Origin of the sequence: Loktanella atrilutea (assembly GCF_900128995.1) — a bacterium.
GTDB classification, from domain to species: domain Bacteria; phylum Pseudomonadota; class Alphaproteobacteria; order Rhodobacterales; family Rhodobacteraceae; genus Loktanella; species Loktanella atrilutea.
Window position 1 is genome coordinate 1 of the sequence record NZ_FQUE01000004.1, and the last position, 221,141, is coordinate 221,141.

The 221,141-nt window shown below is 66.3% G+C and carries 231 protein-coding genes, 2 tRNA genes and 3 pseudogenes (1 of these 236 running past the window's edge); 150 read left to right on the forward strand and 86 right to left on the reverse strand.

What is annotated here, in order from left to right:
• The 4 genes and pseudogenes from BUA54_RS20815 to BUA54_RS09685 form a co-directional block, all read left to right on the forward strand.
• A pseudogene (locus BUA54_RS20815) lies at positions 1–141 on the forward strand (S-(hydroxymethyl)glutathione dehydrogenase); the annotation flags it as partial.
• A gap of 515 nt (positions 142–656) precedes the next feature.
• Positions 657–2,462, forward strand: coding sequence for a methanol/ethanol family PQQ-dependent dehydrogenase (locus tag BUA54_RS09675; RefSeq protein ID WP_072857065.1), 1,806 nt, complete (start codon positions 657–659; stop codon positions 2,460–2,462).
• A gap of 406 nt (positions 2,463–2,868) precedes the next feature.
• Positions 2,869–3,312 carry a c-type cytochrome, methanol metabolism-related gene (locus BUA54_RS21550; RefSeq protein ID WP_245810622.1) on the forward strand — a complete coding sequence of 148 codons (444 nt, stop codon included), beginning with the start codon at positions 2,869–2,871 and terminating at the stop codon, positions 3,310–3,312.
• Complete coding sequence (locus BUA54_RS09685) at positions 3,312–4,121, forward strand: substrate-binding domain-containing protein (RefSeq protein ID WP_072857067.1); 810 nt, start codon at positions 3,312–3,314, stop codon at positions 4,119–4,121. Before BUA54_RS21550 ends, BUA54_RS09685 begins: the two co-directional genes overlap by 1 nt.
• Here BUA54_RS09685 and BUA54_RS09690 read toward each other — a convergent pair.
• Together BUA54_RS09690 and BUA54_RS21220 are read right to left on the reverse strand one after the other, a co-directional pair.
• Entirely contained in the window at positions 4,118–5,047 is a 930-nt protein-coding gene (locus BUA54_RS09690; protein WP_084114295.1) for a YncE family protein, read from the reverse strand. The two genes, BUA54_RS09685 and BUA54_RS09690, sit on opposite strands and share 4 nt — an antisense overlap.
• Positions 5,044–5,577 carry an SRPBCC family protein gene (locus BUA54_RS21220; RefSeq protein WP_084114297.1) on the reverse strand — a complete coding sequence of 178 codons (534 nt, stop codon included), beginning with the start codon at positions 5,575–5,577 and terminating at the stop codon, positions 5,044–5,046. The genes BUA54_RS09690 and BUA54_RS21220 overlap by 4 nt, the downstream gene beginning before the upstream one ends.
• A gap of 180 nt (positions 5,578–5,757) precedes the next feature.
• Here BUA54_RS21220 and BUA54_RS09700 point away from each other — a divergent pair, with 180 nt between their 5' ends.
• From BUA54_RS09700 to BUA54_RS09750, 11 genes are all read left to right on the forward strand, one after another.
• Positions 5,758–6,933, forward strand: a complete 1,176-nt coding sequence (locus tag BUA54_RS09700; RefSeq protein ID WP_072857345.1) for an ABC transporter substrate-binding protein — start codon at positions 5,758–5,760, stop codon at positions 6,931–6,933.
• Positions 6,930–7,892, forward strand: coding sequence for a PQQ-dependent catabolism-associated beta-propeller protein (locus tag BUA54_RS09705; protein WP_072857068.1), 963 nt, complete (start codon positions 6,930–6,932; stop codon positions 7,890–7,892). Before BUA54_RS09700 ends, BUA54_RS09705 begins: the two co-directional genes overlap by 4 nt.
• Before the next feature lie 29 nt (positions 7,893–7,921).
• Positions 7,922–8,356: a cupredoxin domain-containing protein gene (locus BUA54_RS09710; RefSeq protein ID WP_072857069.1), complete on the forward strand. Its 435-nt coding sequence runs from the start codon at positions 7,922–7,924 to the stop codon at positions 8,354–8,356.
• Entirely contained in the window at positions 8,353–9,090 is a 738-nt protein-coding gene (locus BUA54_RS09715) for an ATP-binding cassette domain-containing protein (RefSeq protein ID WP_072857070.1), read from the forward strand. The genes BUA54_RS09710 and BUA54_RS09715 overlap by 4 nt, the downstream gene beginning before the upstream one ends.
• Positions 9,087–9,887, forward strand: a complete 801-nt coding sequence (locus BUA54_RS09720) for an ABC transporter permease (RefSeq protein ID WP_072857071.1) — start codon at positions 9,087–9,089, stop codon at positions 9,885–9,887. The genes BUA54_RS09715 and BUA54_RS09720 overlap by 4 nt, the downstream gene beginning before the upstream one ends.
• Positions 9,884–10,471: a hypothetical protein gene (locus BUA54_RS09725; protein ID WP_072857072.1), complete on the forward strand. Its 588-nt coding sequence runs from the start codon at positions 9,884–9,886 to the stop codon at positions 10,469–10,471. Before BUA54_RS09720 ends, BUA54_RS09725 begins: the two co-directional genes overlap by 4 nt.
• Before the next feature lie 134 nt (positions 10,472–10,605).
• Positions 10,606–11,310 (forward strand): response regulator, encoded by a 705-nt coding sequence (locus BUA54_RS09730; protein ID WP_084114299.1) that lies wholly within the window; start codon positions 10,606–10,608, stop codon positions 11,308–11,310.
• Positions 11,311–11,319: 9 nt separating this feature from the next.
• Complete coding sequence (locus tag BUA54_RS09735; RefSeq protein ID WP_072857073.1) at positions 11,320–12,468, forward strand: FIST N-terminal domain-containing protein; 1,149 nt, start codon at positions 11,320–11,322, stop codon at positions 12,466–12,468.
• Positions 12,458–13,828 carry an ATP-binding response regulator gene (locus BUA54_RS09740; RefSeq protein ID WP_072857074.1) on the forward strand — a complete coding sequence of 457 codons (1,371 nt, stop codon included), beginning with the start codon at positions 12,458–12,460 and terminating at the stop codon, positions 13,826–13,828. The genes BUA54_RS09735 and BUA54_RS09740 overlap by 11 nt, the downstream gene beginning before the upstream one ends.
• A gap of 13 nt (positions 13,829–13,841) precedes the next feature.
• The gene (locus BUA54_RS09745; RefSeq protein ID WP_072857075.1) at positions 13,842–14,495 is read left to right on the forward strand and encodes a hypothetical protein; all 654 of its coding nucleotides are present in this window, start codon (positions 13,842–13,844) and stop codon (positions 14,493–14,495) included.
• Positions 14,492–14,848: a hypothetical protein gene (locus BUA54_RS09750; RefSeq protein ID WP_072857076.1), complete on the forward strand. Its 357-nt coding sequence runs from the start codon at positions 14,492–14,494 to the stop codon at positions 14,846–14,848. Before BUA54_RS09745 ends, BUA54_RS09750 begins: the two co-directional genes overlap by 4 nt.
• Positions 14,849–14,851: 3 nt before the next feature.
• Here the strand turns inward: BUA54_RS09750 and BUA54_RS09755 are convergent, their stop codons facing one another.
• The 8 genes from BUA54_RS09755 to BUA54_RS09790 form a co-directional block, all read right to left on the reverse strand.
• Entirely contained in the window at positions 14,852–15,952 is a 1,101-nt protein-coding gene (locus BUA54_RS09755) for a BatD family protein (RefSeq protein WP_072857077.1), read from the reverse strand.
• Positions 15,946–16,542: a hypothetical protein gene (locus BUA54_RS09760; protein WP_072857078.1), complete on the reverse strand. Its 597-nt coding sequence runs from the start codon at positions 16,540–16,542 to the stop codon at positions 15,946–15,948. The genes BUA54_RS09755 and BUA54_RS09760 overlap by 7 nt, the downstream gene beginning before the upstream one ends.
• The gene (locus BUA54_RS09765) at positions 16,539–17,456 is read right to left on the reverse strand and encodes a VWA domain-containing protein (RefSeq protein ID WP_072857079.1); all 918 of its coding nucleotides are present in this window, start codon (positions 17,454–17,456) and stop codon (positions 16,539–16,541) included. The genes BUA54_RS09760 and BUA54_RS09765 overlap by 4 nt, the downstream gene beginning before the upstream one ends.
• Complete coding sequence (locus BUA54_RS09770; protein WP_072857080.1) at positions 17,453–18,394, reverse strand: VWA domain-containing protein; 942 nt, start codon at positions 18,392–18,394, stop codon at positions 17,453–17,455. The genes BUA54_RS09765 and BUA54_RS09770 overlap by 4 nt, the downstream gene beginning before the upstream one ends.
• The gene (locus tag BUA54_RS09775) at positions 18,387–18,746 is read right to left on the reverse strand and encodes a hypothetical protein (RefSeq protein WP_072857081.1); all 360 of its coding nucleotides are present in this window, start codon (positions 18,744–18,746) and stop codon (positions 18,387–18,389) included. The genes BUA54_RS09770 and BUA54_RS09775 overlap by 8 nt, the downstream gene beginning before the upstream one ends.
• Positions 18,743–19,585, reverse strand: coding sequence for a DUF58 domain-containing protein (locus BUA54_RS09780; protein ID WP_072857082.1), 843 nt, complete (start codon positions 19,583–19,585; stop codon positions 18,743–18,745). Before BUA54_RS09780 ends, BUA54_RS09775 begins: the two co-directional genes overlap by 4 nt.
• On the reverse strand, positions 19,569–20,537 hold the full coding sequence (locus BUA54_RS09785; RefSeq protein ID WP_245810612.1) for an AAA family ATPase: 969 nt from the start codon (positions 20,535–20,537) through the stop codon (positions 19,569–19,571). The genes BUA54_RS09780 and BUA54_RS09785 overlap by 17 nt, the downstream gene beginning before the upstream one ends.
• Positions 20,538–20,672: 135 nt before the next feature.
• A tRNA-Lys gene (locus BUA54_RS09790) sits at positions 20,673–20,748 on the reverse strand.
• 98 nt (positions 20,749–20,846) lie between these two features.
• Between BUA54_RS09790 and dapF the strand changes: the two genes are divergently transcribed.
• The 5 genes from dapF (at position 20,847) to pheT (ending at position 27,262) form a co-directional block, all read left to right on the forward strand.
• On the forward strand, positions 20,847–21,662 hold the full coding sequence (gene dapF / locus BUA54_RS09795) for a diaminopimelate epimerase (RefSeq protein ID WP_245810613.1): 816 nt from the start codon (positions 20,847–20,849) through the stop codon (positions 21,660–21,662).
• Positions 21,655–22,932, forward strand: a complete 1,278-nt coding sequence (gene mtaB / locus BUA54_RS09800; RefSeq protein ID WP_072857084.1) for a tRNA (N(6)-L-threonylcarbamoyladenosine(37)-C(2))-methylthiotransferase MtaB — start codon at positions 21,655–21,657, stop codon at positions 22,930–22,932. The genes dapF and mtaB overlap by 8 nt, the downstream gene beginning before the upstream one ends.
• Positions 22,933–22,956: 24 nt before the next feature.
• Positions 22,957–24,150 carry a glutathionylspermidine synthase family protein gene (locus BUA54_RS09805; protein ID WP_072857085.1) on the forward strand — a complete coding sequence of 398 codons (1,194 nt, stop codon included), beginning with the start codon at positions 22,957–22,959 and terminating at the stop codon, positions 24,148–24,150.
• A gap of 40 nt (positions 24,151–24,190) precedes the next feature.
• Positions 24,191–24,784, forward strand: a complete 594-nt coding sequence (locus tag BUA54_RS09810) for a DUF1190 domain-containing protein (protein ID WP_245810614.1) — start codon at positions 24,191–24,193, stop codon at positions 24,782–24,784.
• 81 nt (positions 24,785–24,865) lie between these two features.
• Positions 24,866–27,262: a phenylalanine--tRNA ligase subunit beta gene (gene pheT, locus BUA54_RS09815; protein WP_072857086.1), complete on the forward strand. Its 2,397-nt coding sequence runs from the start codon at positions 24,866–24,868 to the stop codon at positions 27,260–27,262.
• Between the two features lie 101 nt (positions 27,263–27,363).
• Here pheT and BUA54_RS09820 read toward each other — a convergent pair whose 3' ends face one another.
• Entirely contained in the window at positions 27,364–28,062 is a 699-nt protein-coding gene (locus BUA54_RS09820; protein WP_072857087.1) for a glutathione S-transferase family protein, read from the reverse strand.
• Between the two features lie 122 nt (positions 28,063–28,184).
• Between BUA54_RS09820 and mscL the strand changes: the two genes are divergently transcribed.
• A complete protein-coding gene (mscL, locus tag BUA54_RS09825) occupies positions 28,185–28,613 on the forward strand; it encodes a large conductance mechanosensitive channel protein MscL (RefSeq protein ID WP_072857088.1) in 429 nt (142 codons plus the stop codon).
• A gap of 315 nt (positions 28,614–28,928) precedes the next feature.
• Here the strand turns inward: mscL and BUA54_RS09830 are convergent, their stop codons facing one another.
• Genes BUA54_RS09830 through BUA54_RS20825 form a run of 3 tightly spaced genes read right to left on the reverse strand, consistent with a single transcriptional unit; the run spans position 28,929 to position 31,383 of the window.
• The gene (locus BUA54_RS09830) at positions 28,929–30,662 is read right to left on the reverse strand and encodes a sensor histidine kinase (RefSeq protein ID WP_178352737.1); all 1,734 of its coding nucleotides are present in this window, start codon (positions 30,660–30,662) and stop codon (positions 28,929–28,931) included.
• Between the two features lie 8 nt (positions 30,663–30,670).
• Positions 30,671–31,225, reverse strand: coding sequence for an RNA polymerase sigma factor (locus tag BUA54_RS09835; protein WP_072857090.1), 555 nt, complete (start codon positions 31,223–31,225; stop codon positions 30,671–30,673).
• Entirely contained in the window at positions 31,222–31,383 is a 162-nt protein-coding gene (locus BUA54_RS20825) for a NepR family anti-sigma factor (RefSeq protein ID WP_143155396.1), read from the reverse strand. Before BUA54_RS20825 ends, BUA54_RS09835 begins: the two co-directional genes overlap by 4 nt.
• 104 nt (positions 31,384–31,487) lie before the next feature.
• Between BUA54_RS20825 and BUA54_RS09840 the strand changes: the two genes are divergently transcribed.
• Positions 31,488–32,303: a response regulator gene (locus tag BUA54_RS09840; RefSeq protein WP_072857091.1), complete on the forward strand. Its 816-nt coding sequence runs from the start codon at positions 31,488–31,490 to the stop codon at positions 32,301–32,303.
• 155 nt (positions 32,304–32,458) lie between these two features.
• Positions 32,459–33,187, forward strand: coding sequence for a Crp/Fnr family transcriptional regulator (locus BUA54_RS09845; protein ID WP_072857092.1), 729 nt, complete (start codon positions 32,459–32,461; stop codon positions 33,185–33,187).
• 6 nt (positions 33,188–33,193) lie between these two features.
• Here the strand turns inward: BUA54_RS09845 and BUA54_RS09850 are convergent, their stop codons facing one another.
• Both BUA54_RS09850 and BUA54_RS09855 read right to left on the reverse strand, forming a co-directional pair.
• The gene (locus tag BUA54_RS09850) at positions 33,194–34,201 is read right to left on the reverse strand and encodes a DNA topoisomerase IB (protein WP_072857093.1); all 1,008 of its coding nucleotides are present in this window, start codon (positions 34,199–34,201) and stop codon (positions 33,194–33,196) included.
• Positions 34,202–34,417 (reverse strand): hypervirulence associated TUDOR domain-containing protein, encoded by a 216-nt coding sequence (locus BUA54_RS09855; protein ID WP_072857094.1) that lies wholly within the window; start codon positions 34,415–34,417, stop codon positions 34,202–34,204.
• A 445-nt stretch (positions 34,418–34,862) separates the two neighbouring features.
• Between BUA54_RS09855 and BUA54_RS09860 the strand changes: the two genes are divergently transcribed.
• Complete coding sequence (locus BUA54_RS09860; RefSeq protein WP_072857095.1) at positions 34,863–36,119, forward strand: DUF2254 domain-containing protein; 1,257 nt, start codon at positions 34,863–34,865, stop codon at positions 36,117–36,119.
• A gap of 56 nt (positions 36,120–36,175) precedes the next feature.
• Here the strand turns inward: BUA54_RS09860 and BUA54_RS09865 are convergent, their stop codons facing one another.
• Together BUA54_RS09865 and rpsU are read right to left on the reverse strand one after the other, a co-directional pair.
• Entirely contained in the window at positions 36,176–36,952 is a 777-nt protein-coding gene (locus BUA54_RS09865) for an EAL domain-containing protein (RefSeq protein ID WP_084114303.1), read from the reverse strand.
• Positions 36,953–37,087: 135 nt separating this feature from the next.
• Positions 37,088–37,294: a 30S ribosomal protein S21 gene (rpsU, locus tag BUA54_RS09870; RefSeq protein ID WP_072857096.1), complete on the reverse strand. Its 207-nt coding sequence runs from the start codon at positions 37,292–37,294 to the stop codon at positions 37,088–37,090.
• 105 nt (positions 37,295–37,399) lie between these two features.
• Here rpsU and BUA54_RS09875 point away from each other — a divergent pair, with 105 nt between their 5' ends.
• Positions 37,400–38,104, forward strand: a complete 705-nt coding sequence (locus BUA54_RS09875) for a COQ9 family protein (RefSeq protein WP_072857097.1) — start codon at positions 37,400–37,402, stop codon at positions 38,102–38,104.
• Positions 38,101–39,069, forward strand: a complete 969-nt coding sequence (locus BUA54_RS09880; protein ID WP_072857098.1) for an NAD(P)H-quinone oxidoreductase — start codon at positions 38,101–38,103, stop codon at positions 39,067–39,069. The genes BUA54_RS09875 and BUA54_RS09880 overlap by 4 nt, the downstream gene beginning before the upstream one ends.
• A gap of 73 nt (positions 39,070–39,142) precedes the next feature.
• Here BUA54_RS09880 and BUA54_RS09885 read toward each other — a convergent pair whose 3' ends face one another.
• From BUA54_RS09885 to BUA54_RS09905, 5 genes are all read right to left on the reverse strand, one after another.
• Complete coding sequence (locus BUA54_RS09885; RefSeq protein ID WP_072857099.1) at positions 39,143–39,766, reverse strand: trimeric intracellular cation channel family protein; 624 nt, start codon at positions 39,764–39,766, stop codon at positions 39,143–39,145.
• A 23-nt stretch (positions 39,767–39,789) separates the two neighbouring features.
• Complete coding sequence (gene rnhA, locus BUA54_RS09890) at positions 39,790–40,242, reverse strand: ribonuclease HI (protein ID WP_072857100.1); 453 nt, start codon at positions 40,240–40,242, stop codon at positions 39,790–39,792.
• Positions 40,243–40,327: 85 nt separating this feature from the next.
• Positions 40,328–40,774, reverse strand: coding sequence for a DUF3429 domain-containing protein (locus tag BUA54_RS09895; RefSeq protein ID WP_072857101.1), 447 nt, complete (start codon positions 40,772–40,774; stop codon positions 40,328–40,330).
• Positions 40,775–40,890: 116 nt separating this feature from the next.
• Positions 40,891–41,841 (reverse strand): 4-hydroxy-3-methylbut-2-enyl diphosphate reductase, encoded by a 951-nt coding sequence (gene ispH / locus BUA54_RS09900; RefSeq protein ID WP_072857102.1) that lies wholly within the window; start codon positions 41,839–41,841, stop codon positions 40,891–40,893.
• A 159-nt stretch (positions 41,842–42,000) separates the two neighbouring features.
• Positions 42,001–42,570 carry a LabA-like NYN domain-containing protein gene (locus BUA54_RS09905; RefSeq protein WP_072857103.1) on the reverse strand — a complete coding sequence of 190 codons (570 nt, stop codon included), beginning with the start codon at positions 42,568–42,570 and terminating at the stop codon, positions 42,001–42,003.
• 132 nt (positions 42,571–42,702) lie between these two features.
• Between BUA54_RS09905 and folK the strand changes: the two genes are divergently transcribed.
• From folK to BUA54_RS09980, 15 genes are all read left to right on the forward strand, one after another.
• Positions 42,703–43,287, forward strand: a complete 585-nt coding sequence (gene folK / locus BUA54_RS09910) for a 2-amino-4-hydroxy-6-hydroxymethyldihydropteridine diphosphokinase (protein ID WP_072857104.1) — start codon at positions 42,703–42,705, stop codon at positions 43,285–43,287.
• 99 nt (positions 43,288–43,386) lie between these two features.
• Positions 43,387–43,740, forward strand: coding sequence for a DNA-directed RNA polymerase subunit omega (gene rpoZ / locus BUA54_RS09915; RefSeq protein ID WP_072857105.1), 354 nt, complete (start codon positions 43,387–43,389; stop codon positions 43,738–43,740).
• 41 nt (positions 43,741–43,781) lie between these two features.
• Positions 43,782–45,917 (forward strand): RelA/SpoT family protein, encoded by a 2,136-nt coding sequence (locus tag BUA54_RS09920; RefSeq protein ID WP_072857106.1) that lies wholly within the window; start codon positions 43,782–43,784, stop codon positions 45,915–45,917.
• Positions 45,918–45,940: 23 nt separating this feature from the next.
• On the forward strand, positions 45,941–46,588 hold the full coding sequence (locus tag BUA54_RS09925; RefSeq protein WP_072857107.1) for a DUF2062 domain-containing protein: 648 nt from the start codon (positions 45,941–45,943) through the stop codon (positions 46,586–46,588).
• Between the two features lie 27 nt (positions 46,589–46,615).
• Positions 46,616–47,368 carry a pyridoxine 5'-phosphate synthase gene (locus BUA54_RS09930; RefSeq protein ID WP_072857108.1) on the forward strand — a complete coding sequence of 251 codons (753 nt, stop codon included), beginning with the start codon at positions 46,616–46,618 and terminating at the stop codon, positions 47,366–47,368.
• 25 nt (positions 47,369–47,393) lie between these two features.
• Entirely contained in the window at positions 47,394–47,837 is a 444-nt protein-coding gene (locus tag BUA54_RS09935) for a nucleoside deaminase (RefSeq protein WP_245810615.1), read from the forward strand.
• Positions 47,834–48,133 carry a Dabb family protein gene (locus BUA54_RS09940; RefSeq protein WP_072857110.1) on the forward strand — a complete coding sequence of 100 codons (300 nt, stop codon included), beginning with the start codon at positions 47,834–47,836 and terminating at the stop codon, positions 48,131–48,133. The genes BUA54_RS09935 and BUA54_RS09940 overlap by 4 nt, the downstream gene beginning before the upstream one ends.
• On the forward strand, positions 48,130–48,528 hold the full coding sequence (gene acpS, locus BUA54_RS09945; RefSeq protein ID WP_072857111.1) for a holo-ACP synthase: 399 nt from the start codon (positions 48,130–48,132) through the stop codon (positions 48,526–48,528). The genes BUA54_RS09940 and acpS overlap by 4 nt, the downstream gene beginning before the upstream one ends.
• Positions 48,529–48,644: 116 nt before the next feature.
• The gene (lepB, locus tag BUA54_RS09950) at positions 48,645–49,481 is read left to right on the forward strand and encodes a signal peptidase I (RefSeq protein ID WP_072857112.1); all 837 of its coding nucleotides are present in this window, start codon (positions 48,645–48,647) and stop codon (positions 49,479–49,481) included.
• Positions 49,478–50,158: a ribonuclease III gene (rnc, locus tag BUA54_RS09955; RefSeq protein ID WP_072857113.1), complete on the forward strand. Its 681-nt coding sequence runs from the start codon at positions 49,478–49,480 to the stop codon at positions 50,156–50,158. The genes lepB and rnc overlap by 4 nt, the downstream gene beginning before the upstream one ends.
• Positions 50,155–51,069 carry a GTPase Era gene (era, locus tag BUA54_RS09960; protein ID WP_072857114.1) on the forward strand — a complete coding sequence of 305 codons (915 nt, stop codon included), beginning with the start codon at positions 50,155–50,157 and terminating at the stop codon, positions 51,067–51,069. The genes rnc and era overlap by 4 nt, the downstream gene beginning before the upstream one ends.
• Complete coding sequence (locus BUA54_RS09965) at positions 51,062–51,397, forward strand: DUF1491 family protein (protein WP_072857115.1); 336 nt, start codon at positions 51,062–51,064, stop codon at positions 51,395–51,397. Before era ends, BUA54_RS09965 begins: the two co-directional genes overlap by 8 nt.
• Positions 51,398–51,535: 138 nt before the next feature.
• Positions 51,536–52,264 carry a DNA repair protein RecO gene (gene recO / locus BUA54_RS09970; protein ID WP_072857350.1) on the forward strand — a complete coding sequence of 243 codons (729 nt, stop codon included), beginning with the start codon at positions 51,536–51,538 and terminating at the stop codon, positions 52,262–52,264.
• Between the two features lie 72 nt (positions 52,265–52,336).
• Positions 52,337–52,828, forward strand: a complete 492-nt coding sequence (locus tag BUA54_RS09975; protein WP_072857116.1) for a DUF421 domain-containing protein — start codon at positions 52,337–52,339, stop codon at positions 52,826–52,828.
• An 81-nt stretch (positions 52,829–52,909) separates the two neighbouring features.
• A complete protein-coding gene (locus BUA54_RS09980; protein ID WP_072857117.1) occupies positions 52,910–54,124 on the forward strand; it encodes an MFS transporter in 1,215 nt (404 codons plus the stop codon).
• Here BUA54_RS09980 and BUA54_RS09985 read toward each other — a convergent pair.
• On the reverse strand, positions 54,121–55,800 hold the full coding sequence (locus tag BUA54_RS09985; RefSeq protein WP_072857118.1) for an acyl-CoA dehydrogenase family protein: 1,680 nt from the start codon (positions 55,798–55,800) through the stop codon (positions 54,121–54,123). The genes BUA54_RS09980 and BUA54_RS09985 overlap by 4 nt on opposite strands.
• Positions 55,801–55,951: 151 nt before the next feature.
• On the opposite strand from BUA54_RS09985, the gene BUA54_RS09990 reads away from it, so the two are divergent.
• Positions 55,952–56,722: a sulfite exporter TauE/SafE family protein gene (locus tag BUA54_RS09990; RefSeq protein WP_072857351.1), complete on the forward strand. Its 771-nt coding sequence runs from the start codon at positions 55,952–55,954 to the stop codon at positions 56,720–56,722.
• A gap of 10 nt (positions 56,723–56,732) precedes the next feature.
• Here BUA54_RS09990 and BUA54_RS09995 read toward each other — a convergent pair whose 3' ends face one another.
• The 3 genes from BUA54_RS09995 to BUA54_RS10005 form a co-directional block, all read right to left on the reverse strand.
• Positions 56,733–58,268: a phospholipase D-like domain-containing protein gene (locus tag BUA54_RS09995; RefSeq protein WP_072857352.1), complete on the reverse strand. Its 1,536-nt coding sequence runs from the start codon at positions 58,266–58,268 to the stop codon at positions 56,733–56,735.
• A 203-nt stretch (positions 58,269–58,471) separates the two neighbouring features.
• Positions 58,472–59,008: a DUF3859 domain-containing protein gene (locus BUA54_RS10000; protein WP_072857119.1), complete on the reverse strand. Its 537-nt coding sequence runs from the start codon at positions 59,006–59,008 to the stop codon at positions 58,472–58,474.
• A 61-nt stretch (positions 59,009–59,069) separates the two neighbouring features.
• Entirely contained in the window at positions 59,070–60,668 is a 1,599-nt protein-coding gene (locus BUA54_RS10005) for a phosphoenolpyruvate carboxykinase (RefSeq protein ID WP_072857120.1), read from the reverse strand.
• 298 nt (positions 60,669–60,966) lie between these two features.
• On the opposite strand from BUA54_RS10005, the gene BUA54_RS10010 reads away from it, so the two are divergent.
• Genes BUA54_RS10010 through BUA54_RS10040 form a run of 7 tightly spaced genes read left to right on the forward strand, consistent with a single transcriptional unit; the run spans position 60,967 to position 66,301 of the window.
• Positions 60,967–61,668 (forward strand): response regulator transcription factor, encoded by a 702-nt coding sequence (locus BUA54_RS10010; protein WP_072857121.1) that lies wholly within the window; start codon positions 60,967–60,969, stop codon positions 61,666–61,668.
• A gap of 1 nt (position 61,669) precedes the next feature.
• Entirely contained in the window at positions 61,670–63,403 is a 1,734-nt protein-coding gene (locus BUA54_RS10015) for a sensor histidine kinase (protein ID WP_072857122.1), read from the forward strand.
• A 2-nt stretch (positions 63,404–63,405) separates the two neighbouring features.
• On the forward strand, positions 63,406–63,828 hold the full coding sequence (locus tag BUA54_RS10020) for an HPr kinase/phosphorylase (RefSeq protein WP_072857123.1): 423 nt from the start codon (positions 63,406–63,408) through the stop codon (positions 63,826–63,828).
• Entirely contained in the window at positions 63,828–64,748 is a 921-nt protein-coding gene (gene rapZ / locus BUA54_RS10025; protein ID WP_072857124.1) for an RNase adapter RapZ, read from the forward strand. The genes BUA54_RS10020 and rapZ overlap by 1 nt, the downstream gene beginning before the upstream one ends.
• Positions 64,745–65,137, forward strand: coding sequence for a PTS sugar transporter subunit IIA (locus BUA54_RS10030; protein ID WP_072857125.1), 393 nt, complete (start codon positions 64,745–64,747; stop codon positions 65,135–65,137). The genes rapZ and BUA54_RS10030 overlap by 4 nt, the downstream gene beginning before the upstream one ends.
• A gap of 2 nt (positions 65,138–65,139) precedes the next feature.
• Entirely contained in the window at positions 65,140–65,409 is a 270-nt protein-coding gene (locus tag BUA54_RS10035) for an HPr family phosphocarrier protein (protein WP_072857126.1), read from the forward strand.
• On the forward strand, positions 65,402–66,301 hold the full coding sequence (locus BUA54_RS10040) for a lysophospholipid acyltransferase family protein (RefSeq protein WP_072857127.1): 900 nt from the start codon (positions 65,402–65,404) through the stop codon (positions 66,299–66,301). Before BUA54_RS10035 ends, BUA54_RS10040 begins: the two co-directional genes overlap by 8 nt.
• On the opposite strand, the gene BUA54_RS10045 is transcribed toward BUA54_RS10040, so the two are convergent.
• On the reverse strand, positions 66,268–67,143 hold the full coding sequence (locus BUA54_RS10045; RefSeq protein ID WP_072857128.1) for a 3-hydroxybutyryl-CoA dehydrogenase: 876 nt from the start codon (positions 67,141–67,143) through the stop codon (positions 66,268–66,270). The two genes, BUA54_RS10040 and BUA54_RS10045, sit on opposite strands and share 34 nt — an antisense overlap.
• Positions 67,144–67,305: 162 nt before the next feature.
• On the opposite strand from BUA54_RS10045, the gene BUA54_RS10050 reads away from it, so the two are divergent.
• Positions 67,306–68,154, forward strand: a complete 849-nt coding sequence (locus BUA54_RS10050; protein ID WP_072857129.1) for a DUF6473 family protein — start codon at positions 67,306–67,308, stop codon at positions 68,152–68,154.
• Positions 68,155–68,208: 54 nt separating this feature from the next.
• Here BUA54_RS10050 and BUA54_RS10055 read toward each other — a convergent pair whose 3' ends face one another.
• From BUA54_RS10055 to BUA54_RS10080, 6 genes are all read right to left on the reverse strand, one after another.
• Entirely contained in the window at positions 68,209–69,135 is a 927-nt protein-coding gene (locus BUA54_RS10055; RefSeq protein ID WP_072857130.1) for an electron transfer flavoprotein subunit alpha/FixB family protein, read from the reverse strand.
• A complete protein-coding gene (locus tag BUA54_RS10060) occupies positions 69,135–69,893 on the reverse strand; it encodes an electron transfer flavoprotein subunit beta/FixA family protein (protein ID WP_072857131.1) in 759 nt (252 codons plus the stop codon). Before BUA54_RS10060 ends, BUA54_RS10055 begins: the two co-directional genes overlap by 1 nt.
• Positions 69,894–70,075: 182 nt before the next feature.
• Positions 70,076–70,648, reverse strand: a complete 573-nt coding sequence (locus BUA54_RS10065) for a cob(I)yrinic acid a,c-diamide adenosyltransferase (protein ID WP_072857132.1) — start codon at positions 70,646–70,648, stop codon at positions 70,076–70,078.
• A gap of 3 nt (positions 70,649–70,651) precedes the next feature.
• Entirely contained in the window at positions 70,652–70,852 is a 201-nt protein-coding gene (locus tag BUA54_RS10070; protein ID WP_072857133.1) for a twin transmembrane helix small protein, read from the reverse strand.
• Positions 70,853–70,912: 60 nt separating this feature from the next.
• A complete protein-coding gene (locus BUA54_RS10075) occupies positions 70,913–71,740 on the reverse strand; it encodes an SDR family NAD(P)-dependent oxidoreductase (RefSeq protein WP_072857134.1) in 828 nt (275 codons plus the stop codon).
• Between the two features lie 40 nt (positions 71,741–71,780).
• On the reverse strand, positions 71,781–72,401 hold the full coding sequence (locus tag BUA54_RS10080; RefSeq protein ID WP_072857135.1) for an SH3 domain-containing protein: 621 nt from the start codon (positions 72,399–72,401) through the stop codon (positions 71,781–71,783).
• A gap of 148 nt (positions 72,402–72,549) precedes the next feature.
• On the opposite strand from BUA54_RS10080, the gene BUA54_RS10085 reads away from it, so the two are divergent.
• Positions 72,550–74,892 carry a DNA topoisomerase IV subunit A gene (locus tag BUA54_RS10085; protein ID WP_072857136.1) on the forward strand — a complete coding sequence of 781 codons (2,343 nt, stop codon included), beginning with the start codon at positions 72,550–72,552 and terminating at the stop codon, positions 74,890–74,892.
• 120 nt (positions 74,893–75,012) lie between these two features.
• Positions 75,013–76,188, forward strand: a complete 1,176-nt coding sequence (gene tuf / locus BUA54_RS10090) for an elongation factor Tu (protein ID WP_072857137.1) — start codon at positions 75,013–75,015, stop codon at positions 76,186–76,188.
• 333 nt (positions 76,189–76,521) lie between these two features.
• Here the strand turns inward: tuf (BUA54_RS10090) and BUA54_RS21225 are convergent, their stop codons facing one another.
• Positions 76,522–77,019 carry a ferritin-like domain-containing protein gene (locus tag BUA54_RS21225; RefSeq protein ID WP_072857138.1) on the reverse strand — a complete coding sequence of 166 codons (498 nt, stop codon included), beginning with the start codon at positions 77,017–77,019 and terminating at the stop codon, positions 76,522–76,524.
• A 147-nt stretch (positions 77,020–77,166) separates the two neighbouring features.
• On the opposite strand from BUA54_RS21225, the gene BUA54_RS21230 reads away from it, so the two are divergent.
• From BUA54_RS21230 to rpoC, 11 genes are all read left to right on the forward strand, one after another.
• On the forward strand, positions 77,167–78,135 hold the full coding sequence (locus BUA54_RS21230; protein WP_072857139.1) for a hypothetical protein: 969 nt from the start codon (positions 77,167–77,169) through the stop codon (positions 78,133–78,135).
• A 69-nt stretch (positions 78,136–78,204) separates the two neighbouring features.
• A tRNA-Trp gene (locus BUA54_RS10105) sits at positions 78,205–78,280 on the forward strand.
• A gap of 38 nt (positions 78,281–78,318) precedes the next feature.
• Positions 78,319–79,233, forward strand: coding sequence for a hypothetical protein (locus BUA54_RS10110; RefSeq protein ID WP_072857140.1), 915 nt, complete (start codon positions 78,319–78,321; stop codon positions 79,231–79,233).
• 61 nt (positions 79,234–79,294) lie between these two features.
• Positions 79,295–79,492 (forward strand): preprotein translocase subunit SecE, encoded by a 198-nt coding sequence (secE, locus tag BUA54_RS10115; protein ID WP_072857141.1) that lies wholly within the window; start codon positions 79,295–79,297, stop codon positions 79,490–79,492.
• Positions 79,493–79,713: 221 nt separating this feature from the next.
• Complete coding sequence (gene nusG, locus BUA54_RS10120) at positions 79,714–80,247, forward strand: transcription termination/antitermination protein NusG (protein WP_072857353.1); 534 nt, start codon at positions 79,714–79,716, stop codon at positions 80,245–80,247.
• 108 nt (positions 80,248–80,355) lie between these two features.
• Positions 80,356–80,781, forward strand: coding sequence for a 50S ribosomal protein L11 (gene rplK / locus BUA54_RS10125; protein ID WP_072857142.1), 426 nt, complete (start codon positions 80,356–80,358; stop codon positions 80,779–80,781).
• Positions 80,781–81,479 carry a 50S ribosomal protein L1 gene (gene rplA, locus BUA54_RS10130; protein ID WP_072857143.1) on the forward strand — a complete coding sequence of 233 codons (699 nt, stop codon included), beginning with the start codon at positions 80,781–80,783 and terminating at the stop codon, positions 81,477–81,479. The genes rplK and rplA overlap by 1 nt, the downstream gene beginning before the upstream one ends.
• A gap of 249 nt (positions 81,480–81,728) precedes the next feature.
• Positions 81,729–82,241 (forward strand): 50S ribosomal protein L10, encoded by a 513-nt coding sequence (gene rplJ / locus BUA54_RS10135; protein WP_072857354.1) that lies wholly within the window; start codon positions 81,729–81,731, stop codon positions 82,239–82,241.
• Between the two features lie 73 nt (positions 82,242–82,314).
• Positions 82,315–82,692, forward strand: coding sequence for a 50S ribosomal protein L7/L12 (rplL, locus tag BUA54_RS10140; RefSeq protein ID WP_072857144.1), 378 nt, complete (start codon positions 82,315–82,317; stop codon positions 82,690–82,692).
• Between the two features lie 288 nt (positions 82,693–82,980).
• Complete coding sequence (gene rpoB / locus BUA54_RS10145) at positions 82,981–87,120, forward strand: DNA-directed RNA polymerase subunit beta (RefSeq protein WP_072857145.1); 4,140 nt, start codon at positions 82,981–82,983, stop codon at positions 87,118–87,120.
• Positions 87,121–87,190: 70 nt separating this feature from the next.
• A complete protein-coding gene (gene rpoC / locus BUA54_RS10150) occupies positions 87,191–91,450 on the forward strand; it encodes a DNA-directed RNA polymerase subunit beta' (RefSeq protein WP_072857146.1) in 4,260 nt (1,419 codons plus the stop codon).
• Positions 91,451–91,510: 60 nt separating this feature from the next.
• Here the strand turns inward: rpoC and BUA54_RS10155 are convergent, their stop codons facing one another.
• Positions 91,511–92,485 (reverse strand): cation diffusion facilitator family transporter, encoded by a 975-nt coding sequence (locus BUA54_RS10155; RefSeq protein WP_072857147.1) that lies wholly within the window; start codon positions 92,483–92,485, stop codon positions 91,511–91,513.
• A 128-nt stretch (positions 92,486–92,613) separates the two neighbouring features.
• Here BUA54_RS10155 and BUA54_RS10160 point away from each other — a divergent pair, with 128 nt between their 5' ends.
• From BUA54_RS10160 to BUA54_RS10305, 30 genes are all read left to right on the forward strand, one after another.
• Positions 92,614–93,516 (forward strand): DMT family transporter, encoded by a 903-nt coding sequence (locus BUA54_RS10160; RefSeq protein ID WP_072857148.1) that lies wholly within the window; start codon positions 92,614–92,616, stop codon positions 93,514–93,516.
• A gap of 284 nt (positions 93,517–93,800) precedes the next feature.
• The gene (gene rpsL, locus BUA54_RS10165; protein WP_072857149.1) at positions 93,801–94,172 is read left to right on the forward strand and encodes a 30S ribosomal protein S12; all 372 of its coding nucleotides are present in this window, start codon (positions 93,801–93,803) and stop codon (positions 94,170–94,172) included.
• A 66-nt stretch (positions 94,173–94,238) separates the two neighbouring features.
• Positions 94,239–94,709, forward strand: coding sequence for a 30S ribosomal protein S7 (gene rpsG, locus BUA54_RS10170; protein WP_072857150.1), 471 nt, complete (start codon positions 94,239–94,241; stop codon positions 94,707–94,709).
• Positions 94,710–94,727: 18 nt separating this feature from the next.
• Positions 94,728–96,851 (forward strand): elongation factor G, encoded by a 2,124-nt coding sequence (fusA, locus tag BUA54_RS10175; protein WP_072857151.1) that lies wholly within the window; start codon positions 94,728–94,730, stop codon positions 96,849–96,851.
• Positions 96,852–96,914: 63 nt separating this feature from the next.
• A complete protein-coding gene (tuf, locus tag BUA54_RS10180) occupies positions 96,915–98,090 on the forward strand; it encodes an elongation factor Tu (RefSeq protein WP_072857152.1) in 1,176 nt (391 codons plus the stop codon).
• Between the two features lie 211 nt (positions 98,091–98,301).
• A complete protein-coding gene (locus BUA54_RS10185) occupies positions 98,302–98,697 on the forward strand; it encodes a hypothetical protein (protein WP_072857153.1) in 396 nt (131 codons plus the stop codon).
• A 189-nt stretch (positions 98,698–98,886) separates the two neighbouring features.
• Positions 98,887–99,198: a 30S ribosomal protein S10 gene (gene rpsJ / locus BUA54_RS10190; RefSeq protein ID WP_056032218.1), complete on the forward strand. Its 312-nt coding sequence runs from the start codon at positions 98,887–98,889 to the stop codon at positions 99,196–99,198.
• Positions 99,199–99,210: 12 nt separating this feature from the next.
• Positions 99,211–100,077: a 50S ribosomal protein L3 gene (gene rplC, locus BUA54_RS10195; RefSeq protein ID WP_072857154.1), complete on the forward strand. Its 867-nt coding sequence runs from the start codon at positions 99,211–99,213 to the stop codon at positions 100,075–100,077.
• Entirely contained in the window at positions 100,067–100,687 is a 621-nt protein-coding gene (gene rplD / locus BUA54_RS10200; protein WP_072857155.1) for a 50S ribosomal protein L4, read from the forward strand. The genes rplC and rplD overlap by 11 nt, the downstream gene beginning before the upstream one ends.
• Complete coding sequence (locus BUA54_RS10205) at positions 100,684–100,980, forward strand: 50S ribosomal protein L23 (RefSeq protein ID WP_072857156.1); 297 nt, start codon at positions 100,684–100,686, stop codon at positions 100,978–100,980. The genes rplD and BUA54_RS10205 overlap by 4 nt, the downstream gene beginning before the upstream one ends.
• A gap of 207 nt (positions 100,981–101,187) precedes the next feature.
• Positions 101,188–101,703, forward strand: coding sequence for a hypothetical protein (locus tag BUA54_RS10210; RefSeq protein ID WP_072857157.1), 516 nt, complete (start codon positions 101,188–101,190; stop codon positions 101,701–101,703).
• A 288-nt stretch (positions 101,704–101,991) separates the two neighbouring features.
• Positions 101,992–102,834: a 50S ribosomal protein L2 gene (rplB, locus tag BUA54_RS10215; RefSeq protein ID WP_072857158.1), complete on the forward strand. Its 843-nt coding sequence runs from the start codon at positions 101,992–101,994 to the stop codon at positions 102,832–102,834.
• Position 102,835: 1 nt separating this feature from the next.
• Complete coding sequence (gene rpsS, locus BUA54_RS10220) at positions 102,836–103,114, forward strand: 30S ribosomal protein S19 (RefSeq protein WP_072857159.1); 279 nt, start codon at positions 102,836–102,838, stop codon at positions 103,112–103,114.
• Positions 103,115–103,117: 3 nt separating this feature from the next.
• A complete protein-coding gene (gene rplV / locus BUA54_RS10225; protein ID WP_072857160.1) occupies positions 103,118–103,498 on the forward strand; it encodes a 50S ribosomal protein L22 in 381 nt (126 codons plus the stop codon).
• Entirely contained in the window at positions 103,498–104,214 is a 717-nt protein-coding gene (gene rpsC, locus BUA54_RS10230; protein WP_072857161.1) for a 30S ribosomal protein S3, read from the forward strand. Before rplV ends, rpsC begins: the two co-directional genes overlap by 1 nt.
• A gap of 13 nt (positions 104,215–104,227) precedes the next feature.
• Positions 104,228–104,641, forward strand: coding sequence for a 50S ribosomal protein L16 (gene rplP / locus BUA54_RS10235; RefSeq protein ID WP_072857162.1), 414 nt, complete (start codon positions 104,228–104,230; stop codon positions 104,639–104,641).
• A gap of 93 nt (positions 104,642–104,734) precedes the next feature.
• Positions 104,735–105,358, forward strand: coding sequence for a TIGR02466 family protein (locus BUA54_RS10240; protein ID WP_072857163.1), 624 nt, complete (start codon positions 104,735–104,737; stop codon positions 105,356–105,358).
• 170 nt (positions 105,359–105,528) lie between these two features.
• Positions 105,529–105,738: a 50S ribosomal protein L29 gene (gene rpmC, locus BUA54_RS10245; RefSeq protein WP_072857164.1), complete on the forward strand. Its 210-nt coding sequence runs from the start codon at positions 105,529–105,531 to the stop codon at positions 105,736–105,738.
• Positions 105,739–105,741: 3 nt separating this feature from the next.
• Positions 105,742–105,972 carry a 30S ribosomal protein S17 gene (gene rpsQ / locus BUA54_RS10250; protein WP_072857165.1) on the forward strand — a complete coding sequence of 77 codons (231 nt, stop codon included), beginning with the start codon at positions 105,742–105,744 and terminating at the stop codon, positions 105,970–105,972.
• 84 nt (positions 105,973–106,056) lie between these two features.
• The gene (gene rplN, locus BUA54_RS10255; protein WP_009574016.1) at positions 106,057–106,425 is read left to right on the forward strand and encodes a 50S ribosomal protein L14; all 369 of its coding nucleotides are present in this window, start codon (positions 106,057–106,059) and stop codon (positions 106,423–106,425) included.
• A complete protein-coding gene (gene rplX, locus BUA54_RS10260) occupies positions 106,425–106,730 on the forward strand; it encodes a 50S ribosomal protein L24 (protein ID WP_072857166.1) in 306 nt (101 codons plus the stop codon). The genes rplN and rplX overlap by 1 nt, the downstream gene beginning before the upstream one ends.
• A complete protein-coding gene (gene rplE / locus BUA54_RS10265) occupies positions 106,730–107,293 on the forward strand; it encodes a 50S ribosomal protein L5 (protein ID WP_072857167.1) in 564 nt (187 codons plus the stop codon). Before rplX ends, rplE begins: the two co-directional genes overlap by 1 nt.
• 15 nt (positions 107,294–107,308) lie before the next feature.
• Positions 107,309–107,614: a 30S ribosomal protein S14 gene (rpsN, locus tag BUA54_RS10270; protein ID WP_072857168.1), complete on the forward strand. Its 306-nt coding sequence runs from the start codon at positions 107,309–107,311 to the stop codon at positions 107,612–107,614.
• Between the two features lie 15 nt (positions 107,615–107,629).
• Complete coding sequence (rpsH, locus tag BUA54_RS10275) at positions 107,630–108,022, forward strand: 30S ribosomal protein S8 (RefSeq protein ID WP_072857355.1); 393 nt, start codon at positions 107,630–107,632, stop codon at positions 108,020–108,022.
• A 10-nt stretch (positions 108,023–108,032) separates the two neighbouring features.
• Positions 108,033–108,569 carry a 50S ribosomal protein L6 gene (gene rplF, locus BUA54_RS10280; RefSeq protein WP_072857169.1) on the forward strand — a complete coding sequence of 179 codons (537 nt, stop codon included), beginning with the start codon at positions 108,033–108,035 and terminating at the stop codon, positions 108,567–108,569.
• Positions 108,570–108,580: 11 nt separating this feature from the next.
• Positions 108,581–108,940, forward strand: coding sequence for a 50S ribosomal protein L18 (gene rplR, locus BUA54_RS10285; RefSeq protein ID WP_072857170.1), 360 nt, complete (start codon positions 108,581–108,583; stop codon positions 108,938–108,940).
• 106 nt (positions 108,941–109,046) lie between these two features.
• A complete protein-coding gene (gene rpsE / locus BUA54_RS10290; RefSeq protein ID WP_072857171.1) occupies positions 109,047–109,658 on the forward strand; it encodes a 30S ribosomal protein S5 in 612 nt (203 codons plus the stop codon).
• Positions 109,659–109,670: 12 nt separating this feature from the next.
• Positions 109,671–109,859: a 50S ribosomal protein L30 gene (gene rpmD, locus BUA54_RS10295; protein ID WP_072857172.1), complete on the forward strand. Its 189-nt coding sequence runs from the start codon at positions 109,671–109,673 to the stop codon at positions 109,857–109,859.
• A 223-nt stretch (positions 109,860–110,082) separates the two neighbouring features.
• Positions 110,083–110,304, forward strand: coding sequence for a DUF1127 domain-containing protein (locus tag BUA54_RS10300; protein ID WP_072857173.1), 222 nt, complete (start codon positions 110,083–110,085; stop codon positions 110,302–110,304).
• Between the two features lie 277 nt (positions 110,305–110,581).
• Positions 110,582–112,096 carry an ABC-F family ATP-binding cassette domain-containing protein gene (locus BUA54_RS10305; protein ID WP_072857174.1) on the forward strand — a complete coding sequence of 505 codons (1,515 nt, stop codon included), beginning with the start codon at positions 110,582–110,584 and terminating at the stop codon, positions 112,094–112,096.
• On the opposite strand, the gene BUA54_RS10310 is transcribed toward BUA54_RS10305, so the two are convergent.
• Positions 112,093–112,593 carry an Lrp/AsnC family transcriptional regulator gene (locus tag BUA54_RS10310; RefSeq protein WP_072857175.1) on the reverse strand — a complete coding sequence of 167 codons (501 nt, stop codon included), beginning with the start codon at positions 112,591–112,593 and terminating at the stop codon, positions 112,093–112,095. The two genes, BUA54_RS10305 and BUA54_RS10310, sit on opposite strands and share 4 nt — an antisense overlap.
• Before the next feature lie 154 nt (positions 112,594–112,747).
• On the opposite strand from BUA54_RS10310, the gene trxB reads away from it, so the two are divergent.
• The 4 genes from trxB to BUA54_RS10330 all read left to right on the forward strand — a co-directional run bounded on the left by trxB (position 112,748) and on the right by BUA54_RS10330 (position 117,497).
• Positions 112,748–113,752, forward strand: coding sequence for a thioredoxin-disulfide reductase (gene trxB, locus BUA54_RS10315; protein ID WP_072857176.1), 1,005 nt, complete (start codon positions 112,748–112,750; stop codon positions 113,750–113,752).
• Positions 113,749–114,201 carry an RES family NAD+ phosphorylase gene (locus BUA54_RS10320; protein ID WP_072857177.1) on the forward strand — a complete coding sequence of 151 codons (453 nt, stop codon included), beginning with the start codon at positions 113,749–113,751 and terminating at the stop codon, positions 114,199–114,201. Before trxB ends, BUA54_RS10320 begins: the two co-directional genes overlap by 4 nt.
• Positions 114,202–114,343: 142 nt before the next feature.
• Complete coding sequence (locus BUA54_RS10325; RefSeq protein WP_072857178.1) at positions 114,344–116,389, forward strand: bifunctional sulfate adenylyltransferase/adenylylsulfate kinase; 2,046 nt, start codon at positions 114,344–114,346, stop codon at positions 116,387–116,389.
• A gap of 166 nt (positions 116,390–116,555) precedes the next feature.
• Positions 116,556–117,497: a response regulator gene (locus tag BUA54_RS10330; protein ID WP_178352738.1), complete on the forward strand. Its 942-nt coding sequence runs from the start codon at positions 116,556–116,558 to the stop codon at positions 117,495–117,497.
• An 18-nt stretch (positions 117,498–117,515) separates the two neighbouring features.
• Here the strand turns inward: BUA54_RS10330 and BUA54_RS10335 are convergent, their stop codons facing one another.
• From BUA54_RS10335 to BUA54_RS10345, 3 genes are read right to left on the reverse strand one after another with little or no spacing between them, the layout of a single operon-like run.
• Entirely contained in the window at positions 117,516–117,809 is a 294-nt protein-coding gene (locus tag BUA54_RS10335; RefSeq protein WP_143155397.1) for a hypothetical protein, read from the reverse strand.
• A gap of 51 nt (positions 117,810–117,860) precedes the next feature.
• Positions 117,861–118,085 (reverse strand): DUF1150 family protein, encoded by a 225-nt coding sequence (locus BUA54_RS10340; RefSeq protein WP_072857181.1) that lies wholly within the window; start codon positions 118,083–118,085, stop codon positions 117,861–117,863.
• Between the two features lie 3 nt (positions 118,086–118,088).
• Positions 118,089–118,502, reverse strand: a complete 414-nt coding sequence (locus tag BUA54_RS10345; protein ID WP_072857182.1) for an Hsp20 family protein — start codon at positions 118,500–118,502, stop codon at positions 118,089–118,091.
• Between the two features lie 215 nt (positions 118,503–118,717).
• Between BUA54_RS10345 and BUA54_RS10350 the strand changes: the two genes are divergently transcribed.
• From BUA54_RS10350 to BUA54_RS10365, 4 genes are all read left to right on the forward strand, one after another.
• On the forward strand, positions 118,718–118,936 hold the full coding sequence (locus BUA54_RS10350; protein ID WP_072857183.1) for a YdcH family protein: 219 nt from the start codon (positions 118,718–118,720) through the stop codon (positions 118,934–118,936).
• 68 nt (positions 118,937–119,004) lie between these two features.
• The gene (gene purE, locus BUA54_RS10355) at positions 119,005–119,493 is read left to right on the forward strand and encodes a 5-(carboxyamino)imidazole ribonucleotide mutase (RefSeq protein WP_072857184.1); all 489 of its coding nucleotides are present in this window, start codon (positions 119,005–119,007) and stop codon (positions 119,491–119,493) included.
• Entirely contained in the window at positions 119,486–120,559 is a 1,074-nt protein-coding gene (locus BUA54_RS10360) for a 5-(carboxyamino)imidazole ribonucleotide synthase (RefSeq protein WP_072857185.1), read from the forward strand. Before purE ends, BUA54_RS10360 begins: the two co-directional genes overlap by 8 nt.
• 152 nt (positions 120,560–120,711) lie before the next feature.
• The gene (locus BUA54_RS10365; protein WP_072857186.1) at positions 120,712–122,226 is read left to right on the forward strand and encodes a YifB family Mg chelatase-like AAA ATPase; all 1,515 of its coding nucleotides are present in this window, start codon (positions 120,712–120,714) and stop codon (positions 122,224–122,226) included.
• 66 nt (positions 122,227–122,292) lie between these two features.
• Here BUA54_RS10365 and BUA54_RS10370 read toward each other — a convergent pair whose 3' ends face one another.
• The 3 genes from BUA54_RS10370 to cobU are packed head-to-tail and all read right to left on the reverse strand — an operon-like array spanning position 122,293 to position 124,275.
• Positions 122,293–123,168 carry a glutathione S-transferase gene (locus tag BUA54_RS10370; protein WP_072857356.1) on the reverse strand — a complete coding sequence of 292 codons (876 nt, stop codon included), beginning with the start codon at positions 123,166–123,168 and terminating at the stop codon, positions 122,293–122,295.
• Positions 123,169–123,178: 10 nt separating this feature from the next.
• On the reverse strand, positions 123,179–123,757 hold the full coding sequence (locus tag BUA54_RS10375) for a histidine phosphatase family protein (RefSeq protein WP_072857187.1): 579 nt from the start codon (positions 123,755–123,757) through the stop codon (positions 123,179–123,181).
• Positions 123,754–124,275, reverse strand: a complete 522-nt coding sequence (gene cobU, locus BUA54_RS10380; protein ID WP_072857188.1) for a bifunctional adenosylcobinamide kinase/adenosylcobinamide-phosphate guanylyltransferase — start codon at positions 124,273–124,275, stop codon at positions 123,754–123,756. Before cobU ends, BUA54_RS10375 begins: the two co-directional genes overlap by 4 nt.
• 101 nt (positions 124,276–124,376) lie before the next feature.
• Here cobU and BUA54_RS10385 point away from each other — a divergent pair, with 101 nt between their 5' ends.
• The 8 genes from BUA54_RS10385 to BUA54_RS10420 all read left to right on the forward strand — a co-directional run bounded on the left by BUA54_RS10385 (position 124,377) and on the right by BUA54_RS10420 (position 132,600).
• A complete protein-coding gene (locus BUA54_RS10385; RefSeq protein WP_072857357.1) occupies positions 124,377–125,255 on the forward strand; it encodes an RNA polymerase factor sigma-32 in 879 nt (292 codons plus the stop codon).
• On the forward strand, positions 125,252–126,022 hold the full coding sequence (locus BUA54_RS10390) for a ChaN family lipoprotein (RefSeq protein ID WP_072857189.1): 771 nt from the start codon (positions 125,252–125,254) through the stop codon (positions 126,020–126,022). Before BUA54_RS10385 ends, BUA54_RS10390 begins: the two co-directional genes overlap by 4 nt.
• Before the next feature lie 60 nt (positions 126,023–126,082).
• The gene (gene coaBC / locus BUA54_RS10395) at positions 126,083–127,276 is read left to right on the forward strand and encodes a bifunctional phosphopantothenoylcysteine decarboxylase/phosphopantothenate--cysteine ligase CoaBC (protein WP_072857190.1); all 1,194 of its coding nucleotides are present in this window, start codon (positions 126,083–126,085) and stop codon (positions 127,274–127,276) included.
• The gene (gene dut, locus BUA54_RS10400) at positions 127,273–127,803 is read left to right on the forward strand and encodes a dUTP diphosphatase (RefSeq protein WP_084114311.1); all 531 of its coding nucleotides are present in this window, start codon (positions 127,273–127,275) and stop codon (positions 127,801–127,803) included. Before coaBC ends, dut begins: the two co-directional genes overlap by 4 nt.
• Positions 127,800–128,864: a HesA/MoeB/ThiF family protein gene (locus tag BUA54_RS10405; RefSeq protein WP_072857191.1), complete on the forward strand. Its 1,065-nt coding sequence runs from the start codon at positions 127,800–127,802 to the stop codon at positions 128,862–128,864. The genes dut and BUA54_RS10405 overlap by 4 nt, the downstream gene beginning before the upstream one ends.
• A gap of 27 nt (positions 128,865–128,891) precedes the next feature.
• Positions 128,892–129,680, forward strand: a complete 789-nt coding sequence (locus BUA54_RS10410; protein ID WP_072857192.1) for a transporter substrate-binding domain-containing protein — start codon at positions 128,892–128,894, stop codon at positions 129,678–129,680.
• A gap of 4 nt (positions 129,681–129,684) precedes the next feature.
• On the forward strand, positions 129,685–130,449 hold the full coding sequence (locus tag BUA54_RS10415; RefSeq protein ID WP_072857193.1) for an amino acid ABC transporter permease: 765 nt from the start codon (positions 129,685–129,687) through the stop codon (positions 130,447–130,449).
• 129 nt (positions 130,450–130,578) lie between these two features.
• Positions 130,579–132,600 (forward strand): M3 family metallopeptidase, encoded by a 2,022-nt coding sequence (locus tag BUA54_RS10420; RefSeq protein WP_072857194.1) that lies wholly within the window; start codon positions 130,579–130,581, stop codon positions 132,598–132,600.
• A gap of 4 nt (positions 132,601–132,604) precedes the next feature.
• Here BUA54_RS10420 and BUA54_RS10425 read toward each other — a convergent pair whose 3' ends face one another.
• From BUA54_RS10425 to BUA54_RS10435, 3 genes are read right to left on the reverse strand one after another with little or no spacing between them, the layout of a single operon-like run.
• Complete coding sequence (locus BUA54_RS10425) at positions 132,605–132,844, reverse strand: hypothetical protein (RefSeq protein ID WP_072857195.1); 240 nt, start codon at positions 132,842–132,844, stop codon at positions 132,605–132,607.
• Positions 132,845–132,896: 52 nt separating this feature from the next.
• A complete protein-coding gene (locus tag BUA54_RS10430; RefSeq protein WP_072857196.1) occupies positions 132,897–133,805 on the reverse strand; it encodes a cation diffusion facilitator family transporter in 909 nt (302 codons plus the stop codon).
• A 38-nt stretch (positions 133,806–133,843) separates the two neighbouring features.
• Positions 133,844–134,365 carry an SH3 domain-containing protein gene (locus BUA54_RS10435; protein WP_178352739.1) on the reverse strand — a complete coding sequence of 174 codons (522 nt, stop codon included), beginning with the start codon at positions 134,363–134,365 and terminating at the stop codon, positions 133,844–133,846.
• A 130-nt stretch (positions 134,366–134,495) separates the two neighbouring features.
• Between BUA54_RS10435 and BUA54_RS10440 the strand changes: the two genes are divergently transcribed.
• Both BUA54_RS10440 and BUA54_RS10445 read left to right on the forward strand, forming a co-directional pair.
• Positions 134,496–135,482, forward strand: coding sequence for a 2-hydroxyacid dehydrogenase (locus BUA54_RS10440; protein WP_072857197.1), 987 nt, complete (start codon positions 134,496–134,498; stop codon positions 135,480–135,482).
• 65 nt (positions 135,483–135,547) lie between these two features.
• Positions 135,548–135,889, forward strand: a complete 342-nt coding sequence (locus tag BUA54_RS10445) for a hypothetical protein (RefSeq protein ID WP_072857198.1) — start codon at positions 135,548–135,550, stop codon at positions 135,887–135,889.
• 74 nt (positions 135,890–135,963) lie between these two features.
• Here the strand turns inward: BUA54_RS10445 and BUA54_RS21235 are convergent, their stop codons facing one another.
• From BUA54_RS21235 to BUA54_RS10460, 4 genes are all read right to left on the reverse strand, one after another.
• Positions 135,964–136,110, reverse strand: coding sequence for a hypothetical protein (locus BUA54_RS21235; RefSeq protein ID WP_178352740.1), 147 nt, complete (start codon positions 136,108–136,110; stop codon positions 135,964–135,966).
• Positions 136,111–136,288: 178 nt separating this feature from the next.
• Positions 136,289–137,101: a 3-methyl-2-oxobutanoate hydroxymethyltransferase gene (gene panB / locus BUA54_RS10450; protein ID WP_072857199.1), complete on the reverse strand. Its 813-nt coding sequence runs from the start codon at positions 137,099–137,101 to the stop codon at positions 136,289–136,291.
• On the reverse strand, positions 137,098–137,940 hold the full coding sequence (panC, locus tag BUA54_RS10455; RefSeq protein WP_072857200.1) for a pantoate--beta-alanine ligase: 843 nt from the start codon (positions 137,938–137,940) through the stop codon (positions 137,098–137,100). The genes panB and panC overlap by 4 nt, the downstream gene beginning before the upstream one ends.
• Before the next feature lie 51 nt (positions 137,941–137,991).
• A complete protein-coding gene (locus tag BUA54_RS10460; protein ID WP_072857201.1) occupies positions 137,992–138,621 on the reverse strand; it encodes a DUF7002 family protein in 630 nt (209 codons plus the stop codon).
• A 169-nt stretch (positions 138,622–138,790) separates the two neighbouring features.
• Between BUA54_RS10460 and BUA54_RS10465 the strand changes: the two genes are divergently transcribed.
• Positions 138,791–141,289: a GcvT family protein gene (locus tag BUA54_RS10465; protein ID WP_072857202.1), complete on the forward strand. Its 2,499-nt coding sequence runs from the start codon at positions 138,791–138,793 to the stop codon at positions 141,287–141,289.
• A 103-nt stretch (positions 141,290–141,392) separates the two neighbouring features.
• On the opposite strand, the gene BUA54_RS10470 is transcribed toward BUA54_RS10465, so the two are convergent.
• From BUA54_RS10470 to xdhA, 11 genes are all read right to left on the reverse strand, one after another.
• Complete coding sequence (locus BUA54_RS10470) at positions 141,393–141,710, reverse strand: hypothetical protein (protein ID WP_072857203.1); 318 nt, start codon at positions 141,708–141,710, stop codon at positions 141,393–141,395.
• A 97-nt stretch (positions 141,711–141,807) separates the two neighbouring features.
• Positions 141,808–142,881: an NAD(P)/FAD-dependent oxidoreductase gene (locus BUA54_RS10475; protein ID WP_072857204.1), complete on the reverse strand. Its 1,074-nt coding sequence runs from the start codon at positions 142,879–142,881 to the stop codon at positions 141,808–141,810.
• A complete protein-coding gene (locus BUA54_RS10480) occupies positions 142,878–143,810 on the reverse strand; it encodes an aldo/keto reductase (RefSeq protein ID WP_072857205.1) in 933 nt (310 codons plus the stop codon). Before BUA54_RS10480 ends, BUA54_RS10475 begins: the two co-directional genes overlap by 4 nt.
• Before the next feature lie 247 nt (positions 143,811–144,057).
• On the reverse strand, positions 144,058–144,408 hold the full coding sequence (locus BUA54_RS10485; protein WP_072857206.1) for a DUF6614 family protein: 351 nt from the start codon (positions 144,406–144,408) through the stop codon (positions 144,058–144,060).
• Positions 144,409–144,540: 132 nt separating this feature from the next.
• Complete coding sequence (locus BUA54_RS10490) at positions 144,541–145,626, reverse strand: BMP family ABC transporter substrate-binding protein (protein ID WP_072857207.1); 1,086 nt, start codon at positions 145,624–145,626, stop codon at positions 144,541–144,543.
• A 25-nt stretch (positions 145,627–145,651) separates the two neighbouring features.
• Positions 145,652–146,566 carry an ABC transporter permease gene (locus BUA54_RS10495; protein WP_072857208.1) on the reverse strand — a complete coding sequence of 305 codons (915 nt, stop codon included), beginning with the start codon at positions 146,564–146,566 and terminating at the stop codon, positions 145,652–145,654.
• The gene (locus BUA54_RS10500; protein ID WP_072857209.1) at positions 146,566–147,648 is read right to left on the reverse strand and encodes an ABC transporter permease; all 1,083 of its coding nucleotides are present in this window, start codon (positions 147,646–147,648) and stop codon (positions 146,566–146,568) included. Before BUA54_RS10500 ends, BUA54_RS10495 begins: the two co-directional genes overlap by 1 nt.
• Positions 147,649–147,816: 168 nt before the next feature.
• On the reverse strand, positions 147,817–149,334 hold the full coding sequence (locus BUA54_RS10505) for an ABC transporter ATP-binding protein (RefSeq protein WP_072857210.1): 1,518 nt from the start codon (positions 149,332–149,334) through the stop codon (positions 147,817–147,819).
• Positions 149,331–150,068, reverse strand: coding sequence for a xanthine dehydrogenase accessory protein XdhC (gene xdhC / locus BUA54_RS10510; protein WP_072857211.1), 738 nt, complete (start codon positions 150,066–150,068; stop codon positions 149,331–149,333). The genes BUA54_RS10505 and xdhC overlap by 4 nt, the downstream gene beginning before the upstream one ends.
• Complete coding sequence (gene xdhB / locus BUA54_RS10515; protein ID WP_072857212.1) at positions 150,065–152,479, reverse strand: xanthine dehydrogenase molybdopterin binding subunit; 2,415 nt, start codon at positions 152,477–152,479, stop codon at positions 150,065–150,067. The genes xdhC and xdhB overlap by 4 nt, the downstream gene beginning before the upstream one ends.
• Positions 152,476–153,849 carry a xanthine dehydrogenase small subunit gene (xdhA, locus tag BUA54_RS10520; RefSeq protein ID WP_072857213.1) on the reverse strand — a complete coding sequence of 458 codons (1,374 nt, stop codon included), beginning with the start codon at positions 153,847–153,849 and terminating at the stop codon, positions 152,476–152,478. Before xdhA ends, xdhB begins: the two co-directional genes overlap by 4 nt.
• Positions 153,850–154,283: 434 nt before the next feature.
• Between xdhA and BUA54_RS10525 the strand changes: the two genes are divergently transcribed.
• From BUA54_RS10525 to BUA54_RS21240, 5 genes are all read left to right on the forward strand, one after another.
• Positions 154,284–155,414, forward strand: coding sequence for a TRAP transporter substrate-binding protein (locus BUA54_RS10525; RefSeq protein WP_072857214.1), 1,131 nt, complete (start codon positions 154,284–154,286; stop codon positions 155,412–155,414).
• A 73-nt stretch (positions 155,415–155,487) separates the two neighbouring features.
• Positions 155,488–156,072, forward strand: a complete 585-nt coding sequence (locus BUA54_RS10530; protein ID WP_072857215.1) for a TRAP transporter small permease subunit — start codon at positions 155,488–155,490, stop codon at positions 156,070–156,072.
• Positions 156,069–157,487: a TRAP transporter large permease gene (locus BUA54_RS10535; RefSeq protein ID WP_072857216.1), complete on the forward strand. Its 1,419-nt coding sequence runs from the start codon at positions 156,069–156,071 to the stop codon at positions 157,485–157,487. The genes BUA54_RS10530 and BUA54_RS10535 overlap by 4 nt, the downstream gene beginning before the upstream one ends.
• Positions 157,477–158,856 carry an amidase gene (locus tag BUA54_RS10540; RefSeq protein WP_072857217.1) on the forward strand — a complete coding sequence of 460 codons (1,380 nt, stop codon included), beginning with the start codon at positions 157,477–157,479 and terminating at the stop codon, positions 158,854–158,856. Before BUA54_RS10535 ends, BUA54_RS10540 begins: the two co-directional genes overlap by 11 nt.
• Positions 158,853–159,014, forward strand: coding sequence for a hypothetical protein (locus BUA54_RS21240; protein WP_178352741.1), 162 nt, complete (start codon positions 158,853–158,855; stop codon positions 159,012–159,014). Before BUA54_RS10540 ends, BUA54_RS21240 begins: the two co-directional genes overlap by 4 nt.
• Before the next feature lie 21 nt (positions 159,015–159,035).
• Here the strand turns inward: BUA54_RS21240 and BUA54_RS10545 are convergent, their stop codons facing one another.
• Together BUA54_RS10545 and BUA54_RS10550 are read right to left on the reverse strand one after the other, a co-directional pair.
• On the reverse strand, positions 159,036–159,515 hold the full coding sequence (locus tag BUA54_RS10545; protein WP_072857218.1) for an SRPBCC domain-containing protein: 480 nt from the start codon (positions 159,513–159,515) through the stop codon (positions 159,036–159,038).
• A complete protein-coding gene (locus BUA54_RS10550) occupies positions 159,505–159,855 on the reverse strand; it encodes an ArsR/SmtB family transcription factor (RefSeq protein WP_072857360.1) in 351 nt (116 codons plus the stop codon). Before BUA54_RS10550 ends, BUA54_RS10545 begins: the two co-directional genes overlap by 11 nt.
• A 136-nt stretch (positions 159,856–159,991) precedes the next feature.
• On the opposite strand from BUA54_RS10550, the gene BUA54_RS10555 reads away from it, so the two are divergent.
• The 3 genes from BUA54_RS10555 (at position 159,992) to BUA54_RS10565 (ending at position 165,034) form a co-directional block, all read left to right on the forward strand.
• The gene (locus BUA54_RS10555) at positions 159,992–160,843 is read left to right on the forward strand and encodes an NAD(P)-dependent oxidoreductase (RefSeq protein ID WP_072857219.1); all 852 of its coding nucleotides are present in this window, start codon (positions 159,992–159,994) and stop codon (positions 160,841–160,843) included.
• 49 nt (positions 160,844–160,892) lie between these two features.
• Positions 160,893–164,390, forward strand: a complete 3,498-nt coding sequence (gene dnaE, locus BUA54_RS10560; RefSeq protein WP_072857220.1) for a DNA polymerase III subunit alpha — start codon at positions 160,893–160,895, stop codon at positions 164,388–164,390.
• Positions 164,391–164,458: 68 nt separating this feature from the next.
• Positions 164,459–165,034, forward strand: a complete 576-nt coding sequence (locus BUA54_RS10565; protein WP_072857221.1) for a hypothetical protein — start codon at positions 164,459–164,461, stop codon at positions 165,032–165,034.
• Positions 165,035–165,181: 147 nt separating this feature from the next.
• Here BUA54_RS10565 and BUA54_RS10570 read toward each other — a convergent pair whose 3' ends face one another.
• Positions 165,182–166,249: an SDR family oxidoreductase gene (locus BUA54_RS10570; RefSeq protein ID WP_072857222.1), complete on the reverse strand. Its 1,068-nt coding sequence runs from the start codon at positions 166,247–166,249 to the stop codon at positions 165,182–165,184.
• Between the two features lie 99 nt (positions 166,250–166,348).
• Between BUA54_RS10570 and BUA54_RS10575 the strand changes: the two genes are divergently transcribed.
• Complete coding sequence (locus tag BUA54_RS10575; protein WP_072857223.1) at positions 166,349–166,744, forward strand: winged helix-turn-helix transcriptional regulator; 396 nt, start codon at positions 166,349–166,351, stop codon at positions 166,742–166,744.
• Between the two features lie 287 nt (positions 166,745–167,031).
• Here the strand turns inward: BUA54_RS10575 and BUA54_RS10580 are convergent, their stop codons facing one another.
• A complete protein-coding gene (locus tag BUA54_RS10580) occupies positions 167,032–167,235 on the reverse strand; it encodes a SlyX family protein (protein WP_072857224.1) in 204 nt (67 codons plus the stop codon).
• A 221-nt stretch (positions 167,236–167,456) separates the two neighbouring features.
• On the opposite strand from BUA54_RS10580, the gene hisS reads away from it, so the two are divergent.
• From hisS to hisG, 3 genes are read left to right on the forward strand one after another with little or no spacing between them, the layout of a single operon-like run.
• Entirely contained in the window at positions 167,457–168,947 is a 1,491-nt protein-coding gene (gene hisS / locus BUA54_RS10585; protein ID WP_072857225.1) for a histidine--tRNA ligase, read from the forward strand.
• Entirely contained in the window at positions 168,944–170,023 is a 1,080-nt protein-coding gene (locus BUA54_RS10590; protein WP_072857226.1) for an ATP phosphoribosyltransferase regulatory subunit, read from the forward strand. Before hisS ends, BUA54_RS10590 begins: the two co-directional genes overlap by 4 nt.
• Complete coding sequence (hisG, locus tag BUA54_RS10595; protein ID WP_072857227.1) at positions 170,020–170,712, forward strand: ATP phosphoribosyltransferase; 693 nt, start codon at positions 170,020–170,022, stop codon at positions 170,710–170,712. Before BUA54_RS10590 ends, hisG begins: the two co-directional genes overlap by 4 nt.
• Here the strand turns inward: hisG and BUA54_RS10600 are convergent.
• A complete protein-coding gene (locus tag BUA54_RS10600; protein WP_072857228.1) occupies positions 170,709–171,695 on the reverse strand; it encodes a hypothetical protein in 987 nt (328 codons plus the stop codon). The two genes, hisG and BUA54_RS10600, sit on opposite strands and share 4 nt — an antisense overlap.
• Before the next feature lie 181 nt (positions 171,696–171,876).
• Between BUA54_RS10600 and BUA54_RS10605 the strand changes: the two genes are divergently transcribed.
• From BUA54_RS10605 to BUA54_RS10630, 6 genes are all read left to right on the forward strand, one after another.
• Positions 171,877–172,644, forward strand: coding sequence for a glycoside hydrolase family 25 protein (locus BUA54_RS10605; RefSeq protein ID WP_072857229.1), 768 nt, complete (start codon positions 171,877–171,879; stop codon positions 172,642–172,644).
• 186 nt (positions 172,645–172,830) lie between these two features.
• Positions 172,831–174,453 carry a peptide ABC transporter substrate-binding protein gene (locus tag BUA54_RS10610; protein WP_084114317.1) on the forward strand — a complete coding sequence of 541 codons (1,623 nt, stop codon included), beginning with the start codon at positions 172,831–172,833 and terminating at the stop codon, positions 174,451–174,453.
• A 68-nt stretch (positions 174,454–174,521) separates the two neighbouring features.
• Complete coding sequence (gene oppB / locus BUA54_RS10615; RefSeq protein WP_072857230.1) at positions 174,522–175,439, forward strand: oligopeptide ABC transporter permease OppB; 918 nt, start codon at positions 174,522–174,524, stop codon at positions 175,437–175,439.
• A gap of 1 nt (position 175,440) precedes the next feature.
• On the forward strand, positions 175,441–176,352 hold the full coding sequence (locus BUA54_RS10620; protein WP_072857231.1) for an ABC transporter permease subunit: 912 nt from the start codon (positions 175,441–175,443) through the stop codon (positions 176,350–176,352).
• A complete protein-coding gene (locus tag BUA54_RS10625; protein WP_072857232.1) occupies positions 176,353–177,321 on the forward strand; it encodes an oligopeptide/dipeptide ABC transporter ATP-binding protein in 969 nt (322 codons plus the stop codon). It begins immediately after the preceding gene.
• Positions 177,318–178,316 (forward strand): oligopeptide/dipeptide ABC transporter ATP-binding protein, encoded by a 999-nt coding sequence (locus BUA54_RS10630; protein ID WP_072857233.1) that lies wholly within the window; start codon positions 177,318–177,320, stop codon positions 178,314–178,316. The genes BUA54_RS10625 and BUA54_RS10630 overlap by 4 nt, the downstream gene beginning before the upstream one ends.
• Here the strand turns inward: BUA54_RS10630 and BUA54_RS10635 are convergent.
• From BUA54_RS10635 to BUA54_RS10645, 3 genes are read right to left on the reverse strand one after another with little or no spacing between them, the layout of a single operon-like run.
• Entirely contained in the window at positions 178,313–179,167 is an 855-nt protein-coding gene (locus BUA54_RS10635; RefSeq protein WP_072857234.1) for an NAD-dependent epimerase/dehydratase family protein, read from the reverse strand. The genes BUA54_RS10630 and BUA54_RS10635 overlap by 4 nt on opposite strands.
• Positions 179,164–179,964 (reverse strand): glycosyltransferase, encoded by an 801-nt coding sequence (locus BUA54_RS10640; RefSeq protein WP_072857235.1) that lies wholly within the window; start codon positions 179,962–179,964, stop codon positions 179,164–179,166. Before BUA54_RS10640 ends, BUA54_RS10635 begins: the two co-directional genes overlap by 4 nt.
• Positions 179,964–181,178, reverse strand: a complete 1,215-nt coding sequence (locus BUA54_RS10645) for an NAD-dependent epimerase/dehydratase family protein (RefSeq protein ID WP_072857236.1) — start codon at positions 181,176–181,178, stop codon at positions 179,964–179,966. The genes BUA54_RS10640 and BUA54_RS10645 overlap by 1 nt, the downstream gene beginning before the upstream one ends.
• 225 nt (positions 181,179–181,403) lie before the next feature.
• Between BUA54_RS10645 and BUA54_RS10650 the strand changes: the two genes are divergently transcribed.
• The 3 genes from BUA54_RS10650 (at position 181,404) to BUA54_RS10660 (ending at position 191,855) form a co-directional block, all read left to right on the forward strand.
• Positions 181,404–189,803, forward strand: a complete 8,400-nt coding sequence (locus BUA54_RS10650) for a glycoside hydrolase family 94 protein (RefSeq protein ID WP_072857237.1) — start codon at positions 181,404–181,406, stop codon at positions 189,801–189,803.
• Positions 189,804–189,889: 86 nt separating this feature from the next.
• Complete coding sequence (locus tag BUA54_RS10655; protein ID WP_072857238.1) at positions 189,890–191,173, forward strand: lipoprotein-releasing ABC transporter permease subunit; 1,284 nt, start codon at positions 189,890–189,892, stop codon at positions 191,171–191,173.
• On the forward strand, positions 191,166–191,855 hold the full coding sequence (locus BUA54_RS10660; protein ID WP_072857239.1) for an ABC transporter ATP-binding protein: 690 nt from the start codon (positions 191,166–191,168) through the stop codon (positions 191,853–191,855). The genes BUA54_RS10655 and BUA54_RS10660 overlap by 8 nt, the downstream gene beginning before the upstream one ends.
• Here BUA54_RS10660 and BUA54_RS10665 read toward each other — a convergent pair.
• Positions 191,852–192,265, reverse strand: a complete 414-nt coding sequence (locus BUA54_RS10665) for a DMT family transporter (protein ID WP_342742707.1) — start codon at positions 192,263–192,265, stop codon at positions 191,852–191,854. The two genes, BUA54_RS10660 and BUA54_RS10665, sit on opposite strands and share 4 nt — an antisense overlap.
• Before the next feature lie 113 nt (positions 192,266–192,378).
• Here BUA54_RS10665 and BUA54_RS10670 point away from each other — a divergent pair, with 113 nt between their 5' ends.
• Positions 192,379–192,777, forward strand: coding sequence for a c-type cytochrome (locus BUA54_RS10670; protein ID WP_072857241.1), 399 nt, complete (start codon positions 192,379–192,381; stop codon positions 192,775–192,777).
• Here the strand turns inward: BUA54_RS10670 and BUA54_RS10675 are convergent.
• Positions 192,751–193,458: a DUF1194 domain-containing protein gene (locus BUA54_RS10675; protein ID WP_072857242.1), complete on the reverse strand. Its 708-nt coding sequence runs from the start codon at positions 193,456–193,458 to the stop codon at positions 192,751–192,753. The genes BUA54_RS10670 and BUA54_RS10675 overlap by 27 nt on opposite strands.
• Positions 193,459–193,580: 122 nt before the next feature.
• Here BUA54_RS10675 and BUA54_RS10680 point away from each other — a divergent pair, with 122 nt between their 5' ends.
• The gene (locus tag BUA54_RS10680) at positions 193,581–194,231 is read left to right on the forward strand and encodes a DUF3047 domain-containing protein (RefSeq protein ID WP_072857243.1); all 651 of its coding nucleotides are present in this window, start codon (positions 193,581–193,583) and stop codon (positions 194,229–194,231) included.
• A 191-nt stretch (positions 194,232–194,422) separates the two neighbouring features.
• Here the strand turns inward: BUA54_RS10680 and BUA54_RS20830 are convergent, their stop codons facing one another.
• Genes BUA54_RS20830 through BUA54_RS10700 form a run of 5 tightly spaced genes read right to left on the reverse strand, consistent with a single transcriptional unit; the run spans position 194,423 to position 199,019 of the window.
• On the reverse strand, positions 194,423–195,037 hold the full coding sequence (locus BUA54_RS20830) for a hypothetical protein (protein WP_143155398.1): 615 nt from the start codon (positions 195,035–195,037) through the stop codon (positions 194,423–194,425).
• A 3-nt stretch (positions 195,038–195,040) separates the two neighbouring features.
• Positions 195,041–196,996, reverse strand: a complete 1,956-nt coding sequence (locus tag BUA54_RS10685; protein ID WP_072857244.1) for a DNA gyrase/topoisomerase IV subunit B — start codon at positions 196,994–196,996, stop codon at positions 195,041–195,043.
• A gap of 60 nt (positions 196,997–197,056) precedes the next feature.
• On the reverse strand, positions 197,057–197,431 hold the full coding sequence (locus tag BUA54_RS10690) for a type II toxin-antitoxin system death-on-curing family toxin (RefSeq protein WP_072857245.1): 375 nt from the start codon (positions 197,429–197,431) through the stop codon (positions 197,057–197,059).
• The gene (locus BUA54_RS10695; protein WP_072857246.1) at positions 197,428–197,676 is read right to left on the reverse strand and encodes a hypothetical protein; all 249 of its coding nucleotides are present in this window, start codon (positions 197,674–197,676) and stop codon (positions 197,428–197,430) included. Before BUA54_RS10695 ends, BUA54_RS10690 begins: the two co-directional genes overlap by 4 nt.
• A 59-nt stretch (positions 197,677–197,735) precedes the next feature.
• Positions 197,736–199,019, reverse strand: coding sequence for an alpha/beta hydrolase family protein (locus tag BUA54_RS10700; RefSeq protein ID WP_342742708.1), 1,284 nt, complete (start codon positions 199,017–199,019; stop codon positions 197,736–197,738).
• Positions 199,020–199,107: 88 nt separating this feature from the next.
• On the opposite strand from BUA54_RS10700, the gene BUA54_RS10705 reads away from it, so the two are divergent.
• From BUA54_RS10705 to BUA54_RS10720, 4 genes are all read left to right on the forward strand, one after another.
• Entirely contained in the window at positions 199,108–200,058 is a 951-nt protein-coding gene (locus tag BUA54_RS10705) for a D-2-hydroxyacid dehydrogenase family protein (RefSeq protein ID WP_072857247.1), read from the forward strand.
• Between the two features lie 13 nt (positions 200,059–200,071).
• Positions 200,072–200,956: an NAD-dependent epimerase/dehydratase family protein gene (locus BUA54_RS10710; RefSeq protein ID WP_072857248.1), complete on the forward strand. Its 885-nt coding sequence runs from the start codon at positions 200,072–200,074 to the stop codon at positions 200,954–200,956.
• A gap of 136 nt (positions 200,957–201,092) precedes the next feature.
• Positions 201,093–202,466, forward strand: coding sequence for an MATE family efflux transporter (locus BUA54_RS10715; protein WP_072857249.1), 1,374 nt, complete (start codon positions 201,093–201,095; stop codon positions 202,464–202,466).
• Positions 202,467–202,485: 19 nt separating this feature from the next.
• On the forward strand, positions 202,486–203,094 hold the full coding sequence (locus BUA54_RS10720) for a DedA family protein (RefSeq protein WP_072857363.1): 609 nt from the start codon (positions 202,486–202,488) through the stop codon (positions 203,092–203,094).
• Here BUA54_RS10720 and BUA54_RS10725 read toward each other — a convergent pair.
• Entirely contained in the window at positions 203,085–203,516 is a 432-nt protein-coding gene (locus tag BUA54_RS10725; protein WP_072857250.1) for a hypothetical protein, read from the reverse strand. The genes BUA54_RS10720 and BUA54_RS10725 overlap by 10 nt on opposite strands.
• Before the next feature lie 63 nt (positions 203,517–203,579).
• Entirely contained in the window at positions 203,580–204,782 is a 1,203-nt protein-coding gene (locus tag BUA54_RS10730) for a pyridoxal phosphate-dependent aminotransferase (RefSeq protein ID WP_072857251.1), read from the reverse strand.
• An 81-nt stretch (positions 204,783–204,863) separates the two neighbouring features.
• On the opposite strand from BUA54_RS10730, the gene BUA54_RS10735 reads away from it, so the two are divergent.
• The 3 genes and pseudogenes from BUA54_RS10735 (at position 204,864) to BUA54_RS10745 (ending at position 206,105) form a co-directional block, all read left to right on the forward strand.
• Entirely contained in the window at positions 204,864–205,253 is a 390-nt protein-coding gene (locus tag BUA54_RS10735) for a helix-turn-helix domain-containing protein (protein ID WP_072857252.1), read from the forward strand.
• Entirely contained in the window at positions 205,250–205,528 is a 279-nt protein-coding gene (locus BUA54_RS10740; protein ID WP_072857253.1) for a succinate dehydrogenase assembly factor 2, read from the forward strand. The genes BUA54_RS10735 and BUA54_RS10740 overlap by 4 nt, the downstream gene beginning before the upstream one ends.
• Before the next feature lie 58 nt (positions 205,529–205,586).
• Positions 205,587–206,105, forward strand: a pseudogene (locus BUA54_RS10745) (MarR family winged helix-turn-helix transcriptional regulator).
• Here BUA54_RS10745 and BUA54_RS10750 read toward each other — a convergent pair.
• The 5 genes from BUA54_RS10750 to BUA54_RS10770 all read right to left on the reverse strand — a co-directional run bounded on the left by BUA54_RS10750 (position 206,099) and on the right by BUA54_RS10770 (position 210,716).
• Positions 206,099–207,073: a DUF1194 domain-containing protein gene (locus tag BUA54_RS10750; protein WP_342742709.1), complete on the reverse strand. Its 975-nt coding sequence runs from the start codon at positions 207,071–207,073 to the stop codon at positions 206,099–206,101. The pseudogene BUA54_RS10745 and the gene BUA54_RS10750 sit on opposite strands and share 7 nt — an antisense overlap.
• The gene (locus tag BUA54_RS10755) at positions 207,070–207,774 is read right to left on the reverse strand and encodes a DUF1194 domain-containing protein (protein ID WP_072857254.1); all 705 of its coding nucleotides are present in this window, start codon (positions 207,772–207,774) and stop codon (positions 207,070–207,072) included. The genes BUA54_RS10750 and BUA54_RS10755 overlap by 4 nt, the downstream gene beginning before the upstream one ends.
• A 1-nt stretch (position 207,775) precedes the next feature.
• The gene (locus BUA54_RS10760; protein WP_072857255.1) at positions 207,776–208,204 is read right to left on the reverse strand and encodes a VOC family protein; all 429 of its coding nucleotides are present in this window, start codon (positions 208,202–208,204) and stop codon (positions 207,776–207,778) included.
• A gap of 68 nt (positions 208,205–208,272) precedes the next feature.
• Positions 208,273–209,730: a tetratricopeptide repeat protein gene (locus BUA54_RS10765; RefSeq protein ID WP_072857256.1), complete on the reverse strand. Its 1,458-nt coding sequence runs from the start codon at positions 209,728–209,730 to the stop codon at positions 208,273–208,275.
• A complete protein-coding gene (locus BUA54_RS10770) occupies positions 209,727–210,716 on the reverse strand; it encodes a hypothetical protein (RefSeq protein ID WP_072857257.1) in 990 nt (329 codons plus the stop codon). The genes BUA54_RS10765 and BUA54_RS10770 overlap by 4 nt, the downstream gene beginning before the upstream one ends.
• A gap of 168 nt (positions 210,717–210,884) precedes the next feature.
• Here BUA54_RS10770 and thyX point away from each other — a divergent pair, with 168 nt between their 5' ends.
• Positions 210,885–211,805 (forward strand): FAD-dependent thymidylate synthase, encoded by a 921-nt coding sequence (thyX, locus tag BUA54_RS10775; protein WP_072857258.1) that lies wholly within the window; start codon positions 210,885–210,887, stop codon positions 211,803–211,805.
• Positions 211,802–212,662, forward strand: a complete 861-nt coding sequence (locus BUA54_RS20835; protein WP_143155399.1) for an AbiJ-NTD4 domain-containing protein — start codon at positions 211,802–211,804, stop codon at positions 212,660–212,662. Before thyX ends, BUA54_RS20835 begins: the two co-directional genes overlap by 4 nt.
• Positions 212,663–212,718: 56 nt before the next feature.
• Here the strand turns inward: BUA54_RS20835 and BUA54_RS10780 are convergent, their stop codons facing one another.
• Entirely contained in the window at positions 212,719–212,925 is a 207-nt protein-coding gene (locus tag BUA54_RS10780) for a cold-shock protein (protein WP_072857365.1), read from the reverse strand.
• A 136-nt stretch (positions 212,926–213,061) separates the two neighbouring features.
• On the opposite strand from BUA54_RS10780, the gene BUA54_RS10785 reads away from it, so the two are divergent.
• Positions 213,062–213,385 (forward strand): arsenate reductase family protein, encoded by a 324-nt coding sequence (locus BUA54_RS10785; RefSeq protein WP_072857259.1) that lies wholly within the window; start codon positions 213,062–213,064, stop codon positions 213,383–213,385.
• 75 nt (positions 213,386–213,460) lie between these two features.
• On the opposite strand, the gene thrS is transcribed toward BUA54_RS10785, so the two are convergent.
• Complete coding sequence (gene thrS, locus BUA54_RS10790; protein WP_072857260.1) at positions 213,461–215,407, reverse strand: threonine--tRNA ligase; 1,947 nt, start codon at positions 215,405–215,407, stop codon at positions 213,461–213,463.
• Positions 215,408–215,601: 194 nt separating this feature from the next.
• On the opposite strand from thrS, the gene BUA54_RS10795 reads away from it, so the two are divergent.
• The 4 genes from BUA54_RS10795 (at position 215,602) to BUA54_RS10810 (ending at position 218,909) form a co-directional block, all read left to right on the forward strand.
• The gene (locus BUA54_RS10795; protein ID WP_072857261.1) at positions 215,602–215,838 is read left to right on the forward strand and encodes a TAXI family TRAP transporter solute-binding subunit; all 237 of its coding nucleotides are present in this window, start codon (positions 215,602–215,604) and stop codon (positions 215,836–215,838) included.
• A 108-nt stretch (positions 215,839–215,946) separates the two neighbouring features.
• The gene (locus BUA54_RS10800) at positions 215,947–216,693 is read left to right on the forward strand and encodes an alpha/beta fold hydrolase (protein WP_072857262.1); all 747 of its coding nucleotides are present in this window, start codon (positions 215,947–215,949) and stop codon (positions 216,691–216,693) included.
• A gap of 81 nt (positions 216,694–216,774) precedes the next feature.
• The gene (locus tag BUA54_RS10805; protein ID WP_072857263.1) at positions 216,775–218,121 is read left to right on the forward strand and encodes an MFS transporter; all 1,347 of its coding nucleotides are present in this window, start codon (positions 216,775–216,777) and stop codon (positions 218,119–218,121) included.
• Positions 218,122–218,195: 74 nt separating this feature from the next.
• On the forward strand, positions 218,196–218,909 hold the full coding sequence (locus BUA54_RS10810) for an alpha/beta fold hydrolase (protein ID WP_072857264.1): 714 nt from the start codon (positions 218,196–218,198) through the stop codon (positions 218,907–218,909).
• 399 nt (positions 218,910–219,308) lie between these two features.
• Here BUA54_RS10810 and phaZ read toward each other — a convergent pair.
• Positions 219,309–220,595: pseudogene (gene phaZ, locus BUA54_RS10815) on the reverse strand (polyhydroxyalkanoate depolymerase); the annotation flags it as partial.
• A 67-nt stretch (positions 220,596–220,662) separates the two neighbouring features.
• On the opposite strand from phaZ, the gene BUA54_RS10820 reads away from it, so the two are divergent.
• Positions 220,663–221,141, forward strand: the beginning of a protein-coding gene (locus tag BUA54_RS10820) for a PHA/PHB synthase family protein (RefSeq protein WP_072857265.1). It continues 1,318 nt past the right edge of the window; only the first 479 of its 1,797 coding nucleotides appear in the window; the start codon lies at positions 220,663–220,665; its stop codon lies off the right edge, out of view.

Here is a 221,141-nt window from a genome sequence, read left to right on the forward strand (position 1 = left end):
CCGAAAATCGTGGACTGGTACATGCAGGGCAAGATCGAGATCGACCCGATGATCACCCACACGATGCCGCTCGACGACATCAACAAGGGCTTCGACCTGATGCACCACGGCGAGAGCATCCGCGGCGTGGTGATCTACTGACCCCGATCCGCCAACCCCGCCAAGGGGCCCCCCGACAGGCCCGGTCCCGCGCGACCGGGCCTTTTCCATGCGCCGCACCCGCCGCGGGCGCCGCTCCGATTTTTCGAGAAAAATCGGCATCGGGGGCCAGCCCCCGATCCCCGGCCACGCGCGGGACGAGAGGTCCGCTGCCTTTCGCTGCAACGCGCGCCTCCGATTTTTCGCCGAAAAATCGGCTCCCGGGTGTCGGCCATTCATTTCGGTCCCACACCCCCGGCGACCGGGCCCGGCCCGGACAGTCGACAGGCCCGCGGCAGGGCGTTTCCCGCGAAGCCGCACACGTGCGGCGGACCTCGCGCGGCAGGTCATACTATAGGTTGAAAGGCCGTGGTTCGCGTTGACAGATCGGTGCACGGGACGCTTCATATATATCAGGATATGGACGCGACGACCAGCCGCGACGGCCCGAGGAGGGGCAGCTGCACACCCGTTGCATCCACCGTATTCGCAAGCCTGAAGCATCTGGGAGGATGACAATGAGAACGGTAATGATGAGCCTGGCCGCGAGCCTGTTGATGACGACGGCGGCCCCCGTCTTCGCCAACGACTCGGTGACGGAAATCGCGAAAGACCCCGCCCAGTGGGGCATGCAGCTGGGCCAGTACGATGGAAGCCGCTACTCCAAGCTGGACAAGATCAACAAGGACAACGTCGGCGATCTGCAGGTAGCCTGGACCTTCTCGACCGGCGTGCTGCGCGGCCACGAAGGCTCTCCGCTCGTCGTGGACAACGTGATGTATGTCCACACGCCGTTCCCGAACACGGTCTACGCGCTCGACCTGAACGAGGACGGCAAGATCCTGTGGAAGTACCAGCCGCAGCAGAACCCCGACGTCATCGGCGTGATGTGCTGCGACACGGTCAACCGCGGCGTCGCCTATGCGGACGGGATGGTCTTCCTGCACCAGGCCGATACCACGCTGGTGGCACTGGATGCGAAGACCGGCGAGGTGAAGTGGTCGGTCCAGAACGGCGACCCGGCGAAGGGCGAGACCAACACCGCCACCGTGACGATCGTCAAGGACAAGGTCCTCGTCGGCATCTCCGGCGGTGAATACGGCGTGCGCGGTCACATGACCGCCTATAACATCGCCGACGGCTCCATGGCCTGGCGCGCCTATTCCACCGGCCCGGACGAGGACATGCTGGTCGATCCCGAAAAGACCATGGTGCTGGGCAAGCCGATCGGCGCGAACTCCTCTCTCGACAGCTGGGAAGGCGACCAGTGGCAGATCGGCGGCGGCACCACCTGGGGCTGGACGACCTATGACCCAGAGCTGAACCTCGTCTACTACGGCACCGGCAACCCCTCGACCTGGAACCCGTCCCAGCGTCCGGGCGACAACAAGTGGTCGATGACGATCATGGCCCGCGACCCCGACACGGGCATGGCCAAGTGGTTCTACCAGAAGACTCCGCACGACGAATGGGATTTCGACGGCGTGAACGAGAACATCCTGGCCGATCAGGAGATCGATGGCCAGATGCGCAAGATCCTCGTGAACTTCGACCGCAACGGCTTCGGGTACACCCTCGACCGCGAGACCGGCGAACTGCTGGTGGCCGAGAAGTATGACCCGCAGGTCAACTGGGCGACCGAAGTCGACATGGACAAGGACTCTGAAACCTACGGTCGTCCGCAGGTCGTGGCGGAATACTCGACCGAGCAGAACGGCGAGGACACCAACACCACCGGCGTCTGCCCGGCGGCCCTGGGGTCCAAGGACCAGCAGCCGGCCAGCTACTCGCCCGATACCGGCCTGTTCTACGTGCCGACCAACCACGTCTGCATGGACTACGAGCCCTTCCGCGTGAGCTATGCCGCAGGCCAGCCCTACGTCGGTGCGACCCTGTCCATGTTCCCGGCGCCCGACAGCCACGGCGGCATGGGCAACTTCATCGCCTGGGACGCCACCAAGGGCGAGATCAAGTGGTCCCTGCCAGAGCAGTTCTCGGTCTGGTCCGGTGCGATGGCGACCGCGGGCGGCGTCGTGTTCTATGGCACGCTGGAAGGCTACCTGAAGGCGGTCGACGCCGAGACGGGTGACGAGCTTTACAAGTTCAAGACGCCGTCCGGCATCATTGGCAACGTCTTCACCTATGAACATGACGGCAAGCAGTTCGTCGGCGTCCTGTCGGGCATCGGTGGCTGGGCAGGCATCGGCCTCGCCGCCGGCCTGACCAACGCCAACGACGGTCTGGGTGCCGTGGGTGGCTATGCGGCACTGTCCGACTACACGGCGCTGGGTGGCCAGCTGACGGTCTTCACCGTCCCCGAGTGATCGTTTCGCTCTGAACACCGACGCCGTCCCCGGGCAGACCGGGGGCGGCGTTGCCGTCTGCGGGGCCGCGATCCGGCAACCGCAACTTAAGTTTGATTTGCGCCGGGTATGCCGCGGGATACGCTGTAACCAGCACTCTATGGGAGGAGTTACCATGAAACGTTTTGCGGCCACCGCGGCCATTGCCCTGATCGCCGCCAGTGCGGCCTTTGCACAGGATACGGCGACGACCGCCGCCACGACGGCCGATCAGGCCGCGGCGCCGGCCACCGACGCCACCACGTCGGATGCGGCCCCCGCCGCCGATGCCACGACATCGGACGCGACCGCAACCGATGCGGCACCGGCGGACGCTGCCCCGGCGGATACGGCCACCGCTGATGCCGCGACCTCCGACAATCCGGCGCTGACCGATACGGCAGCCGACCACAACGACGGTATCCGCAACTTCACGGCAGAGGACATTCCGACCTTCGCCATCGCCGCGGACGGCACCGTCGACTGGCCGACATTCTCGGGCTTCCGCCGCTATCACGCGGAATGCCACGTCTGCCACGGGCCCGACGGCGAGGGGTCGAGCTATGCGCCGGCGCTGAAGAAGTCGGTGATGCGCCTCGACTACTACGATTTCGTGGGCATCGTTGCCGGCGGCAAGCAGGAGGTCGGGCAGGCCCAGAACCAGGTGATGCCGGCCTTCGGGTCGAATCCGAACGTGATGTGCTACATCGACGACATCTACACCTACCTGCGTGCCCGCGGCACGGACGCCGTCCCGCGCGGTCGCCCCGCCAAGAAGGAAACGAAGACGGACGCCTACGACGCTGCCGAAGCGTCCTGCATGGGCTTCTGATGCGGCTCGCACTGGCCCTGATCCTGTGCGCGGCGACACCCGCCGTCGCACAGGTCGCAGACCTCGTCGACCGGTCTCAGCTGCGGGTCTGCGCCGACCCGGCGAACCTGCCGCTGTCGGCGCAGGACGGCAGCGGGTTCGAAAACAGGATCGCGGAACTGATCGCGGCCCGGCTTGACGTGCCATTGACCTACACATGGTTTCCGCAGGTCAACGGTTTCATCCGGCAGACGCTGAGCGTTGGGAAATGCGACGTCGTCATCGGTTATGCGCAGGGCGACGAGCAGGTGCTGAACACCAACCACTACTACACCTCTACCCACGTGCTCGTGGTGAAGGCCGACGGACCTCTGGCCGGTGTCACCCAGCTCTCGGACCCGGCCCTGACAGAGGCGAAGATCGGCGTCGTGGCAGGGGCGCCGCCGACGACCCATGTGGCCCGTCTGGGCCTGATGAAGAACGCGAAGCCCTACAACCTGATGACCGATCGCCGGGTCGAGGATCCGGCCGGCGACATGCTGCGCGACGTCGAGGATGGCACGACCGACGCGGCCTTGCTCTGGGGCCCGATCGGCGGACCGAAGGCAAAGGATTATCCCGACCTCAAGGTCATTCCCCTGCTGAACGAGGCCGCGACCCCGCGCCTGTTCTACCGCATCACGATGGGCGTGCGAGCCGGAGAGGACAACTGGAAGCGCGAACTGAACAGCCTGATCCGCCGCAATCAGGATGAGATCGACGCGATCCTGCGGGACGCCGGCGTGCCGTTGGTGGACGACTACGGCACTGCGCTGAAGGCTGGAAACTAGGGGGTCGGCGCAATGAAGAGTCCGAAGGCGCGGGGGCCTTCCGGCACGTCGACCTCAGCCACGACCTGCCGCGTCGCTGTGTCGATCAGGCTGACCGTGTCCGAAAACCAGTTCGCCACGACGATGCGGCCGCCGTCGGCGGTGGCGGCGATCCCTTCGGGATAGTCGCCCACGTCGATCATGCCGGCGACGGCAAATGTTGCGGCGTCGAAGACCGTGACCGTGCTGTCGTACTGATTGGTGACGAAGCCCTGCCCGGCGGCAAAGGCCACCGCATAGGGTCGTTCGGCCGTGGGAATCTTGGCAATAATGCTGCCGTTGCCCGGGTCGATGACGGTGACGGTGTCATCCAGCACATCGGCCGTGAAGATCAGCCCGTCGTGCAGGGTCACGCCGAAGGGATGGTGCCCGACCGGCAGCGCCGTCGTCCCGTCGCCCCGGATCAGCGTCACGGCATCGGCATCGCGATCGGCCGTGACGATCAGGCCCGGTACGGCGGCGACACCCGACGGCATGGCGCCGACCGGCCAGGCTGCGATTTCGGCCCCGGTGTCGGGGTCGATCTCGCGCAGGACGCCCGTCTGATCGGTGATCAGCGCCGTCCCCGTCTCTGGCCGGATGGCAAGGCCGAAGGGCGCACCGGCAACCGGGTGCTGCGCCACCGGACGACCGGCCATGTCGAACACATGCAGCAACCCGGTATCCACGGCCACGGCCATGATGCGGTCACGGACGGCATCGATAGAAACGGCGGCCGGATGGCCGGGCAGGGGCGTTGTCGACAGGACCTCGGCCGTGTCCGTGTCGATCAGCGTCAGGGTGCCGGCGGTCTGCGAGGTGATCGCGGCGATATCGCCAAGCCCCGGTGACGTGGCCCAAAGGACAGCCAGACCGGCGGCCCCGATCACCCGCGCCGCCGGGATCACTCCACCTTGCCGAAGCGGGCGGTCAGCGCGTCGATGCCCGTCTGGTGCAGGGCCTCCACGCTGGCAATGGCCGCGTCATCGTTCAGGTCCGCCGGCGGTTCGTTCTGAGGAAAACCGCGATAGAATGCACCCTTCCAGTCAAGTTCCGTCTTGCCGTCCACATCCTTGAGCGTGATGTGCGACGCATAGTTCGTGGCCTTCACGACGTCGAGGTTGGTCTCCAGCATCAGGGTCGAGATCGCATGCTTCTCGGACTGCAGCTTCAGCAGTTCTTCTTCTACGACCTGACCGTCCTCCATCGTGCGCACGCGAGTGGCGCCCTTTTCGGTGCCCGTGGCCTCTACGCTCGCGACGCCCGGAAACCATGACATGTCGTCGAAATGGCCGATTACGTCCCAGACCTCCTCCACCGGTGCGTCCAGTGTCACCGTCTGTTCGGTCTTCAATCTGACAGGACCATGCGCCAGCGCCGGTCCCGTCACCAGCGCCAGACAGGCCGCGAGCGTCATCATCGTCTTCGTCATCGTCATGCTCTCCCTTGCCGCAATGCGCGGCTGCGGGTCCACTCTTGCCGAAAGCGTACTGCTGCCCGCAATCCACCGAAAGTATGAGAGAAAGCGATTTCAGCATGTTATGAGGCAATCGTGAAAAGAAACCGGTTGTAACCCCGGCCCCGGTCGTGCCCCATGGCAGGCAGGGAGGACGCGATGATGAGACGGGAGGCGATCTGCGGCGCGCTGGTCTTGGCTGGCCTTGCCGGCCCTGCGCTGGCGGATGTGACCTATCGCGCCGCGGTGATCCGCGTCGATGCGCCGGGCCCCCTGCCGATCTCGCGCCTCGACCTGCCCCCCGACGACCTGGGCTTTGCCGGCGCCGCACTTGCAACCGACGACAACATGACGACCGGTGCCTTCACCGGCCAGACGTTCGAGACCATCTCCGTGGTCGCGACGCCGGAAACGGCAGAGGCCGAGATGGCGCGCCTGCTGGACGACGGCATCTTCTTCGTCGTGACGCTGGCGGATGCGGCGACGACCGTGGCGCTGGCCGATCAGGCCGGCGATCGCGCGCTTGTCGTCAATGCCGCGGCGACTGACGACAGCCTGCGCGGGGCCGACTGCCGCGCCAACCTGCTGCATGTGACGCCCTCCGACGCGATGCGCGCAGATGCGCTGGCGCAATACCTGATGTGGAAACGCTGGGACAGTTGGTTCCTGATCGCCGGCAGTCATCCCGAGGACGTCGCGCTGGCCGAGGCCTACACGCGCGCCGCCGCCAAGTTCGGCGCCAAGATCGTGGAAGAACGGACCTACGAAGACACCGGCGGCGCGCGGCGTACGGACACAGGGCATGTGCTGGTGCAGGCCCAGATTCCGGTCTTCACGCAGCGGGCCCCGGACCACGATGTGATGATCGCGGCCGATCATGCGGGGGTCTTCGGCGACTACCTGCCCTACCGCACATGGGACGCGCGGCCAGTCGCCGGCTCTGCCGGCCTGATCCCCACCAGCTGGACACCGGCGATGGAAGCCTGGGGCGCGACCCAGTGGCAGAACCGGTTCGAGGAAGGGGCCAGCCGCCTCGCGCAAGAGGAAGACTTCGAAACCTGGGTCGCCCTGCGCGTGTTGGGCGAGGCGGCGACGCGGACGCAGGGCGGAGATGCCGCCGCAATCCGCGATTTCATCCTGTCCGACCGGTTCGAACTGGGCGCCTTCAAGGGACAGAAGCTGACCTTCCGCGACTGGGACGGGCAGTTGCGCCAGCCGGTGCTGCTGGCCGCCGACAACGTCATCGTCTCGGTCTCGCCGCAGGACGGGTTCCTGCACCAGACCAGCACCCTCGACACCCTCGGGATCGACCGCACGGAAACGGAGTGCCGCAAATGAGAAACCTTGCCCTGATCGCCCTCGCGCTGACGGCGCAGCCCGCGCTGGCCGACCGCATCTTCGTCACCAATGAGCGCGGCAATTCCATCAGCGTCCTCGACGGCGACTCGCTGGAGGTGATTCACACCATCGACGGCCTGCAGCGCCCGCGCGGCATCACCGCCAGTCACGACGGCAAGGTGATCTACGTCTGCGCCTCTGACGACAATCTCGTTCGGGTCTATGACGCCGCCACCTTCGAGGAACTGCCCTCGCTGCCCTCCGGGCCGGACCCGGAGCTTTTCGTGCTGGACCCCGTGGGCGACAGGCTCTTCATCGCCAACGAGGACGACAATCTTGTCACCGTGGTCGACGTGAACACGCGGCAGGTGCTGGCCGAGGTGCCGGTAGGGGTGGAGCCGGAGGGCATGGGCGTCAGCCCGGACGGCAAGATCGTGGTCAACACCTCCGAGACGACGAACATGGCCCACATGATCGACACCACCACCTACGAGATCGTCGGCAACATTCTGGTCGACGGCCGTCCGCGCTATGCGGAATACACGCCGGACGGCCAGACGCTCTTCGTCTCGGCCGAAATCGGCGGCACGGTCAGCGTCATCGACGTGCCCAGCCAGACGGTGACGCACAAGATCACCTTCGACGTGCCGGGCCTGCTGCCAGAGGCGCTGCAGCCGGTCGGCATGCGGATCACAGAGGATGGCACGAAGCTTTACGTCGCGCTCGGCCCTGCGAACCGGGTCGCGGTCATCGACGTCGCCAGTGACGAGGTCACCGACTACCTGCTGGTCGGCCAGCGGGTCTGGCAGATGGCGTTCTCACCCGACGGATCGCGGCTCTATACCGCGAACGGCAATTCGAACGACGTGTCGGTGATCGACACTGCAACCGACACGGTGACGGAATCCGTGCAGGTCGGCCAGCAGCCCTGGGGGCTGGTCGTCGTGCCGACACCCTGATGTATCCTGCAATGAAAGGCCCTAGACCGATGAAGATCGCGATTGCTGCAATCCTGACCCTCCTGACCGCCGGCCCCCTTGTCGCCCAGCAGTTCGACTACGGATTCTCCGGCATGACCGGCAAGGCCAACCATACCGATCTTGCGCCGCTGACCCTCGGCTCCGGCAAGCCGGTGGCCGAGGCGCCCTACATGTTGAAGGCGGGCGGCTACTACAGCATCACCATCGAGGCGGACGGGACCGCGGAACTGGGCCTCTCCGGCGGCGATTTCTTCCGCGCGATCTGGGTGAACGAGGTGGTCATCAACGACATCGAGGTGCGCCCGATGGGCCTCGCCTCGCTCGAATTCGACGACGAGGGCGAGGCCGAGATCAGCTTCATCGCCATTCAGCCGGGCACCTATGAACTGTCGATCCCCGGATCGACGGGCGAGACGCAGAAGGCCGTCTTTACCATCCAATGACCGACACCGCTGACGCCCCGGCCCTTTCCATCGCTGCGGTCAGCCACCGCTTCGGGTCGAAGGCTGCCTTGCAGGACGTCAGCCTGACCGTGCCGCGCGCGGCCTTCTGCGCGCTGCTCGGCGTGAACGGTGCGGGCAAGACCACGCTGTTCTCTCTCATCACCCGCCTTTACGACAGCACGTCCGGACGCATCGCCGTCGCGGGGTTCGACGCCCGCCGCACGCCGGGCAAGGCGCTGGCGCGCCTCGGAGTGGTGTTTCAAAGCCGCGCGCTGGATGGCGACCTGACCCTGCGGCAAAACCTGACCTATCACGCGGCGCTGCATGGTATCTCTGCCCGCAAGGCGGCCCCGCGCATCGCAGAAGTTCTGGCGCTGGTCGATCTTGCACCGCAGATGGACGCCCGCGTCAGCACCCTGTCAGGCGGCCAGCAGCGCCGGGCCGAGATCGCCCGCGCCCTGTTGCACCGCCCGGAACTGCTGCTGCTGGACGAGGCGACGGCGGGCCTCGACGTCCGGGCGCGGGCGGATGTGCTGGCACTGGTGCGCCGACTGATCGCGCAGGAGGGCGTCTCGACTCTCTGGGCGACCCACATCTTCGAGGAGATGGAGTCCGCCGATCACGTCGTCGTCCTCCATCAGGGCCGCGTGCTGGCGGATACCACCGCGGGTGATCTGGCAGGCACGGGCACCCTCTCCGAAGGTTTCATGGCCCTGACCGGAGAGCGCGCATGACCGGCTGGTCCATCGCCTTCGGCGGCATCGCGCGGCGGGAGCTTTTGCGCTTCACCCGCCAACGCGAGCGGTTTCTCGCGGCGCTGGTGCGGCCGCTGGTCTGGCTCTTCATCTTCGCGGCGGGCTTCCGGTCGGTGCTGGGGGTCAGCATCGTGCCGCCCTACAAGACCTACGTCCTCTACGACGTCTACGTCACGCCGGGCCTCTGCGGGATGATCCTGCTCTTCGCGGGCATGCAGTCGTCCCTATCGATGGTCTACGACCGCGAGACGGGGGCGATGCGCAGCCTTCTGGTCAGCCCCTATCCGCGCTGGTTTCTGCTGGGGGCCAAACTGACGGCGGCGGTGCTGGTGGCGGTGCTGCAGGTCTATGCCTTCCTCCTCATCGCCTGGTTCTGGGAGGTCCGGCCGCCGGTCATCGGCTACCTCACGGTGCTGCCGGCACTGATCCTCTCGGGACTGATGCTGGGCGCGCTGGGCCTGCTCATCTCCTCCGGCATCCGGCAGCTCGAGAATTTCGCGGGCGTGATGAACTTCGTGATCTTTCCGATGTTCTTTGCATCCTCCGCGCTCTACCCGCTCTGGCGGATGCAGGAATCGAGCACGCTGCTGCACGACATCGCCGCCGCCAATCCGTTCACCCATGCGGTCGAACTCGTTCGCTTCGCACTTTACGGCCAGCTGAACCCGGCAGCGGCGGCAATCACGCTGCTGTGCCTCATTGTGTTCTTCGCGGCCACGGTTTTCATGTATGATCCGGCCAAGGGACTCTGGCGCGGAAAGAAGGGGGGAGCATGATCAAGGCACTCGTTCTGGCGCTGATCGCCGCGGGACCCGCGGTGGCGCAGCAGGTCACGGATCCGGACTGGCCTTGCCTGCAACGCAAACAGCCGCAGCTGTCGATCGCGCAGGTCTGGACCGGACCCGTCCCCGACGACACCACGGCAGAGCGGGCAAAGGATACCACCATCCGCACGCTGGCACGCAACATCGCGTTGCGTCGCACCAGCCTCGAAGAGGCGCAGGCGATGGTCGATACCTTTGCCGGTGACCACGACGACGTGGCGATGACGGCGCTGTTCCTTGCGACCTTCGACGACGTGCAGCGGGCGCGCGACCGGGTGATGGCAGGCATCACCCGCTACGCCCACAGTCAGGAGGCGCTGGACGACAAGATCAACACGCTGCGCAAGGATTTCGACACGCTGAACGCGGCCGATCCACCGGATTTCGACGCGATCGACAAGGCAGAGGCCGATCTCGACTGGGCCACGCGCATTTTCAAGGACCGTCAGCAAGCGCTGACCTACGTCTGCGAGACGCCGGTCATTCTTGAACAGCGGGCATTCGCGCTCGGTCGCATGATCCAAAGCAAGCTGTAGCGGCCAACTGCAGGAAAAGTCGTCCAATATCCGCCGATCGCGATGTGCCACGTCTTATGACACTCGCAAACGGTGAGGACGGCGATAGGATGAAGGTTCGGGCAGGGGAGTGTCCGAACCCAGGGAGGAACACCATGAAGCACGAAGACATCGGCGTTGCCGGCCATGAAACCGTGACCGGGCATTCCACGCGACGACGGGTAGAGACCGTCCTGATCGTCGACGATCATCCTTTGATCTGTCAGGCGCTCGTCATGACGATGACCCATGAACTGGGCCTGCGTCAGGTCCGCGTCGCCGCCAGCCTGAGCGACGCGATCGCCACGCTGAAGGGCGATGGCGCCATCGACGCGATCGTTCTGGATCTCAAGCTGCCGGACGTGGAAGGGGTCGAAGGCCTTCTGACGCTGCGCCAGAAGGCACCGGACGTGCCGATCACGGTGCTGTCGGCAGAACTTGATTCGCGGATGGTGACAGCGGTTCTGGCGGCCGGCGCCTGTGGCTACATCACCAAGACGATGCCGCAGTCAGAGATGATGGAGGCGTTCCGCCGCATGTGGCGCGGAGAGACCGTGTTGCCGGACGACTACGACCCCTGTTCCGATGAAGAGGACGAGGCACTGGCACTTGCCCGGTCCTTTGCGACACTGACGCCGCAACAGATGAACATCCTGCGGCTGATCTGCCAGGGGCGGCCGAACAAGATCATCTCCTATGAACTCTCGATCGCCGAGGCGACGGTGAAGACCCACATCGCTGCGATCATGACGAAAGTGAACGTGCGCAACCGGACCCATGCGGCCCTTCTGGCCGCCAAGGCGCGGCTGTTCACCACGTAGGAGCGCGGTATGCGCGACACCGGCGCAGAGACGGCCCGACAACCGATCGTGCTGAAGTCCGGCGGCGACGGCGCTGCGATCCTCGGCGCGTGCCGCGCGGCCTTCGGTGACTGCCTGCTGACGATGGTCCTGTTCTTTGCCCCTGATGGGGAACAGGTGGCAGAGGTCTCCGCTTTGCTGGCAGAGGCCTTCGGCCCTGACTGCGACGTCATGGGCTGCTCCTCGGCTGGTGGCTTCGCCTTTGGCGGCTACGATGACCGGCAGGTCGTGCTGATCGGCTTTCCCGCCGCCACCTTCCGTGCCCATGCGGTCTGGCTGCCTTGCCTGCGGCAGCACATGGCGCGCGGCTGGATGCGGACGCTGCGCGACCTGTCGGCGGACTTCGCGCCGACGCCGGGACGGGCGCAGTTCGGCCTGCTACTGATCGACGGCATGAGCGGTCGCGAGGAACTGATCACCACGACGGTCAACGCCACGCTTCCCGACCTGCTGGTGCTTGGCGGCTCTGCCGGTGACAGCCTGCGGTTCGACCGGACGCACCTTGCGCTGAACGGCCAGACCCACGGCGAAAGCGCGCTGTTTTGTCTTTTCGAGACTGATTTTGCGGTCGAAGAAGTGGTATTCGATCCCTTCGTCCCAGCCAGCCAACGCATGTTCGTAACCCGCGCCAGTCCGGACGACCGCCTTTTGCAGGAGATCAACGCCGAACCGGCGGTCGAGGAATACGCCCGCCTGATCGGCGTGCCCGTCGCGGACCTCGGCCCGGCGGTATTCGCGGCCAATCCGATCCTCGAACGGTCCAACGGACGGAATTTCGTGCGTGCGATCAGCGGCGTCACCGCATCGGGCGGGCTGACCCTGATGTCGGCGGTGGAAACCGGCGCGATCCTGAAGCTTGGCCGCGCCGACAGCCTGACCCACGGCATGCGCGACCGGCTGGACGCGCTGGGCGATGTGGCGCTGATCCTCGGCTTCGACTGCATCCTGCGCCGCATCGCGCTGGAGGAGGCGGGGCAGGGCGTGCTGATCAACGCACTTTACAGCAAGTTCAGGATTGCAGGCTTCAACACCTACGGCGAGCAGCATTGCGGCATCCACGTGAACCAGACCTTTGCCGGTCTGGCGATCCTGACACGGGGGGCCGGCGATGATGCGTGACGAAGACACGCCCGCCCGCCGGATCGCCAAGCTGGAGCGGATCGTCGAGGCGCTGGTCGAACGGCTGGAACGGACGGAGGAGGCGCGCGGCCCGTCCTATGCCCTCACCCGGGCCGCTGCCCTGCTGGAACGCGAGATCATCGCACGCAACGATGACCTCGAACGCGCTCTGACCGATCTGGAAGCGATCAATGCACAATTGGCACAGGCCCATGCCGCGGCGGACGAGGCGAACCGGGCCAAGTCCCGTTTCCTGCGCGCTGCCAGCCATGACCTGCTGCAACCGTTGAGTGCCGCCAAGATGTTCCTGTCGCATCTGGCGAACCTGTCCACGGACGCGCGGCAGGTCGATATCGTGTCACACCTGACCGGCACCATCGAGTCGGCCGAAGAGCTGATCGGTGCGCTGTCGCAGATCGCGCGGCTGGACGGACGCAGCGTGCGTCTGGACCTCGTGCCCCTTTCGCTCGACCGGTTGTTCTGGCGGCTGGGTCTGGACCTGCAGCCACTGGCGGTGCAGCGGGGCGTCGATCTGCGCTTCGTGCGGTCCGGCCTGACGGTCGAAAGCGATCCGGTGTATCTGCGTCAGATCGCGCAGAACCTGATCGCAAACGCCTTGAAATACACCGATGGCGCTAAGGTGCTGGTCGGCGTGCGCCGTCAGGGTGACACTGCGTGGCTGGAGGTCTACGATCAGGGTCCCGGCATCGCCGACGCCGACCGCGCGCGCATTTTTCAGGAATTCGAGCGTCTGGGCCACTCCGACCAACCGGGCACCGGGCTGGGACTGTCGATCGTGCAGCGCGCCACACATCTGTTGAAGCATCCGCTGGAACTTCATTCGGAGCCGGGCAAGGGTTCGCGTTTTCGCGTCGGTCTGCCGGTGCGTGTCGGTCTTTGCGCCATGCGCGCGCCGGATCGCAACCGACACCAGAGCGATTTTCCGCAGGCCTTGCGTGGGCTCCACGTTCTGGTTGTCGAGAACGACCCCGCGATGCGTCAGGCGTTCGACGCACTCCTGACGGGCTGGGGCATGACCGTCCGGACGGTCGATTCGATCAGGGCCGCCCGCCAGGCGCTTGCGGTGCGCGCGCCCGATCTCGTGCTGACGGACTATCGCCTCGACGGCGGAGAGACTGGCATCCAGACGATCCGCCAGCTCCGCGCCGACGGTCACGCGCGACTGCCCGCGGTGCTGGTCAGCGGCGACGACGCCGAGGCGATGGCCGCGGATGCCCACGCCCTGAATGTCGCACTGCTGGCCAAGCCGGTGGACGAGGCGCAGTTGCAACGCGCCATGTGCGCGGCGCTTGCGGACGTGCCCCGGGGCGTCGATGCGGCCGTGACGATCTGTGGATAAAGGAAACGACCCGATGAATGTGACCAAGACCCTTGCCCTGACGGCCTTGCTGATGGCGCCGCTGCCGGTGCTGGCAGGCCCGCTGACCGACCTGATCATGGCGCCGGGCACGCTGACCGATCTTCCGGACGGCAGCGTCGTGCGCTATACGCACGATCGTCGCCTGCCGGGCATTCCCGCTGGGCAAGACGTGCCGGGTGCCGCGACCGGCGTCCCGCTGCCCGACGCCGTGGTGGATGGCGAGGTGCTGATGACCGTGGCCCCCGGCGACGGCGGTCCGCAGATCGTCATGACGCGGGTTGAAGGTGACCGGACGAAACCCGTGGCCAGCTTTTCGGCCAAGGGCCCGAACCCCGTCCTGATCTTCTTTCTGGAAAACGTCGTGCGCAACATGGCGGCCCAGACCGGCGGCAGTCCCTTCTACATCCGCAACACGATGCGGGCGACGCTGGCAGAGTCCGCGCCCGACCTGACAGGCGACGGACCGCGGACCGTCACCCTCACGCCCTTCACGGCGGATCCGAACGCGGGCCGGATGGGCGAATGGGCCGGGCTTGCGGTGGATCTGACGTTCGATCCCGGCGATCCCGGGATGATCACCCGGCTCGCTGCCCACGCCGGCGATGGCCCCGGCACCTACAGCGAAACCATGACCCTGGAGCAATGATGCGCATCCTGACCCTGTGCCTGACCCTGTCCGCGACACCGCTGCTTGCCGCAGAGCCGCTTGCGCCGGTGCCCAACGACTACCCGACGGAGGCGCGGGCGGACTATGTCTTCGGCTGCATGGCGACGAACGGGCAGACGCGAGAGGCGCTGACGAAATGCTCCTGCTCGATCGACACCATCGCGTCGATCCTGCCCTACGATGGGTATGTCGCGGCCGAAACGGTCCTGCAACTGCGGCAGGGCGGCGGCGAGCGTGCGGCGATGTTCAAGGGTGGCACGGCGTCCGTCAACGACATGCTGGCCGCCCTCCGCCGGGCGCAGGCCGAGGCAGAGATGCTCTGCTTCCAGTAGCGGTCAGGACCCGCCGGGCCCGTAGATCCGCCGGTCCAGCGCCGCGAGCCTCGCCTGCGGCAGGCCGGCGTCCTGCGCCGCCCGGCGTTCCGCCAGCAGATCACCGCGCCGCCGCGCGCGCCAGAGGCGCAGCCGCGGCAAAGGCGACCAGCGGCGGCGCAGCCGCGCCCATCCCGCGGTCGTGGCGTCCGGTGCCAGCCACAGCGCCGCGACAGCCAGACCGAGGATGAGGCCCCCCAAGGCCAGACCGGCCAGCACCCAGACTTGCCGCCCGGCAATCACCCCCGTCAGGGTCTGAGCGTCGAAAAAGCTCGCGACGGCAATCGGCAAGGCGGGGATCTCGACCGAATCCAGCCGTCGCGTGGTTGCGTTGAAATAGGGGATGGTCACCCCCTCCAGCACACCCGGCTCCCCGGTGTGGGGACGAAACTCCCATGTCCAGACGACCTGCGCGACCGGCCCGTCCTCGGTCAGGAACAGGTCGCGCTGGATCGGGGCGGCAAAGGTGATCAGCCAGTTTTCCGACACGACGGGCCGCGGCGGCAGCTGTTCCGGCAGGGCCCCCAGCGCGCGCAGGGTGACCTTGCGGATCACTGTCGCCCCGTCGGGCAGATGACCCGCATCAGCGGACAACTCGTCTGTCAATTCCACCGCCTCCGCCGCCAGATGCCAGCCGCGGTCCATCGGGAAGGCCCCGACCGACAGCGCCAGCGGCTGCGCGGTGACGTCCATGTCCTGCCGCCGGCTCTGCCGGTCGATGACGGTCAGGTGGTGCACCACGGGACCGAAGGTCACCATGCCCGACTGCTTGGGCCAGACCGCGACATGACGCTCCATCACGATCCGCGACAGCCCGCCGATCATCTCCTCGTGCCAGTCGTCGGGGCCGGTCTGGATCCAGTCGAAGGACCCGGTGCCGAGGATTTCCAGCTTCTCGTTGGCGACCTTCAGGTCATAGACGGCGCGGATCGTCAGCGGGATCATCTCGCCCACGACAGAGGTCTCGTGGCCGGGGTCCGCGATGATCGACATCTTCATCACCGGCGCGTCCTGCGCCAGTGCAGGACCGCACAGCAGCAGCAGGAGGGCGAAAAGCCTTACCATGGGTCCCCCTTGTCCGGCGCGGTCAGCCCCATCGCCAGCCGCCGCCCGTATTCGTCCTGCAGGCGCAGACGCAGGAATTCGCCCGGATCATCGGGCAGCGTGGCAAGCCACGCGGCATCGGCGACCCGCCTGCCTTCGTCCAGAGGTCGCCCAAGCCGGCGCGCCTCCGCCACCGGGGACCCGCCGGCCGTCGCGATCACCGTCGTCGCGATGCGGCCCGCGCCGTTGCCCTCGCCCTGCAGCGGCGGAATCAGGGCGTTCACGACATTGCGGTTCTCGCGCGCCTGACTGTCGGCGGGATTGGCAAACAGGACCGCATCGAAATAGGCGCGCGACAGGGGATACTTCCCCGTGGCCGCAAGGCTCAGGCCACGGTTGTAGGTCGATCCGCGCCCGGCCTCGCGAAAGGCGTCGTCGGCACCGGCGTAGTCCCCGGACTGATACAGCATCACACCGCGCACGTCCGGGTCCGTTACGGACTGCGCGGCAAGGCCGGGCATCCCCAGCAGCATCGCCAGCTTGCCGCGGGCATCGCCGCCGCTGACGATCAGGGCGACCAGCCCCGCCACGATAAGTGCGATGCGGATCACCTGCGCCTCCGGAACATCAACGCGGCGCAGGGCAGGGCGAGGATCAGAAGCCATCGACCGAAGTCGCGCACCGCGTCGGTGGCCGCATCGCTGCGGGCCAGTCTGGCGGTGCGCGTCGCATCGATGCGCTGCAGCAGCGGGCGGGCGTCCGCGGCCGGTGCCGCCGCACCGCCGCCGGCCTCCGTCAGCGTCGCGAGCGCGCCGGGGTCGGGGGCCGGTCCCTCTGGCGCCGTGTCGTCGAGGCTCAGTGCCCAGACCCGGGCCCCTGCGGCCCGCAGACGCGCGGCCTCGTCAAGCGCCGTGGTGCCGGTCCCGCCGCCGTCGGAAATCACGATCAGGTCCGCGCCGCCGATGCCGACGCCCTCTGCTGCGAACAGGTCGTTCGCCATCGACAGGGCGATGTCAGGGCGGCTGCCGCTGACGGGCATCGTGTCGCGGTCCAGCACCGCGATCAGGCTTTCAAGGCTCGCCGCATCCGACGTCGGGGCAGAGACGAGGTAGGCATCGGCGCCGTAGACCATGATGCCCACGGGCCGTTCCTGCGCGTCGGCCATCACGGTCGCCGCGGCGGCCTGCAGGTCCGCCAGCGCCGGCGCCGTGGTGATCGACGGCGACAGGTCCAGCAGCAGGATCAGCGGATCGAGCGCCCGGTAGGCGACGGCACCGGGCAGGAGCCGTGCCGGCCCGGTCAGGGCCAGCACGATCACGCCAGCGGCGATGAACGGCAGCAGCAACGCCGCATCGCGCCGCCCGTCGGTCAGGGCACCGATGCGGCGCAGCGGTCCCAGCAACGCCGGATCGATGATCCCGGCCCAGTCCCCCGCCAGCCGCCGCTGCCTGACCCACCACGCAAGGGCCAGCACCGGCAGCAAGGCCAGCAGCCACCACGGGCGCAAGAGCATCAGACCACTCATGCCCGCCGCCTCAGCCCGGCGAACAGGCACAGCACCAGTGCGGATGCAGCGCTGAGCGGCCAGAGCGGATGCGGCACCGCCAGCGGTGGCCGGTCGCCGGGGTTCGGTTCCAGCCGGTCGAGCTCTGCCATGATCTGCTGCAGGTCGTCGGTGGTGCGGACCCGGAACGTCGTCCCTCCGGACGCGGTGGCAATGGCCCGCAGGGTGGCAAGGTCCACTGCGTCGCGGGCGGCGGGCCGGGTTTCCAGATCCTCGGGCCCCAATGCGATGGTATGCACGCGCACGCCGTTTTCGGCTGCCAGCGCCGCAACCTGTTCGGCGTCCAGCCGGGCGGCGGTATCGCGCCCGTCGGACAGCAGCACGATGATCTTGCTGGTGGACGGCTCTGCCGTGATCCGCTTCAGCGCCAACCCCAGCCCATCGGAAATCGCGGTCGACCGCCCCGTCAGGCCGATCTCGGCTTCGGCGATGGCGCGGCTGACCGCGGTCAGGTCATGGGTCAGCGGGGCCGCGACATAGGCCCTGTCGGCAAAGATCACCAGGCCGATGCGATCCCCCGTTCGCGCCGCGACGAAACGCGCGGCCACGTCCTTCACCGCGGCCAACCGGCTGACCGTCTCTCCGTTCAGCGAAAAGTCGGGCGTCGCCATGCTGCCCGACATGTCCAGCGTCAGGATGATGTCGCGCCCGGATGCGGTGCGGTTCGGTTGCAACGTGATCCGCTGCGGCCCGGCAATGGACAGCACCAGTGCCAGCCAGATCGCGGCGGCAAGCCATGGCCCGGTGCCGCGCATCGGATGGCTGTCCGGCGTGGCCTGACGGGCGACGCCCTCCGGCAGGGCAAAGGCCTGATCCGTCGCCTGCCGTGCCGGCAGCAACAGCACAAGCAGCGGCAGGGGCAGCAGCAGCAGCGCCCATGGGGTCGCAAGGTCAAACATGCGCGACCTCGCGCGGGCGGCGCAGCAGCGCCTCGGCCCGGGCCGGGTCGTAGGGTGTCCCGGCATAAAGCGCATGGCGCAGATCGTCCGGCAACGGCTGGCCTCGCTCCGTCAGCAATGCTGACAGCGCCAGCAGGCGCCGGTCGCCGGGCAGCGCCGCGGCGGCGGCGATGCGGTCGTTCAGGCGCGCGGGCCGTGTCCTCGGTCGCAACAGGGGCTGCAGCACGATCAGCACGAGGCCGGCCAGAACCAGCCCGACGCCGAAGGCCGCCAGCAGGTCCGACCAGCCAAGCGCGACGAAGTCGGCGGGCAGGCGCGGCGGATGCAGGTCGCGGACGATCTCGGGCGTCATGACGCGACCCGGTCGGTCGCAAGCCGCGCGACCTGCACGCCGGGGCGGACCAGCGCCGCGGCACGCCGGGCGCGGCTTTCGGTCAACCCCTCGAAACGGGCACGTGCCACGCCGTCCGGCGTGGTATAGGACAAGGCCTGCGACGGAGGTGCGGTCTCGAACCTGTCTTCGGTCAGGATCAGCTGCACGCGGCACCGGTCGGCCAGCGCGGCCAATGCGGCCTCGAGGCCTTCGCCCGGCTGATCGAGGCCGGTCGCGATCGCCACCAGCGCCCCGCGCGGCGCAAGCGGGGCGGCCCGCAGCAGGGCGGGCACGAGGGGCGTGGTCGCGCGCCGGCTGGCCAGTGCCACGACATGCGCCCGGGCAAGGCAACCTGCGACCAGCGCCATGCCGCGGGCCCGCGTGCGGGGCCGCTCGGCGTAGGGGCCGGCATCGGTCAGCGCCACGACGCCGACGGCGCCGCCGTCCAGCACCACCTGCCAGCCGATCAGCGCCAGCGCCTCTGCCGCGGCGACGGACCGCAGGCGGCCGCTGGTGCCCCACAGCATCGGGCGGCGGAAATCGGCGATCAGCAGAACCGTCTGTTCGCGGTCCTCCTGAAAGGTGCGGGTCTGCAGCGTGCCGGTGCGTGCCGTCGCCGCCGCGTCAAGGTGGCGTGGATCGTCGCCATCGGCGTAGGGTCGTATCTCTCGCACCTCCTGCCCGCGGCCCTTTCGCGGGATCGACACGGCACCCGGACGCTCCGCCAGCGCGGTCAGGTCGCGCGGCTTGCGGGCCAGCGCCTCCAGCCGCATCAGGGCGGTGGCGCTGATGCTGGCCGGATCAGTAAGGCCGGACATGGGCCAGAAGCTTCGCCACGATATCCCGCGCCGTCTGTCCGTCAGACGTGGCGCGCCAGCTTGGAATCAGGCGGTGGGACAGGGCGTCCTGCGCCAGCGCGTCGACATCCTCCGGCAAGGCATGGTCACGGCCCGACAGCGCGGCCCGGGCCCGCGCCGCCGCCGCCAGCGACAGCGATCCCCGCGGCGAAACCGCGTGGGCGATCAGCCCGTCGAGGGGGCCGTCGGCCGTCTCTCGCGTCGCCATGACCAACCGCACGATGTAGTCCTTCAGTGCCGGCGCAAGGTGGACCTTTGCCACCGCGGCCTGCGCCGCATCCAGCTGACCGGCCGACAGGCGGGTCAGCACCGGTGCGGGGCTCCCAAGACCCTCCGCCTCCACCAGATCGAGGATCGCGCGTTCCGCCTCCGCCCCGGGCAGGGCGAGGTCGACATGCAGCAGAAACCGGTCCAGTTGCGCTTCCGGCAGCGGAAAGGTCCCTTCGTTCTCGATCCCGTTCTGTGTCGCCACGACCATGAAGTGGTCGGGCAGGCGCCGGGTCGTGCCGCCGGCGGTCACCTGACCCTCGGCCATCGCCTCCAGCAGGGCGGACTGCACCTTGGGCGGCGCACGGTTGATCTCGTCCACCAGAACAAGCTGATGGAACAACGGTCCCTGCAAAAAGGCGAAATCGCCGTCGCCGGGGCGAAAGACCTGCGTGCCGATCATGTCCGACGGCATCAGGTCCGGCGTGCACTGGATGCGGGCAAAGCTGCCTTCCAGACCCGTGGCCAGTCGCTTGACCGCCCGGGTCTTTGCCAGCCCCGGCGGCCCTTCGATCAACACGTGGCCACCGGCCAGCAATGCAATCAGCAACCGCTCGACCAGGGGGGCGTGGCCGATCAGGCCTTCGGCAACCCGCTCTCCAAGGGCGATCACCGGCCCGAGGGGCGTTTCCAGATCCTTCGCCACGTATCTCCTCCCACGGTCCACGCGCTTCACGGGCAGACTGACAGGGAACGCCAAGATCAGCCAGACGCCAAGGCTCAGACTTTCGGATGATTCCCGACGCCGCTTGCGGACACGTTGTCTTGAAAGGGGAGTGTGTGGTGAGCCGGTCGGGATCCGAACCCGAGACCTACTGATTAAAAGTCAGTTGCTCTACCAACTGAGCTACCGGCCCATGCCACGAGGGGCGATTTAGAAGGCAGAGCGGGTGGGGTCAACCCCGAAGTGCCGCCTCCTCTGGATAAAGTTTGGCGCGACCCGTATATGCGCCCCATGAAGGACGCACAGACATCAATCCCGTTCATGAAGATGCACGGCCTCGGGAACGACTTCGTCGTCATCGACTCGCGCGACGGCGGCAAGGTCGATGCGGCGCTGGCGATGGCCATGGCGGACCGGCACTTCGGTGTGGGCTACGACCAGCTGGCCGAATTAACCGTGCCGATGGACGGGCTGGCAGACCTGCACCTGACGTTCTGGAACAGCGACGGCAGCCAGTCCGCCGCCTGCGGCAACGCCACCCGCTGCATTGCCGCATGGGAGATGGCGCGCCGCGGGACCGACGCACTGACAATCACGACGGACCGTGGCAGGCTGTCCGCCCGCAACGCCGGCGAGGGCATGACCTCCGTGAACATGGGGGCGCCGATGCTCGACTGGTCGGATGTGCCTCTGGCGTCAGAAATGGACACGCTGCACCTGCCGATCGACGGCGACCCGGTGGCGACAGGCATGGGCAACCCCCACTGCAGCTTCTTCGTCGAGGATGTGGCGACCATCGATCTCGCGGCCCGCGGGGCAGAGATCGAACATCACCCCCTGTTCCCCCAACGGACCAACGTGCAGTTCGTGCAGGTGATCGGTCCTGACCACCTCCGGATGCGCGTCTGGGAACGGGGCGCGGGCGTCACGCTGGCCTCCGGCTCCTCCTCCTGCGCCGTGGCCGTCGCCGCCGCGCGCCGGGGTCTGACCGGGCGGCGGGTGCGGATCGACCTCGACGGTGGAACGCTCCAGGTGGACTGGCGCGACGACGGCGTCTGGATGACCGGCCCCACCGCCCATGTCTTCGACGGGGTCTGGCATGGCTGACGCGCCGATCTTTTCCAACCACGGCTGCCGCCTGAACGCCTATGAAACCGCGGCGATGACCGAACTGGCGACGGCGGCGGGCGTCACCAACGCCGTCGTCGTCAACACCTGCGCCGTGACGGCAGAGGCGGTGCGCAAAGCCCGCCAGGACATCCGCAAGCTGCGCCGCGCCCACCCGGACGCGAAGCTCATCGTCACCGGCTGCGCCGCCCAGACCGAACCCGCGACCTTCTCGGCCATGGCCGAGGTCGATCTGGTCATCGGCAATACCGAAAAGATGAGGCCCGAGACCTGGGCCGCGCTGGCCCCCGACTTCACCGGCACGACAGAACCGGTGCAGGTCGACGACATCATGTCCGTGACCGAAACGGCGGGCCACCTGATCGACGGCTTCGGCACCCGCAGCCGCGCCTATGTGCAGGTCCAGAACGGCTGCGACCACCGCTGCACCTTCTGCATCATCCCCTTCGGCCGCGGTAACTCCCGCTCCGTCCCCGCGGGTGTCGTGGTGGACCAGATCCGGCGGCTGGCGGATCGCGGGTTTCAGGAAATCGTGCTGACCGGCGTCGACCTCACCTCATGGGGCGCCGACCTGCCCGCCACGCCGCGGCTGGGCGATCTGGTCACGCGCATCCTGAAGCTGGTCCCCGACCTGCCGCGGCTGCGCATTTCCTCGATCGACAGCATCGAGGTGGACGAGGCGCTGATGGCCTGCATCGCGACCGAACCGCGCCTGATGCCGCACCTGCACCTGTCATTGCAGCACGGCGACAACCTGATCCTGAAACGGATGAAGCGCCGCCATTCCCGCGACGACGCGATCCGCTTCGTCGAGGAGGCCCGCCGCCTGCGCCCCGACATGACCTTCGGCGCCGACATCATCGCGGGCTTTCCGACGGAAACCGAGGCCGCCTTCGCCAACTCTCTCGCGCTGGTCAGGGACTGCCACCTGACGTGGCTGCACGTCTTTCCCTATTCCCCGCGCCCAGGCACGCCCGCCGCGCGGATGCCGCAGGTGCGCGGTCCGCAGATCAAGGACCGTGCCGCGCGGCTGCGGGCGGCGGGCGAGGCCGCGGTGCAGGCGCATCTGGCGGCGCAACTCGGCCAGCGCCACAACATCCTGATGGAATCCGCCCGCATGGGCCGCACCACGCAGTTCGCCGAAGTCCATCTGGACAGCGACCAGCCCGAAGGGCGCATCGTCCCCGTGCAGATCACCGGCCAGCGGGATACGGTGCTGCTGGGCCGCGCCGACGCCTTGGCCGCCTGAACCGCCAGCCCGAAAGGCCCCCTGATGAAACGCATCCCCCTCGGCGCGCGCCTCGACATGGAAGACAAGGCCAAGGACGCAGGCTTCAGCTTTCACACCATGTACGGCGAGCCCTACTGGGACGAGGAGACGGCCTATGCCTTCACCCTCCGCCAGATCGAGGACGACATCGAGGATCCCTCCACCGCCCTGCACGCTATGTGCCGTGAGGCCGTGGCCGAGATCGTGGGGTCCGAGGAACTGATGGACCGTCTGGCGATCCCGCCGGAGCATCGCGACCTTGTGGCCGACAGCTGGCAGGACGGCGAACCGGAGCTTTATGGTCGCTTCGACCTGATCTACGACGGCCAGTCGCCCGCGAAGATGATCGAATACAACGCTGACACGCCCACCGCCCTGTTCGAAAGCGCGTCGTTCCAGTGGGACTGGCTGGAGGACATGATCGCCGCCGGCAAGCTGCCGGAAGGCACAGACCAGTTCAACGGCATCTATGAGGCACTGACCGCCCGATTCGCGCAGATCGGCGCCGCAGGCAGCCATATCCACTTCACCGCCTTCGCCGATTCGCCAGAGGATTACGCCACGGTCGAGATGATGGCCTATGCCGCGCGCGCCGCCGACATGGGCGCGCATTTCGTCAACCTGCCGGACATCGGCGTAACCGACAGCGGCCAGTTCGCCGATGCCGCGGGGCAGGTGATCGGCACGCTCTTCAAGCTCTACCCGTGGGAAGACCTGCTGCGCGACGATTTCGCCACCCATCTGGCCGGGGCGCACTGCCGCTACCTCGAACCCGCATGGAAGGCCGTCGTGTCGAACAAGGGGATCCTGCCAGTCCTGTGGCGGATGTTCGAGGGGCACCCGAACCTGCTGCCCAGCTTCTTCGCCGATGAACTGGACGCGGGCTGTGCCGCCGTCGACCGGGCGGCGGATGCGCTGGCCCGCGGGATCGTGCGCAAGCCCATCTTCAGCCGCGAAGGCGCCAGCATCAGCATTCGGCAGGGCGACACGATGATCGAGGATGCGGCGGTGCGCGACTATGACGCGCATCCCATGATCGCACAGGCCTACCACGAGATGCCGGTCTTCGACGGCTTCCGCCCCGTCATCGGCGCATGGATCGTGGGCGAAACCTGCGTCGGCATGGGCCTGCGCGAGGATCGGTCCCGCATCACGCAGGATCTCAGCCGGTTCAAGCCGCATTACATTCTGGCCTGATGCACCCTATCTGAAGGCAAAGCCGCAAGGAGACGCCACCGTGACCGCAACCCGCCCCCTGAAACGCACCCGCATCATGCCCGCGATCCTGCTGGGCGCGACCGCCTTCGCGCTGGCGGGCTGCAAGGACGAGACGGTCGAGGCGAGCGCCTTTCCCGACAAGGCCTCCTGCGAAGCGGCGGCCAATGATGGCACGGTCGCCTTCACGGTGCAGGACTGCGATGCGGCCTATCAGGACGCGCTGGTGGAATACGAACGCTCCGCCCCGCGCTACGACGATCAGGCCCTGTGCGAGGAGCAGCACGGCGGCGAATGCGTGGTCGACCAAAGCGGCGGCAACGGTGGCGGGTCGATCTTCATGCCGCTGATGGCCGGCTACCTGATGGGCAGCATGCTGGGCGGCAACCGCGCGATGACGCAACCGCTCTATCGCGATGCGGGTGGCAAGTTTGCCACGGCGGGTGGCGGCACCGTGCTGAACGGCAACCGCGGCAGCGCGCGGATGCAGCCGTCCAGCTTTCGCGCCCCGCCGGCGGCGGCCGCCCCCATGACGCGTGCGACGGTCAGCAAGACCGGCGGCTTCGGGTCGTCGCGGACCAGCAGTTTCGGCAGCAGCCGCAGCTTCGGCGGCTGAACCGCCCGCAGACCGGTGCTTTCACCCGCGGAAGCGATGCGCTAAGAACGCGCAACTTCTGATCTGGCGAAAGTGCGCGCGATGAAATTCACCCTGTCATGGCTGAAAACCCACCTCGAAACGGACGCCTCGGTCGCAGAGATCGCCGAGACGCTGACCGATCTGGGGCTGGAGGTGGAGGGGATCGAGAACCCCGCCGAGAAGCTGCGCCCTTTCACCATCGGCTACGTCGAAACCGCCGAAAAGCATCCCGACGCGGACAAGCTGCGCGTCTGCCAGGTGCGGACCGGCAACGGGCTGGAACAGATCATCTGCGGTGCGCCCAACGCGCGTGCGGGCATCACGGTCGTCGTGGCGCATCCCGGAGTCTACGTTCCGGGAATCAATTCGACCATCGGCGTGGGCAAGATTCGCGGCATCGAAAGCCACGGGATGATGGCCTCTGAACGCGAGCTGGAGCTGTCGGAGGAACACGACGGCATCATCGAGCTGCCAGAGGGCGAGGTCGGGCAGAGCTTTGCCGACTGGTTGGCAGAACACGAACCCGCCCGCGTCGATCCGGTGATCGAGATCGCGATCACGCCGAACCGCGCCGACGCGCTGGGCGTCTACGGCATCGCCCGCGACCTCGCGGCGCGCGGCCTGGGCACGCTGAAACCTCTTGAGACGCCGCAGATCGACGGCGCCTTCACCTCCGATCTGACCGTCAGCATCGATGACGACACGACGGATGGCTGCCCGGTGTTCTGCGGGCGGCTGATCAAGGGTGTGACCAACGGGCCCAGCCCCGATTGGTTACAGAACCGTCTGCGTGCCATCGGGCTGCGGCCGATCTCCTTCCTCGTCGATGTCACGAACTATCTGACCTACGACCTGAATCGCCCGCTGCACGTCTTCGACGCCGACAAGGTGCAGGGCAACCTGCGGGTCCATCGTGCCAAGGGTGGCGAACAGATCGTCGCACTCGACGACAAGACCTACACGCTCAGCGAAGGCCAGATCGTGATCTCCGACGACGCCGGCGTGCAAAGCATCGCGGGCGTCATGGGCGGCGACGCCACCGGCTGCACCGCCGAGACCGTCAACGTCTTCGTCGAAAGCGCCTATTGGGACCCGGTGCAGATCGCCTATACGGGCCGCGCGCTGAAGATCAATTCCGACGCCCGCTACCGGTTCGAGCGCGGGATCGACCCGGCCTTCACCCCCGACGGGCTGGATCATGCGGTAGCCGTCATTCGGGCCGTGGTGGGCGGCGAGGCCTCGCAGATGGTGCAGGCGGGGCAGGTGCCCGACACCGACCGTGCCTACAAGCTGGACCCGGACCGGGTCGTCAGCCTCGTCGGCATGGACATTCCCGCCAAGACCCAGCGCGCAACACTTACGGCGCTGGGCTTCCGGTTGGATGGCGACATGGCGCATGTGCCCAGCTGGCGCGGCGACGTGCAGGGCGAGGCCGATCTGGTCGAGGAAGTGGCGCGCATCGCGTCGCTGACCAAGCTCGTCGGCGTCCCGATGCCGCGCAGCCAACCCGGCGTGCCCAAACCGGTGCTGACGCCGGCGCAGGTGCGCCTGACGGCGGCGCGGCGCGCCTCCGCGGCGCTGGGTTACAACGAATGCGTGACATACAGCTTCATCGATCAGGCAGCCGCGGCGCTGTTCGGCGGCGGCACGGACGACACGCAACTGGAAAACCCGATCTCGACCGAGATGTCGCATCTGCGGCCGGCGCTGTTGCCCGGACTCCTGCAGGCCGTCGCGCGCAATCAGGCCCGCGGCTTCGGAGACCTCGCACTGTTCGAGGCGGGTGATGTCTTCAGCGGCGGGGAACCCGGTGACCAACGGCCCTGCGTGGCCGGCTTGATGGTCGGGCGAACGGGGCCAAAGGACGTGCATGGCGCGTCCCGTGCCGTCGATCTGTTCGACGTGAAGGCCGATGCAGAGGCCGTGCTGGCCGCAATGGGTGCGCCCGCAAAGGTGCAGATCCTGCGCGGCGGCGACGGCTGGTGGCATCCCGGGCGCCACGGGGTAATCTGCCTTGGTCCGAAAAAGGTGCTGGGCGTCTTCGGCGAACTGCACCCCAAGGTGCTGCGCGCCCTGGATGTGAAGGGACCTGCCGTCGCCTTCACGATCTTCCCGGCCGAAGTTCCGCTGCCGCGCAACAAGGTGAACACGCGACCTGCGCTCGCCTCGACCGATCTGCAGGCGGTGGAACGTGACTTTGCTTTCGTGGTGGATGCGGGTGTCGAAGCGCTGACGCTGGTCAATGCCGCCGCGGGGGCCGACAAGGCGCTGATCGCCGACGTGCGGGTCTTCGACGAATTCATCGGCGGCAGCCTTGGTGAAGGCAAGAAATCCCTTGCCATCACCGTGCGGTTGCAGCCGGTGGATGCGACCCTGACGGAGGCGCAGATCGAAGGCGTGGGCAAGCAGATCGTGGCCAAGGTCGAAAAGGCCACCGGCGGCGTTCTGCGGGGATAGGCCTGTCCGGGTCTGCACGGCAGACCCGGATGCCTTTCAGGTGAATTGGCTTCGCCAAATAACCGGGGCGACAGTTTATCTGGCCAGATGACGGGTGGGCGTCAGCCTTTCGGATCAGGAACGTTCTTGCCGCGCTGCACGGCGGGGCGATCGTAGAAGCGGGCGACATAGGCCGGCACGTTCTTCAGGTCGTCGTAGCCCGTGACTTCTTTCGCACCGTAGAAATCGAGCGCGTTCAGCCAGGGCGCCAGTGCGATGTCGGCGATGGAAAAGTCGCCGGCGATCCAGTCCCGCCCCGCAAGCGCGCCGTCGACGACGCCCAGCAGGCGTTTCGCCTCGTCAATATAGCGCTGTTGCGGGCGGGGGTCGTCGATGTCCTTGCCGGCGAACTTGTAGAAATAGCCCAGCTGCCCGAACATCGGACCGACGCCGCCCATCTGGAACATCACCCACTGGATGATGTGGGCCTTGTCGGCTGCGGTGCGCCCCAGCAGCTTGCCAGACTTTTCGGCAAGATAGATCAGGATCGCACCGGATTCGAACAGGCCGATCGGACCGTCCGGCCCATCCGGATCGATGATGGCCGGGATCTTGCCGTTCGGATTGAGAGAGGTGAAGGCATCGGACTTCACGTCGGCGTCCTTCAGCGTCACCAGATGCGGCTCGTAGGGCAGGCCCATCTCTTCCAGCGCAATGGACGCCTTCACGCCGTTCGGCGTGGGGTAGGAGTAGAGCTGGATCACCGTCGGATCGGCAGCCGGCCAGCGCGCGGCAATGGGGAAGGTGGACAGGTCTGTCATCGGGGACTCCGGACTTTGGGGGGACATAAAACCGCTTCTATTTTTCGGCGAACGCGATAATCGTGGCGTGCACCGGGCGGACTGAACAGACAGCCGCAACTTTTGGAACAGGGGATAAGGCCGTGCTGAACGAATTCAAGGATTTCATTGCCAAGGGCAATGTCATGGATCTTGCCGTTGGAATCATCATCGGCGCGGCGTTCACCGCGATCGTGACATCGCTGGTGGGCGACCTCATCAATCCGGTCATCGGACTGATTCTGGGCGGGGTGGATTTCACCAACATGTATGTCGTCCTGTCGGGCACGGTGCCGGAAAATGCGGGACTGCAGGCGGCGCGGGATGCCGGTGCCGCGGTCTTCGCCTACGGTGCCTTCATCACGGCCTGCATCAACTTCTTCATCATCGCCTTCGTCGTCTTCATGCTGGTCAAGGCGGTCAATGCGATCAAGTCAAAGGCGGAACGACCCGATGACGTGGTACCGGAAGTAAAGACAGGGCCGTCAGAACTCGACGTGCTCATCCAGATCCGGGACCAGCTCCGCCGCTGACAGGGGGCTTAGAACGAAAGTTGCGCGATCGCCGGGATCGCGCAGTTTACCTGCGGCGATTGTCGCTAGGGCGACGGCTTTGCGACCGTACGGACTCCTGTCGGCCGGAACCGAACGGATCACCCTTCCGCGTCAGCAGATAGATCATCAGTGCCGCGAGGCCGATCGCCGCCATACTGGCAAGAAAAACATCTATGGTCATGATCCGGTCCGTTTGTTCATGCAGGCAAACGAGCCATGATCGGATTCGGTTCCCGATTTCTGCAACTGCACTACGACCTGGCTCAACCTGTGGCCGATCTGCCGCGGCCCGGATCAGTAGTCGAGGGCATCCGGAATCGTCGTCGTGATCGGAAAGGCGACGGTGACGGTATGGCCGGCCTCGGTTTCCGACGTCTCGACCTTTCCGCCCAGTTGGACGGAAAAGGCGCGGATCAGCTGGTGCCCGACATTCTTTTCGGCACCGCTCCCCTCCGAATTGCCGGCGGAACTGCGGCACTGGAATTGCGCCATGCCGGGCGACACCACCAGCAGACTGAACATAAGGAAGCGCGGTGCGTCCTCCGTCGGCGTCGCGGCGCGCATGTGCTGAAGCGCGTTCGTACCGACCTCGCCTACCAGAAGGGCGAGGGGGACGGCCTGATCCGGCAACAGGTGGAAATTATCGACCTTCAGGTCGTGGGTGATGTCGGTTCCGATCTCCGGCAGTTGATCGAACAGGGTGCCGCAGATGTCCTGCATCAGCGGTTGCGCCTCTGTCCGGGCCAGATCCTTCGATTGATAGATGTAGCGGTGCACGGTCGCCAACCCCAGCACCCGGTCCTGCAGACGCTTCAGTGCGTGCCGGCTTTCGTCCGACCGGGCCGACCGGATCTGCATGTTCATGATCGACGAGATCATCTGCAGGTTGTTCTTCACCCGGTGGTGCACTTCCTTCAGCAACACGTTTTTTTCGCGCAGGCTGTTTTCCATCCGCGCCTCGTCGTCGATCAGGTCGTAGGCCATGTTGACGAAGGTCTGTTCCAGATCGAACAGCTCCTGCGGCAGCATCTCGGTGCTCTTGGCCTTCGGCAATGCGCGGTCCGATGCAAAGCGGCGCATCCGGGTGCGCAGGTCCTGCACCGGGCTGACGACCAGCCTGTGAACGGCGAAGTACGCGACCAGCAGGCTGGCAAGCCACATCAGGGCCGGCAGGAAGAAGGACGGCAGCGTGATGGCGGAACTGGCAAGGAAACCTTCGGTCGGGGCCCAGCCGGTCATCGCATAGGCCAGATCGGGCACCAGCGTCAACATCACGAATACGCGGCGCTCGCCGTCCGCATTGCGACCGACGAAGGTCGAGGGATCGGCACCGAGGCGCAACAGCGCCTCTTGCGACAGGTCCACCACGGGGTTGACCGGAGCCTCGCCCTGATTGGCGATGATCCGGCCGTTGCGGTCGAAGATGACCAGCGACAGCGGCGGCTCGGCGTTGTCGAGGTCCGGCATGCTGGACAGCTGATCAGTCGGCAGCGCCAGGACGATCTGACCGCGAACGACACCGTCCTGCACCACGGGCTGCAGCAGGATGACGCTGTTGCCTTCGCCCGGTTCGGCGGCGTGACGGGTCTTCAGGACAGTGTTGGCGCTGGTCGCGACTGCGCGCGCACGATCGTCGGACCCGATCGAGAACGGCGCGGCTTCGGAAGAACACTCGATCTGCCCGGAAGGCTGCAGGAACCCGGCAAAGCTGATGCTGGGATCGGCATCGCTAAAGGCTCGGAACGCGGCTCTGCAGGCGGCGGGGTCGTCATCGGTCAGATCGAAGGTGGCCGCCTGCCCGCGGGCGGCGCCGATCGCACGCTGCAAGGTCTGCCGCTCGCCCGAAATGGCGAGTTCGGTCAGCGCTACCAGCGACAGAGCCGTGCGCGCACGCAGCGTCTCGTCGAGGTTCTGGGTCTGCCAGATCGCCAGCAGGCCGATCGGCAACAGGGCCAATGACAAAAAGGCAACGACGCGAAACGGCAGGCTTTGCAGGAACGGCCAGCGGTCCTCTTTCTCAACCGGCACGGAGGACATCAGAATGCCGAGTTGCCATTGTTGGCGACCACTGCGATCGTGACCTTGTCCGTCAGTTCGACCGGTCCATCCGCGTCGAGGTGCATGAGTTCGGCCAACCGCTTGCGGCCCCGGTTCGCCCGGCTCTTGATCGTGCCCACGGCGACATCGCACATCGCCGCGGCTTCCTCGTAGGAAAAGCCCGAGGCGCCGACGAGGATCAGCGTTTCGCGCTGTTCGTCCGGCAGCTTGGCAAAGGCGGTGCGAAAGTCTGTCATCTGCAGATGACCGTCGTGGGCCGGCTTTTCGGCCATGTTCTCGGTAAAGATGCCGTCGACGTCGGCAACCTCGCGCTTGGCCTTGCGGCGACTGGAATAAAACGTGTTGCGCAGGATGGTGAAAAGCCACGCCCGCATGTTTGTGCCGGGTTCGAATTTCTCGATGTTCGTCCAGGCCTTGACGACCGTATCCTGCACCATGTCATCGGCCGTCGATCCGTTGCGGGTCAGCGAGATCGCGAAGGCTCGCAGTGCAGGCAGGTGATTGACGAGTTCGTCACGTGGATCAGCGATCATACATTACCGTCCTGACCCTTGGTATCCTGCGCCTTGAGCTTGCTCAGCAAATCCTTCAGGCGGTCCGGCAATTCGGCCTGTTCCTGCTCGCGAAAGACACGCTTGAGATTGGCGTCGATCTGAAGACGCGCCTTTTCGCTCGGGGTATCGTTGGACATTTGCCCGCCTGCCATTATCTAAATTCTACACTCGGCCTAGAGGAACCTAAACGCAACGATGTGCGTTCGGTTCCCGCGATAGGGAAAGACAGGAAAAAAAGACTATGTCAAACGGCACTGCACAGCAGGATATCACTACAGCAATCGGGACCTATCTGCCTTACCTTCGCCGCTACGCGCGGGCCCTGACGGGAACTCAGTCCAGCGGTGACGCCTACGCCGCCGCCACACTCGAAGCGATTTTGGAAGACCGCAGCATTTTTGACACGCAGATTTCGCCGAAGTCGGCTTTGTTCAAGACCCTTCACATGATGTGGATCAGCACCGATACGTCGGATCCGGGCGAACTGCCCGTCGGTATCGAAGGTGCGGCGCAGCGCCATTTGGCCAAACTGACCGCCAATACGAGAGAGGCGCTGCTGCTGCATACGATCGAGGAATTCAGCCACGCGGAAATCGCCGACATCATGTCGATCGACGAATCAGAGGTCGTGCATCTGATCGACGTCGCCCACCGAGAGATGGCGGACAGCGTGTCGGGTCGCATCCTGATCATCGAGGACGAGGCGATCATCGCGATGGACCTCGAATCCCTCGTGTCGGATATGGGCCACAAGGTGACCGGCATCGCCCGGACGCATGCGGGCGCCATCACGCTGGGACAGTCGGAACGCCCCGACCTGATCCTTGCGGACATCCAGCTTGCGGACAATTCGTCCGGGATCGACGCCGTGAACGAACTGCTGAGCGAATTCGGCGACATGCCCGTGATCTTCATCACGGCCTTCCCGGAACGCCTGCTGACCGGCGACAAGCCGGAACCGGCATTCCTGATTGCCAAGCCCTATACCGAGGATCAGGTCAGATCGGCGGTGGCGCAGGCCATGTTCTTCTCCTCGACGGAAACGCTGAACGTCTGACCGCTGCGATGCGATCCTCTGCGGGGGATCGCATCCATCCGTCCTTCCCCAACAGAAAGGTGCCCTCGCGTCCGCGGGCCGTGTCGGAACAACTGTCCGACCGGTTGCATTGGTAACAGGCAGCCGGGTCACGGCTGCCGCTGTCGGGAACCATCATGGCCACGAAATGTAGTCAGTGTCCGTTGCGTCGCCATGCCCTGTTCAAGACGATGTCCGAACAGGACGTGGCGGCGATGCAGCGGTTCAAGGTTGGAGAGTTGACGATCGAGGCCGGGACACCCGTCCTGATCGAGGGGTCGAACTCCCCCCAGCTGTTCACCGCCCTGCGCGGCCTCGGGTTGCGCTACAAGACGACGATCGATGGCGCCCGACAGGTCGTCAACTTCGTCTTTCCGGGTGATTTCATCGGCCTGCAGGCCGGCGTCATGGGCGAGATGTCCCATTCGGTCGAAGCCTCTTCGAACATGACGCTCTGCGTCTTCAACCGGTCGGAGCTATGGAATTTCTTCAAGTCCCACCCAGAGCGCGGCTTCGACATCACATGGCTCGCGGCGGTCGAAGAGCATTTTCTGGGCGAGGCGCTGACATCCGTGGGCCAGCGTTCTGCCTTCGAGGCGCTGTCATGGGCGCTGTTGCGAACCTTCGTGCGGGCAGAGGCGATCGGCCTCGTGCAGAACCGCAGCATGAGGCTTCCTTTCCGCCAGAAGGATCTTGCCGATGCCCTCGGGCTGTCGCTGGTTCACACCAACAAGACCCTGTCGAAACTGCGCGAAAAGCAGCTGGCAGACTGGTCGGACGGACACCTGACGATCAACGACAAAGCCAGACTGGCGGATATTGCCGGTGTGGAACTGGACGTCGTCCCACGCCGCCCGCTTATGTGACGACGCCTAGATGTTGCGCAGAAAGGCGATGAGGTCTGCCTCGCCCTGACGCAGCCCGGCCTGCGACGATCTGGCTTTCATGCTTTTCAGCATCGTCGCCCTGTCATCGTCGTCGACTTCTGCAAGAGCGATGACGGCCGGGTGGACATAGCTGTTGCGCGCGACCGTCGGCGTGTTGTGCAGCACGCCCGACGCCGCATCGGCCATGGCCTTGACCGTCAGGTGGCTGCCGGATTGCGCCACGCCAAAGGCGGCCAAGGTTCCGTTCCACGTCCGGATCGTCTTGGCGGTAATGTCGGGGCCGCAGATTTCGTGCAGCGTTTCGTTGATCTGCTCCGACCGCACCGCATGGGCACGACCCGCCTCGTCCAGCCACGTGATGATCTCTGCCCCCGGCAGATCCTGACAGGCCTCCAGCACGGCCGAGAGGCGCGGTGCGTAGAAATCCTTCTCGATTTGCGCACCGCCCTTGCCGACATAGGCCAGCCGCACGCGCCCGTCGGCAAAATCGCCGTGTTCGTTCAGCATCGTCGTCGCGCCGTAGCTGCCGTTCTCTTCGGTATAGCAGCTGTGCCCGACGCGCAGCGACGCGCGGTCGATCAGCGCCAGGGTCGCCGCAACCGCCGTATCGCGCTCGCCGATCGGGTTGCGCAGGTGACTACCGATCCACCGGCGCAGCTGCGGCAGGCTTTCGGCAAAGCTTGCCAGTTTCTCGAACTTCAGCTGCGAATGATGCTCTGTCCAGTCGGCGTGATAGCGATATTGCTTGCGCGCCCGGTCATCGAGTCCCGTGGCCTGCAGGTGACCGCGCAGCAGCGGCGAGATCCAGACATTCTCGTAGGCGGGCGGCACGGCGATGGCGGCGATCCTGTCGCGCTCGGCCACGTCGTCGATCCGCGTGCCGTCGGCCGCCGTGTAGCTGAAGCCACGACCGGCCCGACGCCGGGTGATCCCCGGTTCGCTGTCGGGATAATAGACCAGCTTGGCCGCCTTCGCGATGTCCGCGCAGGCCATTCAGGCGGACTCGATCTCTGTCACGGACTTCAGCACTTCGTCACCGTCCTCCTGACGGATGCGAAAGGCCGGCTCATCCTCGCTGGCATTGCGGGTCACTTCGTTCCCCTTGATTTTCAAAGTGGTCTTGCGGGTATATCGCATGACGATCTCACCCTTCGCGGACCCGCTGCCCCAAGTCCACTTGACGGTATCACCCTCGCTGAAATCGCTCATCTGTACTCTCCCATCGTTCTGACTGGATAACTGCGATCACGCGCGGCGGTTCCAATGGCACCGGTCGAGGGCTTTCTGGTATGGGCGGGGAGGGGGGACTGGCCGGTCAAGGCGCCGAGGGAACAACACCGACCGGCCAATCACGCAAGACACGGGGACAGTGTCTTTCTGCCCACCCAACCCGCAACGCCCGAATCGGTTCCGTCCAAAACAGTCGAAATGTGGTCGTCATCAAAAAGGCGATTGGTCGCGCCCTGCATTCCCGTGTGGACACGGCAGGCGGAAATTCTGAATATGGGTCAAGTCATGGCCACGGCCGCAATGATCAGGACGGGGGACAGATGACGCAACGGGCGAAAGCAGCCGGCCGGCCAAGGAGCCGGGGCATTCCGCAAGGTCAGGCAACACGCGGCATGCAGGCCGTCCAACGGCTGGCCTGACCCGCATGGCTTTGTTCGGTTCGCGCGCTCTGCTGCGAAAGATCATCGAGGAGACGCGGTCGAGCTACTGGTTCTGGCCTTCGACGCTGGTCGTCGGCGGTCTGCTCTTGGGCCGTGGTGCCATCGCCCTCGACCTGCATCCGGATCTTCTGCCCTTCAATCTGCCGGACCGGCTGACGGCAATCGACCCCAGCAGCGCAAGCAACACGCTCTCGACGCTGGCCAATGCCGTGATCGGTGTCGCGGGGGTCATGTTCTCGATGACGCTGGTCGCCGTGTCCTTCGCGGCCGATACCTTCGGACCGCGCCTGATCGGCAACTTCATGCGGGACCGCGGCACCCAGATCAGCTTTGGCCTGTTGCTGGGAACGTTCGTCTTCAACGTCATCGTGCTGCGGGCCGTGCACGACGGCGACCCCGCCTTCGTGCCTTACATCGGGCTGGCCGCGGCGATGGGGCTGACGTTGATGTCGGTCTTTACGATCATCTACTACATCCACCACGTGCCAGAGACGATCAACGTTTCGAACATCGCTTCCGACCTGGGTCACAAGTTCAGCGCAAGCATCCGCAAGCTGATCGACGCGCGATCGAATCACACGGCAGAAGAGGTGACGGTGCCGGAGGGGACCGAACCGCGCCCCATCCGGCTGCAGACCACGGGTTATCTTCAGCAACTGGACAGGCAGGCCCTTTTCGACAGCGCCACGGCCAATGATTGGGTCATCACTGTGCGCGCGGATCCGGGGGATTTCGTCACACCCCACATGGTCGTGATGGAAGTCGCATCCGATACCGATCTGACAGACAAGCAGATCGAGACCCTGCGCGACGCCTTCGCCACCGGCAATGCCCGGACAGAGGCGCAGTCCACGACCTTCATCGCCGACGAGTTGGTCGAGATGATCGCGCGTGCGTTGTCCCCGGGCTTCAACGATCCCTTCACGGCGATGAACTGTCTGAATTGGCTGCATGCGGGACTGCTGGATGCCCTGCTCTACAACGGCGGACTGACTCCGCACGAAACGCAGCGCGTCCGGTTTCAGCATCTCGATTTCCCGACGCTCTTCCGGTCCAGCTTCGTCGCCGCGGCACCCTATACCATGACCGACAAGATGTGCCGCGAACGCCACCTGACCTTGACGCAGGATCTTCTGGATCGTGCGGCCGGCGATTGCCGCGACGCCATCGCGGCGCTGGTTCCGGTCCTGACCGCGCCGCACCAGCCGATCAAGCTCAGGGGCTCGTTGGACGCCGTCTGATCGTCTCCTGCCAGTCAGACTGATTTACTTGCGGCCGGGGGGTATGTCGCAATACGTCAGGCCGCAGCGGGCAGGGGCACATGGGCCTTGCCACACAAGCGTTCCATCAAAGGCTCGCTCAGGTAGAAGCCCTGAATATGGGCGACGCCCAGATGGCGCAACGCATCGAATTCGACCTGACTTTCCACCCCTTCGGCAATGACAAGAAGTCCCAGACCGGCGCACAGACCAGCGATGGATCGGACGGTCCGCTGGCGTTCGGCATCGCTGTCGATCCGATGGATCAACGTCCTGTCCAGCTTGATCATGTCGGTCTGCCTGTCGCACAGGGCACCCAGACCGGCAAAGCCGCTGCTGAAATTGTCGATTGCGGTCAGGAAGCCGTGCCTGCGATAACCCGTCATGACCGCCCGCAGGTGCTGCGGATCGCGCAGATAGTGCCTTTCGTCGAACTCGAAGATCAGGCGCGCCGGATCCAGTCCATAGTGGTCCGCGGCGATCAGGGTCGCGCGGATGCAGGTGTCCGGGTCCATCACCACGTCCGGCATGCAGTTCAGGCTCAGCCGGGAGTCGAGACCCAGTGCCGCCGCCATCGCGATGGCCTTGATCCGGCATTTGCGGTCGAAGCTGTAGCGCGTCCGGCGATGGACGTGACGCATGACCTCGGCGGCGGGACCACCCGCTGGGCTGCGCACCAAAGCCTCGTGCGCAAAGACCTGTCCCGTGGCAATGTCGAAGATCGGCTGGAATGCCATGGTGAACCCGCCGACATAGGGCCGCCAAGCTGGCTGAAGGCTGTCGCCGGTAAAGACGATCTGCGGACGGTGGGGCATGACGATTCCTTCGCTGGCCAATACGTCAAGACTGGCCGGGAAAGATTGCCGTTTCGTAAAATGCAAACCCGTCAACGCGAAACCCCCGCCTGTTGCCAGACGGGGGTTCGACGTGTCGACTGGCGTCGGGCTGTCTTACAACAGACCTTCGCGCTGGGCCTTCTTGCGCGCCAGCTTGCGCTGACGGCGGATGGCTTCGGCTTTCTCGCGCGCCTTGCGGACGGAGGGCTTCTCGAAATGTTGCTTGAGCTTCATTTCGCGGAACACGCCTTCACGCTGAAGTTTTTTCTTCAGGGCACGCAACGCCTGATCGACGTTGTTATCACGAACACTAACCTGCATGTGGTTTTCACCACCTCTCTAAGTTGGATTTGCAATAATTCGCAGGAAGTGGGCACATAGCAGCGCCGCACTAGTTTGTCCAGTGACCCGAACGAAGGACCGCACATGCCGATTACAGCCCCCGATCCCGCCAAGCTGGACCTGTTGCAGGCCGCCCTGCCGAACGTGGCCTTCGACGGCTGGTCTCCTGCGACCTTCAAGGCCGCCATCGAAGCGACCGGGATCGACCCGGCCCGCGCCCGGGCCTTGTGCCCGCGCGGGGCCGTCGATCTGGCCGCTTTGTTCCACACCGAAGGCGACCGCGCGATGGTGGAAGCCATGAAAGGCGAATCGCGCGGCAGCCGGCGGTACAGCGAATGGGTCGCCCACGCGCTGCGCGTCCGTCTCGACGTGGTCGAGGACAAGGAGGCGGTGCGCCGCGGCACATCCCTCTTCGCCCTGCCGCATCTGGCCGGCGACGGCGCCCGGCTGCTCTGGGGGACGGCGGATGCGATCTGGACGGCGCTGGGCGACACTTCTGACGACGTGAACTGGTATACCAAGCGCGCCACCTTGTCGGGCGTCTGGGGGGCGGTCGTGCTGTTCTGGCTGGGCGACTTGTCGGACGGCCATGTGGAAACCGATGCCTTCATCGACCGGCGCATTGCCGACGTCATGCGGATCGAGAAGCTGAAGGCGCAGGTCAACGCCAACCCGATGCTGCGCCCGCTGACCGGCCCGCTGGGCCGCCTGATGGGCGCCGTGAAGGCGCCGCGAACAGGTGCCGACCCGCGGGTGCCGGGGATGTGGCGGATGGGAGCCGACCGATGAAGGCCGTCGAGATCACCGCGCCGGGCGGCCCGGACGTCCTGCAGGTCTGTGCGCGCCCCGTGCCCGAGCCGGGTCCCGATCAGGTCGTCATCAAGGTCGCCTATGCCGGCGTGAACCGGCCCGATGCCCTCCAGCGCGCGGGCAACTACGCCCCGCCGAAATCGGCTTCCGACCTGCCGGGGCTGGAATGTGCCGGCACCGTGCATGCGGTCGGTCCCAATGTCACGGATCTCGCGGTGGGCGATGCGGTCTGCGCGCTGCTGCCCGGCGGCGGCTACGCCGAATATGTCGCAACGCCCGCGGCCCATTGCCTGCCCGTCCCCGACGGCATGGACATGAAGCAGGCAGCGTGCCTGCCGGAAACCTACTTCACGGTCTGGTCCAACCTCTTCATGCGCGGCGGCCTGAAAGCCGGAGAGCGGTTTCTTGTCCACGGCGGGTCGAGCGGGATCGGCACGACGGCGATCCAGCTGGCGCGGGTCATGGGCGCCCGCGTCTTCACGACAGCGGGTTCCGAAGACAAGCTGGCAGTCTGCCGCGACCTCGGGGCGGAGATGGCCATCAACTACAAGGAAGAGGATTTCGTCGCGGTCGTGAAGGCCGAGGGCGGCGCTGACCTGATCCTCGACATGGTCGGGGGCAGCTATATCCAGCGCAACATCGACACGCTGGCCGACGACGGGCGGCTGGTGCAGATCGCCTTCCTGCAGGGCATGAAGGCAGAGCTGAACATGGTCCAGATGATGACCCGGCGGCTGACGCTGACCGGCAGCACACTGCGCCCGCAGACCGATCTGGCCAAGGCGCGGATCGCGGCGCAATTGCGTGAACACGTTTGGCCGCTGCTCTCTGCCGGGCGTGTCGGGCCGGTGATGGACCGGGAATTCCCGCTTGAGGATGCAGCAGGTGCCCATGCCCGGATGGAAGCGGGGGATCACATCGGCAAGATCGTCCTGAAGGTCTGACCGGGACGGCGGACGGCGCGCGTGGCGCGGCTGCGCCGCCCACGACGCCCCGCCCACCGTCCCCGGCGGCGGGTCACTGGCGGGGCGGAAAGCTCTTGTAGACCGGCAGGCGCCAGTGCCAGAGGATGCTGCCGGCCCGCAGGGCGAAGGTCGCCGCGGCGCAGCCCAGCAAGGCCAGCGGCAGGGCCCCCGTGACATGGATCAGCAGGATCGCCACCGTGCCGCCGCACAGGGCGCAGGTGACGTAGAGCTCGCCCTGCCGCAGCACGAGCGGTACCTCGTTGCAGACCACATCGCGCATCAGGCCGCCGAAGCAGCCCGTGGCGATTCCCATGATGACCACGATCGAATCGGGCATCCGCAGCGCGACGGCCGCGCCCACGCCGGAGGGAACGGCGACGCTGAGCGCCAGCGCGTCGAGCCATACGATGCCGCGGTAGCGGCTTTCCAGCAGGTGCGCCGTGAAGAAGACGATGATGGCGCCCGCCGCGGCCACGCCGATATAGACCGGGTTGGCGACCCAGAAGACTGTATCCCGGTTCAGGATCAGATCGCGCAGCGTGCCGCCACCCACGGCGGTCAGGGACGCGATGAAGATGAAGCCGATCAGGTCCAGCTGCGCACGGCTGGCGACCAGCGCGCCGGTCAGGGCGAAGACGAAGACGCTGGCGTAGTCGAGGGCGGCGAGAAGGGGCATCGGGCTTGGACCTTGCGCAAGGGTCAGGGTTTGAACGGCGCCATGCCGGCGCGGGCGAGGGCATCGGCCCGCTCGTTCTCGGGGTGGCCCGCATGACCCTTCACCCAATGCCATGTCACGTCGTGGGACTGCGTGGCGGCATCGAGGCGCTTCCACAGGTCCTCGTTCTTGACGGGTTTGCCGGCGGCGGTCTTCCACCCCTTCTTCTTCCAGCCGTGGATCCAGCCGGTGATCCCGTCCTTCACGTAGGCGCTGTCGGTCACGATGGTGATGCGGCTGGGCTTCGTCAGGCTTTCGAGGGCCGAGATCGCGGCGAGCAGTTCCATCTGGTTGTTCGTCGTCAGCTTGGCTCCGCCCTTCAGTTCCTTCTCGCGCACGACGGCCCCGCCGTCGCGGGCGATCATCACGCAGCCCCACCCGCCGGGGCCCGGATTGCCGGAACAGGCACCGTCGGTATAGGCAAAGAGGTCAGGCATGGCAGTCTTTCCGGGCATGGATCATGGCGCGGTCATTGGCGCCCCGCAGGCCTCTTGTCCAGCCCCCCGCGGGCCAGATGGACGGTCAGGAAAACGCCAGCGGCAGCAGCGAGGCAACGACGACCGCGGTGAGCAGCAGGCGCAGCGACATCCACCACCCCGGCGTCGCGCCCCGCTGCCAGAAATGCAGGTCCAGCAGCAGCAGGCCCAGAAAGCCGATGGTCAGGTTCATGGCCGCAGAGGTCGGTCCGCCACCCACCATGAAAAACGCCCAGAGCGCCGGGATCACCGAGAAGGCATAGCCGCTCCACCCCTCGTCGCGGGTGGCGAAGCCCCAAAGGACACCTGCCATGAACGACAGGATCACCGTGCCATACGACAGCTGCACGAAGGGCGCGGTGAACCGGCCGCCGAGCGTCAGCAGCGCCCAGTTGCCCAGGGCAGGGATCAGCAGGGTCGCAAGACCCCAGAGAAAGGGCAGAAGGCCGGCGAGGCCCAGCAACAGGGGCGCGCGGGGAATGGGTTTGAACATCGAGGATCCCTGTCGGAAATATCGTCAGTCTGGCAGATTGCCGCGACGCGCGCCACCTCGCCCGATACCGTGGCACCCGGCGTCCTGACCGCAGGGGCCGGGACCGTCGCTTCGCCTCAGGCCGGTTCGCGCAGCACGCGCGGCACCTTGAACTCGACATTCTCGACGGCGGTCTCGACGTACTCCACGGTCATGTCGTAACGCGCACCGAAGGCCGCAATGACCTCGTCTATCAGCACCTCCGGCGCAGAGGCCCCCGCGGTGATGCCGACGGAGGCGATGCCATCCAGACTGCGCCAGTCGATGTCGCCGGCGCGCTGGACAAGCTGGCTGTAGGCGCAACCGGCCTTCGTCCCGACCTCGACCAGGCGTCTGGAGTTGCTGGAGTTCGGCGCACCGACCACAAGCATGGCGTCGCACTTCGGCGCCATCGCCTTCACCGCGTCCTGCCGGTTGGTGGTGGCGTAGCAGATGTCTTCCTTGTGCGGACCGATGATCGCGGGAAAACGCGCCTTCAGGGCGGCCACGATATCGACCGTGTCGTCGACCGACAGCGTCGTCTGGGTGACGAAGGCCAGCCGCTCCGGGTCGCGGGGCGCGATCGTGGCCACATCGGCCACCGTCTCGACCAGAATCACCTCTCCCTCCGGCAACTGGCCCATGGTGCCGATGGTTTCCGGATGGCCGTCGTGGCCGATCATCACCATCTGCAGGCCGTTGTCGGCGTGGCGCTGCGCTTCGATGTGAACCTTGCTGACCAGCGGGCAGGTGGCATCGACATAGATCATCTGACGGCTTGCGGCCTTGGCCGGCACCGCCTTCGGCACGCCGTGGGCAGAGAAGATCACGGGCCGGTCGTCGGGACATTCGTCCAGCGATTCCACGAAGACCGCGCCCTTGTCGCGCAGCCCGTCGACGACGAACTTGTTGTGCACGATCTCGTGCCGGACGAAGACCGGCGCACCCCATTTGTCCAGCGCCATCTCGACGATCTTGATGGCCCGATCCACGCCCGCGCAGAACCCGCGCGGCGCGGCCAGATAAAGGGTGAGGGGTGGCTTTGTCATCGGTCTCTCCGCCAGTGTCGCCTTCTAGGTAATGGCGTGGCGCAGGCGCGTAAAGGCGCCGGGCCGAGATTGCGGCGTCGGCGCATGACCGGTCAGAGGCTGTCTTGCGGCCCTGCGACGATCAGGGCCTGGCGTGTCGCGGTGCGACCTGGGGGGGCGTCAGTCGGATTCGGCGCTGTCGGCGCCACGGTCAGCGTTGTCGCGGGGCGGGCGGCCGACGACGTCGCGCAGCTCGTCCAGCTCGATGAAGTTGTCGCACTGGCGACGCAGTTCGTCGGCGATCATCGGCGGCTGGCTGCGGATGGTCGACACCACGGACACCCGCACACCCCGGCGCTGCAGCGCCTCGACCAGCGGGCGGAAATCGCCGTCGCCGGAGAACAGGACAATGTGATCGACGTGGGGGGCCAGTTCCATCGCATCGACCGCCAGTTCGATGTCCATGTTGCCCTTGACCTTACGGCGGCCCATGGAGTCGGTGTATTCCTTGGCGGGCTTCGTCACCATGGAAAACCCGTTGTAGTGCAGCCAGTCAACCAGCGGGCGAATCGGCGAGTATTCGTCGTTTTCCAGCAGGGCTGTATAGTAGAAAGCGCGCACCATCTTGCCGCGGCGCATGAATTCCTGACGCAGCAATTTGTAGTCGATATCGAAACCGAGAGACTTCGCCGCAGCGTAAAGGTTTGCGCCGTCAATGAAAAGCGCAAGCCGCTCGTCACGATAAAACATTGTGTTTCCTTTTCCGGACTGTCAGCCCGGCATTCTTATTAAGCTATATTGGGGCATAACCAAACTGTCATGCCCGGGTTGCGCGGGTTATATGAGCCTCGCACGCAAAGCTTGCAACCCGAAGGAGCAAAGATGGACGGCGAGATCGCGCTTATTTCATTGGGGAGCAATGCGCCGAACGTCCATGACGTCCCTGCGTCATCTGTACTTTTTGGCAGTCTGCGGTTGCGCGCCTTATTCGGTGACCCCGTTATCGAAAGCAGATTGTTCCGGACGCCCGCCTTTCCTCCCGGTATTGGGCCCGATTTCGTAAATGCCGCCGTCGCCGTCCGTACGACGCGCGATCCGGATGCCATTCTTTCGGACCTGCACGAGATCGAGCGCTTGGCTGCGCGCGAACGGTCGGTCAGGTGGGGCCCGCGGACGCTCGATCTTGACCTGCTGGCCGTGGGCGACCGGATCCTGCCGGATCGCGAGACCCAGCAGCTCTGGCGCGACATGCCGGCGGACGACCAGCGCCAGCGGTGGCCGGACCGGTTGATCCTGCCGCATCCGCGCCTGCAGGACCGCGCCTTCGTCCTCGTGCCGCTGGCAGAGGTGGCGCCGACCTGGGTGCATCCGGCACTGGGGCTGACGGTCGTGCAGATGCGCGACGCCTTGCCCGCCGCGACACTGGCAGGGATCGTGCCGCTGGACGGCATCGATCGCACGGGGTGAAAGGGGCTTGACAGTCTCGGGAAATCGACTTGTCATTCCGTCCCTGTCGCGTTAAGAGCAGGGCTTGCATCCACGCCTGGACAGAATTGGAGTGTGCCGATGGCCCGCGTTACCGTCGAAGACTGTGTCGACAAGGTCCCGAACCGGTTTGAACTTGTCATGCTGGCGGCCCACCGTGCCCGCGAGATCACGGCCGGATCGCCCGTGACCGTCGCCCGCGACAACGACAAGAACCCGGTCGTGTCCCTGCGCGAGATCGCGGAAGAGACCCAGCAGGCCGACGATCTGCGCGAGCGCATGATCGAGGCCAACCAGACCCAGATCGAGGTCGACGAGCCCGAAGAGGACTCGATGGCGCTGCTGATGGGGGCCGAGGCCGACAAGCCGGTCGAGGACGACATGAGCGAAGAAAAGCTGCTGCGCGCATTGATGGAAGCGCAAGGACAGCGGTAAAGGCCATTTCCCGGCCCACAACAAAGAAGTGCCGGACCAGCATGACGACTGCAGACGACCTGATCGCGCTGGTCCGCACCTACAATCCCCGCACGAACGAACCGCTGCTGCGTGACGCCTTCGCCTTCGGCGCAGAAATGCACGAGGGCCAGTTCCGTCATTCGGGAGAGCCCTACTTCACGCATCCGATCGCCGTCGCCCAGATTCTGGCCGACATGCAGATGGACGATGCGACCGTCATCACCGCCCTGCTGCACGACACGATCGAGGATACGCCAGCCTCCTTCAAGATCGTCACAGACCGCTTCGGCCGCGAAATCGCAGAGCTCGTCGACGGTGTCACCAAGCTGACGAACCTGCAGCTGACCAGCCGCGAGACGAAGGAGGCGGAAAACTTCCGCAAGCTCTTCATGGCGACGTCCAAGGACCTGCGTGTGACGCTGGTCAAGCTCGCCGACCGCCTGCACAACATGCGCACCATCAAGTCGATGAAGCCTGAAAAGCAGGCCCAGAAGGCGCGCGAGACGATGGACATCTTCGCCCCGCTCGCAGGCCGCATGGGCATGCAGTGGATGCGCGAGGAGCTGGAGGATCTCGCCTTCCGCGTCCTGAATCCCGAAGGACGCAACAGCATCATCCGCCGCTTCATCACCCTGCAGCGAGAGGCGGGCGACGTGGTGCCGCGCATCACCGCCGACATGCGCGTCGAACTGGACAAGGCCGGCATCCAGGCCGAAGTCATGGGCCGCGCCAAGAAGCCCTACTCGATCTGGCGCAAGATGCAGGAAAAGGACATGGGCTTTTCCCGCCTGTCCGACATCTACGGCTTTCGCATCATCACCGCGACCGAGGGCGACTGCTATCGCGTGCTGGGTGCGATCCACCAGCGCTGGCGCGCGGTGCCGGGCCGGTTCAAGGATTACATCAGCCAGCCCAAGACCAACGGCTACCGCTCGATCCACACCACGGTCTCTGGCCGCGACGGCAAGCGGGTGGAGGTGCAGATCCGCACGCGCGAGATGCACGAGGTCGCGGAAACCGGCGTCGCCGCACACTGGTCCTACCGCAACGGCGAGCGGGTGGAGAACCGCTTCGCCGTCGATCCGGTGCGCTGGATCTCCAAGCTGACGGAGCGTCTGGACGAGGATCAGGACCACGACGATTTCCTCGAGGCCGTGAAGCTCGAAATGTTCACCGATCAGGTGTTCTGCTTCACCCCCAAGGGCGACGTCATCAAGCTGCCGCGCGGCGCCACGCCCATCGACTTCGCCTTCGCGATCCACACCCGCATCGGCATGGCCTGCGTCGGCGCCAAGGTCGACGGCATCCGCGTGCCACTCTGGACCCGGCTGAAGAACGGCCAAAGCGTCGAGGTCATCACTGCGGAAGGACAGAAGCCGCAGGTGACGTGGATGGACATCGCGACGACGGGTCGCGCCAAGACCGCGATCCGCCGCTCCCTGCGCGAGGCCGACCGCGAACGCTTCATCCGGCTGGGTCGGGAACTGGCGCGCGTCGCCTTCGAGAACGTGGGCAAGCGGCTGACGGAGAAGGCCCTGCGCACTGCCGCGAAGGCCCTCGCCCTCGACGGTGTCGACGACATGCTGGCCAGCCTCGGCAGCGCCGAGATCACCGCCCGCGACATCGTGCGCGCGATCTATCCCGACCTCGCCACCCGCACCGGCGACGAGATCGATGCCAACCGCGCCGTCGTCGGCCTTGCCGCCGATCAAAGCCACCATCGCGCCGCCTGCTGCCAGCCGGTCCCGGGAGAGCGCATCGTCGGCATCACCTACCGCGGGCAGGGCGTGGTCGTGCATGCCATCGACTGCGCGGCACTGGCGGACTTCGAGGATCAGCCCGAACGCTGGGTCGACCTGCGCTGGGAGGAAGGCCAGCACCGCGCCATCAACACGGTGACCTTCGACATCTCGATCACCAACGACGCCGGCGTGCTGGGCCGGATTTGCACGTTGATCGGGGAACAGAAGGCCAATATCTCTGACCTCAAGTTCATCGACCGCAAGCCCGACTACTATCGCCTCCTGATCGACATCGACCTGAGCGATGCTGAACACCTGCACCGGGTCATGACGGCCGTCGAGGCGGACAGTCACGTGTCGGGCATCAGCCGGCATCGCGATCCCGGGCAATCCGGGGCGCAACGCGCGGGCTGAGGCCCGGGGAAAGGACGACACCCGTGTTCAAGCGCAGGGACAAGCGGCCGGCATGGAAGGTCGTGACCCGCGCCCTGTATCCGCAGGGCGGCTGGCGCCGCGCCTTTTCCTACGTCAAGCACCGGGTCCGCCGCCTGCCGGACACGCCCGAAAAGATCGGCCGCGGCATCTGGGCCGGCGTCTTCACCACCTTCACACCGTTCTACGGCCTGCATTTCATCGTGGCCGCGATCATCGCCAAGCTGATGCGCGGCAACTTTCTGGCCGCGCTGATGGCGACCTTCTTCGGCAATCCGCTGACCTATCTGCCGATCGCCGCCGTGTCGCTGGGCACCGGGCACTGGCTGCTGGGACGCAGGTCGAAGGCGCCGATGTCGTCGCTGGGCCAGAAGTTCGCCGATGCGGGTGCCGATCTGTGGCACAACGTCGTGGCGATCTTCACGCCCGAGACGATGGACTGGCAGGGTCTGTCGATCTTCTACTTCGACATCTTCTATCCCTACATGATCGGTGGGATCCTGCCCGGCATCGTGACCGCGACGGTGGCCTATTACCTGTCCGTGCCGGTGCTGCAGGCCTACCAGAAGCGGCGCCGCAACATCCTGAAGGCCAAGCTGAACCAGTTGGCGCAACCCAAACCCGGGGATGGCGGCGGCCCGGCGGCGCGCTAGCTTTTCGCGAACAGAAGGAGTGACCCGATGACCGACAAGCTGCGACTGGGTGTGAACATCGACCACGTCGCCACCGTGCGCAACGCGCGGGGCGGCGACAATCCGGACCCGGTGCGGGCCGCCCTGATGGCACAGGAGGCCGGTGCCGACGGCATCACCGCGCACCTGCGAGAGGACCGTCGCCATATCCGCGACGCCGACATGGCGGGGCTGAAGGCAGCGCTGCGCGTCCCCCTGAACTTCGAGATGGCGGCCACGCCGGAGATGCAGCGCATCGCGCTCGACACCCGGCCCCACGCGGTCTGCCTCGTGCCGGAAAAGCGCGAGGAGCGGACCACCGAAGGCGGGCTGGAGGTCGCGCGGCAGGCCGGTGTGCTGGGCGAATTCATCGCTCCGTTGCGCGCCGCCGGCGCGCGCGTGTCGCTCTTCATCGCCGCCGACCGCGATCAGGTGGAGGCCGCGCATCGCATCGGCGCCCCGGTCGTGGAACTGCACGCCGGGGCCTATGCCGATGCCTGGGCCGAAGGGCGCTGGGACGACCGCGACCGTGAATTGAAACGCCTGACCGAAGCGGCGGCCTATGGTCATGGGCTGGGTCTGGAAATCCACGTCGGCCACGGCCTGACCTATGACAGCGTCGGACCCATCGCCGCCCTGCGCGAGGTGCGGGAGTTGAACATCGGCCATTTCATCATCGGCGAGGCGATCTTTCGTGGCCTGCCGGACGCCATCGCAGAGATGCGGCGCTGCATGGATGCGGCACGCGTGGGGGGCGCCTGACATGCAGCTGACAGAGGCGGAACGCATGGCCATGACGAAAGTGGCCGATCACGCGCTGGACTTGCATGCGGACGGGCAGGACATCGTCTTTACCGCCGCCATCGTGAAGGACGGACGGATCGTCGCGCAGGCCCGCAACGAGGTCGGCGACACGGGCGACGTCTCGCGCCATGCAGAGGTCGTGGCGATGGCGCGGGCCGCCGACATCCTCGGCACGCGCGATCTGTCGGGCTGCACGCTCCTCGCATCGTGCCAGCCCTGCGAGATGTGCCTCGGCGCCATGCGCTGGGCCCGGATCGACCGCGTCGTCTTCGGGGCGCAGCAGGACAACGCGGACGCGGAATTCTTTCGCTTCCCGCAGATGCGGATCACCGATTTCCAGCGCGCCTGCGACGGCGCCTTCGCCTTCGTTGGCGGGGTCGAGGAGGACCGCATCGGCCACATCTATGCGCCGGGGGCCGTGGCATGATCGACCATATGGTGCTGCTGCACCTGAAACCGGATCACGACGCCGTGGAGCTGTCGCAGGTCATGGCGGGCCTTGCGGCCCTCGTGGGCCAGATCGAAGGTTTCACCGCCTTCCGCCACGGGCCGAACCGGGACTACGAAGGGCGCTCCCCGGCCTATGGCTACGGCTTCACGGCGCAGTTCCACGACAGCCTTGCGCTGGCGGTCTATGCCGCCGATCCCCGGCACCTGGCCCTGGGCGCGCGGCTGATGGCCCTCTGTGTCGACCTGCTGGTCGCGGATCTGGAGTCTGCATGATCCTCGGCATCGGCACCGATCTGGCCAATATCGACCGCATCGCGCGGACGCTCGACCGTTTCGGCGACCGCTTCCGCAACCGCGTCTTCACCGAAATCGAGCAGCGCAAGGCCGAGCGCCGGGCCGACACGCCCGGGACCTATGCCAAGCGCTGGGCCGCGAAGGAGGCCTGTTCCAAGGCACTGGGCACCGGCCTGCGCATGGGCATCGCCTGGAAGGACATGGCGGTCAGCAACCTGCACACCGGCCAGCCGGTGATGGAGGTGACGGGATGGGCGAAGGCACGGCTGGAGGAGATGACACCGCCGGGGCACCGGGCGGTGATCCACGTCACGCTGACCGACGATCATCCCTGGGCGCAGGCCTTCGTTCTGATCGAGGCGCGTCCGCTGTAGCGCCAGCACGATTTTTCTGCGAAAAATCACCATGTCGCCTGCCTTGGCGCTCTGCCTTGACAGGGGACACGGGTCGGATCATGTAGCCGGGCAATGCGTTGAACGGGATATGTGGTATGGCCGAAAAGACTGGCGTGATGGGCAGCGTGATCGAGACGGTCAAGACCGTCGTCTACGCGCTGCTGATCGCAGGCGCCTTCCGCACGATCCTGTTCCAGCCCTTCTGGATCCCGTCTGGGTCGATGAAGGACACCCTGCTGATCGGCGATTTCCTCTTCGTGAACAAGATGGCCTACGGCTATTCCTATGCCTCCTGTCCGTCGATCCTGATCCCCGCGCTGAACGTCGATATCGGCGCCGACGACTTCTGCGGCATGTTCAAGGGCAGCAAGGATCGCCTGTTCGGGTCCGACCCGGAGCGCGGCGACGTCGTCGTGTTCCGCCACCCGGTCACGGGGCGCGATTTCATCAAGCGGCTGATCGGCCTGCCGGGCGACCAGATCCAGATGAAGGACGGCCTGCTTTACATCAATGGCGCGCCCGTCGTCGTGCAGGATGACGGCGTGTTCACGGAAACATATGCGCCGCAAGGTCCGGAACAGTCGATGCCCGCCTGCGCCAACGCGCCCGTCGGTCCGGGGGCCGATTGCATCAAGGAACGCGCCAGCGAGACCCTCCCGAACGGCGTGACCCACGACGTCCTGAACATCGGCAACCGCGGGCTGGACAATACCGGCATCTACACGGTGCCCGCCGACAACTTCTTCTTCATGGGCGACAACCGCGACAATTCCACCGACAGCCGCGTGCCGCAGTCGCTGGGCGGCGTGGGCTTCGTCCCGCGCGAGGATATCGTGGGCCGTGCCGACCGCGTCATCTTCTCCTCCGCCGGGCGGTCCATGCTGGCCTTCTGGACCTGGCGGTCCGATCGCTTTTTCAAGGGGATCGAGTGAAGCTCTCGGCCCAGCTCGCGGGCTTTGCGGCCCGGCTGGGGCACGACTTTGCCGACCCCGCACTCCTCGTGCGCGCGGTGACCCATTCCAGCATGTCGAGCGTCCACCGCGACGACAACCAGCGACTTGAATTCCTGGGCGACCGGGTCCTGGGTCTGGTGATCGCAGAGGCGCTGCTGCACGCCGATCCCGTCGCCCCCGAGGGCCTGCTGGCCCCGCGCTACAATGCGCTGGTCCGGCGCGAGACCTGCGCCGATGTCGCCCGCCAGATCGGGCTGGGCGAAGTGCTGAAGCTGGGCCGGTCAGAAATGCAGTCCGGCGGGCGCCGCAAGGAAGCGCTGCTGGCCGACGCGATGGAGGCGGTGATCGCCGCCGTCTACAACGACGCGGGTTTCGACGCGGCCCGGGCCGTGGTATTGAAGCACTGGCAGCCGCGGGTCGGCACCGTGGCCGCCGACGCCCGCGACGCCAAGACGGCGTTGCAGGAATGGGCGCAGGCCCGCGGCGCCCCGCCGCCGGTCTATACAGAGGTCGCGCGGACCGGTCCGGATCACCAGCCGGTCTTCACCATCCGCGTCACGCTCGAATCCGGCGAACATGCCGAGGCGACCGCCGGGGCCAAGCGTCAGGCGGAACAGGCGGCCGCACAGGCGCTGCTGGAAAGGGTCGGACCATGACGGAAGACACGCGTGCGGGCTTTGTCGCCCTGATCGGAGAGCCGAACGCCGGCAAGTCGACGCTGCTGAACCGCATGGTCGGTGCCAAGGTCAGCATCGTGACCCACAAGGTGCAGACCACCCGCGCCCGCATCCGTGGCGTGGCGCAGGACGGTGCGGCGCAGCTTGTCTTCGTCGATACGCCGGGTCTCTTCGCGCCGAAGCGGCGCCTCGACCGGGCCATGGTCGCCGCCGCCTGGGGCGGGGCGGGCGATGCGGACGTCGTCGTCCTGCTGATCGAGGCGCATCGCGGCATCACCGCCGGGGTCAAGGGCATCCTGGAGGTGCTGGCCTCCCGCGTCGGCAAGGCGAAGGTCGCGCTGGCGATCAACAAGATCGACCGCGTGAAGTCAGAGGCGCTGCTGCAGCTGTCGCAGCAGATGAACGAGGCCTATCCCTTCGCCGAGACCTTCATGATCTCGGCCGAGCGCGGCCACGGCTGCGACACGCTCAAGCACTGGCTTGCGGGCGCCGTGCCCCCGGGACCGTGGCTTTATCCCGACGACGAGATCTCTGACAGCCCCCTGCGGCAGATCGCGGCCGAAATGACGCGCGAGAAGCTGACATTGCGCCTGCATCAGGAACTGCCCTACCAATTGACGGTGGAGACCGAGAACTGGGAGGAGCGCCCCGACGGATCCGCCCGGATCGACCAACTGATCTATGTCATCCGCGATGGCCACAAGGGCATCGTGCTGGGCAACAAGGGCGAGACGATCAAGGCCGTGGGGCAGGCCGCCCGGGCCGAGATGGAGGACCTGCTGGGCCGCAAGGTCCACCTCTTCCTGCAGGTCAAGGTCCGTGCGAACTGGCTGGAGGACAAGGAACGCTACGACGAGATGGGCCTCGACTTCCGCGACGGCGATGCCTGAGCCGCGGCTGACCGCGGATGTCTGGGTCAGCGCCTATCTCGCGCGGTTGCGCGTCCTGGACATCCCCGCCTTCGTCGTGGCCCGGGGCGACGGCACCGCCGGGGCGGTGCTGGTGAAGCTGAACACGCTCGACGGGCAGGCGGTGGCCTTTACCCGGTCGTTCGACCTGATGACGGGCGCACGGGTCTGGGTGACACTTGCGGAAGGTGCCGAAGGCGATGTGGACGCGTCGATCGCCCGGCAGCGCGGCTTCGACAGCGACCTCTGGGTGATTGAGGTCGAGGACCGGCAGGGGCGGCACCTTCTGGATCAGCCCGGACTGACCTGACCGGGCGCCCCGGATCCGCCGACCGATTTGGCCGCCGAGGGCGGCCAAGCCTCCGGCGGGGATATTTGGAAGACAGAGAGCGGGGGCGCCGCGCGATGACCCCGGTGCCGGATGGATGATGGCTGCGAGGATCGGATCGTGATCAGCTGGCAGGACGAAGGCGCGGTGCTGCGGGTGCGGCCCCACGGCGAAACCTCGGCGATCGTCGAGGTCTTCACGCCCGGTCACGGGCGGCACGCCGGCATCGTGCGGGGCGGCGTCAGCCGGCGGATCGCGCCGATGCTGCAGCCGGGCGCGCAGGTCGCCCTGACGTGGAAGGCGCGTCTGGACGAACATCTGGGGGCCTTCACGGTCGAGCCGTTGCGCAGCCGTTCGGCGCAGGCCATGGGCGACCGGCTGGCGCTGGCGGGCCTGAACGCGGTCTGTGCCCTGCTGGCCGTCGTCCTGCCCGAGCGGGAGGCCCATCTGCCGCTCTACGACCGGACGGTGCAACTGCTGGACCTGCTGGGGCAGGGCGATGTCTGGCCGCTGGCCTATCTGCAGTGGGAACAGGTGCTGCTGGATTCACTCGGCTTCGGTCTGGACCTGAGCGCCTGCGCGGTGCGGGGCACGAACGAGGACCTTGCCTTCGTCTCGCCACGCTCCGGACGTGCGGTCAGCCGGCAGGCGGCCGGCGAATGGGCCGACCGCCTGCTGCCGCTGCCGCCAGTGCTGGCGGGGCAGGGTGACGCGACGGCGGCAGAGATCGTTCTGGCCCTCGGCACCACCGGATACTTCATCGAACGTCGCCTGCTGCGCTCTTTGAATGGTGCGGCGATGCCTGCGGCCCGCGCGCGCCTGCTGGAGGCGATCCAGCGCGCCGGCTAGGCCGCGCCGGCTCGACCGCGCGGAACGAATGACGGTCGCGGCGTGTTGCCTTCCCGACAGGGAGATCATTGCATGCAGGACATCATCGAAATCATCGTGCGAAGCATCGCGGCGGTGGCCCTTGTGGTCACCCTCACGCGGATCTTCGGGCTGCGGTCATTCTCGAAGATGTCGGGTTTCGACTTTGCCGTCACCGTCGCGATCGGGTCCGTCCTCGCGGCCACGGCGATGACGCCCGGCACGCCCTTCTGGCACGGCGGGCTGACCCTCGTGACCCTCTTCGTCGTGCAGACCGCCGTCGCCCACGCCCGGTCGCGGATCGGCGGCATCGTGGACGCGACCGACAATGACCCCCTGCTGATCATGCGCGACGGAGAGATCCTGCACGACAACCTGCGCGGCGCAGGCATGACCGAGGGCGATCTGATCGGCAAGCTGCGCGAGGCGAACGCGCTGGACTTCTCCAAGGTGCGGGCCGTCGTCTTCGAACCGACGGGCGATGTCAGCGTGCTGCACGGCGACAGCCTCGACGACCGCTTGCTGAAAGGCGTGCGTTCCTCGTAATCGACGCGAAATGTCGCATTCGGCATAGATGGCAAGGTCGCCGCGTGTCACTGGCTGGGTCCTGACGAGGATCCTTGTGTCATGATCGCGCCCCGCGCCCCCCTCTACCTTACCCATTCCCCGACACCGAAGATCGCGGATTTCGCCCTTCTGGCGGCGCTGGAGGCCTGCATTCGCGCCTCTCTGCTGTCGGTGATGCCGCTGGTGATCTACCGCGCCTTCGGCGATGCGGCGATGGTCAGCCGGATCTACCTCTGCGTCGGTCTGGGGTCGATGGCCGTCGGGCTGATGGTGCCTTTCGCCGCGCGCTGGGTGCCGCGGCGCTGGATGCTGACGCTCGCCTGCCTGTCCTACCTGACCGGCATCACGCTGGCGCTGGCCGGCGGGCCGGCGTCGAAGGCGCTCGTCCTGCTGTTCAATGCCATGGGCACCGTGACCTTCACCGTCTGCCTGAACGCCTACGTGCTCGACTACATCAGCCGCCTGGACCTTGGCCGGAACGAGACGATGCGCATGGTCTACAGCGCGATCCCGTGGAGCGTGGGACCGATCCTCGGCGTCACTCTGCTGAACTGGTGGGCGCCTGCGCCCTTCATCCTCGCCGGCGTCTTTGCGCTGGTGCTGCTGGCGGTGTTCTGGCGGCTGCGGCTGGGCAACGGACGCCAGATCGCGCGGGCGCGGGCGCCGGCCCCCAACCCGCTCGCCTACCTCGGCCGCTTCGCGGCACAGCCGCGGCTGATCGCGGGCTGGTTCTTCGCGGTCATGCGGTCCTGCGGCTGGTGGGTCTACATCGTCTACCTGCCGATCTTCTGCATCGAGGCGGGGCTGGGCGACAAGGTCGGCGCCATCGCGCTGAGTCTGAGCAACGGGCTGCTGTTCACGACGCCGCTGATGCTGCGGCAGGTCAAGCGGTTCGGCGTGCGGGCCGCGGTGCGGACAGGCTTTGCCGGTGCCGCTTGCCTCTTCATGCTGGGGTTCCTGCTGTCCGGTCTGCCTGCCGTCACGGTCGGCTGCATCATGGTCGGATCGGTGGCGCTCGTCCTGCTGGACGTCTGCGGCGGATTGCCGTTCCTGATGGCCGTCCGGCCGGCGGAGCGGACAGAGATGGTGGCCGTCTACGCCACCTTCCGCGACGCCTCCGGCATCGCGACTCCGGCCGCCGCCTCGCTGATCCTGCTGGTGGCCCCGGTCTCGGCCGTCTTTGCCGCCTGCGGCATCGGTCTTGCGGCAGGTTACCTCGTGGCGGGTCGCCTGCATCCGCGCCTTGGCCTGCCGCGAACGGCCGTCGCGGGCTAGGCCAGCAGGCGCCGGGCGATCACCTGCGCCTGAATTTCGGCCGCGCCTTCAAAGATGTTCAGGATCCGCGCATCGCACAGGATGCGGCTGATCTTGTATTCCAGCGCGAACCCGTTGCCGCCGTGGATCTGCAACGCATTGTCGGCGCAGGCCCATGCGACGCGGGCTCCCAGCAGCTTGGCCATCCCGGCCTCCAGGTCGCAGCGGCGGTCGGCGTCCTTTTCGTGGGCACTGAAATAGGTCAGCTGCCGCGCCACCATGATCTCTACCGCCATCATCGCCAGCTTGCCGGACACGCGGGGGAAGCCGATCAGCGCCTGACCGAACTGCTTGCGGTCCTGCGCATAGCGCATCCCCTCGTCCAGCGCCGACTGCGCGACGCCGATGGCGCGGGCGGCGGTCTGGATGCGCGCACTCTCGAAGGTCTGCATCAGCTGCTTGAAGCCATTGCCCGTCTCGCCGCCCAGCAGGTTCTCGCCCTTCACCTTGAAGCCGTCGAAGGCCAGCTCGTATTCCTTCATCCCGCGATAGCCCAGCACCGAGATCTCTCCGCCGGTGATGCCGTCGTCGGGGAAGGGGACGGCGTCGGTGCCGGGGGTCTTTTCGGCGAGGAACATCGACAGCCCGCGATAGTCTGTCGTGTCGGGTTCCGTCCGGGCCAGCACGGTCATCACGTGGGTCCGGGCGGCATGGGTGATCCATGTCTTGTTGCCGGTGATCGCCCAGTCGTCGCCGTCCCGCGTGGCCCGCGTGCGCAGGGCGCCAAGGTCGGACCCGGTGTTCGGCTCGGTGAAGACGGCGGTCGGCAGGATCTCTCCGCTGGCGATCTTCGGCAGCCAGTGGGACCGTTGCGCATCGGTGCCGCCGCACAGAATCAATTCCGCCGCGATCTCTGACCGGGTGCCCAGCGATCCGACCCCGATGTAGCCGCGCGACAGCTCTTCCGACACGACGCACATCGCCGATTTCGACAGGCCGAAACCGCCGAGGTTTTCCGGGATGGTCAGGCCGAAGACACCCATCTCGGCCATCTCGTCGATGATCGCCAGCGGGATCAGTTCGTCGTTCAGGTGCCAGTCGTGGGCGTGTGGCTCCACCTTCTCGCGGCTGAAGCGGCGGAACTGGTCGCGGATCATCTCCAGCTCGTCGTCGAGGCCGGAGGCCCCGACCGTCAACTCTCCGCCGCGGTCCTGCATCAATTGCGCAAGGCGGGTGCGGGCGGCCTGCGTGTTGCCGCGCGCCATCAGGGCGGCGGGTGCCGTGGCATCCAGCGGCGACAGGTCCGCCCGCGTCAGGCCAAGGTCCGTGCAGCGCACGACCTCCGTCTGGTTCATCTGGATGCCGCCGGCGATCTGGCTCAGGTATTCGCCAAAGGCGATCTGCAGGATCAGGCGCTCGACCTCTGTGAACCTGTCGGCATCGGCCAGCCGGTCGGCCCAGGCCTGCATCTGGTGCAGCGCCTGCTGGTAGGTCGCCAGCCACGCCAGCCCGTGCGCCGCCGTCTGGTGCAGGTCGATAAACCGGGCCGACACGCGGCCGTCCTCCGTGACCATCGCGGCGACAGCCGCCTTTGCCGCGTCAAAGACCGCATCCACCGCGGGCAGGCTGTCGCGCGTCAGCCTTTGCAGGTCGGACAGAACGGTATCGTCGGTGATCGGGGTCTGTCCGTCGGCCATGGTCGAATCCTCGCTGCTTTGCAGATGCAGAGATAAAGCCCATGCAGTCGCAGCGCAATATTGATGCGTGATGTTATTTCGTGGAACACGAAAATGTCGCGGTCGATTTGCCGTGGTGGCGCCCGTCATCTTGCCCCATGGTGCGCGCATCATGACAGACATCCTTTCCGTATTGCCGCTGCACCTTGTCGTCTTCGCCTGTCTGGTGACCCTGCTGGGGGGCTTCGTGAAAGGAGCGGTCGGCTTCGCCATGCCGCTCATCATGATCTCTGGCATGGGCATCCTGATCGACCCGCAGCTGGTGGTCGCGGGCATCATCCTGCCGATCCTCGTCAGCAACGGCTGGCAGATCGCGCGATCCGGCCTCGGGCCCGCCCGCCTGGCGGTAGCCGAACACTGGCGCTATCTGCTGATCGTCTGCGTGATGATCCTGATCTCGGCCCAATTCCTGACCGTAATCTCGGCCGACACGATGTTCGTCATCCTCGGCGTGCCGGTCGTGGCGCTGTGCATCGTGCAGTTGCTGGGGTGGAAGCCCGTCATCGGCCCGCGCTGGCGGCGGCCCTTCGAATGGGGCGCCGGGCTGGCTGCCGGCACGCTGGGCGGGCTGGCAGGCACATGGGGCCCGCCGACCGTGCTGTACCTTCTGGCGCTGGAAACGCCACGCGACCGCCAGATGGCGGTGCAGGGCGTGATCTACGGGCTGGGGTCGGTGATGCTGTTTCTGGGGCACCTCCAGTCCGGCGTGCTGAACGGCCACACTTGGCAGCTCTCGGCGCTGCTGGTGGTGCCGGCCATGCTGGGCATGGTGGTCGGCTTCCGCCTCGGCGACCGGTTCGATCAGGCGCTGTTCCGCAAGGTCACGCTGATCGTGCTGATCGTGGCAGGCGTGAATCTGGTGCGCCGTGGCCTGACGGGCTGACCGCCGGTCGCTATGACCGCGACCCGCGCCAGTGCTGCCACGCCCTGTACCCCAGAAAGCCGAGGGCCGCGCCCCCCGCGATCATGGCAAGGTGCCGCGGACGCACGCCCTTGCCCGCGGTGGCCGCATGCCGCTTGTAATAGCGCGGATCCAGCAGCCGGGTATCCGCAAGGAACCAGCCCACCGGCTCTTCGGGCAGGGTCTTGACCCGGCGCAATCCGCGACCTTCGGCCCCGTTCAGCGTCTCGATCGCCGCGATCAGCGATCCGGTCTCGCGCAGGGTCGCGTCCAGCGTGTCCGGCGCGGCGTCGAGGTGTTCGCACAGCAGCGTCCGGCGAAACCCGGTGATCACGTCGGCGCGGTCCGCAAAGGCGATGTCGCATTCCGTGTCGAACCCCATCGACCGGTCGTCAAGATTGCTGGACCCGATATGCAGCAGCCGGTCGTCCACGATCATGACCTTCGCATGGACATAGATCGGCTCTTCCTCCGCGTTGACCGGATAATAGATCCGAAAGCGGTCCTGATGATCCACCGCCGTCAACTGGTCGATCATCCGCCCGCGCAGGGTGTGCATCGCCTTGTCTTCCAGTGCGGACAGCGCGGCCTCGGGATTGATCACGACCACCTCGGGGCCGCCATTTTCCTTCAGGCGCTCCGCTATCGCATCGCAAACCGTCTCGGCCGCGAAATACTGCGATTCGATATAGATGGTGTCCCGGGCCAGCCGGATACTGTCCAGATAAAGCTGCTCGATCTCGTTGATCATCGGCGCGCCGTCATAGGGCGGCTCTGTCCGGGCGATCGCCACGTTCAGGTCTTCGGCATCCACCTTCAGCGCCGATGGCCAGACGTCGGCGGCGTCGACCTCTGGCCGCGCAAGGGTATCGCCCGTCGCGCGCAGCCACCGATTGCGCGACAGATCGGCCAGCGCAGTGGCGACGGGACCCGTCAGCGCGGTCGTGATGTCGTGCCAGGGCTCCGACGGCGAACCGTCCTTGCGCACCCGCCGCGGATCGCCGGGCGTATGGTCCGGCGTATCCCACCGGTCCTCTGTCGCGTCGATGCAGCCGCAAAAGGCAAAGCTGTCGTCGGCGACGATGATCTTCTGATGGTGGCAGGCGCCGAACGGGTGGTGACCGTCCAGCGCGAAATGGATGCGATCGTCGCCGAACATGTGCAGCGCCAGCGTCGGCAACAGCCGCCCGGGTGCGGCCAGAACCGCGCCGTTCCATTTGAGGATATAGATGTTCAGGTCCGGCGCGCGCCTTACGATCTCTTCAAGGAAGGCGCCAAGCTGGTTCGGCAGGCCGTCGGGCGCGCAGCCCTCCGCGTCGCTCTCGCCGGGGCACATCTCGATCTCGAAGTCGAAGTCCCAGCCGATCAGCAGCAGTTCGCGCTTTGCCGTGGAAAGCACGCTGCGCAGCATCTTGAAATAGCCCGCCGCGTCGACGATGAGAGCCAGACGGTCCGCCCGTTCCATCCGCCAGCAGTTGTGCTCCGGCCTGAAGATCGACCCTTCGGCCGCCGGTTTCGCCTGTTCCACGTCCAAGATGATGCACTCTCTCCCCGATTTGGCAGGTCCCCGGCCCGAGGGCCGGCCCGCATGCCCCCGCGACAGACCATCGGTCACCGCGGGGCGGTTGGCAAGTTGCAGAGGGGTTTTTCCTTGGATGCGGATCGGCGGGCCCATTTGCGTCCCGCAGGTTTCACCGGCATCCCGACGCCCTTCCGGCCCCGGTCACCGGCTCAGGACAGCAGGTCCTCGAACCCGCAGACGCGGGCGAGCTCGGGCACCGCCTTCGGCGGGACGACCTCGAATTCCGTGCGGAACAGGACCTCGCCGTCCTTCGACGCCTCCATCTGCCACGGCCCCTGCACCAGTTCGTAGGTATAGTCGAACTGGTAGAAGGTCAGCGACGGTTCCGTCCCGTCGATCCGGGTCTGAAAGGTCTGGCTGGTGATTCCGTCCTTGCCCATCGGCGGATGGGTCACGGTCATGGTGACATCCTGCAAGCCGAACAGGTCGGCCGTCATGCTCTTGGTGCCGAAACCGATGCCGATCACCGCCGGGACCCGGCTGGAACTGGATACGAAGGGCGGTTCGTCCTCGATCAGATGGGTCGATCCGGCCAGCGTCCCGGGGGCCGGCGATTCACCGACCGACGGCGGCGGGCAGATCACCCCGGTTTCCAGCTGCGCGATGGCGGGGCTGGTCATCGCCTCTGCCTGCACCTGCGGCGCGAGGGTCAGAGCGGCAAGCGATATGAAAAGGGTCGGGCGCATGGCCCGACCCTAACCCGTTCCGCCCCGCCGTGGCAGGGGGTAATTGCGCGCAACGGGCGAGTCAGCCGATCGCCGCGGCCTTCACGTCGTCGTCGATGTAGGGCACGTATTTGGCGAAGTTGTCGGAAAACATCTGCACCAGCTTGCGCGCCTGCGCATCGTAGGCCTCGGCAGAGGACCACGTCAGCCGCGGATTCAGCAGCGTGTCGTCCACACCCTCGACCGACACCGGCACGTCGAAGCCGAAGTTCGGGTCCTTGCGGAAGGTCGATTCGGACAGGCTGCCGTCCAGCGCGGCGGTCAGCAGGGCGCGTGTCGCCTTGATCGGCATGCGCGACCCGGTGCCGTAGGCGCCGCCGGTCCAGCCGGTGTTCACCAGCCAGCAGGTCGCCCCGTGGGACGCGATCTTTTCCTGCAGCAGCTTGCCATAGACCTCCGGCCGCCGCGGCATGAAGGGCGCGCCGAAGCAGGTGGAAAACGTGGGCTCCGGCTCGGTCACGCCACGCTCGGTCCCCGCGACCTTGGACGTGAAGCCGGACAGGAAGTGATACATCGCCTGCGCGGGCGTCAGACGGCTGATCGGGGGCAGCACGCCGAAGGCGTCGCAGGTCAGCATGATGATGTTCTTGGGGTGCCCGCCCAAAGACGTCTCGGACGCGTTCGAGATGTAGTCCAGCGGATAGGCGCAGCGCATGTTCGCCGTCAGGCTGGCATCGTCGAAATCGAGCTCCAGCGTTTCCGGGTCATGCACCATGTTCTCGATCACCGTATGCGGCATCGTGCAGGTGGCATAGATTTCGGGCTCCGCCTCGGCGCGCAGGTTGATCGTCTTGGCATAGCAGCCGCCCTCGAAGTTGAAGACGCCGCGGTCGGACCAGCCATGCTCGTCGTCGCCGATCAGCGTGCGGGCCGGGTCGGCGGACAGGGTCGTCTTGCCGGTTCCGGACAGGCCGAAGAAGACCGCCGTATCGACCGGGTTCCCCTTGGCGTGGTTGGCGGAACAATGCATCGGCATGATGCCCTTCTCCGGCAGCAGGTAGTTCAGCAGCGTGAACACCGACTTCTTGTTCTCGCCCGCATACTCCGTGCCGCCGATCAGGATGATCTTCTTGGCGAAGTTCAGCGCGATGATCGTCTCGGACCGGCAGCCGTGGCGCGCCGGATCCGCCTTGAAGCTCGGCACGTTGATGATGGTGAAGCCGGGCACGAAACTGGCCAGCTCCTCCTGCGCGGGGCGACGCAGCAGGTGGCGGATGAACAGCCCGTGCCACGCCAGTTCCGTCACGACCCGCACATCCAGACGGTAGGCCGGATCGGCGCCGCCATACAGGTCCTGCACATAGACCGTCCGCCCCTGCAGATGTGCCAGCATGTCGGCGTGCAGCACGTCGAAATCGGCCGGATCGAGCGGTGGATTGTTGTCCCACCAGATGCTGTCCACGACATCGGGCGTCCGCATGACGAACTTGTCCTTAGGCGACCGTCCCGTGTGCTTGCCGGTGGTCACAAGGAAGGTGCCACCCTTGCCGTCGATGCCTTCGCCGTTCGCGACGGCGGCCGCCTGAAGGTCTGGGGCGGACTGGTTGTAATGCACAGCGCCCAGTCCGGTGATGCCCTGATCCTCAAGCTTCATCGCGGGGTTGACCGTTCCATGGTCCATGGGGTGCGCTCCTTGGGTTGCGGCCGGTGTTGACCTGCGCCCGTCTTAGCACCATGCTTTTCCAGCGTAACAGCCCAGATTTGCGGCGTTAGCGCAACCAGCGACATGTTAGCGCAACCAGCGGGATGGGCGCGACGGAGGGATTGTGACCCATTAGCCATTCCTTCGGAATTTATGGCGCAAATAAGGCACGGATCATCAGCTGATTCGCGATAGAGGGTTGATTCGCTATGGCAAACGAACGAAAGCTTCCGGAAAAAGCAGTTAATAACAACAATTGAGCAGTAGGGGAAAACCTATGTCCAAGATCGCACTGGTCGACGATGACCGGAACATCCTGACGTCCGTGTCGATGACTCTCGAAGCCGAAGGGTTCGAGGTTGAAACCTACAACGACGGGCAATCCGCCCTCGACGCCTTCAACAAGCGCATGCCCGACATGGCCGTGCTCGACATCAAGATGCCCCGCATGGACGGCATGGACCTGCTGCAGCGCCTGCGCCAGAAGACGTCGATGCCGGTCATCTTCCTCACGTCCAAGGATGACGAGATCGACGAGGTGCTTGGCCTGCGGATGGGGGCCGACGACTACGTCAAGAAGCCCTTCAGCCAGCGCCTGCTGGTCGAACGCATCCGCGCCCTGCTGCGCCGCCAGGACGTCATCGGAGGAGAGGTCGTCGAGGAGACCGAGGACAACAAGGTGATGATCCGCGGCGACCTGACCATGGATCCCCTGCGCCACGCCGTGAAGTGGAAGGGCAACGACGTATCGCTGACCGTCACCGAGTTCCTGCTGCTGCAGGCGCTCGCCCAGCGTCCCGGCTTCGTGAAATCCCGCGATCAGCTGATGGATGTGGCCTACGACGACCAGATCTACGTCGACGACCGCACCATCGACAGCCACATCAAGCGTCTGCGCAAGAAGCTGCGTCAGGCCGACGACGAATTCTCGGCGATCGAAACCCTGTACGGAATCGGCTATCGGTACAACGAAGCCTGAGATGACCGACGCCGCCCGTCACATCGACGTCCGCGACCTGAATTCCGTGCGGCGGGCCGCTCGGAACGAACCTGAACTGGTACTGGGCGACGACTGGGTCGCGCCCCAGTCCGCATCAGAGCGCGAGATGATGCGCCAGCGCAAGGTCCGGCGGCTGGTCAACCTGCGCTCGTCGCCCATCGCACGCAAGATCATCACCTTTAACCTTCTGGCGATGATCCTGCTGGTCGCCGGGGTGCTGTATCTCAACCCCTCGCGCGACAATCTGGCCTACCAGCGGGCCAACGGCCTGATGAACGAAGCAGAGCTGATCGCCGACGTGATGGAGGCGCGGATGCCGCGCACGGCGCCCGTCGATCTGGTCAGCGGCGACGGCATCGACGTGGCGCGGACGCTGCAAGAGATGGACCTGCGCGGCGGCATCGACGTCAGCATCTACAGCCCCTCCGGGCAGGTCGTGGCGACGGCTTCGGGCGCCGGCGGCTTCGCCGCGGCCAATGCCCTGCGCGGCGACGATGGCACGACCCTGATCACCGACGCGCTGTCGCGGCTCTGGGACGGGCTGCGCGGCCTGATCGCGGCCGACCTGCCGCCCGCCGACGCGCCGCGCAACCTGACCGCCGACGATATCGCCGGTGTCATGGCGAACGGCGCCAACCTGCGCGCGATCGAAACGGCGCAGGGCACGAATTTCATCGTCTCGACCCCGATCGAACAGGGCGACCGCGCCGTCGGCGTGGTGTCGATCTCCAGCGCCGCCGGCGAGCTCGACGCACTCGTGAGCAGAGAGAGGGAGCAGGTGCTTCGGCTCTTTCTCGTCAGCATGGGTGTCAGCGTCATCCTCAGCCTCGTGCTCGCCTCGACCATCGCCAATCCGCTGGCCGACCTCGCCGCCGCGGCCGAAATGGGGCATGACAGGAACGCCCGCAAGATGTCGCCCACCCGCGTGCGGATCCCCGATCTGACCGGCCGCCCGGACGAGATCGGGCGCCTCTCCGGCGCCCTGCGCGGCATGGTGCAGGCGCTCTACGAACGGATCGAGGGGAATGAACAGTTTGCCGCCGACGTCGCGCACGAGATCAAGAACCCGCTCGCCTCGCTGCGCTCCGCCGTCGGCTCGCTTCGCATCGTCAAGAAAGAGGACCACCGCGCCAAGCTGCTGGAGGTCATCGAACACGACGTGCGCCGTCTGGACCGTCTGGTCAGCGACATCTCGAACGCTTCGCGCCTCGATTCCGAACTGGTGAAGGAAGAGGAGGAGCCCTTCGACATTCTGCGGATGCTGGGCAACCTGAACGAATTCCTCGCCAAGGAGGCGGAGGCGAAAGGCGTCGAATACATCTCCGACCTGCCGGACCAGCCGCTGACGGTTCAGGGGCTGGAGGGGCGACTGGCGCAGGTCTTCGTCAACCTGATCACCAATGCGATCTCCTTCTGCGACGAAGGCGACGCGATTCGCGTCTGGGCCCGCCGGCGCGAAAACCGGATCCTCGTGGTGGTCGAGGATACCGGCCCCGGCATCCCCGACGGCGCGCTGACCAAGATCTTCAAGCGGTTCTATTCCGAACGGCCCGAAGGTCAGTTCGGCAACAACTCCGGCCTCGGCCTCGCCATCAGCAAGCAGATCGTAGAGGCGCACGGCGGCGTCATCTGGGCAGAGAACATCCGCCCGACCGCGGCCGACATCACGTCGGAACCTCTCGGCGCCCGGTTCGTCGTGGGCCTTCCGGTCTAGCCATGGACCCCGACACCCCCGTTCACGCGACAGCCGTCGCCGTGGCGGACCGGGCCGTGCTGATCCGCGGCGCCTCCGGTCGCGGCAAGTCCGGCCTTGCCCTGCGGATGATCGCGCTGGGCGCCGTGCTGGTCGCCGACGACCGGGTCGTGCTGACCCGCCGCGGCGGCCTTGTCCACGCCAGCTGTCCCGCCGCCCTGCGCGGCCTGATCGAGGCGCGGGGCATGGGCCTTTTGCGGACGCCGCCCGCGCCGCCGACGCCGCTCGCCTGTGTCGTCGACCTCGACCACCACACGACGGCACGCCTGCCGGTGCGCCAGTCGGTCACGGTTCTGGGATGCGACTTGCCCTTGCTTCATCCGGCGCCGGGTCTAGACTTCGCCGCGGCACTGATGCTGTACATGCGTGGCGGACGGAACGACTGATGGCGCCAGAAATTCTGCGATCCGATGCCGTCGGAACCCGGGTCCTGCTGGTGACCGGACCCTCTGGCGCCGGGCGATCCACCGCGATCAACGCGCTGGAGGATCTGGGCTTCGAAGTCATCGACAACCTGCCGCTGTCGCTTCTGCCGCGCCTGCTCGACGGGCCGATGACCGGCGCGCTCGCCCTGGGTCTCGACGTCCGGAACCGCGACTTCAGCAGCAGCGCCCTGATCTCGGCCATCGACACGCTGGCGCACCGGATGGGGCACGCGGTGCAGGTCCTCTACCTCGAGGCGGACGACGACACCCTGATCCGGCGCTATTCCGAAACCCGGCGGCACCATCCGCTCGCCCCGGCCGGTCCGCCGCTGACCGGCATTGCGGCGGAAAAGGACCTGCTGGCGCCGGTCCGGGTGCGCGCAGACGTGCTGGTCGATACCTCGGACATGAGCCCCCATGACCTGCGGGCAGAGGTGGAGCGTCTGTTCGCGCCGGGGCAGGGCAAGCTCCTCGGCGTCTCGATCCAGTCGTTCTCCTACAAGCGGGGCCTGCCGCGCGGGCTCGACATGGTGTTCGACTGCCGCTTTCTGCGCAATCCGCACTGGGACCCGGACCTGCGCGACCACGATGGCCGCAATGTCGCGGTCGATGCCTACGTGGCGCAGGACCCCCGCTTCGACGACTTCCTGACCCGGATCAAGGGCCTCGTCGATCTGGTCCTGCCCGCCCACAAGGACGAGGGGCGCGCCCATCTGGCCATCGGCTTCGGTTGCACCGGCGGACAGCACAGGTCCGTGGTCATGGCCGAAAGACTGGCGGCGTCCCTTGCACAGGACGGCTGGCCCGTGTCTAAACGTCACCGAGAGATGGAACGCCGCGATCCCACGCGGGGCGGCGAAGAGCGGGGACACAGCGCTTGATCGGGATCGTCATCGTGGCGCATGGCAATCTGGCACGGGAATACCTGTCGGCGGTCGAACATGTCGTCGGTCGTCAGGACGGCATCTGCGCCATCGCGATCGCGCCCGACGACGATCGCAGCAGCAAGCAGGCCGAAATCTGCGATGCGGCGGATGCGGTCGATGTCGGCGACGGCGTGGTGATCGTGACCGACATGTTCGGCGGCTCGCCCAGCAACCTCAGCCTGCGCGCCTGCAGCCCGGCCAACCGCCGAATCCTTTACGGGGCGAACCTGCCGATGCTGATCAAGCTTGCGAAATCCCGCAACAAATCCGTGCCCGACGCCGTGACCGCCGCGATAGAGGCCGCGCACCGCTACATCAATTCCCATAGCGTGGGGCCGCAGTGACGATGCCGCAGACCAGACTTCAGATCCAGAACATCAAGGGGCTGCACGCCCGCGCCTCTGCCAAGCTGGTCGAGGTGGTCGAAGGCCACGATGCCACCGCGACCGTCAGCAAGGACGGGATGAGCGCGGGCGGCGACAGCATCATGGGCCTTCTGATGCTGGCCGCGACCAAGGGCACGTGGATCGAGGTCGAGACCCGCGGCCCGGACGCCGCGGCCCTGCAGGCCGCCATCGCGGCCCTGGTCGACGACAAATTCGGCGAAGGTGACTGATCCCGTTGGCACGGCCGCGCGCGACGCAGAGTCGGAGGCGCCGGTCGTCTACGACCGCAGTGCGCTCAGCTACGCCACGTCCTTCGACAGTCCCGTGCGGCAGGGCTTCATCCGCGCCGTCGAGTGGATGACGGGCAAGGCCACGGTCATCCGAATGGTGCGCGCCTACGAACGCAGCGGCCCGGCGCAGGGACAGGCATTCTGGGCGGCGACGCTGGCGGCGCAGGGCATCACCGTGGCGACGCCTGCGGACCAGATCGCCCGCATTCCCCGCGTGGGCCCCGTGGTGCTGGTGGCGAACCATCCGCACGGCATGGTCGACGGCATGGTGCTGGCCGAACTGATCGGCCGCCGCCGTCTCGATTACCGCATCCTGTCGCGCTCCCTGCTGACCTCGCTCGACCCCGAGGCGTCCCGCTTCATGATCCCCGTCCCGTTCCCGCACCAGCCCGATGCGCAGGCCCGCATGATAGAGATGCGGCGCGCGGCGATGGATCATCTGGGGCAGGGCGGTCTGGTCGCGCTCTTTCCCTCCGGCGTCGTTGCGACGGCGCCGGGCATGTTCGCCCCGGTAGAAGAGGCGGAGTGGAACGTCTTTACCGCCAAGATGATCCGCATGTCAGGCGCCGCGGTCGTGCCCTGCTACTTTTCGGGTGCGAACTCCCGCGCCTACCAGATCGCCAACCGGATCTCGCCCCTCCTGCGCCAAAGCCTTCTGCTGCACGAGGTGGTGCGGACCCGGAACAGCACCTTCGCGCCGGTGATCGGCGACGCGATCCCCCATGCAGAGGTTTTGACGCGCATGGGCGATCCCCGTGCGCTGATGGCCTGGCTGCGCGGCCAGACCCTGTCGCTGGGTCAGCGGGTCGGCACCGGCGCGTCGCCGCGGTAGTCATAGAATCCGCGCTGCGACTTGCGGCCCAGCCACCCGGCCTCCACGTATTTCGTCAATAGCGGGCAGGGGCGGTATTTCGTATCCGCCAGCCCGTCGTGCAGCACGTTCATGATTGCAAGGCAGGTGTCCAGCCCGATGAAGTCCGCCAGTTCCAGCGGTCCCATCGGGTGGTTCGCTCCCAGCTTCAACGAAGTGTCGATCGACTGGACCGACCCCACGCCCTCGTAAAGGGTATAGATCGCCTCGTTGATCATCGGCATCAGGATGCGGTTGACGATGAAGGCGGGGAAATCCTCCGACGCGGTCGAGGTCTTGCCCAGCCGCTCCACCACGCCCTCGCAGGCGCGAAAGGTCGTCTCGTCCGTGGCGATGCCGCGGATCAGCTCGACCAGCTGCATGATCGGCACCGGGTTCATGAAGTGGAATCCCATGAACTTCTCCGGCCGGTCGGTGCGCGACGCCAGCCGCGTGATCGAGATCGAGGAGGTGTTAGACGTCAGGATCGTGTCGGGCTTCAGATGCGGAATCAGATCCTCGAATATCGCCTGCTTGATCGTCTCGCGTTCGGTCGCGGCCTCGATGATCAGGTCGGTCTTCCCCAGATCGGTCAGCGTCGGCGTCGTGCGGATCCGCGTCATCGCGGCGGATTTCGCGGCCTCGTCGATCAGGTCGCGGCTGACCTGCCGGGTCAGGTTGCGGTCGATCAGGGCGACGGCGCGATCCAGCGCATCCTGACTGACGTCGGTCAGCAGCACATCGTAACCTGCCACCGCAAAGACATGGGCAATGCCGTTGCCCATCTGCCCGGCGCCGACGATGCCGACTCTCTCGATTGTCATGTGACCAGTCCCTTGCATGTTCGCGCGCAGCATAGGCCGTGGCCCGCCACGCCTTCAAGCGCCGCCGATCGTTAAAATCATGCTCAAATCCCCGGCTTAGCGAAATCGAAATCGAAATGGGCGAATCTGGTCCCCGATGATGCAGCGAAACTGGTGACACCGATGAAACATGACGAAATCGATGGCGCGGGCCTGCACTATGCGCCCTGCCGCTATGGACTGTCGCGGATCTTCTTTCGCGGGCCGAAACGGCGGCTCGACCGTCCCTACATCACCTTCATCGGCGGAACCGAAACCTTCGGCAAGTTCATCGACCGCCCCCTGCCGGCGCTGGTCGAACGGGACACCGGGCGGACCTGCGTCAATCTTGGCTGCGTCAACGGCGGCGTCGATGCCTTCGTCAACGACCCCACGATCATGGCGACCTGCAGGGACGCGGACCTGACCGTGGTGCAGGTCATGGGCGCCAACTACCTGTCGAACCGCTTCTATTCGGTGCATCCGCGCCGCAACGACCGGTTCCTGCGTGCGTCCACCGTGATGCAGGCGATCTATTCCGACGTGGATTTCTCTGACTTCACCTTTACGCGGCACATGCTGACCGTGCTTTACGCCAAATCGCCGGAACGTTTCGATATCGTTGTGTCGGAACTGCGCGAAGCCTGGGTCGCGCGGATGCGCAACATGCTGAACCAGATCGGCCCGCGTGCGGTCCTGCTGTGGTTCTCGCGGGAACCGCTCAGCGACACGCCTTGGGACGCGCGTCCCGGCAAGCTGTCGGTCGATCCCCTGTTCATCACCGCCAGCATGATCGACCAGTTGCGCCCGCAGGTCCTCGACGTGATCGAGGCGCAGCCGTCCGACATCGCCCTGTCGATGGGCACGAAAGGCATGTATTTCTCGCCTGTCCAAACCAAGGCCGCGTCAGAGATGCTGGGCATCGGCTGCCATCAAGAGGCGGCGGCCAAGGTCGTCGCGGCGGTCAACCGCCACGCGATGCGGGCCGCCTGACACGACAAGGGGGCGCCCCTGCGGACGCCCCCCCTGCAAACCTTGCGATAAGGATCAGAGCTTTTCGGTCAGCTCCGGCACGGCGGTGAACAGGTCGGCGACCAGACCGTAGTCGGCCACCTGAAAGATCGGCGCCTCCTCGTCCTTGTTGATCGCGACGATGATCTTGCTGTCCTTCATCCCGGCCAAATGCTGGATCGCGCCCGAGATTCCGACGGCGATATACAGCTCCGGTGCCACGACCTTGCCGGTCTGACCCACCTGCCAGTCGTTCGGTGCATAGCCCGAATCGACCGCCGCGCGGGACGCGCCCACGGCGGCGCCCAGTTTGTCGGCCAGCTTCTCGATCATGGCAAAGTCGTCCTCGGACCCAACGCCGCGCCCGCCGGACACCACGATGCCCGCGCTGGTCAGTTCCGGCCGGTCAGAGGCCGCGACCTTGTCCTCGATCCATTCCGACAGGCCGGGGTTGCCGGCGGCGTCGATGGTCTCGACCGCGGCGGACCCGCCCATCCCGGCGGCATCGAAGCCGGCGGTGCGGATCGTCATCACCTTGACACTGTCCGAGGACTTCACCGTCTGCAGGGCGTTGCCCGCGTAGATCGGCCGCTCGAACGTGTCGGCGTCCACGACCGCGGTCACCTCGCTGATGATCTGGCTATCCAGCAGGGCGGCCACACGCGGCATCACGTTCTTGGCGTCCGTCGTGCCCGGTGCGGCGATGTGGGAATAGTCACCCGCCAGCTTCACGATCAGGTCGGCGGTCGGCTCTGCCAGACGATGCCCCAGTGCGGCATCCTCGGCGCACAGCACGCGTGCCACGCCGTCGATCTTCGCCGCCTCGGCGGCGGCATCCGACGCCCGCGCACCCGCACACAGCACCGTCACGTCGCCCAGCGACTTGACCGCCGCGACGGCCTTGCCGGTCGCATCGGCGTTCAGCGCGCCGTCGGTGACTTCACCAATCAGAAGTACAGCCATCACACAGCCCCCGCTTCTTTCAGTTTCTCGACCAGTTCGTCGACGGTCTTCACGATGATGCCGGCGGACCGCGTCGGCGGCTCGCTCGTCTTGACCACGGTCAGGCGCGGGCTGACGTCGACGCCGTAATCGGCGGGCGTCTTCTCATCCAGCGGCTTCTTCTTGGCCTTCATGATGTTGGGCAGCGACGCATAGCGCGGCTCGTTCAGGCGCAGGTCCACGGTCACGATGGTCGGCATCTTGACCTTGATCGTCTGCAGCCCGCCGTCGACCTCGCGCGTCACCGTCGCATGATCGCCGTCGATCCCGACCTCCGAGGCGAAGGTCGCCTGGCTCCACCCCAGCAGGGCGGCCAGCATCTGGCCCGTCGCGTTCATGTCGTTGTCGATCGCCTGCTTGCCGCAGATCACCAGACCCGGCTGTTCCTCGTCCACGATCGCCTTCAGGATCTTGGCGACGGCCAGCGGCTCGATGTCCTGATGCACGTCGTCGGAGGCCACGACCAGGATCGCCCGGTCGGCGCCCATGGCCAGCGCCGTGCGCAGCGTTTCCTGCGCCTGCTTCACGCCGATGGACACGGCGATGACTTCCTCGACCTTGCCCGCTTCGCGCAGGCGGATCGCCTCTTCGACGGCGATCTCGTCGAAGGGGTTCATCGACATCTTGACGTTGGCCAGATCGACACCCGAACCGTCCGCCTTGACGCGGACCTTCACGTTATAGTCGATCACGCGTTTGACCGGCACCAGCACCTTCATCGCGCATCACTCCCATGCTTTTTCCAAATCTTGCCCGTTGAGATAACAACCGGGCGCGAAAGGCAACAGGGCAAAACCGCCCGGAACGTGGCGTCCCGCGACATCGACGGGGTGTTTAGCGCTAACGGATCAGCGGTCCGCCGATCCGGAGGTCGGGCCGTCCACCGGACGCGCCGCCGCCGTCAGCGGTTCGCCCCCGGGATCCACAGCACGTCGGCGCGGCCGTCGTCGTTGGCGATCCGGCTGGCCTGAAAGAACCAGTCCGACAACCGGTTGAGGTATTTCAGCGCCGCCGGATTGACCTCGTCATGGGCGGCGAGCGCCACGCAAAGCCGCTCCGCCCGGCGGGACACGGTGCGGCACAGGTGCAGATGGGCGGACAGCGCCGATCCGCCCGGCAGGACGAAGCTGCGCAGCGGCTCCACCGCCTGCGTCATCGCGTCGATCTCGCGCTCCAGCCGGTCCACCTGCGCGTCGGTCATCCGCAGCGGCGTGTACTCCGCCGCGGCGTCAGAGGCCATGTCCGGCCGGCACAGGTCCGCCCCCAGATCGAACAGGTCGTTCTGGATCATCGCCAGCTGTGCATCGACCTCGCCCCCGGCGTGCAACCGGGCCAACCCGACGGTCGCATTGGTCTCGTCCACGGTGCCATAGGCATTCACCCGGTCGTCGTATTTCGCGACGCGGGACCCGTTCCCAAGCGCGGTATCGCCGGCGTCGCCGGTGCGGGTATAGATCTTGTTCAGCACGACCATGGTTCAGGCCCCCCTCAGCCAGACGAACAGAAGGATCATCGCGATGGCCACGGCCTGCAGGCCGATCCGCCACCGCATGATCTTGTTGGCATTCCTGCGATTGAATTCACCGCCCTTGCCAAAGCTGCCGATGCCCAGCAGCAGGACCGCCAGCACCGCAAGACAGGCGACGGCGACCAGAATGAAAAGTGGATCGTTGGCCATGGGTCCCCCGGTGCAAGTTGCCGTTGACATAGCAGAGGGTCGGCCAAAGGCCAGCCCCGGTCAGTTGCGCGAAATCAGCGCATCCTGCGCCCAGACCGGCAGCACCCGCCGCATGGCCGCCGCCAGATGCGTCGGCGTCGTGATGAAATAGCGGGCGCGGGGGCGGGGGTGTTCCAGCGCCTGCCGCAGCTTTGCCGTCACCGCGCTGGCGGGCAGTTCGAACCGGTCCGGCGGGCCGCCCTCGTAAAGACGCCGCGTCAGCTCCCGGTATTGCGCGGCGCGGGCAGAGGTTTCGGGCCGGAACCAGCGCTCGAAATGCGGGATCGCGTTTTCGCGGATGCGGGACGTGACCGGCCCCGGTTCAAGCAGGATCACCTTGATCGGCGTGTCCCGCATCTCCAGCCGCAGCACGTCGGTCAGACCCTCCAGCGCGAATTTCGTCGCCACATAGGCACCCCGCCATTTGTAGCCCACAAGCCCCAGCACCGACGAACAGTTCACGATCCGCCCGTGCCCCTGCGCCCGCATCACCGGAATGACCCGGCAGGTCAGGTCGTGCACACCAAAGAGGTTGGTCTGAAAGATCGCCTCCAGCCCGGCCCGCGGCAGATCCTCGACCGCACCGGGGCAGGCGAATGCGCCGTTGTTGTAAAGCGCGTCCAGCGTGCCGCCCGTGGCCGCCAGCACCTCTGCCAGACCGGCGCCGATGCTGTCCGGATCGGCATAGTCGATGCGGGGGCTGTCGAACCCGAGGCCGCGCAACCTGTCGCAGTCCGCAGCCTTGCGGCAGGACGCGAACACACGCCACCCGGCATCGCGCAACCCATGCGCCGCGTCGAAACCGATGCCGGAAGAGCAGCCGGTGATCAGGATGGTCCTTGCTGTCATCCCGCGTCTGTGACGCAAGGATGTGCGGGCGGCAACGTCTTTATCCGCGGGTCAGCAGACGTTCTGCCATCCAGCCCATCTGCCCGGTGTCCACGACCCGCACCCGCACCCAGCCTGCGCCGTCGCTTTCCACCACTTCGGTCTGCGTGCCCTGCGGCAGCGTATCGAGGACGGAATAGGACGTATCCGGTCCCGCCCGCATGTTCACGGCCCGCGCCGCGACTTCGCGCAGGGCGGACACGTCCGCGCCCGCGGGTGCCGCAGGGCTGGCAGGCGCCGGCGCGGACAAAGAGGCGAAGGTCGGTTCGATGCCGATGACGTTCGCCTCGGATCCCGCGAAGGCAGGCGTTGCCGAGGCCGACACCGCGATCGGCGTCGCGTCCTGCGCACTCTCGATCGCCGGCGGCGGTGTCATCGACACGGGATCGACCGGCGCGGTGGCCGCCGCCGCGGCACCGACGGGGACCGCCTCTGCCGCGGGTCGGTCCTGCGGCACGGGCGCGATCAAGGCGACGACATCGGCGGGCGGTGTCCGGTCTGGCGTTGCCTTGAACGGATCGGCCTTGGCCACGCGGGTTTCCGGTACGAAATCGGCTCCGCCGGACAGGACGTAAAAGGTCCAGGCCAGAATTGCGAATGTTCCAATGATGAACTTGCCCACGGTAAAGGCCCCCGGTGTTGTGCAGCATGTGTCTGATGAAACGTGAACACTATAGCGTGATTCTTTGTTCCCTGCGCGCGAAATTTAGCGCCATGCTGAATCACAGTCGCCTTGCTGCGCGGGGACCGCTTCGCTAAGGCTTGCGCCCATGACCGAAGACACCGCCGATCTCCCGAACCCGAACGACACCACGGAAACGCTCCGCCATGCCATCGGCGAGCGCTATCTGACCTATGCGCTGTCCACCATCATGAACCGTGCGCTGCCCGACGCCCGCGACGGGCTCAAGCCGGTGCACCGCCGCATCCTCTACGCCATGCGCGAACTGCGGCTCGCGTCGAACGGCGGCTTCCGCAAGTCGGCCAAGATCTCCGGCGACGTGATGGGCAACTACCACCCGCACGGCGACGCCGCGATCTATGATGCGATGGCCCGCCTCGCGCAGGACTTCAACGTCCGTTACCCGCTGGTGGACGGGCAGGGGAACTTCGGCAACATCGACGGCGACAACCCCGCCGCCGCCCGTTATACCGAAGCCCGCATGACCGCCGCCGCCGAGGCGCTGATGGAAGGGCTGGCGGAAAACGCCGTCGACTTCCGCCCGAACTACGACGGCACGCTGGACGAACCCGTCGTCTTTCCCGCCGCCTTCCCGAACCTGCTGGCCAACGGCAGCAGCGGCATCGCCGTCGGCATGGCGACGAACATCCCGCCGCACAACCTGCACGAACTCATCGACGCCTGCCTGCACCTCATCAAGTCGCCGAACGCTGCCGACGACACCTTGATGCAATACATCCCCGGCCCCGACTTCCCCACCGGCGGCGTGATCGTCGAGAAACCCGCGTCCATCGCCGAAACCTACCGCACCGGCCGCGGCTCCATCCGCCTGCGCGCGCGGTACGAGGTCGAGGATCTGGGCCGCGGCCAGTGGCAGGTCGTGGTCACCGAAATCCCCTATCAGGTCCCGAAATCCCGCCTGATCGAGAAGCTGGCCGAGATCGTCAACACCAAGAAGGTCCCCCTTCTGGCCGACGTGCGCGACGAATCCGCCGACGACGTGCGCATCGTGCTGGAACCCCGCGCCAAGACCGTCGACCCCGAGGTCATGATGGGCATGCTGTTCCGCAACTCCGACCTGGAAATCCGCTTCAGCGTCAACCTCAACGTGCTGATCGACGGCCTGACGCCCAAGGTCTGCTCCGTCAAGGAGGTGCTCCGCGCCTTCCTCGACCACCGCCGCGACGTGCTGCTGCGCCGGTCGCAGTTCCGGCTGGAAAAGATCGACCACCGTCTCGAGGTGCTCGAAGGCTTCATCATCGCCTTCCTCAACCTCGACCGCGTCATCGACATCATCCGCTATGACGACGACCCCAAGCGCGCCCTGATGGCAGAGGATTGGGCCCGAACCCACGTCCGCGCCACGAACGAAAAGGACTACGTCAGCCCGCTCCGCGACGGTACCGACCCCGAGGTCAGCCTGTCCGAAGTGCAGGCCGAGGCGATCCTCAACATGCGCCTGCGCAGCTTGCGCCGGCTCGAGGAACTCGAACTCATCGCCGAACGCGACGCCCTGATGGAGGAACGCGCCGGGATCGAGGATCTGCTGGACGACGAATCCCTCCAGTGGAAGCGCATCGCCGAACAACTGCGCGAGACCCGCAAGCAGTTCGGCAAGGACAGCCCGGGCGGTGCCCGCCGCACCACCTTCGCCGAGGCCGGAGAGGTCGCCGACGTTCCGCTCGAAGCGATGATCGCCCGCGAACCGATCACCGTCGTCTGTTCCCAGATGGGCTGGATCCGGGCCATGACCGGCCACGTCCCCCTCGACCGCGATCTGAAGTTCAAGGACGGCGACGGTCCCCGCTTCGCCTTTCACGCCGAAACGACGGACAAGCTGCTGGTCTTCGCCTCCAACGGCCGCTTCTACACGCTGCAGGCCAGCACGCTGCCCGGCGGGCGCGGCATGGGCGAACCCCTGCGCCTGATGGTCGACCTCCCGAACGAGGCGCAGATCGTCGACATCCTGATCCACCGCCCCGGCGGCCGGCTCATCGTCGCCTCTTCCGAAGGCGACGGCTTCGTCGTGCCAGAGGATGACGTCATCGCCCAGACCCGCGCCGGCAAGCAGGTGCTGAACGTCAAGGACGGCACCGCCCGCGTCGTGCGCCGCGTCGCCGGCGACCACGTCGCCGTGGTCAGCGAGAACGGCCGCTTCCTCGTCTTTGCGCTGGAAGACCTGCCGGAAATGGGCCGCGGCAAGGGTGTGCGGCTGCAGAAATACCGCAAGGTCATTGGCCGTCAGGGGACGCTGGAACTCGATGGCGGCCTCGGCGACGTCACGACCTTCGACTGGGCCACGGGCCTGTCGTGGACGATGGGCGGCGGCAAGACCCGGACCGAAACCGATCTGACCGACTGGAAGGCCGCCCGTGGCGGCGTCGGCAAGCGGGCACCGCACGGCTTTCCCAAATCCAACCGCTTCGAATAGCCCGAGGTCGCCGGGGGGCCGCGGCAACTCTCGGGTTGATTTCCCCCGCGATCCGCCATACATCGCCCGCGATGCTTCAGACGGGGTCCACCGGCCCCGCATTTTTCAAGGGGGCCTGTCATGGCTAAGGCAAAGTTCGAACGCAACAAACCGCACGTGAACATCGGGACCATCGGTCACGTTGACCACGGCAAGACGACGCTGACGGCGGCGATCACCAAGTACTTCGGCGACTTCCGCGCCTACGACCAGATCGACGGCGCCCCCGAAGAGAAGGCCCGCGGCATCACCATCTCGACCGCCCACGTCGAGTATGAGTCCGAGGCCCGTCACTACGCCCACGTCGACTGCCCCGGCCACGCCGACTACGTCAAGAACATGATCACCGGTGCCGCCCAGATGGACGGCGCGATCCTGGTCGTGAACGCCGCCGACGGCCCGATGCCGCAGACGCGCGAGCATATCCTGCTGGGCCGCCAGGTGGGCATTCCCTACATGGTCGTCTACATGAACAAGGTCGATCAGGTCGACGACGAGGAGCTGCTGGAGCTCGTCGAGATGGAGATCCGCGAGCTGCTCAGCTCCTACGACTACCCCGGCGACGACATTCCGATCATCCGCGGCTCTGCCCTGCACGCGATGAACGGCACCGAGCCGGAGATCGGCGAGGAGTCGATCAAGAAGCTGATCGCCGCCGTCGACGAGTACATCCCGACCCCGGCCCGTGCGGTCGACCTGCCGTTCCTGATGCCGATCGAGGACGTGTTCTCGATCTCGGGCCGCGGCACCGTGGTTACGGGCCGCATCGAGCGTGGCGTGATCAACGTCGGCGACAGCATCGAGATCGTGGGTCTGAAGGACACCAAGACGACGACCTGCACCGGCGTCGAGATGTTCCGCAAGCTGCTGGACTCCGGCCAGGCGGGCGACAACGTGGGCGTCCTGCTGCGCGGCATCGACCGTGACGGCGTGGAGCGCGGTCAGGTTCTCTGCAAGCCGAAGTCCGTGTCGCCGCACACGAAGTTCGAGGCCGAGGCCTACATCCTGACGAAGGAAGAGGGTGGCCGTCACACGCCGTTCTTCGCGAACTACCGCCCGCAGTTCTACTTCCGCACGACGGACGTGACCGGCACGGTGATGCTGCCCGAGGGCACCGAGATGGTGATGCCGGGTGACAACCTGAAGTTCAACGTCGAGCTGATCGCCCCCATCGCGATGGAAGACGGCCTGCGCTTCGCCATCCGCGAAGGTGGCCGCACGGTTGGCGCCGGCGTGGTCTCGAAGATCCTCGCCTGATCCGCGCCGGACTTCGGTCTGCCCTAAGACAAAGAAGGCCGCTTCCGAAAGGAGGCGGCCTTTTTTTATTGATCGGGACGTCTTTGCCGGTAGACGGCATCGATTCGAAACTCATACCCGTCAAGGCAACCGGAAAAGTCGATTGCGAACGCCCGGTCCGTTCACCGCTTGTTCATAAATATTAACATAACTTGCTGATTTTACATAATATGTATCGCATGCGAAACATTTGCATTTTGCAATGTATTTTGCGCGACGACGGGGCAGGGTGCGCGTGACACGAAAAAGCCCGCGCCGTTCGGCGCGGGCAACCTTCGGGCCTTGTCGGAATGGTCAGGCAGCGTCCTTGTTCACACCGCCGCTCACAGCGATCTCCGTCATGCGCCGGTCGCCGTCATAGGTATGGTCAAGGCACTTCTGCAGCACCGCCGCATCGCCGTCGAGGCCAAGCCGGTTGGCGAAGGCCACCAGCGTGCCGTAACCGGCCAGTGCGTAATGCACCATGCGCTGGTACTGCGGGATGATCGCCGCGTCGCGCACATCGGGGTCCGTGATCTCGTCCGACAACCCATGGGCGCGGGCCTCCTTCACAAGACCCTCCATCCCCTTGCAGTGTTCCGCACTGGGGCTGATGCCGTGGTCGCTGCACAGCTTCTCCAGCTCGGCGATGCCGTCGCTGATACCGTTGGCGCCGTCGATCAGGGCCTCCGACAGCTTTTTGTCCTGCGCCGCGCGGCCCAGTTCGTTCACGACCGACAGGGACTGGGTGTTGGCACTCCAGATGTCCTGCAGCTGGTCGAGGTAGATGTCCTTGAGGGATGTCATGGCCATGTCGGATGTCCTTTGTGATGGTGTCAGTTGCCGGTCCAACGGCAGGGCTGTTGCATTGTTCCCTTGCCCGCCGATCCCGCGTCGGCAATTCGCCCTTTTCAGGCCACGATCCGCCGCTAGTCTGGTCAAACGCATCACGAGGTCTTCATGCCGCCACACCCCGCCCAGACGCCCATCGCCGCCGTCTTCATGGTCGAACCGGGGGCCTACGAGTGGCCGGCGGTGCTGCTGGTGGCCTCGCTGCGCGCCTTCGCCAACGACGACATCCGGCTTTACGCCTACTGCCGCGCCAGCCTGATCGATCAGCTGCACCCGGCGACGCTGGCGTTCTTTCGTGACAACGACGTCACTCTGGATGAGATCGATCCCGCGTTTGAGGTCATCTACCCGCAGGGCAACAAGCTCTATGCCTGCGCGGCCCCCCGGGCAGAGCAGGCGACGATCCTTTTCGATACCGACATGTTCATGCTGCAACCGGCGCTGCTGTCGCAGACGCTGGTGCCGGGCGCCGTATCCGGTCGGCCGACGGGCAACTGGATGTGGGGCAACACGCCGCAGGACTGGGTGCCGGCCTATGAAAGCGTCGGCCTGCCGTTGCCGCGCAACCGCATGTCGCGGCCCGACCAGTCCTTTACCATGCCCTCGATCTCTGCCGGCTACGTGGCCTACATGGGACACCGGTTCGGAGAGGTCTGGCGCGACACTGCCCTTGCCATCGAACGCCGCCGCCTTGCCCGCGGGATCTACCCAACGCTCGACCAGATCTCCTTGCCCGTCGCGGTCGAACGCGCGGGGATGCGGCTGAACATGATCGACGTGAAGTGGAACAAGGCCGGGCGGATCGGCGATCAGGCGATCCGGCAGATCATCTTCTATCACTACCAGAAGGCCGACACCCTGCTGAAGCTGCCGGTGAAATGGCTGGCGGATCGCCTGCTGCACGAATTCACCCGGTGGGACACGGTCGAGGCGCTTCTCGATTTCTACGACAGAGAGGCCGCGCGCCCTGACACGGTCGTCAAAAATGCCGGCTGGCGCGAAGCGGTGCAGGCCGGGCAGCGGGAAGTCGACATCTCTCATGCCGAGGCGACGGGCCTGGGGCGGCCGAAACCGTGATGCACGCGCGAAACGGTGCAGGGGGTCTTGATCCCGCCGCGCGCTTGGGCTAATCCGGCGCCACGATGCAGGGGTATAGCTCAGTTGGTAGAGCGACGGTCTCCAAAACCGTAGGTCGTGGGTTCGAGTCCCCCTGCCCCTGCCAGTTTCCCACCGACAGATGCGACGACACGTTGTGATCCGATGAATGATCCGCACGTCGTCCTGCACCTTGGGGCGCACAAGACCGCGACGACCCACCTGCAACATTCCATCCACGCCGCCCGTCGGCAACTGGATGGGGCAGGGGTCCGGTTCTTCGGCCCGCCGGCCCTGCGCCAGCCCGGCACCCGGATCGAGGCGCGCTTCGACCTGCCGTTCAACCCCCGCAAGTCCGTGGCCGACCATCGCCCGGCGCGGGAGGTGCTGGCCGAGATGATGGACGGTGGCACGCGGCTCGTGCTGTCGGAAGAGAACTTCATCGGTTCGCTCTTTGATCGCCGATACCCCGGGCCCTTCCACAGCCTTCCCGTACCGCTTTATCCCGATGCGGCGCTGCGGCTGGCGGCCCTGGCCGCCCGTGTGGCGCCGGACCGGGGCCTTGATCTGTGCCTCGGCATCCGCGATCCGGCGGGATTTCTCAATTCCGCCTACGGACTGGTCCTGCAGGCGGGGTCGGGCGTGGACATGGACGGGTTCAAGCGGCGCAATGCACTGTTCGACATCGATTGGGTGCATCTGGTCCGTCGCCTGCGGCAGGCGGAAGGGGTGGGCCGCGTGACCGTCTGGCGACATGAGGACTACCGCCCGATGTTCGATCAGGTGGTGGCGGCGCTGGTGGGAGAGGGGGTCGGGCCGATCCGCCCCGTGGCACGGGTCGTCAACCCGGGGCTGTCGACGAAGGCGGTGGCCGTCGCGCTGGAGTGCCGGGCCGCGGGCGCCAGTGGCCCCGTCGTGCAACAGGCGCGCGACAGCTTTCCCGTGGGGCCCGACAACCCGCCCCACGACGGTTTCGACGCAGAAGAGCATGCCTTGTCAGCCGAATTCTATGCGGCCCAGGTGGCGGAGCTTGCGCAGATGGACGGCGTCACCCTGCTGCGGCCCGACGGTCCCGCCTGAGCGGGCTTGAAACCGGTGAGCGAAACCCGTATCTGCCCCCAATCATCCGAAGGACGCACCCATGGCCACCAATCCCGTCAAGTTCATCAACGAGACCCGCGCAGAGATCGCAAAGGTCGTGTGGCCGACGCGGCGCGAGGTCGTGCTGACGACGGTGATGGTCTTCATCATGGCGGCGCTGATGGCGACCTTCTTCAGCCTCGTCGATCTGGTGATCCGTCAGGGTCTGCAATTCATCCTGACCTATTTCGGCAGCTGATGCGTGGCATCACCCAAGGCTGCGGCATAATCTGGCCGCACCCCCTTGAATTCGGGTGGCTGCGGCGGTAATAGCCCACAACTTACCCGGATGGCGTGCGGCGAATCGAGTTGCACGCCAAAATTTATTGTCGGGACAGGCCGCGTCAAGTGGCTGATGGAACTGGAATTTATGCGGCTACGCCCCCGGGTGACTGTCGCAGGCGCGAGGTGACGACGAACATGGCGAAACGTTGGTATTCGGTTAGCGTTCTGTCGAACTTCGAGAAAAAGATCGCAGAGACGATCCGTCAGAAGGTCGCGGAACAGGGTCTGGAAGAGCAGATCGACGAGGTGCTGGTCCCGACCGAGGAAGTGATCGAGATCCGCCGCAACAAGAAGGTCACGACCGAGCGTCGTTTCATGCCCGGCTACGTGCTGGTCCACATGGAACTGTCGGACGAAGGTTATCACCTGATCAACTCGATCAACCGCGTCACCGGTTTCCTTGGCCCGCAGGGCCGCCCGAGCCCGATGCGCGATGCCGAGGTGCAGGCGATTCTGGGCCGCGTGCAGGAGGGCGAGGACAGCCCGCGCACGCTGATCCACTTCGAGATCGGCGAGAAGGTCAAGGTCAACGACGGCCCGTTCGAGGATTTCGACGGGATGGTCGAGGAAGTGGACGAGGACAACCAGCGCCTGAAGGTGACGGTGTCGATCTTTGGCCGGGCGACCCCGGTCGAACTGGAATTCACGCAGGTCTCCAAGCAGGGCTGACGTGATGCAGACGTGGGAGCGGTGACGCGAACCACGGCAAGTTGGTCCCCGATGCGGGGGCCGTTGTAGGGCGGGTCCGACCCGCCGCTGAAACGAAGGAGAGGCCACATGGCCAAGAAAGTCGTAGGCACGCTGAAGTTGCAGGTTCCGGCCGGCAACGCCAAGCCGAGCCCGCCCGTCGGCCCCGCACTGGGTCAGCGCGGCATCAACATCATGGAATTCTGCAAGGCGTTCAACGCCAAGACCGCAGACATGGAAAAAGACGCGCCTTGCCCGACCGTGATCACGTATTACGCGGACAAGTCCTTCTCGATGGACATCAAGACGCCGCCCGCGTCCTACTACATCAAGAAGGCCGCCAAGCTGTCCTCCGGGTCCAAGCTGCCGGGCCGCAACACGGCCGGGTCGATCAGCGCCAAGCAGGTGCGCGAGATCGCCGAGGCGAAGATGAAGGATCTGAACGCGACCTCCGTCGAGGGCGCAATGCTGATCATCGCGGGCTCTGCCCGGTCCATGGGCATCGAGGTGAAGTGATGGCAAAGCTCGGAAAACGCACGACGGCCGCACGCGCCGCATTCGAAGGCAAGGCCAACGTCAAGGTCGACGAGGCCGTGTCGCTGGTGAAGACCGCCGCCACCGCCAAGTTCGACGAGACGATCGAGATCGCCATGGTGCTGGGCGTCGACCCGCGCCACGCCGACCAGATGGTCCGCGGCACCGTCACGCTGCCCCACGGCACCGGCAAGACCGTCCGCGTCGCCGTCTTCGCCCGTGGCGAGAAGGCTGACGAGGCCAAGGCCGCCGGCGCCGACATCGTCGGTGCAGAGGATCTGATGGAAACCGTCCAGGGCGGCACCATCGATTTCGACTGGTGCATCGCGACCCCGGACATGATGGGCGTCGTCGGGCGTCTGGGCAAGATTCTGGGCCCGCGCAACCTGATGCCGAACCCCCGCGTGGGCACGGTCACCATGGACGTGGCGCAGGCCGTCAAGGACGCCAAGGGTGGCCAGGTCCAGTTCCGCGCCGAAAAGGCCGGTGTGGTCCACGCCGGGATCGGCAAGGCCTCGTTCAGCCAGCAGCAGCTTGAAGAGAACCTGAAGGCCTTCGTCGACGCCGTGCAGAAGGCGCGTCCGTCGGGCGCCAAGGGCACCTACATGAAGAAGGTCAACCTGACCTCGACCATGGGCCCGGGCGTGTCGGTCGACATCGCCTCTGCCACTGGCAACTAAAGAATTTGGCAGGCCCTTCGGGGTCTGCCATCTCGCAGCGGCAGACGATCGCCGCTGTGCTGTCCGAGACGGAGGGTGCAGGCAACCGCCTGTCATAATTCCTTCCCGAGATGGGAAACGAGAACAAGATTTCCGGGGGAGACCTCGGGCGAGATTGGCCTCGGGACCCTGAAACGGACCCGAACGCCGCCCCAGACCACCGGGGTGGCAAAATTGAGCCGGGGGAAACCCCAAACTTGGAGTAAAACTGTGGATAGAGCACAAAAAGAGAAGCTGGTCGAAGAGCTCGGCCAGATCTTTGAAAGCTCTGGCGTCGTGGTGGTTGCCCGCTACGAAGGCATGACAGTTGCCGAAATGCAGGATCTGCGCGCCGCGATGCGTGTGGCAGGTGGATCCGTGCGCGTGGCCAAGAACAAGCTCGCCAAGATCGCCCTTGACGGTAAACCCAGCGCTTCGATTGCTGAGTACCTGACGGGCATGACGGTCCTTGCCTATTCGGAAGACCCTGTCGCTGCGGCGAAAGTGGTCGACGACTACGCCAAGAAGAACGACAAGCTCGTTGTTCTTGGCGGTGCCATGGGTGAGACCGCCTTGGATCCAGCCGGTGTGAAAGCCGTTGCCGGGATGCCGAGCCGCGAGGAGCTTATCGCTTCCATCGTGGGTTGCATCGCAGCACCTGCCAGCAACATCGCCGGGGCCATTGGCGCGCCTGCTTCGAACATCGCGAGCATTCTTTCGACCATCGAAGAGAAAGCTGCATAAAGCAACCTGAACTGCCTTGGGGCTTGAATGCCCTGACGTTGGAACACACTTAAGCAAACGGAAAGCATATCAAATGGCTGATCTGAAAAAACTGGCTGAAGAGATCGTTGGTCTGACCCTTCTCGAAGCCCAGGAACTGAAAACCATCCTCAAGGACGAGTATGGCATCGAGCCCGCCGCCGGCGGTGCTGTGATGATGGCCGGTCCGGCTGCCGGTGGCGATGCCGCCGCTGCCGAAGAGAAGACCGAATTCGACGTCGTGCTGAAGGAAGCCGGCGCTCAGAAGATCAACGTGATCAAGGAAGTCCGTGCGATCACCGGTCTGGGCCTGAAAGAAGCCAAGGATCTGGTGGAAGCCGGCGGCAAGGTCAAGGAAGGCACGTCCAAGACCGAAGCCGAAGAGATCAAGGCGAAGCTGGAAGCAGCCGGCGCCAAGGTCGAACTGGCCTAAGCCAAGCGCGGGCCAGATTTTCCACGAAAATCTGGAGTTCCGATTTTTCTAGAAAAATCGGCGACGCCCGCTGCACACGAAAGGGCTGGATCTGCATCTCGCAGGTCCAGCCGCACCTGTCTTGAAGGACGGCTGTGATTGCAGCCCTCCTTTTGGGGAGGTGGCACCGTCGGGAGGCCTCTGGTGGGACAGGGGTCACGTATGGACGGCACGCCCCCAGTCATAAGCGCCACACCCCGCAGCCCGGGCGAGGTGAGGCGCGACAGACAATATAAGGTGATATCACACATGGCTTCTTCATTCCTTGGCCAGAAACGCCTGCGCAAGTACTACGGCAAGATCCGTGAAGTCCTCGAGATGCCGAACCTGATCGAGGTTCAGAAATCGTCCTACGACCTGTTCCTGCGGTCCGGCGACAGCCCGACCCCGCTGGACGGCGAAGGCCTGATGGGCGTGTTCCAGTCGGTCTTTCCGATCAAGGACTTCAACGAGACCGCCGTGCTGGAGTTCGTGAAATACGAACTGGAAAAGCCGAAGTACGACGTCGAGGAGTGCCAGCAGCGCGACATGACCTATTCGGCGCCGCTGAAGGTGACGCTGCGCCTGATCGTGTTCGATGTGGACGAGGATACCGGTGCCAAGTCCGTCAAGGACATCAAGGAACAGGACGTCTTCATGGGCGACATGCCCCTGATGACCCAGAACGGGACGTTCATCGTGAACGGCACCGAGCGCGTGATCGTGTCCCAGATGCACCGTTCCCCGGGTGTGTTCTTTGACCACGACAAGGGCAAGACCCATTCCTCGGGCAAGCTGCTGTTCGCCTGCCGCATCATTCCCTACCGCGGGTCCTGGCTGGACTTCGAGTTCGACGCGAAGGATCTGGTGTTCTGCCGCATCGACCGCCGCCGCAAGCTGCCGGTGACGACGCTTCTGTATTCGCTGGGGCTCGACCAGGAATCCATCATGGATGCCTATTACAACACGGTCGAGTTCAAGCTGGACGACAAGGGCGAGAACTGGACCACCAAGTTCTTCCCCGAGCGCGTGCGCGGCACCCGTCCGACCTATGACCTGATCGACGCCGCCACCGGCGAAGTCATCGCCAAGGCCGGCGAGAAGGTGACCCCGCGGTCGGTCAAGAAGATGATCGACGAGGGCAAGGTCCAGGAGCTGCTGGTTCCCTACAGCCACATCGTCGGCAAGTTCGTGGCCCGCGACATCATCGACGAGGAGACCGGTGCGATCTTCGTCGAGGCCGGTGACGAGCTGACGCTGGAGATGAACAAGGCCGGCGAAGTCGACGGCGGCACGCTGAAAGAGCTGATCGACGCCGGCGTCACCGTGATCCCGGTGCTGGACATCGACAACATCAACGTCGGTGCCTACATCCGCAACACGATGGCGGCCGACAAGAACATGAACCGGGAAACCGCGCTCATGGACATCTACCGCGTCATGCGCCCGGGCGAGCCGCCCACGGTCGACGCGGCACAGGCCCTGTTCGACACGCTGTTCTTCGACGCCGACCGCTACGACCTGTCCGCCGTGGGCCGGGTCAAGATGAACATGCGTCTTGATCTGGATGCGGAAGACACCCAGCGCACGCTGCGCCGCGAGGACATCATCGCCTGCATCAAGGCGCTGGTCGAACTGCGCGACGGCAAGGGCGACATCGACGACATCGATCACCTCGGCAACCGCCGGGTGCGGTCCGTCGGCGAGCTGATGGAAAACCAGTACCGCGTCGGCCTGCTGCGGATGGAGCGCGCGATCAAGGAGCGCATGTCCAGCGTCGAGATCGACACGGTCATGCCGCAGGACCTGATCAACGCCAAGCCGGCCGCCGCCGCCGTGCGCGAGTTCTTCGGGTCCAGCCAGCTGTCGCAGTTCATGGACCAGACCAACCCGCTGTCGGAAGTGACGCACAAGCGGCGCCTGTCGGCCCTCGGGCCGGGCGGTCTGACGCGCGAACGTGCCGGCTTCGAGGTGCGCGACGTGCACCCGACCCACTATGGCCGGATGTGCCCGATCGAAACGCCGGAAGGCCCGAACATCGGCCTGATCAACAGCCTCGCGACCTTCGCCCGCGTGAACAAGTACGGCTTCATCGAAACGCCCTACCGCAAGGTGACGGACGGCAAGGTGACCGATGAGGTCAGCTACATGTCCGCGACAGAGGAGATGCGGCACACCGTGGCGCAGGCCAACGCGAACCTGACGGAAGAGGGCGGCTTTGCCAATGAACTCGTCAGCACCCGCAAGAACGGCGACTACACCCTGTCCCCGCGCGAGAACGTCGACCTGATCGACGTGTCGCCGAAGCAGCTGGTGTCCGTCGCGGCCTCGCTGATCCCGTTCCTGGAAAACGACGACGCCAACCGCGCGCTGATGGGATCGAACATGCAGCGTCAGGCCGTGCCTTTGCTGCAGGCCGAAGCGCCGCTGGTCGGCACCGGCATCGAGGAAGTCGTGGCACGCGATTCTGGCGCGGCCATCATGGCCCGTCGCGGCGGTGTCATCGACCAGGTCGATGCGGCCCGTATCGTCGTACGCGCCACGTCCGATCTGGAACTGGGCGACGCGGGTGTGGACATCTACCGCATGCGCAAGTTCCAGCGGTCGAACCAGAACACCTGCATCAACCAGCGTCCGCTGGTGAAGGTGGGCGACACGGTCGAAAAGGGCGAGGTCATCGCCGACGGTCCGTCGACGGACATGGGGGAACTGGCGCTCGGCAAGAACGTCATGGTCGCCTTCATGCCGTGGAACGGCTACAACTACGAGGACTCGATCCTGATCTCCGAGCGGATCACCCGTGACGACGTCTTCACCTCGATCCACATCGAGGAGTTCGAGGTCGCCGCCCGTGACACGAAGCTTGGGCCGGAAGAGATCACCCGCGACATCCCCAACGTCGGCGAGGAAGCCCTGCGCAACCTCGACGAGGCGGGCATCGTCTATATCGGGGCCGAAGTCGGGCCGGCGGACATTCTGGTGGGCAAGATCACGCCCAAGGGCGAAAGCCCGATGACCCCGGAAGAAAAGCTGCTGCGCGCGATCTTCGGTGAAAAGGCGTCGGACGTGCGCGACACGTCCCTGCGCCTGCCGCCGGGCGACTTCGGCACGGTGGTCGAGGTGCGCGTGTTCAACCGCCACGGTGTGGAAAAGGACGAGCGCGCCCTGCAGATCGAGCGCGAAGAGGTCGAGCGTCTGTCCCGCGACCGCGACGACGAGATGGCGATCCTCAACCGCAACATCTATGCGCGTCTGAAGACGATGATCCTTGGCAAGACCGCCGTGAAGGGCCCGAAGGGTCTGAAGGCGAACTCCGAGGTGACCGAGGAGGTGCTGGCCGAACTGTCGAACGGCCAGTGGTGGCAGATCGCCCTGAAGGATGAGGCCGACGCGCAGATCGTCGAGGCCCTGAACGAGCAGTACGAGATCCAGAAGAAGACCATGGATGCGCGCTTCGAGGACAAGGTCGAGAAGGTCCGCCGTGGCGACGACCTGCCGCCGGGCGTGATGAAGATGGTCAAGGTCTTCGTCGCGGTGAAGCGCAAGCTGCAGCCGGGTGACAAGATGGCCGGCCGTCACGGCAACAAGGGCGTCATCTCCAAGGTGGTGCCGATGGAGGACATGCCGTTCCTCGCCGACGGCACGCCGGTCGACTTCTGCCTGAACCCGCTGGGCGTGCCGTCGCGCATGAACGTCGGTCAGATCCTCGAGACGCACATGGGTTGGGCCGCACGCGGTCTGGGCCTGAAGATCGACGAGGCACTGGACGACTATCGTCGTCACGGCGACATGACCCCGGTGCAGGAAGCGCTGCGCATCGCCTATGGCGACGACGTCTACGACGAGGGCTTCGCCGGCATGGAAGAGGCCGCGATGCTGGAGGCGGCGGGCAACGTGACCCGCGGCGTTCCGATCGCGACACCGGTCTTCGACGGCGCAAAAGAGGCTGACGTGAACGACTCGCTCAAGCGGGCCGGGTTCGACACCTCGGGCCAGTCGGTCCTGTTCGACGGGCGCACCGGCGAGCAGTTCAGCCGCAAGGTGACGGTGGGCATGAAGTACCTGCTGAAGCTGCACCACCTTGTCGACGACAAGATCCACGCCCGGTCCACGGGGCCGTACTCGCTCGTCACGCAGCAGCCGCTGGGTGGCAAGGCGCAGTTCGGTGGTCAGCGCTTCGGTGAGATGGAGGTCTGGGCACTGGAAGCCTACGGCGCCGCCTACACCCTGCAGGAGATGCTGACGGTGAAGTCGGACGACGTGGCGGGCCGGACCAAGGTCTACGAGAGCATCGTCAAGGGCGAGGACAACTTCGAGGCCGGCGTGCCGGAATCGTTCAACGTGCTCGTGAAGGAAGTGAGGGGCCTCGGCCTCAACATGGAACTCCTGGATGCGGAGGACGGGGAATAGGGCCTGTCCCTAGGGGCGGCGTGCTGCCGCCCCGTCCCCTCTTACTGCACCCCAATTCAAGGAATTGAAGATGAACCAGGAACTGACAAACAACCCGTTCAATCCGGTCGCACCGGTGAAGACCTTCGACGAGATCAAGGTCTCCCTCGCATCGCCTGAACGGATCCTGTCGTGGTCCTTCGGCGAGATCAAGAAGCCGGAAACCATCAACTACCGCACGTTCAAGCCAGAGCGGGACGGCCTGTTCTGCGCGCGCATTTTCGGTCCGATCAAGGACTACGAATGCCTGTGCGGCAAATACAAGCGGATGAAGTATCGCGGCGTCGTCTGCGAGAAGTGCGGCGTGGAAGTCACGCTGCAGAAGGTCCGCCGCGAGCGGATGGGCCACATCGAGCTGGCGGCACCCGTCGCGCACATCTGGTTCCTGAAGTCGCTGCCCAGCCGCATCGGCCTGATGCTGGACATGACGCTGCGCGATCTGGAACGCATCCTGTATTTCGAGAACTACGTCGTGATCGAACCGGGTCTGACGGACCTGACCTACGGCCAGCTGATGACCGAGGAAGAGTTCAACGACGCGCAGGACGCCTACGGCGCCGACGCGTTTCAGGCGAACATCGGTGCGGAAGCGATCCGCGAGATGCTGGCGCAGATCGACCTCGACGCCGAAGCAGAGCAGCTGCGTGCTGACCTGAAAGAGGCCACCGGCGAGCTGAAGCCCAAGAAGATCATCAAGCGCCTGAAAATCGTCGAGAACTTCATCGAATCCGGCAATCGGCCGGAGTGGATGGTGCTGACCGTGATCCCGGTCATCCCGCCAGAGCTGCGCCCGCTGGTGCCGCTGGACGGCGGCCGCTTCGCGACCTCCGACCTCAACGACCTTTATCGTCGGGTCATCAACCGGAACAACCGCCTGAAGCGGCTGATCGAACTGCGCGCGCCCGACATCATTGTCCGCAACGAAAAGCGGATGCTGCAGGAATCCGTGGACGCGCTGTTCGACAACGGTCGTCGCGGCCGCGTCATCACGGGGGCCAACAAGCGTCCGCTGAAGTCGCTGTCCGACATGCTGAAAGGCAAGCAGGGCCGCTTCCGCCAGAACCTTCTGGGCAAGCGGGTCGACTTCTCGGGCCGGTCCGTCATCGTGACGGGTCCGGAGCTGAAGCTGCACCAATGCGGCCTGCCCAAGAAGATGGCGCTGGAGCTGTTCAAGCCGTTCATCTACTCGCGGCTGGAGGCGAAGGGTCTGTCTTCGACCGTCAAGCAGGCGAAGAAGCTGGTCGAAAAGGAGCGTCCCGAGGTCTGGGACATTCTGGACGAGGTCATCCGCGAGCATCCCGTGATGCTGAACCGGGCGCCGACGCTGCACCGTCTGGGCATCCAGGCGTTCGAGCCGGTCCTGATCGAAGGCAAGGCGATCCAGCTGCACCCGCTGGTCTGTTCCGCCTTCAACGCCGACTTCGACGGTGACCAGATGGCCGTTCACGTCCCCCTCTCGCTGGAAGCCCAGCTCGAGGCGCGCGTCCTGATGATGTCGACGAACAACGTGCTGTCGCCCGCCAACGGCGCGCCGATCATCGTGCCGTCGCAGGACATGATCCTTGGCCTCTACTACACCACGATCCAGCGTGACGGGATGAAGGGCGAGGGCATGTCCTTCTCCAACATCGAGGAAGTCGAGCATGCGCTGACCGCAGGTCAGGTGCATCTGCACGCCAAGATCACGGCGCGGATGAAGCAGATCGACGACGAGGGCAACGAGATCATCGTGCGCTTCGAGACGACGCCGGGCCGTCTGCGGCTGGGCGCGCTTCTGCCGCTGAATGCCAAGGCGCCCTTCAGCCTTGTGAACCGTCTGCTGCGCAAGAAAGAGGTGCAGCAGGTCATCGACACGGTCTATCGCTACTGTGGACAGAAAGAGTCCGTGATCTTCTGCGACCAGATCATGACGATGGGCTTCCGCGAGGCGTTCAAGGCCGGCATTTCGTTCGGCAAGGACGACATGGTCGTGCCCGATACCAAGTGGGCGCTGGTCGACGAGACCCGCGATCTGGTCAAGGATTTCGAGCAGCAGTACATGGACGGTCTGATCACCCAGGGTGAGAAGTACAACAAGGTCGTCGATGCCTGGTCGAAAGCCAACGACAAGGTGACGGACGCCATGATGTCCACCATCTCGAAGGCGGGCGTGGACGAGAACGGTGCGGAGAACGAGCCGAACTCCGTCTACATGATGGCGCACTCCGGTGCCCGTGGTTCCGTCACGCAGATGAAGCAGCTGGGCGGGATGCGCGGACTGATGGCCAAGCCGTCGGGCGAGATCATCGAGACGCCGATCATCTCGAACTTCAAGGAAGGTCTGACCGTTCTCGAATACTTCAACTCCACCCACGGGGCCCGGAAGGGTCTGTCGGACACGGCGTTGAAGACCGCGAACTCCGGCTATCTGACGCGGCGTCTGGTGGACGTGGCGCAGGACTGCATCATCCGTGAGGTCGATTGCGGCACCGATCGTGCGATCACGGCGGAAGCGGCCGTGAACGACGGCGAGGTCGTGTCGTCGCTGGCAGAGCGTGTGCTGGGCCGGGTGTCTGCCGATGACGTGCTGAAGCCAGGCACCGACGAGGTGATCGTCGAGGCCGGAGAGCTGATCGACGAGCGCAAGGCCGACATGATCGACGTCGCCGGCGTCGCCAAGATGCGGATCCGGTCGCCGCTGACCTGCGAGGCCGAGGATGGCGTCTGCGCCACCTGCTACGGTCGTGACCTGGCGCGCGGCACGCGCGTCAACATCGGCGAGGCTGTCGGCATCATCGCCGCGCAGTCCATCGGTGAACCCGGCACCCAGCTGACGATGCGGACCTTCCACATCGGCGGCGTGGCGCAGGGTGGTCAGCAGTCGTTCCTCGAGGCCAGCCAACCCGGCAAGGTCGAATTCCGCAGCGCGTCGCTGCTGGAAAACACCGCGGGCGATCAGGTCGTCATGGGCCGGAACATGGTTCTGGCGATCGTGGACGACAACGGCGTCGAACGGGCGACCCACAAGGTCGGCTACGGGTCCAAGGTCTTCGTCAAGGAAGGTCAGGACATCCACCGCGGCGACAAGCTGTTCGAATGGGACCCGTTCACCCTGCCGATCATCGCCGAGAAGGGCGGCAAGGTCCGTTACGTGGACCTCGTCAACGGCATCGCGGTCCGCGAGGATACCGACGATGCGACGGGCATGACCCAGCGCATCGTGGCCGACTGGCGCGCGGCCCCCAAGGGCAACGAGCTGGCACCGAAGATCATCATCGCAGGCCCCGACGGGGAACCGGCGCTGAAGGACGACGGCAACCCGGTCAGCTATGCCATGTCGGTGGACGCGGTTCTGTCCGTCGAGGACGGCGAGGACATCCAGGCCGGCGACGTCGTCGCGCGTATTCCGCGTGAAGGCGCCAAGACCAAGGACATCACCGGCGGTCTGCCGCGTGTGGCCGAACTCTTCGAGGCACGTCGCCCGAAGGATCACGCCATCATCGCGGAAATCGACGGCTATGTCCGGTTCGGCAAGGACTACAAGAACAAGCGCCGCATCGCGATCGAGGCGAACGACGATTCCGAGACCCGCGTCGAATACATGGTGCCGAAAGGCAAGCACATCCCGGTGGCCGAAGGCGACTTCGTTCAGAAGGGTGACTACATCATGGACGGCAACCCGGCCCCGCACGACATTCTTGCGGTCATGGGTGTCGAGGCGCTGGCCGACTACATGATCGACGAGGTGCAGGACGTCTATCGCCTGCAGGGCGTGAAGATCAACGACAAGCACATCGAGGTCATCGTGCGCCAGATGCTCCAGAAGTGGGAGATCCAGGACAGCGGCGACACGGTTCTGCTGAAGGGCGAGACCGTGGACAAGGCAGAGTTCGACGAGGCCAACGAGAAGGCGCTGAAGCGCGGCGATCGTCCGGCCACGGGCGAGCCGATCCTGCTTGGCATCACCAAGGCGTCGCTGCAGACCCGCAGCTTCATCTCGGCGGCGTCGTTCCAGGAAACCACGCGCGTTCTCACGGAAGCCTCCGTGCAGGGCAAGCGTGACAAGCTGGTCGGCCTGAAGGAGAACGTCATCGTGGGTCGCCTGATCCCGGCGGGCACGGGTGGGGCGACCAGCCGCATCCGCGGCATCGCCGCCTCGCGCGACAACGTGGTGATCGAGGCCCGCCGCGAGGAGGCCGAGGAGGCCGCCCGTCTGGCCGCACCGGAGCCTGCGCCCGCGCAGCCCGACGTGGTCGGCGGCGACGTCTTCGACACGATGATCGTGGACACGCCGGAGAGCCGCGACGAATAAGGCGCGGACCCGCGACACCAGATGAAAGGGCCCCGGCAGCGATGCCGGGGCCCTTTTGCGTCAGGCGGAGGCGGTGTCTCGCACCTCCTCGGCGATCCTGCGGTGGCCGTCGCGCGACTGCACCTCGAGGAAGACCGAGTGCACGATGGAGAAGGCCTGCCGGATGTCGTGGTCGAGGTCGGTCACGATCGCCTCGATCCGCTGAGACAGGACGTCGTCGGCGAAATCGATGCTGAGGGTCAGCAGCACCTGATGCGGGCCAAGGTGCAGGCTGCGGATCTCGTTGATGTGCTGGATCTCGGGGATCTTCTGAACCATCTCGCGGATCCTGTCGGTCATCTCGGGGGCGGCTGCCTCGCCGATCAGCAGGCCCTTGACCTCGATCGCCAGCAGGATGGCCGTGATGCCCAGCACCACGCCGATCACGATGGAGGCGCTGGCATCGTAGAGCGGATCGTGCGTGAGCCACGACAGGGCAAGGCCGGCGGCGGCGATGACGAGGCCGAGGCAGGCGGCGGTGTCTTCCGCCAGCACGACGAAGATCGAGGGGTCCTTCATGTCGCGCAGGTCGCGGATCAGGCCGCGGTGGGCGCGCCCCTTCATGAATTCGCGGATCGCAACGGACAGCGAATAGCCCTCGAAACAGAGCGAGACGCCGAGGACCGTTAAGGGGATCCACGGCACGCCTTCCGCCTCGTGCCCGCCGTGAAGGATCGCGCGGACGCCTTCATAGATCGACAGGCCGGCGCCGAGTGCGAAGATCAGCACTGCGACGATGAAGGACCAGAAGAAGACCTCGCCGCCGTAACCGAAGGGATGGTCCCGGTCGGCGGGCTTGTTGCCCTTGGACATGCCCAGCAGCAGAAAGCCTTCGTTCGCCGTGTCCACGGTGGAATGGATTCCCTCGGCCAGCATGGCGGAGGACCCGGAAAAGGCGGCGGCGATGAATTTCGTCACCGCAATTCCAAGATTGGCGAAGAGGGCGGCATAGACGGTGGCCTTGCCGCCGTCCTGATGCGAGGCGTTTTCGGACATGGGGCTCTCTAACCTGTTTGATACGGTATGACGCGGGGCAGGGATCGGAGGTTCCACCGCCGCGGAAATCGCGCGGGATCGCGCGGCGTGGTCTGGCGCGGGGCAGGGCGCGCTGATACTGCGGGCGCATGGCACAGATATCGGACAACATGCGCGGCGCGGCCCTGATGACAGGGGCGATGGTCACGTTCACAATCAACGACAGCTTCACGAAATCGCTGGGGGATGTCCTGCCGCTGTGGCAGCTGATCTTTCTGCGCGGCATCGGCGTAACGGTTTGTCTGGCCATCATGGCGCGGCTGATGGGCCAGCTGCGGTTCGACATGCCCCGGCAGGACTGGGGCATCATGTGGCTGCGCGCCGCGGCAGAGATCGGCGGGGCCTATTTCTTCATCACCGCGCTGTTCAACATGCCGATCGCCAACGTCAGCGCCATCATGCAGGTGCTGCCCCTGTCGGTCAGCCTTGCGGGCGCGCTGTTCATGGCAGAGGCGCTGGGGTGGCGGCGGCTGGTCGCGATCCTCGTGGGCTTTGGCGGCGTCATGCTGATCGTCCGGCCCGGCGGAGCCGATTTCAACATCTATTCCCTGTATGCACTGGCCGCGGTGGCCTGCGTCACCCTGCGCGACCTGATCGTGCGCAAGCTGTCGCGGTCCGTGCCCTCGATGATGGTGTCGCTGGTGGCGGCCCTCGCGGTCACGATCTTCGCCGGACTCGCGTCGCTGACGGAAGAGTGGCAGGCGATGACCTTTGCGCAGGCGACGCATCTGGGGGGCGCTACCGTCTTCGTCATCTTCGGCTACATCTTCTCTGTCGCCGCGATGCGGGTGGGAGAGATCGGCTTCGTCGCGCCGTTCCGCTATGCCAGCCTGCTGACGGCGATCGTGCTGGGGTTGGTGTTCTTTGCCGAATTCCCCTCTGCCCTGACCTTGTCGGGGGCGGGAATCGTGGTCGCGACCGGCATCTTCACCCTGTTCCGGGAACGCAAGCTGGCCCTGCGCCGGCGCGTCGTTCCGGACCGCATCCGCTAGGTTTTCCTGCGCTTTCGCGGCCTGTCGCCGGTGTTGACACCCCCCGTCCGACGGCCTATACGGCCCCACATCCGGGTCCGGGCGAAGTGTGTCCAAACCCGATATCAGAGTTGAAGTGGTCAAGAACCGGGCTGGCAAGGCCTTGTTCCTCTGGAACCCACCGCACCGAACCTCCGGTAAGGGTTCGACTGCGGATTTTTTGTGCTTTTCCGAATGGATTTGCACGCGTCGTCAATCCGCGGCCCCGGTGGTCGCCACACAAGAAAGATGGGGACAACAGCCCAATGCCAACGATCCAGCAGCTGATCCGCAAACCGCGTCAGCCCAAAGTCACCCGGTCGAAGTCCATGCACCTTGAAGGCTGCCCGCAGAAGCGCGGCGTCTGCACGCGTGTCTACACGACGACGCCGAAGAAACCGAACTCCGCCATGCGGAAGGTCGCCAAGGTCCGTCTGACCAATGGCTTCGAGGTCATCTCGTACATCCCCGGTGAAAGCCACAACCTGCAGGAACACTCTGTCGTCCTGATCCGTGGCGGCCGTGTGAAAGACCTTCCGGGTGTCCGTTACCACATCCTGCGCGGTGTGCTGGATACTCAGGGCGTCAAGGACCGTAAGCAGCGTCGCTCCAAGTACGGCGCGAAGCGGCCGAAGTAAGAAACTCGGCCGACCCGAGGCCCGATGCCCGGGATTTCGCCCGCAACTGGATAGAAGGAAAAAGACATGTCACGTCGTCACGCCGCTGAAAAACGCCAGGTCCTGCCGGACGCCAAGTTCGGTGATACCGTTCTGACCAAATTCATGAACAACCTGATGGTCGACGGCAAGAAAGCCGTCGCCGAACGGATCGTCTACAACGCTTTCGAGCGTGTGGAAGGCAAGCTGAAGAAGTCGCCCGTGGAAGTGTTCCACGAGTGCCTCGAGAACATCAAACCCTCCGTCGAGGTACGTTCGCGCCGCGTCGGCGGTGCGACCTACCAGGTCCCCGTCGAAGTCCGCCCCGAGCGTCGCGAGGCGCTGGCCATCCGCTGGCTGATCGCCGCCGCGAAGAAGCGCAACGAGAACACGATGGAAGAGCGCCTTGCCGGCGAACTGCTGGATGCGGTGAACAACCGCGGCACTGCCGTGAAGAAGCGCGAAGACACACACAAGATGGCCGACGCGAACAAAGCGTTCAGCCATTACCGCTGGTAATTCAGGAGCACCACCACAATGGCACGCGACTATCCTCTGCAGCGCTACCGGAACTTCGGGATCATGGCGCACATCGACGCGGGTAAAACCACGACGACCGAACGCATCCTGTTCTACACCGGCAAGTCCCACAAGATCGGCGAAGTCCACGACGGCGCCGCCACCATGGACTGGATGGAGCAGGAGCAGGAGCGGGGTATCACGATCACCTCTGCTGCGACCACGACCTTCTGGCAGCGTCAGGAAGACCCGACCGCCGAAGGCACGTCGGACACGAAGTACCGCTTCAACATCATCGACACCCCCGGCCACGTGGACTTCACCATCGAGGTCGAGCGTTCGCTCGCCGTGCTCGACGGTGCGATCTGCCTGCTGGACGCCAACGCCGGTGTCGAGCCGCAGACCGAAACCGTCTGGCGTCAGGCGGACCGCTACAAGGTGCCGCGGATCGTCTTCGTCAACAAGATGGACAAGATCGGCGCCGATTTCTACAAGTGCGTCAAGATGATCAAGGACCGCACCGGTGCGACCGGCGTTCCGATCAGCCTGCCGATCGGGGCCGAGGACAAGCTGGAAGGCATCATCGACCTGATCAAGATGGAAGAGTGGGTCTGGGAAGGTGAAGACCTCGGCGCAAGCTGGGTCCGCAAGCCGATCCGTGCCGACCTGCAGGAACTGGCCGACGAGTGGCGCGCCACGCTGATCGAGACCGCCGTCGACATGGACGACGACGCGATGGAGCAGTACCTGGAGGGCAACGAGCCCGACGAGGCGACCCTGCGCAAGCTGATCCGCAAGGGCACGCTGAGCCTGTCCTTCGTGCCGGTGGCCGCCGGGTCCGCGTTCAAGAACAAGGGCGTGCAGCCTTTGCTGAACGCCGTCATCGACTTCCTGCCCAGCCCGCTGGACGTGGTCGACTACATGGGCTTCAAGCCCGGTGACGAGACCGAGACGCGCAGCATCCCCCGCCGCGCGGACGACGACATGCCGTTCTCCGGCCTGGCGTTCAAGATCATGAACGACCCCTTCGTCGGCTCCTTGACGTTTACCCGGATCTATTCGGGCAAGCTGACCAAGGGCGACTCGATGCTGAACTCCACCAAGGGGAACAAGGAACGCGTCGGCCGGATGATGATGATGCACGCCATCAACCGCGAAGAGATCGAGGAAGCCTTTGCCGGCGACATCATCGCGCTGGGTGGTCTGAAGAACACCACGACCGGCGATACGCTCTGCTCTGAAAAGGACCCCGTCGTTCTGGAAACGATGACCTTCCCCGAGCCGGTGATCGAGATCGCCGTCGAACCCAAGACCAAGGCCGACCAGGAGAAGATGGGCGTCGCACTGGCCCGTCTGGCCGCCGAAGACCCGTCCTTCCGCGTGGAGACCGATTTCGAATCCGGTCAGACCATCATGCGCGGCATGGGCGAACTTCACCTCGACATCCTGATCGACCGCATGCGTCGCGAGTTCAAGGTCGAGGCCAACATCGGTGCGCCGCAGGTGGCCTACCGCGAGACGATCGGTCACGAAGTCGAGCATACCTACACCCACAAGAAGCAGTCGGGTGGTTCGGGGCAGTTCGGCGAAGTGAAGCTGCTGATCATGCCGACAGAGCCGGGCGAAGGCTATTCGTTCGAATCCAAGGTCGTGGGTGGTTCGGTGCCGAAGGAATACATTCCGGGCGTCGAAAAGGGCATCAAGTCGGTCATGGACTCCGGTCCGCTGGCAGGTTTCCCGGTCATCGACTTCAAGGTGCAGCTGCTGGAAGGCAAGTACCACGACGTCGACTCCTCGGTCCTCGCGTTCGAGATCGCGGCACGGATGTGCATGCGTGAAGGTCTGCGCAAGGCTGGCGCCAAGCTGCTTGAACCGATCATGAAGGTCGAAGTCGTCACGCCGGAAGAATACACCGGTGGCGTCATCGGCGACCTGACCTCCCGTCGCGGGATGGTGCAGGGGCAGGACAGCCGCGGCAACGCGAACGTCATCAACTGCTTCGTGCCGCTGGCGAACATGTTCGGCTACATCAACAACCTGCGGTCCATGACCTCCGGTCGTGCGAACTTCACCATGCAGTTCGATCACTACGAGCCCGTGCCGCAGAACATCTCGGACGAGATCCAGAAGAAATACGCATAAGCGGCGCGCGCGGGGCCTGTCCCCGCGCCCCGCATCCCCCATTCGCACACCAAGGAGGCCACCATGGCTAAGGCAAAGTTCGAACGCAACAAACCGCACGTGAACATCGGGACCATCGGTCACGTTGACCACGGCAAGACGACGCTGACGGCGGCGATCACCAAGTACTTCGGCGACTTCCGCGCCTACGACCAGATCGACGGCGCCCCCGAAGAGAAGGCCCGCGGCATCACCATCTCGACCGCACACGTCGAGTATGAGTCCGCCGACCGGCATTACGCCCACGTCGACTGCCCCGGCCACGCCGACTACGTCAAGAACATGATCACCGGCGCCGCCCAGATGGACGGCGCGATCCTGGTCGTGAACGCCGCCGACGGCCCGATGCCGCAAACGCGCGAGCACATCCTGCTCGGCCGCCAGGTGGGCATTCCCTACATGGTCGTCTACATGAACAAGGTCGATCAGGTCGACGACGAGGAGCTGCTGGAGCTCGTCGAGATGGAGATCCGCGAGCTGCTCAGCTCCTACGACTACCCCGGCGACGACATTCCGATCATCCGCGGCTCTGCCCTGCACGCGATGAACGGCACCGAGCCGGAGATCGGCGAGGAGTCGATCAAGAAGCTGATCGCCGCCGTCGACGAGTACATCCCGACCCCGGCCCGTGCGGTCGACCTGCCGTTCCTGATGCCGATCGAGGACGTGTTCTCGATCTCGGGCCGCGGCACCGTGGTTACGGGCCGCATCGAGCGTGGCGTGATCAACGTCGGCGACAGCATCGAGATCGTGGGTCTGAAGGACACCAAGACGACGACCTGCACCGGTGTCGAGATGTTCCGCAAGCTGCTGGACTCCGGCCAGGCGGGCGACAACGTGGGCGTCCTGCTGCGCGGCATCGACCGTGACGGCGTCGAGCGCGGTCAGGTTCTGTGCAAGCCGAAGTCCGTGTCGCCGCACACGAAGTTCGAGGCCGAGGCCTACATCCTGACGAAGGAAGAGGGTGGCCGTCACACGCCGTTCTTCGCGAACTACCGCCCGCAGTTCTACTTCCGCACGACGGACGTGACCGGCACGGTGATGCTGCCCGAGGGCACCGAGATGGTGATGCCGGGTGACAACCTGAAGTTCAACGTCGAGCTGATCGCCCCGATCGCGATGGAAGACGGCCTGCGCTTCGCCATCCGCGAAGGCGGCCGCACCGTCGGCGCCGGCGTGGTCTCCAAAATTCTGGCGTAAGCCGGAAGTTTGGAGGGTGGGACATGGCAGTGGTTTGCCTGCAAACCATGAGAATGTCCCACTCGGCCGATCAATGAGAACAAAGAAGGCCGCTTCCGAAAGGAGGCGGCCTTTTTGCTGCGAGACACGCCGCTTCGATCCTTGCTCAAGCCTTCGTCGGAAGGGCCGTCTGTGGTAACTTTGCCGGATCGACAGCAAGGGAATCGGGCTCATGCGACACGTTCTTCTCGCCATCGCGATCACCGCCGCACCGCTCATCGCCTCTGCGCAGGAGGTGAAGGAGGTCAAGTTCGCCGCCGGCAACTACGGCACCATGATCGAGGGCCAGGTCACCGGGCAGGCGTACATCGACTACAGGCTCGGGGCAGGGGCCGGACAGAAGATGTTCGCCGAGCTGACCCCGCGTGACGGCGGCGGCACGGTCTATTTCAACATCCTGCCGCCCGGCAGCGACGGGTTGGCGATCTACAATGCCTCCATTGACGGCAACAGCGCCCTGATCGACCTGCCGGAGGCGGGGACCTACACGATCCGCGTCTATCTGATGGGCAACGACGAGGATAGCGGCGCGACCGTGCCGTTCAATCTGGACCTGTCGATCCAGTAATCCCGCGGGCCGCGCCGCGGGGCGCAAAACAGGGGTTGATGCCGCCCCCGACTCACCCTATACGGCCCCCACTTGCCAAGGGTGCGCCGTCGCGTGCCCTTTTTAAGTTACACATAAGACGCGACGAGGGGGCCGGATGAGCCTGTCTCCTCCTCTCCGTTAGAGCCCTTATCAGAAGGGTGATGTCACATGGCAGCCAGCCAGAACATCCGCATTCGCCTCAAGGCGTTTGACTACCGCGTCCTCGACGCCTCCACCGCAGAGATCGTCTCGACCGCCAAGCGCACCGGCGCGTCGGTCCGTGGCCCGATCCCCCTGCCGAACAAGATCGAGAAATTCACCGTTCTGCGCGGTCCGCACATCGACAAGAAGTCGCGCGACCAGTTCGAGATCCGCACGCACAAGCGCCTGCTGGACATCGTCGACCCGACCCCGCAGACCGTGGACGCCCTGATGAAGCTCGACCTCGCCGCCGGCGTGGACGTGCAGATCAGCGTGTAAGGGAGGATGACAATGCTCCGCACAGGATTGATCGCGAAGAAACTGGGCATGACCCGTCTCTTCATGGAAGACGGCCGCCAGGTCCCCGTGACCGTGCTGGCGCTGGAAAACCTCCAGGTCGTCGCACAGCGCACGCCCGAGCGTGACGGCTATACCGCCGTCCAGCTGGGCGCCGGCACCGCCAAGGTGAAGCGCGTCAGCGCGCCGATGCGTGGCCACTTCGCCAAGGCGAACGTGGAACCCAAGCGCAAGGTCGCGGAATTCCGCGTCGCCCCCGAGAACATGATCAACGTCGGCGAAGAGATCACCGCGAACCACTATTTCGCGGGCCAGTTCGTCGACATCTCCGGCACGTCCATCGGCAAGGGCTTTGCCGGCGTCATGAAGCGCCACAACTTCGGTGGTCTGCGCGCGTCGCACGGTGTGTCCGTGTCGCACCGCTCGCACGGCTCCGTCGGCCAGTGTCAGGATCCGGGCCGCATCTTCAAAGGCAAGAAGATGGCCGGTCACATGGGCTCTGCCCGTGTCACCACCCAGAACCTGCAGGTCGTCAAGACCGATGCCGACCGTGGCCTGATCATGGTCAAGGGCGCGGTTCCGGGGTCCAAGGGCGCATGGGTCACCGTCAAGGATGCCGTCAAGAAGGCGACACCCGAAGGCGTGATGTACCCCGCCGGTCTGAAGTCGCTGGACGATGAAGCCAAGCGTCTGGCACAGGAAGCTGCCGACGCAGCCGCCGCTGAAGAAGCCGCAGCCGCCAAGGCCGCAGCCGAGGCAGAGCAGGCCGCAGAAGAAGCCGCCGCAGCGGAAATGGCAAACGACGCCAAGTCCGTGGATGAAACCAACGCTGAAGAAGGTGGTGACAAAAATGAAGGCTGATGCAATCAAGATCGACGGCGCATCCGCTGGTTCCGTGGAACTGGACGACGCCATCTTCGGGCTGGAGCCGCGCGCAGACATCCTGCACCGTGTGGTCCGCTGGCAGCGCAACAACGCGCAGGCCGGCACCCATGCGACGCTGGGCCGGTCCGACGTGTCCTACTCGACCAAGAAGATCTATCGCCAGAAGGGCACCGGCGGCGCACGCCACGGGTCCAAGGGCGCGCCGATCTTCCGTCACGGTGGTGTCTACAAGGGTCCGACCCCGCGCAGCCACGGCCACGAGCTGACCAAGAAGTTCCGCAAGCTGGGCCTGCGCCACGCGCTGTCCGCCAAGCAGGCGGCGGGCGAGCTGGTGGTCATCGACCAGCTGTCCGTGGACAACGCCAAGACCTCGGCGCTGGCCAAGCACGTGAACGACCGCGGCTGGAAGCGCGCGCTGATCATCGACGGGACCGAGGTCAACGCCGACTTCGCCCGCGCGGCGCGCAACCTGGCCAATCTGGACGTGCTGCCGTCGGTCGGCGCCAACGTCTATGACATCCTGAAAAGCGATACGCTGGTCATCACGAAGGCCGGTCTCGAAGCACTGGAGGCTCGACTGAAATGAGCGCGAAGGCAGAACACTACGACGTGATCCGCAAGCCGATCATCACGGAAAAGGCGACCATGATGTCCGAGGCCAATGGCGTCGTCTTCGAGGTCGCCATCGACGCCAACAAGCCGCAGATCAAGCAGGCCGTCGAGGCGCTGTTCGGTGTGAAGGTGAAGGCCGTCAACACGACGATCACCAAGGGCAAGGTGAAGCGCTTCCGCGGTTCGCTGGGCACCCGCAAGGACGTCAAGAAGGCCTACGTGACGCTCGAAGAGGGCAACACGATCGACGTGAGCACCGGTCTGTAAGACGGGTTCTACTGTTGGAATGAAGGAAGGCCCCCTGCGCAAGCGGGGGGCCTTTTGTTGTCATTAGAAAAGTAATTTCATTTAAGAATATTTAAAGGTTGCAGAATCTAATCTCATCTTCAAAAAAAAGTCCTGATTCAACGTAAGATATTGCACATCGGCCAGGTCTATGTTTCCGTTCTAGGGTAAAAAGTAGGAGAGCCTAATATGGCGCAGACGGGTGAAGCGACGAAATGGATTGAAAATCAGGAGTTTTTTAATCAGCTTTCAATGTCCGAAAAGCAAGAGGCGGGATCTTTCAGCTTCATATGGGGAGTTTTTGAGCTTCAAGTAATGACGATTCTTCAGAAGGCGCAGCCCTATCCTTCGATGAGTTTGAGCGTGGCGCGAGATTATGCGGTATCGCAGCATTTGCCGGATTGCGACCTATCGGAGGAGAAAGCTTATTTTCGGGCTCATTTTTTTGAATCCGACGGTGCGGAGCGTAGCACTTGGCCGGGCGCGTCCTTTCGAGAGCATGATCGGGCGGACGAAATAAAAGACGTTTTGTTAAATTCTAGCGTCGACCATTCAAAGGACGCAGAGATTTTGATCCGTGTCGTATATAGGTTCAGGAATAACTTCTTTCATGGCTATAAATGGGCTTATAGACTGCAGGGGCAGGCTAAAAACTTCGCAAATTCAAGTTCTGTGCTAATTAAGCTTATGCCGCAGTTTAGTTGAAGAATGGTGAAATGCATCGCCCTTATAAAGGGCTAAGTGTGGCGCTAAAAGGTACTATAATGTTTATCGATGGGGCGGACGTAAGCCTAAAAGTGGTGAATGGAGGGCCCTGACTTCGCAAGCGCAATTTTCGACCCCTTGCCACCCCACCCCCGCCCTGCTATCAGCCGCCCACCAACCCGGCCCCGGATTCGTTCCGGGGCCGTTTGGTTTATTCCTTGGCACCTACGGGGGCCTTCACTTCAGGGGCTGCGCGCCAGCCCCGCCAAGCAAACGGAAGACAGAAACATGGCACTCAAGTCGTACAAACCGACGACGCCGGGCCAGCGTGGGCTGGTGCTGATCGACCGTTCGGAGCTTTGGAAAGGACGTCCCGTCAAGGCCCTCACCCAGGGTCTGACGAAATCGGGCGGCCGGAACAACACCGGACGGATCACCATGCGTCGTATCGGTGGGGGCGCGAAGCGTCTCTATCGCATCGTCGATTTCAAGCGCAACAAGCTGGACATGTCCGCTGTTGTCGTGCGGATCGAATACGACCCGAACCGCACCGCCTTCATCGCGCTGATCCAGTACGAAGACGGCACACAGAATTACATCCTGGCCCCGCAGCGTATCGCGATCGGTGACAAGGTCATCGCCTCCGCGAAGGCCGACATCAAGCCGGGCAACGCGATGCCGTTCAGCGGCATGCCGATCGGCACGATCGTCCACAACATCGAGCTGAAGCAGGGCAAGGGCGGCCAGATCGCCCGTGCAGCCGGCACCTACGCTCAGTTCGTGGGTCGTGACGGTGGCTACGCCCAGATCCGCCTGTCCTCGGGCGAGCTGCGCCTGGTCCGTCAGGAGTGCATGGCCACCATCGGTGCCGTGTCGAACCCCGACAACTCCAACCAGAACCTCGGCAAGGCCGGCCGCATGCGCCACTACGGCGTGCGTCCCAGCGTCCGCGGTGTCGCCATGAACCCGATCGACCACCCGCACGGTGGTGGTGAAGGCCGGACCTCGGGTGGTCGTCACCCGGTCACCCCGTGGGGCAAGGGCACCAAGGGCAACAAGACTCGCGACCGCAACAAGGCCTCCAGCCGCCTGATCGTCCGTTCGCGTCACCAGAAGAAGAAAGGCCGGTAATATGGCACGTTCCGTATGGAAAGGTCCTTTTGTCGACGCTTACGTGTTGAAAAAGGCCGAAGCGTCCCGCGAAGGCGGCCGCAATGAAGTCATCAAGATCTGGTCGCGCCGCTCGACGATCCTGCCCCAGTTCGTGGGCCTGACGTTTGGCGTCTACAACGGCAAGAAGCACATCCCTGTCAACGTCAGCGAAGACATGATCGGTCAGAAGTTCGGTGAGTACTCGCCGACCCGGACCTATTACGGTCACGCCGCCGACAAAAAAGCGAAGCGGAAGTAAGCCATGAGCAAGGACAAGAATCCCCGCCGCGTGGCTGACAACGAAGCCCGCGCCAAGCTGCGGATGCTGCGCACCAGCCCGCAGAAACTGAACCTGGTGGCCGCGCTGATCCGTGGCAAGAAGGTGGACAAGGCCCTGACGGACCTGACCTTCAGCAAGAAGCGGATCGCCGGCGACGTGAAGAAGTGCCTTCAGTCGGCCATCGCCAACGCCGAGAACAACCACAACCTGGACGTCGACGAACTGGTCGTCGCCGAGGCCTATGTGGGCAAGAACCTGATCATGAAGCGCGGTCGTCCGCGTGCCCGTGGCCGGTTCGGCAAGATCGTCAAGCCGTTCTCGGAAATCACAATCCTGGTGCGCCAGATCGAGGAGCAAGCATAATGGGTAACAAAGTCAATCCCATCGGTATGCGTCTGCAGGTCAACCGCACCTGGGACAGCCGCTGGTACGCCGACACCAAGGACTACGGCAATCTTCTGCTGGAAGACCTGGCGATCAAGGCGTTCATTCGTAAAGAGTGCAAGCAGGCCGGCATCAGCCACGTGATCATCGAGCGTCCGCACCGCAAGTGCCGCGTCACGATCCACGCGGCCCGTCCGGGCGTCATCATCGGCAAGAAGGGTGCGGACATCGAAGGTCTGCGCCAGAAGCTGGCGAAGCTGACGAAGTCCGAACTGCACCTGAACATCGTCGAAGTGCGCAAGCCCGAGATGGATGCGGCCCTGGTCGCTGAAAACATCGGTCAGCAGCTGGAACGCCGCGTGTCCTTCCGTCGCGCCATGAAGCGTGCGGTGCAGAACACGATGCGCATGGGTGCCCTCGGCATCCGGGTGAACCTCGCCGGCCGTCTTGGCGGTGCCGAGATCGCACGGACCGAATGGTACCGCGAAGGCCGCGTGCCGCTTCACACCCTGCGGGCCGACATCGACTACGCCCTCTACGAAGCGACGACCCCCTATGGCATCATCGGGATCAAGGTCTGGATCTTCAAGGGCGAGATCATGGAGCACGACCCCCAGGGACACGATCGCAAGCACGCCGAGCTGCAGGAGGGCGCGATCCCGCGCGGTCCTGGTGGCCCGCGTCGTGACCGGTAAGGAGTAACACAAGATGCTGCAACCAAAGCGCACCAAGTTCCGCAAGATGCACAAGGGCCGGATTCACGGTGATGCGAAGGGCGGGTCTGACCTGAACTTCGGCACCTATGGTCTGAAGGCCGTGGAGCCCGAGCGGATCACCGCACGCCAGATCGAAGCCGCACGTCGTGCCATGACGCGTCACATGAAGCGTCAGGGCCGCGTCTGGATCCGGATCTTCCCGGATCTGCCAGTCACGTCCAAGCCCGTCGAAGTGCGTATGGGTAAGGGTAAGGGTTCGGTCGATTTCTGGGCCGCGAAGGTCAAGCCCGGCCGCGTGATGTTCGAGATCGACGGCGTCGACGAAGTCACCGCCCGCGAGGCCCTGCGCCTTGCGGCGATGAAGCTGCCGATCAAGACCCGCACGGTCGTTCGCGAAGACTGGTGATCCGAGGCGCCCCGGCGCATTGATCCGAATACCGAAAGCCCCGCCCATTCGGCGGGGCTTTTGCCATTCCACCCCATCCATTAGGTTTGCCCCATGTCAGACATCTCCTCTCTCTTCGTGACCCGCCTGTATCGCGCCAAGCTCTCGAAGTATGGCAAACCCATTGACGCCGACGAGCTGGAGGCAACCTGCCTGTCGATTGCCGAGGACGACGAGGCGGGGCAGGCGTGGTGCGAGGCGCATGATTTTCCGGGCTATACCTCCTATGCCTCCCTAACCGACCTGCCGTGGCGGATGCCGATCTTCAAGACGCTGAAGAAGGCGCTCGACAAGCATGTCCGCGCCTTTGCCACCGACCTTGCCTTCGACCTCGGCGACAAGAAGCTGAAGCTGGAGGACCTCTGGATCAACATCCTGCCGGAGGGGGGCATCCACACCGCCCATATCCACCCGCATTCGGTGATCTCCGGCACGACCTATGTGGCGATGCCGCAGGGGACGTCAGCGATCAAGTTCGAGGACCCCCGCCTGCCCATGATGATGGCCGCCCCCGGCCGCCTGAAAGAGGCAGAGGCGGCTCTGCGCCAGTTCGTCTATGTCGCCCCCGATGTGGGCGATGTGCTGCTGTGGGAAAGCTGGTTACGCCACGAGGTGCCGATGAACATGGCCGAGGAGGACCGGATCTCCGTCAGCTTCAACTACCGCTGGGGTGACTGAGGGCAGCAAGGCAGGTTGTCCCTGACCGACCATTATCTCTTGACGGAAAGACTCTTGGGGTAGGGGGTTGTCAGACGGGTGCAACACCTGTAGAGGGGCGCTTCATCGTGAACTCCACTGGACGAAGGGTGACCCGCAAGGGCCCTCCAGTGATGTTGAAAGGACTGGCCATGAAAGCCAACGAACTGCGTGACAAGACGCCCGACCAGCTTCGGGAAGAGCTTGTGAATCTTAAGAAAGAATCCTTCAACCTGCGTTTCCAGCAGGCCACCGGCCAGCTGGAAAACACCGCGGCGATCCGCAATGCCCGTCGTGGCGCGGCCCGCGTGAAGACGATTCTCAACCAGAAAGCGGCAGACGCCGCCAAGTCGGAGGCCTAAAGAATGCCCAAGCGTATCCTGACAGGCGTCGTGACGTCCAACCAGAACGAGCAGACCGTGACCGTGTCGGTCGAGCGTCGCTTCAAGCACCCGCTGCTGCACAAGACCGTGCGGAAGTCGAAGAAATACCGCGCCCACGACGAGAACAACGCGTTCAACGTGGGCGATCAGGTGCGCATCCAGGAATGTGCGCCGAAGTCGAAGACGAAACGCTGGGAAGTGATCGCCTCGTAAGAGGGTTCGCCAACAGTACAACGAAACCCTAGGGCCCGCCGGACAGAAATCGGCAAAGTGCCTTAAAGGTCGAAAGGTAACCAAATGATCCAGATGCAGACCAATCTGGATGTTGCTGACAACAGCGGCGCTCGCCGTGTTCAGTGCATCAAGGTTCTGGGCGGTTCTCACCGCCGGTATGCTTCCGTGGGTGACATCATCGTGGTGTCGGTCAAGGAAGCGATCCCCCGCGGTCGCGTGAAGAAGGGTGACGTCCGCAAGGCCGTCGTCGTGCGCACCGCCAAGGAAGTTCGCCGTGAAGACGGCACCGCGATCCGTTTCGATCGCAACGCGGCTGTTATCCTGAACAACAACAACGAGCCCGTCGGCACCCGTATCTTCGGGCCGGTCGTGCGCGAGCTGCGTGCCAAGAACTTCATGAAAATCATCTCTCTTGCGCCGGAGGTGCTGTAATGGCTGCCAAACTTCGCAAAGGTGACAAGGTCATCGTGCTGGCCGGCAAGGACAAGGGCCTGACCGGCGAGATCAAGTCCGTCGATCCCAAGGCCGGCAAGGCCGTGGTCGAGGGCGTGAACATCGCGATCCGCCACGCCAAGCAGTCGCAATCGTCCGAAGGCGGTCGCACGCCCAAGCCGATGCCGATCCAGCTGAGCAACCTCGCCATCGCCGACGCCAACGGCAAGCCGACCCGCGTCGGTTTCCGCATGGACGGCGACACCAAGGTGCGCTTTGCCAAGACCACAGGGGATGCACTCTGATGTTGGACCAAGCAAACTACACGCCGCGCCTGAAGCAGCAGTACACGGACACCATCCGTGCCAAGCTGAAGGAAGAGTTCGGCTACAAGAACGAGATGCAGATCCCGAAGCTGGACAAGATCGTCCTGAACATCGGCTGTGGCGCAGAAGCTGTCCGTGACAGCAAGAAGGCCAAGACCGCTCAGGAAGACCTGACCACGATCGCCGGCCAGAAGGCCATGACCACGCGCGCCAAGAAGTCGATCGCCGGCTTCCGCGTCCGCGAGGACATGCCGCTGGGTGCGAAAGTGACCCTGCGCGGCCACCGCATGTACGAATTCCTTGACCGCCTGATCACCGTGGCCATGCCCCGCATCCGCGACTTCCGCGGCGTGTCCGGCAAGTCCTTCGACGGTCGCGGCAACTATGCCACCGGCATCAAGGAACACCTCATCTTCCCCGAGATCAACTTCGACAAGATCGACGAGAACTGGGGTATGGACATCGTGATCTGCACCACCGCCAACACCGACGCTGAAGCCAAGAGCCTGTTGAAGCACTTCAACATGCCCTTCAACAGCTGATTGGGAGAATAAGTTATGGCCAAGAAATCCATGATCGAGCGCGAGAAGAAGCGCGAAAAGCTGGTGGCGCAGTATGCTGAGAAGCGTGCGAGCCTGAAGGCGATCATCAACGACCAGGAGAAGCCCGTCGAAGAGCGCTTCAAGGCAACGCTGGCGCTCGCCAAGCTGCCGCGCAACTCTTCCGCCGTGCGTCTGCACAACCGTTGCCAGCTCACCGGGCGTCCGCACGCCTATTACCGCAAACTGAAGATCAGCCGGATCGCGCTGCGGAACCTTGGTTCCAACGGCGAGATCCCGGGCATGGTCAAGTCGAGCTGGTAAGGAGAATTTATCATGATGAACGATCCTATCGGTGACATGCTGACCCGTATCCGCAACGGCCAGATGCGCGGCAAGACCTCGGTGGAAACGCCGGCGTCCAAGCTGCGTGGCTGGGTCCTGGATGTGCTGGCCGACGAAGGCTACATCCGCGGCTACTCCAAGAAAGACGGCAAGGACGGTCACCCGGCCTTTTCGATCGAACTGAAGTACTACGAAGGCGAAGCCGTCATTCGCGAAGTGAAGCGGGTCTCCAAGCCCGGTCGTCGCGTCTACATGGCCGTCAAGGACCTGCCGAGCGTCCGTCAGGGCCTCGGTGTGTCGATTGTCTCCACCCCCAAGGGTGTGATGTCTGACGCAAATGCACGGGCCGCCAACGTCGGCGGCGAAGTGCTCTGCACCGTCTTCTAAGGAGAACACAATGTCTCGTATTGGTAAGAAGCCGGTTTCCCTGCCGTCTGGCGTCACCGCCGACGTGTCCGGTCAGACGATCGAAGTGAAGGGGCCGAAAGGCACCCGCAGCTTCAAGGCAACCGACGATGTGACCCTCGCGGTCGAGGACGGTGCGATCACCGTCACGCCGCGCGGCAAGTCCAAGCGCGCCCGTCAGCAGTGGGGCATGACCCGCTCGATGGTCGAGAACCTCGTCACCGGCGTGACCACCGGCTTTCGCAAGGAGCTGGAGATCAACGGTGTGGGTTATCGCGCCACGATGCAGGGCACCGATGTCCTGAAACTGGCATTGGGCTACAGCCACGACGTCAACTTCGAAGTGCCGGAGGGCGTCACCGTGACGGCCCCCAAGCAGACCGAGATCGTTGTGGAAGGTATCGACCAGCAGCTTGTCGGTCAGGTCGCAGCGAACATTCGCGAGTGGCGTGCGCCCGAGCCCTACAAGGGCAAGGGGATCAAGTACAAGGGTGAGTATATCTTCCGCAAAGAAGGTAAGAAGAAGTAAGGACGCATATCATGGCAAACAGCAAAAGAACTCTGTTTCTGAAGCGCCGCATGCGCGTCCGGAACAAACTGCGGGCTGTGAACGCCGGGCGCGTGCGCCTGTCCGTTCACCGGTCCAACAAGAACATCAGCGTCCAGCTGATCGACGACGTGAAAGGCGTGACGCTCGCGTCCGCCTCCACGCTCGAAAAGGATCTGGGCGTTGTGGGTCAGAACAACATCGAGGCCGCCAAGAAGGTGGGCGCTGCGATTGCAGAGCGCGCCAAGGCCGCCGGTGTGGATGCCGCCTACTTCGACCGTGGCGGCTTCCTGTTCCACGGCAAGGTGAAGGCTGTCGCCGACGCCGCCCGTGAAGCTGGCCTGAAGATCTAAGGTGCAGGCGGGCGCCTTCGGGCGTCCGCCTCGATGATCGGGGGGCACATGGTCCCACTGCGATCGTATCAACGGCGGCAACGCCACCCAAGACAAGGATGCCAACATGGCAGAACGTGATAACAATCGTGGCGGCGGCCGTGGCCGTCGTGAAGAGCAGACACCGGAATTCGCCGACCGCCTGGTCGCCATCAACCGCGTGTCCAAGACCGTCAAGGGTGGCAAGCGCTTCGGCTTTGCCGCGCTGGTCGTCGTCGGCGACCAGAAGGGTCGCGTCGGTTTCGGCAAGGGCAAGGCCAAGGAGGTCCCCGAGGCCATCCGCAAGGCCACCGAGCAGGCCAAGCGCCAGATGATCCGCGTCGCCCTGCGCGACGGCCGGACGCTGCACCACGACATGGAAGGCCGTCATGGCGCCGGTCGCGTCGTGATGCGTCAGGCCCCCGCGGGTACCGGCATCATCGCCGGTGGTCCGATGCGTGCGGTGTTCGAGATGCTGGGCGTGCAGGACGTCGTGTCCAAGTCGCTGGGATCGCAGAACCCCTACAACATGATCCGGGCCACCATCGACGGCCTGAACAAGGAACAATCGCCCCGCTCCGTGGCGCAGCGTCGCGGCAAGAAGGTCGCCGACATCCTGCCCAAGCGTGACGATCACGTGACCGAGCAAAGCGACGTGGCCCACAATGCCACCGAAGCCGAAGCTACGGCTGACGCGTAAGGAGACCTGAGCATGGCTAAAACAATCGTCGTCAAGCAGATCGGGTCCCCGATCCGCCGCCCCGCCGTTCAGCGTGCCACGCTGGTCGGCCTTGGCCTGAACAAGATGCACCGCACGCGGGAGCTGGAGGATACGCCCTCCGTCCGCGGCATGGTCAACAGCATCCCGCACCTCGTCGAGATCATCGAAGAGCGCGGCTAAGCGATCCCGACTGCACCCGCGGGTGCGGACGGCAGAACGCCTCCGGTGAAAACCGGGGGCGTTTCGCGTTTCGGGGAAGGCGCGTGTCATGCGGAAATTGCATGGATGGTATGGTTTTACGGACGTTGTCTAAAGTTTTCAAAATGCCTAATTCCTTAGCACAAACGTCATATATCACGCGTACAGGATTCGCTGTACCGTCCAATCTCCGAAAGCTCCTCCCATGACCTACAACTCCAACATTGCCCCCCATGTCTCCTCTTCCAGCTTCGGTCAGGTCGTCGTCGACGCCTTCGCCGATCTGCGCGATGCCTTCGCCCGCCGCCGCGCCTATCGCACGACCGCCCGCGATCTGAACGCCCTGTCGGACTACGAACTGGCCGATATCGGCGTCACCCGCGACATGATCGCGGACATCGCCCGGTCCGGTGCCGCCCGCGTCTGATCCTGCGTTTCCTTGCCTGCCATCGCGCCCCCGGACACCCGTTCGGGGGCGTTTCGCGTTTGCGGCCCGGCGGGTCGGTTGACCGGTCGCATGGTGCTGCCTAGATTGGCGCATCGGTCACATCCACAACGGGAGGGCAAAGGCTGAACATGCGCATCATTCGCCGTCTTCAGCATGGTCCCCGTGTCGCCCTGCAGATCCGTTTGCAGGGCTGACCAGATCCGGTCTGCCCATTTCGCCGCGCTGCCGCGGCACATTTTCATGTGCAGAGACCGCAATGACACTCATCGACATTCAATCCCTTGGGGTGACCCTTGGCGAGACGCTGTTCACCGACCTGACCCTGACCATCGCCAAGGGCGATCGCATCGGCCTCGTGGCCGCGAACGGGCGCGGGAAATCCACACTGCTCGGCTGCATCGCCGGGTCCATCGACCCCACGCAGGGCGAGATCACCCGGGGCAGGGGCCTGCGGATCGGCCACGTCGGTCAGCATCCGATGCCCGGGGATTTCGACCTGACGCTGCGTGACCGCGTGCTGCACGCCCTGCCGCCGGATCGGGCCGGCGAGGAGGCGTGGCGGGCCGATGTCGTCCTCGACGACCTGCAGGTGCCGGAAGAGCTGCACCACCGCCGCCTGTCCGAGCTCAGCGGCGGCTGGCAGCGCACGGCAATGCTGGCCGCCGCCTGGGTGGCCGAGCCCGATCTGCTGCTGCTCGACGAGCCGACAAACCACCTCGACCTGCACCGCATCGGCCTGCTGCAGGGCTGGCTGGCCGCCTTGCCGCGCAGCGTGCCCATCGTCGTCACCAGCCACGATCGCGCCTTTCTGGATGCCGTCACCAACCGGACGCTGTTTCTGCGCGCCAGCGACAGCCGCAGCTTTGCATTGCCCTACACCCGCGCACGGGCCGCGCTGGAGGAGTCGGACGCCGCCGACGCGCGCCGCTTCGCCAACGATCTGAACAAGGCCAACCAGCTGCGGCGGCAGGCGGCCAAGCTGAAGAATATCGGCATCAACTCCGGGTCCGACCTGCTGATCACCAAGACCAAGCAACTCGGTGCCCGCGCCGACCGGATCGAGGCCGCGGCCCGGCCCGCCCATGCGGAGAGGACCGCGGGAGAGATCCGGCTGGCCGGTAGCGGCAGCCATGCGAGGGCGCTCGTCGCGCTGGAGGAGGTGGAGGTGACGACCCCCGACGGCCGGCCGCTTTATCGCACGGGGCGGATGTGGATCGCGCCGGGGGACCGGGTCGTCCTGCTGGGCGGCAACGGCACCGGCAAGACGCAGCTGGTCCGCCTGATCCACGCGGCAACGTCCGAAGACATCGCGGGGATCAGGTGCGCGTCAAGCATCGGCCTTGGCTATTCCGACCAGCATCTGAGCCAGCTGTCACCCGCCGATACCCCGATGACGGCGATCACCGCCCGGTTCGACGTGGGCGACAGCCGGGCGCGCGCCATGCTGGCGGGGGCAGGGGTCGACATCAGGCTGCAGGACACGAAGATTGCGGCACTGTCCGGCGGGCAGCGGGCGCGGCTGGCGATGCTGATCCTGCGCCTGCAGCAGCCGAACTTCTACCTGCTGGACGAGCCGACGAACCACCTTGATATCGACGGGCAGGAGGCGCTGGAGGAGGAGCTTGCGCGACAGGATGCCGCCTGCCTGCTGGTCAGCCACGACCGGCAGTTCCTGCGCGCCGTCGGCACGCGGTTCTGGCAGATCACGGGCCGGCGACTGGTCGAGGTCGACGATCCGAAGCGCTTTCTTGCCGGTGAACTGGCGCCCTAGGCTTCGCGGGCGAGCCGGGCTTCGAGCACGTCGAAGGGCACGCCCGGTTCGTCCTTGGCGCCGCGGATGACCAGCGATGTCTTGACGCTTGCCACGTTGGGCGCGCTGGTCAGTTCCTCCGTCAGAAAGCGCTGGAACGACCGCAGGTCGGGGGCGACGCACTTCAGGATGAAATCGACCTCGCCGTTCAGCATGTGGCACTCGCGCACCAGCGACCAGCCCCTGCACTTCGCCTCGAAGGCGCTCAGGTCCGCTTCCGCCTGACTGACCAGCCCGACCATGGCGAAGACCTGCACCTCGAACCCCAGTTCGCGCGGGTCGATGTCGGCGTGATAGCCACGGATATAGCCCTGTTCCTCCAGCGTGCGGACGCGGCGCAGGCAGGGGGGCGCGCTGATGCCGACGCGCTTTGCCAGCTCCACGTTCGTCATGCGGCCGTCGGCCTGAAGCTCTGCCAGAATCATCCGGTCGATCTCGTCCAGCTTGGAACCGGGCATCGCGTCTATCCTTCATGGTCTTTTGCAATTCCTACGCGCTGCAGCGCAGAGACGCAAGAATCTATCACGTTCGCGCAATAACCGACAAGGCGGTATGCCTTTTCTTACGGCAGTTGCGGGCCTATATGAGGCGCCACTGCAGCAGGAGTTCACAATGTCACATCACCCGACGCATACGAAGGTCCTGATCGTGGGCTCTGGCCCCGCGGGATATACCGCTAGCGTCTATGCCAGCCGCGCGATGCTGGAACCGATGCTGATTCAGGGGATCGAGCCGGGCGGCCAGTTGACCACGACGACCGAGGTCGAGAACTGGCCCGGCGATACCGAGGTGCAGGGCCCCGACCTGATGGTGAGGATGGAGGCGCATGCCCGCGCCATGGGAACCAACATCGTGCATGACATCGTCACATCGCTCGACCTGACCCGGCGTCCCTTCACGGCGACCTGCGACAGCGGCGCCGTCGTGACGGCCGATGCGATCATCCTCGCCACCGGCGCCCGCGCCAAATGGCTGGGCCTGCCGTCCGAGGAAAAGTTCAAGGGCTTCGGCGTCAGCGCCTGTGCCACCTGCGACGGTTTCTTCTACCGCGGGCAAGAGATCGTGGTCGTCGGCGGCGGCAACACGGCGGTCGAGGAAGCGCTGTTTCTGACGAACTTCGCCAGCAAGGTCACGCTGGTGCATCGCCGTGGCGAGTTGCGGGCCGAAAAGATCCTGCAGAACCGCCTGCTGAAGAACCCCAAGATCGAGACCCTGTGGCACCACGCGGTCGAAGAGGTCGTCGGCACCACCGACCCGCTGGGGGTGGAAGCGGTGCGCGTGAAACACGTCGAGACCGGCGAGATCACCGAGATTCCGGCCAAGGGCCTGTTTATCGCCATCGGCCACGCACCGGCGTCGGAACTGGTCAAGGATCAGCTGGAACTGCACCACGGCGGTTACGTCAAGGTCGAACCGGGCACCACCCGGACGGCGATTCCCGGCGTCTTTGCCGCCGGCGACCTGACCGACCACGTCTACCGTCAGGCCGTCACCTCGGCCGGCATGGGGTGCATGGCCGCGCTGGACGCCGAACGATTTCTGGCCGAACAGGGCGAGACCGACGCCAGCACGGAACTGCCGCTCGGCTACGGCGCGCCAGAGGCCGCGGCAGAGTGATCCCCTGGCGCGGCACGGCGTGGCGTCTGATCGACGCCGCTGCCGTGACACGCGCCGCTTTGCCGGTCATCTCGCCCGAAGGGCGTTTCCACCACGACGGCCAGTCTGCCATCTACACGTCGCTGACACCCGAAGGCTGCGGCATCGCGATCCGGCGCTACCTGCGGCCGGGCGACCCCCCGCGCGTGCTGGTGCCGCTGACCGTGGCGGCGGACAGGCTGGCCGACCTGCGCGGGGCGGGGTCCGCGCCTTCGGTCGTCTGGCAGGACATCCGCGCCAGCGGCGCACCGGCACCGACCTGGACCCTGTCCGATTCGGCGCGCGACCGCGGCGCGCAGGGGCTGCTCTACCGGTCGCGCTCTCGCCCGGACCTTGTGCATCTCGTGCTGTTCGATCCCGAAGCGATCCGCGCCGTCGGTCCCGAGGAGCCGTGGTTTCCGCAATCCTGACACGCGAACTGTCGCATAATCGCCGACAGTTCGTTGCGGGGGAAGTTTGTTCTTTCGTGAACAGACTTTTTGCGGCAAAGAGCGTTCAAGTCTGAACAAACCCCGAATCGCTATTCCCGTGATCGCCCTGAAACCCGCCCCCATGACCGACGCCGAAGAAAGGCTGTTCCGCCTGCTGCGGCAGCTTGACCTGGTGCCGTTCGCCAGCCAGCGCGAGACGGCTGCTGCGGTCGGCGTGTCGCTCGGGCGGTTGAACGCGCAGATCAAGCAGGCGATCACCGACGGCTACGTCAGTCTGGGCGAGCGGCGCGGGGCCGACCGGCGCAGCCGGGTGGCCTACGGGTTGACCCACAAGGGGGCGGCGCTGAAGGCGCGCCTCATCGACCGCTTCCTCGCCCGCAAGTTCGCCGAATACGACGCACTCCATGCCGAGCTGACCGGACAGGCCAGCGGCTATCCCTTCACCCTGAACAGGATTTCGACCATGCAGAACAACCTCTCGCCGATCCCAGAGCTTTACGTCTCGCCCGACAGCGCGCAGCGCCTGAAGGCAGAGGCGGGCGAACTGGTCAGCCACGACCTGACGCCGCGCCAGATCTGCGACCTCGAACTGCTGATGAACGGCGGCTTCTACCCGCTGAAGGGCTTCCTGCCCGAGGCCGACTACAACTCCGTCGTGTCGGACATGCGTCTGTCGGACGGCAAGCTGTGGCCGATGCCCATCACGCTGGACGTGTCGGAAAAGTTCGCCGACAGCATCGAGCTGGGCACGGACATCGCCCTGCGCGATCAGGAAGGCGTGATCCTCGCCACCATGACCGTCACCGACAAGTGGGTGCCGAACAAGCAGTTGGAGGCCGAGAAGGTCTTTGGCGCCGACGATTCGGCCCACCCGGCGGTGAACTACCTGCACAACACGGCAGGGGCGGTCTATCTGGGCGGTCCCGTGACCGGCATCCAGCAGCCCGTGCACTATGACTTCCGGTCGCGCCGCGATACGCCGAACGAGCTGCGCGCCCTGTTCCGCAAGCTGGGCTGGCGCAAGGTCGTGGCCTTCCAGACCCGCAACCCGCTGCACCGCGCGCATCAGGAACTGACCTTCCGTGCCGCGCGCGAGGCGCAGGCCAACCTGCTGATCCACCCGGTCGTCGGCATGACGAAGCCCGGCGATGTCGACCACTTCACCCGCGTCCGCTGCTATGAGGCGGTGCTGGACCAGTATCCCGCCTCCACCACCTCGATGTCGCTGCTGAACCTTGCCATGCGCATGGCTGGCCCGCGCGAGGCGGTGTGGCATGGTCTGATCCGCGCCAACCACGGCTGCACCCACTTCATCGTCGGCCGCGACCACGCCGGCCCCGGCAAGAATTCTGCCGGCAAGGATTTCTACGGCCCCTACGATGCGCAGGAGCTGTTCAAGACCTATCAAGACGAGATCGGCGTCGAGATGGTCGACTTCAAGCACATGGTCTACGTGCAGGAAAAGGCCCAGTACTTTCCGGCGGACGAGGTCCCCGAGGGCGGCACCGTGCTGGATATCTCCGGCACCGAACTGCGCCGTCGGCTGGCCGAGGGTCTCGAGATCCCGGAATGGTTCTCTTTCCCGCAGGTGGTGACCGAACTGCGCCGCACCCGCCCCGCGCGGTCCAAGCAGGGCTTCACCGTGTTCTTCACCGGCTTCTCGGGCTCCGGCAAGTCGACCATCGCCAACGCGCTGATGGTCAAGCTGATGGAAATGGGCGGACGCCCGGTGACGCTGCTGGACGGTGACATCGTCCGCAAGAACCTGTCGTCGGAACTGGGCTTTTCCAAAGAGCATCGCGACCTGAACATCCGCCGCATCGGCTATGTCGCGTCCGAGATCACCAAGAACGGCGGCATCGCGATCTGCGCGCCCATCGCGCCCTATGCGACGACGCGCCGCGCGGTGCGCGAGGATATCGAGCAGTTCGGCGCCTTCATCGAGGTCCATGTCGCCACGTCCATCGAGGAATGCGAACGCCGGGACCGGAAGGGCCTCTACAAGCTGGCGCGTGAAGGCAAGATCAAGGAATTCACCGGCATTTCCGACCCCTACGACGTGCCGGCGAACCCGGAACTGCGGCTGGAAACGGAAGCGACCGAGGTCGACAACTGCGCCCATCAGGTCATCCTGAAGCTGGAGTCGATGGGCCTGATCGCCGGCTGATCGACCCACGACGCACACCCTTGCGAAAGGCCGGACACCGTGTCCGGCCTTTTTCATGTCGCGTGGCCACACAAAGGTCGCAGGACTGCTGCACGGTGGTCTAAATGATTTGTTTATCTTGGCAGGCCGCACCTCACCCTGCGGCGTTTTCGTGTTGGAGCTTCTGTTGCGTATCCTGGCCGTCGATGACGATCCATTCATCCTCGAACTGCTGCAGTCGCCGATGTGGCTGGGCGGCGCCTACGACCTGACGTGTGCAAATTCCGTCGCGGCGGCCCTGCAGATCGTGACGACCACCACCCAACCGTTCGAGGCCTTCCTGCTCGACATCCAGATGCCCGGCCGCGACGGCATCAGCCTCTGTGCCGAACTGCGCACGATGCCCGGCTATGCCGCGACGCCGATCATCATGATCACCGCCAGTCAGGCCACGGAATTCATCGAAAAGGCCTTTCGCGCCGGCGCCTCGGACTTCGTCCGCAAGCCGCTGGACGGGATCGACCTTGGCGCACGGCTGCATGTGGCGGCCATGCTAAACGCCAGCCTGCGCCGGGAACATCGGGCGCGGATCGAGACGGATACGCTGCGCCGTCGGACCGCACTCGGCTACGACGACACCGTGGCATCCCCGGCGGACCGTGCGCCGGTGCCGTTCCTTGCGCTGCAGAATGCCCTGCTGGAACTGCCGGCGGGGTGCCACGCCCTGTCGCTGTTCGGGGTGCGGATGGCGCCGCTCGTGCCGGCCCCGGGTACGGGTGCCGAGGGCGATATCGTGCAGCGCCTGCATCTGGCCGGCACCGCTCTGGCCGAATCCTGCAAGCAGTCCGACACCCGGATCGCCTATGCCGGGCGCGGGCTGTTCGTCGGGACGACGCCGGGCCGGCGCCGCGAGGTCCTGCCCGATCTGGTAGAGGTCGCCGGGACCGCGCTGCACGACCTGTGGTCGGCGCAGAGTCACCCGGGAGAACCGCCGGTGCTGACGGCCGCGCCGATCTCGACCGTCGGGGTGTGGACGGGCCAGTCCGCGGTGCGGGCCCTGCGCCATGCGGTGGCGACCCTGCCGGAACCGCGGTCCGAGCGTAGGGTCAGGCGCCGTCTGTCCGCCTGAGGCGGAACGCCGCCGCGGTCAGCACCGCGTGACGCCGACCGCATCGGTGCGGCATGTCCCGGTCAAGGTCGTGCGGGGCTGCGGCATCATGCGACGGAAGTCCTCGCCGGTCGTCTGCGTCTGGCCTTCGGACAGCAGGTCAAGCCCCTGCGGCGGCGGTGCCACGTCCCGCTGTATCCCAAGGCTGTCGGACTGATAGCGGGGGGTCTGGCTGCACTGGGTCACGCCGCCCGCATCGGTCGTGCAGGTCGCCGTCTGCGCGTGACCCGCACCGGCGCTGGCCAGACAGCAGACCACGGCAAGACCCGTCACCAACCGCGGACCCGTCGCCCCCCGTTGCATGTCGGCCCCGCCGCCCTGCCGCTAGTGCAGCGTGACCAGCTGCATGTGATGCTCGGCCGCCAGATGGCTCGCGATGCCTTCGTTGGCGACCAGCGCCACCTGTTCGCCCTTGGTGTTGTGGACGGCAAAGAGCACGTCCAGATCGCCGGCCTGGGCGCGCACGTCCTCCGGCAGGTCACGCGTCGCCACGGGTTTCAGATAGACGATGTTTTCGCCCAGCGATTGCAGATCTTGCTTCGTGAACATGGCTTATCCTTTCCGGATCTGGATTGTCTGTATAACGCGGTCGGGCTCGCTTCGGTTCAGATCGATGTGCAGCAGCCCGTTCACGATCGTGGCAGTCCCCACCTCGACCCCTTCGGCCAGCACGAAGGACCGCTGGAACTGGCGACCGGCGATCCCCCGGTGCAGGAAGACGCGCTCGCCCATGTCCTCGGTCAGGCGGCCGCGCACGACCAGCGCCGAATCCTCGATGGTGATCGTCAGATCCTCTTCGGCAAAGCCGGCCACGGCCAACGTGATCCGGTAGGACCTGTCGGAGGTCTGCTCGATGTTGTAGGGGGGATAACCGTCGTTGCCGGTCTTCGCCGTCCGCTCGACCAGCCGTTCCAGCTGTTCGAACCCCAGCAGGAACGGATGCGTTCCCAAAGCCATCTTCGTCATGTGCCACGTCCTTCGTGATAAAGCGACATCTGCAGGCCGGTCCCGTCAGCGGCAACCGGTGACACCAATATGGGAAACCCTGCGCCACCGCGCAAGATCCGGTGCACCGGTCCGCGGCACCGCCGGAAATTCCTAGGTAAACCGCGCCGAAGGCGGTAAGATGTTGTCAACCCGCGCCGCCCTATGGTGCGGCGCACCCAGACCGAAAGACCACGATGAATTCCTCTACCCGCATGAACGAGGCGGAGGTCCTGACCGTCGAACTCGCCGTCTTGCGCGGCGAGCATCGCGACCTCGACCTCGCGATTTCCGTCCTGCAGGAACGCCACCCCGGCGACGTCCTGACCCTGAAGCGCCTGAAGAAGAAGAAGCTGGCCCTCAAGGACCAGATCGCCCGGCTGGAAGACCGGCTGAACCCGGACATCATCGCCTGACCGGCGCACCGCTTGCCGCGACGGCAGAGCCGGGTATAAGGCGCATCTGACGGGCGAAAGGGCATTCCATGGCAGACCTGCAGATCGGCATCATCATGGGCAGCCAGTCGGACTGGCCGACGATGAAGGCCGCGGCCGAAATCCTCGATGCCCTCGACCTGCCCTACGAGGCGCGGATCGTCAGCGCCCACCGCACCCCGGACCGGCTTTGGGACTACGGCAGGACGGCCGTGGACCGGGGGCTGAAGGTCATCATCGCGGGCGCCGGCGGCGCCGCCCATCTGCCCGGCATGATGGCGTCGAAGACGCGGGTGCCGGTGATCGGCGTGCCGGTCCAGACCAGGGCGCTGTCGGGCGTCGACAGCCTTTATTCCATCCTGCAGATGCCCCGTGGATATCCCGTCGCGACCATGGCGATCGGCGCTGCCGGTGCCGCCAACGCGGGCCTGATGGCGGCCGGCATCCTCGCCCTCGCCGATCCGGCGCTGGCCGCCCGGCTGGACCGCTGGCGCGCCGACCTGTCCGCGTCCATCCCAGAGGAACCCGTCGATGACTGACCCGCTCGCCCCCGGCGCCACCATCGGCATCCTCGGCGGCGGCCAACTGGGGCGCATGCTCTCGGTCGCGGCGGCGCGTCTGGGCTTCAAGACCTGCATCCTCGAGCCCGCCGGCGATTGTCCCGCGTCTCACGTCGCGAACTTTCACCTGCAGGCCGGTTACGACGACACCGCGGCGCTGACCCGCTTCGCCGAAAGCTGCGACGTCGTCACCTACGAATTCGAGAACATCCCCACCGCCGCCCTCGACACGATCGAGGCGCTGCGCCCGATCCATCCGCCGCGCCGCGCCCTCGCGACCTCTCAGGACCGGCTGACGGAAAAGACCTTCCTGCAATCCCTCGGCCTGACCGTCGCGCCCTTCGCCGACGTCACCGATGCCGCAAGCCTCGACGTCGCCATCGCGCGGATCGGCACGCCCGCCATCCTCAAGACCCGGCGCATGGGCTACGACGGCAAGGGACAGGCCCGGATCATGACCCCCGGCGACGCGGCAGCGGCCCTGACCGCGATGAACGGCCAGCCCGCCGTGCTGGAAGGCTTCGTCGACTTCACGCACGAGGTCTCTGTCATCGCCGCCCGCGGGCAGGACGGCGCCGTCGCCTGCTTCGACCCCGGTCAGAACGTCCACGAAGACGGCATCCTGCGCACCACGACCGTGCCCGCCCTGCTGACCCCGACCCAGCGCACCGACGCGATCCTGATCGCCGCCCGCGTCCTCAACGCGCTCGACTACGTCGGCGTGCTGGGGGTCGAACTCTTCGTCACGCCGCAGGCCCTGATCGTGAACGAGATCGCGCCGCGCGTGCACAACTCCGGCCACTGGACCCAGAACGGCTGTGCCGTCGATCAGTTCGAACAGCACATCCGCGCCGTCGCGGGCTGGCCGCTGGGCGACGGGTCGCGGCACAGCAACGTCGTGATGGAAAACCTGATCGGCGCCGACATGGACCGTGTTCCGCAGATCGCCGCCACGAGCGCCAGCCTGCACCTCTACGGCAAGCCAGAGGCGCGGCCGGGTCGCAAGATGGGGCATGTCAACCGCGTCACCGGCCCCGCCACCTGACCCGGAGGCGCGTCCTCGCTTTTTTCCAAATACTCCCGCCGGAGGCTTCTATTTTCCGCAAGGCGGAAAATCGAACACCACCCGCGCCCGATTAACCATTTGGCAACTACCCCGCCGCTACCTGTTAACCATAGCGGACGGGGAGCGCACAGATGGTCGCCATGGCCTACACGGTCGCCTTCGACGGCATCGACGCGCGACTGGTGCAGGTGCAATGTGCGATCAGCCCGGGCCTGCCCGGCTTCGCCATCGTCGGCCTGCCTGACAAGGCGGTGTCGGAGGCGCGTGAACGGGTCCGTGCCGCGCTGACCGCCATGGCCATCGCGCTGCCCAGCCAGCGGATCAGCATCAACCTCTCGCCCGCCGACCTGCCGAAGGAAGGCTCGCACTTCGACCTGCCGATCGCGCTGGCGGTGCTGGCCGCGCTGGACATCGTCCCGCACGAGGAGGTCTTGGACCTCGTGGCGCTGGGGGAGCTGTCGCTGGACGGCACCCTCGTCCCCGTCGTCGGCGCCTTGCCCGCCGCCGTGGCCGCCGGGGAGGGCGACCGGTCCCTCATGTGCCCCGCCGCCTGCGGGGCAGAGGCGGCCTGGGTGGACAGCGTCCGGGTGATCGCGCCGGCCTCGCTTGCACAGGCCATAGCCCACCTGACCGGCCGCGCCGTCCTCGACCCCGCCGTGCCGGGCGAGGTGACGCAGGCCAGCGGCGCCCGCTGCCTGTCAGAGGTCAAGGGGCAGGAACGTGCCAAGCGCGGGCTGGAGATCGCGGCCGCCGGTCGGCACCACATGCTGCTGGTGGGCGCGCCCGGGTCGGGCAAGTCGATGCTGGCCGCCCGCATCCCCGGCATCCTGCCGCCGCTGACACCGGTGGAGGCGCTGGAGACCTCGATGATCCATTCGCTGGCCGGGCTGCTGGACGACGGCGGCATTTCCCGCACCCGCCCGTTCCGTGAACCGCATCACACCGCCTCGATGGCGGCCATCGTCGGCGGCGGGCGCGGCGCGAAACCGGGAGAGATCAGTCTGGCCCACAACGGTGTCCTCTTCATGGACGAGTTTCCGGAATATCCGCGCGCCGTGCTGGAAACCCTGCGCCAGCCGATCGAGACCGGAGAGGTCGTCGTCGCCCGCGCCAATGCCCATGTCCGCTATCCCTGCCGCTTCATGCTGGTCGCCGCGGCCAACCCGTGCAGGTGCGGTCATCTGGCGGACGCGGCGCGCGCCTGCGGCCGGGCACCGGTCTGCGGCGAGGATTACATGGGCCGGATCAGTGGCCCGCTGATGGACCGCTTCGACCTGCGGGTCGAGGTGCCGCCGGTGTCCTTCACCGACCTCGGCCTGCCGATGATCGGCGAACCCTCTGCCGCGATCGGCGCCCGCGTCGCCACGGCGCGGCGGGTGCAGGTCGCCCGCTATGCCGATCATCCCGGCATGTGGGCCAATGCCGACGCCCAGGGCGCGGTGCTGGAGGATGTGGCGACGCCGGATGCCGAGGGGCGCGATCTGCTGCTGCGCGTGGCGGAACGTTTCGGCCTGTCGGCGCGCGGCTACCACCGGGTGCTGCGGGTGGCGCGCACCATCGCCGATCTGGACGGGTCAGAGGCGGTGCGCCGCAACCATGTGGCCGAGGCCGTGAGTTTCAGGCTGACTCTGACGAAGGAGGTCTGAGGCGATTTCGGCTGCGCCGAAGCGCGCCGCGCGGGAGTATTTTTGAAAAAGCGAGGACCGCGTGCGTCAGAGCAATGCCATGAAGGCGGGCCAGGCGGCGGGGTCGGCGACGGTCTTGTCCCGGCAGAAGGCATTGCAGAAGCCGAAGGTGCGGCCGTCCATCCGCATCAGGTGCGTGACCGGATCGCCGGAATAGGGGCAGGTGGCATTCTGGGGCGTGCCGGTCTCGACCGCGGTGGCGGGCAGGGGGGCGGGGCCGGGCCAGGGGCGGGGCGGGCCGTCGTGTTCGAAGGCCGCCGCGGCCTTGCCCGCCGCCAGCCCCATCGCGCGCCACCGGCGCAGGGCGGGATCGGCCAGATGCGCCGCGCAATAGGCCCGTGTCACGGGGCCCGTGTCGAATCCGTAATTGGCCAGCCGCACCGCCATCGGCGCGAAGATCGCATCGGCGATGCAGTAGTCGCCGCAAAGCCACGGCCCCTGCGCACCGGTCACGGCGCGGGCGTGCGCCCAGATCGCCTCCAGCCGGGCGCATTCGGCGGCGGCGTCGGCGGGCGGGGTGACGGGCTGATAGCTGCGGTGCAGGTTCAGCGGCCAGGCGCCGCGCAGGGCGCGGAAGCCGCTGTGCATCTCGTTCGCGAGCGTCCGGGCCGTGCCGCGGGCGACCGGATCGCGGGGCCACAGGCCCGCGTCGGGGTAGCGCGTCGCCAGTTCCTCTGCGATGGCCATGCTGTCGGACAGGATCGCGCCGTCCTTTGTCACCATGGTCGGCAAGGTGCGCGCGGGGGCGAGGTCCGTCATCAGCGCGCCGACGCCGTCCTCTGTCGCGGGGTAGAGGACCGTCGTCGCGACATGCGGCGACAGGCCGAAGCGGTCGACCATCAGCCACGCGGCCAGCGACCCGCTGAAGTAGAGGCGGTTGCCGATGTAGAGCCGGTGGGTCATGGCCATGTCCTCATGCCAGATGGTTGATGCGGCCCAGCCGCCAGCCGGCGGCCGTCAGCGTCATGTCGGTGACGCCAAGGGGGTCGATCCGGTGGCGCATGGACTGCGATGCGGTTTCCCTGGTGGCGCGGGGGATCTGGGACATGATCGCCCCCACGTGCGCCACGACGACCAGATGGGCGGGCCGGTGGCGCGCGATGTGGGCGTCGATGGCGGTGCCGACGCGGGCGGTGACGGCGTTCCAGCTTTCGCCCGCGGGGGCCGCGATGTCGCCGGGCTGGTCCCAGAACTGCCGCGACAGCACCGGATCGCGGGCCGCCACGACGTCGCCCGCCAGCCCATCCCACGCACCGAAGTCGATTTCCCGCAGGGCCGGGTCGTGGGGCAGTCGGCGGCGCGGTCCCGCGATGGCATCGGCGGTGGTCACGGCCCGGATCAGGTCGGAGGAGACGATGAGCGCCCCGGCGGGCAGGTAGGCCTGCAGGCGCGCCAGCGCGTCACGGTCCGACAGGTCGGCAGGCACGTCGCGCCAGCCGGTCATCGTCTTCTGGTGGGTCGGGCCGTGGCGCACCAGCCAGAGGGTCGTCATGGCAGGTCGCCCTTCAGTGCCAGCGGCAGGCCGGCCATGACGGCCACCACCCTGTCCGCCTGCCGCGCCAGTCGCTGGTTCAGGTGCCCCTGCGCGGTCCGGAACCGGCGCGACAGGGCGGTGTCGGGGACGATGCCCTGACCGACCTCGTTCGACACGACGACGACGGGGCAGGGGCAGGCGGTCAGGGCCGCCAGCAGACCGTGGCAGGCCAGTTCCACGTCGCGATCCGCCAGCAGGACGTTCGTGAGCCAGAGCGTGACGCAATCGAGGAGCACGATACCGGCGGGAACCTGCGCGGCGAGCGCCGCGGTGGGGTCGAGCGGCGCCTCGACCGTGGTCCAGTCCGGCCCGCGCGCGCTGCGGTGGTCGGCGATCTTGCGTCGCATCTCAGCGTCGAAGGGCTGGGCCGTGGCGATGTAAGTCCTTGGCCGGCCAGTGGATATCACCAGACCTTCCGCATAGGCCGATTTGCCCGAGGCAGCGCCGCCTAGTATGAATGTCAGATGATGCAACATCGTGTGGGAACTTTTCCGCCGCCGTGCGTGTTTCAGTGTCATTGAAACTGCATCGTCGTCCGACACAAGCAGTTCGTGCAATGCTCCAGGGGGATATGACGATGGCTTTTGACGGATTTTCGGATCAGACACTCTCGCGCACGGCGATGAAGGCGGAACTGCTGGACGCCGAAACGGAGCTGCGGCTCGCCTATGCCTGGCGCGACGAGGGGTGCGAGGAAAGCCTGCACCGCCTGATCACCGCCTACATGCGCCTCGCCATTTCCATGGCGGCGAAGTTCAAGCGCTACGGCGCGCCGATGAACGACCTGATCCAGGAAGCGTCCGTCGGGTTGATGAAGGCGGCGGAGAAGTTCGACCCCGACCGCGGCGTCCGCTTTTCGACCTATGCGGTGTGGTGGATCAAGGCCTCGATCCAGGATTACGTGATGCGCAACTGGTCGATGGTCCGCACCGGATCCACCTCCTCTCAGAAATCGCTGTTCTTCAACCTGCGCCGCGTGCAGGCCCGGCTGGAACGTGAGGCCGCCGCCGAGGGGCGCAAGCTGGAAGGCCACATCATGCGCCAGATGATCGCGACCGAGGTCGGCGTGCCGCTGCATGACGTCGAGATGATGGAGGGGCGGTTGTCCGGCTCCGACTTCAGCCTGAACGCCACCCAGTCGTCGGAGGACGAGGGGCGGGAGTGGATCGACGCGCTGGAGGACGATTCGTCGCAGGCCGCCGAGAACGTCGAACTGTCCCACGACAATGCCCGCCTGCGCCAGTGGCTGCTGACGGCACTCGGCGATCTGAACGACCGCGAGCGGTTCATCGTGCGCGAGCGCAAGCTGCGCGACGATCCCCGCACGCTGGAAAGCCTCGGCGTCGAACTGGGGCTGAGCAAGGAGCGTGTGCGCCAGCTGGAAGCCGCGGCCTTCGGCAAGATGCGCAAGAATCTGGAGAGCCAGAGCCGGGAGGTTCTGTCGTTCTTCGCATGATCGCACGCCTTGCGGTTCTGGCGTTGCTGTGCGCCGCGCAAGTCCATGCCGATGTCGGCCCCCTGCCAGGGGCCGACATCTTCGTTCTGGGCGAGGTGCACGACAACCCGGCCCACCACGCGACGCAGGCCGGCATCGTGGCGCAGGTCCAGCCGAAGGCGCTGGTGTTCGAGATGCTGACACCGGCACAGGCCGCGGCCGCCATGACCGTCGACCGGACTGATGCGGACGCCATCGCCGCAGCGACGGACTGGGCCGACAGCGGCTGGCCCGATTTCGCGATGTATGCACCGATCTTCGCCGCGGCCCCCGGGGCCGCGATCGTGGGCGCCGCCGTGCCGCGGGACGACCTGATGCGCGCCATGACGGACGGGGCCGCCGCCGTCAGCACCGTTCCCGTGCCGCAGCTGGCAAAGGCGCAGCTGGCCATGCTGTCGCAGGAACAGGCAGAGGCGCATTGCGGCGCCCTGCCGCCCGAGATGCTGCCGGGCATGGTCGAGGCACAGCGCCTGCGCGACGCCGCTTTCGCCGGCGCCACCCTGTCCGCCTTCGATGCGACGGGCGGGCCGGTTGTGCTGATCACCGGGACCGGACACGCGCGGACGGACGTGGGCGTGCCGGCGGCCCTGCGGCTGGCGCGGCCCGACCTGACCGTCTGGGCTTTGGGCCAGACCGAGGGTGCGGCAGAGGCGGGCGCCCCGTTCGACGCGGTCGCGGTCACGGATGCGACCGATCGTCCCGACCCCTGTGCGGTCTTCACGCAATAGCCCGTTGTTGTCATCCCCCCGGCCGCCGCCTACATCTGGGGCCAACCAAGGGGGCCTGACATGCTGCACGACAAGCGCATCCTGCTGATCATCGGCGGCGGCATCGCGGCCTACAAGACGCTGGAGCTGATCCGCTTGCTGCGCACCGCGGGGGCCGCGGTGACGCCGGTGATGACGCGGGCGGCGGCGGAATTCGTGACGCCGCTGAGCGTATCGGCATTGGCGGGCGAGAAGGTCTATACCGACCTCTTCGACCTGACTGACGAGGCAGAAATGGGGCATATTCAGCTGAGCCGCGTCGCCGACCTGATCGTGGTCGCCCCGGCGACGGCGGACCTGATGGCCAAGGCCGCGCAGGGGCTGGCCGGCGATCTGGCCAGCACGCTGCTGCTGGCGACGGACACGCCGGTGTTGATGGCCCCCGCGATGAACGTGCGGATGTGGGACCACCCGGCGACGCAGCGCAACCTTACAAGGCTGCAAGGCGACGGCGTGACCTTCGTCGGTCCCGACGTGGGCGACATGGCCTGCGGCGAGCATGGTCCGGGACGTCTGGCAGAGCCTGCGGCGATCCTGAGTGCGATCGGGGCGCGGCTGACGGGCGGGCCGCTGGCGGGGCGGCATGTCATCGTGACCTCTGGCCCGACGCACGAGCCGATCGATCCGGTGCGCTATATCGCGAACCGGTCGTCGGGGGCGCAGGGGACGGCGATCGCCCGCGCGCTGGTGCGGCTGGGGGCGGATGTGACCTTTGTCACCGGTCCGGCGACGGTGGCTCCCCCAGAGGGGGTGACGGTGAAGCGGGTCGAGACGGCGCTGCAGATGCAGGACGCGGTGCTGGCGGCCATGCCGGCACAGGCCGCCGTCTTTGCCGCCGCCGTCGCCGACTGGCGGGTGGCAACTGCGGGGGCGCAGAAGATGAAGAAGACGGTGGACGGGCTGCCGGCGCTGGATCTGGTCGAGAACCCGGACATCCTCGCCGCCGTGTCGGCCCCCGGGCCGCAGCGACCCCGTCTGGTCGTGGGCTTCGCGGCAGAGACGCAGGACGTCACGCGGCTGGCCACCGAGAAGCGCCTGCGCAAGGGCTGCGACTGGATTGTGGCGAATGATGTGTCCGACGGGACCGGGATCATGGGCGGGACAGAGAATGCGGTGACGCTGATCACCGCAGATGGGGCCGAGGACTGGCCGCGCATGGGCAAGGACGCGGTGGCGGACCGTCTGGCGCAAAGGCTGGCCGAGGCACTGGCATGAGCGCCGGAGCCTCCGGCGGGAGCATTTGCGGAAAAAGCGAGGACGTGCCCGTCGAGGCGGACGCCGTGCGGATTGCCGTTGCATACGAGGACGGCGCCGACCGAAGTGTACCGCTGCCGGACTATCAGACCGCGGGCGCGGCGGGCGCGGACGTCCGTGCCAATCTGGGTGCGGCAGATCGGAGGGCAGGTCTTTTGCTGCGCCCCGGCGCGCGCGCGCTGGTGCCGACGGGGCTGCGTCTGGCGATCCCGAAGGGGTTCGAGGTGCAGGTCCGGGCACGGTCGGGGCTGGCGCTGCGGCACGGCCTTGCGCTGGTGAACGCGCCGGGGACCATCGACAGCGATTATCGCGGACCGCTGGGGGTGCTGGTCGTCAACCTTGGCGCGGACCCCTTTACCGTGACCCACGGGATGCGGATCGCGCAGCTGGTGGTGGCGCCGGTGGTGCGGGCGGATTTCGGGCTGGCCGATCTGGACGACACGGCGCGCGGGGCGGGCGGTTTCGGATCGACGGGTCTGTCGGCATGATCATGGTCGGTTTCCTGATCGCCGTGATCTGGGGCGTCGGTGCCGCGATGAAGGCGCCGCGGCGCGCCCGCTGGATCATGGTCGGCATCCTGATGGCGGCGGTGATCGCGGCGCAGCTGGTGCTGCCGGACGGCCACCCGTTGCGCGCCGCCACGGGCGGCGATGCGCGGCTGTGGCTGCTGCTTTTGGGGTTGGCGGCCGTCGTCTGGGGCTATGCCGCGGTGCTGCGCGCGGTGAAGGCGCGGGTCAGGCCCGTGGCGGCCGCGGGCCCCGACGTCATCGCGGCGGACGAGCTGACCCGCTATGCCCGCCACATCATGCTGCGCGAGGTCGGCGGCACCGGGCAGCGTGCGCTGCGAAACGCCCGCGTGCTGGTGGTGGGGGCCGGCGGGCTGGGGTCGCCGGCGCTGCTGTATCTTGCGGCGAGCGGGGTCGGCACCATCGGCGTGATCGACGACGACCGCGTCGACCTGAGCAACCTGCAGCGGCAGGTGATCCACCGCGACGACGGGCGCGGGCTGCCCAAGGTGCAGTCGGCGATGCAGGCGATGCTGGCGCTGAACCCGCATGTCACCGTCCGCCCCTACGACCGACGCCTGACAGAAGAGATCGCGGCCGATCTGATCGCGGACTACGATCTGGTGCTGGACGGCTGCGACAACTTCGATACGCGCTACCTCGTGAACCGCGTCTGCGTCGCCGCGGGCGTGCCGCTGATCGCCGCGGCCCTGACCCAGTGGGAGGGGCAGATCAGCCTTTACGATCCGGCGCGGGGGACGCCCTGTTATGCCTGTGTCTTTCCCGACCGGCCGGCCCCCGGGCTCGTGCCGACCTGCGCCGAGGCGGGGGTGATCGGCCCGCTGCCCGGGGTCATGGGGTCGATGATGGCGGTCGAGGCGGTGAAGGCGCTGACCGGGGCAGGGGCGGGACTCGGCGGGCGGCTGATGATCTACGACGCGCTTTACGCCGAAACGCGGATCGTACAGGTGCCCGCGCGCGCGGACTGCACGGTCTGCGGCGGGCGGGGCTTGAAGACGGCGGCCCCCCGGGCCAAGGTCTGATCCGGACAACCAGAGGGGACCGCCGACATGAAACACCCGATGATACTCGCGGCCGCCCTGTGCGCCGTGACCGCCACCGCCGCCGCGGCGCAGGACGCCCTGCCGGACCTGGGCGGGCGCGACGTGACCGTCGCGACGGAAAATGCCTATCCGCCGTTGCAGTTCGTGCAGGGCGGCACCGCCGTCGGCTGGGAATACGATGCCATGGCCGAGATCGCGCAGCGCCTGAACATGACCGTCACCTACGAGACCACGAGCTGGGACGCGATGATTCCCGCCATCTCCGAAGGGCAGTACGACATCGGCATGACCGGGATCACGATCCGCGCCGACCGGGCGGAGGTCGTCGATTTCTCCGACCCCTACATGACCTCTGAAATGGTGATGCTGGTGCGCGGTGACGAGGAGCGGTTCACCGACGCCGCGAGTTTCGCCGCCGATCCCGACCTGCTGATGGCGGCCCAGCCGGGCACGACGCCGTTCTACGTCGGCGTCTACGACGTGCTTGACGGCGACGAGGCCAATCCCCGCATCCGCACGATGGAAACCTTCGGTGCGACCGTGCAGGCGCTGCGCGCGGGCGACGTGGACCTTGTGCTGACCGACGGCACCGCAGGGCAGGGGTATGTCGACGCGTCCGACGGCGGGCTGAAGATCGTGGGCGAGAAGCTGGGGACCGAGGATTTCGGCTTCATCTTTCCCAAGGGGTCCGATCTGGTGGCGCCGGTCAACGCGGCCATCGCCGCGATGAAGGCGGACGGCACGCTGGAGGCGCTGAACAAGACCTGGTTCCTCGACTTCAAGATGGGCGAATGAGGCTTTGACGTCCGACCGCGACTTTCCCTACTGGCTGGTCGCGGTCGTCCTGATCGGCGCCGCCCTGTTCGCCGGGGTCCTGCTGGACCCGGCGTCCCGCGACGTGCTGGGCACCTTGGTGCAGGGCGTGCGGACCACGGTCTTCGTCACGCTGGTCAGCTACGCCATGGCCTGCGCGCTGGGTCTGGGGCTGGCGCTGATGGCCGGATCGCGCTGGATCGTCCTGCGTCAGACCGCGCGGTTCTACGTCGAGGTGATGCGCGGCATCCCGATCCTCGTCCTGCTGCTTTACGTCGCTTTCGTGCTGGCCCCCGCGGCGGTCGCGGGCTGGAACGCGCTGGGCCTGCCGGAGGCGCGGACGCGGGATTTTCCCCTGCTCTGGCGGGCGATCATCGCGCTGTTCTTGGCCTATTCCGCCTTTCTGGCCGAGGTCTTTCGCGCCGGGCTGCAGTCGGTCGATGCGGGCCAGATCGAGGCGGCGCGGGCCCTTGGCCTGTCGCGCTGGCCGCGCTTCCGGTTCATCGTCTGGCCACAGGCGCTGCGGACGATCCTGCCCCCTCTGGGCAACGATTTCGTCGCGATGGTCAAGGATTCTTCGCTCGTCAGCGTGCTGGGGGTGGCGGACATCACGCAGCTGGGCAAGGTGATCGCCGCCGGCAACTTCCGCTATTTCGAGACCTACAACGTCGTGGCGCTGGTCTATCTGACGATGACGATATCGCTCTCGCTTTTTCTGCGCCGGTTCGAGAGGGGGCGGCGTCGGGTTTGAGTATTTGGGAAAAAAGCGAGGACGGGGCCGCGCGGGATGATGAATGCCGGTTTATCGGGGCGGATGATGCGGGGGGCGGTAGCACTTTGCCGGATGCGGGCCTAGGTTGAGCGGCAAAGGAGACTTGCCATGACCAACCCGCTGCTGTCCGACTGGGATACGCCCCACGCCCTGCCGCCCTTCGATGCGATCGAGGATGCGCATTTCGCCCCGGCCGTCGATGCGGCGCTGGCCGAGGCGCGGGCCAACATCGCGGCCATCGCCGACAACACGGAGGCGCCGACCTTCGCCAACACGATCGAAGCCTTCGAACGGGCCGAGGCGTCGCTGAGCCGCGTGCTGGGCGTGTTCTATGGCGTGGCGGGGGCCGACAGCAATCCGGCGCGCGAGGCGCTGCAGCGCCACTTCTCGCCGCTGCTGAGCGCCTTCGGCTCCGAGGTCACGGCGAATGCGGCCCTGTTTGCCAGGATCGAGGATCTGTGGCAGCGGCGCGACGACCTTGACCTGACCGCCGAGCAGGCGCGGGTGCTGATGCTGACCCGGCGCGGCTTCGTGCGGCAGGGGGCGCAGCTGACGGGGGCGGCGGCGGACCGGCTGCGTGACGTGAAATCGCGGCTGGCGGTGCTGGGGACGCAGTTCACCCAGAACCTGCTGGCGGACGAACGCGACTGGTTCATGCCGCTGGCCGAGGACGATCTGGCCGGCCTGCCGGAGTTCGTCGTCGACGCCGCGCGGGCGGCGGGCGAGGCGGGGGATCACGGCGGCCCCGTCGTCACCCTGTCGCGGTCGCTGATCGTGCCGTTCCTGCAGTTCTCGCCCCGCCGCGACCTGCGACAGCGGGCCTATGACGCCTGGACCGCCCGCGGCATGAACGGCGGCGCCACCGACAACCGGGCGCTGGCGGCGGAAACGCTGGCCCTGCGTGCCGAGCGGGCCGACCTTCTGGGCTACGACAGCTTTGCCGACTACAAGCTGGAAACCGAGATGGCGGGCACGCCCGGGGCCGTGCGCGACCTGCTGATGCAGGTCTGGCAGCCCGCCAAGGCGGCGGCAGAGGCCGATTCCGTCAAGCTGACCGCCATGATGCACGCCGATGGCGTGACCGGCCCGCTGGAGCCGTGGGACTGGCGCTATTATTCCGAGCGGCGGCGGCAGGCGGAACATGATCTGGATGAGGCGGCGCTGAAGCCCTACCTGCAGCTCGACCGAATGATCGCGGCGAGCTTCGACTGCGCCACCCGTCTGTTCGGGCTGGAGTTCGAGGCCTTCGAAGGGCCGGTCTATCACCCGGACGTGCGGCTGTGGAACGTGACGCGGTGCGGCAAGCATGTGGCGGTCTTCGTCGGCGATTATTTCGCCCGCAGTTCCAAGCGGTCGGGCGCCTGGTGCATGGCGATGCGCAGTCAGCACCGGATGGCGGGCGACGTGGCCCCCATCGTGGTCAACGTCTGCAACTTCGCCAAGCCGGCGAAGGGCAAGCCCGCGCTGCTGTCCTACGACGACGCGCGGACGCTGTTCCACGAATTCGGCCACGCCCTGCACCAGATGCTGTCCAATGTGACCTACGAATCGATCTCCGGCACCTCGGTCGCGCGGGACTTCGTCGAGCTGCCGAGCCAGTTGTACGAGCACTGGCTGGAGGTGCCGGAGGTGCTGCAGACCTTTGCCACCCACGCGGTCACGGACGAGGCGATGCCGCAGGAGATGCTGGAGCGGATGCTGGCGGCGGCGACCTACGACATGGGGTTCCAGACCGTGGAATACATCGCGAGCGCCCTTGTCGATCTGGAATTCCATGCGGGCGACGCCCCCACCGATCCGATGCAGCAGCAGGCCGAGATCCTCGAGGATCTGGGCATGCCACACGCCATCGGCATGCGCCACGCGACGCCGCATTTCGCCCATGTCTTCGCCGGCGACGGCTATTCCAGCGGCTACTACAGCTACATGTGGTCAGAGGTCATGGACGCCGATGCCTTCGCCGCCTTCGAGGAGGCGGGCGATCCCTTCGATCCGGCGCTGGCGCAGCGGCTGGAGGAGACGGTGCTGTCCTCCGGCGGGTCGGTGGATGCGGCGACGCTCTATCGGGATTTCCGCGGGCGGATGCCGGGGGTCGAGGCGCTGCTGAAGGGGCGCGGGCTGGCGGCCTGACCGGTCAGCCCTGCCGGTGGCGCTCGGCGGCCTCGAGAATCAGGCGCATCTCGTCCGCGAGGCTCGCCTCGATCGCGAAGGCGCCCGAGGCGTCGCCCACGCCGGGGTCTTCTTCCGGCACCTGCACCTCCGACTTGTCGCGCAGCCATTGGCGGACCGCGGGATCGGCGGCCTGCACGAGGCGCGCCAGCACCTGCCGCTGGGCCATCAGCCGGCCCTCGAGGGATTCGGGTGTCACTTTCATCGCAGCCTCCGTTGCTGGGGTCACAACGTGCCAGCGGTCGGTGCGTTCCGTGTCAGGCCTGCGGATCGTCGGGATGTTTCTGGACGCCGACCGGGTCCTTGTGGATCAGCACGTCGGCGCGTGGATAGGCCCGCAGGATCGCCCGGCGCAGGGCGGCGCCGATGGCATGGGCCTTGTCCAGCGACTGATCGCCGTCCAGTTCGATATGCAGGTTCACGAAGACCCGGCTGCCGGCGCGGCGGGTCTTGAGGTCGTGGAACCCGCGCACACCGTCGAAGTCGCGGGCGATGGCGGCGATCCCCGCGATCATCGCCGGGTCCGCCTGCCGGTCCATCAGCGCGTCCCATGCGCCCTTGCCGATCCGCAGGGCGCCGACCGCCAGCAGCAGCGCCGCCCCCAGCGCCACGATGCTGTCGACCTGTGCCAGTCCCAGCGCCGACGAGGCCCAGAGTGCGAGGATCGCGCCCACGTTGGGGATCAGGTCGCCGAGGTAGTGCAGACTGTCGGCCTTCACCACCGGGTTGTCGGTGCGCGCGGCGACGCGCCGCTGCCAGATCACCAGTCCCAGCGTCAGCACGATCGAGAAGACGACGATGGCGATACCGCTGACCTCGTTGCGGGGCAGGGCGGCATCGCCCTGCCACAGCCGCCAGAGCGCCGCGAAGGCGATCACGCCGGAGGAGATCAGGATGATCAGCGATTGCGCAAGCGCGGCCAGATCCTCTGCCGAGGTGTGGCCGAAATTGTGGTCGTCATCGGCGGGCTTGGCGGCATAGGCGATGGCGGCCAGCGCCCCCAGCGACATCATCAGGTCCATCGCCGAATCCGCCAGGGTCGCCGCGATGGCCAGCGATCCGGTCTGCCCGAAGGCCCAGAGCTTCGCCACCACGAGTGACAGCGCCACGGCGCAGGACAGAAGCCCGGCGGACAGGTTCAGGCGGTTGTGGGTCTGGTCGGTCATGGCACGGTCCTAGCGCAGTCCGGGCGGCGCCGAAAGCCTCACTCCGCGTCGTCGACACCCCAAAGGACGGAGCGGTGCGCCCAGCCGGTATAGCCGCCGGCGGTCAGTTCGCACCAGTCGCCGTCGCATTCGCCAAGGCGCGCGATGACGTTCTGTTCCAGTTCCGCGCGTTCCGTGGCGGTGTCCGACGGCTTGGTGCGCAGGGCCAGCCGGTCCTGATCCACGATGACGGTGCGGACGCCGGACAGCATGGTGTAATGCACCCAGCCCCCCTGACCGTCGCGGTCGACGACCCGGCGCCAGTGGCCGTATTCGGCCACCACCTGCAACGGCATGTCGCGACGCTTGAAGACCCAGTCGATGCGGTGCGTCAGGCTGGGGCCGCGGCGGACGTTCGCCTCTTTCGCCTTCAGGCTGACGTAGCGGGGCAGGGGCAGGTTCGTTTCCGGCCCCACGTCGGGCGCCGTGAAACTGGCAGAGGTCGCGGCGGCCACGTCCATCGTCTCTGGCGTCGCGTCCTGCGCGGCCAGCGGTGCGGACAGGGTCAGCGACACCAGCATGCAAAACGTCCGGACGAAAGTCATGAAAAGCCCCGATCTGCCTGACGGGCGCGATGGTTCTTGTGCCGCGCGTCCCTGACTGGCAACCTGCCATCTACGACGAAGATTGGAAAGTGCCGGAGGAGGGCCGATGCCGGGGAAGAAGCTGAGTGTTGTCGTGACGCGACGGTTGCCGCCCGCGGTCGAGACCCGGATGACGGAACTGTTCGACGTGACCCTGTCGCCCGACGACGTCCCCATGACCCGAGAGGCGCTGGCCACCGCCCTGCAGGACACCGACGTGCTGGTGCCGACGATCACCGACCAGATCGACGCGCGGCTGCTGGCACAGGCGGGCGACCGGCTGAAGCTGATCGCCCATTACGGCGCCGGGGTGGACAACATCGACGTGGCGACGGCGCGGCAGCGCGGCATTCTGGTGTCGAACACGCCCGGCGTGCTGACCGACGACACCGCGGACATGACCATGGCCCTGATGCTGAGCGTGCTGCGCCGCATCCCGGAAGGCATGCGCATCGCCCAGTCCGACGACTGGTCCGGCTGGTCGCCCACCGCGATGCTGGGCGGGCGGATCGCGGGGCGGCGGCTTGGCATCCTCGGCATGGGGCGGATCGGGCAGGCGGTGGCGCGGCGGGCCCGCGCCTTCGGCATGCAGATCCACTACCACAACCGCAAGCGCCTGCGGCCGGAGCTGGAGGCGCCGCTGGAAGCGACCTACTGGGACAGCCTCGACCAGATGGTAGCGCGGATGGACGTGATCTCTGTCAACTGTCCGCACACGCCATCCACCTTTCACCTGATGAACGCCCGCCGGCTGAAGCTGATGAAGCCGCAGGCCGTCATCGTGAACACCAGCCGCGGCGAGGTCATCGACGAGAACGCCCTGACCCGGATGCTGCGCGCGGGAGAGATCGCAGGCGCTGGCCTCGACGTGTTCGAGCGCGGGCACGAGATCAATCCCCGGCTCAAGGCATTGCCCAACGTGATCCTGCTGCCGCACATGGGGTCCGCCACGGTGGAGGGGCGCGTCGAGATGGGAGAGAAGGTGCTGATCAACATCAAGACCTTTGCCGACGGCCACAGGCCCCCGGATCTGGTCGTTCCCGGCCAGCTTTAGCCCGCAGGATTGACCCCGGCGCGATATGCGCCACTTCAGCACGAAAGCGAATAGGAGTGACGACGATGAAGAAGATACTGATGTCCGCGGCGGGTCTTGCGGCCCTCGCGGCCTGTGCCGCGCCGGTGCCGATGAACAACGCGGTCAGTCCGGCACCGCTGGTGATTCCCGTGGCGCCGGAACCTGCAGTGGTGCCGCCGCCCGCGCCGGTCACGACATCGTCCCTCGACGGTCCCGCCGCCGCGCCGACGCCCCTGCCGTCCACCAACGGCATGGCGCCGCCCCCGGTCGAGATCGGTGTCGTCGGCCCGGTGCCCGAGGAACTGCCGACCTTCACGCCCACGCCCGCAGCGACGACTCCGCTGGGCGGATCCTCGGCCCCGCTGGTCATGGACGAAGATATGTAAGTCGGCTCGCGCGGCCGGCGTCAGACGTCAGGCCGCGCGCGGTGCGTCGCGGGATGCGGCGCAGGCAGACGGATTCAGTCCGCACGCTCCATCAGCGTCATGTAGTTCATGCTGGAAAACCGCAACATGTCGTTGTCGGCGCGGCCTGCGACGGGTTCGGGCGACATGCAGCCACCCAATGCCATCAATGCAGCCACCGCAAGAAGCGTGGTGCGTGTCATACTGCTCTCCTCAAATCCGCATCTGACGTGCGGTATCTGCCATCATAACGGATGCGCGGCGGTTTGGATCCCCGCTTCCGCGCGCTGCGGCCCATTCGGGCCGCAACGTGTCAAAAATACAAAACAGGTCAAGAAGTGCGCCGGGAATGTGGCGTGAACAAGGCGGACCGCCGGGGCCTCAGCGATAGACCTCATCCTCTGTCGGGAAGGCGCGGGCCTTCACGTCCTCGGCGTAGCGCTTGACGGAGTCCTCGATCATCGGACCCAGCTGGCCATAGACCTTGACGAATTTCGGCGTCCAGGGATTCAGGCCCAGCATGTCCTCCAGCACGAGGATCTGGCCGTCGCAGTCCGCGCTGGCCCCGATCCCGATGGTGGGAATCGCGACTTCCTTGGTGATCTGCGCCGCCAGCGGCTCCACCATGCCCTCCAGCACGACGGCGAAGGCGCCGGCCTCGGCCACGGCGCGGGCATCCGCGCGGTGCGCGTCCCAGGTCGCCTCGTCCCGGCCCTGCGTCTTGAAGCCCCCCATGACGTGGGACGACTGCGGCGTCAGGCCGGTGTGGGCCATGACGGGAATCCCGCGTTCCACCAGAAAGTGGATCGTCTCTGCCATGCGAGCGCCACCTTCCAGCTTCACCGCGCCGCAACCGGTTTCCTTCATCACCGTCGCTGCGTTGCGGAAGGCGACGTTCGGGCTTTCCTCGTAGGTGCCGAAGGGCATGTCGACGACGATCAGCGCCTTCTTGGTGCCGCGCACGACGGCCTTGCCGTGCATGATCATCAGGTCCATCGGCACGCCGACGGTGCTTTCCATGCCGTGCATCACCATGCCGAGGCTGTCGCCCACGAGGATGAAATCCGCATACCTGTCCACGATGGCCGCGGTATGCGCGTGGTAGGAGGTCAGCGAGACGATGGGATCGCCACCCTTGCGGTTGCGGATCTGCGGCACGGTCAAGCGGCGGACTTTTTCGGTCTGGGTGCTCATGGGGTCACTTCCTTCTGGTCGATCAGCAAGACCTCCCCGAACCGGGCCGAGATCATGATGCCGATGGGGGCGGTGGGATCGCCGGTCGCGGCGGTGAAATCCGCCACGTTGACGATGTCGAGGCCGGTCAGCGTCGCGCGCGGTTCGTCCGACAGGATATCATGGATCGCCTGCGCCGCCTCCTCCACGGTGCCGCCATGGCGGACCGTGTCCTCGGCGGCGCGCAGGGCGCGGTGCAGGACGGGGGCCGCTGCGCGGTCGCCGGGGGTCAGCCGCACGTTGCGCGACGACATGGCAAGGCCGTCCGCCTCTCGCACCGTGGGCACGCCGTGAATCGCTGTGGGGATGAACAGGTCGGCCACCATGCGCCGGATCACCGCCAGCTGCTGATAGTCCTTTTCCCCGAAATAGGCCGCGTCGGCGCCGACGATGTTGAACAGCTTCGTCACCACCGTCGCCACGCCACGGAAATGCCCGGGCCGGACGGCGCCGTGGTAGGCCTGCGCCAGACCCACCGTCTCGACCACCGTCTGGTCGCCGGGGGGATACATGACGCCCGCATCGGGCATGAAGACCGCGGCCACGCCGGCCGCGCGCAGCATCGCCAGATCGGCCTCTTCCGTGCGCGGATAGGTCTCAAGGTCGGCGGGATTGCCGAACTGGGTCGGATTGACGAAGATCGTCGCGACGACGGAAGGATGATCCGCCCTTGCCGCCGCGACCAGCGCCATGTGGCCCGCGTGCAGCGCGCCCATGGTCGTCACCAGCCCGACGCTGCCCGCGCGGCGCAGGTCGGCCACGGCGGCGCGCACCTCGGCCACGGTCTTGCAGATCAGCATGGATGCACCCCCCTGTTCACCGGGCCGTTCTAGGCCACGGCATCGGCCATGTCACGCCTCGCGCGCGACCCGCAACGCCGACAGCTTTGGCCCCGGAATGTCGCAGCGCAGACTGACCTCCACCACCGTGTCGGGCCCCTTGACCAGCCCCCGCTTGACCCGGTTGGTGCGGAACGCCGCGACCGTCGCGGTGGCAGGCACATAGATCCACGGTCCCCGCGTCGCGGCCCGGCGCGTCGCGGCGCCGGAGTTGATCGGCGCGAGGTCGAGGTGATCCGCATAGTCATCGAACAGGCCGCCCGCGTCGATCTCCAGCACCGCCAGATCGGCATCCGCGCCGAAGCTGTCGATGTAGCTTTGCCGCATCTGGCGCGGCCAGAAGAACACCCGCTCGTCCAGCTGCATCGCCCAGGCCTTCAGGCTGCCGGACGACAGAAAGGCGGCGGCCTGCGTCTTGCCCGCCAGCAGGGGGCGCTGGTGGTTCAGTGTCATCGGCCCCGCGCGTGCGACGATGGTCTCCGTATCCTTGCGCAGGGCCACGTCCTCTGGCGCGAACCCCGCCTGCCGGGCTGCCTCTGCCGGTCGCAGCAGACCCCGCCCCGCGATCCCGGCCAGATTGGACTTCAACGTCACGTGAAAGACACGGGGCCCGACCAGCCGGATGAAATCGTCGCGGTTCATGGGCTTAGGCTTCCTCTGCTCAGACGGTCCAACATTCTGCGCCACGCCCCGCAAAGCAAGCGGTCATTGTCCGGCGCGTCGCATTCAGACCCGATTGAGTCGGCTGGTTCTTTCCACGGCCTGCGCTTTCCACCAGATTGCGGACACGTCATCAGCCGGGGAATCGCACATGAAGACCAACGTCAAGGCACTCGTCATCGGGGGCGGTGCCGTCGGCACCTCGATCGCCTATCACCTGGCAAGGGCCGGCTGGGACGACGTGATGATGCTGGAACGCGACGAGCTCACCTCCGGCTCCACCTGGCACGCGGCGGGCCTCTTGCCCTATTTCAACATGAGCTTCGCCACGACCCACATCCACGACTACTCCATCCGCTTCTACAAGACGCTGGAGGAGGAGACGGGCCTGAACGCCGGCTTCGCCGTGGTCGGCAACCTGCGCATGGCCCAGACGGACGAGCGGATGGAGGAATACCAGCTCTACGCCTCGACCGCGGAGACCTGCGGCGTGCCCTACGTCTTCATGACGCCGGAGGAGATCAAGGCGCGCTGGCCCCTGATCCGCACCGAGGATCTGAAGGGCGCGCTCTATCACAACACCGACGGTTACATTAACCCCGCCGACGTCACGATGGCGATGGCCAAGGGCGCGCGCCAGCGCGGCGTGATGATCGAGCGTCGCTGGCAGGCAGATGCCTTTCACTGGACCGGCGAAGCCTGGGAGGTCACGGCGACGAAGATGGTCGAGAAGGGCGGCAACCTCGTGCCCTCTGACGAGCAGATCGTCATCACCGCCGAACACGTCGTCACGGCCTCCGGCAACCACGCGCAGCGCACGGCAAAGATGCTGGGCATCAAGATCCCGGCGATCCCCGTCGAACACCAGTTCATCGTCATGGACCGCGATCCGGCGCTGGTCGAATACCGCAAGGACAACCCGGAACACCCGGTGATCCGCGACGCCGACGCGCAAAGCTACGTCCGAGAGGAGCGGGGCGGCTGGATCCTCGGCGTCTACGAGAAAAACGCGCCGGCGCGGTTCGAATACGGCGTCCCCGACAGCTTCCGCGCGGATCTGTTCGAACTCGACCTCGACCGGATCGAGGATCAGTACATGGCGATGAACCACCGCATCCCCTCGGCCGAGGATTGCGGGTTGAAGAACGACTTCAACGGCCCGATCTGCTACACCCCCGACGGCAACCCGCTGGTCGGCCCGGCGCCGGGTCTGCGCAACATGTGGCTGGCCGAAGGCTTCTCCTTCGGGATCACCGCCGCTGGCGGCACCGGCTACTACCTCGCGCAGATGATGGTGGACGGCGAGGCCGAGATCGACATGGCATCGCTCGACCCCAAGCGCTACGGCCCGTGGATGACGACCGAATGGGCGGCGCGCAAGAACGAGGAAGCCTACGAGCACGTCTACATCCTGCACCACCCGGACGAGGAACGCCCCGCCTGCCGCCCGCTGCGCTGCTCGCCCGCCTACGACCGGCAAAAGGCCCGCGGCGCCCAGTTCGGCCTCGTGAACGGCTGGGAACGCCCCAACTACTTCGGCCCTGTCGACGCGCCCGAAAGCTTCGACCACGACATCCGCTCCTTCCGTCGCGGCGCATGGTGGCAATACGCGGTAGAGGAGGCCAGGGCGATCCGCCAGAACGTCGGCCTGATCGACGCCACCGCCTTTGCCAAGCACCGCGTCAGCGGGCCGGGCGCCACCGCCTTCCTCGACCGCTTCACCACCAACAAGCTGCCCAAGGTCGGCCGCATCAACCTGACCTACGCCCTGACCGCCCAGGGCACGACGCGCACGGAATACACCATCGTGCGACTGGCAGAGGACGATTACTACCTCGTCTCCGCCGGGGCATGGCATGCCTATGACGAGGATTATCTCTACAAGGCCATCGCCGACGCCGAACCCGCCGTGGGGCGCATCAACGTCGAGGATGTCACCACGAAATACGGCGTCTTTGCCATCGCCGGTCCCAAGGCCCGCGCCGTGCTGCAGTCCGTCATCAAGGACGCCGACCCCGCCACCGCGCTCTCGAACAAGCGGTTCCCCTGGCTGTCCGCGCGGCAGATCGAGCTTGGCATGTGCCCGGTCAACGCGATCCGCGTCGCCTATACGGGCGAACTCGGCTGGGAACTGCATCATCCGATCGAGATGCAGAACTACCTCTTCGACCTGCTGGAAAAGGCGGGTGAGGCGCACGACATGAAGCTCGTCGGCGCCCGCGCCCAGAACTGGCTCCGGCAAGAGAAATCCTACCGCGCCTTCGGCACCGAACTGGGCCGCGACGCCACCCCGATGGAAGCCGACCTTCCCCGCTTCGTGGACCTGACCAAGGATTTCCACGGCAAGGACGCGATGCAGGCCAAGGGCATCCGGTCGACATGCGTCACCCTGCTGATCGACGGCCCTGCCGACGCCGACCCCTGGGGCCGCGAGGTGCTCTACGCCGGCGACACCCGCGTCGGGCGTCTGACCTCCGGCGGCTATTCGGTGCATTTCGGCAAGAGCATCGGGATGGGCTACGTCCACCCCGACCACGCCGCCGTCGGCACCAGGCTGCAGGTCAAGATGTTCGACGCACTCTGGCCCTGTGAAATCGTCGAGGATTCACCCTACGACCCGCAGAACGCCACGATCCGTCAGGACGGCTGATCCGCCCTACATCTGGCCGGATAAGCCCCCGGGGGGAGTCCGCCGTGGCGGACGGGGGGCTGCGCCCCCCTCTCCGATTTTTCTAGAAAAATCGGCCCCGTCCTCACCGTTTGCGCCGCTGCCGGAACCGTTCGGCCCGGCGGCGCAACCGGATGATCGCGCCCGACACCGGGCGGCGCAGCACGGGCACGTCGACCGCCAGCAGCAGCAGGCCCACGGGGATCATCCACAGGCCGAAGACCGGCAGGATCGCCAGCAGGCCGCCAAGGATGAAAAGCACCCCCACCGGCACCCGCACCAGCGCCCATCCGGGGCGGCTGATCCGTTGCAGCAGGGCGCCCGCACGCGGGTAATCCCGGCGCAGACGCGCGAACTGGCGTTGCAGGCGGTGGCTCTCTCGGGTGGGCTGTGGCTGTGTCATGACAGGCAGATGGCAGGTCCCGGGGAATCGTCAAGGGGCGCCTGCGCCGGTTCGCCGCGGGACCGTGACAAACCGCCCACTGCCGGCGCGCGGGGCGTCAGCCGAAGCGCGCCGGCGACAGGGCGCGGGCGAGGTCGGCACCGATCTCTGGCACCCGCCCGGCCACGACATCCGCGATCAGCGCCGAGGCGGCGGGCGCGGTCTGGAAGCCATAGCCGCCCTGTCCCGCGCACCAGACGAAGGACGGCGCATCCACCGCCCGGCCCAGCACCAGCTGCCGGTCTGGCGCGAATGTCCGCAAGCCCGCCCAGGTGGCGATCGGGCGCGTCACCTCCGGCGTGACGTAGTCCTGATAGCGGTACAGCCCCTCGGCCAGCGTCATGTCGTCGGGATAGGCGTCGTGGGGATCGACGGGCTCCTCCTCGGCCGGAGAAACGAGCAGCGCGCCCGCATCGGGCTTGGCGTACCAGCGCTCTCCCGGGCCGAACATCATCGGCCAGCCGCGCAGGTCGTGCCCGCCGGGGGCCGCCAGCCGCGCCATCGACCGGCGCATCGGCTGCAGGCCCAGCGTCCTGACGCCCGCCATCGCCGCGACCTGATCGGCCCAGGCCCCCGCCGCGTTGACCAGTATTGACGCGGTCACGTCGCCCTGCGGCGTGATCACCCGCCAGCCGTCGCCTTCGCGCGCGATCGCGCTGACGCGCGAGGCCGCCATCAGCGTGCCGCCGTTCCCACGCATCTCGCGCAGGAAGTTCTGCATCAACAGTTCCGTGTCGATGTCCCAAGCATCCGCATGATACCCGGCCCGGTCCGCGTGATCCGACAGGATCGGCACCAGCTCGCGCGCCTCGTCGGTCGAAATCTCCTCCAGCCCCATATGCGCCAGATCGGCCGCGAAGGCGGCGCGGTCGTCGGCGCTGCCCAGCAGCAGCAATCCGCGCGGCGACAGCACGCCGCCGTTGGCACCCTCGTGGAAGGGGCGGCTGGCGGTGTTCAGGGCGACCGTCGTGGGCTTGCCGTAGGTCTCCTCGAACAGCGCCGCCGACCGGCCGGAGCTGTGGTAGCCGGTCTGCGCCTCCGCCTCGATCAGCGTGACGCGGCCCAGATGCGACAGGCGTGCGGCGGCCGAAATGCCGGCGATGCCGCCGCCGATGACGATGAAGTCGCTCATGCTTCCTCCAGCCGGTCGGTCGCGGGGGGCGGCGTCGGCGACAAGGCAGTGATCCGGTCGTAAAGGTCCTGCGTCATCTGGAACGCATTGGCGGCCAATGACGGGTCCAGCTGCGCCACGGACCTGGCCGAGACGATGGGCGAAGGCGCCGTCGGATGCGCCGCGACCCAGGCCACCGCCAGCGTCGCCGCATCGGTCCCGACCTCCGCCGCGATGTCGGCCAGCGCCGCGCCCGCGTCGTGCATCCAGTCCCGGCCATAGCGGGCGGCATACATCTTGTCCTCTGACAGGCGGCCCGTCTCGCCGCGCGCATATTTGCCCGTCAGCAGACCGCCGCCCAACGGCGAATAGGAACAGACCTGAATACCCTGATCCGCCGCCATCGGCAGGATCTCCACCTCGGCCTGCCGCTTCACGAGGTTGTACATCGGCTGCATCACGTCGATCCGGGTGTCGAGCGCGGCGCAGACCGCCTGCGCCTTCATGACCTGCCACGCAGCGTAGTTGCTGACGCCGATATGCCGGATCGCCCCGTCCGCCTGCAGGCGGGCCATGGTGGTAAAGGTCTCCTCCAGCGGCGTGTCGGCGTCCCAGCGGTGCAGATACAGCAGGTCGACGCTGTCCATTCCCAACTGGCCGCGACAGATGTCGAACTGCTGCAGGATGTTGGCGCGCCCGGCCCCGCCGGCATAGCCGACCTTGGTCGCAAGGTAGATCGCGTCACGCTCCTCCGCCACCATCGGGCCCAGCAGCTTTTCGCTCGCGCCTTCGGTATAGCGCACGGCGGTGTCGAAGTGGTTCACCCCGGCGGCGCGGGCGGCGTCGTGCATGGCACGGCTTTCTGCTGCATCGGCGCGGCCGCCGAACTGCATGGTGCCGAATGTCAGGCGGGACAGGGCGGTCCCATCGCGTGTGTGCAGATGTTTCATGCGCCAAGGTGTGGCACGCCGCCCGCCCGGACGGAAGGGGGGCATCGCCCGGTCGTGGGGAAAGCACCCAAGTCATGCGACGGCAAAGGTCAAGGCAGGTCCCCGAAAACCTCTCTCCTCGCACGCCGGATCGTGTCGCGGCCAAAGCGGCCCCATCACGCACGCAGATACCGCCGCCCAGACATTTTCCCCAACACACGCCCGGCCTTGCCAACGCAGGCTTGGCTTTCCCAACGCAGGCCCGGCGTCAGATCAGCGCCATCCGTTCCGCCCGTTCAGGGTCGGGGAAGGGGCGGTAAAGCGCGATATCGACGTCGCCCACCATCTGGTGGACGGTTGTATAAAGCCGTTCGGTCATGTCGTCCTTGGCCGCGGTAAAGCGGAACGCCCGGTCAAGCTGGGTCATGTCATCGACCTCGATTTCCAGCAGGAAATCCCGCGCCCGCGGCGCGCCGAACCCCAGCTTGCGGCGGCACATGCGCCATGACCGGATCACGCCGCTGGCTTCCAGATGCTTCATCCATGCCTCCACCGCGACGGCAAAGGCGATCGCCTTGGTATTCTCCTGCAGATCGATGGAGCAGTGATAGAGGTTCATGGCAATCCCGGCAAAGAGCGTCCTGCGCCCCACCATGGCGTCAAACCGCTAACAAGTGGTTGAAGCCCGTCCCCCAAGGCAAAAGGGGCCCGCCGATCCCGGCAGGCCCCCCGCATGATCGACCCAACAGGATCAGGACGGAATGTCGCCCTCGATCCCCTCGACGTAGAAGTTCATGCCCTGCAGGGTGCCGTCGTCGGCGGTCTCGCCCTCGGCCAGCCAGGCCGATCCGTCCTGCTTGTTCAGCGGCCCGGTAAAGGGATGCGTCTCTCCGGCGCCGATGGAATCGCGCAGCGCCTCGGCACTGGCCTTCACCTCGGCCGGCACCGCGTCGGATATCTCGCCGATCTTGACCATGCCGTCGCCGATGCCTTCCCAGACCTGATGCGTTTCCCACGTGCCATCCATCACCGCGCGGGTGCGGTCGATGTAGTAGGGCGCCCAGTTGTCGATGATCGACGACACGCGCGGGTTGGGCGCATATTCCGCCATGTCGGACGCCTGACCGAAGGTGATGACGTCGCCCTTGGCCTGCGCCGCCGCCTGCGGCGCGGTGGAATCGGTGTGCTGCAGGATCACGTCGGCACCCTGCTCGATCAGCACGTTGGCGGCCTCGGCCTCCTTCGCGGGATCGAACCAGGTGTAGGCCCAGACGATCTTGAACTGCACGTCCGGGTTCACCGCCTTGGCGGCGAGGTAGGAGGAGTTGATGCCGCGGATGACCTCGGGAATCGGGAAGGACCCGATGTAGCCGATCACGTTCGACTTGGTCATGTGGCCCGCGATATGCCCCTGCACCGCCCGGCCCTCGTAGAAGCGGGCGGAATAGGTGGCGAGGTTCGGCGCGTCCTTGAAACCGGTCGCATGCTCGAACTTCACGTCCGGAAACTTCGCCGCGACCTCGACCGTCTGGTCCATGTAGCCGAAGGAGGTGGTGAAGATCAGGTTGGCGCCCTTCAGCGCCATGTCGGTCATCACGCGAACGGCGTCCGGGCCCTCGGGAACCGATTCCACGAACATCGTCTCGACCTTGTCACCGAATTCCTGCTCGACCGCGAGGCGTCCCTCGTTGTGCTGGTAGGTCCAGCCGCCGTCGCCCACCGGGCCGACGAAGATGAAGCCGACCTTGGTCTTCGCATCCTGCGCAAGCGCCGGCAGGCCGGTCAGGCCCAGTGCCGCGGCAGCGGCCCCGCTGGCCAGCAGAGTTCTTCTTTTCATTGATCTTTTCCCCTGTTGTGCCGCGTTACCGTGCGGCGTGAAAGATACGGCCCAGTGACCCGGGCGCCCGTCCGGTGGACATGATCACCAGAACCGCGATGGTGGCAAGATAGGGCGACATCGAAAGATACTCGACCGGCACCGCCACGCCCGCCGCCTGCAGATTAAGCTGCAGCACCGTGACCCCGCCGAAAAGATAGGCGCCCAGTACCAGACGCCCCGGTTTCCAGCTGGCGAAGACCACGATCGCCAGCGCGATCCAGCCCGCGCCCGCCGTCATGCCTTCGGTCCACTGCGGCACCCGCACGAGGCTCAGGTAGGCCCCGCCCAGCCCCGCGCAGGCCCCGCCGAACGTGATCGCCAGCATCCGCGTGCGCCGCACGTGATAGCCCAGCGCATGGGCCGCGTCGTGGTTTTCGCCCACCGCCCGCAGGATCAGGCCCCCGCGGGTGCGGTTGAGGAACCACCAGACCCCCGCCACGATCCCGAGGCCCACATAGACCATCGGATCGTGCTGGAACACGATGGGCCCGACGACCGGGATGTCGCCCAGCAGCGGGATATGGATGTCCGGAAACGCCGGCGCCCGGATGCCGAGGTAGCTTTGCCCCATCAGCGCCGACAGCCCCAGCCCGAACAGCGTCAGCGCAAGGCCGGTCGCCACCTGGTTCGACAGCAGGAACTGCGTCAGCAACCCAAAGAGCAGCGACAGCAGCGCCCCGCCCAGCGCGGCCCCGAGGAACCCCAGCCAGGGCGACCCGGTCGCCGTCGCCACGATGAACCCGCAGACCGCCCCGGTGATCATCATCCCCTCGACGCCAAGGTTCAGCACGCCGGCGCGTTCGACGACAAGCTCTCCGATCGCGGCCAGCAGGATCGGCGTGGCAGCCACCATGAGGGACGCCAGCAGCAGGATCGGGTTGATCGCACTTAGATCCATCACGCCACCTTTCTGGCGGCGAACCGCACGCGGTAATGGGTCAGCACGTCGACCGCGAGCAGAAAGAACAACAGCATCCCCTGCAGCAGCGAAATCGCCGCCGCGGGCAGGCCTAGGTTGCTCTGCGCGATGCCGCCGCCGATATAGGTCAGCGCCATCAGCCCCCCCGCCAGCAAAATGCCCACCGGGTGCAACCGCCCGAGGAAGGCCACGATGATCGCGGTGAACCCGTAGCCCACGTTGAAGTCGATCGTGACCTGCCCCGCGGGGCCCGCCACCTCGAACAGCCCCGCCATGCCGGCCAGCGCCCCCGACAGGCCCATGCAGATCAGCACCATCCGCGCCGGGTCGACCCCCGCGAACCGCGCCGCCCGCGGCGCCTGTCCCGCCAGCCGCACCTGAAAGCCGAAGATGTGCCGCGCCAGCACGACATAGGCAAAGATCACCGCGATCAGCGCGGCCACCACGCCCCAGTGCAGGCCGGTCCCCGCCACCAGCTCCAGATTCGCGGCGCTCGGATACTGCGCCAGATTGCGGCTGCCGGGAAATCCCATGCCGTCCGGGTTCTTCATCGGCCCCAGCGCCATCGCCGCCAGCAGGCTCTCGGCCACGTAGACCAGCATCAGCGACACGAGGATCTCGTTGGTGCCGAACTTCACCTTCAGCACGCCGGGGATCATCGCCCAGACCCAGCCGCCAAAAGCCCCTGCGACAATCATCAGCGGAAAGATCCACCGCGTCTCGGCGGGATAGAGCGCCAGCCCCACCGCCGCCCCGCAAAGCGCGCCGATGATGTACTGCCCCTCGGCTCCGATGTTCCAGATCCCCGCGCGAAAGCCGAAACTCAGCCCCACGGCGATCAGCACCAGCGGCGCCCCCTTGATCAGCAGCTGCGGGCGATAGAACCAGGCGAACTCCGAAAACAGCGGGTCAAGGAAGATCGTCCGGATCACCGCCACCGGGTTCTTGCCCAGCGCGGCGAACAGCACGCCGCCCACCAGCATGGTCAGCACGACCGCCAGCACCGGTGCCGCATAACTCCACAGCCGGCTTGGCTGCGGCCGCTTGTCCAGCACGATCATGTCCGCGCCCCCTGATTCATCCAGCCGGACAGTCGCGCGCCCCGATAAGCGAAAGAAGCGGCATGCAGCTTCGAGACTGCAGCGCCATCAGCGAGCGCCGCCACCCGAACGACCGCACCTCTCCTCGCTTTTTTCCAAATACTCGCCCGCGGCAGGCGTTCCACAGCCTCACACATGCGCGACCTCCAGATCATGCGCGCCACCCAGCATCATCCCGATCTCGTCCACGGTCAGCCCGCGCGCGGGCCGCGACGCCGACAGCCGCCCGTCGGTCAGTGCGCAGAACCGATCCGACACCTCCATCAGCTCGTCGAGGTCCTGAGAGATCACGATCACCGCCACGCCCCGATCGGCCAGCGTCAGCAGCGCCTGCCGGATCGCGGCGGCGGCGGCGGCATCGACGCCCCATGTCGGCTGGTTCACCACCAGCACCCGCGGCGCCTGCAAAATCTCGCGTCCGATGACGAACTTCTGCAGGTTGCCCCCCGACAGCGACCGCGCCGTATTCTCCGGCCCCGGCGTGCGCACGTCGAACTCCGCGATCACCTTCCGGGCGAAGTCCCGCGCCGCGGGCCAGCGCAGGAACCCTCGCCGGTCCAGACCCATCCGCCCCACGCCGGTCATCAGCGCGTTTTCGGTCAGCGTCATGTCCGGCGCCGCCGCGTGCCCCAGCCGTTCCTCGGGCCCGCACAGCAGCCCGGCGGCCCGCCGCGCGTTCACGCCAAGGTCGCCGACCTCCGCCTCCGCCAGCCGGACCATGCCCGGTGCCACGGGCATCTCGCCCGACAGCGCCGCGACCAGTTCATCCTGCCCGTTGCCCGCGACGCCGCCGATGCCCAGCACCTCGCCACCGCGCAGGGTCAGGTCGATCCCCTTCAGCGCCGTGCCGAACCGGTGCGGCGCCGGGGCCGTCAGGCCCCGCAGGCGCAGCAGCACCGGCCCCTCGGGCCGGGCCGCGCGCACCGGCGACTGCAGCACCGCGCCCACCATCAGCTCCGCCATCTCGCGCGGGGCGGTCTGCCGCGGATCGCAGGTCGCCACGACCTGACCCTGCCGCAGCACCGTCGCCGTGTCGCACAGCGCCGCGATCTCGCTCAGCTTGTGGCTGATATACAGGATCGCCGTCCCCTCCGCCGCCAGCTTGCGCAGGGTGGTAAAAAGGATCTCCACCTCCTGCGGCGTCAGGACAGAGGTCGGCTCGTCCATGATCAGCAGCTTCGGGTCCTGCAACAGGCAGCGCACGATCTCGACCCGCTGCCGCTCGCCTGCGGACAGATCGCCCACGATCCGCTCCGGGTCCAGCGGCAGTCCGTACAGCTGGCTCACCCGCCGCACCTCGCCCGCGATGGCGCGGGGGCTGGGCGGGTTGTCCATCCCCAGCACGATGTTCTCGGCCACCGTCATCGCGTCGAACAGCGAGAAATGCTGGAACACCATCGCCACGCCGGCCCGCCGCGCCGCCCCCGGATCGGCGGGGGCAAAGCCTGCCCCGTTCAGCGTCATGGTCCCGGCATCGGGCTTCACGAGGCCATAGATCGTCTTGACCAGCGTCGACTTGCCGGCGCCGTTCTCGCCCAGCAGGGCGTGGATCTCGCCCCGCCCGATGCGGAACGAGACATCGCGGTTCGCCACGACGCCCGGATAGGCCTTCGTCAGCCCGTCGAGGGCCAGCAGCGTCTCTCTCATCCGGCGTCCTCGGTCCGCACATCATCGCGTCCCAGCATCGCCATGGCCACGCCGATGGCAATGGCCTGCGGATGTTTTCCAAGCGCGGGGTCACCGATCGGACACGCGATGCGCGCGATATGGGCAGGGGCGTGGCCCAGCGCTGCCAGCCGCCCCCGGAACCGCGCCCATTTCGTCGCCGACCCGATCAGCCCGGCGCTGGCAAAGGGCCGCGACAGCACCGCGTGACACAGCGCAAGGTCGATCTCGTGGCTGTAGGTCAGGATCAGGTGATGTGCCCCGTCCGGCGCATGGGCCACCGCCCGCGCCGGATCGGCGGCCACCAGCGTCGTCACGGGCGCATCCGCCGGGAACCTGTCCGCCGCCGTATCGACCCAGGTGATCTCCCACTCGGGCAGCGGCGCCATGACGCCGACCAGCGCCCGCCCCACATGCCCCGCACCCCAGATCCAGAGCGGCGCACCGGGCGCAGCCTCCAGCCCCGCGGCGGCGGTGAAGTCCAGCGTCACCGACCCGCCGCAGCATTGCCCCAGCGCCGGCCCGAGCGGCAGTGTCAGCGCATCCGCCGTCCGCCCCGCGGCCAGCATGGCGCGGGCATGGGCCATCGCCTGCCACTCCAGCGCGCCGCCGCCGATGGTGCCTTCGGTCCGGTCCGCCCAGACCATCATCTGCGTGCCCGCCCCGCGGGGCACCGACCCCGCCGTGCGGGTCACAGTGATGCGGATGCCGCTCATCCCCGCGCCCGGTGGATCGCAGCCAGCACCGCCTCCGGCGTCGCCGGGGCCTGCAGGTCGGGCCAGCCCGGCCCGCAGGCCGCCACCGCGTCAGACAGCGCCAGAAAGGCCGAAATCCCCAGCATGAACGGCGGCTCCCCCACCGCCTTGGACCGATAGATCGTCGCCGCCGGGTTGGGCTGATCCCAAAGCGCCACGTTGAAGACATCAGGCCGGTCGGCGCAGGCGGGAATCTTGTAGGTGCTGGGCGCATGGGTGCGCAGGCGGCCGTGATCGTCCCAGACCAGCTCCTCCGTCGTCAGCCAGCCCGCCCCCTGCACGTAGCCGCCCTCGATCTGCCCCAAATCGATCGCCGGGTTCAGCGAGGCGCCGGCATCGTGCAGGATGTCGCAGCGCAGGATCCGGTTCTCTCCTGTCAGCGCGTCGACGACGACCTCCGTCACCGCGGCGCCCTGCGCGAAATAGAAGAACGGCCGCCCCCGGCCCCTGATCCGGTCCCAGGCCAGGTCCGGTGTCCTGTAGAACCCGGTGGCACTCAACGAGACCCGGTTCTGATAGGCGGTCGTCACGGCGGCGGCAAAGCTCATCGAGTCGCCGGCCACCTGCACCGCGCCATCGCGGAATCGCACCGTGTCCGGCGCGACCTGATGCAGCTCCGCCAGACAGGCGGCGATCCGGTCGCGGATCGTGTCGCAGGCGGCCTGCACCGCCATTCCGTTCAGGTCCGCCCCCGACGACGCCGCCGTGGCGCTGGTATTCGGCACCTTGCCCGTATCCGTCGCCGTGATCCGCACCGCGCCCACGTCGATCCCGAAACGCGATGCCGCCACCTGCGCGATCTTCTGGAACAGCCCCTGTCCCATCTCGGTCCCGCCGTGGTTCAGGTGCACCGATCCGTCCTGATAGACATGCACCAGCGCCCCGGCCTGATTGAGGTGGGTCAGCGTGAAGGAAATCCCGAACTTCACGGGGCTGAACCCAATCCCCCGCTTCAGCAGCGGCTGGCCCGCGTTCCACGCCGCGATTGCCGCCCGCCGCGCGTGATAGTCGCTCGTCGCCAGCAGGCTCTCGGTCATTCCGTGCAGGATGAAATCCTCCACCGCCATGCCATAGGGCGTCGCGTTCGCCACCGCCGCCGGCACCGCGACCCGGTCGTCCGCCGTCACCTGCGCGCCCCGAGAAGTTATGTCCTCGGCACTCTCTGTCTCGGAAATATCCTCAGGGGGGGCCGCAGGCCGGGGGGCAGACAGCCCCCCTCCGCCCGTCGCCATCGGCGCATAGTAGTTGACCTGCCGCACCGCCACCGGGTCCATCCCCAGCACATGCGCCACATGATCCATCACCCGCTCGATCCCCAGCACCCCCTGCGGCCCGCCGAAGCCGCGAAACGCGGTGGCGCTCTGGGTGTTGGTCTTCAACCGGTGCGAGGTGATGCGGCAGGCGTCCAGCAGATAGGCGTTGTCGGCATGCAGCATCGCCCGGTCCGCCACCGGCAGCGACAGATCCATTGCCCAGCCGCAGCGGGTGTAATGGGTGAAATCGACTCCGGTCAGCCGCCCGGTCGCGTCGAACCCCGCGTCGTAGTCGATGCGGAAATCGTGCCGCTTGCCGGTCACGATCATGTCGTCATCCCGGTCGTAGCGCATCTTGACCGGCCGGCCGGTCAGCCGCGCCGCCACGGCACAGGCCACCGCCAGCGCGTTGCCCTGACTTTCCTTGCCGCCGAAACCGCCGCCCATGCGCCGCACCTCGACGCGTACGCCATGCATCGGCACCCCCAGCGCCTCGGCCACCTTGTGCTGGATCTCGGTCGGATGCTGGGTCGAGGAATGGACGACCATGTCGCCCCCCTCCTGCGGCAGCGCCAGCGCGGCCTGTCCTTCGAGGTAGAAATGCTCCTGCCCGCCCATCTCGATCCGGCCCTGCACCCGGTGCGGGGCCCGTGCCAGTGCCGCACCGACATCGCCCTTCCTCCAGGTCCGCGGCCCGTCCTCGAAGCGGCTGTCAGCGGCCAGCGCCTCTTCCACGGTCAGGATCGGCGTCTCCTCCGCAATCGCCACGTGACCCCGCCGCGCCGCGTGGCGCGCGGCAAGGTGGCTCGTCGCCACGACCAGGAACAGCGGCTGGCCCGCGTAATGGACCCGCCCCGTCGCCAGCAACGGCTCGTCATGGTTGCTGGGCGACACGTCGTTGGCGAAGGGCAGATCCTCTGCGGTCAACACCGCCACGACGCCGGGGGCCGCGCGCACGGCCGCAAGGTCGAGGCGGGTGACCGCACCGCGGGCGACCTCCGATAGACCGAAGGCCAGATGCAACGTGCCGGCCGGCACCGGCAGGTCGTCGATGTAGCGCGCGGCACCGGTGACGTGGAGGGTCGCGCTGTCGTGGGGCAGGGGGGTGGCGACGCTCATGCGGTGATCCTCCGCAGGTCCACATCGCCGCCGGACAGATCCGCGAGATACCGCTGCAGCATGTTCCGCGCCGCCTCCAGCCTATAGGCGCTGCTGGCGCGCATGTCGCTCATCGGCTGGAAGTCCTCGGCAAAGGCGGGCAGGGCGGCCTTTACGGTTTCGGGCGCCCACGGCCGGCCGATGAGGGAGGATTCGACCGAAGAGGCCCGTTTTGGCACCCCCGCCATGCCCCCGAAGGCGATTCGCGCCGCCGTCACGGTGCCATCCGCGACGGTCACGTCGAAGCCGCCGCAGACGGCAGAGATGTCCTGATCGAATCGCTTGCTCAGCTTGTAGACCCGGTGCGCGGTCCGGCCGCGCGGGATCGTCACGCCGGTCACGAACTCGCCCGGCTGCCGGTCCTGCTTGCCGTAGGACAGGAAGAAATCCTCCAGCGGCAGGTCGCGCGACACGTCGCCGCGGCGCAGGTGCAGCGTGGCCCCCAGCGCGATCAGCGCCGGCGGGTTGTCACCGATCGGGCTGCCGTTGGCGATGTTGCCGCCGATCGTCGCCGCGTTCCGCACCTGGACCGAGCCGTAGCGGCGGATCATCTGCGCGTAGGACGGGTAGTCATCGGCCACCGCCTCCAGCACGCGGGTCATGGTGACGCCCGCGCCGAAGCGGATGGCATCGTCGGTCACCGCGATGCCCTGCAGGTCGGTGCAGGCCTGCAGGAAGGCCACCTTGCCCAGATCGCGGAACTGCTTGGTGACCCAGAGACCGACATCCGTCGCCCCCGCGATCAGCGTGCCGTCGGGATTGTCCAGATACCACGCCGCCAGCGCATCGGCCGTGGCCGGCGCCGCGTCGGTTGCTGGCGCGCCCTCCTTGGCCGGTTCGATCCGGCCCGGATCGTCGCGCATGTGCCCCGGCACCGCAGCACCTTCCGCGGCCTGTGCCGCGCGCACGATGGGGGCATAGCCGGTGCAGCGGCACAGGTTCCCCGCCAGCTGGTCGTCGTGGTCGGTGCGGCCGTTCAGATGCGCCACCGCCATGCTGACGACGAAGCCCGGCGTGCAGAATCCGCATTGCGAGCCGTGGTGGTCCACCATCGCCCGCTGCACCGGGTGCAGCCCGTCGGGCCCCGCGATCCCCTCGACCGTGCGCACCGCCTTGCCGGCCAGCTGCGGCAGGAACAGGATGCAGGCGTTCAGCGCCTGCGCGCCATGGTCGTCCGTCACCATGACCGTGCAGGCGCCGCAGTCGCCCTCGTTGCACCCCTCCTTGGTCCCGCAAAGGCCGCGTCGGGTCCGCAGCCAGTCCAGAAGGGTGACCGTGGGGGCCACATCCGCCGTGACAGTCTCTCCGTTCAGAAGAAACGTGATGTCCATGTGAAAACCTGCCGCCTTACCAGTCTGTCGGGTCTTGGCGCGGCATCGATGCGGCGTAGATGGCGGCCCCCGGTTTGGATCACAAAACCCGGTCGCGGCGTCTTTGGCAAGGGTAGAGGGGGCGCTGCCCCCGGCCTGCGGCCCCCCCGAGGTATTTTTGACGAGAAGAAGAAGGGTGGACTGACGCGTCGCGGCGGCCCCGGCGCGGGCGGCTGCCGTGCCGTATCCTGTGTCGTCGGGTTGTGGGCCCTGTGCGAGGGCGGAGGGCGGACTGGCCGGTCGCGGAAACGGGGTGGTCGGCAGGACGCGGTCGCGACTGTCAGACGCTAACAGGCTTGCCAAGTGACGACTTTTGCTTACGCTTGGTCAGGATACATCGCCAAGCCTGCTAAAAAGCGAAATCAATGGGCGATGATCTCTCTGGGAGGGGAACCATGACGACCAACAAGACATTCAACCGCCGATCGTTCCTGACGAAGTCCGCCGTCGCGGGGGGCGTCGCCACGGGCAGCATGCTGGCGGCACCCGCCGTCCTGGCGCAGTCGCCGCTTGTCGTGAAGATGCAGACATCGTGGAACGACGCCAACATCTGGCAGGACTTCGCCCGCGACTACGCCACCCGGGTCGAGGAGATGTCCGGCGGCCGCATGAAGATCGACGTGCTGCCCGCCGGCGCCGTCGTCGGCGCGTTCCAGGTGCTGGACGCGGTCAACGACGGCCTGATCGACGCGGCCCACTCGGTGCCCGTCTACTGGTACGGCAAGAACAAGGCCGCGTCCCTGTTCGGCACCGGCCCGGTCTTCGGCGGGTCCGCAACAACCATGCTGTCGTGGTTCTATGCCGGCGGCGGGCTGGAGCTCTATGACGAGCTGACGCAGGAGATCATGGGTCTCGACATCGTCGGTCGCCTCGGCTTCCCGATGTTCGCGCAGCCCTTCGGCTGGTTCAAGAACGAGGTCAACACCGTCGCCGACATGCAGGGGCTGAAGTACCGCACCGTCGGTCTGGCCGCCGACCTGATGGCCAAGATGGGCATGTCCGTGGCCCAGCTGCCGGGCGGAGAGATCGTGCCCGCGATGGAACGCGGCGTCATCGACGCCTTCGAGTTCAACAACCCGTCGTCGGACAAGGACTTCGGCGCGCAGGACGTGGCCAAGAACTACTACCTGTCGTCCTACCACCAGGCGTCCGAAAGCTTCGAGTTCCTGTTCTCGCGCACCTTCCTCGAGGATCTCGATCCCGACTTCCAGGCGATCCTGAAATACGGGGTAGAGGCGGCCTCGACCGCGAACACGGCCAAGGCGATGGACCGCTATTCCGCCGACCTGCAGTGGCTGCAGAACGACGCGGGCGTCACGATCCACCGGACGTCGAAGGAAATCCTCGACGCCCAGCTGCAGGCCTGGGACGAGCTGATTCCCGAACTGGAAGCCGATCCCTTCATGAAGAAGACACTCGACAGCCAGCGCGCCTGGGTCGAGCGGGTCTCGTATTACGAGCTCATGAACTCTCCCGACTACGGGCTGGCCTACGATCACTACTTCCCCGGCAAGGTGAAGCTGTAATCCGGCCCACTTGGCCCTTCCTGAACCTCGGCGCAGCCCGCGCCGGGGTTTTTCGACGATCTGCGGGGACATCATGATCGCATTCATTCGGTTCGCCGACAGCCTTTCCGCATGGTTCGGCAAGGCTTTCGCGTGGCTTATCATCGTCATGGCCGTCGGCACCGGCTACGAGGTCTTCGTGCGCTACGTGCTGAACGACCCCACCGCCTGGGCGCTGGACGTGTCGTTCATCATGTATGGCGCGCTCTTCATGATGGGCGGGGCCTATACCCTGTCCCGCGGCGGGCACGTGCGCGGCGACTTCCTCTACCGGCTGCTGCAGCCGCGCACGCAGGCGACGATCGACTTCGTGCTTTACATCGTCTTCTTCTTTCCCGGCGTGACCGCCCTGATCTTCGCCGGCTGGAAATACGCCGCCCGGTCGTGGAGCTATGGCGAGGTCTCGGCCGCGAGCCCGGCGGGCGTGCCGATCTACCAGTTCAAGACCATCATCGTGGCGGCGGGCCTGCTGCTTTTCGTGCAGGGCATCGCGCAGCTGATGCGCTGCATCATCGCCATGCGCACCAACGTCTGGATCGAGGCACCGGAAGACGTCTTCGAGACCGAGGACCTTCTGATGCGCGAAGCCAACAAGGCCGAGAAAGATCACCTGTCATGACCGACCCGCAAGTTGCCCTGATGATGCTGGGGCTGTTCATCGTCTTCGTCTTCCTCGGATTCCCGATCGCCTTCACTCTGATGGCGATGGGCATCGGGTTCGGCTACTTCGCCTATTACGACCCCAGCCGCATGTGGCGGTCGTTCGAGCGTCTGGACGACGCCGCCACCACCTGGGACAGCTGGTCGACGTGGTTCGAGGGGTTCCTGAACAACAGGATCTTCGACCTCTTCGTGAACCAGACCTTCACGGTGATGTCGAACGAGGTCCTGACCGCGGTGCCCCTGTTCCTGTTCATGGGATACATCGTCGAACGGTCGAACATCGTCGACCGGCTGTTCACCACCCTGAACATCGCGTCCAAGAACCTCCCCGGATCGATGGGCGTCGCCGCCCTGATCACCTGCGCGCTTTTCGCGACGGCGACGGGCATCGTGGGCGCGGTCGTCACGCTGATGGGGCTGCTGGCGCTGCCCGCGATGCTCAAGGCGCGCTACGATCCGTCCTTCGCGGCGGGCATCATCTGTGCGGGCGGCACGCTGGGCATCCTGATCCCGCCGTCGATCATGCTGATCGTCTATGCGGCGGCGACCAACGTGTCGATCGTCCGGCTTTACGCGGCGGCCCTGCTGCCGGGCCTGACGCTGGTGGGGCTCTATCTGATCTACATCGTCGGCCGGTCGATCCTGCAGCCGTCCTCTGCGCCGAAGCCTACGGACGACGAAGTGCCGGACATGCCCAGATTGCAACTGCTGTGGTTGATCATCACGTCCTTCGTGCCGCTGGCCTTCCTGATCTTCGCGGTGCTGGGATCGATCCTCTTCGGTCTGGCCACCCCGACAGAGGCGGCATCCATCGGTGCGCTGGGCGGCATCCTGCTGGCCTTCCTCTACCGCGCGATGACGTGGCAGCGGCTGCGCGAAAGCGTCTATCTGACCGTGCGGACGACGGCGATGGTCTGCTGGCTCTTCGTCGGCTCCTACACCTTCTCGGCCGTGTTCTCCTACCTTGGCGGGGAACAGGTCATCGGGGAATTCGTCTCCAGTCTGGACCTGACGCCGATCCAGTTCCTGATCATCGCGCAGCTGATCATCTTCCTGCTGGGCTGGCCGCTGGAATGGTCAGAGATCATCATCATCTTCGTGCCGATCTTCCTGCCGCTGCTCGAGGTCTTCGGGATCGACCCGCTGTTCTTCGGCATCCTCGTGGCGCTGAACCTGCAGACCAGCTTCCTCACCCCGCCGATGGCCATGTCGGCCTACTACCTTAAGGGCATCGCCCCGCCGGAACTGCGCCTGACGCAGATCTTCAAGGGGGTGATGCCGTTCCTGCTCTGCGTGATCATCAGCATGGTGCTGATGTATATCTTCCCGCAGGTCGTCTTCTATCTGCCGGATCTGTTCTATGGCCGCTGAACCGAAACGTGCCGAACGGCACATCGCAGCACCGGGCACGCTGCTGCTGCGCGACAGGCTGGCATCCGGCGCGCTGGACGCGCTGGCGCTGGTCGAAAGCTACATCGCCCGCATCGTGGAGAGGGAGCCGCAGGTCGGCGCCTGGGCGTGGTTCGATCCCGACTTCGCCCGCGCTCAGGCGCGGGCGCTGGATGCCCACCGGCGCGCCGGCCGCCCTCTGGGCCGCCTGCACGGGCTGCCCGTGGGGATCAAGGACATCATCGACACCGCCCGCATCCCGACAGAGAACGGCTGCCCCCTCGACGCCGGGCGGGTCCCGATCCGTGACGCCTGGATCGTCGCCCGGCTGAAGAAGGAAGGCGCGATCATCATGGGCAAGACCGTCACGACGGAACTTGCCTTCATGCATCCCGGCAAGACCGCGAACCCGCACAATCTGGCCCATTCCCCCGGCGGGTCGTCCCAGGGCTCTGCCGCCGCCGTCGCCGACGGCATGGTGCCGCTGGCGATCGGCACGCAGACCGGCGGGTCCGTGATCCGGCCCGCGTCCTTCTGCGGCGTGACCGGCTACAAGCCCACCTTCGGGGCCATCCCCCGCACCGGCATCCTGCCGCAGTCCCCGTCGCTGGACACGGTCGGCGTCTTCGCCAGCGACCCCGCCGGGGCCGCCCTTCTGGCAGAGGTGCTGTTCGGTCAGGACGACGGCGATCCGGCCACCCACACCGAACCCGCGCCGGCGCTTCTGACCGCCACCCGCACGCCGCCGCCGCTGCCCCCCGTCTTCGCCTTCGTCAAGCCGCCCGGCTGGGCCGATGCGGACCCCGCCCTGCACGCGGCCTTCGCCGAACTGGTGGCCGCCCTCGGCGATCAGGTCTTCGAGGTCAGCCTGCCGGACATCTTCGCCGAGGCCGCCGCGCAACGGCAACGGGTCAACATGGCAGAAATGGCCTATCACTATTACCGCTACTGGCGCGACGGCGCGGACCGGCTGGGCCCCGCAACCCGGGCCGGGATCGAGTCGGGCAACGCGACGGCCGCCCGCGACTACCTGTCGGCCCGCGACGTGCCCCGCGTCCTCAACGCCGCGCTGGAGGAGATCTTCAACCGCTGCGACGCGATCATCTGTCCCGCCGCCACCGGACCGGCGCCGCGGGGTCACGACACGACCGGCGATCCGATCTTCAACGGACTCTGGACGTTCTGCGGCACGCCCTGCCTCAGCCTGCCGCTGCTGATCGACGCCGGCGACATGCCGATGGGCGTGCAGCTGGTGGCCGCCCGTGGCAACGACACCCGCCTGCTGCGCACGGCCCAATGGCTGCATGACTGGGCGACCGGCGACGACACCATGACGCAGGAGACATCATGAACCGCATCCTCGCCCTCTTCGCTTTCGTCATCCTCGCGGGCTTCCTCGGCATTCTCGCCTACCGGGTGCCCAGCCCGGACCTGCTGGTGGTGCTGGGCCTGACCGTCCTGCTGGTGGCCTACGACTTCGCCACGTCAAGCGGCGACAACAAGGACTGATCCGCCCTGCGGCAGCGGGCGTCAAAGCCCGGCCGCGACCTCCTCCAGCTGGGTCGTGGCGGTGCCCCAGCCATCGAAGAATCCCATGTCCCTGTGCGCCGCGGCGCTGTCGGGCGTGGCGTGCATCACCGTGGCGGTATAGGTGCAGCCTTCGGCGCTGGGCGCGATCGCGATCTCTGCGGTAAAGGCGAAATCCATCGGGCCGTCGCCGATCCTGTTGGGGCGGTATCCCGGCCCTAGCGCATTCGTCCAGACCAGCCGCCGGTCCTTTTCGGCCACAAGGATGCAGCCCGCATCGCCCGCCATCGTGCCGTGATCCGGCACCACCATCACCGTGCGGAAGGTGCCGCCGGGGGTCGGGTCGATCTCGACCTCCGTGGTCTCGACCGGGCGCGGGGCGAACCATCGTTTGATCAGGTCCGGTTCGGTCCAGCAGCGCCAGACGGCGGCGGGGCTGGCTTTCAGCGTCCGCGTGAAGGTCAGTGTCGTGTCATCGCCCATCTTCGGTTCCTTTCTTCGCTTCGCTGTCCAGCGCCAGTGCCAGCTGGTCCAGGTGATCCAGCCGGGTTTCCCACAGCCGCCGCTGCCAGGCCAGCCAGCCTTGCGCCGTCACCAGTGGTGTCGCGTCGAGGTGGCACATCCGCACGCGCCCCTTCTTGATCGTCTGCACCAGTCCCGCCGTTTCCAGAACCTTCAGATGCTTCATGAAGGTCGGCAGGGCCATCGGGTGCGGCGCCGCCAGATCGCTGACCGATGCGGGACCGGCCGTCAGCCGTTCCACCACGGCCCGGCGGGTCGGGTCCGACAGGGCTGCAAAGAAGCGGTCGAGAGGCATGTTCATTTCGCGATGATGCACAAGGGCAAGGCCCGCGTCAAGATACTTAGCATTTCGGCTTAGCATTAACCGGCCCGTCAAGGAACTCCGCCGCGGGCCCTCGCGTTTGCCGCGGCAGCAATTAAATAAGGCGGAACATGCAATGACGACACTGGCTTTCCTTGGTCTGGGTGAAATGGGATCGCGGCTGGCCCGCAATCTGCTGGACGCCGGCACCGACCTCGTCGTCTGGAACCGCTCCGCCGACAGGATGCAGCCCCTGATCGACGCGGGCGCCCGCGCCGCCGATACGCCGCGACAGGCCGGGCAGATGGCCGATATCGTCCTGTCCATGGTCGCCGACGATGCGGCCTCGCAAGATGTCTGGCTGGGCGCTGACGGCGCGCTGGGCGGCATGTCCCCCGGCAAGACGGCGATCGAGATCTCGACCCTGACCCCCGGCTGGGTGCAGGACCTCGGGACGCAGATGCAGGCGCGCGGCGTCGATCTGATCGAGGCGCCGGTCTCCGGCACCCTGCCGCAGGCCGAAGCTGCGACGCTCGTCTTCTTCCTCGCCGGCGACGACAGGGCCATCGCCGCGACCGCACCGCACCTTGCGCCGCTGGGTCGCGCCTTCCCCCATGTCGGGCAGTGGGGCGACGGCGCCCGCGTCAAGCTCGCGACCAACGCGGTCCTCGGCATCAACGTCGCCATCTGGGCAGAGGTGCTGTCGATGCTCGACCGTTCGCCCACGGACACCGCGCGGGCGGTCGATGCCATCGCGCAGACCGGGGTCTGGGCGGGCAACTCCGGCTACCTGACCGGGGCGATGATGCAGGGCGATCACGCCCCCAAGTTTCCCGTCGCACTTCTCGACAAGGACATCCGCTATGCCCTCGGCGTCGCGGGGGACGACGCTCCGCTGCTGCGGCTGCTGCATGACCGCCTGCAGCGGGCGATCGACGCGGGCTACGGCGACGACAACATGACCGCGCTGCGCAAACTCCACGGCTGACGCCGGATCGCGGTGGCGCCCGGGCGGGGGCGGGTCTAGGATCGGCGGCATGTCAGATCCCCGATTCATCCACCTGCGCGTCCACACGGAATATTCCCTGCTGGAAGGCGCCGTTCCGGTCAAGAAGCTGCCCGCCATGGCAGAGGCGGCGGGCATGCCCGCCGTCGCCGTGACCGACACCAACAACATGTTCGCCGCCCTCGAATTCAGCGAATACGCGTCCAAGGCAGGCATCCAGCCAATCATCGGCTGCCAGATGTCGCTGGCCTACGTCACGCCCGAACCGGGCAAGCGCGCCCCCGATCCCGCCCCCATCGTCCTGCTGGCGCAATCCGAGGCGGGCTATCTGAACCTGATGAAGCTCAACTCCGCCGCCTACCTCGACAACGGCGGGCAGGCGCCGCAGATCGACTTCGACGACCTCAGCCACCACAACGCCGGCCTGATCTGCCTGACCGGCGGTCCCGACGGTCCCGTCGGCCGCCTGCTGCGGCAGGGCCAGCGCCCCCGGGCGGAACAGGTGCTCGACACCCTGCACAGCCTCTTCGGCGACCGGCTCTACGTCGAACTGCAGCGCCACCCCGACGGCGGCGGCCTGCCCGAGGCCGAGGCGCTGTCCGAACGCGGCCATATCGAGATGGCCTACGCCAAGGCCCTGCCCATCGTCGCCACCAACGACGTCTATTTCCCCAAGACGCAGCTCTACGAGGCGCATGACGCGCTTCTGTGCATCTCCGAAGGCGCCTACGTCGACCAGTCCGAACCGCGCCGCCGCCTGACGCCGCAGCACTACTTCAAGTCCGAACGCGAGATGGCGACGCTCTTCGCCGACCTGCCCGAGGCGCTCGAAAACACCATCGAGATCGCAAGGCGCTGCGCCTTCAAGGTCTACAAGCGCGCGCCGATCCTGCCGAAGTTCGCCGACGACGAGGTCGCCGAACTGCGCCGTCAGGCAGAGGAGGGGCTGCGCTTCCGCCTGTCGATCATCCCCCACGCCGTCCCGGTGGAGGACTACGAGAAGCGCCTCGCCTTCGAGCTCGACATCATCGAGGGCATGGGCTTTCCCGGCTACTTCCTGATCGTGGCCGACTTCATCAAGTGGGCCAAGGATCACGGCATCCCCGTCGGCCCCGGCCGCGGCTCCGGTGCCGGCAGTCTCGTGGCCTATGCGCTGCTCATCACCGACCTCGACCCCCTGCGCTATTCCCTGCTGTTCGAACGGTTCCTGAACCCCGAGCGGGTCTCCATGCCCGACTTCGACATCGACTTCTGCATGGACCGGCGCGAGGAGGTGATCCGCTACGTGCAAGAGAAGTATGGCCGCGACAAGGTCGGCCAGATCATCACCTTCGGCGCGCTGCTGTCCAAGGCCGCCGTGCGCGACGTGGGCCGCGTGCTGCAGATGCCCTACGGTCAGGTCGACCGCCTGTCCAAGATGATCCCGGTCGAGGGCGTGAAGCCCGTCAGCATCGAGAAGGCCCTTGCCGATGAACCCCGCCTGCGCGAAGAGGCGAAGGCCGAAGAGGTCGTCGACCGCCTGCTGACCTACGCCCAGCAGGTCGAGGGGCTTTTGCGCAACGCCTCCACCCACGCCGCAGGCGTGGTGATCGGCGACCGTCCCCTGGACGAGCTGGTGCCGCTCTATCAGGACCCCCGGTCGGACATGCCCGCGACCCAGTTCAACATGAAATGGGTCGAACAGGCCGGTCTGGTAAAGTTCGACTTCCTCGGCCTCAAGACGCTGACCGTGATCCAGAACGCCGTCGAACTGGTCCGCAAGACCGGCCGCCCCCTGAACGTCGCCGCCGACGGCACCGAACTCTACCAACCGCCCGAAGGCTTCGCCTACGACATCGGTGCGATCCCGCTGGACGACGAGGCGGCCTACAAGCTCTACGCCTCCGCCAAGACCGTCGCCGTGTTCCAGGTGGAATCCAGCGGCATGATGGACGCGCTCAAGCGCATGAAGCCGACCTGCATCGAGGATATCGTCGCCCTCGTGGCGCTCTACCGTCCCGGCCCGATGGAAAACATCCCGGTCTATTGCGAGGTCAAGAACGGCCAGCGCGAGATCGAATCCGTCCACCCCTCCATCGACCACCTGCTGGCAGAGACGCAGGGCATCATCGTCTATCAGGAACAGGTGATGCAGATCGCACAGGTCATGGCGGGCTACAGCCTCGGTGGCGCCGACCTGCTGCGCCGCGCCATGGGCAAGAAGATCGCCGAGGAGATGGCCAAGGAACGCCCCAAGTTCGAGAAGGGGGCGATGGCCAACGGCGTCGACAAGAAGAAGGCCTCCGAGGTCTTCGACCTGCTCGAGAAATTCGCCAACTACGGCTTCAACAAGTCCCACGCCGCAGCCTACGCCGTCGTGAGCTACCAGACCGCATGGCTCAAGGCGAACCATCCGGTCGAATTCATGGCCGGCGTGATGAACTGCGACATCCACCTGACCGACAAGCTGGGCATCTATTTCCAAGAGGTGAAGAAGGGCCTCGGCCTCGACTACATCCCGCCCTGCGTGAACCGGTCGATGGCGACCTTCGACGTGAAGGACGGCAAGCTGGTCTATGCACTGGGCGCGCTCAAGAACGTGGGCGTCGAGGCGATGAAACTCGTCGTCGAAGGCCGCGGCGAGAAGCCCTTCGTCAACCTCTTCGACGTCGCCCGCCGCGTGGACCTCAAGCGCGTCGGCAAGCGCCCGATGGAGATGCTGGCCCGCGCCGGCGCCTTCGACATCCTCGATCCCAACCGCCGCCGGGTCATGTCTTCGCTCGATGCGCTGGTCGCCTATTCCGCCGCGATCCACGATCAGAAGGCGTCCAATCAGGTCTCGCTCTTCGGCGAGGCAGGCGACGACCTGCCCGAACCGCGCCTTGCGGGGGGCGACGACTGGCTGCCGGCGGAACGGCTGGCAGAGGAATTCAAGGCTATCGGCTTCTACCTCTCCGGCCACCCCCTCGACGACTACATGGGCGCGCTGAAGCGCAAGAACGTCCTGACGCTGGACGAGGTCATGGCGAAGGCCGAGCGCGCCGCCTGCATCGTCAAGATGGCCGGCACCGTGTCGGGGCGGCAGGAACGCAAGTCCGCCCGCGGCAACCGGTTCGCCTTCGTGCAGCTGTCGGATCCGACCGGTCAGTACGAAGTCACCATGTTCTCCGACACGCTGGAAGTGGCGCGCGAACATCTGGAAACCGGCGCCCAGGTCGTGATCCAGGTCGAGGCGACGATGGAATCCGACCAGCTGAAGCTGCTGGGCCGGTCCGTCAGCCCGATCGACACGGCCGTGGTGGATGCGACCACCAACGGGCTGCGGGTCTTCCTCGACTGTCCCGACGCGATTCCGTCCGTCGCTTCGGTGCTGGAATCGGCGGTCCGCGACAAGGTCAAGGGCGCCCGCGGACCGATCTACTTCTGCCTGATGGACCCCTCCCTGCCGGGCGAGGTCGAACTCGACCTCGGGCAGGATTTCCCGGTCAATCCGCAGATCCGCGGCGCCCTGCGCAGCCTCGGCGGCGTGATCGAGGTGGAGGACGCCTGACCTTGACGCGGGGACTCGCCTTCGCGCCGGGCGGAGCTATCTCAGGCGGACACCTTGGGGGTCCGTTCATGTCGCGCCGTTTCACCAGTCTGATCCTCTGCCTCGCCATCGCGGGCTGCGCCGGCACGGGCGGCCTTGGCGGCGCGACGCCCATCGTGAACAGCGATGTCGACGCGGGGCAGGTGGCGCCGGGGGCGGGCCTGCCCTTCGGTCAGATCGACACGACCTGCGGCGTCACGGCCGCCAGCCTCGGCACGCCCGTCGTGACTGCAGCCGGCTACACGGTCTACGACAGCAACCCCAGCAGCACGGCCCAGCGGGCGCATTACATCGACGGCTTCACCGACGGCTGCCTGCGGCAGTTCACCGCCGCCCTCGTGCTGACCGGCGACGTGGCGACCCACGAAGGCGTGCGCTATCAGACCGGCAACAGGCGCCCCTATTCCGACACCGACCAGACCTACGAGGTCATCAAGGCCAGCTACTGCGGCGTCCCCTCCGGCCAGCCCTGCGGCGCGAAGCTGGACGCGCTGGGCCGCCGCACGGTCTTCGTCACGGCCTATCCGTCCTTCTCGGACAGCGACAACTGGGTTGAATACCTGCTGCACGAAGGCGTGGTCGCCGAAGCGGGCGACGAACGCTAGCCACCGGGCGGACTCCGATTTTTCTAGAAAAATCGGCGCGCCGAAGCGGCGCCCGCGCGGTGGTCGGGCGGCGGAGGGGGCACTGCCTGGCCGTTAATTGCAGATGGTCCTGGCCTTTCTTGATACGCCGCATGGACCTAATTGTCGTCAATTCCGCGGAATGATTCCGTCTGCTCTCAGCCGGTCGAACAGGTCGAAGAACGCCCGGTCCGTCGCGATGTAGCCGGTGAATCCCAAGGCGCGGCTCTTGCTCATGTCGGTCACGACCTCGATCGGGCGGCCGAGGTCGGCGTCCGTGTGCCAGGGCGAGGCGAGGCGCGTGAGGTCGCGTTCCGCCAGCCCGTGTTGCCGGGCGATGTCGGCCCAGACGGCAGCGTCGTCCTGCATCTGGTCCTCCAGCGGGTGTTCGGTGCCGTCGAAGTCCTCGACCTTGACCCCGAAGTAGTCGCCGATCCGGTGCCACATCCAGTTCCAGCGGAAAACGTCGCCGTTGACGATGTTGAAATCTTCGTTCCGCGCTTCGGGCGTGGTCGCAGCCCAGATCACCTGATCCGCCAACTGGCCTGCATCGGTCATGTCGGTCAGCGCGTCCCACTGGACCTGAGAGCCCGGAAAACGGAAGGGACGCCCGGTCGCCTTGCAAATCGTGGCGTAGACGGCCAGCGTCGTGCCCATGTTCATGGTATTGCCGACGGCCTTGCCGATCACCGTGTGGGGGCGGTGGATGCTGTAGCCGAAGCCGTCACGCTCGGCGGCGGCAAACACTTCATCCTCTTGCGCGTAGTAGAAGTTGGCGACGTCCAGACGGCCCTGATCCTCGCGGAACGGCGTCTTGGGTAGGGTCCCCTTGCCGTAGGCCTCGAACGGGCCGAGGTAGTGCTTCAGCCCGGTGACGAGGGCCACGTGTTCGACACTGCCGGCAGGGCGCAGGGCATCGAGCAGGTTGCGGACCATGGTGCCATTGACGCGGATGTTCTCGGCCTCTGTATCCTGTCGCAGCCATGTGGTCAGAAAGACGTGGGTAGGCGTCAGGCCGTCCAGCGCCTGCGCCAGCGACGCAGGGTCCAGCAAGTCGGTGGCGACGGGGGTGACGCCGGGCTGATCCTGCGGCGTGCGGGCGAGGCCATGGACGGTCCAGCCGTCGGCGGCCAGTTTCGCGGAAATTTCGCTGCCCTGGATGCCGGTTGCGCCGACGACGAGTGCGGTCCTGGTCATGTGATCTGTCCTTCGATTGGTTGAACCGCACCTAGCCAGTGCTGCGCGACTCCGCTAGACGGCACCGAAACGGAACGTAGGCACCAAAAGGAGACCACCATGCAGGACGACGACTGGCGCGAGGACTGCGCGCCCCGCCGCGTGATGGAGATCTTTGCAACGAAGTGGACCAGCATGATCCTGCACACGCTGCACGCCCGCCACCGGGGCGGGGCCCGCAGCGGGGCACTGCACCGCAGCCTGCCCGGGTTGTCCAAGAAGATGTTCGTGCAGACCCTGCGCGACATGGAAACCAGCGGCCTGATCGACAGGACGGTCGACAGCACCGTGCCGCCCGCCGTGACCTATGCTCTGACGCCACTCGGGCTACGGTTCGTCGGACTGGTGGACATGGTCTACGATTGGGGCCGGGACAACGCAGACGCGCTGGACGCCCTGCGGCCGCGCGAAGGTGCACGTCGCTCGCGCAATGGCATGGCAGCTGAACTGGGATAAGGTAAGTCGGTTTTTTGATGATTGGCACCGATGGCAAAGATTCCCGAGGCCTGTTTCGGAAGTGCAAATTGCATTATGACACAGAGCGATACCCAGTTGTGAGCGAAAGCGCCCTGACTAAATTTTTTAAATGTCACGTCACCGCGTTTTTGCCGACCGGAGATGCCACCATATTCGAATCATGAGGAGCGAGCTTCCGACGATTGTCGAGCGGCCTTGAATGCGTGAGCAGGGGGCGCTGCCCCCGGCTGCGCCTCCCCCGAGGTATTTTCGACGAGAAGAAGGACCTACCAGTGCGGCGGGCGCTGGTCGCCGAGCGGGATCGTGCCGCCGGCGTCGGCCTCGCGGGTGGCCTCGCGCTGCATCAGTATCTCGATCCGGCGGGTCGCAAGGTCGAGGGCGCGGTCCTGACGGGCGACGACATCGCTCAGGTCCTCGACCAGGCGGGTCAGGTGGGCGATCTGTTCTTCGAGGCGCATGATATCGGACATGGGACAAGGTCTAGCGCAGCCCTGCGGGGCGCGCCACAGTCCGTTGCGGCCTTGAGGGCGGTGAATATGAATAACCCGTTAATATTGCTCGCCTATTTTACATAATATGTACCACATGCGAAACATTTGGATTTTGCAATGTAAATCGGCGCGTCCTTGCCCCGCGGACGGGCGCGGGTTATGTCGCGCCCACGACCCGCCCCCGCAGCCAGAGGACCGTCATGGCCAAGGACAAGAAGACCCCGCGCCCCAAGGCCGAGACGCCCAAGGGCTTTCGCGACTACTTCGGCGCACAGGTGTCCCAGCGGACAGAGATGCTGCGCAATATCGCCGCGGTCTATCATCGCTATGGCTTTGATCCGCTGGAGACGAGCGGGGTCGAGACGGTCGAGGCGCTGGGCAAGTTCCTGCCCGACGTGGACCGCCCGAACGAGGGCGTCTTTGCCTGGGAAGAGGACGCTGACTGGCTGGCCTTGCGCTATGACCTGACCGCGCCGCTCGCCCGGGTCGCGGCGCAGTATCGCAACGATCTGCCTTCGCCCTACCGCCGCTACGCCATGGGCCCGGTCTGGCGCAACGAGAAGCCGGGGCCGGGGCGGTTCCGCCAGTTCTACCAATGCGATGCGGATACGGTGGGCGCGCCCTCGGTCGCCGCTGACGCCGAGATCTGCGCGATGCTGTCCGACACGCTGGAGGCGGTGGGGATCAAGCGCGGCGACTACGTGATCCGCGTCAACAACCGCAAGGTGCTGAACGGCGTGCTGGAGGTGGCGGGACTGTCGGGCGACGACAAGGAGGCCGAACGCGGCATCGTGCTGCGGGCCATCGACAAGCTGGACCGGCTTGGGGTGAACGGTGTGCGGGCGCTTCTGGGCGAGGGGCGCAAGGACGAGAGCGGGGATTTCACGAAGGGGGCGGGGCTCGACGCGGCTGCGGCCGACGTGGTGATGGGTTTCATGGATGCCGGGCGCGAGACCGGGGCGCAGACTGTCGCGCGGCTGTCTGACCTCGTTGCCGGATCATCCGTCGGGATGGAGGGCGTGCAGGAGTTGCAGACCATTGCCGACCTACTCTCTGCCCAAGGTTACGGCCCCGACCGCATCGTTATAGATCCTTCCGTGGTGCGCGGCCTCGGCTATTACACCGGTCCTGTGTTCGAGGCGGAGCTGACCTTCGAGGTCACCGACGAGAAGGGCAATCCGCGCAACTTCGGCTCTGTCGCCGGGGGCGGGCGGTATGACGATCTGGTCAAGCGGTTCACCGGGCAGGCGGTGCCGGCGACGGGTGTCTCGATCGGGGTCGACCGGCTGCTGGCGGCGCTGCACGCGACCGGGCGGCTGGACGCGACCGATCAAGGGCCGGTGGTCGTGACCGTCATGGACCGGGACCGGATGGCCGATTATCAGACCATGGTCGCCGACCTGCGCAACGCGGGCATCCGGGCAGAGGTCTATCTGGGCAACCCCAAGAACTTCGGCAACCAGCTGAAATACGCGGACAAGCGCAACTCTCCCGTCGCGGTGATCGCAGGGGGCGAGGAGTTCGACCGGGGCGTGGTGCAGATCAAGGACCTGATCCTTGGCAAGCAGCTTGCCGAAAACGCCACGCTGGAGGAATGGAAGGACCGCCCGAGTCAGATCGAGGTGCCCCGCGCGGAACTGGTGGACCATGTGTTGAGGATGGTGGCGGGACAGCAGGCGGACCCGGCGTGACCCTCGCGGCGCAACTGGCGGAGGCGGATCGCCTGCGCGACCTCTTTGCCGCGCGTGACGCGGTGATCGTGCAGACCGACGTGCTGCAACCGGCGGACACGCTGCTCGACCTTTACGGAGAGGACATCCGTGGCCGGTCCTACCTGACCAGCGATCCGGCGCGCGGAGAAATGGTGCTGCGCCCGGATTTCACCGTGCCGGTCGTGCAGATGCACATGCAAAGCCATGCGGACCCCGCGCGCTATACCTACGCCGGCAAGGTCTTTCGCAAGCAGGACAGCGATCCCGACCGGCTGAGCGAATTCGTGCAGGTCGGCTACGAGGTCTTTGACGGGGTCAATCCGGCGCTGGCGGATGCAGAGGTGTTTGCCGCGATCCGCGATGCGCTGGGCGACCTGCCGCTGCGGGCCGCGACGGGGGACATCGGCATTCTGATGGCTGCCGTCGCCGGCTTGCGCACCTCTGACGCGCGCAAGGCGGCGCTGGCGCGGCACATCTGGCGGCCGCGACGGTTCCGCGCCTTGCTTGACCGGTTCGGCGGGCGCAGCCCGGTGCCGCCCACGCGGGCGGCGCTGCTGGCGGCCAGCGATCCCTTTGCCCATGCCGGACCCGACATCGGCAAGCGCAGCCGGGCCGAGGTCGCGGACCGCATCGCGACGCTGCGCGACGATGCGGCCACCCCGCCGATCAGCGAGGAAGAGCTGGCGCTGCTGGACACGCTGACGGGGCTGCGCGAGACGTCGGACCATGTGCTGAGCCAGTTGCGCGACATCGCGGTCGACATGCCCGCCATCGGCCCCGCGGTGACGCGGCTGAGTGCGCGGCTTGATGCGCTGGAGGATCATGGCGTCGATATCGCGACGCTGGAGTTCGAGGGCAGCTACGGGCGCACGTCGCTGGAGTATTACGACGGCTTCGTCTTCGGCTTCTATGCCGCCGATCCGAACCTGCCGCCGGTGGCGACGGGCGGACGCTATGACGCGCTGACGGCACGATTGGGTGACGGAAATGCCGTGCCTGCGGTCGGTGGTGTCATCCGGCCCGATCTGGTGCTGACGGTGCGGGGGATGGCGTGATGCTGAAGCTGGGCGTGCCGTCCAAGGGGCGGCTGATGGAAAAGACGTTCCAGTGGTTCGGCAACCGCGGCGTGACCCTGCGCAAGTCCGGCAGCGAACGGGAATACGCCGGCGCCGTCGAGGGGATCGACGGCGTCGAGCTGGTGCTGCTGAGCGCGGGGGAAATCCCGCGCGAACTGGCGGCGGGGCGCATCCAGATGGGTGTGACCGGGTCCGATCTGGTGCGCGAGAAGCTGGTGAACTGGGAGAAGACGGTGCGCGAGGTGGCGCCGCTGGGCTTTGGCGGGGCGGACCTGATCATCGCCGTGCCGCAGGCCTGGGTCGATGTGGATACGCTCGACGATCTGGACGCGGCGGCGGCGGCGTTCCGGGCGCGGCACGGCCACCGGCTGCGGATCGCGACGAAGTATCACCGGCTGGTGCGCGATTTCCTGAAGCAGGCGGGTGTCGCCGATTACGCGCTGATCGACAGTCAGGGCGCGACCGAAGGCACGGTCAAGAACGAGACGGCGGAGGCGATCGCCGACATCACCTCGACCGGCGAGACCCTGCGCGCGAACGGTCTGAAGATCCTGAGCGACGGGATGATCCACGCGTCTCAGGCGACGCTGTTCCGCACCTCGCGCCGGGACTGGAGCACCGAGCAGCGCCGCACCTTCAAGGCGCTGGAGGCGCGGCTGGGCCTTTAGTCGCCGTTGCAGAAGCGGAACGACTGGGCCGCCCCGGCGCCGTCGTCGAAGGTGAAGGCGAGCGGTCCGTCGATGGTCACCGTGGCGGGCCATGTCGACGGCTGGCGGGAGTAGGTGTCGGTGCAGGTCTGGATGCCGCTGTAGGTCTGGCCGGTCCGCTCGGGCAGGTAGAGCCGGCAATCGCGCGTCGCGCTGCCGGAAATGCCTGCCCCGGTGAAGGTGCGCAGCGCCGCGTTCGGCGCATCGCCGCACGCCAGCGCCGGATCGACGTATGTGCCGGGAGGCAGTGGCAGGGGGATGTTCGGCAGCCCAACGTCCGGCGGGCCGAAGGCGGTGATGGCACGGAAGGCGGGGTCCATCACGGTGCCGGCGGCGTCGCGCTGCGGTGCGGTGCCGAATTCCGCGCCGACGATGGTGTCGCGGAACCCGTCGGGCAGGGTGCCCGCGTCGAACCATGTCGCACATTCGGGCGCGGTGCACAGCGCCTGACCGTCACCGGCGCCTTCGCGTTGCGCGGTGTAATCGACATAGCAGTTGTCGCCGCAGGTGACGCCTTGCAGGCGCACGGGTTTGAACCGGGCGGTGTCGTAGGCGCGGGCGTCCTCCTCCATGCTTGCGACGATGGTGTCATCGCCGGCGGGGCAGCGGGTGACGTCGGCGGCGATGCCGGGGCCGTTGATCGCCAGCGTATCGGGGCCGGTGGGGCGCAGGATCAGGTTCAGGGATGCGCCGCTGCCGGGGCGGGTCACGGCGGCGACCACGCGGTCCGCCGTGCCGTGGATGCCGGTCAGGGTAAAGGTCGTCGCGTTGCCCCGCAGGGTGTCGGGGCCGAAGGCCCATGACCCCTTCTGCGTGGCGCAGGTGCCGCCGTCGCCCTGCCAGACACCAGCGATCCGTGCGTCATAGGTTGCTCGGGCGGTGTCGGTCTGTGCCGTGGCGGGCAATGCGGCCGTCAGGGCGACGATGAAGAGGCGGACGGTCATGGCGGGTCCTTCCGATGGTGTTCCATCACTAACGCCACGGGGCGGGTCGTGGCACCCGGTCAACCTGACACGCAGCAGCTTTCTGCCGCGTTGCAGGGGCCGGACGACATCTGGCGGTTGACTTAGCCCGGAACGCATGCGGTTGTGTCCGGGTCGAACCTTCTTCCCTGCAGGAGCCGTGATGCGGACCTTGACCACCCTGATGCTTTGCGCGGCCTTGCTTGCGGGATGCGGCCACCGGGCGGCGCAGGTCAGCCGCGCGGCGCCGATCTCCTACCCGGCCTTTGCCGATGCCAAGCCGCACGACAACATCGGGCGCCAGCCGTCTTACTATCCGATCCACGGGGTCGACGTGTCGCGCTATCAGGGCACCATCGACTGGCGGCAGGCGCGGGCGGCGGGGATTTCATTCGCCTACATCAAGGCGACCGAGGGCGGCGATCTGGCCGATCCGATGTTCCATACCTACCGCACGGGTGCTGCGGCGGCGGGGGTGCGGCAGGGGGCCTATCACTTCTACTACTTCTGCCGTTCGGCGCGGGAGCAGGCGGCGTGGTTCATCCGCAACGTGCCGCGCGATCCCAACGCGCTGCCGCCGGTGCTGGATCTGGAATGGAACCACCAGTCGCGCAGCTGCAGCCGCCGCCCCTCTGGCGCAGAGGTGCGGGCAGAGGCCGTGGTGTTCCTCGACATGCTGGAACGGCACTATGGCCGGCGGCCGCTGGTCTATACGACGCCCGACTTCTATCACCAGACCGGGCTGGGGCAGTTGCCGCGGACGCAGTTCTGGCTGCGGTCGGTCGCCGCCCACCCGGCGGAACGCTATCCCGGCGAGGGCTGGTCGTTCTGGCAGTATACCGGGACCGGGATCGTGCCGGGGATCGCCCGGCCCGTGGACATCAACGCCTTTGCGGGCAGCCCGGCGCAATGGGCGAAATGGATCGAATGACGGGCGCGGCCCCCCGCGGGGCGCGCACCGGCTGAAGCCAGCGACGTGCCCGATCTTTCGGCAGGGCCTTGCGGAACACGGCGCTTCCGTGAAGTCAACCATTGCATCTTCGCGATACCATGGGTAGACTGCCGCATCCGGTTCGCAGCGAACCGCAATTCATCATACCCAGCCCGGAGACCCCTTATGAAAATGAGAACATTCCTTGCTTCGTCCGCCATCGCCATCGGGCTTGCGGCCTCGGCGCAGGCGGCCTCCGTGCCGGACGGCGTGACGCTGGCGGACGAGCAGACCTATACCTTCTGGCTGCTGGACGCGATCAAGTCGATGGACCCGCAGATCAACACCGACGTCGAGGGCTCCGACATCCTGCGCAACCTGTTCGAGGGGCTGTACAACGAGGACGGCGATGGCAACCTGACGCCGGGCGTGGCGCTGGATCACACCCTGTCCGACGACGGCCTGACCTATACCTTCAACCTGCGCGACGATGCGAAGTGGTCGAACGGAGAGCCGGTGACGGCGCAGGACTTCGTCTACAGCTGGCGCCGTCTGGCCGATCCCGCGACCGCGTCGGAATACGCCTGGTACATGGAACTGATGCAGGTCGAGAACGCGGCAGAGATCATCGCCGGCGAGAAGCCGATCGAAGAGCTGGGCGTGAAGGCGATCGACGACCACACGCTGGAGGTCAAGATCATCACGCCGCTGCCCTATTTCCCGCAGATGCTGGTGCACGGGTCGACCTTTCCGATCCTGCAGTCCGTGGTCGAGGAATACGGCGACAACTGGACGCAGGCCGGCAACCTCGTCGGCAACGGCGCCTACAACCTCACCGAACACCAGTTGGGCGAGCGGGTCGTCATGACCAAGAACGACACCTACTGGGACGCCGAGAACACGGTGATCGACACGCTGACCGCGCTGACGATCAACGACAACAATCAGGCCCTGACGCGCTATCTGGCGGGAGAGCTTGACCGGGTGCAGATCCCCGCGGGCCAGTATCCCCGCCTGAAGGAAGAGTATCCCGACCAGGCGATCTCTACCCCCTACAACTGTTCCTACATCTATATGCTGAACGTGGGCGACAAGGGACCGGAGGCGCTGAACGACAAGCGCGTGCGTCAGGCCATGGCCTATGCCATCGACCGCGACGTGATCGTGGACCGCATCCTGCAGGGCGGGCAGAAGCCGGCCTACAACTGGACCCATTGGGCCATCGCCGACTTCGAGCGGCCCCAGATCCCCTATGCGGACGAGATGGACCAGCCGCAGCGCATCGAGGCCGCCAAGAAGCTGATGGAGGAAGCCGGCTATGGCGCCGACAACCCGCTGACCCTGCGCCTGCAGTACAACACGTCCGACGATCACAAGAAGATCGCGATCGCGGCGTCGCAGATGCTGAAGGCCATCGGCGTGAATGCGGAACTCGACAACTACGAGTGGAAGATCCACACGGACCGGATGCAGAACCAGGACTTCGACATGGCGCGCTATGCCTGGTGCGGCGACTATAACGAGGCGTCGACCTACCTCGACCTGATGACCTCTTATTCCGGTCACAACAACGGCGAGTGGTTCAACGACCAGTACGACAAGATCATGAAGGACTCCAAGACCGCCGAGGATCCGCAGCCGCTCTATAAGGAGGCCGAGGCGCTGCTGGCCGAGGAGATGCCGATCATCCCGATCTATCACTACGCCAAGGTCGACATGATCAATCCCGCCATCAAGGGTCTGCCGCAGAACAACGTGCAGAACACCTGGTACGGCAAGGATCTGTACCGCGTCGCGACCGAAGAGTGACATTGCGGACGGGCCACCAATTCAGTAGGTGGCCCGTCTGACCCTGACCCTTTCCGAAAGACCGGGATTTGCTGTCCTACACATTGAAACGCATCGCAATCGCGATCCCGACGCTGCTTGTCCTGATCGTGGTGTCCTTCGTGCTGATGCACGCCGCCCCCGGCGGTCCCTTCACCGCAGAACGCCAGTTGCCGCCCGAAGTGCTGGCGAACCTGAACGCGAAATACGGGCTGGACCAGCCGCTGTGGCGGCAGATCGTCACCTACGTCTGGAACATCGTGTCCGCCTTCGATTTCGGGCCAAGCTTCGTCTACAAGGACCGCACGGTGAACCAGATCATCGCGCAGGGCTTTCCGATCACGCTGACCTATGGTCTGCTGTCATTCGCGGTGGCCGTCATCGCCGGCGTGAGCCTCGGCGTCGTCGCCGCGATCCGCCACAACTCTGCCGTCGATTATGCCGCCGTCGGCGTGTCGATCGGCGCGCAGGTGCTGCCCAATTTCGTCATGGCGCCGATCCTCGTGCTGGTCTTCACGCTCTGGCTGGGATGGCTGCCGGGCGGCGGCTGGCAGGGGCCGGAATACTGGATCATGCCGGTGATCGCGCTGTCGACATCCTTCATGGCCTCCATCGCGCGGATCACCCGGTCGAGCATGCTGGAGGTCCTGACCTCCAACCACATCCGCACCGCCCGCGCCAAGGGACTGCCGGAGCGTCGCGTGATCCTGCGCCATGCGCTGAAGCCCGCGATGCTGCCCGTGATCTCTTACCTCGGGCCGGCCTTCGTGGCGATGATCACCGGGTCGGTGGTCGTGGACATCTATTTTTCCACGGGCGGCATCGGCAAGGCCTTCGTGGATTCGGCGCTGAACCGCGATTACGCGGTGATGATGGGGGTCACGATCCTCGTCGGCGCGCTGACCATCGCCTTCAACCTCGTGGTCGACATCCTTTACGGATGGATCGACCCCAAGATCAGGTACTGACATGGTCGCCACAACCGAAAACAACCCCGGCACAGCCGCCGTCGCCAAGGGCCGGTCGCCCTGGGCCGACGCGCGGCGCCGGTTCTTTCGCAATAAGGCTGCGATGTTCGGACTGGTGCTGCTTGTCTGCGTGACGCTGTTCGCCCTGTTCGGCGGCCTGTTGTCGCAATGGTCGAACGAGGAACTGGACTACAACGTCATGGGGCAGGTGGTCGAGCTGGGCGCGCCGTCCATCGCCAACGGCCACTATTTCGGCACCGACGATCTGGGCCGCGACCTGTTCGCGCGGACGGTGCAGGGGACGCAGATTTCCCTTGCCGTGGGTGTCGTGGGCGCACTGATCGCGATCATCGTCGGCACGCTCTATGGCGCGACGGCGGGATATGTCGGCGGTCGCGTCGACGGCTTCATGATGCGGCTGGTCGATATCCTGATGGCCGTGCCCTACATGTTCGTGCTGATCCTGCTGCTGGTGATGTATGGCCGGTCGATCACCATCCTTTTCGTCGGCGTCGGCCTGATCTCGTGGATGGACATGTCGCGCATCGTGCGCGGCCAGACCCTGAGCCTGAAGGGCCGCGAGTATGTCGAGGCCGCCCGCGCCACCGGCGTGTCGGCCCCGGTCATCATCATGCGCCACATCGTGCCGAACCTGCTGGGCGTGATCGCGGTCTACGCCACGCTGCTGGTGCCGCTGATGATCCTGACCGAAAGCTTCATCTCGTTTCTCGGCCTTGGCGTGCAAGAGCCGATGACATCGCTGGGCGCGCTGATTTCCGAAGGTGCGGGCACCATCGCCTATGGCACCACATGGCAGTTGGGCTTTCCGCTGCTGTTCTTCGTGCTGACGCTGTTCGGCTTCTTCTTCGTGGGCGACGGCCTGCGCGATGCCCTCGACCCCAAGGATCGCTGAATGTCCCTTCTGACCATCAAGGACCTGTCCGTCACCTTCGACGGCGAGGACGGTCCCGTCCATGCGGTGAACAACCTGTCGCTGTCCATCGACAAGGGCCAGACGCTGGGCATCGTGGGCGAGAGCGGGTCCGGCAAGTCGCAGACCGCGTTTTCGATCATGGGCCTGCTGGCGTCGAACGGGCGCACCTCGGGGTCAGTCGTCTTCGACGGGCAGGAGCTGCTGGGGGCGACGCAGAAGCAGCTGAACCAGCTGCGGGCGCGGCGGATCGCGATGATCTTTCAGGACCCGATGACCTCGCTGAATCCCTACATGCGGATCTCGGACCAGATGACCGAGGTGCTGAGGCTGCACAAGGGCCTGTCCAAGACGGACGCCCTGGCCGAATGCGTGCGGATGCTGGACGCGGTCAAGATCCCGGCGGCGGCCGAGCGTATCCGGCTTTACCCGCACGAATTCTCTGGCGGGATGCGGCAGCGGGTGATGATCGCGATGTCGCTGCTGTGTCGTCCCGACCTGCTGATCGCCGACGAGCCGACGACCGCGCTCGACGTGACCGTGCAGGCGCAGATCATGGACCTGCTGAACGATCTGCAGCGCGAATTCGGCATGGCGACGATCCTGATCACCCACGACCTTGGCGTCGTGGCGGGCTTCTGCGAGCGCGTGCTGGTCATGTACGGCGGCCGCGTGATGGAGGAGGCGCCGACCGATCCGCTGTTCGAGACGCCGACCCATCCCTATACCCGCGGCCTGCTGGGGGCGGTGCCGCGCGTCGACGACGAGGATGCGATCATGACCGCGATCCCCGGCAACCCGCCGAACATGGCGGCCCCGCCAGAGGGTTGCCCGTTCCGCCCGCGCTGTGACTTTGCCGGAGAGGATTGCCGGGTGATGCCGCCGCTGGTGCCCTTCGACGGCGACCGCGCCCGTGCCTGCCACCGCCCGGTGGCGGAGGTGGCGGCATGAGCCCGTTGCTGCGCGTCCGCGACCTGAGCGTCACCTTTCCGATCACCCGCCCCGGCGACATGCCATGGACCGCGCCGCGGGAACTGCGGGCGGTGAACGGCGTGAGTTTCGATCTGGAGGCGGGGCAGACCCTTGGCGTCGTCGGTGAATCCGGCTGCGGCAAGTCCACCATGGCCCGCGGGCTGATCCAGATGGTGCCCGCGAAGGGGCAGGTGATGTGGCGCGGAGAGACCGACCTGCTGGCACTGTCGCCGCGGCAGATGAAGCCGCACCGCGCCGATATCCAGATGGTGTTTCAGGACCCGCTCGCGTCCCTGAACCCGCGGATGACCGTGGGCCAGATCATTGCCGAACCTTTGAAGACGCATCGCGGCAACCTCTCTGCCGGCGAACGCCGGACCCGCGTCGCCGCGATGATGGAGCGTGTCGGCCTGCTGCCGCAGATGATCAACCGTTATCCGCACGAATTCTCTGGCGGGCAATGCCAGCGCATCGGGATCGCGCGGGCGCTGATCGTGGAACCGAAGCTGTTGATCTGCGACGAACCGGTGTCGGCGCTTGACGTGTCGATCCAGGCGCAGGTCGTCGATCTTCTGAAGGAGCTTCAGCGGGACCTGAACCTTGCGATGATCTTCATCGCCCATGACCTGAGCGTGGTGAAGAACATCTCTCATGACGTCATGGTGCTGTATCTGGGCCGGGTGATGGAAAAGGCGCCGCGGCGCGCGCTTTATGCGGATCCGCAGCATCCCTATACGCAGGCGCTGCTGTCGGCGGTGCCGGTGCCCGATCCGGTGATCGAGCGGCAGAAGCGGATCATTCAGCTGGACGGCGACATGCCATCCCCGATGAAGCCGCCCTCGGGCTGCGTGTTCCGCACCCGCTGCGCGCGGGCGCAGCCCGATTGCGCCGAGGTCGTGCCGCAGCCCGAAGGCGGCGACCACCGCGTCGCCTGCCTGCATCCGGGGCCAGTCCGGGAAGACGAACTGGCCTAGGCGATCAGGTCGGCAATGGCGGGCCGCAGGCCCGCCATACCGCGCGGTTGCCAGCCGAGGGCGCGCAGCCGGTCGCACTGCATGACGCTGACCCGGGACGCATCGGCGCGCGGCGGCAGGGGCCGTTGGATGCCGGTCAGGTCCGCATAGGTCGCGAGCAGGTCGCGGTGATCCAGCAGGATGTCCGAGAGGTTGAACGTCGCCGGGGCAAGATCTGCGGCGGGCGCGGTCAGCAGCAGGCGGGCGGCGGCGGCAAGGTCGTCCGCATGCACCTCTGACCCGACGCGGGGGGCTGGGGTGTCGCCGCGGGCGTAGGCGGCGAAGAGGTCGGCCCATTTGTGCGGCTGACCGGGGGCGCCGGGGCCATAGACGCCGGTCGCCCGCAGGCTGGCGGTCGCAAGGCCGGGCCGTGCGGCGAGCCAGTCTTCCACCTTTGCCTTTGCAATGCCGTAGAGGCTGTCGGGCCGGGCGGGCAGGCCGTCCTGCAAGACTGAGCCGGCAGGGTAACCGTCATAGACGGCGCGGGACGACAGGAAGACGATGCGCGTCACGCCGTCCTGCGCCGCGCGGGCGAAGAGGCGCAGGGTGCCGTCGACGTTCTGGCTGCGGAATGCGTCAGGGTCGTCGCCTTCGCCGCCGCGATACTTGCCGGGGACATGGGCGAAGGCCGCATGGATCAGCGCGTCCTGCCCGGTCAGGTCTGGCGGCGGTTGGGTCAGGTCCCACGTCACATGCGCCATGCCGGGCAGGGGGCGGCGGCCGAGTGTGGTGACCTTGTCGCCGCGCGCTGTCAGATGCGCCGCGATGGCGTGGCCGACGCGGCCCGTGGCGCCGGTCAGCGCGACCTTCACGCCGGGCCCGGCAAGGTTGCGGTGTCGGGGATCGGGCCGTCACCGGCGTAGGCTTGCCAGAGGGCGATGAGAGGCGCGAGTTGCGCGGCCTTGGGGTGGTCGGCCTGCCACGGTTTTTCGTATTGAAAATGCAGGACGTGGATGTCGGGCCAGTGCCAGAGGTCGGGCATGGCGAACCAGACGTATTGCAGCATATTGTAGAAGACCGGCAGCCCGTGCCAGTCGGGGAAGAACGCCTGAAGGAAGCTCTGGTCCGTGCGGGGCCAGAAGGCGCCGGGAGTGTCCAGCGCCGCCATCATCGCGGCAAAGGTCGCGGGATCGGGACGGGCGGTGAAGACGCCGGAGTTCATGCGGCGGAAGTCGGCAAGGCCCTCGTAGACGTTGGGCGCGGCGCAGAACTCGGGGTAGGCGAAAAGCTTGTCGCAGTTGCGCAGCACCAGCGTGTCGGCGTCGAGGAAGACGACCCGGTCATAGGGCAGCTGCCACAGTCGCAGCTTTGCGAAGTTGTCGAGCGGGGTGTGAAAGGCGGGCTTGTTGCCCTTGGTGAAGGGCACCTTGCCATGCAGCGTGGCGCGGTCGTGGGCGGCGTTGAAGGCGGGCGAAGTGTCCAGCAGATCGACCGGCACCAGCCGCGCCCCCAGTGCCGCCAAGGGGGCCAGCGCGGACTCCGTCACGCCGCCGGTATGCATCACGACGATCTCGGCCTGCGTGCCCGACAGGGTCAGCGACCGCACCAGCGCCCGCGCCCCCAACGCGAAATCCGCGTTGGTGACGAGGGTGACATAGGCGAAGGCCATCAGACGGCGCGCAGCTTCTTGCCTTCGGGGTCGCGTTCGACCTTGTCGGCCAGATCGCGGGTCCAGGCGGAGACGGCGGGCACGCGGCTGCGGTCGATGCGGTGGGCATACTTGCGGGCGACGTCCACGACCTCTGCCAGCAGGCCCTCTGCCAGCGTGGTGGGGTTCAGGCCGAGGGCGAGGAATTGTTCGTTCTTCACGATCAGGTCGTTCTCGGCCGCCTCTTTCCGGGGGTTGGGCAGGTTCATCACCTGCGCGCCGGTCTGCTGGGCGATCAGTGCCGCCAGATCGCGGACGCGGTGCGTCTCGGTCATCTGGTTGAAGATCCGCACCCGGTCGCCCGCCTTCGGCGCGTCGCCCATCGCGAGTTCGATGCAGCGCACGGAGTCCTGGATGTGGATGAAGGCGCGGGTCTGGCCGCCGGTGCCGTGGACCGTCAGCGGATAGCCGATGGCGGCCTGAATCAGGAAGCGGTTCAGCACGGTGCCGTAGTCGCCGTCGTAGTCGAACCGGTTGATCAACTGGTCGTGCATCCGGGTCTGGGCCGTATGGGTGCCCCAGACGATGCCCTGATGCAGGTCGGTGATCCGCAGGCCGTCGTTCTGGGCGTAGAACTGGAACAGGATCTGATCCATGCTCTTGGTCATGTGATAGACCGAGCCGGGGCGCGTGGGATAGAGGATCTCCTGCTCCTTCGGGCCGGTCGGCGTGTCGATCTGCACGTCGAGGTAGCCTTCGGGGATCGGCGCGCCGACGGAGGAATAGCCGTAGACGCCCATGGTCCCGAGGTGGATCACATGCGCGTCGATGCCCGTCTCGACCAGCGCGGCCATCAGGTTGTGCGTCGCGTTGATGTTGTTGCCCACCGTATAGACCTTGTGGCGGTCGGTCTTCATCGAATAGGGCGCGGCACGCTGTTCGGCGAAATGGATCACCACGTCGGGCTTGTGGTCGCCAAGCCATGCCTTCAGCCGCTCGTATTCCTGCGCGAGGTCGAGCAGGTGGAAGTTGATCTTGCGCCCGGTCAGGTCGCGCCAGATGCGGCAGCGTTCCTGGATGGAGTCCATCGGCGTCAGGGACTGCACCCCCAGTTCCGCGTCGATCCAGCGGCGCGAGAGGTTGTCGACGACATGGACCTCGTGCCCCTGATCGGACAGATGAAGGGTCGTGGGCCAGCCGACGAAGCCGTCGCCGCCGAGAATTGCGATTTTCATGTTGGGGCCTCCATGGGGGGAGCGTTGCGCAGGCGTATGACAGGGGTATGACGCGGGCGGGCGCCGCGTGCCAGTCCATCGCGTTGTCCGGGCGGCAGTTTTTTGCCGCGCCGGCGCCGTGCGGCGGAAAAGTTCGCAGGTGCAGCATCGAACCGGAACAGGCAGGTCGGCGCTGGCGTTCACCCTTGTCGACCGCCGGTTGCGGTTTTTTCTTCGGATAGTGTCATGCGCGACTTTCGCGATGAGGACGTCAGCCCCGCGGCGCGCGGGATCATTCGGCGCGAGTCGGGGGCAGAGGCGGGCTATGCCGAACCGGGGGCGGTGCTGGCGCAAGAGGATCCGGTGCACCTCGTGGGCTTCGCGCCCTTCGCCTATCCGGCGCGGCTGGGGGCGAACAAGGCGGCGCTGCTGGCGAACTATTCCGACATCCTTGCGGCGACGCGGACGGGAGAGCTGGTCACGCCCGCCGCCGAATGGCTGATCGACAATCATTACGTGGTCGAGGAGAGCTTTCGCCACCTCAGGCGCGACCTCGTGCCCCGTTATTATCACAAGCTGCCGCAGGTCGCGACGGAGGGTCACGGCCGGGTGCCGGCGGTGCTGGCCTTTGCATGGCGTTACGTGGCGCTGGGCAATTCGGATTTTCACGCGGATACGCTGACCGACATGGCGCGGGGCTATCAGCGGCACCGGGTGTTCACCATCGGCGAGATCTGGGCGATCCCCGCGATGCTGCGCTTCGTCCTGCTGGAGAACCTGCGGCGCATTTCCGACCGGGTGAATGCCGCGCGGGCGGACCGGGTGGCGGCGAACGCGCTGGCCGACAGGCTGATGGCGGAGGACGGTGCGCCCTGGCCCTTCGGGCCGGAGCGTCCGGTGTCAGAGGCCTTTGCGGCGCAGCTGCTGTACCGCCTGCGTGACGGCAGTCAGGCGGCGGACGACGCGCTGGCCAGGCTGGAGGCGACGCTGGACGCGCAGGGGACCGACAGCGCGCAGGTGCTGCAGCACGAACACGCGCGACAGTCGGCGGCCAACGTGGCGGTCGGCAACGTGATCCGCAGCATGCGGCGGCTGGACGAGACGAACTGGACGACGTGGTTCGAGGCCATCAGCCGCGTCGACGAAATCCTGCAGCGGTCCGAGGATTTTCCACGCCTCGACCGGGCGACGCGCAACGACTATCGCGACACCATCGAGCGGATCGCGCACCGGTCGGACCTGAGCGAGGGCGAGGTGGCCGAGCGTGCGCTTGCGATGGCGGAAGGCCCGCTGGTGGGCCACCTGCTGGTCGGGTGCGATGCGGCGGCGTTCCGCGCCGCCTGCGGCTATCGCGCGACGTGGCGCGAGCGGATGCTGGCCCGGGTCCGGCAGGCGGACTGGTGGGGCATTTTCGTGCCGGCGCTGGTGCTGACGGTGCTGATCGCGGGGGGCGTCACGGCGCTGTTGCCGGACAACCTGCCGTGGATCGTGGATGCGCTGTTCTTCGTCCTGTCGCTGCTGACCGTGTCGGAGGCGGCGATGGGCATCGTGAACCTGCTGGGCGCGCGGCTGGTGCCGGTCAGCCGCCTGCCGGCCTACGACTACGATGCCGGGATTCCAGAGGAAGCCCGCACGCTGGTCGCCGTGCCGACCCTGATCGGCGATCTGGACAGCGTCGACGATGCGGTGCGGCTGCTTGAACTGCATTACCTGTCCAACCCCGATGGGGCGGTGGATTTCGCGCTGGTCACCGATTGGCCGGATTCGACGCAGGAGGAGAGCGCCGAGGACCGTCGCGTCCTTGACCACGCGCGGGCCGAGGTCGATGCGCTGGCGGACCGCTATGCCCATGTCGGACGGCGGTTCTACCTGCTGCACCGCAACCGGATCTGGAACGAGGCCGACAGCATCTGGATGGGGTGGGAACGCAAGCGCGGCAAGCTGGCGGAACTGAACGCCCTGCTGCTAGGCACCGGAGAGACGACCTTCATGGACATCAGCCCGCGTCCGCCGCTGGGCATCCGCTATGTCGTGACGCTGGACAGCGACACGCGGCTGCCGCGTGGCACGGTGGCGGCGCTGGTGGGCAAGATGATGCACCCCGTCAACGCGCCGGTCACGGACCCGGACACGGGCATCGTCACCGGCGGGCATGCCCTGATGCAGCCGCGCGTCACGCCGTCGCTGACGACGGGAGAGGACGCATCGGTCTTTCAGAAGGTCTTTTCGGCCGGGCGGGGGATGGACCCTTACGTCTTTACAGTGTCGGACCTTTATCAGGACCTGCTGGATCAGGGGTCGTTCACCGGCAAGGGCATCTACGACATCCGCGCCTTCGATGCGGCGATGGCCGGGCGGTTTCCCGAGAACCGGGTGCTGAGCCACGATCTGATCGAAGGCAACCTTGCCCGCGCGGCGCTGGCGACGGACGTGCAGGTGGTCGAGGATTTTCCCGTCCGCTACGACGTCGACGTGTCGCGCCAGCACCGCTGGATCCGGGGCGACTGGCAGTTGCTGCCCTTCATCCTTGATTCGAAGAACGGGCTGAGCGGTCTGGGGCGGCTGAAGATGGTGGACAACCTGCGCCGGTCGCTGGTGCCGCCCGCGTGGGTGCTGTCGGTCGTGCTGGGCTGGCTGGTGCTGCCCGCCGCGGCGGTCTGGGTGTGGATGCTGGTGCTGGTCGTGACGCTGTTCTTCATGCCGCTGATGACGGTGCCGCTGGGGCTGGTGCCGTCGCAGCCGGGCGTCGCCGTGGGGCGCCACATGACCCGCGTCGCGCAGGATCTGGGCGCCCGCGGCAGCGAGATCGGGCTGCGGCTGATCTTCATGGCGCATCAGGCCTGCAATGCCACCGATGCGATCGCGCGCACGCTCTGGCGGTTGGGTGTATCGCGGCAGCGGATGCTGGAATGGCGCACGGCGCAGCAGGTCCATGCGGGCGGCAGCCGCAGCCGGCGGGCGTGGTGGCTGCGAATGATGGGATCGCCGATCATCGGCGCCCTCGCCTTCGGGCTGACCCTGTTGCTGAACCCGGTCGCATGGGCGCCGGCGGCGCTGCTGTGCTTCTGCTGGATCGCGGCGCCGGGCGTGGCGCATGCCGTCTCGCGGTCCATGGAAACCGAGGACCGGCTCGTCGTCTCGGCCCGCGAGGCGGCGACCCTGCGGCGCGTGGCGCGGACGACATGGCGGTTCTTCGAGACCTTCGTGACCGAGGCGACGCATCACCTGCCGCCCGACAACTATCAGGACGACCCGGCACCCAAGGTGGCGGAGCGGACCTCGCCCACCAACATCGGGCTTTACCTGCTGTCGGTGTTGTCGGCCCGCGATCTGGGGTGGATCGGCCAGACCGATGCGCTGAACCGGATCGAGCGGACGGTGGCGACGCTGGAGAAGATGGAGCGTTACCGGGGGCATCTGTTCAACTGGTACGACACCCGCGACCTGTCGGTGCTGCAGCCGCGCTATGTCTCTTCGGTGGACAGCGGCAACCTTGCGGGACACCTGATCGCCCTGTCCTCTGCCCTGCGGGCCTGGGCGGACAATCCGAGCGTTCACGCGCAGGGCAACCTGACGGGGATCGGCGATACGCTGGCGGTGCTGGTCGAACGGCTGGGCCGGGTGCCCGACGACCGCCGCACGCTGCGGCCGATGCGCCGCCGGCTGGAGGAGCTGGTCACGGGATTTGGCCGCAGCCACGCGGCCTATATGGCAGAGCCGCAGCTGGCGACGCTGCGGGCGCTGAACCTGACGCTGATCGCCGCCGACATCGCGCGGCTGGCGGCGGACTTCCATGGCGAATCGGATCGCGCGGAAACCGCAGAGGTTCTGTGGTGGGCACAGGCGCTGCGGGCGAACTGCGACCAGATCGTGGGCGATACCGGCGAGGGCGGGCCGAGCCGCGCCGACCTGATCCGCACCGTCTCGGCCCTGGCGGAACGGGTGCGCAAGCTGGCGTTCGAGATGGACTTTGCCATGCTGCTGAACCCGGAAAAGCGGCTGCTGTCGATCGGTTTCCGTCCCGACAGCCGCGAGATGGACGACAGCTGCTACGATCTGCTGGCGTCGGAGGCGCGTCTGGCCAGTCTTTTCGCCATCGCCAAGGGCGACGTGCCCACCGCGCACTGGCTGCGGCTGGGGCGACCGGTGACCAGCGTCGGCATCCACAGCGCGCTGCTGTCGTGGTCGGGGTCGATGTTCGAATACCTGATGCCGCCGCTGGTGATGCACGAACGCACGGGCGGCATCCTGAACGGGGCGAACACGCAGGCGGTGCGCGCCCAGATGCAGCACGGGCGCAGCCTGAACCTGCCATGGGGCGTGTCGGAAAGCGCCTTTTCCGCCCGCGACCGCGAGATGAACTACCAATACTACGCCTTTGGCGTGCCGCATCTGGCGCTGAAGCGGATGCAGAGCAGCGATCACGTTGTGGCGCCCTATGCAACGCTGATGGCCGCGCAGATCGATCCGGCGGCGGCGGTGCGGAACCTCGCGCGGCTGGACGCGCTGGGGGCCTTCGGGCCCTACGGCTACTTCGACGCCATCGACTTTACCGCGACGCGGATGCCCGAAGGGCAGGACCACGTCGTCGTGCGCAACGTCATGGCGCATCACCACGGCATGTCCATCGTGGCGATCGCGAACGTCATCCTCGACGGTATCCATCGCGACCGGTTCCACGCGGACCCGGTCATCAAGGCCGCCGAACTGCTGCTGCAGGAAAAGGCCCCGCGCGAGATCATTCCCGTCACCCGGGGCGGAGAGCTGGTGCCGCGCGATCCGCAGGCGGACGGCGGCGATGCGACCGTCACCGTGTCCGACAGCCCGGCCACCGACACGCCGATGGTGGCGCTGCTGTCCAACGGGCGGCTGTCGTCGCTGGTGTCGGGCACCGGGGCCGGTCCGCTGTGGCTGGACGACATCGCGATCACCCGCTGGCGGCCCGATCCGACCGTCGACACCGGCGGCATCTATCTGTTCCTGCGCGACGCCGCCTCGCACGACTGGTGGTCGGCCACGACCACGCCGCGCGCCGCCCATGGCGAAACCGCGCGGGCCGTCTTTTCGGTTCACAAGGCAGAGTTCGCCAAGTCGGCCCACGGCATCGACAGCCTGATGGAGGTGATCGTCGCGACCGAGGCAATGGGCGAGGGGCGGCGGTTGACCCTGCGCAACACCACCACCCGCAGCCGCACCATCGAGGTCACGAGCTACGGCGAGATCGTGCTGGACAGGGCGGATGCCGATATCGCGCACCCGGCGTTTTCCAAGATGTTCGTGAAGACCGCGATCCGCGACGACGGCCGCACCATCACCGCCTTTCGCAACCCGCGCGCCGCCGGCGACCGGGTGCTGCACATGGCGCACCTGCTGGCCGGCGCCGCCGACCGCAGGCCGGCGCAGGCGGAAACCGACCGCCGGGCCTTTATCGGGCGGGGGCGCGATCTGGGCACGGCGGCGGCCTTCGATGCCGGGGCGCGGCTGGGCGGGGCGGACGGCTTTACCCTGGACCCGATCTTTGCCATCCGCCGTCAGGTGACGATCCCGCCGGGCAAGACCGTGGCGCTGACCTACTGGACATTGGTCGCCGACACGGCAGAGGAACTCGATCATGCGATCCTGCACCACCGGCAGGACGACATCTTTGCCCACGAAGACCGGATGACCTGGAGCATGAGCCAGGTGCAGCTGCGCCACGCGGCGATTTCCCTGCCCGAGGCGGCGCTGTTCCGGCAGGTCGCGGCGGGCCTGCTGTGGCCGGACCCGCGCCTTGCGATCCAGGACGAGGGGCTGCGCGACGCGGTCGGCCCGCAGGACGCGCTGTGGCCGCTGGGGCTGTCGGGCGACCATCCGATCATGCTGCTGCGCACCGACGACGAGGCGGACCTTGAAATCGTGCGCCGGGCGATCCGGCTGGCGGACTATCTGCGGCTGCACGGGCTGCAGGCGGATCTGGTGATCCTGAACGAACGCAAATCGTCCTATACGCAGGACCTGCAGGCGACGATCCAGAACATGTGCGACATGGCGGCACGGGCCGGGCACCTCGACCCCGCGCGGCGCACGGTTTTCCCGGTGCGGCGCGACCAGATCTCCGACACGACGTTCGAGACCCTGATCTCGACCGCCCGCATCGTGCTGCACACCCGGAACGGCAAGCTGGGCGAGCAGCTGGCGCGGTTGCTGGTGCCGGGCGAGGGCGTGCCGCCGCCCGCCATCGCCCTGCCGGCGCATCTGCCGCCGCTGCACCGCCGCACCCCCGATTTCCCGCAAGAGGATCTGCCGATGTGGAACGGCACCGGCGGATTCTCGGCCGACGGTCTGGAATACGTCGTGCGGATGCGCCACGGCGAACGCACGCCGCATCCCTGGATCAACGTCATTGCGCACGAGGATTTCGGGTTTCACGTCTCGGCCGGCGGTGCCGCCTTCACGTGGTCCGTGAACTCTCGCGATTACCAGATCACACCGTGGAGCAACGATCCCGTCAGCAACCGCCCCGGCGAGGCGATCCTGATCCACGACCCCGCGACCGGGCGCGTGATCTCTCCCTTCGCGGCGCTGTCTGACGATCCCCATGCGATCCACGAGGCGCGGCACGGGCTGGGGCGGTCGACCTTCCGGGTCTGGACCGACTGGATCGAGGCCGAGGCGGTGATGACGCTTGTGCCGGACGCACCGGCGCGGCTGACCGCGCTGACCCTGCGGCACCGGGGCGCGCAGCCCCTGCGGCTGAACGTGATCGCCTGTGCCGAGCTGGTGCTGGACAACAACCGGGGCCGCACCGCGCAGGTGATCCGGGCGGGGCGCGATGCGGCGCTGAACGCCGTCGTCGGGCGCAATGCCTATGGCACCGCCATCACCGGGCGCGTCACGGCGCTGACTGCCAGCCTGCCGCTGCAGGCGACGACGGTGTCCCGCGGCGCCTACCTTGGGCGCAACGGCGATCCGGCGCGGCCTGCCGCGCTGCACGCCTGGCCACAGGCGGACGGCACGGGCGGCGATCCCTGCCTTGCGGCGCGGGTCGCCGTGACGGTGCCGCGCGGTGAAGCGCGGCAGGTGACCTTCATCCTCGCCGATGCCGAGGAGGCAGAGATCGGCGACGTGCTGAAACGCGCCCGTGCCGCGGATGCGGTGCCGCAGGCGCTGGAGGCGGTGCGGACGGAATGGTCCGACTTCCTTGGCCATCTGCAGATCGACACGCCCGATCCGCAGATGAACCTGATGGTCAACACATGGCTGCCCTATCAGTCGCTGACCTGCCGCATTCGGGCGCGCAGCGCCTTCTATCAGGCCTCGGGTGCCTATGGCTTTCGCGACCAGTTGCAGGATACATCGGCGCTGATCCTGCAGGACCCGGGGCTGGCGCGGGCGCAGATCCTGAACGCCGCCAGCCGCCAGTTTCCCGAAGGCGACGTGCAGCACTGGTGGCTGCCGCGCAGCGGGGCGGGGGTGCGGACGACGATTTCCGACGACGTGGTCTGGCTGGCCCATATCACCGCGCGCTACGTCACCATGACCGGCGACCGGGCGGTGCTGGACGAACCCCTGCACTTCGTCGCGGGGGCCGCGCTGGCGGAGGGCGCGCACGATGCCTTCTACACGCCGGAACGGACGGACCGGCAGGCGCCGCTTTACGAGCATTGCATTCTGGCGCTGGACCTTGCGATCGCGCGCACCGGCTCGCGCGGCCTGCCGCTGATGCTGGGTGGCGACTGGAACGACGGCATGAACCGCGTGGGCGAGGCCGGGCAGGGCGAGAGCGTCTGGCTGGGCTGGTTCCTGATGGCGACGCTGGATGCCTTCCTGCCGCTGGCCGAGGCGCGGGGCGATACCGCCCGCGTGGCCAGGTTGAGCGACCATCGCGTCAACCTGCTGGCGGCGCTGGAAGGTGCCGGCTGGGACGGGGCATGGTATCGCCGGGCCTATTACGACGACGGCACGCCGCTGGGGTCGAAGGACAGTGCGGAGTGCCGGATCGATTCCATTGCCCAGTCGTGGGCCGCGATCTCTGCCGCCGGTGATCCCGACCGGGCGCGACAGGCGCTGGATTCGGTGATGACACACCTTGCCGACCGGGACGACGGGCTGCTGCGCCTGTTCACCCCGCCGTTCGCCGACACCGACCGCGAGCCGGGCTACATCAAGGGCTATCCCCCCGGCGTGCGCGAGAACGGCGGGCAATACACCCACGCGGCGACGTGGGTCGTCCATGCGTTGGGCCGGTCCGGCCGCGGGACGGAGGCGCTGGCGATGTTCGACCTGATCAACCCGATCAGCCATACGCAGACGCCGGCTGCCGTCGCACGCTACCGGGTGGAGCCCTATGTCGTGGCCGCCGATGTCTATGGCTCGGGAACACGCACCGGGCGGGGCGGCTGGACGTGGTATACCGGATCGGCCAGCTGGCTTTATCGCGCGGCGGTAGAGGGGATCCTTGGCATCACGCTGGTCGGCGGTGACCGGGTGGCGGTCGATCCCGCGTTGCCGGACGGGTGGGACGGGTTCACCGCCACCCTGCGGCACGCCGGGCGCAGCCACCAGATCGCAGTGCGGCGGCAGGACGGGCAGGTCGTCGTGACCTGCGACGGACGCACCTGTGACGAGGGGGTCTGGTCGCTGGGCGATGCGGCGGCGGTGGCCTGAGGGCCGCCGCCGGTCACACCCGCTTGCATTGACGCTGGCCCCGATTTGCGATCATGGTCCGCGCGACCCAAGGACCGGACACCGCAATGCCCCATACGCCGCCCTTTGCCCGCTTCGAATGGCTGATCGCCTGGCGCTACATCCGCGCCAAGCGGGCCGAGGGCGGGGTGTCGACGATGACATGGATCAGCCTGATCGGGATCACGCTGGCGGTCTTCGCGCTGATCGCGACGCTGGCGATCCGGTCCGGTTTCCGGGCAGAGTTCGTGGATACGATCCTTGGCGCCAATGCCCATGTCACGGTCTATGAACAGACGCCCATTCAGGGCACCGACCAGTTCACCCGCATCATCAGCGACTACGCTGCCCTGACCGACCGCATTTCCAAGGTGCCCGGCGTCACCCGCGCCGCACCCCTTGTGCGCCAGCAGGTCATGGCGAACCGCGGCACGGAAAACGCAGGGGTCGAGGTCTTCGGTATCACCGAGGCCGACCTGCGCGCCGTCCCCCGCATCGCCAATCCCGAGGAGGCGGTCGGCAGCCTTGACAATTTCGCGCAGGGCATCGCCATCGGGTCGGGTGTGGCACGCGAACTGGGCGTGACCGTGGGCGACCGGATCAAGCTGATCTCCCCCAACGGCGTGCGCACCGCGATGGGCACCAGCCCGCGGGTCAGCGTCTATCCGGTCGAATACATCTTCACCGCCGGGCGCTACGACATCGACAAGACGCGGGTCTACATGCCGCTGGAAGAGGCGCAGGTCTTCTTCAACCGCGAAGGCGTCGCCGACGAGATCGAGGTCATGGTCGCAGACCCTGACCGCGTCGAGGAGGTGATGCCCGGCATCCTCGCCGCCGCGGGCGACTATGCCTACCTGTGGTCCTGGCGTGACAGCGCGGGGGCCTTCCTGCGGGCGCTGACGGTCGAGGACAACGTGATGTTCGTCCTGCTGTCGATCCTCGTGCTGATCGCGTCCATGAACATCATTTCCGGCCTGATCATGCTGGTCAAGAACAAGGGTCGCGACATCGGCATCCTGCGCACCATGGGCCTGACCGAAGGGTCGATCCTGCGCATCTTCTTCATCTGCGGGGCGGGGATCGGGACCGTGGGGACGGTGTTGGGGCTGATCCTTGGCTGCCTGTTCGCGCTCTACATCGACCCGATCTTCTCTTTCGTGAACTACGTCGCGGGCGGCGGGGTCTGGGACCCCGAGATCCGGGGCATCTACGCACTGCCCGCGCAGCTGCAGCTGGGCGACGTGCTGTCGTCGGTGGTGCTGTCGCTGGGGCTGTCGTGGATCGTCACCATCTTTCCGGCCCGCCGCGCGGCCCGCATGAACCCGGTAGAGGCGCTGCGTTATGAGTGATCCGATTCTGACGCTGCGCGACCTGCGCAAGGGCTACAACCACGGCAAGCCGAACGAGGTGCGCGTGCTGAACGGTGTCGACCTGACCGTCCAGCCGGGAGAGGTCGTGGCCCTCGTCGCGCCTTCGGGTGCGGGCAAGTCCACGCTGCTGCACATCGCGGGTCTGCTGGATACGCCCGACACCGGCACCGTGGCGATCCGGGGCGAGGACATGACCGATCTGGGCGACCGCAGGCGCACCGCGATCCGGCGCAACGACGTGGGCTTCATCTATCAGTTCCACCACCTGCTGCCGGAGTTTTCCGCGCTGGAGAACATCACCCTGCCGCAGATGGCGAACGGCGTGGCGGATGCGGATGCCAAGGCCCGCGCGATGCAACTCCTCGACACCGTGGGCGTCGCCCACCGCGCCAGCCACCGCCCGGCGGAGCTGTCGGGCGGCGAGCAGCAGCGCGTCGCCTTCTGCCGCGCGCTGGCGAACGATCCCGTCCTGCTGCTGGCGGACGAGCCGACCGGCAACCTCGACCCCGCGACATCGGACCGGGTGTTCGACGCGCTGATGGGGCTGGTGCGCAGCACCGGCCTTGCGGCGGTGATCGCGACGCACAACCTCGACCTTGCCGCGCGGATGGACCGGGCGGTGCGGCTGGTGGACGGGCGTCTGGTGGCGGGCGCGGCCTAGACCCGCTGGGTCACGTAGATCCCCGCGACCATCAGGGCGATGCCTGCCGCGCGGCTCCACGTCAGGACGGCGACGCGGGCGTTGAACAGGCCGAAGTGGTCGATCACCGCGGCGGCGATCAGCTGTCCCAGCAGGACGTAGAATACCGCCCGCCCGATCCCCATGTCCGGGCCGATCCACGTGATCGCCAGCACGTAGAAGGCGACGAAGAACCCCGCCATGAACCATTGCCGCGGTGCGCCGGGCAGCTTCGCCACGGCACCGGGGTTCGTCACCAGCGCGGCGATCAGCGCGATGCCGAAGGCCACGGCGAACAGCACGCAGGCCGCCACCGCGGGCGACCCGATGTGGCGCCCCAGCGCGCCGTTCATCGCGGCCAGTACCGGGATGCCGAATCCCGTGGCCAACATGATCCACACCTGCAACGACATCGCCAACCTCACTTGCCAAGACGCCGTCCTGCGCCCATCGTCGCAGGCAACATGCGCCGGAGAACCGGCGCGCACAAGCGGGCGGGCACCTCATGCGTTACATCATCCTCGGCCTTGGTCTTGCGCTGGCCGCCTGCGCCCCTGAAAGCAAGCAGATCGACGGAGAGGCGGCCTTCATGGCGCAGTGCGCCGGCTGTCACGGCAAGGGCGGGCGCGGCGACGGGCCGATGGCGGCGGGGCTGCCGAAGGCGCCCGCCGACCTGACCACGATCAGCGCCCGCAACGGCGGCACCTTTCCGCAGGACCGGGTGATGAGCCAGATCGACGGTTTCAACCGGGGTCAGCACGGCGGCGTCGATCCGATGCCGCATTTCGGCGACGGCGACCTCGGCCCCGTGGTGATGACGGAGGAGGACGGCAACCCGGTGCCGGTGCCGGCCGAACTCCTCGCGCTGTCGAATTACCTAGCGCTGCTTCAGCGCCAGCCGTAGGGGCGGCACCTCTCCCGCGATTTCGAGGAACAGCTTGCGCTGCACGGCGGCGGCGAAGCTCTCGCGCCCCTCTGCCGTGACCATGAAGGCGCCCGGCCCGCCGATGATGTTGTCGGCATAAAGCTGTTCGAGATCGTAGCCCGCCCGGCGCGGGCTGTCGGGGCGCAGGATCGGCAGGGCGTTGATGACCGTGCCCTGCGCCAGCACCTGGTCGCGCGACGGGACGATGGGCGGGCCGGACGAATTGCCCATGCTGTCGCCGGAAAAGTCGATGACATGGCGGAAGCCGTCGAAGTCGTTCACCTCGATCAGGCGCTGCCCCTCAAGCAACGCGGCACCGATGGCGTTGCGGCCAAAGGCGGCGCGGGGGGCGATGGTCAGGGCGTCGGCGAAGGCCTGCGCCGCGGGTCGCCCGTCGATCAGCATCCAGTCGACCACCTGCACCTGATTGGTGGCCCATTCGACGTAGGTCACGGCGATATGGCCGTGCAGGGTGTCGGCGATGGCGCCTTGCACGGCATCGGACAGCAGCGCGTCGGCGTAGCCCTGCCGCTGGAACGCCAGCTCGCCCGCGTCGATGGACCCGCTGGCATCCGCCAGCAGCACCAGTTCGAGAGAGGTTTCCGTCTGTGCCGCGGCGGCGGAGGCCCAGAGGGCGAGGGCGGGGATCAGGTATCGCATGGGACCGCAGGCTAGCGGACCCTTGGCCGGTTGCGGCCTGACAATGGCGTGAAACGGCGTGTCATGCGGTGAAATGGCGCAGGATCGGCCTAGATTTCAGGCAACCCGAAGGAGAACCGCCCATGAGACGCCCGCGCGCCGCCGCCCTGATCCTTGCCGCCCTGACCCTTGGCGCCACGACCGCCGGGGCCGGTCCCGTCAGCTTTTCCGACTGGAAGGAGCAGCGGCTGCAGCTGTTCGGGTCGAACGACTACAGCTTTGGTCAGACCCTGCAGATGGTGTCGAACGGGACGGTCAGCATCGCCTGGGGACGGGTGCCGCAGGGCGACTGGGGCGCCCGCCGCGCGTCGTGGACGTGGAACGTGACAGAGGGCGTGCCGCCGACGGACCTGAGCCGCAAGGGCGGCGACGACCGCAACCTCGCGGTCTATTTCGTCTTCGTGCCGGAGGCGGCGGCCGCCGGTCTCGCCTCCGCCGATATCAAGGCGCTGCTGGGCCGGTCCGACGTGCGGGTGCTGCAATATGCCTATGGCGGCAACAACGCAGTGGGGTCCGTGCTGCCCTCGCCCTACGGCACGCCGGGCACCGGGGTCACGATCCCGCTGCGGCAGGCCGGGACGGGGTCGTATTCCGAGAGCGTGGACCTCGCCGCCGACTACGCCCGCGCCTTCGGAGGTGAGCCCGGGGCGCTGATCGGGCTGGCGGTGTCGGGCGACAGCGACGACACGAAGAGCCGGATCGTGGCGGCGGTGGGTGGGTTGCGGGTGGAGTGAGGGTGACCCGGCTACCAGTTTCGGATCACCATTGTCGATTAGCGGAGAAATCTTCGCAGGCTGCGACAGGCAAGCCCATTATTTCCGATGCGTTGGAGATGACTTTCAAAGAATTCTCCTGCTATGCAGGGCAACCATTATGAAAAAAGCTGAAACGCATTTCGATAACTGGGAATTATGGCGTTTAAATTCTAATTTAGTATGTTTTCGATTTTTGGAGTCACCACTTCATTAAAGTAATTTGAAAAATATCCTCCGAAACTACTCTGCAATGTTCCGATTATAATGAACCAGATTTCCAACCGTCCAAATAGTTCGGCGAATCTTCCTTCAGTCTTACCGCTGTTTTCTATCAGTTCGACTTTTAATTTAAAATCGGCTTCCTTCGCCAATAGTTCATCGTAGAGTTTGTTGTGTTCCTCAATGTCGCCTGATTGATTTTCCAATGAGTTTATGGCAACTGCCATGTCTGGCACGTTGGAATCTTGCAAACCTAACGAAGATAATAGTTTAAGATATGATAGAGTATGCATGTTGGCAGTGTTGTGTGCCACTGACTCATGGAAATCAGTTTTTGCTTGAAGGTAATTTATTCCGGAATTAATTGCGGCTGAGTTGGCATCTTGTAGAAACTTCTCCCTAAGCTGTCTGTTTCGGCCATAAAAATATACGCCATAGCAAATTATGATCGCGCCGTAGGCTTGGAAGAGCTGTGGATTGTTGTTTAGCAGTGAAGGAAGGCTCCAGAGACACCAAAACAATATAGCAATAAGAATTAACGCCGGTGTGCGAATGATTTCTAACACGCTTTAAACATCCAACTCCTCCACGAACCGCGCATTCTCCTGAATATACGCGAACCGCAGCTCCGGTTTCTTGCCCATCAGGCGCTCCACCAGGTCGCCGGTCTCGCCCGGTTCCTCGTCGGCCACGGTGACGCGGATCAGTTTGCGGGTGGCGGGGTCCATGGTGGTGGATTTCAGGTCGGCGGCGTCCATCTCGCCCAGACCCTTGAAGCGTTGCAGGTCGATCTTGCCCTTGCCGCCAAGGCCCTGCGCCAGCACGCGGTCCTTTTCGGCGTCGTCGGAGACGTAGACGCGCTTGGCCCCCTGCGTCAGGCGATAGAGCGGCGGGCAGGCGAGGTAGAGGTGCCCCGCGTCGATCAGGGGCCGCATCTGCGTAAAGAAGAAGGTCATCAGCAATGACGCGATATGCGCGCCGTCCACGTCGGCGTCGGTCATGATGATGATCTTGTCGTAGCGCAGGTCGTCGAGGTTGAAGCGGGTGCCCATGCCGACGCCCAGCGCCTCGCATAGATCAGAGATCTCCTGATTGGTCGTCAGTTTGCCGGAGGCGGCGCCGAGCACGTTCAGGATCTTGCCCTTGAGCGGCAGCAGCGCCTGCGTCTTGCGGTCCCGCGCGCCCTTGCCGGAGCCGCCGGCCGAGTCGCCCTCGACGATGAAGAGCTCCGTGCCCGCGCGGTCCTTGTTGGTGCAGTCGGTCAGCTTGCCGGGCAGGCGCAGCTTCTTGGTGGCGGTCTTGCGGGCGGTTTCCTTCTCCTGCTTGCGGCGCAGGCGCTCCTCTGCCCGCAGGATCAGGAAGTCGAGGATCGCGCCCGCGGATTTCGTGTCCGCCGCCAGCCAGTTGTCGAAGTGGTCGCGCACGGCGGCGTCCACCATGCGCTGCGCGTCCACGGTCGCCAGCCGGTCCTTGGTCTGGCCGACGAACTCCGGTTCCCGGATGAAGCACGACACCAGTGCGCAGCCGCCGGCGGTCAGATCCTCGCGCGTGATGTTGCCCGCCTTGCGGTTGTTCGTGAGCTCGCCGTAGGCCTTGATGCCCTTGAGGATCGCGGACCAGAAACCAGTTTCGTGGGTGCCGCCTTCGGGCGTGGGGACGGTGTTGCAGTAGGACTGGATGAAGCCGTCGCGGGCGGGGGTCCAGTTGATCGCCCATTCGACCTTGCCGGGGACGCCGAACTTCTCGGTGAAGCTGACCTGCCCGGCGAAGGGTGCGTCGGCGTAGGTGGTCGATCCGCCCAGCGTCTCGTTGAGGTAGTCGGACAGGCCGCCGGGGAACTTGAAGGTGGCGGTGGCCGGCGTCTCGCCGTCGTCGATCTCCGTCTTCCAGCGGATTTCGACGCCGGAGAAGAGATAGGCCTTGGACCGGGCCATCTTGAAGAGGCGCGCGGGCTTCAGCTGCAGGCCGCCGAAGATCTCGGCGTCCGGGTGGAAGGTGACGGAGGTGCCGCGCCGGTTGGGGGCGGCGCCGATCTTCTCGAGCTTGCCCTGCGGCACCCCGCGCGAGAATTCCATCGCGAAGAGTTCCTTGTTCTGCGCGACCTCGACCCGCAGGTGATCGGACAGGGCGTTCACGACCGAGGAGCCCACGCCGTGCAGGCCGCCGGAGGTCGCGTAGCTGTCGCCGGAGAACTTGCCACCCGCGTTCAGGGTGCAGAAGACGATTTCCAGCGCGGATTTCGTGGGGTCCTTGGGATGCGGCCCAATCGGGATGCCGCGCCCGTTGTCGCGGACGGTGACGTGGCCGTTGCCGTGCAGCTCGACCTCGATCCACGTGGCGTGACCGGCGACGGCCTCGTCCATGGAGTTGTCGATGATCTCGGCCACCATGTGGTGCAGGGCGCGGTCGTCCTTGCCGCCGATATACATGCCGGGGCGGAGGCGGACGTGTTCCATGTCCTCCAGCACCTGGATGGAGGAGGCGTCATAGCTGTTCGGGGTGGCCCCGGAGAGGAGGTCGGACATCAGGCTGCTCTAATTTGGTTTGCGCCATTGTGGCAGGCCCGGCGGGCCGGGGCAATCGGTTCAGACCTGCCCGCGCAGCCATGCGGTGAAATCGTCCTCGGGCAGGTGGCCCTGGGCGAGGCGGATGATCTGGTCGCCGATGACGGTGGGGGCCACGTTCAGGGTCACGCCGTTCAGGAACAGGCTGACGATCAGGGTGCGGTAGGCCGTGCGCTTGTTGCCGTCGTTGAAGCAATGCCCTTGCGCCACGGCCATCGCCTGGGCGGCCGCGAGGGCGAAGGCGTCCTCGATCATGCCATAGGCGAGCCGGTTCTCGACCCGGGACAGGGCACCGTCGAGTGACTTGTCCTTGGCCATGCCCTGCAGTTCGCCGGGGTTGAGGATGCCGTCGTGCAGATCGATGATCTGCTGAACCGAGAGAAGAAGAAAGGTCACTTGTCCTTCAAATACTCAAGCACCGGAGCGGCCTGTTCCTTCGTCGCCTCGATCGCCGCCATCACCTCTTCCATCGTCGCATAGCGCGGTTCGTCCTGGAGGGTCGCTTCCTCGGGGACGAGGTAGGCGACGCACTTGCTGTTCTTCATCACCGCCACGGGCTTGCCGCCGGAGCGTTCCAGCACCTTATGCGGCTCGCGCAGTTCGGTCATGGTGCAGATGTGGTTGGTGTGCAGACGTGTCATGGCGAACCCCCGTGGATGTGTACCAAAATATATACTCCGGTACACATCCTGACAAGGCATTACTCGCCCGCGGCCTTCGATTCGAACATCAGGCCGACGGCGGTGCGGTTCGGAAAGCCGGTCCAATAGGTGTTTTCCGCGGTCGGCTCGCCCGCGTCGTCCGCCGCCCAGACACCGTCCGCTGCATCGGGGGTCAGGTCGAAGTACTGCGACATGTCCTTGCCCTTCAGGTTCTGATCGACCCAGGCTGTCAGAAAGTGCTGCGCGATGTTGTTCATCCGCACGTTGTCCCAGACCGCGTCGGCGTAATGCTCGAAGGGGGCGAAGCCCAGTTCCTCGTTCATGGCATAGCCTTCCTGCGGCGCGGGCATCGGCGCGCCGGCGTTGTGGTTGGCGTCGACGTAGGTCAGCAGGTGGCGGTCGCTGTTCACCGTGCCGTCAAAGATGCCGCGGATCGCGTCATAGCCTGCCACATCGTCCACCGATCCCGCGATCAGCAGCAGCGGCTTGGTGATGCCGGCCAGGCCTTCGGCATTCCAGAAGCCGGTATTGTTGCCCCAGGGGGCGAAGGCGGCGAAGGCCTTGATGCGGTCGTCGGCCAGTTGCGCATGGGTGTCGGTGCCCATCACGTTGCGTTCCAGCAAGCGCTGGGGCGGGCCGTATTTCCCGTCGACGATGGATTCGGTGACGCCGGCCCCCGCGAGGATCAGCGCACCGTAACCGCCCATGGAATAGCCGATGACGGCCACGTTGTCGGCGTCGGTCATCGCGCCCAGATCGCCGTCCAGCGCCGCCATCTGGTCGATGACGAACTTCTGGTCCCAGGGTCGGTTGTAGAGGGTCGATCCGAAGGCGCCCTTGTTGTCGTAGGTGCTGTCGGTATGGTCGATGCTGGCCACGACATAGCCCTTCGACGCGAGGTTTTCCGCCAGCGGCGACATCAGCCAGCGGTTGCCGGGATAGCCGTGGCTGATGATGACCAGCGGAAAGGTCTCTCCCGTCAGGGGGGCGGCGTCGGGGACGGCCTGACCCTGCAGCGGCACCTCGGTCGTGCCGTCGCGCAGGATTGCGGTATAGGTGCCGCCGGGGGTGGTGCCTTCGGCGGCGGGATACCAGACTTCGACCGTCAGGGGGCGGTCGTAACGGGCGATCTCGCCCTCGGCGGCGGTGTTCACCACGTCGACCTGATCGGGATTGGTGAAGGTCATGCTTTGCACGCCGACGGTGTAGTCGCCGTATGGGGCCAGTTCCGGCGCGTCGGGGCGGATCACGTCGATGCGGTTCTGTGCCACGGCGGGCAGGGCGGTCAGCGCCATCAGGGCGGCCGGCAGGATGCGGTTCACGGGGTGTCTCCTCCAAGACTTGGATGTGACGCGGCTGGTCACGGGCGGGTCCTCGGCCTAGGTAGACCGCAACCACGGAGGGGATACAATGAAGATCGCCATACTCGACGACTACGCCCGCGCCGCGCTGCGGCTGGCCGACTGGGACGGGCTGGGCGCGGTGACGGTCTTCGACGACACGGTCACGGGCGATGCGCTGCGCGCGCGCCTGCAGCCCTTCGAGGTGTTGTGCCTGATGCGCGAACGCACGCCGCTGGACGCGGCGTTGATCGCCGCGTTGCCCAACCTGCGGCTGGTCGTGACCACGGGACCGCGCAACGCCAGCATCGATCTGGAGGCCGCGCGGGCGGCGGGCGTGACCGTCTGCGGGACCGAAAGCCGCAAGACCACGACATCGGAACTGGCGACGCTGATGATGCTGGCCCTGAACCGCCGCCTGCTGCCGGAGGTCGCGGCGCTGCACGGCACCGGCTGGCAGGTGGGTCTGGGCCGCGACGTCGCGGGGCTGACGCTGGGCCTGATCGGGCTGGGCAACATCGGTGCGCAGATGGTCACGATCGGCAAGGCATTGGGCATGGGCGTGGTCGCCTGGTCACCCAACCTGACCGACGCGCGCTGCGCCGCACTGGGGGTGGGCCGGATGGAGACGCTGCCCGCCCTGATGGCGCGGGCGGATGTCGTCTCGGTCCACATGGTCCTGTCGGACCACACGCGCGGGCTGGTGGGGCAGGCGGCTTTCGACGCCGCGCGGCAGGGGCAGGTCTTCATCAATACCTCGCGCGGGCCGCTGGTGGACACGGGCGCCCTGCTGGACGGGCTGCGCGCGGGCCGGCCGGCGATGGCGGGGCTGGACGTCTTCGACACCGAACCGCTGCCGCAGGACGACCCCCTGCGGGATGCGGACCTGATCGCATCAGGCCGGTTGCTGCTGACGCCCCATCTTGGCTACACGACGGAGGCGACCTTTCGCCTGTTCTATACCCAGACGGTCGAGGCGATCCGCGCCTTTCAGGCCGGCACCCCGATCCGCGAACTTTGAAGGACCCAGACCCATGCGCATCTTTTTCACCGGCGGCAGCGGCAAGGCAGGCAGATATGCCGTCCAGCACCTGCGCGATCTTGGCCATGACGTGACCAATGTCGACCTCGATGCCCCCGCCGACGGGCGCAGCCTGCGGGTCGACCTGACCGACGCGGGGCAGGTGGCCAGCGCCATGCAGGCCTATGCCGACTTCGACGAGCTGGAGCCGGGGACCGGCGTGCCGCGTTACGACGCCGTCGTCCATTTCGCGGCGATCCCGCGCATCATGATCGTGCCGGACAACGAGACGTTCCGCATCAATACCCTGTCGACCTACAACGTGATCGACGCTGCGGTGAAGGCGGGCGTGCCCAAGATCGTCTTCGCCAGTTCCGAGACGACCTACGGCATCTGCTTTCACGACGGCGAGAAGAAGCCGGACTACATCCCGGTGGACGAAGATCACCCCATGGTGCCGCAGGACAGCTATGCCATGTCCAAGGTCTGCAACGAGGCGACGGCCCGCAGCTTTCAGGCCCGGTCGGGCGCCGACATCTATGGCTTGCGGATCAACAACGTGATCGAGCCGCAGGAATACGCGGAAAACTTTCCTGACTTCATGGCCCATCCGGAAAAGCGCCGCCGCAACATCTTTGCCTACATCGACGCCCGCGATCTGGCGCAGATGGTGGAACGCTGCCTGGCCGTGGACGGTCTGGGCTACGAGGTCTTCAACGTGTCGAACGACGACATGAGCGTGAACCTGACGACGGACGAGGTGATCGCGCGCTTTTACGAGGGCGTGGAAAAGCGCCGCGAGATGGGCGAGACCGAGACCTTCTACGACAACACCAAGGCCAAGCGCATGGTGGGCTTCGCACCCAGGCACAGCTGGCGCGACGTGCTGAAGGGCTGATCCCCCTTCTTCTCGTTGCAAATACCTCGGGGTGCGGGGCAGAGCCCCGTGCCGATTTTTCTAGAAAAATCGGAGAGGCGCCCCTGACGCGCGCCGCGTCTGGACCCGGACCCGGTTCGCGCATAAAGCCTTGTCCATGACCCAACCCGCACAGACCTATGCCCAGCACTTCCGGGCCGTCCTGACCCTGGGCGTGCCCCTGATGCTGTCGAACCTCGCGCAGTTCGCGATCCACATCACCGATACGCTGATGCTGGGCTGGTACGACGTGACGGCGCTGGCGGCGGCGACGCTGGCGACGAGCCTTTATTTCGTGATCTTCATCGTGGGCGCGGGCTTTGCGCAGGCGGTGACGCCGCTGGTGGCCGCCGCGGCCGAGACGGGCGACATCAAGACCGCGCGGCGCGCGACGCGCATGGCGGTCTGGCTGTCGATCCTCTACGGCGCGATTGTGGCCACGCCGTTCTTCGTGGCGGAACCCATCCTGCTGGCGATCGGCCAGACGCCGGCGGTGGCGGCGGCGGGGGCGGACTACCTCTGGATCATCGTGCTGGGATTGATCCCGGCCCTGATCGTGATGGTGCTGAAGGCCTTCCTCGTGGCGCTGGAACTGACGGCGATGATCCTGTGGTCGACGGTAGTGGCCGCGATCCTGAACATCGCGCTGAACTACGTCCTGATCTTCGGCAACTTCGGCGCGCCGGAGCTGGGGATCCGCGGCGCCGCCATCGCGTCGGTCACGATGCAGGCGGGCACCGTCGTCGTGCTGGTGATCTATATCCTGCGCCGGTTGCCGCAGTACGCGTTGCTGCGCAATCCGCTGCGGCCCGATCCGCAGGTCATGGGCCGGGTCTTCCGCCTCGGCGTGCCGATCGGCGTGACCTCGCTGGCAGAAAGCGGTCTCTTCACCGCCTCGGCCATCATGATGGGCTGGATCGGAGAGATCCCGCTCGCCGCCCATGGCATCGCGCTGCAGCTCGCAAGCCTGACCTTCATGGTGCATATCGCGCTGAGCCAGTCGGCCACGGTGCGGGCCGGGCGGGCCGTGGGGCGGCGCGACATGGTCGCCCTGCGGCGCGGCGGCATCGCGGCGACGGCGATGTCGGGCTGCTTCGTGGCCTTCACGATCTTCGTCTTCCTCGTCTTCCCGGGGCCGCTGATCGGCGTCTTCATCGATACCGCATCCCCCGTCCGGGACGAGATCCTTGCGCTGGGCACGCAGCTTCTGGCGCTGGCGGCGTTGTTCCAGTTGGTCGACGCGGCGCAGGTCATGGCGTTGGGACTGCTGCGCGGCGTGCAGGATACCGCCGTGCCGATGGTGATCGCCGCCGTCAGCTACTGGGTGATCGCGATCCCCGCCAGCTATGTGCTGGCCTTCCCCCTTGGGCTGGGGCCGCAGGGGCTGTGGCTGGGGCTGGTGATCGGCCTGTCCTTCGCCGCCGTGGCCCTGACGCTGCGGTTCTGGACCGGCACGCAAAGACATGCAGTCCCGCAGGGAACCGCCGTCTGACGCGGCGGGTTGGTTCGGCATGTTCGATTTCATTACCAACCTGATCAACACGATGGGCGCGCTGGGCGTGGGCATCGTCATGTTTCTGGAAAACGTCTTTCCGCCCATTCCGTCGGAACTGGTGATGCCGCTTGCCGGGTTCAGCGCGGCGCAGGGCGAACTGTCCCTCGTCGCGATCTTCATCATGGGCACGCTGGGGTCGGTCCTCGGCGCATGGCTGTGGTACGAGGTCGGGCGCAGGCTGGGACGTGACCGCCTGCAGCGGTTCATCGGACGCTACGGCATCTGGCTGACCCTCAGCCAGGAGGATGTCACCCGGTCGATCGAATGGTTCCACCGCCACGACAAGGGCGCCACGTTCTTCGGTCGGATGATCCCCGGCGTGCGGACCCTGATTTCCGTCCCCGCCGGCCTGACGGAAATGGAGATGTGGCGTTTCCTGCTTTACACGACCGCCGGCAGTGCGATCTGGAACGTGGCGCTGATCGCGGCGGGCTACATCCTCGAGTCCCAGTACGAGCGGGTGCAGGCCTGGCTCAACCCGGTCACGAACGTGATCCTCGGCGCGATCGCCGTGGCCTATGTCTACCGGGTGGTGCGACAGCTGATGCGGCGGCGTCACGCCTGATCTTCGGACCCGTCCTTGCGGTCGGCGGCCATCATCCGGTCCGCCTTCTTGCGCACCAGCACCGTGCGCAGGTCGTGCATCGCCAGCAGCAGCGCGTCCGTCACATCCTCCAGCTGGTGGTCCGTGGCCTTGGCCTGCACCCATTGCGTCGTGATGTTCAGATAATCCACGGCCCGGTGGATGTCGTCGATGTCGCGCCGGGCCAGCAGCGCGACACGTTCGTCCAGCCATGTCTGGATCGCGGCGATGTCTTCGGCCGTCAGGACGCGGTCGCCCTGCGGCTTGACCTCTCCGTTGCGCACGTTGACGGTCGCCAGCTGGTCCATCTCGATCCGGCGCTGACGGTTTTCCGTGTCGACACGGAACACCGCGGCCCCGTTTTCGCGGATGCGGAAGTAGTAGTCTGGCAGGTCACTTCCCATGGGTCCGGTCCCCTTTCGTCAGCACGATAGCAAACCGTCGCCCCGGGGCAAGGCGGCGGCGTCTTACCGCAGACCTTCGCAAAAGGTCCTGATCCGCGCGCAGGCTTCGATCAGGGCGGTGTCCGAGGTCGCGTAGCTGACCCGGAAGTGCGGCGACAGGCCGAAGGCGGCGCCGAAGACCACGGCGACGCCGGTTTCGTCCAGCAGGGCGGTGGCAAAGGCCTCGTCATCCTTGAGCAGGGCGCCGCCGTGGCTGGTCCTGCCGATGCAATCCTTGATCGAGGGGTAGACGTAGAAGGCGCCCTCTGGCCGGGGGCACTGGATGCCGGGGCAGTCGTTCAACGCGTCGACCACCAGATCGCGGCGGCGAACGAACATGTCGTTGTTGGGCTTCAAAAAGGCCTGCGTGCCGTTCAGCGCCTCAACCGCGGCCCACTGGCTGATGGTGCAGGGGTTCGAGGTGGACTGCGACTGCACCTTGCGCATCGCCTTGATCAGCGCTTCTGGCCCGGCGGCGTAGCCGATCCGCCAACCGGTCATGGCGTAGGCCTTGCTGACACCGTTCACGGTCAGGGTCCGGTCATAGAGCCTCGGTTCGACCTCTGCCGGGGTGCAGAAGGTGAAGGTGCCGTAGGCCAGATGTTCGTACATGTCGTCGGTCATCACCCAGACGTGGGGGTGCTTCAGCAGCACCTCGGTCAGGGCGGCCAGTTCGTCCCAGGAGTAGCCGGCGCCGGTGGGGTTGCTGGGAGAGTTGAACAGGAACCACTTCGTCTGCGGGGTGATCGCGGCTTCCAGCTGGTCGGCGGTGATCTTGTACCCGCGCTCCAGCGCGCCTTCGACGAAGACCGGGGTGCCGCCGCCCAGAAGGACCATGTCGGGATAGCTGACCCAGTAGGGGGCGGGGATGATGACCTCGTCGCCCGGGTTCAGCGTCGCCATGAAGGCGTTGTAGAGCACCTGCTTGCCGCCGGTGCCGACGCTGACCTGCGCGGGGCTGTAGTCGAGGTTGTTGTCGCGCTTGAACTTGGCGCAGATCGCCTGCTTCAGCTCCGGGATGCCGTCGACCGCGGTGTATTTCGTCTTGCCGTCGTGGATCGCCTGCACGGCCGCCGCCTTGATGTTGTCCGGCGTGTCGAAATCCGGCTCTCCTGCACCGAGGCCGATGATGTCGCGGCCCTGCGCCTTCAATTCCGCGGCACGGGTGGTGACGGCGATGGTGGGCGAGGGTTTGACGCGGTCAAGGGTCGCAGAGAGGAAGGTCATGAGGGGCATCCGGTGGCCAAGGGCTTTGGTTTGTGTCATAGGATGCCGGACCGCCCCCACGCAAGCGATCAGGAGAATGCGATGCCCGATTCCGACTGGTACAGCGACGATGCCGCCACCTTCGGCGACCGTCTGACCGCAGCGAGAGAGGCCGCCGGCCTTGATGTCGACGGTCTGGCGACCCGGCTTGGCGTCAAGGTCGAAACCCTGACCGCCTGGGAAGAGGACGTGAAGGAACCGCGCGCGAACCGCCTGCAGATGCTGGCGGGGATGCTGGGGGTCAGCCTGACGTGGCTGATGACCGGACGTGGCGACGGCCTGCCGCCGCCGTCCGAGGAGGAGACACCCGACGCCGATACCCTGACGCTGCTGGCCGACCTGCGCGAGCTGCGCCTGTCCATCGCCGCCAGTGCCGACCGGCTGGCACGGCTTGAAAAGCGTCTGCGTGCGTCCCTGAAGGATCCCCGATGACCGAGCCCGTCGAGATCGCGCGCAAGCGTCTGGTGATGCGGTCGATGCGCCGCGGGATCAAGGAGATGGACCTGATCCTGTCGGATTTCGCCCGCCGTCGGCTGCAGGACTACGACGCCGCGGCGCTGGCCACCTACGAGGCCCTGCTGGAGGAGAGCGACCTTGATATCTATCACTGGGTCAGCGGGCAGGGCGTGGCGCCGGACCGGTTCGCGCCCCTCGTGGCCGACATCGCCGCCGGGGCGACGGGCCTGACACGACCGCACGCAACTTAACCGAATTTTTGACAATTTGCGCGATGCTCCATTCCAGACAGTCGAAATGGAGACGGCAATGACCTTGCACGCCAACCTGAAACCCACCGTCGACGCGGGGTCGTCACCCGCGAACACGGCCTTCATGGCCACCTATCTCGACAGCCTGCTGCTGGTCGAACGGCTGCACCGTCTGCTGCTGGACGTCATCAAGGATGAATTCGAACGGATGGGCGTGCAGGAAATCAACCCGGTGCAGGCCTTGCTGCTGTTCAACGTCGGCAACAACGAGGTGACGGCGGGAGAGTTGAAGACCCGCGGCTACTATCAGGGCAGCAACGTCAGCTACAACCTCAAGAAGCTGGTCGACAGCGGATACATGCACCACGAACGATCAGAGATCGATCGCCGGTCGGTGCGCGTGCGCCTGACGCAGAAGGGGCGCGGCATTCGACAGATCGTGTCGGACCTGTTCGCCACCCATGCAGAGGGGCTCTTGTCGCGCGGCGTCGTGGACCAGTAGGGGATCGAGGATATTACCGGCTCCCTGCGCCGGATCGAACGCTACTGGACGGAACAGATCCGCTATATCTACTGACGCGCCGGGGTCGCGTCGGACAGGGCGAGGCTCTTCAACTCGCGCAGCAGCTTGCGTTCCATTGCGGCGGCGTAGTCGTCGAAGCCCATCGCCTGCTCGACGAAGGCGCCGGGCCCACGCACCACGAAGGCACGGAAGTAGGCCGCCAGCGCGGCGCCATCGGAAAGGGCGGCACCGCCGCCTGATCCGGTCCCTTGCGGGTGTGTGCTGTCATTGGCACCCGGCGGCGTCCCGGTGCCGATGGTCAGGCCATTGACTGTGACGCCCGGCGGTGTCCGGCTGGCGGGGATGTCCTGCGGACGGGGGCCGGTGTTGGCGATGCCGTCGCCGGACAGGTCCAGCGTGCGGGTCCAGCAATCCGGCTGCGCCTCCAGCATCGCGAAGCCGGCCAGCATGGCCGATCCCAGCGCCGTCGTCTGGTCCTGCAGGCTGCGCGGCGCGGTCCTGATCCGCGCGCGCGCGGTATCCAGCGCCGCGGCGTCGGTGATCGCGGTCCAGGGCAAGATGACGGTTCGTGCGGTGGGTCCGCTCCACTCGAAGACCGTCAGGCGGACGGGGGCGTCCGGCTGCTGCAACAGTGCGTCGCGCACCGCCGCTGCCCCCAGCGCCTGGGCCAGTCCCTCTCGCTGCAGGCCGTATTCCACGGCATCGACGGAGCCGGAGATGTCGAGCCCCAGCGCCAGCGCCTGACGGCAGGCGGCCTGCGCCGGCAGACCGGCGAGGCAGAGGACCGGGCCGAGGATCAGGGCCAGCGCCTGACGGCAGGCGGCCTGCGCCGGTGGACTGGCGAGGCAGAGGACCGGGCCGAGGATCAGACCCCGCGCCTGACGGCAAGCGGCCTGCACCGGCGGACCGGTGAAGCAGAGGACCGGGCCGAGGATCGGGGCCAGCGCCTGACGGCAGGCGGCCTGCGCCGGCGGACCGGCGCGGCAGAGGTTCGGGCCGAGGATCAAACGCAGACGGCTCACCCCTGCGGCACGCGCACCGGGGTGCCGCCAAGCAGTTGCGCGCCCAGCTCGCGGATCAGCTTGCGGCGCATGGACGCGGCGTAGTCCTCGAAACCGGTCGCGATCTCGATGAAGGCGGCCGGGCCGCGGATCACCTCGTTCTGGTAGAACGACAGCAGGCCGACCTCGCCCTCGAAATCGGCGGCATTGACGACCAGACCGTTCACCGTCACGTCGTCGAAGGGAAAGGCGGCATAGGCCTCCGCCGGGCCGAAACCCTCGTTGTTGATGCCGTCACCGGCGACGTCGATCGTCCGGAACAGGCAGGCGGGTGCCGCCTGCAACTGCCCCGCCGCATAGCCGAGCGCGTAGCCGAGGGCGGTGGGAAAATCGTTGTGGCTGCGCTGGCTGGTGGCGATGCGCTGCGACAGGGCCGTCAGATCGGCGGGACTGCGGATCAGTGTCCAGCCGGCCAGCTGCGCCTGATTGTAACGGCCGGACCATTCGAACACGTTCAGCGCCACGGGGTCGTCCGCGGCGAAGAAGGCGGCCATCACCTCCGGTGCGATCAGAGCGCTGGCAAGACCCTGCCGTTGCAGGGTGTCCTCGGTCGCGTCGACCGAGGAGGAAACGTCGATCGCGAGGACAAGGGCCAGGCGGCAGGCCTGCGCGGGCTGCGCCAGAAGCGCGCCGCCCAGCAGACAGGCCGCCCGGATGCCCATCCTACCAGTGACCGGTGTTTTCCATGCTGGCCCAGGGTTCTGCCTTGGCCAGCGGTTCGCCCTTCTGCAGAAGCTCGATCGAGATGTTGTCGGGCGAGCGCACGAAGGCCATGTTGCCGTCGCGCGGCGGCCGGTTGATCGTGACGCCGTTGTCCATCAGGTGCTGGCACAGGGCGTAGATGTCATCGGTGCGATAGGCGAGGTGCCCGAAATGGCGGCTGTCCGACGGCAGGCCATCGTCGCCGTCCCAGTTGTAGGTCAGCTCCACCGGGCAGTCCTCGTCGCCCTCGGCGGCCATGAAGATCAGGGAAAAGCGGCCGGCCTCGCTGTCGTTGCGGCGGATTTCACGCAGGCCGAGCAGGTTGAAGAAGGCCATCGTCTTTTCCAGATCCTTTACGCGGACCATGGTGTGCAGGTATTTCAGCGACATTGTCGTGCTCCTTGGAAGGGGTCTGGTCCGGGACCTAGCGTTGTGGCCGCGACTGCCAAGCCCATGGGTCAGAACGCCGACCGCACGTCGAGCCCGACGGTGCCGTACCGGGTGTCGAACCGCGCCGAGTCCGAAAAGGTGCGCCCCAGCCCCACGGTGACGGCCGGCTGAAAGCCGTAGTATTCCACGTTTTCCAGCAGGGCGGTCACCTGCGCGGTGACGGTATAGTCGCGCCGGATGCCGTCGACGAAGAAGGAATTTTCGAACCGGCGCTGTTCCAGCTGAACGCCGAAGCCGAAGCCCACGTTCATGATCGGCTGCGCCAGATCATAGCCGACGCCGATCTGCAGGGCGTTGTAGTCGCGTTCTGTGTCGTCGGACCGGCTGACACGGTCCGAGACCGACAGGCTCAGCCGGTCGCCGTCGTCGCGGATGCGGACGTAGCCCAGCCCGGCCGTATAGCTCAGCGCGTCGCGCGACAGGACGGAGGCCCGCGCCGGCGGCGGGGTGCCGAAGGCGCCGGAGCGTTCGTCGGCAAAATCCTGGCGCAGGCCGCCGCTGAATTGCAGCCGCGCGCGGGGGCCCATGGCGACGGCGTGGCTGACCCCGAGATCGAGCGTGGTCTGGTAGTGATTGCCGCCGTACCAGCTGGTCCCGAGGCCCATTGAATAGGTGGTCGGCAGCCATCCCGCGCGGTGGATCGTCCGGTTGAGCAGCGTCACCGTCGCGGCGGTATAGGCGAAGTCGTGCCCGTTCCGCGGCAGATCGTCGGTGGCAAAGCCGCGGGCGGCGGCGCTGTCGATATCCTCTTGCAGCGCATCCCGCGCCGATCCCGCGAGGGTGTACTGCGTCGTGCGCAGCGCGAGTTCGGCGAAGGTCGCCGACCGGTCCGAGGCGTCGAGGCGGTAGGTCAATGTCGCGCCGGCGTCGTACTGGATGCCCGCCAGCGGCTTGGCGCTGTTGTTGTTCAGAAAGGCGATGCCGCCGATCACGACCTCGTCGGACTGCGTGCCGTTGTTGATGTTGTTCGACGGGCTGATGCCGAAGGACAGATCGACCGACAGCGGATTGCGGTCCCGCAGAAAGGCATAGTCCTGCGCCACGGATTCGGCCTCTGCCGCGTCGGGCGCATATTGCCGCGCGCGGCGCAGCCAGAACTGCGCGCGGGTGTCGTGGCCTTGCGCCGCCTGGGCGCGGGCCGCCAGACGCGCGGCGACGTAGCGGGTGGTATCGTCGGGGGCGCGACCGTAGGCGCGGGCGGCAAGGCGCTGCGCTTCGGCGGGATCGTCCCGGTCGAAGGCGGCCCGCGCCCCGAGGATCAGCGCCGCGACATCGTCCGGATCGCGCTGCAGCAGGGCGTCCAGCAGGCCCGTCGCCTCTGCCGGTTGACCCCGGTCCAGAAGGTCCAGCGCCAGACCGCGCATCTGGTCCGGCGAGAGGGTCGCGGCGGCGGCGGACGGCTGCTGTGCCGTGCCGGCGAGGGGCGCCAGCGCCAGACAGGCCACAAGAAGGGGGCGGAGGATCATCGGTTCAGGATCACGCCACCGGTTTCGCGCACGTTCACGCCCTCGAACCGCGGATCGGCCGATTCCAGCACCACGATGCCCACGATCTCTCCACCCGGGGTGGTGGTGGCGTCGCCGGCCACGATGCCGCTGAAGGTTCCGGTCTCGTAGGTCTCCAGCGTGCCTTGGGCGTTGCGGACGACGGACTTCAGCTCGCCCCTGATCTCGCCGTTGGCGTCCAGCGACGGCGCGCCCTCCTGGATCGACATCAGCACCGTCGGCAGTTTCAGATCGGTTTCGCCGGTGCCGAGTGGGATCGGCTTGCCGTTTTCCCGAAGGGCGACGCGGTTGCTCAGCCGCGCCCGCACCGCATCGTTCGCGTTGAAATCGTCGAAGTCGATGTCGAGGGTCATGTCGCCGGTGACGTATTCCAGCCCGGTCTGGTTGTCGAAGACGCGCACCCCGGCGTAGTCGCCGCTGAAGGTCGCCTGACCGCTGTCGGGCAGCACCACGCCGCCCTTGCGCTGATAGACCGTGCCGCCATAGCCGTAGTCCAGATAGCCCCCGGTCTGCACCACGGCGTAGCTGGTGCGCGGTTCGCCGTCGACCTTGACGGCGCTTTCCCGATAGAGCGCGCGGTAGGCGGGGATCTGGCTGACCGGGCGGCCGCTGACCGGGTCGGTCACGGTGGCGGCAGCGGCAAAGACGTCCGTGTCGTCGTTCCGGCCCAACTTGCCCATCTCGCCCGGAAGCCGGGTGTAGACATTGGCGCCGTCGAACCCGATCCCGTCCACGGTAAAGGTGTCCTCGGCCTGATTGTAGGACACGTCGCTGACCAGCGCCGATCCGTCCGCCGCTGATGCCTCTGTCCGCACGATGCTGCTGCCGGGGGTCGGGTCGGTGGTGCCGGTGCCGGTTTCCGGCGGGGGCACGTCGAACAGTGGCTGGCCGTCGCCGCAGGCCGCAAGCAGGGCGAGTGCGGCCACCGTGCAGATGGAACGGATCATGGAATCGCCCTCTCTCGACGTCGTCTTGAACTGACCTGCACTGTCCCGGCGCGTCCGGCGCAAGTCAATCCGCGCCGCCCGCCCCGCGCGGGAATGTTCCGCCTTATGGAGGTTTTGCCACGCCCCGCCTAAGGTGGCTCCGACTCGCGACACCAAAGGACCAGCCCCATGCCCGTGACCCCCGACCAGCAGGCCGAGATCGACGATCTGCGCGCCCATCCCCGCCAGACCCTGCGCGCGGTGTCCGAGGGGGCGGAAAAGCACCTTTATACCGCCCATCCGGTGCTGGATCACGGCTTTGTCCGGCTGATCGACTACATGGGCGACGACGCGGCGATCTGTCAGGCCGCCCGCGTGTCCTATGGCCGCGGCACCAAGTCCGTGCAGAACGACGAGGGGCTGATCCGCTACCTGATGCGGCACTGGCATTCCACCCCGTTCGAGATGTGCGAGATCAAGCTGCACGTCAAGCTGCCGGTCTTCGTCGCGCGCCAGTGGATCCGGCACCGGACCGCCAACGTCAACGAATACTCCGCCCGCTACTCGATCCTCGACCGCGAGTTCTACATCCCCGACCCGTCCCAGCTGGCGGCGCAAAGCACCATCAACAATCAGGGCAGGGGGGCCAGCCTGACGCCCGACGAATCTGCCCGCGTGCTGGAGATCCTGAAGGGCGACGCCGCGCAGACCTACGACCACTACGCCGAGATGATCGGCGAGGAAGGCCCCGACGGCGCACCCAAGCAGGGACTGGCCCGAGAGCTCGCCCGCATGAACCTGCCCGCGAACATCTATACCCAGTGGTACTGGAAGGTGGACCTGCACAACCTGTTCCACTTCCTGCGCCTGCGCGCCGACGCCCACGCGCAATACGAGATCCGCGTCTACGCCGACGCGATCTGCAAGATCGTGGCGGACTGGGTCCCCGCCGCCTACAGCGCCTTCGCCGACTACCGTCTGGGCGGGGCGGTGCTGTCGGCCAAGGGTCTGGACTGCCTGAAGCGGATGCTGGCGGGCGAGACGGTCACGCAGGAGACCTCCGGGATGAGCAAGGGGGAGTGGCGGGAGTTCGAGGGGGTTTTGGGGTGAGTAATTTTTCAGAACGGTTCGGTTTTGAGCCTCCAAAGGTAGATCTCGATGCGCGAGATATGCCCTCAAGCTTAAGATCAGCATTGTGGGATGTTACAAAGCTTTATTATTTTGATAATATCGCTGCAGTAGCTTTTTACGAAGTGGCTTATTCTGAATCGTTTGAGGTCCTAAGTTTTGATATCTGGTTTAATTTCTTACGTACGTCAATCGACACGCGTTCTGAAAGCCCAGACCAAGCTCTCGCTGACATCCGAAAACTATTTTTTGGATGGCCTTTTAATATGGTTTACCAATTTGTTGAGTATATCTCGTCGAAGTCGCCAGATAACCCTCAGTACACAAGTGAAGATTATCAAAGTCAGATAAATAAGGTTTTTACAAGGGAAAGGTCGGCGTTTCGATTTTCGAGTGGAGTTCTTGTTCAGATAACGAATGAAGATCAGCTTTTTGAGGTTTCAGCCGCTGCAGGCAACGACGAATCTTTAGCCGTGGCAGAGCATATCCGTGCTGCTTCTCAAATGTATAGTCACCCAACTGCGCCAGACTACCGAAACTCAATAAAGGAATCAATTTCCGCAGTAGAAGCGGCCGTTTCGTATGTAACAGGACGAAAGACAAATGGCGTTACTAAGCCCCTAAAGGCTATAGCTGAAAAGTACGGAATTCATCAATCTCTACGTGATGGGTTCGAGAAAATTTATGCCTGGACGTCTGACGATTCTGGTATTCGCCATCGGCTGATGGGGAATAGTACTGTAAATCAGGAAGATGCTAGATTCATGTTAATTTCGTGTAGCGCGTTTGCGAATTATTTGATTGCACTTCACGTTCGGTATGGAAGAGCAGATGAATGAGGAAATAGCCAGCATGACTTAAGATTTGAGAAGCTTTGTCACTTCTGTAAAATGCCTCAAATCTTCTCCAACTCCCCCGCCATCTTCCGCCCGTCACGCCCCTCGACCATCTGATACCCGATCGGCTGGTCGTCGGCCAAACCGGTCATGCCGGCGCGCTCCACTGCCGAGATGTGGACGAAGACGTCTGGCCCGCCGTCGTCGGGGGCGATGAAGCCGAAGCCCTTGGCGGTGTTGAACCATTTCACTTTTCCGGTCGGCATTGCGGTCTCCAAGTCAGATGCGGTGGCGGGCACTGGCCCTTTCCCGATCAGATTTGAGCACCACCTTGCAAAAGGCAAATCCATCGCGGATCAAAATTCGCGAAAGCTAAAACCAGTTTACCCGAGGGGAAATCCCATGCGCATCTTCAGCTTGAAAACCTGCGATACCTGCAAGAAAGCCATCAAGGCCCTGCGGGAGGCGGGCAAGGACCCGGAGGTCATCGACGTCCGCGCCGACGGCATCGGGGATGACGACCTCGACACCATCGTGGACAGGTTCGACACGGCAGCGATCAACAAGTCCTCGACCACGTGGCGGAACATGGACGAGACCGAAAAGACCATGCCGATCAAGTCTTTGCTGCGGATGTATCCGACGCTGATGAAGCGTCCGGTGATCCAAAACGGCGACACATGGACCATCGGCTGGAAGGAAGACGCGCAGGCGGCCCACCTTTGACGAAAGGTTCACGCAACGGGCGATGGTCGGCGGCCCCTGCCCGAAGGGCCGCCCGATCTTCCCCGCGGGGAAGGCTCAGCGCTGGTCCGGCGCCGTCGCCTCTGCCGCAAGTGCCGCTACGATCTCGTCCAGCGCCATGACCTTGGTCTGCTGCTCGCCCAGACGACGGACGGAGGCGGTGCGCTCCTCCACCTCGCGGCCACCGAGAGCCAGAATGACCGGCACCTTGCCGACGGAGTGTTCGCGGACCTTGTAGTTGATCTTCTCGTTGCGGGTGTCCGCCTCGGCCCGGATACCCTTGGCCTTCAGCGCCGCCACGACCTCTGCTGCGTAGTCGTCCGCGTCCGACACGATGGTCGCCACGACGACCTGACGCGGGGCCAGCCAGAACGGCAGCTTGCCCGCGTGTTCCTCGATCAGGATGCCGATGAACCGCTCGAACGATCCCAAGACGGCGCGGTGCAGCATGACGGGACGATGCTTGTCCCCGTCCTGCGCCACGTAGGACGCGTCGAGCCGGTCGGGCAGGTTGGGATCCACCTGCAGCGTGCCGCACTGCCATTCGCGCCCGATGGCGTCGGTCAGGGTGAATTCCAGCTTGGGGCCGTAGAACGCCCCTTCGCCCGGCAGGATGTCGAAGCCGTAGCCGGCGGCGTTGCAGGCATCGCCCAGCGCCTTTTCCACCCGGTCCCAGCTTTCGTCAGAGCCGATGCGTTTCTCGGGGCGGGTCGACAGCTTGATCGTCCAGTTGTGGAACCCGAGGTCGTCGTAGACCGAGGCGAGCAGCTTGATGAACTTCTCGGTCTCGGCGACGATCTGGTCTTCGGTGCAGAAGATATGCGCGTCGTCCTGGGTGAAGCCGCGCACCCGCATGATGCCGTGCAGGGCGCCCGAGGGTTCGTAACGGTTGCACGACCCGAATTCCGCCATGCGCAGGGGCAGGTCGCGGTAGGACTTGAGGCCCTGGTTGAAGATCTGGACGTGGCAGGGGCAGTTCATCGGCTTCAGCGCGTTGACCGTCTTATCGCGGGCGTGATCCTCGTCGACCTCCACGATGAACATGTGGTCCTGATAGTTGTCCCAGTGGCCGGATTTTTCCCACAGCACGCGGTTCACGACCTGCGGTGTGTTGACCTCGACATAGCCGTCGGCGCGCTGCTTGCGGCGCATGTAGTCCTGCAGCGTGGTGTAGATCGTCCAGCCGTTCGGGTGCCAGAAGACCTGACCCGGCGCCTCCTCCTGCATGTGGTAGAGGTCCATCTCGCGGCCCAGCTTGCGGTGGTCGCGCTTGGCGGCTTCCTCCAGCATGTGCAGGTGGGCCTTGAGGTCTTCCTTGTTGGTGAAGGCCGTGCCGTAGATGCGTTGCAGCATCGCGCGGTCGCTGTCGCCGCGCCAGTAGGCGCCGGCGATGGACATCAGCTTGAAGCCGTCGGCGGGCACCTGACCCGTGTTCTGCAGGTGCGGACCGCGGCAGAGGTCCTGCCAGTCGCCATGCCAGTACATGCGCAGCGGCTCGTCGCCGGGGATGCTCTCGATCAGCTCGACCTTGTAGGGCTCGTTGCGGTCCCTGTAGTGCTGGATCGCGCGGGCGCGGTCCCAGATCTCCGTCCGGACGTCGTCGCGGGCGTTGATGATCTCCTTCATCTTCTTCTCGATGGCGCCGAGGTCCTCGGGCGTGAAGGGCTCCTTGCGGTCGAAGTCGTAGTACCAGCCGTCCTTGATCACCGGCCCGATCGTGACCTGCGTGTCGGGCCAGATCTCCTGCACGGCGCGGGCCATGATGTGCGCAAGGTCGTGGCGCACGAGTTCGAGGGCCGGCGCGGCGTCCTTCATCGTGTTGATCGCGATGGAGGCATCGGCGTCGATGGGCCACTGCAGATCCCAGTGCTGGCCGTTGACGGTGGCGCTGATCGCCTTCTTGCGCAGGCTGCTGGAGATGTCGGCGGCGACATCGGCGGCGGTGATGCCGGCGTCGTACTGGCGCGCGTTGCCATCGGGGAAGGTCAGGGAGATCTGGGCCATGCAAGGCTCCTCGTCGTTTTGGCGCCCACGGAACGCCCGGTTGCGGGATATGTGTGCGGTATCCATGCCGTGCGGCCCGCGGGGGGTCAAGGGGCGGCGGGTCGCGTGACGGGATGCTTGACTGAAGGGCGGGACGACGTAGATGTGGATCAGGTCCCATCCGGACAGCCGTCCCCGCATCGTCAGAGGTTCCCATGCCGCATTTCAATCGCACGTTTGAACTGACTATCGCCGATATCGACCTGATCGAATCCTCTTTGCGCGAAACCGTGCGGGCCCTTGGCGATGCCCGGATCGACGCCGTGACCGCCGACCCGGCCGGAGTGGCCGATCTGGACAAGCGAATCCGCCGGGTGAACAACCTGCTGGGCCGCCTGCACAACCAGAAGGTCTTTTACCGTCCCGTCGCCGGAACCTACGTCGGCGGCTGAGGCGTCGCCGCGTCCGACCCGCGTCCGTGCCCCTTGTCATCGCCCGCCCTGCCGTGATGTGCTGGGCGGCGGCGGTGCTGGCCGCCGGATTGGACAAGGTGCGGTGCGATGGCTGATGTTCTGGAAACCCGGCAGGGGCGGCGGATCGCCTATCACAGGACCGCGGGCACGGGGCCGACGGTGGTCTTCCTTGGCGGCTTCAAGTCCGACATGGGCGGCACCAAGGCGGTGCATCTGGAGGCATGGGCCAGGGCGCGGGGCCGCGCCTTTGTCCGATTCGACTATTCAGGGCACGGGGAAAGCAGCGGGCGGTTCGAGGACGGCGCCATCGGCGACTGGTTCGTCGACGCGCAGGCGGTGCTGGAAATGATCGCGGGCCCGCTGGTGCTGGTGGGTTCGTCCATGGGCGGCTGGATCTCGCTTCTGTGCGCGCGGGCGATGCCGGAGCGGATCGCGGGGCTGGTGACCATCGCCGCGGCGCCGGATTTCACCGAGGACAGCATGTGGGCCGGCTTTGACGTGGCGCAGAAGGCGATGCTGGACCGTGAGGGGCAGGTGGCGCTGCCGTCGGACTACGGCGATCCCTATGTCATCACGCGGCGGCTGATCATGGACGGCCGCGACCATCTGGTGCTGCGCGCGCCGCTGCATCTGGGCTGCCCGGTGCGCAGCCTGCAGGGGACGGCGGATGCGGATGTGGATGTCGGTGTCGCGCTGCGGCTGCTGGATCATGCCACCGGGCCGGACATCCGGCTGACCTTGGTCAAGGGGGCGGATCACCGGTTTTCCATGCCGGAGTGCCTTGATCTGATCGTGACGGCGGTGGAAGAGGTGCTGGACCTTATCCGCGGGTAACGCGCGCTGATCGTTGATGTTTTTTCAATCCTTTCGTGATGGCCGCGGGGCTGACGGCCAGCGGTGGCGGGAATCCGGGACATGGCACTGACACGGGGGCAGATGGCGGGCTGGGGGCTGGCCGACATGGGCGTGAACGTCTTTGTCGTGGTCAAGCAGTTGCTGGTCTTCACGTATCTTGCGACCTACCTCGGCGTGCCGCCGGGGGTCGCTGGGCTGGTGACCTTTGCGGTGCTGGCCTTTGACGTGGTGACGAATCCGATCGTCGGCTACCTGTCGGACCGCAGCCAAAGCCGCTGGGGGCGGCGGGCGCCCTGGATCGCCGTGGGCGCGCCGCTGCTGGCCCTGTCCATCGTCGTGATGTTCGCGGTGCCAGAGGGCTTGGCGTGGCAGGCCAATGCCCTGTGGGTGCTGGTGTTCTTTGCCGCCGCTTCTGTCGGGTTCACATTTGTCGCGATCCCCTACGGCGCCATGGCGGGAGAGATGACGCAGGATCCGCGCGAACGGTCCGTGATGATGGCCTTCCGCATGACCTTTGCCTCTTTGGGCCTGCTGACGGCGGGGGCCTTGGTGCCGGCGCTGGCGGGGGACAGCCGGGCGGGATACGCGCGGGCGGTGCTGGTGGTGGCGCCGGTCGTGGTTGTCACGATCTGGGGGATGCTTTGGGCGGTGCGCCGCGCGCCCCGGATCGCCACGCCCGCGACCGACGGCTTCGGCGCCGTCCTGCGGCTGGTGCTGGGCAACCGGGCCTTTGCGGTGCTGGTCCTGCTCTACGGCGTGTTGACGCTGGGCGTCGCGCTGATCGGGGCGGGGCTGCAACTGGCGGCGCTTTACCTGATCGGCGATGACGGCGGTCCGCTGTCGGGGGTGGCGGGGGCGCTGGGGGTCTTCCCGACCCTCTTCGCGGCCTTCATCCTTGGGTCGGTGGCGTCGCAGTTTCCATGGGTCCGCGCCTGTGGCCGGTGGGGCAAGGTGACTGCGCTGATGGGGGGCCTGGGGCTTTATGTCGTGGTGCTGGCGGGCGTCTGGGCCAGTTTGCCTGCGACCGGCGTGACCGCCATGGCGGGGCTGTTCGTGCTGGCCGGGGTGGCGAACGGCGCCTATCAGCAGATCCCCTGGGCGATGTATCCAGACCTGATGGACGTGACCCGCGCACGACAGGGCACGGCGGTCGAGGGCGCGTTCAGCGCGGTCTGGCTGTTCGGGCAGAAGGTCGCGAATGCGCTGGCGCCGCTGCTGCTGGGGGTGATCCTGCAGGCGGCGGGGTGGCGCGCCTCTGCCAGCGGGGTGGTGGCGCAGGACGGCCCGGCGCTGGCGGCGCTGCGGGCGGCGCTGACGCTGGCGCCGGCTGGCATCTTTCTGGCGGGGATGGCGGGGATCTGGCTGGTCTACCGCCCGCTGGCCCGCGGGGTGGCGACGCACCGCTAGGTCCGGACGGCCCCGGTTGCACCGCGCCGGCGGGCCTGCCATGTAGGGCGAAACCGAAGGAACGGGACGAGGACATGACGCGCGAACCGCTGGTGCTGATCCCACCGATGCTGTGCGACGCCCGCGTCTTTGGCCCGCTGACGGCGGGGCTGTCGCCGCAGCATCCGATCTGCATCATGCCGACCACCGGGGCCGAGCGGATCGAGGAGATGGCGAGCCGCATCCTTGACTGGGCGCCGCCGAAGTTCGCGCTGCTGGGACTGTCGATGGGCGGCACCGTGGCGCTGGAGGTGATCCGCCGCGCGCCCGCCCGTGTCACGCGGATCGCGCTGATGGACTGCACCTCTCAGGCCGAGACGCCAGAGGCCGCGGCCGCGCGCGAGCCGCTGATCGTCGCCGCGCGGGCGGGCCGCTTCGCCGATGTCGTGACGCAGGAGATGCCCGCCGGCTGTCTGGCGGACGGGCCGCGGCGCAAGGCGGTGCTGGAGCTGCTGGCGACCATGGCGCGGGCGATCGGGCCGGTCGCCTATGTCGCGCAGGCGCGCGCGATGCAGCGGCGCAAGGACCAGTCGGCGACCCTGCGGCAGATCAAGGTGCCGACATTGGTGCTTTGCGGGGCCGAGGACACGATCTGGCCGGTGCGCCGGCACGCATTCATGGCGGAAATGGTGCCCTATGCCCGGATGGAGGTCATCGCCGGGGCGGGACATCTGCCGCCGCTGGAGCAGCCGCAGCAGACGGTCGAACTGGTCCGCGCCTTCATGCAGCAGCCCGCGACACAGCGTTAGGCGGCCCGGCCCCCGTGGGCCGGGTGGGCGTCAGGCGTTGTCGGTGCCGGTCTTCCTGACCATCGCGGTGACATTGCCGGGCGCCGACTGTGCCTTGTCCTTGCCGATCTCTTCCACCGGGTCCGGTTTGGCCTTGGCCGCGGCGGGGGAGTCGCCGGCGGGGACCGTGGTCGGCGCTTCGGTCGGTGCGTCGACTGCCTTGGCCGCCGCGGCAGGTTTGGCATCGGCCTTCGGCGCTTGCGCCGGCTGAGCAGCGGCTTTGGGTGTCCCGGCGGATTTTGCCGCGGCCTTGGGGGCTTCTGCCGGCTTGGCGGCGGCTTTCGGCGCTGGGGTCGACTTTGCGGGTTTGGGTTTTGCGGCGGCCTTCGACTTCGCGGTGGCGGCCTTCGGCTTGGCGGTCGCAGCGGCAGTCTTGGCGGCGGGCGCGCGCGCGGCCTTTGCCTCTGCCGCCGGTGCGTCGGAATTGGCGTCGATGAAATCCAGCACCAGCGGGCGGATGTTCTTGCGCCACTTGCCACCGGCGAAGATGCCGTAGTGACCCGCCCCCGGTTCAAGGTGGGCGGCCTTCTTGCTGTCCGGCAGGCCGGTCAGCAGGGCGAGGGCGGCAAGGCACTGGCCGGGGGCCGAGATGTCGTCCTTCTCGCCCTCGACCACCTTCACGGCGACGGTCGTGATCTTGCCGATGTCGACCTTCTTGCCGGCGACGGTGAAATCGTTGCGGGCGATGTCGCGGTTCTTGAACACGCGTTCCACCGTCGACAGGTAGAATTCCGCAGGCATATCCATGACGGCGAGGTATTCGTCGTAGAACTCGTTGTGCTTGTCGTGGTCCGACGCCTCGCCCTTGGCGGTCGAGATGATCTGGTCGCGGAACGCCTTGGCGTGCAGGTCCTTGTTCATCGCGATGAAGGACGACAGCTGCAGCAGACCGGGATAGACCTGCCGGCCGACGCCCTTGAACTTGAAGCCGACGCGCTGGATCATCGCGGTTTCCAGCTGCCCCATCGTGACCGCATTGCCGAAATCGGTGACAGAGGTCGGGTTCGCGTCCGGGTCGATCGGACCGCCGATCAGGGTCATCGACCGGGGCTGCGCCGAGGGGTCTTCCTCTGCCAGATAGGCGACGGCGGCGAGCGTCAGCGGGGCCGGCTGGCAGACCGCGATGACGTGCAGATCGGCGCCCAGTTCCTTCATGAAGTCGACGAGGTAGAGGGTCGAATCCTCGATATCGAACTTGCCGGCGCTGACGGGAATGTCGCGGGCGTTGTGCCAGTCGGTGACATAGACCTCGCAGTCGGGCAGGAGCGAGATCACGGTCTTCTTGACCAGCGTGGCGTAGTGGCCGGACATCGGCGCCACCAGCAGCACGCGGCGCGGTTTCGGATCGCGGCCGCCGACGTTGAAGTGGATCAGGTTGCCGAACGGCTTTTCCAGCACGCTTTCGATATGGACGACGTGGTCGGTGCCGTCGGCAGCGGTCTGGACGGGAATGTTCCAGTCCGGTTTCACGACCATGCGGGAAAAGGCGCGTTCCGTCACGGTGCCCCACGCACCCAGCCATTCCATGAAGGGGTTCGCCGTCATCGACATCATGGGATAGGCAGCCATCGCGCGCGCGGTCGACCCGAGCCACTGGTTCGTGTTACGCATGCTTTCCATCATGTCGTAGGTCATCATATACTTCATGGGGGAAGGCTCCTGAGTGGTCGCGCAACGAATGCTGCGACTGCGAAGGTAGGGCGGGGGGATTGCTATGACAACCAATGATATGGTCGGAACGGAAACGGACCGTAAAAATCTTGACAATCTGCAACAGAACCTTTCACGCGTCGACGAACTGACGCACCGGCTGGTCGCGGCGCTGTCCAAGGGGCGTCAGGTGCCCCCGGCGCTGCAGGGTCCGAGCAGCGAGCTTTATGCCAAGGCGGCCGGTGCCTACTGGTCCGAGATGATCAACAACCCGGCCAAGCTGATCGAGCATCAGCTGTCGTTCTGGTCGAAATCGGTGACCCATTTCATCGAGGCGCAGGCGCTGCTGGCGCAGGGGCGGATCGCGGCGCCGGAGGACAAGACGCCGGAGGATCGCCGCTTCTCCCACGAGCTGTGGAAGACGAACCCGTTCTTCAACTTCGTCAAGCAGCAATACATGATCAACGCCGAGGCGATCACGCAGGCGATCGAGGATGTCGACACGCTTGACCCGGCGGAAAAGAAGCGCCTGCGCTATTTCGG

Bases quoted from the DNA above. Each gene is read 5' to 3' on its own strand.
- BUA54_RS10565 (WP_072857221.1), top strand. From the start codon at position 164,459: ATGTCGCGCCGTTTCACCAGTCTGATCCTCTGCCTCGCCATCGCGGGC.
- BUA54_RS10340 (WP_072857181.1), bottom strand. From the start codon at position 118,085: ATGTTCACGAAGCAAGATCTGCAATCGCTGGGCGAAAACATCGTCTAT.
- BUA54_RS10445 (WP_072857198.1), top strand. From the start codon at position 135,548: ATGAAGAAGATACTGATGTCCGCGGCGGGTCTTGCGGCCCTCGCGGCC.
- BUA54_RS09840 (WP_072857091.1), top strand. From the start codon at position 31,488: ATGTCAAACGGCACTGCACAGCAGGATATCACTACAGCAATCGGGACC.
- BUA54_RS10160 (WP_072857148.1), top strand. From the start codon at position 92,614: ATGGCACAGATATCGGACAACATGCGCGGCGCGGCCCTGATGACAGGG.
- rpsU (WP_072857096.1), bottom strand. From the start codon at position 37,294: ATGCAGGTTAGTGTTCGTGATAACAACGTCGATCAGGCGTTGCGTGCC.
- BUA54_RS10050 (WP_072857129.1), top strand. From the start codon at position 67,306: ATGAAACATGACGAAATCGATGGCGCGGGCCTGCACTATGCGCCCTGC.
- BUA54_RS10065 (WP_072857132.1), bottom strand. From the start codon at position 70,648: ATGGTCGTGCTGAACAAGATCTATACCCGCACCGGCGACGCCGGCGAT.
- BUA54_RS09775 (WP_072857081.1), bottom strand. From the start codon at position 18,746: ATGACGCCCGAGATCGTCCGCGACCTGCATCCGCCGCGCCTGCCCGCC.
- trxB (WP_072857176.1), top strand. From the start codon at position 112,748: ATGTCACATCACCCGACGCATACGAAGGTCCTGATCGTGGGCTCTGGC.
- rplA (WP_072857143.1), top strand. From the start codon at position 80,781: ATGGCAAAGCTCGGAAAACGCACGACGGCCGCACGCGCCGCATTCGAA.
- BUA54_RS21240 (WP_178352741.1), top strand. From the start codon at position 158,853: ATGAACCGCATCCTCGCCCTCTTCGCTTTCGTCATCCTCGCGGGCTTC.
- dapF (WP_245810613.1), top strand. From the start codon at position 20,847: ATGAAGGACGCACAGACATCAATCCCGTTCATGAAGATGCACGGCCTC.
- BUA54_RS21220 (WP_084114297.1), bottom strand. From the start codon at position 5,577: ATGACGATGACGAAGACGATGATGACGCTCGCGGCCTGTCTGGCGCTG.
- BUA54_RS10350 (WP_072857183.1), top strand. From the start codon at position 118,718: ATGAATTCCTCTACCCGCATGAACGAGGCGGAGGTCCTGACCGTCGAA.
- BUA54_RS10325 (WP_072857178.1), top strand. From the start codon at position 114,344: ATGACCGACGCCGAAGAAAGGCTGTTCCGCCTGCTGCGGCAGCTTGAC.
- BUA54_RS09980 (WP_072857117.1), top strand. From the start codon at position 52,910: ATGATCGCGCCCCGCGCCCCCCTCTACCTTACCCATTCCCCGACACCG.
- BUA54_RS10545 (WP_072857218.1), bottom strand. From the start codon at position 159,515: ATGGGCGATGACACGACACTGACCTTCACGCGGACGCTGAAAGCCAGC.
- BUA54_RS10725 (WP_072857250.1), bottom strand. From the start codon at position 203,516: ATGGGAAGTGACCTGCCAGACTACTACTTCCGCATCCGCGAAAACGGG.
- BUA54_RS09675 (WP_072857065.1), top strand. From the start codon at position 657: ATGAGAACGGTAATGATGAGCCTGGCCGCGAGCCTGTTGATGACGACG.
- BUA54_RS09715 (WP_072857070.1), top strand. From the start codon at position 8,353: ATGACCGACACCGCTGACGCCCCGGCCCTTTCCATCGCTGCGGTCAGC.
- BUA54_RS09885 (WP_072857099.1), bottom strand. From the start codon at position 39,766: ATGCCCCTTCTCGCCGCCCTCGACTACGCCAGCGTCTTCGTCTTCGCC.
- xdhC (WP_072857211.1), bottom strand. From the start codon at position 150,068: ATGAGCGGCATCCGCATCACTGTGACCCGCACGGCGGGGTCGGTGCCC.
- BUA54_RS09920 (WP_072857106.1), top strand. From the start codon at position 43,782: ATGACGACTGCAGACGACCTGATCGCGCTGGTCCGCACCTACAATCCC.
- rpoZ (WP_072857105.1), top strand. From the start codon at position 43,387: ATGGCCCGCGTTACCGTCGAAGACTGTGTCGACAAGGTCCCGAACCGG.
- BUA54_RS10605 (WP_072857229.1), top strand. From the start codon at position 171,877: ATGCGGACCTTGACCACCCTGATGCTTTGCGCGGCCTTGCTTGCGGGA.
- BUA54_RS10535 (WP_072857216.1), top strand. From the start codon at position 156,069: ATGACCGACCCGCAAGTTGCCCTGATGATGCTGGGGCTGTTCATCGTC.
- BUA54_RS10785 (WP_072857259.1), top strand. From the start codon at position 213,062: ATGCGCATCTTCAGCTTGAAAACCTGCGATACCTGCAAGAAAGCCATC.
- thrS (WP_072857260.1), bottom strand. From the start codon at position 215,407: ATGGCCCAGATCTCCCTGACCTTCCCCGATGGCAACGCGCGCCAGTAC.
- BUA54_RS09770 (WP_072857080.1), bottom strand. From the start codon at position 18,394: ATGTTTGACCTTGCGACCCCATGGGCGCTGCTGCTGCTGCCCCTGCCG.
- rplD (WP_072857155.1), top strand. From the start codon at position 100,067: ATGAAGGCTGATGCAATCAAGATCGACGGCGCATCCGCTGGTTCCGTG.
- rplP (WP_072857162.1), top strand. From the start codon at position 104,228: ATGCTGCAACCAAAGCGCACCAAGTTCCGCAAGATGCACAAGGGCCGG.
- BUA54_RS10670 (WP_072857241.1), top strand. From the start codon at position 192,379: ATGCGTTACATCATCCTCGGCCTTGGTCTTGCGCTGGCCGCCTGCGCC.
- BUA54_RS10500 (WP_072857209.1), bottom strand. From the start codon at position 147,648: ATGATCGTGCTGGACAAGCGGCCGCAGCCAAGCCGGCTGTGGAGTTAT.
- BUA54_RS10665 (WP_342742707.1), bottom strand. From the start codon at position 192,265: ATGTTGGCCACGGGATTCGGCATCCCGGTACTGGCCGCGATGAACGGC.
- rpoB (WP_072857145.1), top strand. From the start codon at position 82,981: ATGGCTTCTTCATTCCTTGGCCAGAAACGCCTGCGCAAGTACTACGGC.
- BUA54_RS10570 (WP_072857222.1), bottom strand. From the start codon at position 166,249: ATGACCAGGACCGCACTCGTCGTCGGCGCAACCGGCATCCAGGGCAGC.
- rplX (WP_072857166.1), top strand. From the start codon at position 106,425: ATGGCTGCCAAACTTCGCAAAGGTGACAAGGTCATCGTGCTGGCCGGC.
- purE (WP_072857184.1), top strand. From the start codon at position 119,005: ATGGCAGACCTGCAGATCGGCATCATCATGGGCAGCCAGTCGGACTGG.
- rplL (WP_072857144.1), top strand. From the start codon at position 82,315: ATGGCTGATCTGAAAAAACTGGCTGAAGAGATCGTTGGTCTGACCCTT.
- BUA54_RS10055 (WP_072857130.1), bottom strand. From the start codon at position 69,135: ATGGCTGTACTTCTGATTGGTGAAGTCACCGACGGCGCGCTGAACGCC.
- BUA54_RS09895 (WP_072857101.1), bottom strand. From the start codon at position 40,774: ATGTTCAAACCCATTCCCCGCGCGCCCCTGTTGCTGGGCCTCGCCGGC.
- BUA54_RS10375 (WP_072857187.1), bottom strand. From the start codon at position 123,757: ATGACGACCCTCTGGCTGGTGCGCCACGGCCCGACCCACCAGAAGACG.
- rplV (WP_072857160.1), top strand. From the start codon at position 103,118: ATGAGCAAGGACAAGAATCCCCGCCGCGTGGCTGACAACGAAGCCCGC.
- BUA54_RS09750 (WP_072857076.1), top strand. From the start codon at position 14,492: ATGATGCGCATCCTGACCCTGTGCCTGACCCTGTCCGCGACACCGCTG.
- BUA54_RS09805 (WP_072857085.1), top strand. From the start codon at position 22,957: ATGAAACGCATCCCCCTCGGCGCGCGCCTCGACATGGAAGACAAGGCC.
- BUA54_RS09865 (WP_084114303.1), bottom strand. From the start codon at position 36,952: ATGCCCCACCGTCCGCAGATCGTCTTTACCGGCGACAGCCTTCAGCCA.
- BUA54_RS10555 (WP_072857219.1), top strand. From the start codon at position 159,992: ATGACGACACTGGCTTTCCTTGGTCTGGGTGAAATGGGATCGCGGCTG.
- rnhA (WP_072857100.1), bottom strand. From the start codon at position 40,242: ATGCCTGACCTCTTTGCCTATACCGACGGTGCCTGTTCCGGCAATCCG.
- BUA54_RS09985 (WP_072857118.1), bottom strand. From the start codon at position 55,800: ATGGCCGACGGACAGACCCCGATCACCGACGATACCGTTCTGTCCGAC.
- BUA54_RS10020 (WP_072857123.1), top strand. From the start codon at position 63,406: ATGGACCCCGACACCCCCGTTCACGCGACAGCCGTCGCCGTGGCGGAC.
- BUA54_RS10085 (WP_072857136.1), top strand. From the start codon at position 72,550: ATGACCGAAGACACCGCCGATCTCCCGAACCCGAACGACACCACGGAA.
- rpsG (WP_072857150.1), top strand. From the start codon at position 94,239: ATGTCACGTCGTCACGCCGCTGAAAAACGCCAGGTCCTGCCGGACGCC.
- rpsH (WP_072857355.1), top strand. From the start codon at position 107,630: ATGAACGATCCTATCGGTGACATGCTGACCCGTATCCGCAACGGCCAG.
- BUA54_RS10575 (WP_072857223.1), top strand. From the start codon at position 166,349: ATGCAGGACGACGACTGGCGCGAGGACTGCGCGCCCCGCCGCGTGATG.
- BUA54_RS09740 (WP_072857074.1), top strand. From the start codon at position 12,458: ATGATGCGTGACGAAGACACGCCCGCCCGCCGGATCGCCAAGCTGGAG.
- BUA54_RS10310 (WP_072857175.1), bottom strand. From the start codon at position 112,593: ATGCCCGGTTCCAAGCTGGACGAGATCGACCGGATGATTCTGGCAGAG.
- BUA54_RS10805 (WP_072857263.1), top strand. From the start codon at position 216,775: ATGGCACTGACACGGGGGCAGATGGCGGGCTGGGGGCTGGCCGACATG.
- BUA54_RS09860 (WP_072857095.1), top strand. From the start codon at position 34,863: ATGGCTTTGTTCGGTTCGCGCGCTCTGCTGCGAAAGATCATCGAGGAG.
- BUA54_RS10620 (WP_072857231.1), top strand. From the start codon at position 175,441: ATGGTCGCCACAACCGAAAACAACCCCGGCACAGCCGCCGTCGCCAAG.
- BUA54_RS09710 (WP_072857069.1), top strand. From the start codon at position 7,922: ATGAAGATCGCGATTGCTGCAATCCTGACCCTCCTGACCGCCGGCCCC.
- BUA54_RS10475 (WP_072857204.1), bottom strand. From the start codon at position 142,881: ATGAGCGACTTCATCGTCATCGGCGGCGGCATCGCCGGCATTTCGGCC.
- panC (WP_072857200.1), bottom strand. From the start codon at position 137,940: ATGCTGATCTGCAAGACCGTGGCCGAGGTGCGCGCCGCCGTGGCCGAC.
- BUA54_RS10440 (WP_072857197.1), top strand. From the start codon at position 134,496: ATGCCGGGGAAGAAGCTGAGTGTTGTCGTGACGCGACGGTTGCCGCCC.
- BUA54_RS10600 (WP_072857228.1), bottom strand. From the start codon at position 171,695: ATGACCGTCCGCCTCTTCATCGTCGCCCTGACGGCCGCATTGCCCGCC.
- rpsC (WP_072857161.1), top strand. From the start codon at position 103,498: ATGGGTAACAAAGTCAATCCCATCGGTATGCGTCTGCAGGTCAACCGC.
- BUA54_RS10420 (WP_072857194.1), top strand. From the start codon at position 130,579: ATGACCAACCCGCTGCTGTCCGACTGGGATACGCCCCACGCCCTGCCG.
- BUA54_RS09730 (WP_084114299.1), top strand. From the start codon at position 10,606: ATGAAGCACGAAGACATCGGCGTTGCCGGCCATGAAACCGTGACCGGG.
- era (WP_072857114.1), top strand. From the start codon at position 50,155: ATGACGGAAGACACGCGTGCGGGCTTTGTCGCCCTGATCGGAGAGCCG.
- BUA54_RS10655 (WP_072857238.1), top strand. From the start codon at position 189,890: ATGCCCCATACGCCGCCCTTTGCCCGCTTCGAATGGCTGATCGCCTGG.
- BUA54_RS10795 (WP_072857261.1), top strand. From the start codon at position 215,602: ATGCCGCATTTCAATCGCACGTTTGAACTGACTATCGCCGATATCGAC.
- BUA54_RS09845 (WP_072857092.1), top strand. From the start codon at position 32,459: ATGGCCACGAAATGTAGTCAGTGTCCGTTGCGTCGCCATGCCCTGTTC.
- BUA54_RS09875 (WP_072857097.1), top strand. From the start codon at position 37,400: ATGCCGATTACAGCCCCCGATCCCGCCAAGCTGGACCTGTTGCAGGCC.
- rplC (WP_072857154.1), top strand. From the start codon at position 99,211: ATGCTCCGCACAGGATTGATCGCGAAGAAACTGGGCATGACCCGTCTC.
- rpmC (WP_072857164.1), top strand. From the start codon at position 105,529: ATGAAAGCCAACGAACTGCGTGACAAGACGCCCGACCAGCTTCGGGAA.
- BUA54_RS10695 (WP_072857246.1), bottom strand. From the start codon at position 197,676: ATGACACGTCTGCACACCAACCACATCTGCACCATGACCGAACTGCGC.
- BUA54_RS10640 (WP_072857235.1), bottom strand. From the start codon at position 179,964: ATGGCCTTCGCCTATGTCACCCTCGTCACCAACGCGGATTTCGCGTTG.
- tuf (WP_072857152.1), top strand. From the start codon at position 96,915: ATGGCTAAGGCAAAGTTCGAACGCAACAAACCGCACGTGAACATCGGG.
- BUA54_RS09765 (WP_072857079.1), bottom strand. From the start codon at position 17,456: ATGAGTGGTCTGATGCTCTTGCGCCCGTGGTGGCTGCTGGCCTTGCTG.
- folK (WP_072857104.1), top strand. From the start codon at position 42,703: ATGGACGGCGAGATCGCGCTTATTTCATTGGGGAGCAATGCGCCGAAC.
- rplN (WP_009574016.1), top strand. From the start codon at position 106,057: ATGATCCAGATGCAGACCAATCTGGATGTTGCTGACAACAGCGGCGCT.
- BUA54_RS10755 (WP_072857254.1), bottom strand. From the start codon at position 207,774: ATGGGCATCCGGGCGGCCTGTCTGCTGGGCGGCGCGCTTCTGGCGCAG.
- BUA54_RS10720 (WP_072857363.1), top strand. From the start codon at position 202,486: ATGTTCGATTTCATTACCAACCTGATCAACACGATGGGCGCGCTGGGC.
- BUA54_RS10010 (WP_072857121.1), top strand. From the start codon at position 60,967: ATGTCCAAGATCGCACTGGTCGACGATGACCGGAACATCCTGACGTCC.
- nusG (WP_072857353.1), top strand. From the start codon at position 79,714: ATGGCGAAACGTTGGTATTCGGTTAGCGTTCTGTCGAACTTCGAGAAA.
- rplK (WP_072857142.1), top strand. From the start codon at position 80,356: ATGGCCAAGAAAGTCGTAGGCACGCTGAAGTTGCAGGTTCCGGCCGGC.
- BUA54_RS09930 (WP_072857108.1), top strand. From the start codon at position 46,616: ATGACCGACAAGCTGCGACTGGGTGTGAACATCGACCACGTCGCCACC.
- BUA54_RS10385 (WP_072857357.1), top strand. From the start codon at position 124,377: ATGGCTTTTGACGGATTTTCGGATCAGACACTCTCGCGCACGGCGATG.
- BUA54_RS10405 (WP_072857191.1), top strand. From the start codon at position 127,800: ATGATCATGGTCGGTTTCCTGATCGCCGTGATCTGGGGCGTCGGTGCC.
- rpoC (WP_072857146.1), top strand. From the start codon at position 87,191: ATGAACCAGGAACTGACAAACAACCCGTTCAATCCGGTCGCACCGGTG.
- BUA54_RS09755 (WP_072857077.1), bottom strand. From the start codon at position 15,952: ATGGTAAGGCTTTTCGCCCTCCTGCTGCTGCTGTGCGGTCCTGCACTG.
- BUA54_RS09935 (WP_245810615.1), top strand. From the start codon at position 47,394: ATGGCCATGACGAAAGTGGCCGATCACGCGCTGGACTTGCATGCGGAC.
- BUA54_RS10470 (WP_072857203.1), bottom strand. From the start codon at position 141,710: ATGACACAGCCACAGCCCACCCGAGAGAGCCACCGCCTGCAACGCCAG.
- BUA54_RS09725 (WP_072857072.1), top strand. From the start codon at position 9,884: ATGATCAAGGCACTCGTTCTGGCGCTGATCGCCGCGGGACCCGCGGTG.
- BUA54_RS10110 (WP_072857140.1), top strand. From the start codon at position 78,319: ATGAATGATCCGCACGTCGTCCTGCACCTTGGGGCGCACAAGACCGCG.
- BUA54_RS10680 (WP_072857243.1), top strand. From the start codon at position 193,581: ATGAGACGCCCGCGCGCCGCCGCCCTGATCCTTGCCGCCCTGACCCTT.
- rplR (WP_072857170.1), top strand. From the start codon at position 108,581: ATGGCAAACAGCAAAAGAACTCTGTTTCTGAAGCGCCGCATGCGCGTC.
- BUA54_RS09705 (WP_072857068.1), top strand. From the start codon at position 6,930: ATGAGAAACCTTGCCCTGATCGCCCTCGCGCTGACGGCGCAGCCCGCG.
- hisS (WP_072857225.1), top strand. From the start codon at position 167,457: ATGGCCAAGGACAAGAAGACCCCGCGCCCCAAGGCCGAGACGCCCAAG.
- panB (WP_072857199.1), bottom strand. From the start codon at position 137,101: ATGAGCACCCAGACCGAAAAAGTCCGCCGCTTGACCGTGCCGCAGATC.
- BUA54_RS10660 (WP_072857239.1), top strand. From the start codon at position 191,166: ATGAGTGATCCGATTCTGACGCTGCGCGACCTGCGCAAGGGCTACAAC.
- BUA54_RS10710 (WP_072857248.1), top strand. From the start codon at position 200,072: ATGCGCATCTTTTTCACCGGCGGCAGCGGCAAGGCAGGCAGATATGCC.
- BUA54_RS10045 (WP_072857128.1), bottom strand. From the start codon at position 67,143: ATGACAATCGAGAGAGTCGGCATCGTCGGCGCCGGGCAGATGGGCAAC.
- tuf (WP_072857137.1), top strand. From the start codon at position 75,013: ATGGCTAAGGCAAAGTTCGAACGCAACAAACCGCACGTGAACATCGGG.
- fusA (WP_072857151.1), top strand. From the start codon at position 94,728: ATGGCACGCGACTATCCTCTGCAGCGCTACCGGAACTTCGGGATCATG.
- BUA54_RS10015 (WP_072857122.1), top strand. From the start codon at position 61,670: ATGACCGACGCCGCCCGTCACATCGACGTCCGCGACCTGAATTCCGTG.
- BUA54_RS10035 (WP_072857126.1), top strand. From the start codon at position 65,140: ATGCCGCAGACCAGACTTCAGATCCAGAACATCAAGGGGCTGCACGCC.
- BUA54_RS10435 (WP_178352739.1), bottom strand. From the start codon at position 134,365: ATGCTGGTGTCGCTGACCCTGTCCGCACCGCTGGCCGCGCAGGACGCG.
- BUA54_RS09735 (WP_072857073.1), top strand. From the start codon at position 11,320: ATGCGCGACACCGGCGCAGAGACGGCCCGACAACCGATCGTGCTGAAG.
- BUA54_RS10645 (WP_072857236.1), bottom strand. From the start codon at position 181,178: ATGAAAATCGCAATTCTCGGCGGCGACGGCTTCGTCGGCTGGCCCACG.
- BUA54_RS10485 (WP_072857206.1), bottom strand. From the start codon at position 144,408: ATGAACCTCTATCACTGCTCCATCGATCTGCAGGAGAATACCAAGGCG.
- BUA54_RS10810 (WP_072857264.1), top strand. From the start codon at position 218,196: ATGACGCGCGAACCGCTGGTGCTGATCCCACCGATGCTGTGCGACGCC.
- BUA54_RS09700 (WP_072857345.1), top strand. From the start codon at position 5,758: ATGAGACGGGAGGCGATCTGCGGCGCGCTGGTCTTGGCTGGCCTTGCC.
- BUA54_RS10390 (WP_072857189.1), top strand. From the start codon at position 125,252: ATGATCGCACGCCTTGCGGTTCTGGCGTTGCTGTGCGCCGCGCAAGTC.
- BUA54_RS10730 (WP_072857251.1), bottom strand. From the start codon at position 204,782: ATGACCTTCCTCTCTGCGACCCTTGACCGCGTCAAACCCTCGCCCACC.
- BUA54_RS10650 (WP_072857237.1), top strand. From the start codon at position 181,404: ATGCGCGACTTTCGCGATGAGGACGTCAGCCCCGCGGCGCGCGGGATC.
- mtaB (WP_072857084.1), top strand. From the start codon at position 21,655: ATGGCTGACGCGCCGATCTTTTCCAACCACGGCTGCCGCCTGAACGCC.
- BUA54_RS10540 (WP_072857217.1), top strand. From the start codon at position 157,477: ATGGCCGCTGAACCGAAACGTGCCGAACGGCACATCGCAGCACCGGGC.
- BUA54_RS10580 (WP_072857224.1), bottom strand. From the start codon at position 167,235: ATGTCCGATATCATGCGCCTCGAAGAACAGATCGCCCACCTGACCCGC.
- BUA54_RS10480 (WP_072857205.1), bottom strand. From the start codon at position 143,810: ATGAAACATCTGCACACACGCGATGGGACCGCCCTGTCCCGCCTGACA.
- secE (WP_072857141.1), top strand. From the start codon at position 79,295: ATGGCCACCAATCCCGTCAAGTTCATCAACGAGACCCGCGCAGAGATC.
- BUA54_RS09780 (WP_072857082.1), bottom strand. From the start codon at position 19,585: ATGTCCGGCCTTACTGATCCGGCCAGCATCAGCGCCACCGCCCTGATG.
- BUA54_RS10490 (WP_072857207.1), bottom strand. From the start codon at position 145,626: ATGAAAAGAAGAACTCTGCTGGCCAGCGGGGCCGCTGCCGCGGCACTG.
- BUA54_RS10425 (WP_072857195.1), bottom strand. From the start codon at position 132,844: ATGAAAGTGACACCCGAATCCCTCGAGGGCCGGCTGATGGCCCAGCGG.
- thyX (WP_072857258.1), top strand. From the start codon at position 210,885: ATGCCCGTGACCCCCGACCAGCAGGCCGAGATCGACGATCTGCGCGCC.
- BUA54_RS09855 (WP_072857094.1), bottom strand. From the start codon at position 34,417: ATGAGCGATTTCAGCGAGGGTGATACCGTCAAGTGGACTTGGGGCAGC.
- BUA54_RS09975 (WP_072857116.1), top strand. From the start codon at position 52,337: ATGCAGGACATCATCGAAATCATCGTGCGAAGCATCGCGGCGGTGGCC.
- rplE (WP_072857167.1), top strand. From the start codon at position 106,730: ATGTTGGACCAAGCAAACTACACGCCGCGCCTGAAGCAGCAGTACACG.
- ispH (WP_072857102.1), bottom strand. From the start codon at position 41,841: ATGACAAAGCCACCCCTCACCCTTTATCTGGCCGCGCCGCGCGGGTTC.
- rplF (WP_072857169.1), top strand. From the start codon at position 108,033: ATGTCTCGTATTGGTAAGAAGCCGGTTTCCCTGCCGTCTGGCGTCACC.
- BUA54_RS10705 (WP_072857247.1), top strand. From the start codon at position 199,108: ATGAAGATCGCCATACTCGACGACTACGCCCGCGCCGCGCTGCGGCTG.
- BUA54_RS10360 (WP_072857185.1), top strand. From the start codon at position 119,486: ATGACTGACCCGCTCGCCCCCGGCGCCACCATCGGCATCCTCGGCGGC.
- dut (WP_084114311.1), top strand. From the start codon at position 127,273: ATGAGCGCCGGAGCCTCCGGCGGGAGCATTTGCGGAAAAAGCGAGGAC.
- BUA54_RS09820 (WP_072857087.1), bottom strand. From the start codon at position 28,062: ATGACAGACCTGTCCACCTTCCCCATTGCCGCGCGCTGGCCGGCTGCC.
- BUA54_RS09850 (WP_072857093.1), bottom strand. From the start codon at position 34,201: ATGGCCTGCGCGGACATCGCGAAGGCGGCCAAGCTGGTCTATTATCCC.
- BUA54_RS21225 (WP_072857138.1), bottom strand. From the start codon at position 77,019: ATGGCCATGACATCCCTCAAGGACATCTACCTCGACCAGCTGCAGGAC.
- BUA54_RS10345 (WP_072857182.1), bottom strand. From the start codon at position 118,502: ATGACGAAGATGGCTTTGGGAACGCATCCGTTCCTGCTGGGGTTCGAA.
- rplB (WP_072857158.1), top strand. From the start codon at position 101,992: ATGGCACTCAAGTCGTACAAACCGACGACGCCGGGCCAGCGTGGGCTG.
- BUA54_RS10530 (WP_072857215.1), top strand. From the start codon at position 155,488: ATGATCGCATTCATTCGGTTCGCCGACAGCCTTTCCGCATGGTTCGGC.
- BUA54_RS20825 (WP_143155396.1), bottom strand. From the start codon at position 31,383: ATGTCCAACGATACCCCGAGCGAAAAGGCGCGTCTTCAGATCGACGCC.
- BUA54_RS09965 (WP_072857115.1), top strand. From the start codon at position 51,062: ATGCCTGAGCCGCGGCTGACCGCGGATGTCTGGGTCAGCGCCTATCTC.
- BUA54_RS10005 (WP_072857120.1), bottom strand. From the start codon at position 60,668: ATGGACCATGGAACGGTCAACCCCGCGATGAAGCTTGAGGATCAGGGC.
- pheT (WP_072857086.1), top strand. From the start codon at position 24,866: ATGAAATTCACCCTGTCATGGCTGAAAACCCACCTCGAAACGGACGCC.
- BUA54_RS10240 (WP_072857163.1), top strand. From the start codon at position 104,735: ATGTCAGACATCTCCTCTCTCTTCGTGACCCGCCTGTATCGCGCCAAG.
- BUA54_RS09835 (WP_072857090.1), bottom strand. From the start codon at position 31,225: ATGATCGCTGATCCACGTGACGAACTCGTCAATCACCTGCCTGCACTG.
- BUA54_RS10685 (WP_072857244.1), bottom strand. From the start codon at position 196,996: ATGTCCGACCTCCTCTCCGGGGCCACCCCGAACAGCTATGACGCCTCC.
- BUA54_RS10495 (WP_072857208.1), bottom strand. From the start codon at position 146,566: ATGGATCTAAGTGCGATCAACCCGATCCTGCTGCTGGCGTCCCTCATG.
- BUA54_RS10760 (WP_072857255.1), bottom strand. From the start codon at position 208,204: ATGTCGCTGAAATACCTGCACACCATGGTCCGCGTAAAGGATCTGGAA.
- rpsQ (WP_072857165.1), top strand. From the start codon at position 105,742: ATGCCCAAGCGTATCCTGACAGGCGTCGTGACGTCCAACCAGAACGAG.
- BUA54_RS10000 (WP_072857119.1), bottom strand. From the start codon at position 59,008: ATGCGCCCGACCCTTTTCATATCGCTTGCCGCTCTGACCCTCGCGCCG.
- BUA54_RS10765 (WP_072857256.1), bottom strand. From the start codon at position 209,730: ATGATCCTCCGCCCCCTTCTTGTGGCCTGTCTGGCGCTGGCGCCCCTC.
- BUA54_RS10780 (WP_072857365.1), bottom strand. From the start codon at position 212,925: ATGCCGACCGGAAAAGTGAAATGGTTCAACACCGCCAAGGGCTTCGGC.
- BUA54_RS10205 (WP_072857156.1), top strand. From the start codon at position 100,684: ATGAGCGCGAAGGCAGAACACTACGACGTGATCCGCAAGCCGATCATC.
- BUA54_RS10735 (WP_072857252.1), top strand. From the start codon at position 204,864: ATGCCCGATTCCGACTGGTACAGCGACGATGCCGCCACCTTCGGCGAC.
- BUA54_RS10185 (WP_072857153.1), top strand. From the start codon at position 98,302: ATGCGACACGTTCTTCTCGCCATCGCGATCACCGCCGCACCGCTCATC.
- BUA54_RS09990 (WP_072857351.1), top strand. From the start codon at position 55,952: ATGACAGACATCCTTTCCGTATTGCCGCTGCACCTTGTCGTCTTCGCC.
- BUA54_RS10305 (WP_072857174.1), top strand. From the start codon at position 110,582: ATGACACTCATCGACATTCAATCCCTTGGGGTGACCCTTGGCGAGACG.
- BUA54_RS10075 (WP_072857134.1), bottom strand. From the start codon at position 71,740: ATGACAGCAAGGACCATCCTGATCACCGGCTGCTCTTCCGGCATCGGT.
- coaBC (WP_072857190.1), top strand. From the start codon at position 126,083: ATGCTGCACGACAAGCGCATCCTGCTGATCATCGGCGGCGGCATCGCG.
- BUA54_RS10550 (WP_072857360.1), bottom strand. From the start codon at position 159,855: ATGAACATGCCTCTCGACCGCTTCTTTGCAGCCCTGTCGGACCCGACC.
- BUA54_RS10365 (WP_072857186.1), top strand. From the start codon at position 120,712: ATGGTCGCCATGGCCTACACGGTCGCCTTCGACGGCATCGACGCGCGA.
- BUA54_RS10525 (WP_072857214.1), top strand. From the start codon at position 154,284: ATGACGACCAACAAGACATTCAACCGCCGATCGTTCCTGACGAAGTCC.
- BUA54_RS10155 (WP_072857147.1), bottom strand. From the start codon at position 92,485: ATGTCCGAAAACGCCTCGCATCAGGACGGCGGCAAGGCCACCGTCTAT.
- BUA54_RS09905 (WP_072857103.1), bottom strand. From the start codon at position 42,570: ATGTTTTATCGTGACGAGCGGCTTGCGCTTTTCATTGACGGCGCAAAC.
- rpsS (WP_072857159.1), top strand. From the start codon at position 102,836: ATGGCACGTTCCGTATGGAAAGGTCCTTTTGTCGACGCTTACGTGTTG.
- BUA54_RS10770 (WP_072857257.1), bottom strand. From the start codon at position 210,716: ATGATCCGTTCCATCTGCACGGTGGCCGCACTCGCCCTGCTTGCGGCC.
- BUA54_RS10800 (WP_072857262.1), top strand. From the start codon at position 215,947: ATGGCTGATGTTCTGGAAACCCGGCAGGGGCGGCGGATCGCCTATCAC.
- BUA54_RS10610 (WP_084114317.1), top strand. From the start codon at position 172,831: ATGAAAATGAGAACATTCCTTGCTTCGTCCGCCATCGCCATCGGGCTT.
- xdhA (WP_072857213.1), bottom strand. From the start codon at position 153,849: ATGGACATCACGTTTCTTCTGAACGGAGAGACTGTCACGGCGGATGTG.
- BUA54_RS10370 (WP_072857356.1), bottom strand. From the start codon at position 123,168: ATGACCCACCGGCTCTACATCGGCAACCGCCTCTACTTCAGCGGGTCG.
- BUA54_RS09685 (WP_072857067.1), top strand. From the start codon at position 3,312: ATGCGGCTCGCACTGGCCCTGATCCTGTGCGCGGCGACACCCGCCGTC.
- BUA54_RS10430 (WP_072857196.1), bottom strand. From the start codon at position 133,805: ATGACCGACCAGACCCACAACCGCCTGAACCTGTCCGCCGGGCTTCTG.
- BUA54_RS10410 (WP_072857192.1), top strand. From the start codon at position 128,892: ATGAAACACCCGATGATACTCGCGGCCGCCCTGTGCGCCGTGACCGCC.
- BUA54_RS10465 (WP_072857202.1), top strand. From the start codon at position 138,791: ATGAAGACCAACGTCAAGGCACTCGTCATCGGGGGCGGTGCCGTCGGC.
- BUA54_RS21235 (WP_178352740.1), bottom strand. From the start codon at position 136,110: ATGACACGCACCACGCTTCTTGCGGTGGCTGCATTGATGGCATTGGGT.
- rpsE (WP_072857171.1), top strand. From the start codon at position 109,047: ATGGCAGAACGTGATAACAATCGTGGCGGCGGCCGTGGCCGTCGTGAA.
- BUA54_RS10715 (WP_072857249.1), top strand. From the start codon at position 201,093: ATGACCCAACCCGCACAGACCTATGCCCAGCACTTCCGGGCCGTCCTG.
- rpsN (WP_072857168.1), top strand. From the start codon at position 107,309: ATGGCCAAGAAATCCATGATCGAGCGCGAGAAGAAGCGCGAAAAGCTG.
- BUA54_RS10070 (WP_072857133.1), bottom strand. From the start codon at position 70,852: ATGGCCAACGATCCACTTTTCATTCTGGTCGCCGTCGCCTGTCTTGCG.
- rpsL (WP_072857149.1), top strand. From the start codon at position 93,801: ATGCCAACGATCCAGCAGCTGATCCGCAAACCGCGTCAGCCCAAAGTC.
- BUA54_RS21230 (WP_072857139.1), top strand. From the start codon at position 77,167: ATGCCGCCACACCCCGCCCAGACGCCCATCGCCGCCGTCTTCATGGTC.
- rapZ (WP_072857124.1), top strand. From the start codon at position 63,828: ATGGCGCCAGAAATTCTGCGATCCGATGCCGTCGGAACCCGGGTCCTG.
- xdhB (WP_072857212.1), bottom strand. From the start codon at position 152,479: ATGAGCGTCGCCACCCCCCTGCCCCACGACAGCGCGACCCTCCACGTC.
- BUA54_RS09880 (WP_072857098.1), top strand. From the start codon at position 38,101: ATGAAGGCCGTCGAGATCACCGCGCCGGGCGGCCCGGACGTCCTGCAG.
- BUA54_RS09720 (WP_072857071.1), top strand. From the start codon at position 9,087: ATGACCGGCTGGTCCATCGCCTTCGGCGGCATCGCGCGGCGGGAGCTT.
- BUA54_RS10625 (WP_072857232.1), top strand. From the start codon at position 176,353: ATGTCCCTTCTGACCATCAAGGACCTGTCCGTCACCTTCGACGGCGAG.
- BUA54_RS10630 (WP_072857233.1), top strand. From the start codon at position 177,318: ATGAGCCCGTTGCTGCGCGTCCGCGACCTGAGCGTCACCTTTCCGATC.
- dnaE (WP_072857220.1), top strand. From the start codon at position 160,893: ATGTCAGATCCCCGATTCATCCACCTGCGCGTCCACACGGAATATTCC.
- BUA54_RS10460 (WP_072857201.1), bottom strand. From the start codon at position 138,621: ATGAACCGCGACGATTTCATCCGGCTGGTCGGGCCCCGTGTCTTTCAC.
- BUA54_RS10300 (WP_072857173.1), top strand. From the start codon at position 110,083: ATGACCTACAACTCCAACATTGCCCCCCATGTCTCCTCTTCCAGCTTC.
- acpS (WP_072857111.1), top strand. From the start codon at position 48,130: ATGATCCTCGGCATCGGCACCGATCTGGCCAATATCGACCGCATCGCG.
- BUA54_RS09940 (WP_072857110.1), top strand. From the start codon at position 47,834: ATGATCGACCATATGGTGCTGCTGCACCTGAAACCGGATCACGACGCC.
- cobU (WP_072857188.1), bottom strand. From the start codon at position 124,275: ATGTTGCATCATCTGACATTCATACTAGGCGGCGCTGCCTCGGGCAAA.
- BUA54_RS10060 (WP_072857131.1), bottom strand. From the start codon at position 69,893: ATGAAGGTGCTGGTGCCGGTCAAACGCGTGATCGACTATAACGTGAAG.
- rpmD (WP_072857172.1), top strand. From the start codon at position 109,671: ATGGCTAAAACAATCGTCGTCAAGCAGATCGGGTCCCCGATCCGCCGC.
- BUA54_RS10675 (WP_072857242.1), bottom strand. From the start codon at position 193,458: ATGCGATACCTGATCCCCGCCCTCGCCCTCTGGGCCTCCGCCGCCGCG.
- rpsJ (WP_056032218.1), top strand. From the start codon at position 98,887: ATGGCAGCCAGCCAGAACATCCGCATTCGCCTCAAGGCGTTTGACTAC.
- BUA54_RS10740 (WP_072857253.1), top strand. From the start codon at position 205,250: ATGACCGAGCCCGTCGAGATCGCGCGCAAGCGTCTGGTGATGCGGTCG.
- BUA54_RS10210 (WP_072857157.1), top strand. From the start codon at position 101,188: ATGGCGCAGACGGGTGAAGCGACGAAATGGATTGAAAATCAGGAGTTT.
- BUA54_RS09745 (WP_072857075.1), top strand. From the start codon at position 13,842: ATGAATGTGACCAAGACCCTTGCCCTGACGGCCTTGCTGATGGCGCCG.
- BUA54_RS10505 (WP_072857210.1), bottom strand. From the start codon at position 149,334: ATGAGAGAGACGCTGCTGGCCCTCGACGGGCTGACGAAGGCCTATCCG.
- lepB (WP_072857112.1), top strand. From the start codon at position 48,645: ATGGCCGAAAAGACTGGCGTGATGGGCAGCGTGATCGAGACGGTCAAG.